Raw genomic sequence first — 230,686 nt, forward strand, 5'->3', positions numbered from 1 at the left:
ATGGCTGATGAAATAGACCGCACACAGGAAGTCAGCGAAGTTTACGAGTCCGCGATGCTTAAACAGCGGATCAAAAACGCTACCGTGCTGCCTGAATTCCGCCACACATGCGAAGACTGCGGGCGCGTTATCCCGGCCCGCCGCCGCAAAGCTAATCCCAGCGCAACGCGCTGTATTGAATGTCAAATAATATTTGAAAGCGGAGGGAACACATGACCCCTGAGCAGATCGCGGCACTATCGGCAATTGCATCGATCATCGGACAAATCGGCACCTGGCCTATTGCTTCACTATTGGCCGTTATCGTACTGGGACCGTGGGGAATCATGTTTTTCCTCGCACGGTCAAACGATAAGCGGCTAGAGGCGGCTCTCAAAATGTACGAGTCCAATGTCAAGCTGGTTGTCAATTACGAAAAGATCGCCACTGAACAGGTGGATACCATACGACTGGCTACGGCGGCGACAACAGAGCTAACCACCTGGTTGAAAACCCGGACACCTTGTCACGCCCTTCTAGCCGCCAGATTGAGGAGCAATAATTCATGAGCCTTCAAAACGAAATGCGCCGCGTCCAATTAACGAACCTGGAACATACGGCCAAACGCCTGCGGGCAGAGATCAATGACCTCTGCAAAACGATCTGCATCAACCTCGACTGCGGCATGACCATGCCCGAGGATCTGCCCGTGGAATCAGTAGACAGCCAGTGGGATGAACTGAAAAGCAAATGGGCGGATCTGACGGTGAGCATCGCGAAAATCAGGATGCTGAAAGAGGAGCTGAAGTAAATGAGTAAAACCATACAAGGGACAAGACTCAACGACAACTGCTTTCCTAAGGAGCGTGGAGAATATTCTAAACAGAGCGATGGGACCTGGCTGCTTTGCCTTCCGACAGGAATACATGGACAAATCAACAATAAGACGTGGAAGATTGTAGAGCACGACAACAATACAATAACTGTAACGCCTTCAATCCTTACCACCACAACTGGACATCCGGAACTTACCTGGCATGGCTACCTTGAGGCCGGAATTTGGAGAGAATGCTGATGGCGGAAAAAGGCGCGCGTACACAACTGGAGCCGGTAGCCCGGCAGATGTTTATCGACGGTCAGTCGCTCACCGCGATTGAAGCCGCGCTGGATGTATCGCGTCAGACGCTGGCCGCCTGGAAAGGCAGCACGAAAAAGCCGGACGAAGAGTTTGACGAATGGGACAAGGCCAGGGCTCGTAAAGCATCCTTCGGCCTGCGCATGGAAGCACTCCTGGAGCGCGAATTGACCTTCGCCGAAGAACGTGAGCCCGGCGCGATTGACGGCGGATCACTCGACAATCTCAGCAAACTGGGCGCACTGGTTGTTAAATTCAAAACCATTGAAGGCCTGGGCGCTGGCTACGATAAAGCAAAGGTCTTTCTGGAAGATGTCCAGTGGATCATCGCCTGGCTCCGGGAAAATGATCCGGAAGGATTGAAAGTGCTGGCAGCAGACTTTGACGCAATGACCATGCAGTTTAAAACGGAGCAGATGAATGGCAGTAATGCGTAAAAAACCGAATCTGACCGAAGGGCAATTTGACCAGCAGGTCGCTGAACTCAAAAAGTGGATACGTGATTCCGTATCGCCGTTTGAGAATGATACGCCTGCCAAGCAGCGCGCCCGAATAGAACGTGGCCGGACCGATTTGCTCTATTTCTTCAGCACGTATCTGCCGCATTACTTCAGCGTCGCCTTTGGAGATTTCCACGGCGAATGGCAGGAGATCACCGAGCTCAAGGATCAGCTTGCCCTGGTCGGTGCGCCGCGCGAGCATGCGAAGTCCACCTTCTTTACCCTGGGTAATCCGGTCCACAAGATTGTCTATCAGCTAACACGGTTTTGCTGGCCATGCTCAGACACGCATGAACAGGCGACGGCGTTCAGCACGCAGATCAAGCTGGAGCTGGAAGAAAATCCGCGCATCATTCACGACTTCGGCAAGCTCAAAACAAAAAACTGGAGCGATGACGAATTTGAAACTACGACCGGCGTCAAGGTGCTGGCCAGAGGGCGCGGCGATAAAGTGCGCGGCATCCGCTACCGGCAGTACCGTCCGGACATGGCCACCTTCGACGATATGGAAAACGACGAGACCGTCGAGAACCCGCGCACCACAAAGAAGATTATCAACTGGATACGCGGTGCGGTTTTGGGATCTCTGGGCAAAGGCTATTCAGCCATTATGGTCGGCAACCTCTTCCATCCGCTCAGTGCCATCTCCAAGCTGATCGCCGAGGAAGATGAGGACGGACTGCCCCGCTATGTCTCCAAAGTCTACGACGCGATCGTCGACGAAGAGAATCAGATTTCGTTGTGGCCCGCATTGTGGCCATGGGAACGGCTCATGCAAAAGAAGCATGATGTCGGCACCTATACCTTCAATAAGGAAATGCGTAACAAGGTGGCCACGGAAGATTCGCCTTTCCCGGAAGAGACGGTTTCTCACTATGAACGCATTGAGCTGATCCGCGTTCCTCTGATCTTCGCCACTGGCGTTGATCCGGCTGCAACGGCAACATCTAAAAGCGACTTCCGCAGTGTGGTCACCTGGGGATTAGAACGGGTACAGATGGAATTTTTCTGCATGCACGCCTGGATCAAGCGCCGGTCCATCGGTGAATTCTTCGCCGCCGCTTATGCGCAAAACGATCTGTATCCCGGTGTTGTTGTGGTGGAAGAAAACATGCTCAAGGATTTTCTCCACGAGGCAATTCAGAACTACGCCAAAGAAGTAGGCCGTTATCTGCCCTGGTCACCGATCACCCACACAACCAGCAAGATCGACGCGCGCATCATCGGCACCTGCGAATATTTGTGGGAGCACAAGAAGATGCGCTTTGAAAAAGGACACAGCGACCAGAAGATCCTGGAGGAGCAGTTCGTCTATATTCTGAACCCGTCTGTCCATGACGACGGACCGGATGCCTCAGAGATGGCCATCAGCCACCTGCAAAAAGGGAACGGTATGTCGGTTGAATACACGTCCATCTCCAGGAGACGGTTTGCCGGGCTGCCGGGTGATCAAAAAACAGGCGTCCTGATGCAAAGGGGAGCCTATTGATGGCGACGCGTTTAAATGCCCGACATTTGTTTGATGGGCAAAATGGCTACATACGGGGGGTAGTTTTCTTGACACTGTTTATAAACATGTTTTTGCGCGAAGCACGGGCAAAATTATGCGTGGGACGGGAGGGGATATCGCTATGACGGTCCTGTTTGATCAATTTGGCAGAGAAGTTCAGGTCCAAAAGCAACCCGAAACGCGTGAAATTGCCGTGACGACAATCCGGGATCGGTGGTCCAACTATCCCTCCTCCGGACTCACGCCGCAATCACTGGCCACAATATTCAAAGAAGCCGACGCGGGAGACGTTCATCGGCAGGCAGAGCTGTTTGAAGAGATGGAAGAAAAAGACACCCATCTATTTTCGGAAATGCAGACGCGTAAAAATGCCGTCCACGGTCTGGATTATGATCTGGCTCCCTATTCAGAGAGCGCCGAAGATAAGAAGATTTGCGAATTTGTTGCCGATTGCCTCTTCAATCTGAATAGCTTTGATGACGCTCTTCTGGATCTCCTGGATGCTATCGGTAAGGGATATTCTCTTTGCGAAATCAAATGGGACACAACCGGCGGCAAGGCCATTATCGGCGATCTGTCGTGGATTCACGCGAAAAAGGCAGTCTTTTACGAGCGTGGCGCGTCGAGCATGTGGGCCAAAAGTCTGGAGCTTCCGCGAATACTGACCGAGGCCGAGCCGTTCAACGGTGAAATCATGCCGCCGTTTAAGCTGGTTTACCACCGGTACAAGGCGCGTTCCGGGTACGACACACGCGCCGGTGTGCTGCGGGTATGCGCCTGGATGTATCTCTTCAAAAATTACAGCATCAAAGACTGGGTGGCTTTTTCCGAGGTGTTTGGCATGCCGCTGCGCCTTGGTAAATATGATTCCAATGCCAGTAAGGGCGATAAGGATGCTCTTGTTGCCGCGATTCAGTCCCTGGGTTCCGATGCCGCCGGGATCATCTCCAAGAACACGGAGATCGAGTTTGTGGAGTCCATCAAGAATTCAGGCACGAATAACATTTATGAGTCACTGGCTAATTTCTGCGACAAGCAGATGTCCAAAGCAATTCTGGGGCAGACGGCCACCACGGAAGGTACGCCCGGCAAGCTGGGCAATGAAGACGCCCAGGACAAAGTCCGGCATGACCTGATCAAGGCCGATACGGAATCATTGGCTAAGACCGTCCGCTTTCAGATCGTCCGTCCCCTGGTCGGATATAATTTTGGATGGGACAAGCCGCTGCCGTGGTTCAAGATGCTCTATGAGAAACCGGAAGACCTGGCCAACCTGATGACCGTCTACAAGGGTGCAACGGAAATCGGTCAGCCGATATCCGCCGAGCATGTGTCAGAACGGTTCAAAATTCCCATGCCTAAAAAGGGCGAAACTGTTTTGCAACCCCGACAGGCTCAAGCCGGGGCAACCAAAATCAAAGCCACTTTGAAAAAGATCGTTGCCAAGGACATAGCGCCAACTCAGTCGGATAATGACGCGGCGGATCAGATTACATCCCGCCTGGCGCAAGATGCCATGCCGATAACCGACACGGACTTTATCGCGCAAATTCGCTACCTGGTCGAAGATCTGGATGTGCAGGACCTTGCGGATCTGCGTGATCGGCTCATCGATCTTTGGGGAACAATGAATCCAGCCGACCTGGGCGCACTCGTTGCGCGGGCAATGGCCGTCGCGGAAATGGCCGGAATGGCTGATGTCCAAGACGAAGCGGGGACAAAATGATCATCGATGCCGTTTTCAAATTGCCTTTCGAGGAGCAGGAAGCATTCTTCCGGGAGAAGCAGAACATCCCGACGCAAAAGTGGAATGATCTCTGGAAAGAACAGCATGCAAAAGGGTTCATGGTAGCCGGTGCTTACCGGGATGATCTGCTGGTGGATTTCCGCAGCGCCGTGGACAAGGCCATTACCCAGGGAACGACGCTTGCCGAATTCCGCAAGGACTTTGACCGTATCGTATCTCAGTATGGCTGGAGCTACAACGGCGGGCGCAATTGGCGCAGCGAACTTATCTACTCCACCAACATTCGAACATCCTATGCTGCCGGGCGCTGGGCTCAGCTCACGGACCCTGAGCAATTAGAGGCGATGCCCTATCTGACTTACAGACACGGCGATAGCCGGGTGCCGAGGCTTCACCATTTAGCCTGGGACGGGATAACGCTTCCGGCTGATGATCCCTGGTGGAAGACGCACTATGCGCCCAACGGATGGGGCTGCAAATGCCGGGTTATCGGTTCAACGCGCAAGGAATACGCGGCGGCAAAGAAGGAGGGAAAAGGAGAAGCTCCCTCTTCACCCATTGATCCAAAAACCGGAGAGCCGGTGGGGATTGATAAGGGCTGGGGCTACAACGTGGGCGAAGCGGCATTCGGAAAAAGCTGGGTTCAGGAATCAGGCAAGTTCGAAGAGCTTGGGCCATGGCGCAAAGATCAATATCCATTCCTGCCGGATAAACTGACGGGCGAAGTGCCACCGGTTGCTTTAGGGAAGGAACTGAAAACAGAAGCGGCGTTGCGTACTGCGGTGCCGGAGGGCATCTACCGTGATCCGTTAGGCGATTACGTAAATGTCACGAGAGCGCTGGCTGACCATATTGTTCAAGATCCCAATCGTTGGGATGGAAGGGAAAAATTTTTTCCGCTGATTCCGGACATCATTGAGAACGCCCAGGAAGTCTGGGTGGGCTTCGTAAAGTACGTTGACAGTGGCCGGGTTGTACTCCGGAAGCGATATGTGAAGGCTTATGAAATCCAAAAAAGCCGCGTTGTGGGAGTCATGGCGGACACGGTTAAAGGTCAAATGGTGGCGTTTGATATGTACAGGAGCCATGATTTATCGGGTGGCAGACTAAGATCTGGGCGGTTGCTCTATCCGATAGGTAAGTAACGAGGACATCATGTCGCCGCACCAACATGCGCCGCTACGCCTGCCTTTAGGGTGTGCAGTCCTCGGTCAGGCCAGTTAGTAAAAACATAGCAGTATTTTGTGAAATTGCAAGGGGAAAGTAAATGCCTGAAATCATCATCAAAGTGGACGGTGCTGACGCCGTCCGACAGAAGCTGCTGGCGATATCCGGCAGGACGGCAAACTTATCCCCGATCATGAAGGCTATCGGAGAGCGCGTGGTCGAACAGACCAAGCGGCGTTTTGAGACAGGCGGGCCAGCTCCGGACGGCAAAGCGTGGGCAAAGCCGAAAACACCAAATCCGAAACGCATTCGGACCCTGACGGTGAGCGGCCAACTGCGGGACAGCATCCGTTTTCAGATGATCAGCAATAACGAGGTCGCCATCGGGACAAATAAGGTTTACGGCGCAATTCATCAGCTTGGCGGCGTGATCACACAAGGCGCTCGTTCAGAATTGTTTCAACGCAACCGGTATGTGCGGGGCCCAAACAAAGGATCATTTAAAAAGGGGACCACAGCAGGCAGAGGCTTTACGTTCAAAGACAGGACAATCAACATGCCTGCCCGTCCGTTTCTGGGGCTGAGCCAGGCGAACAGCAATGAAATTATCGGCATCATCAATGACTATATCGCAGGGAGGTAACGCATGAAAAATTTTATTTTGGCAGTCCTTAAGGAAATGACCGGCGCGCCCGCAGAATTTCAGGTACTGCCTGCCGGAAAAATAGAAGTGCACGGCGATGAGCCCGCGTATCTGGATGAGGCCGCCGCAATTAAAATTATCGCGGCTTATAAGGCGCGTGGAAACGACATGGTTATTGATTATGAGCATCAGTCTTTGGCCGATGTCCAATCACCGGCAGCGGGGTGGATCAAAGACATTGTCTGGAAGGGTGCGGAAGGATTGTGGGCAGTTGTGGAATGGACGGCAAAAGCAGCCGAGTATTTGAAGAACAGGGAATACCGGTATTTTTCGCCGGTCATGCTGGTGGGCGCGGTGGATCGGAAAGTTGCGCTATTGGTAAATGTGGCGCTGACCAACAATCCCGCGATGAATAATTTACGGCCAATTGTGGCCAAAGCTACAGACTTTATCGAAAACCAAAAGAAGGAGGACACAATGTTAGAAAAGTTGAAAAAGCTGTTGGGCCTGGCCGCAGATGCCGGGGAAGATAAAATCGTGGAGGGCGTTACGCTCCTGGTCAATAAATGCGCTGAACTGACAGGAAAAGTAACATCCGTCATAGCCTGCAAGGAAGTTCTGGACGCTCTCGGGGCAAAACCCGAATCCGGAAAAGATGAGGTCGTTCAGATTGTCGCCTCTCTCAAAGCGCCTGCGGACGTCGCTAAAACGCTGAGTCTAGAAGTTGCGGCGCTCAAAACAAAGATCGCCGGTATGGAGCAGGCGGATCTGGTTGCACTGGCGCTCAAAGAAGGAAAGACCAGCCCGGAAGAATTGGATAAATGGGGTCGGGATCTGGCGCTCAAAAATCCGGAATCTTTCAAACAGATTGTTCTTTCCCGTCCGGCGGGCAGCGTTATCCCCGTAACGGATATCCTCGTGGCAAAGGAGCAGACTGTGGTTGCCGATGATGTGCAGCGCTCCGTCAATAAGATGATGGGCATCGATGATCAGACGTTTACTAAATACAACAAATAGCCGCGAGGCAGCTAAACAATCATAGAAGGAGGACACCAATGAAAAGAACCATTGAAAGCATATTTGGAAGCACGAGGACTTTCTTTCTCCTCGCAATTATTTGCATCGTGGCGCTGGGCGCGAAGATGTTGAGTCTTGATGATGCATCAACCGTGGGCCTTTTCGGCATGACACTCGCTGCCGACAAAGCCCTGGAATACACAGAGGGCGTAGAACTGGACTTCCCGGTGATCAATGCGGACATCGTTTATGCGGGCTCATTCGTCTGCGTTAATGCCGCAGGTTATGCATTGCCCGGCTCTGATATCCGGCATGATTATGCAATCTACGCCCAGTATTGCGTAATCCGCAATTACCGGACCGATTAATTTTTCAGAAGGCGGATAAAGATCATTAATCAATTTGCTTCCAAGATATACCCGAACAAAATTCCCGACTTTAGAAAATTGGCCTATTTCTATCATTGATCCTGTCTTAACATGGTTGCCGATCACCGCCTCTCCCATAATAATAGCTGCGGCGCCGGCCTGAAAGCCATCGCCGATCTGCATGTTTTCTCGAATGATGGCATGATTTCCTGTCACAAGGTTATCCCCGATCAGGCTGCCCTGATAAATGATCGAATGACTTCGTATCCTGGCATTTTTACCAATTTTCAAAGGTCCTTTTTCTCTGCCGTTGGAATATCCAATTTCACAATAGGATTCAATAATGCTGTTGTCTCCAATTTCTACATGGTCATAAACAGTTACAAAATTTCCAAATGAAACATTATTGCCGATTTTTGCTTTGCTGGATATAATATTCATTCTGATCTGCTCCATTTCTTAAACGCGAAGGTATTTATCAAACTTGACTTTAGAAAATAATCAAACCGCCCTTTCTTTTAAAGGGCATAAGATCGTCAGTGGATACAACCACGCATGAGACGACTGGTTTAAATGGTTATGCAAGAGTGCTGGTTTGATACAGTCGTCCTTCTTGCAAAGGTATTTCTTCTTTGTCCGGTTCGCGGGACACCAGCCATAAGATGAGGATTATAAAGATGGCTGCCAGAATGACAATCAGAATCAGCTGATTTTTGCTGTATTTTGCCGGGTGCTTCATCCATGAAGATGAATGTTTTCCGATGCCGCGCCAGCCGCAGTCATTGCATCGATAGGGCCGGTGCATTAAAACCGCCAGGATATGTTCTTCAACGGTTTTAATACGTCTGTGGTGAATATGTTTAGAGCCGCATTTCGGACATTGTTTCATAAGGGTTTGTAAGATGGGAAGAGGGTGAGGTTACTGTGAGCCTTGTACAATTGCATAAGAGAAACAATTATGTCATTCCGATTTTTACAATTTGCAAATTCAATCCTAATTTGTCATTGGAATCATCGCTCTGCGCGCTCAGATTTTCGGTGCGGAAATGAAATTTTGTTAACGTACTCCCCTTTCGGGATGCACTGCCGATCGAAGCGAAGCGAGAAATCCTTGTCCCGAAACGCAGTGGGGGATCTTTAAGATTTCTCGTCGTCCCGAAAAATCGGGACTCCTTCGAAATGACATTATGCAAAGGTCTCATCATGTGTATAGCTTTTTCCGGATCAATTCCTTTTGAAGAAAGAAGCGATTGAAAAATCAAACCGTTTTTTCTTTTTTAAGGGCACGGGATCATCGGTGAACACTTCCTTGCCGTCAATAATATTTTGCGGCAGATCATAAACCATTTTGCGGGCGGCTTCTTCGCCGATAATATTTTTAACCGCTTCATAACCTTCGAAAAGTTTAGGCGATCTCAAATGAAGGCCATGCGAATCGGTAACAAGTATGTGGACGAGACGATGTTCTAAAAGCATCAGTGAAAAATCACGAATTTCAGGCGTGAATTTTTCCAGAACGCTGGCTGCCGTCAGCTGCGTTAGAACGCCCATTTCCACCCATTTCAGAAGGCGTTCCGGGTTTTCGTGCAACAGGGGATGCCGTTCAACGTGGCTGATGATCGGCTTGATGTTTTTTAAAGCGAGCTTCCAGAGAAAATCTTCCAGATGATCGGGAATGGATTCATCAGGCAATTCAATGAGGGCGTAGATTCCGGTGTCGTTAATCGTCATCAGCTCACCGGATGCGATTTTTTCGGGAAGCGTGATGTCCAGCCTGAGCTCCGCGCCGGGATAAATATTCAGGGCGATTTCATGATCGGCAAGTTGTTTTCTGAAATCTTCTACTGCCGTGATGATTTGCGCTCTCTGATTATTGTATCTTCCAGGAATCCAGTGAGGCGTGCAGGCAATGCCGGTAATGCCGTCCGCCAGGGCCATTCTGGCCATATCAATGCTCTTGGACCAGGTGTCGGCTCCGTCGTCAAGTCCGGGAAGAATATGGTTGTGCAGGTCGATCATACAGCTCCGCCCTCTGAGTTACATAACCCTTTTTGAATCGCGCCTGGTGTTACTGAAATAAAGCAATTTATGTAAAATATCCTGCTGATGATGTCTTATTGTCTTTCACCACTTTGCCCGGTATGAAAAGTGGAAATATCTTAATAGAATTGAAAGCATTGTTTAAAAATTCACGAAAACAATCCTAGCAAATGGATGTTTATAAATCAACAAAGATGATACAAAAATGATACAAAAAAGATGAATTAATCCTTGTGGGGAAAGCGGGGAAGGGTTTGCAATCCCATTTATACAATGGGGCTCGGTAACGGGGAAACGCTTATGGCTTGTTTAGTGCTGTAGTAAAGCATTGTCGCATCGACCGAAGGCGACAGCCCGGCGCATGCCGGGGACATAACTTAGAATTCCTGCATTGTCATATCGACCAACGGGAGATATCTTTAAGATCTCTGGATGTGTTACGGGAAAAGGATTTCTCGTCGTCCCGAAAAATCGGGACTCCTTCGAAATGACATGGTAAGTTTCGGGACAAGGATTCCTCACCCCGACTTTATCGGGATTCGGAATGACATGGTTGGAAAGACAATCGTTCAGTTAAGTTTCCTTTCATAAATTCGGAATGACATATTCAACCACGAATTATTTTTATTCCTTTATATAAAACTGTAATTTCAATCCGCCGACTTCCAGCATATCGCCGTCTTTCAGATCGTAACGGCGTTCAATAACCTGACCGTTGACTTTCAGGTCTTTGCCCGCGGATGGCGTGATAAAATATCCTTCCTTCCGGCGGTTGACCAGCGCGGCCAGTTTGGGTGCAAAAAATCCCTTCAGTTTGATTGCGGAGCCGTCTTCCTTGCCGATTGCGGAAACCCTTTCTTTGAGCACGTAATCTTTCTGATCGGTTGATCCGTCAATGACCAGAAAACCTCCCAGCGCCTCCGGCGCCGTTTTATCGGCTGCGGCGATGATCTTCTTTTGATCTTCGGGGTTAATCACCATTGTTTCAGACATGGAGCGGCCGCGCACCGTGGCGGTTTTCTGGCCGGCATCCCGGTTTTTGTCGGAGATGACATCCAGGGTATGGACGCCGATCAGGATGACATCGCTGTTAAATATTTCGGCTTTGGAAATTTTCTGACCGTTCAGAAATGTGCCGTTCAAACTGCTTAAATCTTCGATTAAAAACTTATCGTCTTCCATCTTGATGAAGGCATGATGTCCGGATACCGCCTGATTATCGATGACGATGTCGTTGTCCGGTTTTCTGCCGATAGTCGTATTGTCTTTATCCAGAGCAATTTCTTTAACAACCGCTTCTTTGTATTTCAGTAAGATCTTCGCCATACTTCACCTCCGAAAAGATTCCACAAATTTTAACAAAGCTGAATACCATTTATTCTTTTCTATATAACCTAAAACCACAGTAATGTTGTCTTTACCACCATTTTCGTTAGCCGTATTGATCAGGGCGTCGCATGCGGCTGAAGCAGAGCCTGCCAGAGTTACGATATCCAGCATCGTCTCGTCCGGAATCATATTATAGAGGCCGTCACTGCACAAGAGCAGAATATCCCCGTCAAACAGGGTCAGCTCGTCCAAAGCCGCCTCGGTGTCCGCGCTGACGCCTAACGCTCTGGTCAGGACATTTTTCATTTCCGAATTTGCCGCGTCTTCTTTGGTGATCAGTTCACGCTTGACCTGCTCCTGAACGAGGGAATGATCGTCGGTCAACTGATCGATGTTGCCGGAACGCAGGAGATAAACACGGCTGTCGCCAATATGGGCGATGCTTAATTGATTTCCATTGAGGCAGACAGCCGCAATGGTTGTACCCATGCCTTTTAACTGAGGCGAGCTTTGGGCCGCTTCAAAGACGGCCATGTTGGCAAGATGGACGGCGGAGTTCAGTCTGTTGGTGACTTCGGAATAGGAAGAATTGTACTGTCCGATCACCTGCCGGCTTCCCTGAAAATAATCCCGCATCACATTAACGGCCAGTTTGCTTGCCGTTTCACCAGACGCATGTCCGCCCATGCCATCGGCCACAACCAGGAGGCCGAGTTTTTCATCGACAAAGAAGTTATCCTCGTTGTTTGCGCGCACCTGACCCTGATCGGTTTTTCCCAAGGCGGTTAAGTTCAATGGGGCCTCCTTAATTCAAACATTTGGCCAGATCATCAGCCAGTTCCCTGCCGTTCTGGTAGCGGGCTTCCACATCCTTGGAGAGAAGTTTTTCCAGGATCGGCGCCAGTTTATCCGGTATGTCCGGAGACAGTTCTTTGATCGACGGCGGCTGAGATGTCGTGATGTTATACATCAGCGTGGCAATGCTGTCTCCGGTGAAAGGCCTTTCCCCGGCAATCAGTTCATATAAAACCACCCCCAGGGAAAATAAATCGGAACGGCCATCCACTTTTTTGCCGGCTATCTGCTCGGGTGACATATAGCTCGGTGTGCCCATGATGACTCCGGTTTGTGTCTTGGAAGTAGCCATAACCCGGGCAATTCCGAAATCCGCCACTTTGACTTCGCGGTTATTGAGCATCATGATGTTGGCGGGTTTGATATCACGATGAACAATGCCGTTTAAGTGGGCATAATCGAGCGCGGAAGCGACGCAGCCGGCAACCCGGATAATTTCTTCCATCGGCAGCCGGTTTTCTTTTTTGGCATATTTTTCCAGATCGGTTCCATCCAGCAGTTCCATGGCCATGTAAGCGATTTCGTAATCCTCACCGACGTCATAAATGGTTACAATGTTCGGGTGGGACAACTTGCCGGCGGCTTCCGCCTCCCGGAAAAATCTTTTCTTTACTTCATCGAGCTGCTCTGCATCCACTTCTTCATAGCGCAAGGTTTTAATGGCCACTTCGCGGTTGATGCGCGGATCTTTGCCCAGGAAAACGGTGCCCATTGCCCCGCGTCCCAGTTCCTTCATGATTTCATAACGCCCCAGGGTGGGTTTGGTGACGGTGTTGTCCATGATGACAGTCGAATCTTTTTTGGCGCCGGACAGGCCGAAAATCATGGTTTCACCGGCGGCAGTCAGCTTCTTGATGCGATCCTTGATGTCTTTAAAATCGCCTGCCTTGGCGATATGTTCATAAGCGGCTACCGCCTTGTTGAACATGCGTTTCCGTTCAAAATCCAGACCGAGATTATAAACCAGCTCTTTGACGGATTCATCTTCCACCGGGCATTTGCGGAACTTGTCAAAAGCCATATCCAGGAGGCCCTGTCCCTGAAAGGACAAACCCAGCATTTTGTTGGTTTCGACGCTGTCCGCTTCAATGCGGTCTTTTGTTTTTTCCGTCAGCAGATACCGTTTGGAGACGATGACAATATAGCCGATCAGCAGGAGGAGGGCCGGATAAAGCGCTTTGATCCAGTAGCCGTAGCCGGCAAAAAGATAAATGGTCGCCATCATCCAGGCCAGGAGGAGAACAAAAGAGACGATGGCGCTGATGCCGGCTTTAATATGCGGGATAACCAGCGTGATGTAAAGTCCGAAGACAATAATCATGATGAGTTCGAGCATGCCCGCCCAATCCGGGCGCACAATGTAATCGTTGGAAATGATGTTGTCGATGACATTGGCGATAATGGTCCCGGGCGGCACGTTGACCGCGGTTGTTGTGACCTGCATGGTGCTCAATCCGGCCGCGGTGGGAGCAATAATCACGATCTTGTCTTTAAAAACGTCCGGCGCGACTTTCTTATTGACGACATCGAAAAATGAATAGGAGGGGATTCCGGTGTTAAAGCTGATGAGCATTCTGTTGTTTTCGTTAACCGGTATGGCTTTGCGGCCGAATTTTATTTCCTGCCCCAGCCGCAGGGTTTTCAAATCGATATTGAGATATTTTAATGTTAATTGCAGGGCAAAGGACGGAAAAAGTTTTTCTTCGAAGTTAATGAACAGCGGCTCGCTGCGCACGGTGCCGTCGTGGTCGGGCATAATATTGATGTGGCCCAGTCCCTGGGAAATGGCGGCAAATTCGGCAATGGGGGGAATGAGCTGGCTTGCCGTGACGCTGTTGTCCGTGGAAAGCGGCGCCAAAGAGTTTTTTTGCAGATAATCCGGCAGGTTTGAGGAGACTCTCCCCGTGGGAACGCCGGGTACAAAAAATAACGGCAGCACGACATTTTTATTCACGGCAATCGAATTGGCCAGAATGGCGTCATTATCCAGTCTTGTTTCCGATTCCTTGAGGGACATTAAAACGTAGTCATAAGTGGAATTGCCTTCCAGGGTCTTCGCCAGGTTGCGTATTTCGATAAGCCCCTGATTGGCGTCTTTTTCGGAATAAATGATGTCCAGACCGATTACTTTGACGTTATACGAATGCAGCAGGTCGACCATGGCGGCAATGGAAGCGCGCGGCCACGGCCAGCGGCCAAGGTTGGCAATACTTTGTTCATCTATGGCAATGAGGGCAACAGGAGCGGTGGATTGCTGCGCCCGCAGGCCGGCGCGTAAGTCATAAAGGCCGTATTCCAGTGTTTCCAGAGGTCCCCAGGATAGTAAAAAGGCGAAGAGGGCAAGCAATGTCAGAACGATGCCGGTAATAAAATCAGAAATCGTCGACTTTTTAAATTTCTTCATGCGGACTCCTTATGGGAAGTATACATTTACATCATCATTGGTAATGTATTTCTATCATAACCGACGAGAATTTTGCAAGATTTCTTGTTTATATTTTAAAAAATAAAGAGGGGATGAAATGCGCCGCTGCGATCAGGAGGAACAAGGCAAAGCACACCATCCATCGAGGGGCATGAGGGCAGAGGCCTGAATGTCATGGAGTACGATACCCTGCCTTAAAATTGGTAACGCAGTCCAACGGCCGGACCATGCGTGCGCAGGCGGGACTCGATGCCGTTGACGGCGATTCCCGCGGGTCTGGTATCCATATACATATTTCCCGGAGAAGTTTCCACGCGGCCGAGATCGAAGTAGCGGTAGGCAACATCCAGGCTGAGCTGACCGGTCAGCATGACGCCGGTGCCGACGGCCAGCATGAAGGCGAAGTCCTTCCGGTCTCCGGACGGTGTAATGCTGACCTTGTGCGCCCCCGGATTATCCGGGTACCGAAAAGTCATCTGCCCGATCCGGTTATAGGACAGGCCGGCACCGCCGCCCACATAGGGTTGAAAACGCCATAATTTTTTGCCGGCCAGGAGCCCGTTGATATCAACAAACAAATTAACCATGCCGCTTAAGGAATCAGCCTTCGCTGAAACGGGCTGGTTTGCGCCGACATTAAGGAAGTTGGCATTGCCGCTGTAATCCATATTGAAGCGATAGGCAACGGACAGGTCAGCCCGCAGCCAGGGCAGGAGTTGACGACCCACGGCTGCTTCCACCAATGGAAAACGTCCGAAATCACCATAGGCGCCGATGGGTTGTCCGTTGTTGCCGTTTGCGCAGCCGAACAGCGCCGGTGGATTGGCCGATGCGCAGTTCGTGTCGGAAAAATCAGCCGTGAGCGACTTTTCATAGCCGACCGTTCCGCGTAAATACCAGCCTGCCGCCGTGCCGGTTGCGGGCAACAGGAAGGCCGACAGGAAAAAGATCGATAGGATGACCGAAAATTTTATGACGATTTCGTTTTTTTTCATAAACAGCAAAAGCTTTCCTCCGGGATATTCAGTTTGGTGTTTCATTATAATCTTGTCCTATCGGCCAACGGCGGCAGCCCGGCCCGACATATTATCAAACTGCAGGTGTCTTATCGAACAACTCTTACACTTGCTTTCCGGCGTGGAAATTTAATATAGGGCCGGATTTTAGAATTGATGTTCTTCCCGGTGCCGTCATAGTTGAGCGTCACGATGGGAACGCCGGTGTATTCTTCAATACGTGAAGCCATGGCTTCGGTGACCAGGCCGGCGCAGCAGAAGGCCGGGTTGGTCTGGACAAAAAGCGATATGTCCGGATAATGCTGCATCAACGCCGTAATCTTCAGCAGGTTGTCGGTGGACTCGCCGAAGTGCTGCACGGTCACATTAAAATTATCATAGATTTTTTTGTAATCGATGTCGCTGACAAAAGGCGGTTCGTTCAATAATTCATTGAAAATCTTATAGTAGCTTTTCTCCAGCTGGTTGACCAGCGTGATCAGCGTTTTGGTGAAGAGGACGTCCATGAATTCCCCTTCCAGAAACCAGCGCCGCATGTAGGGGCTGGCAATGAGCTTGGCGAATTCATTAAACGGCGTGGTGATGACTTCGCCGCCGTATTCCTCGATCGCGTGAATCAAATCCTGGTTGAAGACGTCATTGTCGCGGGCGTACATATCGCCGAAGATGGCAACCTTCGGGCGATGCCCCGGGACGGTTTCTATTTTGTTAAACAGGTTGATGACACGGATCAGATCGTCGTCCTTGTTCCTGCCGCCCAGGAGCGTGTTGTAAAGGATGGTCACGGACTGGGCGATCAGTTTATCCGTCATGCCTTTTTCTTTTTCATAGGGGCGGATCTTGCAGCCGATTCTGCGCAGCATGCCGCCGAACATGTGGGCGAAGTATGCCTCAATGGAGGCCTGCATGGAAATGTCGGAAAGCGACAGGCTGCCGACGTACATATCCACGTCCTCCATGCCGCGGCCCGCGGCTTCCATGATGGCTTTCATGAATTGCGGATACAGCCGGATATTGCAGGCCACGTGGCTGTCAAAACACCAGCCGACGGTCTGGGCGGGGTCCAGAAGGTTTTCTTCGATGTAGTTCATATAGCTTTCGGCCATCAGGTTGACCGGGAGGCATTGTCCGGTATTGGTGCGCAGGCCGCGCTGAACGATTTTTTCAGTGAGCGGCACCATCCGCGCATCAACGCCTTCCCTGATAAACACCGCTTCCAGCAGTTTGGAGTTGATGGGGTCGAAGCAGGGAATGAGCAGGGTCTTGTCTTTGATTTTAGCGACGCTTTCGGAATTAAGCGGGAGCTTGCGTGAAGAAACCAGCCGGAGGTCTTTGTTCCGGTGGTGGTTGTCAAACGAGCGCAGGGCCGCCTCGATGCGGGTTTCATAACCGACGTTGGAATCGTGCTCATCAAGCTCCAGAATCAGATAAGGTTTGCTGTATTGATCCAGAATGCGTTTGAAATATTCCAGCGAGAAGGAATCGGGGCTGCATTTGAACGACGTCACGTAAACGGGATAGAGGCCGGGCGTGCGGGCGATATAGAGCGCGGCTTTTAAAATCCGCGCGGCATAACTCCAGTGCATTCTCTTGAGCAGAGGCTCGATTTCGGATAAATCTTCCTGATCCACGGGCAGCATGTCCTGATAAAAGGTTTTGATATCGAGCGTGCTGAAAATGTCCGGAATGCCTTTATTCATCGAGTTTTGCATGATGGCGTAAGGCCTGCCCAGAAGCGCCACGCTGATCTGGCCTGCTGCGGGCTTTTCCCGCTGATAGACGTTAATCAGGTTATTGCAGCCTTCCGCATAAAAGGAAAGCGCCGCTTCATAGGCGTTGTAAATTTCCCAGTAGCCGGTATTCAGGATCGATTTCAGCAGGGAAAAGAGTTCGATGCGCGATTGAAATGAGTAATGGTCGATGACCGGCATGATGGTCTTGTTTTTCAGATGCAGACTTTTCGCGCCCGCCGACAAAGTGGCCGCAAACTGGGTATAGTAGCAGTAGTAGCGGTAATCTTCGTCTTTTTGTTTGACGGCTTCCAGATACACGGGCAGGAAAATGTAATCGCATTTGTCAACCAGATATTGCACATGACCGAAGAAGGCGTTCATCGGCGCGCAGAATTCCGCTCCGGCAATTTTTTTGCCGGACTTGATGGCGTTTTTTAAGCCTGCGGAGGTAACGGTTTCCACGCCTAAGGTGGCAAAGAAATGCTTCCACAGCGGCATCTCCTCCGCCAGATAAAGGGCATGGGGGATGCCGATTCTGACTTTCTTTTTATAGGCGGCGGGCTTTTTGGCCTGCGGAAAGACCAGGCTTCGTTCTTTGATCAGGTCATATTGTTTTTTAGTCGTGCCGACGTAATGCTTGGTGTCGTAGTCGCGTCCGCAGAGAAAACCGTAGGCTACGGTTTCTTTCTGAATCGTGATTTTATTAATCTTGCAGTTGTTCCGGCACAGTTCGCAGACTTCGTTTTCCACGGGAATATTTTCCGAGTAAAGCGCAAGGCCGCGGAAAGCGGAATCCCTGACCGCATTTTCCGCCAGAATCAGCGCGCTGCCTAACGCGCCGGTCAGGTGGCAGAACCGGGAAACAAAAATGGGTTTATTCAGGCGGTGCTCAAAGGCCGCGACCAGCGCACGGTTGCGGGCGGTTGCCCCCTGAAAGCAGACGCTTTGCCCGATGCTGCCCTCCACCGCGACTTTGGTCAGATAATTTTCACATACGGAGTGCAGAACGCTGGCCAGCACTTCATCGACGGAATATCCTTCCGTCAGATAGTTGTTAATGTCGCGTTCCATGAAAACGGTGCAGCGGTCGCTGGATATAGGCGATGGCGTATTGATGGCGCGCGAGGCGTAGTCGGCAAGGCTGACGCCCAGTTTTACGGCCTGTTCCTCAATGAAACTGCCGGTGCCGGCGGCACAGACATTGTTCATGACGGAGGAGGTGACCATGCCGTTTTTCATAGTGGTAAATTTGGCGTCCTGTCCGCCGATCTCGATGATCGTGTCCGCCTCGTTGTTGAGTTCGTAGGCGGCGCGCGCGTGGGCGGTTATTTCGTCAATGATCAAATCGGCATTGATGATGCGGCCGATAAACTTGCGGCCTGATCCGGTGGTGCCGACGCCGTTGAACATAAACTCACAGGCCCGCTTTCGGGTGATATCGTCAATGGCTTCAAAGATCGCCTGAACCGCCTTGACAGGTTGGCCCGCGGTTTGTGTGTAAAGACCGGCCAGCACGGCGTTGTGGTTGTTAATCAAAACCGCTTTGGTGCTGGTCGAACCGATGTCGATGCCCAGATAGACGGCCTGCTTTTTATGAAGGGGCTGATAAATATCCACTTCAACGGCTGCGGCGTTGCTGCCGGGCTTATAAAGATAACTGGTGCTGGTGATAAATTCCGGGTAACTCGAAAGCGTCAGCTTAAGCGGCGGATAGCCGTAGGTTTTTTCTTTGGTTTCTCTGACGAAAAGGTCATCCCAGGCTTTTATGCCAAGCGGCTCGGGATCTGTTTCTTCCAGGTAAAGCAGGGCCGCGCCGATTGCGCCATAGAGATGGCTGTATTCGCCGATGACGGGTTCCGTCTGCAGGAGATTGCGGAAATGCTTGACCACGGCGGTATTCATGGAAACGCCGCCCGCGAGGATCAAAGGGGTCTGAATATGGGAATCGGGCATAAGCGTGTCAATGACGTTCTTAGCCAGGCCTTCGCAAAGTCCGTCGCTGATCTGGCCCACGGAATAACCTTCCTGCTGGGCATGAATGAGATCGGTTTTGGCAAAAACGGCGCAGCGCGTGGCAATCTTCGGCGTGTTGCTCTGGTTGCAAAACGCAATGGTGCTGAGCGTTTCGATGCTTTTGAGATTGAGGCGCTTTGCCTGTTGATCCAGAAAGCTGCCGGTGCCCGCGGCACAGGAGGAGTTTGACCGGAATCGTTCATAATCGCCCTCACGGTTGAACGAAATCAAACCAAAGTTTTCGCCGCCTATGAATAAAACGCTGCCGACCGCGGCATGGTATTTTTTAACGGCCGCAATCATGGCGATCTGGGTGTCAACCCGCAGGACGTCCTGCAGAATTTCGGGGCCGGCCTGGGTCATGGCAATGCCGCCAATCAGGGAAATGTCGATGCTATCGAGTATCAAACGCAGGGTGTCGGCAATGGCGCCGCGATGAAACTGGTAAAATGAGCTAACCACCACGCCTTTTTCATCGGTAACAACGACGGACAGCGCAACCGAACCGATATCTATTCCAACGATTTGCAGCATAGGTATTCTTTATCCAATGATAGTATTTATTGTATTAATTATTTTATTGCTGCCGCGAAGATTAGCATAGGTTTCTGAAATTATCAGTGAAAAAAATATCATATTCCATTATGATCAGTTCAAGTATAAAGGATTAAAAATGTTTCGTATTTTAAATGACCGCAACTTTATTTTTTTTCTGGCCATTGCGTTCGGGTTTGCTCTTCCCGGGCCGTCTGCGTGGACCAAACTGATCATGATGCCCGCGCTGGCGCTGGTCATGACGCTGGCGACGATTAATGTATCCAACGACTATTTTCTGAAGCCCCGCGCCATTTTGATGCCGTCGCTTGCCGGAATACTGATGACTTACGGCATTCTGGGCGGCGTGATTCTGGCTTTCGCAGCTTTGCTGATTACCGATCGGAACCTGTGGATCGGTTTTGTGCTGATCGCAGCGGTGCCCCCGGCGGTGGCGGTGATTCCGTTTACCGCCATCCTCGACGGCAATGTCTCTTACACCCTGTCGGGCACCGTGGCATCATATCTGGCGGCCCTCCTGATCATGCCTTTCATGTTCTGGATATTCATGGGAACGGGCTTTGCCGAGCCTTATAAACTGATTCAGATTATGCTGCTTTTAATTGTTTTGCCTTTGATTCTGTCCCGGTTGATTCTTCGCTTCAACTGGCAGGACCGGATTGCGCCTGTCCGCGGCATGATGACGGACTGGGGATTTTTTATCGTCCTGTATTCGATCATCGGCGTGAACCGCGATTTGATTATTTCCAGTCCGCAGATGATCCTGCCGATTACCGGGGTTGTGCTGGCCGCGACGTTTGGTCTTGGTTTTGTGATTGAAAAGGTTGGTGTTCTTTTGAAAGGAGATCAAAAAAACATGATCAGCCTGGTTCTGCTGGGGACATTAAAAAACCAGGGCATTGCCGGGGCGCTGGCGATTGTGCTCTTTGAAGAAGAGGCGGCTCTGCCTTCCGCTGTCTACAGCGTCGTGATGATCCTTTACATTATGTGGCTGGATTTGCGGAGACGCCGGGCATAATTAATTCGAACAGGATGTCATTCCGGTTATAAGCGCAGGTAAGGTGTTGGTATTTGGTGCCCGTTTTTAAGACAATTATGCCAGGCATAAAAAAGATGTCATTTCGAAGAAGCGAAGTGACTGAGAAATCTTTAAAATATTTGAAAAGATTTCTCCCCGGCATGCGCCGGGCTGTCGCCTCCGGTCGAAATGACAGAAGGCGGACTTATGCAAGTAGGTACTAGTGCTTGTAATGCTGCAATACCGCTTTTAAAAGCGAAGCGCTGTGGCCCAGTTGCACATAGGCTTCTTCTCTGGTGATGTTGCGGTTTTCAGCGCGCAGTTTATAGCCCAGACGTCGCGTGATGTTGGCGATGCGGGCGATTTCTCCCGCCAGATCTTCTTCGAATTTATCCGGGCGCAGGATAACGGCATACATGTGTTGTGAAATCTTCTGCGGTTCATTCTTGATCGTGTTTTCCACAATACCGTCGCTCGCGCTGTGAAAAGATTGATTGAACATGTCATAAGGAATGTTATGCAGCGGTTGGGAAAGGTCGCCGATGTAATGAGCGCAGTAGGCCAGATGATACTGGGCGTATTTACCGGCGCTCTGGTCTTTTTCGTAGGCGGCGAGCGATGCGATAATCGCGCCGTAGATGTGACCTTCCGTATCCAGAAATATATTATTTTTATTGTATCGCTCGATCTGATCCAGCACCATCCGGGATGTTACTTCCGCCTCGGCGTTATTATTGAACCAGTGATTATAAGATTCGATGTTGCCGGCTTTGATTCTGGCCAGGTCCGGCCCCGCCGCGTTGTACCAGGATTTGAGCCCCGCGACTTTGGCGATGGTCAGATGGGTCTGGTCATGCCAGGTCCACGCCGGCGAGGAAGAAAAGAGAACAAGCAAAACGATCATGAACTTCAAAGCAATGTTTTTCATAAAATTCCTTTAGACTCATTACGATTATTGATGGTTTTTTGAAGACTCCGCCAATCGGTAATTCCCGCGTTGAGGCTGCGTCATAATTGTAACATTGTCCTTCCGAATCCCGATAAGTCGGGATGAGGAATCTTAATATCATTTCATCCGGCTGAACAAAATGCTCCCCAAAACCAGCATGGCTGCGGCAAAGAACGTGATGATTCCCAGGTCAACATAGAACGGATAGGTGTGCATGCCCAGGAGCGCGCCGCGGACACCGTCCACGGTGTAACTGAGGGGATTGATTTTCACCAGGACCTGCAGCCAGGACGGCAGCCGGTCATCCACCGGAAACAGCGCGCCGGATAAAAAGAAGAGCGGGAAAATCAGAAAGGAGGAAATCACCTGAAATCCTTCCAGGCTCTCCAGCAGGGAGCCCAGCGCCAGACCCAGTGATACCAGAGCAATCGAGGTGATGAGCAAAATCAGCAAGGCCAGGGGAATGCCCCAGGGATTGACCGCCGGGAAAAGAAACGAGAAGGCAAAAAGGATCATAACCTGCAAGAGGACGTCGGTGCAGCCGCCGAGGACTTTCCCGAAAAAAATGCTGATGCGCGTCACCGGTGCGACCAGAACAGCCTTCAAGACATCGAGTTTGCGGTCCCAGATGATATAGAGGCCGAAAAATACGGAACCGAAGATGACCGACATGGTCAGAATGCCCGGATAAATGTAGTCGCGATAGTTGACGTCGCCTACGGAAAGGCTGGCGCCGATGCCGCTGCCGAACAGAAACAGCCACATCATCGGCTGCACAAAACTGGAGACGATTCTGCTTTTTTCGCGCCAGAAAACTTTGAACTCCCGCCACCAGACGGCGGAAATACCCAGAAGCTCTTTTTGAATAATATTGGAGGTCATGGCTTCACTTTCCCCTCTGACGATACCGGGCGATGGTTTCCACCCAGCTGTCGCCGTTTTCAGCGGCATCCTCGCGGATGTCTCGGCCGGTGAGTTTGATGAAGACGTCATTGAGGGTGGGCTTTCTCATTTCCACGCTGACGATATCGGGAATCAGAGGCAGGAGTTCCGCCAGATGCAGCGGGGCCGACTTGATGGTGATTTCCGTCGTATCGCCTGCGGTTTTCACCGCGGATACATAAGGAAGTGAACGGATGATGTCCAGCGGCGGCCTGGGCGCCTGGATGGCGACGATGTCCCCGCCCATCTGGTCGATCATTTTTTCAGGAGTATCCAGGGCGATGATCCTTCCTGCGTCAATCACGCCGATGCGGTTGCAGATATGCTGGGCTTCTTCCATGTAATGCGTGGTGAGCACAACGGTGGTCTGTTCCCTTTTGGCCATGGCACGGATGTATTCCCAGGTGCGGGCCCGCGTTTGCGGATCAAGCCCCAGCGTGGGTTCATCCAGAAACAATACGGCGGGGCGGTGCAGAAGGCCGCGGGCCAGTTCCAGCCGGCGTTTCATGCCGCCGGAATAGGTTTTGGTCAGATCATCGGCGCGTTCCCGGAGATCGACCAGCGTAAGCATTTCTTCGATCCAGAGGTTGCGCACGCGCGACGGAATTCCATAGAGACGGGCATGCAGCTGCAGGTTTTCGCGGCCGGTGAGAATCGTGTCCAGCGTCGGGTCCTGAAAAACTATGCCGACTTTCCGACGCACCTGCGTCGGGTGTTTGGCGATATCAAAGCCCGCGATGATGCCGGTTCCGGATGTGGGGCGAACAATGGTGCAGAGCATTCCGATGGTTGTGGTTTTGCCCGCGCCATTGGGGCCCAGCAGTCCGAAGATTTCGCCTTTTTCAATGGCCAGATCGATGCCGCGCACCGCCTGGATTTTGCCGAATGTTTTCGTCAGAGACCGGGTTTCAATAATAGCCATACTTGTAATATCCGGAAATTCCAATTATTCAAAATTTATTGCGCCCGGCCAGAGGTAATAAAAGCCCGCTCTGGCGTTAAAGATTTCCGGCAGAGCAACATTGATCAGTGAAATATTTCTGGCCTCCGGGGCTGCCACCCGGTAATAATTGTCTTCGGGTGCATCGTTGCGCCGGTATACCACGACACGCGTTTCGTCGGCAAGCCCCGCGATGGTTTTTGTTTCTTTGATGGCGTCGCGGATGTAACCGATTTTGTCGATCAGTTTCAGTTTCAATGCTTCGTCGGCGACAAAGACGCGAGCCGTGGAAACTTCTTTCAGCGAAGACTCATCAAGCCTGCGGTGTTTTTGCACCAGATTGATGAACCGGTTGCCGAAGGTATCGACGGTCCTCTGCGTCAGCATTTTTTCTTCGTCGTTTGATTCGCGGAACGGCGAACCCATGTCTTTGTTTTTGCCGAATTTGTTGATTTCAACGCTCAAGCCGATTTTATCCATCAGCCCGTATGCTTTGGGACGCAAAAAAATTACACCTACGGAACCGGTCAGGGTGGTGGGGTGCGCCATGATTAAATCCGCGGGCAGCGAAATATAATATGCGCCGGATGCGACGATATCCATCATGATCACGGTGACTTTATTGCCGGTCTTTGCCTTATAGGCTGAGATTTCATGGTACAAAAGGTCACTGGCCGTAATGGCGCCGCCTGAGGAATCGATTTTCAATAAAACGGCTTTGACGGAAGGATCATTTTGAGCTTTGTTGAGTTGAACAACCACCTGTTCCACCAGGCTGAGCGTTGTGCTGAATAAGCCCGGTTTTGGCGTATCCGATATCATGCCGTTAACGGGAATGACCAGAATTTTATCCTTGCCTTTTCCTTCCAGAGTAAATTCCTGAAGCGGGTTGGGCGTTGCGTCAAAAATATTGAGCCGGGGCGCGGAACAGGCGCCAAGCATCAGTAAAGAGCATAATGCCGTTATGATAAATAATTCTTTCATGTGTGAGATGCCTTTCTTTGACGGTAATGATGTTTACGGATAATGATGTTTGCTTTATATTGATGAAGATCAATACTTTATCAGTTTCAGAATGAATTTCATAAGCTTCCCTTTATGGGGTGCGGCAATATCTACGATATCGGTATGATCATAGCTGCGCAGAATACTTTTGGTATGGGAAAAAGTATCGAAACTGTATTTGCCGTGGTATTGTCCCATCCCGCTTTGTCCGACGCCGCCAAAGGGGAGGAAATGCGATACAATGTGCATAATGGTGTTGTTGACCGCGCCGCCGCCGAAATGCGTTTCCCCAATGATTTTTCTGCGGATGACCTTGTCATTGACAAACATGTACAATGCCAGTGGCGCGGGCCGCGCATTGATCCGGCGGATCGTTTCATCAAGATCGGTATAAGGGATGACCGGCAGAACCGGGCCGAAAATTTCATCCAGCATGACCGGGTCATTCCAGTCCGCGGGGTAGAGCAGGGTGGGCTCGATATAACGGTCGGCGGCGTTGGTTCTTCCGCCGTAAATAATCTTCGTATTGTCGATTAACGCGGTCAGGCGCTGAAAATGCCGGTCATTGATGATCCGGCAATAGCGGGGATGCGTTGAAGCATCTTCACCGTAAAATTTAGAAATCACTTTAATGAGTTCATCAATAAAAGCGTCTTTGATCGATTCATGAACCAGAACGTAATCGGGCGCGATGCAGGTTTGCCCGGCGTTGAGAAATTTGCCCCAGCTGATCCGTCGGGCGGCTGTTTTGAGATTTGCACTTTCATGGATGATGGCCGGGCTCTTGCCGCCCAGCTCCAGCGTGAGCGGCGTGAGGTTTTTCGCTGCCGCCGTCATCACTGCTTTTCCCACGGAGGTGCTGCCGGTAAAGAAGATATAATTGACCGGCAGCGAAAGCAGTGCCTGCGTTTCCGGTGCGGCTCCGCAAACGACATGAATATATTCTCCGGGGAATGCGGCGTTAATGATTTTTTCCAGAATCGCGGCCGTATGGGCTGAAATCTCCGAAGGTTTCAAAATGGCCGTGTTGCCGGCGGCAATCGCGCCGACAAGCGGCATCATCAGAAGCTGAAAAGGATAATTCCATGGCGCAATGATCAGCGTCACGCCGTAGGGTTCCTTATAAATGTAGCTCTTGGAAGGCATCATGAACAGGGGTGTTGCCGCTTTTTCGCGTGCCGCCCAGTCGCGGACATTGCTGATGGCGACCCTGATCTCGTTATAGACGCCGGATATTTCCGTGGCGTAAGCATCCGTTTCTTCTTTATGCAGATCGGCATAAACGGCGGCAAGAATTTCCTTCTCGTGTTCCTGAATAATGTCTTTGAGCTTTTTCAGGGTTTCGATGCGAAACTGAATATCACGTGTTTTGCCCGATTGAAAAAATTCTTTTTGCGCTTGAAATAATTCATTAAACTCGGAACTATTCATCAATGTCCTCCGGCTTACCGAAACCTGAATCAGTCAGGTTCGCATGGCGTATGATTACTATAAGTGTGACACCACGCTGTGTCAAGCATAGTGCTGGGAGAAGAAAACCGGAGGGTGCAACAGGCGGCAGGAACTTTTGAACAAAATTTTGAAAGCGCCGCTTGTGTTTTAAAATCTTAACGTCAAACCAGCCAGATATGTCCATTCTGTTTCAGGAGAGGTGAGACCGTATTTGATGCCGGCGTCCACCGTAATGCGTTTTCCAATGTCATAGGAGATACCGCCCAGAATAAATGCCGGATGATTTTCACTGCCGGACGCCAGATTGCGTTCTATGCCCACGTTACCCAGCAGTTTGAGGTCTTTGATCACTGCAACTTCGGCGGCCAGTGACGCATGCCAGATATCCTTTCGTTCGTCGGTGTTATTTTCATGGCGGACGTAACCAAGGTTGAGGTGCAGGGCCATCGGTTCAAATGATTTAGACGCGATGAAGAACATGCGGTAATGGGTATGTCCGGAGCCGAGGCCTTTATCTTCGTCACCCGACGGCAGACCGATGCCGGACTTGACAGCCAGCGCCCAGCCGTCTTTATCCAGGAAACGCCATTTTACATCGAGATTAATATCGGAAAGTCCGCTGGCATGGTCGAGCCGCGCATCATTTCCGTCAACGCTAAACCATAAATAGGGAACATTCAGGACGACATCCAGCGAATCGGTCAATCCCATCGTAACACCGATAGCCGCACTGCCGCCTTCAGCTTTCAATGTTGTTAACTCATCAATTTTATCTTTATCATGGAAGAAAGATAATCCGAACTCCACCTGGCCTTTGCCCGTACCCTGAGTTCCGGCATCGTCCGTGACCAGCGGATGCCCCGCCATCGCAATACCTGTCATCATGAAAAATCCCATGACCGATAATACCACACACTTCATTTTTTTCTCCTTTTCTCGTTCTTCAGCTCAGCGGTTAATCCATACAACAGTAAGTTGAGCTTCAATGAATCTTCTTTCCCCAACGGGGAACGGCAAAAACCACTAAGGCGCCAATTGTCCCTGGATCTCTTTCCGGGGAGGAGGGCGGAGGCAATCGCTTACTTTCCCTCTTTCCAAGATGGAGAGAGAGGATAATTTTATTACTTCGGCAACGAAATGCAACAAGGGTATCCGGAATCCGGAAAACCGTTAAAAGCACGGGATTCCCGCACGCGTGATCTTCAGGTTATTCGCGGGAACACCGAACATGGTGATAAATTATTGCCGGAGTAATAATATTGCTCATGATTCAAACAGGTTTTTTATTCCCGCTGCTTCTTCCGGCAATTACCGCAATTTCCGTAAAGGTACATTTCATGATCCGTCAGCTCAAAGCCTTCGCTTTCCGCTACCCGCTTCTGCAACTCTTCAATGACCGAATCTATCACTTCGACTGTTTTGCCGCAGCCCCGGCAGACGAGGTGATCGTGATGCGGATGATTGTAGCAATGCTCATAGCGCATCACGCCGTCGCCGAAATCTACCTCACGGGCCAGCCCCGCTTCAACAATCAGACGCAGGACCCGGTAAACCGTGGCCTGTCCAAAGGAAGGATCGCGCTTTTTGACGATATCGTAGAGCTGTTCGGCGGTAATGTGTTCTTCATGCTTCAGAAAAGTATCCAGAATCATCCCGCGCTGCGGCGTCTCCCGCAGATTCTTCATGATCAGATAATTGTCAAAAATTTCTTTCTCACTTTTCATGGCGTCCTTTCATGTTGCAAATGATAATCATTATCAATCAACGGCTCTTTACAGGACCCCCGGGTTATCTGTCAAGAATATTTTTTTGATCTGGTAAGAAGGGCGAAGACGCGGCAATTCCGGACTTCTGAATTCGGTTGCTGGCGGAAGGCGGTATGCGTCCTTTCAACTTCATATTGACGGCGCCTTCCCTTCAGAATATCAGCTCCAAAATTACTTGCCGTCTTTATCTTTTTTAATCAATGCGGCAAAGGTTATCTTTTCAGAGCCATGCCGGTTTCTGATTTTATCCATGGCGCTGTCAATCCGTTTGTTTTTTTCGTCGATGGCCGTCTCTTCGGGCTTTTCAAAAAGCGACAGCTGATCCGGGGAGCCCTCATCATGAAATCCCGAGAGGCTTATCCCGATCAACCGTACCGGACGCGAGCTGCTCCAGTTTTGTTCAAGCAGATGGCAGCCGGCCTGATAAATATCCCGGGTGGTAAACGTTTCCGGAATGGTTGCCTGTCTGGTGATGACTTTAAAATCAGCATACTTCAGGGTGATATGTACCGTGCGGCCTTTTTTGTCATGCCTTCTGGCCGTCATGCCGATGTCATCGGCCAGTTCCATTAAAACCAGCTTGGCTTTTTCAATGTCGGATACATCTTCCGGCAGTGTGGTGGAGCGTCCGATGGACTTCATGTCATCCGTCGTGCGGGCAAGTACCGGAGCGTGGTCGATCCCGCGGGCATGCAGATGCATTTCATCGCCCCATTTCCCGAACGTTTTGACAAGTCGTTTTATATCAATATTGGCCAGATCACCGATTGTTTTGATCCTCATGCCGGCGAGCTTTTCAGCGGTTTTAGCGCCGACGCCGTACATTTCCCGCACCGGAAGCGGCCAGAGTTTTGCCGGAATATCGGATGGCCACAGTTCGGTGATGCCCAGAGGCTTTTTCATTTCAGCCGCCATTTTGGCCAGGAATTTGTTTTCGGCAATTCCGATGGAGCACCAGAGTCCGAGCCGGTTTTTGATTTCTCCCATGATGTGTTTTGCGGCAGAAAGTGGGCTGCCGAACAGCCCTTCACTCCCTGTCATATCCAGCCAGGCCTCATCAATGCTGTTTTGTTCGAGAACCGGCGTATAGTTGGCAAGCAAATCCATGACCTCTTCTGATTTCTGCTGATAGAAATGATGATCCGGCGCAACCAGGATCAGTTTGGGGCAAAGTTTTAAGGCTTCATGAAGAACCATGGTCGTTTTGACGCCGCATGCCCTTGCCTCATAGTTTGCGGCAAGGATGATGCCTGATCGCTTCTTCGGATCACCGGCAACAGCAGCCGGGACGCAGGCAAGAGAAGCATTCCTGGTCATCTCGCAGCTGATAAAAAAGGCATTCATGTCAACCAGAAATATCACCTTTTGCGTGGGACACCTCACTTTGCTATTGACCGGGCGGTTTTGAAACCTGAATTATTAAGTTGGCGGAAGGTAACATTTTCGCCGTATTTTGAGAAGAAGGAAGTAGCGGGAGATCAGTTGCGCAAGAGAAGCGTTTCGGGCCCCCGCGGGGGGACCGAAACGCTTTTGTCATTACGGACCGGTTAAAGGGTTTGCGTTGATTTTGCTCTACAATACCGGTATTGAAGCCGGAAGATCCAGGGCATTTACAAAGCCGGGCCGTGCCTCCACACACTGAGGGATGAGATTGACACTGGGGGCCGCGCTGGTTGCGAAAGGTTCAACGGGGCTCAGCATCCCCTTGAGGGTCATGGCCATGTTCGGCTCGCCTTCAATGATAATTTTATCTTCAATGGGCGGTTCAGGCTGCAGCTTATGGCATACCTTATGCGTAAAGTGGAAGCCTGTAATCTCCCTGCCGTCTTTCATGCAACGCATGGTAAAATGGTGCGCTGAAATCGTTCCCGGCGCAACTTTGCCTATCGAGCGCGGATTGAGCTCGATTGCGGCGGTAAACATCTCATGATCCTCCACATATTCATCATATTCCAGTCCGACTTTGTCGGCAATCACCATGGCTGTTGGACCATAGTATGAGGTAATCATATCCTTGAGCGCCTGGCGGTCGAATTCCCCCGGATCCTTTCCGTAGCCGAACATCTTTACCCAGGGAGAGAAATTGTAAGAATCATCCTCGCCGCCGGTGATGATGACGCGATCCACCCGGCCGGCCATTGAAGCAAGCACAACAGGAAGATAGGGATTATAAAGCCCCGGAAAAATCCCCTGCTGCACAAAGGTGACGCCGTTTTCCAGAGCACAGGTGTTAATCATTTCATAGAGTTTCGGCGCGGTTTTGTGGAGATGGTACAGGGCCAGCGTCGTCAGCACATTCTTTCCGGCGTTGAGCGCACGGCAGATCATTTCAGCGCCGCGCGTAAAGCCGGTGGGACGATTATCGCCTTCGTCGCGCATGTCGGGCAGATAGAATAAAACCACATCGGCATCCCTGCTGAGAACAGCATCAATATCGTCCGAAACAATGACCCCGGTTTCAGGAAAACCGAACACCTCTCCGGCATCGCGGCCGACCTTTGCGGGATCCACATCAATGGCGCCGACCAGCTTTAATGAGTTTTTCTGCTGGATCATTTTCACAGCGTAGCGTCCGACACTGCCCAGCCCCCAGATAATTACGCGATATTCCTTCATCGATAACAACTCCTTTTGCATGATATTTGAATGACAGCCATAAATGCTGATCAATACTTCTTTTGGCGAGGGGGAGTACTAGTATAAGGCGGCCCCGTATGTCAAGAATATTCCGGCCGCAAAAATAATCAGTGAGCGGCCGATTAAGCCGTCTCAATTATTTTGCATGATATAAAATGCTTGACCCGACTATAGCTTCATAGTTTACAGTGGCGTTCAAGAGGCCGTTATGACGATATTCAAAACAAAAAAAAATACATTGGCAGGGACCGTTGCCGATTCCATGACCATCGGGCAACTGGCCAAAAGTTTCGGCCTGTCCCGGAGCACACTCCTTTACTATGATTCCATCGGGCTGTTGAAGCCATCCGCCAGAAGCCGCACCAATTACCGGCGGTACACGAAGGAAGACGCCTTGAAGCTGGAGATGATTTGCATGTATCGTCAGCTGGGGCTTTCTCTTGCGTCGGCAGGCGAGATTCTCAGGGCGCCGAAGAGCGGCGCCCGCGGCATCCTGGAGCAGCGGTTGCTTGTCCTGGCCAAAGAGATCAGCCGTTTGCGCGAACAGCAGCACACGATTATCCGCCTGCTGGGAGACCGTTCACTCCGGAGGCGTATTCCTGTTCTGGATAAGAAAGGCTGGATTGCGCTTTTGCGGGCTTGCGGCCTTGATGAAGCGGCGATGAATAAATGGCATCAGGAATTTGAAAAGATGTCTCCGCTTTTGCATCAGGAGTTTTTGGAAGGATTGGGAATCCCCGCTAAAGAGATTGATGTGATCCGTAAATGGTCTAAAAACTGATTGAATCACCGCATCATGCAGGAAGAAAACGTATTTTTTTACTATCATCACGATGACAGGAAAGGAGTCAATATTATGAAAAACAAGCTCATGATGGGATTGTGGAAGGTTATGATCAATGTTCCTCCGTTTTTATGGGAAAAGCAGATCGCCAAAGGAAGAAAGAAATATGCAGACCACCTGGCCTTTATGTCCGGGGAGCATCGGCTGGTGCATCATTTTGTCGTTCGGGAACTTCCTTTTGCCGCAAAGCCTCTATCGCCTGAATTCATTGCGAGCGCTCTGCACATTCCCATAGAGCGTACGATTTCCATCCTGAATGATCTGGAAGCGCATATGACATTCATCTTCAGAAATACGGCAGGCTCTGTTGTCTGGGCGTACCCCGTAACGGTTGAAAAAACTCCGCATCAGGTAATGTTTCATACCGGAGAACAGCTGTACGCGGCCTGAGCGGCCGACGCTTTTGCGACGCCCTTCGTGCAAGGGAAACTGAGAAAAGAACACCTGTCGGTTGTCGTCCGGACCCAATGCGCCCATTGCGGAAAGCTGATGGAACTTCATCTGGACCAGGATCTGAACTGCAAGGTAATGGAAGAAGGGTGCAATCCCGTCGTCTTCGTGCCCGAAGTCAATCTTATTGAACTGGAAGAGGAAAGCATCATCAACGCTTTCTGACGGGAGAGTGTTTTCTTCTGGTCAGAAGAACATGCAAGAGAATATCGGCGCAAGACGCACCGTTTACGCGGCGCTTACATGAACGTGGATCAAATGAGTAAAGTCACCAAGATAATCCAGAGTGCCATTTTTGCGTTTTAAAAGTCATCGGGCAGCGGCATTGCAGGAATCTTTCCTGCTTAGCGGGCCGCTGCCGCTGATGGCCCGGTTGTTCCCGGGTAATGCGTCAGCCGCCGGATTCAACATTCACGCGCGCTTTAATGCGGCCAAGAATTTCATCGACTGTGATATCCATGTTTTCAACAATCATCGATGTTGCCTGCTGTGGACATACCATTGAACAGCGGCCGCATCCGATGCATTGATGTTCATCATGCCGGATTTTTCCATTGGATAATATGATCGCCCCGGCAAAGCAGGCATCGATGCAGCTCCGGCATTGAATACATTGACCGGCGTCGACTTTGACATTAACACCTTTCAGTCGCACAAGAGAGGACTTTGCTTCTTCGGGCAGATATTGCAGAGTATTCAGAACGCTGCAGCAGCAGGGGCAGCAAAAACAAACCGTCAGCATCCGCCCGCGATTGGGGATGCCGTAATAAAAGTCATCCATCCTCACCCGGCCGATCATCGGAATAAGGCCTGAGGCAGTCTTATTGCGGACATGCTCAAGGGCTTCCTCCACGGACACGTGTCTGGCAATCCGGGAATCCACAACTTTCGTATCTTCGCCGAGAAGCAGACAGGAATCTTCGACAGGATAATTCCGGCATTTTTTTGCATCGCGGCAACTGCACCGCCCGATGATGACGCGGTGCGCCGATCGTCTGACCAGCTCTTCAAGAATTTTCCCGCAAAGAGCGCTGCTAACGACCGGTTCGATACGGGCGTTGACGGGGATATACGATATATTAAAATTATCTTTCGTGAAAAGGGGAACCACGATGAGGGAAAGCAAGCGGCCCACCACAGGCCAGCGTGTCATTTTCGCGCCGAGCGTATTGAGCGGCCAGTACAGGCGCAATACGCCAAACCACCATTCGGGTCTCCGGGACATCAGGAACGCTCCATAATCCGTATCTTAAATGGGTCCAACTGTAATGACAGTAGTGGATACCGGTATAATTTGTCAAGGTTTGCATGAATGGACCGGGATATGACAATAAGTTCACAGTGGAAATGACGGATAACGTCCCTGATTATCAGCTTGAAATAAAAAAACTTAATGTCTATTTAACATTGATTTTTTATGACGATTACTTTAAGGTGCGTCGACTATTTTCAGACTATGTTAAGGAACAGGACATGAAGTATACGAAGACATCATTGAATCACGGATATGCCAATCAGACTCTGGCAATCAATTTAAAAACCGGCAACATAGAGGTCCGGCCGCTTGACCTGCAGACCCGGGATTTCTTTATCGGCGGCAGAGGGCTCGGGCTTTATTTGCTGCACGAACAAGTCAACGCCCGGACAACCGCCTACGATCAGGAAAATCCGCTGATTTTTTCACCGGGACCGCTGGGCGGCATTCCACAGTTTCCGGGCACGAGTAAATGCATGGCGATATCCCTGTCGCCTTTGACCCATATTCCGGGCGTTTCAAACTTCGGCGGCCATTTCGGCGCCTATCTGAAATATGCAGGGTTCGACGCGCTCACGATCACCGGTATTGCCGAACAAAATGCCATGATTGTCATTGACGGCTTCAAGTCGGAAATTACCATCCGGCCCGCACCGGTTGCCGATCAGGTATTCAACCTGGAAAAAGCCATTGTCGATTATTTTATCAAAGAAGGCCGTGAAAAGAAGGATATTACTTTTTTGACTACCGGCATCGGCGCGGCCAATACCACTTTCGGGTGCATCAACAGCCATTACTACGACGCCACCAAGCCGGTCGGGGACGGCTCCAAAGGCCTTTATCGCACCAAGCAGGCCGGCCGCACGGGTCTGGGTTCGGTCATGAGCCATAAAAATATTACCGCGGTTGTTGTCCTGGCTCAATTTCCCCACGGCGAAAATCCTTATGGCGCGGCGGATTGGAATAAAGTTAAAGAAGCGGGATTGAAGCTGCACAAGATTGTCAAAGACGTCGATCCGCAGGCGCTCCAGATGCACCTGAAGGGATCGGCCGGTCTGATTTCATTCATGAATAAAAATGAATATCAATCCCTGCCGGTCAATAATTACCAGTATGGTTCTCATCCGCAGGCGGGAGACATTTGCGGGAAGACCTATGCCGAACGCCTTTTTGAGCATCGGGGCATGGATGGCTGTTTCCCCGGCTGCAATCTGCGCTGCACAAAAGGCGGCTGGGTCATGTTGACCACAGGCGAGCATTGTGGCCGCAAGGTTTGGGTGGACGGACCCGAGTATGAAACAGCCGCCGGTTTCGGTTCCAATCTGGGCATGTGGCATCCCGAGTTTATCATGGAGGCGAACTGGCATTGCGACAATTATGGCATCGATACCATTACCACCGCCGTCATTATGGCCTTTGTGATGGAGTGCTTCCAGCGCGGCTATCTGACACGCGAAGATACGGACGGCTTTCAGTTGACCTGGGGTGATGAACCGGCCGCGTTGCAATTTATTCATGATCTGGCCAGGCGCAAGACATCATTGACCAGCATCGCCGGTCTGGGCATGCTGGAGCTCATCGCCTGGGTTGCCGAAAAATATATGGCGGCAACCGGCAAACCCGATCCGCGAAAAGAGCTTTCGCAATTTGCCATGCAGGTCAAGGGGCTGCCGTTTTCGCTTTACCGGACCCATCGGTCGTTATCCATGCAGGCTTCCTACGCTGCCGCAAGCGACATCGGCGCGCATCATGCCGCCGCCTGGCTCGTTAAGGTTGATCTGCTCGGCGCGTTTCCAACCTTTGAAGCCAAGGCCAGAGCATTGATCACTTATCCGCGCGTGCGTCTGGGCAATGATAATCTGGGGCTGTGCAAACTGCCCTGGGTGGATGTTTTCAATCCCGATTCCATGAAGCGTGAAAATGCGGACATCTATATCAATCCGGCGTCACAGGAGCTCTACGCGGATTTTTATAACGGGATGCTGGGCACGGCGCTGACCTGGGAAAAAATATTTGAGCAGACAGACCGGGATATCAATTTGCAGCGCGTGATGAACATTATGTCCTTTGGCGCAACGACAGGCGAGCACGACTGGATTCCCGACCGGGCCATCGGGCCCACGGAAGACAGCCTCTACGAATTGGAAAAGGATTATAACGACCCGCAGCTGAGCGCTGTTTTAAATCAATCCGCAGCGGATATTGCGAAAATGAAAACCTCGGAAAAACGGGAAGCGCTCATGAAACACCGGAAAGAAGAACTGCGTAAATTGATCCAGGTCTACTACCGGCAGCGTGGCTGGACGGATAAGGGGATTCCCGAACCCGATACGCTCAAAAAAATCGGCCTGTGGGATTATTTGAGTTCCGAGGCGCAAGGTAAAATTGCCGCAATGGTTGAAGCATCAGACTGAGAAAATAATGAGATAAAATTTCCGATAGAAACCATGAGAATATTTCCCTGCGAAGGGTGGTTTGTCCGCCCGCCCTTCGCAGGGGAGAACGATTAATCTTTCTTGAAAACGCTGAAAAGTTTGTCCAGGCCGCCTTTTTCCATGTCGGCGACTGTTTCAAGCTCTCCGGCATCCAGCCAGACGCCTTCGCATGCGGAGCATTTGTCGATTTTGATGTTTTTGTAGTCGATTTCAATCAAATCCATGCCGCATTTTGGGCACTTCATATAGTGGATATCTTTTAGTTTTAGCTTTTCCTCCTGTTTCATATTCTGAACTTTTTGTTCTTCGAGTTTTCTCTTTTTTTCGTATTCCATCCTTGCATAGTATTCTTCTTCTTTTTCGCTGGGCTTCATAGTGATATTCCTCCATTTGCTTTTGTCAATTGCCGCTTTTAATATACGATTTGACAATATTTATCAAGACTGCAGCTTGAACGTGCAAGAAGCAAAATCAGGTCAAATCAGAGACACATCCATAAGAAATTGTATTGCTTGCCGATTGGGCGGACATAGATATTTTCAACCCGGATACGCAAAAATAAATCGCCTTCAGGGATGATCCGAGCCCCGCGGCAAAGTTAAAACAGCCGTGCTAAACGTGAAGTTATTCAACGGGATCATGAAGTGGCGGCTGCTTTTCTAATCAGGCCCTGGTTCCGTCGATTTGATTTTACAATGGTCTGAAAACCCGGCCGGCGGCACACCCAGCGCTTGCAGCAGCCTCGCCCAGTAATTCACCTGCGCGGCTGTGCTGGCTAAAATAACGATTTCCCGCTCGGTAAAATTTGTTTTCAGTTTATCCGTAAAGTCCTGCGAAAACCGCAGAGGCGTTGTGGAAATTAAGACAGCATATTCCATGGCGATGATTTCGCGGGGAGAGAATGTATTGACGGCTTTGATTTCAATCTGTCCCTGCAAAGCCGCCAGCTCGCTTTGCGTAATGCCATATTGATCGTAGTCATAAGCATTCATGTCGATGCAAAAAGGGCAGGCAACACAAAAAGATGTCGTAAGCCTCACTAGTTTGAGAATCCTTTTGTCCAGATTCCCGTCTTTGTGGGCCACAAGGGCTTCCATGATGCCGGAGCCGAGCGCAGCTTTGGGGTACCATGCCAGCAGCCTGCCCGGTAAGAGATCCCGGCCGGTGACTATTCTGGAAATCCAGATGCCGATATTGAGGTAAAATGGAATGGACTTTGGCGGATCAATAAATGCTTTCATGAATACCCCCTGATGACGTGCCATATCCTGATCAGGCAATGCCGATGATTAACCGGCGAAAATTCTCGCGAAGGCTTTCACCGGTCAGTTTGTCTTCCCCCAGGTTATCGAGGGCAAAAGCGATAGCTTCGATTGTGGAAAGGCCCCCCTCGCGGGTTTGCGCGCGGAGCGACGCATGGGCGGGGTTGAGTGAGATGCGATTGAGTTTCAGGAACCAGGGATTGCGCCACCACAGCGTCTTTGCCTGCTTCCAGGATCCGTCAAGCGCGATGATCCCTTTCAGAAATCCATAATCGGCGCTGAATTGTTTCTTCCGATTCTGAATGGTGACCGGCGGATCTCCGGCCTTGCCTTTGTTGTTAAGAAACAGGATTCCCCATTGTGAGGGCATTGCGGATTCTCCGGCCACCGACTTGAATCCATTCCAGGAGAGACCGACACGAACATGGCTGTTCTTCAGCATGATGTTGGCAAGCCAGGCCGAATTAAGCTGTTTGTATTGTTCCTGCGGATGCTGCAGAATAATCACAGAGATAAGGTTTTCAAAAACAGGCACTTTTGCGCAGAGGCACTCATCTATATCCCGGTAGCATCTCGGACATGCCCGGTGGCGGTCGATTTTCTGGTGCACTCTGGGATCCCGGAATTTAACGGACTCGGCCATGACTTTCCTTCTGGTTGATGAGGGACGGCATCCTGATTTACTAAACTTTTTACGGCGCTTCAGCTCTGCCCGGACCGCCGTGCTTGTGGTTTTCCGGCACTGTTCCGGGTTCTTTTCCAAGCCGATTATGAATAACATTAATCAAATGGAAAGATCAAGAATAATAGGGCGCTCAGCCTGAGAATGCACATGTGTTGACGTTGCCGGTATGATGCTTAATTTACATGAGATGTCCCTGAAAATAATGCTTTATGTCGAATATCCGTCAGGAGACAGGAAGAGTGGGCTGAAGTTGGCAACCATAAATTAAAGAGTGAAGGGGAGAATAAAATGAAAACAATGTACGCAAGATTTGTGAAGAATGGCTTTGTTTGGGTGGGAACCCTTGTCATCCTTTTATTCATGTCGGGGCCGCTTTTTTCCCAGACAATTATTGATGAGTGGGCTGCCGTGAAGGCGCCGCAGGCGCCCGAACTGAAAACGATCACAATCGAACCCGCCACCACCGCGCTGCTGTTGCTTGATTTCAACAAGCAAACCTGCAATGGAAAAGTTCGTCCCCGCTGCATCAGTTCCATCCCCGTTATGGCGGGCTTTCTGGCGAAGGCCCGTGAAAAAGGCGTGAAGGTGATTTACAGCCTTTCTCCGGGCGCGTCTGTCGCCGACATTGCAAAGGAACTGACGCCTGTGGCGGGTGAGCCCGTTGTAACATCGGGGCCGGATAAATTCTTCGGGACCGATCTGGAAAAAATAATCAAAGAGAAAGGTGTAACGACGGTAATTGTCACGGGCACGGCGGCGCATGGCGCCGTTCTCTATACGGCCAGCGGGGCGGCTCTAAGGGGTATCAAGGTGCTGGTTGCCGTAGACGGTGTCTCCGCGGAAAACACTTATGCCGAGCAATACACGGCATGGCATCTGATAACGGCGCCCCGTGTTGCATCCCAGGTGACGCTCACCAGGACGACGATGCTCAACTTCTGAAAAAAATTCGAGGCAGCGTCCATTTTGCAGGGCGCTGCCTCGAATTGCCTGATTAAACCACGGCGGTGAACAGGACGTGATTGACTCAGTGAACGGGAAAGATGGCGAAAATCACGGCGCTCCAAAGGGAGTGGGAAACAATAACCATGGTCAGGTCCCGTTTCCATAAATAAAGCGCGCCCCAAAACGCCCCGGCAACGTAAGCGGCCATCGTCAGCATAAAGTTCAGTGAAAAGATGTGAATGCTGCCATAAATGAATGTCGTGAGAAGAAAACCGGCTATATTTCCGTATTGACCCATCAGGCGCTCCTGCAGAAAACCCCGCCAGAAGATTTCTTCTCCGGGACCGGTAACCAATAAAAGCAGCAGAAAAATGAGCCGCGCGTCGGTATGGATGCCCATATTATAAATACCGCCGACCTGCGAGGTTGCTCCGGGCACGATATAAGGCGAGAGAACAAAGCCCAGATAAAAGATGCCGTAAAGAACGACGGCGGATAAGATGCCCAGGAATACGGATGTCAGAGAAATATTTATTTTCGGCTTTTGCCAGTAAAAGGAATAGGCGCAGATCAGAATAACGGAAAGACCGATTTTAACCCAGAAGTTTCCCCAGGCCAGACCAAAGGTAAAAGCCCAGCAGACGATGGCCAGTAGAACCGCACCCCAAATCATCATAGATGCACAATCCTGTCCAGAAAAAGAGCCAGCATCAGCAGAATACCAAAGACCGTGTCAAATTGGGCGGTCAATGCGTCCGCCATATCCGGTATTTTGTGGTGAAAGGTTTTAAGCAGACTCCAGGCCTTGGGGACGGACAGGAAGATAATTAATCCCCACAGACTCATCATGCCCAGAACGATCATTCCGAAAACATAAATATACGCCGCTAAAATCAGACCGGCAAAGATCAGAAAGCTTTTTTCCAGCCCCATCACGATACTGAGCGTTTTTACATTCTGCCTCGCATCAAAAGCGATATCCCGCATGTTGTTGGCAAAAAGAACCAGCGCCACCAGGATTCCGAAAGGAATGGAGATCAAAAGCGGCTTAAGAGACAGGGCTTGCACCTGAACCGCATAAGCGCCCGAAACCATCAAAGGGCCCCACATCAGAAACACGGCGATTTCACCCAGGGCGCGATACTTGAATTTAACCGGCCCCGCAGTATAGAAAATAGCGGTGAGGAGCCCCACCACGCCTATCCAGATGACGTGCCATGACCGCATGTAGGCGATCACAAAGCCGATAACGGCTGTCACTGCAAAAAGAACTATAGCCTCGGCAAGAACCTGCCTGGATGTCATCAGGCCCGAAATGATGGGCTGCGGCCTGTATTTTGCCGTCGGGGCATCCGGTGTATCAATTTCATTTTTTGTATCAAAATAATCATTGATAACATTGGCTGCCGCATGAAAAAAAGTAATGCCGACCGCTGTAATCAAAAACCACAGCCAGGATATCGATCCGACTTCAGCTGCCAGAAGGGTGCCTACTGAAACGGAAATCAGCGACATGGTGAATGACCATGGTCTTGTAACGATAATATATTTCTTTAACTTCATAGTGAATCATCTTTCCTGTTGAAATAGTATGCTGCCTGCTGAAAGTTTTTTCCGGGAGAGAATGTCGGCCTCTCCTGAAAAACGAAAACAACCGGACGATGGTGTTAATAACATCTTTTTTTTTGTGTCAAGTTCTTTATCGGCATCTGTTTCTGCGCTGCCGGCCATGAAAAGTCATGAAAAATTCCTGATTCCTCCGTTTGCAGAGTGCATGATGAGTGGCATGATTATCTATCCATAATTATTAAAATTATTCAAATACCATAGAATCCTGACTTAACATGTGCTACAAATTTCAGTGAAGGCAGGCCAGGACATGCCGGATTCCGCAAGCGGAGGCAAAACTATGATACGATTCGTAATAATTGCTTTGATGCTCGGTGTTTCCACGACGGTTGGCGCACAATTACCGCCGTCCGCTCATGATGTCTCCACCGGATCCGCCGACCGTATCATCACGACGCCGAAGACAGCCGAATGGGAAGGAGACTGGGTGTCTGTCTCCTCACAAATCGGCTCTCTGGACCGGCAGGGAATCTTTCAAAAGGCAGCGGCTGCAGCAAACGGGCCTGCCGCCGACGATATCAGGCGGGCATTTCTGAAGCGATTCAGTTCGGATGTGGGCAGAGTCAGGATTGCCGCAGGGCGCTTCATTTTCCTGTCACCCGACGGTTCGACCGTTATCGGCGCTGCCACGTATGCCTATGACGGATTTGAGGAACAAATAAGCGGGGGGCGCGAAATTCAATGGCACAGGTTCGTTCTCACCGGTGGGTTCGGGAAGTATCCGGTGCTGATTTGTTCAGAGCCGTATGGCATTTTAGGTCAATGGATGATGGTTCATGGCGAATCAGTCAGCGGGATGAAAAACGCACGCTTCGATTCCGAGGGAGAGCATGCAATGATGATTCCCGCGGATATTTCGGCCGGGGCGCTGGGTGATGCCCTGGACACGCCCGAGTTTGTGTCCTTCCTTCAGTCGCTGCCGATCCCGAAAAAAAGCGAGGGGAGGGCGAAGCCGTGACGACTGCAATCCGCTTGATCCGGTCCCTGCTGATCGCCGCATCCTGTTTAGGGTTTTTAGGCTGTTCGATGATTCGTCCCGCTCTGATTACGGATATGAAGGACCGTATCTGCAACCGAAGCGGTGATCTCAAGGTGGTTAAGGCTGTCGAAGCCATCCTCCTTCCCGTGAATCAGGGCATTATCGAGGGCAGCAACTGGACGTTCGATAAGAAAGGGCACGCCTTTCTGGAGGTGCAAGTCAGAACGGTCGCTGCCGGCGACTATGAAATCGCTCTGGATTTTCACGAACCGTTTGATGATCTTCGACTGCATGCGTTCCTCGGGTTTGTAGGCGCAGGCCGAAAGGAGTCATTCCGGATTGGTCCCTTGCCTTATGAATTTCCCGTACCCAGTTTTGCAGAAGTCTCCCTGCTTCTGATGAAGAAAGACGCCGGCGGCAAAGCGTTGCTCATCGACGAAGTGGACACTTATTTTCTCCTGGATGCCGACCGGGTCAATGATGCGGCTCTGAAGGGACTGCATACCAACGGTCTTAAAGCCCAGGCATTGCTCGACCGGTATGCCCCCATCCTGAAAACGGATATTACCACCAATCCGAACACCGGTATTGTTTATTATGATTTGCCCCCCAAGAACATCGCTGCCATCCTTTCCGGTCCGCCGGGATCAGACGGCAAGGACCAGGCAATGATCAAAAGTGATCTTTGGAAAGATCAGGTGTTGATGGAATTGCCGACCTCCGCCAACCGCCGGGAATTTAACGGCCGTAAGGACGACTATTTTATCGATCTTCCTCAGCCCTTTGACAGCATCGCTCACCCCTGGCGAGACATCGTCGACCGTTATCCCAACGCTATTTATGGACGGATCGTCAGGACTCCGCTTAACTGGGAAGGTGTCCTGCATAATGATGCCGTTGTTCTTCAGTACTGGATGCCCTATTACGTCAATCACTTGTCCATGTTGAAAACCGATCTTCTGGGCCGAAACTGGATATGGAATGCGGGCAACTATCACGAGGGCGAGGCGGAAAATATCGCTGTCATTCTGATTCCGGGGCCTCATGGGCTCGAACCGCTGGGCGCGGCGTACGCCAAACATTTCAAGGGGACGGCCGAACCCTGGGTGAATGTGAGAAAACATGCACCGGATGGGATTCCCACGACGCATCCCGTCGTTTACGTGGCCAACGGATCCCATGCCTCATTCTTTTCTCCCGACCCCGGTGAAGCGACAGGTGGAAGCGGTGTTGATGCTTCCATGCACGGCGGCGGAGGGTTCTGGTATGATGCCAGAGATTTAGGCCAGGTCAGGATGATGCCGCGTTTCAACGAAATAAAATTCGGGGATGAGTATGATTTCCTGCTTTTCACGGGGCGGTTCGGCGCATCATACATTAAGGGAGCGGTAAACCAGTTTAACCGCAGTCCCTACATGTTCCCCTATACGTTCTATCCGAAGTTTTCGATTACCGGGAACTGGGTTGCGGGTTCCGGCATCAATCGGTGGATAGACCCGGCCTCGGAAATCCAATATCAGGCGAAAATTTCCTCGAAACTCGAATACGACCATCGAAGGGTACCGTTCCGGTTTGATACCAGCCGTGTCCGTGTCAAAAAAGAAGCGGATCGGATCCGCATCGAGGATTTGGGATTCGTCTTCGAAAGGGAAGGCGCGTCCCCGGCGGGAATGATAGCAGTTTTATTCCGGGATCAAACAGGAAAGCTCCGGAAGCTGACCGACTTTAAAGCGGGGGCTAAGCCGCCTTCACCGGTTGATATACCCGCAGATGCAGTATCTAATGAAATGGTCGAACTCGTCGCCTGCGACATCGTGGTTCCGCCGTCACCCAAGCCGCCTCTGGCGAAGGAGCGTCATCAGGGCATGTTCGAGTCCTTTCTTATGACAACCGTAACTCTTGCGATCCCGTAGATGCCGGAAGGACGCGAAGCGATGTGAGCCGATATCGTGCGGCGGTGATTCCGTCAGACGGGCTTCGAGGCAGATTACTTATACGCTTCCGATTATATCATAAACCCGGCCGTCTTTGATGACCTGCTGCGGCAAGCGGCAGGCCTCGATCTTTTCCAGCGGATTTTCTTTCAGCACCACCATATCCGCAAATTTCCCTTTTTCAATCGTCCCGATTTTATCCGCCATCTGCAGGATCCGGGCATTATTAATCGTGGCGCACCGCAATACGTCCTTGTTGCTGAAGCCTACGCGCGCCAGCATCTCCATTTCCCGCCAGAGAGTTCCGTGATACATGAACGGCACCCCCGAATCCGTGCCGCAGCCGATCAACACGCCCGCCTGCTTCATCTTTAAAAGATTTTCCGGCCCCCGAAGCAGAATATTAAAATATATTTCCGGGCGGGGTAAAAATACTCCCTTCGAATATAAATTTTCGCAGCCGACCTTTTGATAATTTTTCAGAGAGGCCATGTTGGCCTGATGAATCGACGGCTCAATATCATCGCTTCGTTGTGAATTCAGATATTGACGGCGGATGGCCATTTCACCGGCTATAAAGTCCGTACGATACTGCGGGGGGAGCGTCCTGTATGCTTCCTCGGCGGCCAGCATCTGCGCAATAATCATCGTGGGAACAATTGCGATTTTCTTTTGAGCCATTTTCAGGACTTCCTCATCGGAAAGCCGGGCATCCGCAATCGAATGTTCCATCGAATTGAGTCCGTAGCTGAGCGCGCGGTCAAAACCAAACTTTGTGTGAATGTGTCCGGCTGTCGGCAGATGATGCTCCCGGGCAAATTTCATAATCACGCCTAGATGCTCGTCGGAATAGACAGGAATATCCGAAAGCCCGCACATCAACGATTGATTATCCATGGTCAGCTTGATAAATGACGCACCGCCGCCGCTGTTTTGCTTCATCCTCTCTTCCAGTTCACGGGTATCTTTAAACCATAAACAGGGATTGCCGGTAAAAGCCATGGCAACACCTGAGAAGATCGAGATATCCGCAGGATCAATGTCCGGATGACCGCCCTGAATATTGGTAAATGCGTTACAATAGACGACCCGCGGTCCCGCGATATCGCCTTTAGCGATCATCGTGAGGCCATCCTGAAGCAGTTTGGGCATCGCCCCCATATCCCGGATGGTCGTCACACCGTGAGTGAATTGTTGAATGAAATTTCTTTTGAACTGCCGAAGCGTTGTGAAAACGCCGAAAACATTTAACTGTGATTCGCAGGTCAACGTGGCATGGCAATGAGCATCAATCAGTCCCGGCATCAGATATTGATTTTTCAGATCAAGGGACACTCCCCCTTGCTCCGGAGCCGGCAGCCCATCGGTTATCGCATCTATCGTGCCCCGGCGGACTACCACTGTTTTGTCCTTCTGAACAACACCCTGAACAACGTCGATGATATTACAATGGGTAAGATACAAAGCGTTGTTATCTGACGCTGCCGTTGGTTTATATGCGGGCAGTGTGTCACACAAAACGTCACAGGGAAAAGCAAAATACAGGCCGGTTGCTATTCCCGCCTTCAGAACTTGCCGTCTGTTCATTAAACCGGATTTATTTTTCTTTTCCACGATATCACGTTGCCTCTTTGTGTTTTTCTCGTGTTCATTGATTGCGTGGTTGCTATTGTATACTTATCTGGATACTTTTTGAAGTGTTCATTAACCTGAGAGACGTTCAAACCTTCCCCGCACTTATTGTATCAACATGAAAACTTAAGATCGTCCTTCCTGTTTCCGTGTTTAACGGACACGCCTGTACAATAAAAAGAGAGCTCTTCCCTTGGCAGGAAAGAGCTCTCTTGCTTAAAAAAATTTAAACTAGCTCCAGCTTTTCTCTTTTACCGCGTTTTGTCCGGCAACACGTCCGAATACCAGACAATCGATTGTGGCGCAGCTGCCGAGGCGCACTGCACCATGTACACCACCCGTGAGTTCTCCCGCCGCGTACAGTCCGGGGATAGGCTGATCCGTCATCACGTCCAGCGCCTGCGCTTGCGCATTAATATTGACGCCGCCCATGCAGTGATGAACTTTTGGCATCAGCCGCATGGCGTAGAAAGGCGCCGTCCCAATAGGTTTGGCGTCTTTCCAGAGATAGCGTCCCCAGGCTTCATCTTTGCCTTTGACCAGCGCTTCATTGTATTTATTGATTTCTTCCATCATGGGGCCGAAGGGAACGTTATAGGCCGCCGCCATTGCTTCCAGTGTATCGTACTTCTTGACGATGCCTCTTTCCATGAACTTGGGGATGGCGTCTTTCTGCAGCCGGGTGCCGTTTTCATCGCAAAAGGCAAGGCATTTATTGCCTGCCTTGAGAATGGCGTCGGCACGGACCTTGCGGTCAGCCAGTTCATTAACGAAACGTCGGCCGGTTTTGGTATCGATCCACAGACCGTATATTGCCGCGCAGCCCTGGCCGAAGAAGGCCGCGAGCCCGAAACCTTTTTCATCCGGGCTGCCCCAGGGCCCGAGTTGAATCCAAGAAAGCTGCAACGGAGTGCAGCCGATGCGCAGGGATTCGCGAAGCGCTTCGGAGGTTGCACCCGGCTGATTGGTTGTATCCACGTCAGCCGTCAGGCGGGGGTCCTGAATCGTCCGGAAATTAACGTCGGCGCCGAAGCCGCCTGTCGCCATGATGACCGCTTTCTTGGCTTTAATGTTCTTGATCTTTCCACTGTCTTTTTTCGGGAAAACATATTTATCACGAATTTGAACGCCTTTGACCCGCCCATCCGCATCACGATAAATCTGAGTTAGATAACTTTGTAATCTCGGCACCACGCCCAGACCTTTTAACTTGGCCAGTTGCGCCGTTACGATTGCCGATCCGCTCTGATTGTATGTACTGTACATCCGCGGAACGGAGTGTCCCCCTTCCTGACTGACCCGGTCCTTGTATTTGACGCCCAGATCGTCAATGGTCCACATCACTGTTTCCACCGATCGGTCAGCTACCATTTTGGCCAATTCGACATGGTTTAAGTTCAGCCCGGCTGTCAGCATGTCCTTGAGCAGGAGTTCCGGTGAATCTTTGATTCCCTGCTTAGCCTGCAGGGGCGAGCCTGCCGCCGCGACTACACCGCCATTAACAATCGAATTGCCGCCGGCCGTGCGCATTTTTTCTAAAACAACCACGGACGCCCCGGCTTTTTTTGCTTCTAAAGCTGCGGCCAGTGCGGCAAAACCACTGCCGACGATGACCACGTCATAGGTCTCGTCCCATTTCTTCGGGATGGCCGCCGCTTCGGCGGTCCAGGGCATCATGGTCATTCCGCCCGTGGCCAGTCCCGCGGCTGCGGCCGTGGCGCCTGCTGTTTTTAAAAAATTCCTTCTGGTTAATGCTTTTGAATCCTTTTCTTTTTCTGCCATAATATTCTCCTTTTTGATGTTGATTCGTTGTTAATCAATAAAGATCTGTCGGACGGCGCTTCAGAAAAAACTCCGTCTCTTCAATGCCGACCTTTTTCTGCCTTTCCTCTCTCCACCATTACGGTGCGGTCCAGAAGTCCGAACGGTTTAAGTCCTTCGAGAATGAGTGTGGCAGTATCGCTTCCCTGTATGGGAACAGATGCCGTATCCCAATCAAGGATCAAACTAAAGCCGCCCGGTTGTGCCTGGTGACAATACGCTACTGCCGATTTCAGCCCTTTCTTATCATGAACGGAATCGGCAATTTCCAGAAGCACGCTCATGACTTCTTTTTCCCTTCGTGGTTGAGTCCTCAACCTTATCTCTTCCAGCCATTTCATACTCTTAAAGCGAAGCATGCCGTATGCCATAAAAAATAACACCTTAAATCAATAGTTTAAAATAGTGCACTGGTGTTAATTATCACATATGACAAAAACAATTTGTCTTATGTGATAATTGTATGTAGAATGCCGTATACGACAATTGGGAAGAAAGATAAATGATGATTGATGAAAATGAATTTTTCCGGGATGTCTCTGTTCGAATTTGCGGGAGCCTGGAAATTGATAAAGCATTGCTTAAGTGCTTCGAATATGTAAGCCGCGTTTTGCCTGTAGATGAATTAATCATCACGATATATGACCCGGAAATAAAATGCATTAAGAATGTCGCGACAGTTGATTCGCAGGGCGCACATCTCACCTCGGAAGAAATCCCGCTCGCGCCTTTGCTGCCTCATGAGATTCAGGATACCGAACGGTTTCCGCGGATCAGGAAATTGGATAATGCCTTCAGTGATCCCATTATCCGCCGTTTAGCGGAAAGCCGGGGATGGCCGCCTTCTTCAGTGCTGGTCAATCGCCTGATGATAGAAGGGAAATATGTGGGATCTTTTCTTGCTGTTGTCCAGGGTGAGAGAAAATACAGCGATGAAGATTTAAGGGTATGGGCCCTGGTGAACGAGCCGGCAGCGATTGCACTTGCCAATCACTTACAGTATCGAGAAGTGATCAGAGTCAAGGACCTTCTCGCGGATGACAAACGTTATCTCCAGAATGAATTAAAGAGGGGAATCGGGGGGACACTGGTCGGGGCTGATTTCGGCCTGAGGGAGGTCATGGAGAAAGTGCACCGGGTCGCTCCTCTATTGAGTCCTGTGCTTCTTGTGGGAGAAACCGGCACAGGGAAGGAAGTTATCGCAAATGCCATTCATGAACTTTCGCATCGCAGTAACGGACCACTGATCAAAGTCAACTGCGGGGCCATTCCGGAGACGCTCATCGACAGCGAACTATTCGGACACGAAAAAGGAGCCTTTACGGGGGCGATTGCCCAAAAGCGCGGCCGTTTTGAGCGTGCTGACGGCGGTACGATATTTCTGGATGAGATTTCTGAACTTCCACAGCAGGTGCAGGTCCGCCTCCTGCGCGTGCTGCAGGAAAAGGAAATCGAGCGTGTCGGCGGCCAGGAAACCATTAAGGTCAATGTGCGGGTCATATCGGCCACGCACACGGATCTGCAAAGCCTGGTAAACTCGGGGCAGTTCCGGGAAGATCTCTATTTCCGTTTGAACATATTTCCGATAACCGTACCGCCGCTGCGTGAAAGAAAAAACGATATACCGCTCCTGGTTCATCATTTTATTCAAAAGAAAGCACAGGAGATGGCACTGTCCGACATTCCGGATCTCTCGCCGGGCGAAATAGATCGATTGATGCAATATGAATGGCCCGGCAATGTGCGTGAACTTGAAAATGCGGTGGAAAGAGCGATCATTTTATCCAAGAATAATTATCTGACGTTCGGCAATATTATCAACTGCAAAGCTCCGCTAAACAGACCGATCATGGAGGATATCCGGGAAACCGAGAGGCTCGATGTAATGGAAGCCCGCTACATTGAAGCCGTTCTGGATAGGGCAGGAGGCCGGGTCAATGGAGAAGGAGGCGCCGCTGAATTGCTCGGCATTAATCCAAGCACACTTCGGCACCGGATGAGAAAACTGGGGATCCCGTTCGGCCGGAAGTGAAAGCCGGGATGTCAGTTCAGATAATTGGCAAAGCAGCCTGGCATGAGCATTTCCGGCGCCGGCAATACATTGGAATGAGGGGCGCTGACAAAATCCGCGAAAATAAATTTCGTTTGATTGAATGATTTATTATTTTGCCAGTGTTCCCTCTGATACCCGTCTCGGTTTAGATCCGTTTGCTAGAGTGCGTGGCAAACCGTGCATTCCAATTTGGTCTTTTCGCCCTGGTGGACTTTGTGAATTTGCGTCGAAAACTTTGTTGCTTCAGTTCTGGAGGCATCAGGAGCATGGCAGGATAAGCAGGGAGCTCCTTTACCGGCATCCGGATGCTTTTTGGGCATGATGGTGCCGTAGTCCTTGTGACATGTAGCGCATGCATTGTCCTTCAATGGCGGTCCCCCGGCTTTAACAATTGTGACGTACATGGTGCATATCAATAAAAGCCCACAAGTATAAATAGCTAATTTTTTCCAAACATCCATAATATTTATTCTCCTTTGTTATTTTTCGGTTGTGAAGATAAAAGGGCTAAAGGAGACCGTACAACCTTTACCCTTCTTCGGTTTGTAATTGAGTTTATTCCGAGCCGATGATCGCGGCAGGACCCAGTGGTTCATCGGAGGCAATCGTCATGATAAGCCTGTTTGATTTTGGATCAATGATTTTGATCCCCCGTCCCGCATCAGCTACAAATATTTTATTTGTAGAGCCGACGATACCGGCCCTCAGGTGACAGGCATAGTCATGGTAGCCGGTATCAATTTCCGCAAGCAGCGTATCGGTTAATGGATCGATGACACTCACTGTACTCACACCGTTTGCGGCATAAACTTTTCCTCCGTATACAGCGAATGACTGAACATAAATCTCTCTGCCGGAAAGAATGATATTTCTAACGATGCGGTCTGATCGGGTGTCCAGAACGCCCGCGTTCCGGATGCCCCCGAGGTATATTTTCCCTTCACCGACGTTTTTAATTGCGATGGGGCCGTATGGGCTGATAGTGCTGAATTCAATTGCTTTGATGGGGGCGCCTGTTTTAAGATCCAGAACCGAAATGATTCCCGGCCTAGCCAAGCCTCCGGGAAATGGAAGGTAAATTTTGTCATTGGCGATTTCCATGGTCAGAGGATTATTCAGAGGCATCTGGCCGGGGGGGGTAAAGGATATGGAGCGTACAATCTTCAGGCTATCGGGATCGATCTCCTGTATGGTATTGCCATAACGGTTCACCATATAAACCCGTCCTTTGTATTCAAGCAGCCCTGAAGGAGTCAAGTCCGTTTTAATCGTAGCCACTACGGCATCGGAACGGGAATCGATTACTTTAAGCTCGTTTTGTCCCGCCTTTGAAATTTCAGCGCCGGGAACCGTCATGAAAATGCGATTGCCTACCGCGATGACGTCATTTGCATTAGGCGGCAGTACTTGTGCCAGAGCTGACGGGGTATAGATATCAATGGATTTGATCAGTTGATGACTGGCCAGATTATAAACCAGCAATTTGGATCCATCCTGGGTTGAAATATAGGCTTTTGCGCCTTGGGCATAACATGTCGAGGTAGCGGAAAGAATTCCGGCCATCAAAAAGAAGAGAATAAAAGTGATTTTAATGAAACGGGTGTTGCAGTTGCACTTCTCCATGATAACCTCCATTCGCTGGTGGAGCGCCAAAAATATCCGGCGCATTGGTTTGGGGAAAAGCTGAACATCAGATGAACGACCAACAACACATACTCTAAATGGATAAATATCCATGCATAAAAAATAGTTAGAATTAAATGTTTGTCAAGAGCAATTTATTTCAGAAAACATTAATTTTGTAATTCAAGAAACGATAAACTTTTATATTCAACAGGAGATAGCGATTTTTACCCTTTGTTCTGAAGTCTGTATCCGTCAGCAAATATTTAAATATAATATTAATTATCATAATAACTATACTAGCTTAGTGGCATGGAATTACGATAAAGAAAAAGAATCATGCTATTTATTAAAAAATTGACGGAAAACACACTTGACAATTTCATGCGAGCTCCTATTTTTTTAATATTAAGTATATTTCTTTGTCTCCGCAGCGATTTAGTGTTGGTTTTAAGAGTTAAACATTGTCACTGAACCGAATGTCGTCTGCGCCGCTGAGAGTTTACGTTGATTCATTGTTTCGGCTACTACAGTCAGGAATCTGCTCCGGATGCCGAAAACTGTTCACGAGACTATTACGAAGTGCAGAGTTTCAAGGGGGTGCGATGCAAAGAATATTTCTGTGGTTTGTCTTTTGTTTCATCTTGGTTCTTACTTGCTGGATTGTCGTTCCTTCGCAAGGAACGAGCGCAGGAAAAGGTGGCAGGTCTGAGACCTGCAAAATGTGCCATCAGGGACACTACAGCACCTATATCAATTCTCCTCATGCAAAAATGGCCATCCGTAAAAGTCCGGCAAATGCCGAAGGATGCGAATCCTGTCATGGAGACGGTAAATCCCACATTCAGAAGGGCGGCGGCGGTGGTGTCGATATTTTCATTTTCAGAGATAAAAAAAATGACGGGGCGGCAAAATCAGCAAAATGTCTCGATTGCCATGCCGAGTCAAGAACCCTCACCCATTGGGACATGGGCGCCCATAAGGCTGCCGGTATCTCCTGCGACAACTGCCATACGGTTCATTCGGGGAAAAAAATGAATCTGAAAACGCCTCAGCCGGAATTGTGTATTTCCTGCCATCGGAGTATTCGCGGTCAGATTGCCAAGCAATCGCATCATCCCATTAAAGAAGGCAAAATAAAATGCACAGATTGTCATGATCATCACGGCGGTTTCGGGGAGAAATCCATCAAAGGCGGCTCCGGCAACGAACTATGCTACAAATGTCATGCTGAAAAGCGCGGTCCTTTCATGTGGGAGCATCCTCCTGTTGAAGAAAACTGCAAAACCTGCCACACCGTGCATGGGAGTAATCATGGGAAACTCCTGAACAACCGCGTACCTCAACTTTGTCAGAGTTGCCATGATGCAACGCAGCATCCGGGAAATATCTATACAAACTTCTTTAATTTTGGGGGCGCGTCGCAGTCCAACAGGATGTTTGCCCGTTCTTGCCTGAATTGTCATTCGGAAGTCCACGGTAGTACCGGTCCTTCGACGCGCGGTAAAACCCTGGTCAGATAGGAGGTGATCCATGAAAGGAATCAAATCAATCATAACGATTATGGTGATCCTGGGAGCCTGGGGGACCGCCTTCTGTGAAGAGGGGAAATTATCCGGGGACATAACGGTGACGGGAGTCGTTCGGGAAGGAAAAGACAACAGTGCCAAGTTCAACGAATACCGTGACATCCGGGACGGCGTCTATGGAAGCATCAACTTGAAGTACGACATGCCAAAACAATATATCTTATTCGAATCTAATGATATTGGTTACAATACCCAGAGTTATATGCTCGAGGGCGGCAGGTGGGATATGTTTCGCTTGAATATTAACTATGAAGAGATTCCCCATAACTTTACCTACGATGCCAGAAGTCTCTATTCAGGTGTGGGTACAAATTCCCTGACTTACGCCGGGGCAACACCAGTGACCAATCCGGCCACCTGGAACACGTTTGACTATACGGTCAGACGGAAAAATATGGGTGCCGGTCTCAAATTTGATTACCTCAATCCTTTTTATATCGATGTCAATGTGGATCAACAGAGGAAATCCGGTGTATATCCGCTGGGCGTAGCCGGGACCTCCCCTGGCGGAATCGCCATCGAGCTGCCCGTAAACATTAATTATACGACTGACAATATTAAGGTGGAAACGGGTTATTCAAGCAAGCCTCTGTTCTTATCCGTAAATTATTTATACAGTCGCTTTGAAAGTGGTGACGGACTTCAGTATTTCCGTAATCCCGCCACCGCAAATACGGCATCAGCAACGGATACGCTGTTTCTCCCGCCGGAGAATAACTACAGTAAGTTCGGTTTTCAGGGAGGGGTAGCGCTCCCGTTCAACAGCAAGTTCAGCATAGATCTCTCCTCGGCACGTGCCCGTTCCTCCGCGAAGCTGGCCAACAGCTATGTTGCGAATGTTGCCGGCGGGCTGACCGGGATCACCTTGAGCAGTCAATATTTCAACGGCAACGTCTACACGGACCAGTTGAATCTTGCTTTGACGTTCAATCCGAAACCTTTCTTAAATGCCAAAATATTTTACAAGTATTATAGTAAAGACAACAAATCCGACGTCATTACCACTACCGATGGTGCGACGGTGCTCAACAACCATCTCTTTGATTACCGTAAGAACATCTATGGTATTGAAGCCGGCTTGAAATTGCCCGCCCAGTTTCGGGTTAATGCCGCCTACCGTTTCACCAAGACGGAACGTGCCCGTGAGGATTTACCGAAAAATCGGGACAACCTTATCGATCTGGGGTTGAAATGGAGCGGCCTGAAATTCATGAATGCAAAGGTGGGCTACGAATTTCTAGATCGCGCGGCGGAGTTTGACATTCCGATGACCCCGGTTGTGTCTCTGGAACCGTGGGTTCGGAGGTTTGATGCCTCAGCCCAAAATAGAAACACATACAAAGCGTCTGTCGAATTCTATCCGCTCGATACATTAAGCATGAATATCGGGTATAAATATAAGCATAGTAACTATAAAGATACAATTCTGGGCTTGAATGACATTAAGGCCCAGGAGGTTAATGCGGATATTGACTGGCAGATTCACAAACGTGTGCGGCTCTTCGGCTATTTTGATTTCGAGCAACGCACGCTGAACCAATTCCAGAGGCAAACAACCGTTAACAATAGTCCTGATACCGCGCCTACGGCTACATCATTTAACTGGACCTCTGAGGCGCAGGAAAATACATACGGGTATGGCGTCGGAACCGACATTTCCATCATCATGGATAAATTAACTCTGAATCTGTCCCACAATTCCGTCAAATCCGATGGAACTGTTGATTACACCTATCTGGGAGCGGTGGCTTTACCTGCCGGACGGACGCAGGATACTATTGACCTCAATGCCTGGGACAATTATCATCTCGACAATTTTATTGTTAAGACAACCTATCAGATTACGAAAATGGTGGCCGTGACGGGAGCCTATGCCTTTGAATCATTCTCATACGGTGATTCCCAGTACAATAACTATCTTTATGTGGCAGGCACTACGCGTATGACGGGGGCATATGCAGAGCAATCCTATCGGACCCATGTTGTGTTTCTTAGTGTCAACGTGAAATTCTAACCGTGGATGCCCGGTGGTGATCCTATTGCAGCCGGGCTCCAACTGCATTTGTTTTGGCAATTATCATTCTTAAAGTTCGCAGTGCAATCAGGAGATTAATGCTGTCCCCGATGATCAATGATTTAATTATCCAAATATTGCTCTTGGGACCCGGCTGTGATCTTGATATCCTTTCCTTACAGATACTTTCTGAAAAAACGCCTCGGCCCTGTCTCTCGCGACTGACGCAACGTCGATGTCATGTTAGCCTGCCATAAAATAACTCGTTACAGTAGCTTCCTGAGTACCACATAACTCCATGCGGATGTTTGTATGGTCTTATATTTCTTAATTTCTGTGTCAAACAAAACGCTGCTATCCAACCAACACAAAATTTAGGGATATCCCCTTACCTGCGGTTCCCTTGACAACCGGAAAATGATAACCATATATAAGATCGCAGTGCTCAGATATAAAATCGTTATATCAAATAAAAATCAATAATATATAGCAGGAGGCCCTATGGCAGGAAAGAAGAAGACCCATCAGTTTAAAACAGAAGTTCAGCAACTCATGAATATTATCATCAACTCTCTGTATTCGCACCGGGAGATTTTTTTGCGGGAACTTGTTTCCAACGCATCGGACGCCCTCGACAAGCTGCGATTCAAGGCGCAGACGGAGTCTCACATTATGGGTACAGATACGGAACTGAAAATCAGGATTACCCGGAATAAGGAAAAAAATATCCTCGAAGTATCGGATAATGGAATCGGCATGACCTATGATGAGGTGGTGGAAAATATCGGAACTATCGCCAAGAGCGGGACGGCGGGATTTCTGGAGGCCATGGGCGAAGTAAAGAATCAGGGGACGGTCACGCCGGAGCTGATCGGTCAATTCGGCGTTGGCTTTTACAGCGCCTTCATCGTTGCCGAAAAGGTTACGCTGACGACGCGTGCTGCGGGAAGCGAAAAGGGATGCCGGTGGGAATCATCCGGAGACGGGTCCTATACCATCGAAGAATTCGATAAGGAAACCCGAGGGACAACTATCACTCTGCAACTGAAAAAGGTGGATGCGGATGATCAGGATTTCACCGATGAGTGGACCATTCGCGGCATTATCAAGCGGCACTCGGACTTTGTTGGTTATCCTGTCGTCATGGATGTGGAAAAAACGGAACCGGTCATAAACGCAGACGGCAAACCTGAGGAGGGCAAGACTCAAAAGGTCATCCGGGAAGAGACACTCAACTCCATGAAGGCGATCTGGACAAAGGAGAAAAATGAGGTTACCGAAGAGGAGCACAACGAATTCTACCAGCACGTCAGCCATGACTGGAACCCGCCCTTGGCACATCTCCACCTGAAGCTCGAAGGGACGACGGAATACAGCGCGCTTTTGTACATCCCATCCAGAGCTCCCTTTGATCTTTTCTCCCATGAGCAAAAACACGGGATACAGCTCTATTCCAAGCGGGTCTTCATTATGGAAAACTGCAAGGAATTGATGCCCCAGTACCTTGCCTTCATTAAGGGCGTTGTTGATGCCCCGGACCTCAATCTCAACGTCAGTCGCGAGATCCTTCAGCAGGATGCTCTTGTCCGGAATATCAAAAAGAACCTGGTCAAGAAGGTGCTGGAACTTTTGGCAGGGCTCGATCAGGAAAAGTACGAGACTTTCTACAAAGAATTTGCCCATATCTTTAAAGCGGGGATATCCCAGGATTTCGATAACAAAGAGAAGATTGCTGCCTTGATGCGCTACAAGACAACCAAATCCGACGGGAAATGGGTTTCACTTGCAGACTATGTTGCCCGAATGAATCCGGACCAGAAAGACATTTACTACATTACCGGTGACAATCTGAGTACCCTTATCAACAGTCCCCACCTCGAACAACTGAAGGAAAAAGATATTGAAGTCCTTCTCATGACGGATCCCATCGACGAGTGGGTCATTCGTGACCTTCATGAATTTGAGAAAAAGACCTTCAAGAGCGCAGAGAAGGGTGATCTTGATCTGGACAAAACAGATGATAAGAAAAAAGAGGAATACAGCAGTCTGTTTGAATTCATCAAGTCGACTCTGGGTGAAAAGGTGAAGGATGTCAAACTTTCCACCCATCTGAAGAATTCCATAGCCTGTCTATCGGGTGATGCCTACGATATGAGCGCTTACATGGAGAAAATACTCAAAGCCAGCGGCCAGGAAGTGCCGCCCAGTAAACGGGTTCTGGAACTGAACATGGATCATCCCCTTCTTGTGAAGATTAAGGGAATCTATGAGAAGAACAAAGAGGCCGATGTCCTGAGAGACTACACGGCGTTTCTGTACGATATGGCGGTTATCTCAGAGGGAGGGAAGCTCGATGATCCGGCAAAATTCAACAAAATGATCGGCAGTTTGACGGCTGGAGCCATTGATTAACAATCTTAAATTAAACACCCGATGGAGCGAGTCGTATTGACTCGCTCCATTAAAGAGTGGATATTCAGGCCGTTCCCTTTAAGCCTTTGACTTGAATTCTGAAACACCTTTTGATAAACTCTCCATAGTTGTCGAATTAATGAGCCGGTACTACCGTCCCCTAATTTAACTCACTGACTTATTCTGCATTGGAATTAAATATCCCGTAAGGAAAAGCCCTTGATCGATCAGGAAAAAACAAAGGAACAACTTATCGAAGAATTACATCGCCTTCGTGAACGCTATGCAGATCGGGAACGTATTGAAGAGCAGGTGTCACAAAGTGACCTGCTCCGGGAAAGTGAGGCCCGTTATCGCGCTGTTATCGAAAATATTTCCGAGCCTTATGCCGAGCATGATCTGGCCGGCAACATTACTTATTTTAACGATGCCTACTTGAAGGAGACGGGTTACAGTCGTAAGGAGTTGCAGGGGCTCAGTTACCGGAGCTACATCGAGCGGAAGAATTTGGAGCGGGCCTACCGGATTTATAACGAAGTTTATAAAACAGGCATTCCGGCCAAGAGTTCAGAGTTGGAATCAATCAATAAAGACGGAAAGAAAAATCAATATGAATTAACGGTTAGCCTGATCCGGGGTATTCAGGGAAAACCCATTGGATTTAGAACACTTTTCCACAATATTACCGAGCGCAGAAATGCTGAAGATGCCATCCGCAGTATTCAGGAGCGATTGGAATTAGTGTTGGCCGGGGCGGAACTGGGTCTTTACGATATTAACAGCAAGACAGGAGTGTCCTATGTCGATGACCGCTATCTGGATATGCTGGGTTATCAAAGAGAAGACTTTCTTGCCTTTAACATAGAAACCTGGATGAAAATAATCCATCCTGATGACCTGAATAATATCAGGGAAAAAGTTCGGGAAATTATGTCAGGCAATCGCCAATTAGTCGAAATGGAATATCGTCTGCGCCACAAGTCGGGTGAATGGATCTGGGTTCTGGGGCGCGGGCGGGTGGTCAGCTGGGATGAAAAGGGAAAGCCGTTAAGGTTTACAGGCACACAGTTGAACATTACGGATCGTAAAAGGGTGCAGGAAGCGCTGCGCCTTAGCGAGGAACGTTTGCGTCTGGTCACGGACAATATGAAAGACATTATTGTCATGACCGACCGGGATTTCAAAATTGTTTATATCAGCCCGTCTGTATTTAGCGTTATGGGATATGATCCAAAAGAAAGGGACGGTGAATCCCTGATGGATTTTATTCATCCGGAAGACCTCCCTGCCATTGAAACCGGTTTGAGAACTTCCATCGCAACATTTTCTCCAGGTAAGATTGAGTGTCGCTATAAACATGCTCGAGGTGAGTATATATGGCTGGAAGCAACAGGGGCCTATATGCTGGATCAACAAAGGAATTTTCTTGGGGCGGTTTTCGGTATACGCGATATCACGGTGAGAAAAAAAATAGAAGAAAATCTGCAGAAGACCCTTGATGAGCTTGAAACCCGTGTCAAGGAACGCACATTCGAGTTGCAGGAAATCAATACGACCTTGCGCGTACTTTTAAAGAACCGGGATGAAGATCAGAAAAACCTTCAAGAGTCCCTGCAGTCCAACATTCATCAACTGGTAATACCTTTTGTACAAAGGTTGCGAACGGCACAAACTAATGAGCAAAAACTGGAATATCTGAATGTGCTTGAAACCAATCTGAATAATATCGCTTCACCCTTCATTAACAGACTGTCCATCTCCTACAAGAACCTTTCTCCGAGAGAGCTGCAGGTTGCCGCTCTGATCAAGCAGGGGAAAAGTTCCAAAGATATTGCAGATATCTTTAATCTCTCGGTCGGGACGGTTAATTCTTACAGAAACAGTATTCGTGAGAAATTAAACATCATCTCTACGGATACCAATCTTCGTTCCTACTTGCTTGCACTGACTTAAATCTTACCTGTAATATAGGAGTACATACTACAATACACATATAGATTATATGTATTGACCATTTCTGTTTATCTGTTATCTATACCCGTTAATTATGAATGGCGTCTATTAAAAGCAATATTCATCAAATTTCAGGAGGGAACATATGTATCAGTTAACGAAACCGGACAATGTAGTTGAAATACTTGAAAAATCAGTTGCAAAATTTCCGGAGAGGCCTTTTCTCGGAACGAAAAATAAGGCATTAAAACAGTATGAATGGATATCCTATGCTGACTTTGGAAAACGCGTGGATAACGTCAGAAGTGGTTTGAGTCAACTGGGAGTTCAAAAGGATGATGCCGTTGGTGTTATCTGCAACAACAGCACGGACTGGGCTGTCTGCTTTTTTGCCAATAGCGGATTGGGTGCCCGATTTGTTCCCATGTATGAAGCCGAACTGATGCAGGTTTGGAAATATATTATCAATGACGCTAAGGTTAAAGTTCTTTTTATCAGCAAAAAAGCAATATATGACAAAATAAAAGATGCCATCTCCTCCATACCTTCCTTACAGAAAGTGATCATTATGGAAGGCGACGGACCGGATACCTTGGCGGATCTGGAAAAAAAGGGCGCAGCTAAACCCGTTAAAAGTATTTATCCTGCTCAATCAGACATATGCATCCTGATTTACACATCCGGTACGACTGGCGACCCCAAGGGCGTGCTTCTTTCTCAGGGCAACATTACAAGCAATGCTCATGCTACATCAGCCGCTTTCCCGGAAATCAACCATCTGGACGGATGTCTGAATATCCTGCCCTGGGCGCACGTTTTCGGACTTGGGGAACTTATTGCATACTGCCTGATGGGCGGGTCCATCGGTCTTGCAGAAAGCGCAGCATCCATCGGGGAAGACTTACTTCTGGTTAAACCGACATTCATGACCGCCGTTCCCAGAGTCTTCAACAAGGTCTATGATGGATTAATAACGAAGATGAATGAAGAAGGCGGGTTGGCCAAGACATTATTTTTCATGGGCGTAGAGAGCGGCAAGAAAAAACATGAGCTGGCGGCACAGGGTAAATCCAGTGCTATGGTAAATCTGAAGTTTAAGATTGCCGATGCGGTTGTTTTTGAGAAAATTCGCCAGAAACTGGGCGGCAGATTAAAAGGCGTTATGACAGGAAGCGCCGCCATGAATCCGGAAATATCCCGCTTCTTCTGGGATATGGGAGTGCCTCTTTATGACGCTTACGGATTGACGGAGACCTCGCCCGGTGCAACAATGAACTGCCCGACAAAATATAAGATAGGCAGCGTGGGTCCTTTCATGGGAATGAGCACCATCAAGATCGACAAGTCGGTTGTCGGACCGGATGCAACGGATGGAGAAATTATCATTTACGGACCCAACGTCATGCAGGGATATCACAATAAGCCGGAAGCCACAAAGGCCGTCATGACTCCGGATGGCGGATTCCGGACGGGCGACCGCGGACGTCTTGACGAGGAGGGTTTTCTCTTTATTACCGGACGACTCAAGGAACAGTTCAAACTCGAAAATGGTAAGTATGTATTCCCTGTAGCCATTGAAGAAGATATTAAGCTGAATCATTATATTGAAAATGCCATGATCTACGGGGAGGGCCGTGAATTCAATGTCGCTCTGATCATCCCGGATTTTGCGGCACTGGATAAATGGGCGGCAAAAAATAACCTGCCTAAGGACCGCGCAGAGCTGCTGAAAAAGGATGAGACAAAGAAATTCCTCGAGAGTGAAATAATCAATCAATTAAAGGGAACCTATGGAAGTTATGAAATCCCGAGAAAATTCATATTTATTTCCGAGCCTTTTTCACTGGAAAACGGGATGCTGACGCAGACCATGAAGCTGAAGAGACGTGTTGTATTTGAAAAATATCAGGGTCAGATTGATGCATTGTACAAAAGGTAATATGAAATAGTTTTCAATTTCCGATTTCAATCATTTCCGATACCATATTATAATTCTGTTCATAAAAAAACCTCACCGTCTTCCGGCGGTGAGGTTTCTTATATCAGGGAGAAGGGAACTAATTTCTTCCTCAATCAACGCCTCACAGCAAGCTGATGGTATATAAAATAAACATGTTTCTTTCGCAGCAAGCCGCCGCGTATTAGCGCTCTTCCCGCAACAGGCGGGATTAAAACGGGTGAACAGATATTCCAGAGGTTTCCTTCCATCCGTTTTTCGCTGTGTCATGGATGCTGGCCTATTGCGTTTACGGCGAATGTGGACAAAATCAGATTAATCATGTAATGCTTTTTTTACTATCTTTTACATGTAGGGAAATATTGAAAATGGATATCATACAGGCTGTTGTTCTGGGATTGGTGCAGGGATTGGGAGAATTTCTACCGATATCGAGTTCGGCGCATCTGGTGCTGGTGCCCTGGTTAATGAAATGGGTCGATCCCGGACTGACTTTTGATATTGCCCTGCATGTCGGCACGCTGATTGCCGTTGTTCTTTATTTCTGGAAAGACTGGCTGAAGCTTTTAAGCAAAGGTATCACGCAGCCGAAGGAGAGGGAAGGGAAGTTGTTCTGGTACCTGGTGCTGGCCACAATCCCCGGTGCTGCTATCGGTTTTCTGCTGGAAAATATTGCCGAGACGATCTTCCGCAATCCTGTATTGATTGCCTGCATGTTGATTCTGCTTGGGATTATTCTCTTCTTTGTGGACCGCAAAGGAACGAAACAAATCGATGTGGAACATATTACCCTCAGGACCAGTTTTCTGATTGGCCTTTCGCAGGCTTTGGCCATTATTCCCGGTGTGTCGCGTTCCGGTATTACCATGACCACGGCACTGGCGCTGGGGATGACAAGGGAAGGCGCGGCGCGTTTTTCATTTTTGCTTTCCGCACCTATTATTCTCGGTGCGGCGCTGGTTAAAGTTCCGACATTGATTGCCAATCCGGCCATAATTGATGCGAGTTTCCTCACCGGCATGGTCGTGGCATGCATCGCCGGCCTGGCCAGTATCGGCTTCCTGCTACGCTATATACAGACAAAAACATTTCTGCCGTTTGTGATCTATCGCTTCGCTCTGGGCGCGGTAGTCATTGCGGTTGCTGTTATCAGGTACGCAGCCTAAAATCCGTTCGGAAAAATCGGCATAAAATTATTCATCATCGTTTGCGGGCATATACCAGGTATCAAAATCAAGGATATCTTCCTCATCCACAGGCATAAACCATTTCTGGGCAATGAATGTCGGGATGATGGCGCTGGCGACTACAGCGCCGACCAGTATGGAATACTGTGTCTGATTGATGATGCCTGCCTGCAAACCGAACAGGCTCGAAATCGTGCCGAAGGTCAGGCCGGTGCTCATGAGCAGTGTGGTGTACATGCTACCGCCCGAAATATATTTTTTTGCTAGAAAATAAACACCGATAAATTTGGCGATAATCTTCACGGCAAACAGTGCCGCAAAAAGTCCCAGCGAAGCAATAATCATCGTTGCGGAGATTTTCATTCCACCGACAATAAAAAAAATCGGTGTGATAAATGCGTAGGCTACTGTTCGCAGACGGTTCAGAACAACCCGGGTTTTCTTCTTTTCATCAAAATGTTTGGACATGATAAGGCCCAGTATAAACGCGGGCAGGATTGCCTGGCCGCCGCCCAACTGAGCAAAAAAGATAAAAATCAGCAGAACAAGAAAAATGAACTTGATTTCCGGCTCAATCACTTTATTAAAATATATCGGATGATTCAGAATATACGGAGAAAACCGGTCAACAAATAAGATGATCAGGATAGATCCCACATAAAAAACCAGGGTGAACAGGGTCGGCTGAATGAACATGATGCTGAGTGCCAGCGCTGTGCCCATATCCGTGACAAACGTGGCGGCCATGAGCAGTTTGCCGATTTGTGTTTTCGTCAGCCCCGTTTCCACCAGGACGGAGTAAACAACGGCCAGTGATGTAGTGGATAAAGCAATTCCTGCAATGAGCGAAGGTTTATACCCCCATCCGGCAAAATAATAAGTGAACAAAAAGGCGGCGACGAAGGGCGCAAGGAATGAGAAAAATCCAATCAGGAAACTTTCCTTGAACTTTTCCTTAAACAGTTTTGTGTCGATTTCCGTTCCGGCCAGATAGGTGAGGATAATGCCGCCGAACTGGGCGATGTAGAGCATCCATTCTTCGGTATGCAACCCCAGGTTTCCGGCAATGGCTCCCAGCGCGATTTCAATAATGGCTACTGAAAGCCCCAGGCGAAGTGAAATGATGCTGGCCAGAAATACGAGTAAACCGACGACTAAAGGTATGTAATCCCCTTTCATGCAATAACACTCCTTATTGAAAAAATAGGCAGGAGTTATCAGCAGCAAAGGCGGTTAAAGGTGAACCCCATCACCCGCGCGACGAAGATCTTCATCTTGAAGGCATGATTACTTAATCAATAAATATTTTATTGTCAATTGTGAATTAATGAAATGCGGATATAAAACACAGGAAGAACAATTCGATTCTGCATAAAAAAACCCTTCTGCCGGGGCAGAAGGGTTTTCTGAATCAACTGGTTTAATATCGGATGTATTATCGATATTCTGATACGTTTTTCGGTCTGGTGAACAGCAGGGCAATAATAAAACCGATTGCCAGACATCCGGCCGCCGTATAAAGCGACTGTTCTTTGTTGAATTCGGCGAACACAAAGCCACCCACAACACCGGCCGCGCCCCAGGCCGTCAGCAGGAAGCCGTAAACCTTGCCGATGTAAGTTGGACCAAAGGAGTCGGCCGCAAAAGACGGCATAACGGCAAAACCACCGCCCAGACAAGCAAGAAGATAGCATGCGATGATGGTGAAGATGAGTACGCTTGAGACCTGAGGCAGAAGAATATAAAGAATCGCCTGGGTCAGAAACATGGTCATATAAGTGCCTTTACGGCCTATTTTATCGGAAACAGCCGCCCAGAAAAGACGCCCCAGACCATTGAAAATAGAAGCCGTAGCCAGAACGCTGCCGCCCATGATTGCCAGTTTTGCCGGATCATCAATGCCCTGCGCGAGTTTAATAACTTCCTGTGCCATGGGGGATAGTTTGGACAAAAGTCCCATGCCCGCTGTAACGTTTAAGAAAAGCATGCACCAGAGCATGTACCACTGACGGGTTTTCTTTGCTTCGGCCCAGCCGAAGGAATCTGCTGCGCTGACCGTTGTTGCCGAAGGCTTAAAGCCTTTGGGAAGCCAGCCGGCAGGCGGGTTTTTCAGAGTTAGAGCCGCCCCGCCGCAGAAAATCAGATAAACGATACCCAGAATAAAGAATGCGTTGGCAACGCCGACATTGTTGATGAGGCCGGGAATGATCATGCCGATAAAGAAGGCGCCGAAGCCAAATCCCATAACGGCCAGGCCCGTGATTAAACCGCGTTTGTCCGGGAACCAGCGGATCAGAGTTGCAATCGGGACAACATAAGTCAAACCGTTGCCGATGCCTGCGACGACGCCGTAACCGATCAACAGAAACCAGAAGCTTCCCATGTGCAGAGCGATGCCGCCCAGTAAAACGCCGATTCCATATAAACAAGCGCCCAGCGTGGCGACAAATTTGGGGCCTTTCTTATCCACCAGCATGCCGCCGAATGCAGCGGAAATACCGATGGTGCCGATAATCAGCATGAAAACACGCGATACCATCTTTACTTCCCAACCATGCAATGCCGCAATGGGTTTAACAAATACCGACCAGGCGTAAACCGTGCCCAGTACCAGCATCATGACAACGCCAGCCGCGGCGAGCCCCCATCGCTTACTTTCCAAATTTTCATTAGCCATATTTAATTCCTCCCTTGCCTTTCCTGAAAAAGGCGTAAAATGTATTTAGTGACACTTTAAGAAAACATCCGGATGGGCTGGTTTTTTCATCGTGTCGAGCTCATCAAAATAAACATGCACCTTATACATAAAGAATATGCCCCATGCAAGGGGCATATTCTTTTTTTATTTATGTTATTTTTACCATATGCAAGAGTATTCAGTCTATCACGCAGCTTCGAGCTTCACAGCGCAGACTTTATACTCGGGGATTTTGCCTGTCGGGTCAAGTGACGGATTGGTCAGCAGATTGACAGGTGCATTTGCGAAATGGAAGTTCATGAAAATTGATCCGGGCGCGCTTTTTGTCGTGATGCGGGCTTTGGCTTGAACATCTCCGCGTCTTGACGTTACTTTGACCATTTGGCCATCGGAAAGGCCCAGCTTTTCAGCATCCACAGGATTAATCTCAACCAGGCTTTCGGGACAGCGCTCTGAGGGACCCTGTGAGCGCGACGTCATCGTGCCTGTGTGGTAATGATAAAGGACGCGCCCTGTTGAAAGCAGGAACGGATAATCTTTATCCGGCAGTTCGTTGGGTGGTATGAATTCAATGGCGGTAAACAGACCAAGTCCCCGTGAGAATTTATCCTTGTGCAAGAATTTTGTGCCCTTGTGGTCAGGAGTGGGGCATGGCCATTGCAGACCTTCCTTCTCAAGGCGTTGATAAGAGATGCCTGCATAACTGGGCGTAACGGTCGTTACTTCATTAAAAATTTCCTGGGCGGATGCATAGTGCATCGGATAACCCATTTTGTTGGAGATGCCGCAAATGACTTCCCAATCCGTTTTAGTCTCACCGGGCGCTTCAATCGCTTTGCGCACGCGCTGGACGCGGCGCTCGGTATTGGTGAAGGTACCATCTTTTTCAGCAAAACTTGTTACCGGCAGTACGACATCGGCGATTTGCGCCGTTTCAGTCATAAAGATGTCTTGAACAATCATTAAATCAAGTTTTCCAAGTTCTTTTTTGACATGATGAAGATCCGGATCGGAAAGCAGCGGATTTTCTCCCATGATGTAAAGCGCCTTGATCTTGCCCGAGCCCGCCGCCGCCATAATTTCCATCAGTGTCAGTCCCAGTTTCCCGGAAAGATTTGCACCCCAGGTCGCTTCAAATTTTTTGCGGCTATCTTCATTGGCGACCTGCTGGTAGGCCGGAAAAACATTGGGTAGAGCGCCCATATCGCATGCGCCCTGAACATTATTCTGTCCGCGCAGCGGATTGACGCCGCCGCCTTCAATACCGACATTGCCGCAAAGCATGGACAGGTTGGCGGTGCTCTTTACATTATCCGTGCCGCTGATGTGCTGGGTAATGCCCATTGCATAAATGATACTGGCGCGGTTGGCATTGGCATACATCCGGGCGGCCTTCTTTAAATCTTCCGCAGGTACGCCGGAAATCTTTTCAACATAGTCCGGCGTATATTTTGCCACAAGCGTTTTCAGGGCATCGAATCCTTCCGTCCGCTTATCTACATATTCTTTGGCATAGAGATCTTCTGCGATAATCACGTTCATCAGTCCGTTGAATACTGCCACATCCGTTCCCGGATTTTGCCGGAGCCAGATGTCGGCGTATTTGACTAAATCAATTTCCCTCGGGTCGATGACGATCAGCTTGGTACCGTGCCGCTTGATAGCCCTTTTGATTTTCATGCCGATAATGGGGTGGTTTTCGGTGGTATTGGTCCCCGTGGCCAGAATTAAATCGGTGTATTCCAGTTCATCAATCGAATTGGTCATTGCTCCACTGCCGAATGTGGCGGCCAGACCGGCCACCGTTACGGAGTGTCAGAGACGGGCGCAGTGATCGACATTGTTGGTGCCGACAACCGCGCGCATGAATTTCTGGAAAAGGTAATTTTCTTCGTTGGTGCATCGTGCGGAAGAGAGGCCGGCGATGCTGTCCGGGCCTTTCGCTTTTATGATTGTTGCCAATTTATCAGCGATAAATGTAAAAGCCTCATCCCACGTAGCTTCCTTGAAGTCTCCGCCTTTCTTAGCACGGATAAGGGGTTTTTTCAGACGGTCGGGATGGGACACGAAATCCATGCCGAAGCGCCCCTTAACACAAAGGCTGCCATCATTGGGCTGTCCATGTTCGCGATTGCCCGAGACTTTAACGATTTTATTGTCTTTGGTATAAAGATCCATCTGACAGCCAACGCCGCAGTATGTGCAGGTGGTGCGAACTTTATTCAATTCCCAGGGACGGCCGGCGAATTTCGCCTGCTTGAACGTGATGGCGCCGGTCGGGCAGACCTGAAGGCACTCACCGCAGAAGACACAGGCGGAATCGATATAGTCCGCGTCAAAGGCCGGGCCGACTTTTGCGTAGGAACCGCGATTGGCGAAATCAAGGACTTCATTGACCTGTATTTCATTGCAAGCGCGAATACAACGGCCGCAAAGGACGCACTTGTTCAGATCGCGATGAATCATGGTATTGCTGTTGTCCGGTGCAAAACCGGGAGGTTCGATATTAAAACGGGGTTTATCAATTTGCAGCCAGTAAACAAGATTTTGTAATTCGCATTGTCCGTTTTGTTCACAGGTCAGACAATTATGATCACCGGATGACCATAATAATTCAACGATCATCTTCTGGGCGGCACGAACCGACGGCGTGTTGGTGCGAACAACCATACCCGGCGTGATCGGCATACAGCAGGAGGCGACAAGGCTTCGAGCATTTTCCACTTCCACAACGCAAACACGGCAGGCACCGACATTGGTAGTGTTTTGATAATGGCAGAGGGTCGGTATAAAAATACCTGCTTCTCTGGCGCAGTCCAGAATAGTTTGACCGGGAGTTGCCGAAACTTCTTGTCCATCAATGGTTACTGCAATTTTATTTTCCATTCTCTTCTCCAATCTTATCAAGATAAATAGTCGATACGATTCATAAAAACTCATGAGAGTTATATTATTAATAACTTGATGACTTATAGTCGTAATCTGTCGAATTGTCAATTATGTCAATTATGACCGTGATGTTTATCAGGAAGAACAGGCATCGGGAGAGACTGTTGTTGCAAAAGAGATAGAAGGTATTATATTACAAGCTCAAATGGTTAAAAAAGGAGTATTTATGGCATTGGGGAAAAGAAACGATTCTTACAGGGAAAATGTTGAAAATATCAGTAAGTTGTCTTTCGCGGTGGGAGTTTATCGGCCGCCCAGTGAGGGAGGGAGTTCTTCTCTATTATTGAGGATTACTGAAAATTGCCCCTGGAATAAATGCACATTCTGCGAAATGTATAAAGGGCATCCTTTCGTTTATAGAGCCGTTGCGGACATCAAGGCGGATATCGATACGGTAAAAGTAATGGTCGATGAAATCCGGGAAGTCGCCAGAAAGGTTGGTCAGGACGGCCGGATTAATAGAGAAGTGCTTCGATCTCTTTTGAGTGTCAATCCATACCTGAACGAGAACCATTGCTTTTCTAACGTATTCAGCTGGCTTTATTACGGTGGGAAGACGGCATTTTTGCAGGACGCTAACAGTATGATTATGCGTCCGCCGGAATTCATCGATGTATTGCAGCACTTGAGAAAAACGTTAAACACCCTGACACGGGTGACATCGTATACCCGATCCAAGACACTGGCACAAAGAAAACTTGAAGAATTGATTGCAATCCGGGAGGCAGGACTCGACCGTATTCATGTGGGCCTGGAAACAGGAGATGACGAGCTGTTGACAATTGTCAGAAAAGGTGTAACCAGCGCCGAACAGATAGAAGGTGGCAAAAAAGCAATGGCTGCCGGATTCCAACTTTCCGAATACTGGATGCCGGATCTGGGCGGCCGCGAGCGATGGCGCCAGCATGCGGAAAATACGGCGCGGGTGTTGAACGAAATCAACCCGAACTATATCCGCTCACGTCCCTTTGTGCCCAGGCAGGGTACGGAAATATTCGAGGACTACGAACAGGGGCGCCTGCATATTTCTTCGCCTCATGAAAGGCTTCAGGAATTGCAGGTGATGATTGAAAACCTCAATGTGACTTCAAAGGTTTGTTTTGATCATAACATGAATTCCTGGACAAACAAAAATGGCGGTTTACTTTTTTCTCTGGATTATGAGGGCTACAAATTTCCGGAAGAAAAGCAGCTTGTGCTGGAATTGATCCGGGAAGGACTGACAGTAGATGAATCACGGCATATTGATATTAAAGAACTTATCGCCATGGGATCATTGTAGATTCCATATCATTTCATGAGGATGACCATTTTACCGGACAATTCAGCATGAAGATGCATTTTAGCGTGTTTCATTCTAATATTGCCGAATGAGAATAATCAGTCTTGTGCTATAGGAATTCAGATGATTATTTTTGAAGAGAAGTCATGGCCGCATTTCCATATTTATCTGATTAATTCATGCATTATACCGATAACACTATAAAATTACTTTATTCGTAATAAGAAAACGCGCGCGGCGTTTATGGAATGGAATTTGCTCTCGTGTTCATAGATTGAAAAGATAATTAATTTTATTGAAGGAGCAAATCTATGAAATCCATGAGACTCAGGTCCAAACTTTTGTTGGTTCTGGTTATTTTTACAATTACTTTTGCTGTGATCGGGATTCTGACGCTGCTAACCGTCCACAAAAGTGTGATCAAGACCGCGCAGGAAAAGTTGGAGGGTGATCTGGCAATGACAAAGGCCAGTCTCGACGATAAATATCCCGGAAAATGGTCGATCAGGGACGGTAAGCTTTATAAAGGTGAGACGCTGATGAACGAAAATTTCTCCATTGTAGACAAGATTGGTGAGCATACCGGGGATAATGTGACCATTTTTATGGGAGATACAAGAATCGCCACCAATGTTAAAAAAACAACCGGTGAACGTGCAATAGGGACTCAAGCCGCTCGGAATGTTGTGGATGCCGTTTTAAAAGATGGGAAAAAATATATCGGTAAGGCACAGGTGGTAGGTGTCTGGAATCAGACTGCGTATGATCCGATTATGAATGAAAGAAATGAAGTGATCGGTATGGTGTTTGTCGGCATTCCTAACACGCATTATGATGAAATCGTCAGAGAAATATCGATCAGAATAACAATCTTTGGAGCTATCGGATTCATCATTGTCTTTTTCTTGGGGTATTTTATCTATTCATCCGTTGTCACGCCGATTGTCAAGGTGATTTCCGGTCTCTCGGAGTCCGCTGGGAATGTATCGGATGTGTCTTCAGAAGTCTCGGTATCGGCAAGCCAGGTGGCTGAAGGCGCCAATTCACAAGCATCCTCAGTACAGGAAACATCTGCTTCACTGGAAGAGCTATCCAGAATGACCAGACAGAATGCAGAAAACGCTTCTCAGGCAAAATCAATGATGAAAGAATCGGGGCAGGTCATCGACAAGGTCAACAGTCATATGGAAGATATGGCTAAAGCCATTGCCGCAATAACCAAATCTTCGGAAGAAACAGGTAAAATCATTAAAACGATCGATGAGATCGCCTTCCAGACAAATTTGCTGGCGCTAAACGCAGCCGTAGAAGCGGCGCGCGCGGGAGAGGCGGGCGCAGGATTTGCTGTTGTGGCCGGCGAAGTGCGTAATCTGGCGATGCGCTCGGCGGAAGCGGCAAAGAACACAAGTCAATTAATTGAAAATACGATTGCTGCGGTTAAAAACGGAAATCAGTTAACCAGAGCCACGCAGGAAGCATTTAAGTATAATATGGAATTTTCCGGTAAAATTAATCAACTGGTGGAAGATATTGCTGCGGCGTCGAAAGAACAGGCGGAAGGCATTGCAAGTATTGCCAACGCCATTGCAGATATCGATAAAGTGACACAAGCCTCAGCGAGTTATGCCGGTCAATCATCCACTGCAACAGAAAAAATGAACCGGCAGGTGGATAACCTTAACCAGCATGTATTATCGCTGACTGAAGTTATCGGAAGCACGGCGTAAGTATTAAAACTCGTCTGCAGGGTTTCTGACGCCGGATACTTCCAGGAATGAGCCTGATGTTTTGACAATGGAAAGGAAACTGAAAAAAGTTAAAGGGCCTGTAGTAGGGAAAATGTTTTTGAATCGTGATGATTGTTTGATGCCCGGGTTATACCAGCGGCAGATATGCTGTCGACAGCCTATCTGCCGCGCATGTTTAAAGGAAGATTTTCAATGCAGAACGCCCGGGGCCTGTTTGGCCGGGCGATTCCCCACCGAATAGTTGATAGTCCTTCCGATAGCATGAAAATCTTTTTCCAGCTTGTGAATAATATCCACAGCCGAACCCGCATCTGTTCTGCCGGGATAAATATCATACCGATTCTTGTAAATCTCCGGTGTGAAATCCGGCATGACGACATTAGCGCCTGCCTGAAGCCCCTGGAGCCGGCCATGGGGATGGAGCGTGGCGAGCGCTGTTGTTGCCGGAATATTGGTATTACGGGTAAGCAGCCGCGCAACCGCTAAAACACGCAGCGTCATTTCGATATCATCATTTTCAACACCCGCCAGCGGTGTGTCGGGATGTGCGATAAATGGTCCGATGCCCAGCATGTCCGCATCCAGCAGTTTCATCAGCAGCAGATCGTCGGCCAGAATATCCGGTGTTTGACCCGGCAAACCTACCATGTTTCCCGTTCCTGTTTCAATGCCCAGATGTTTCAGCGAATAAAGGCTTTGCACACGTTTATCCAGGCTGCAACCGGGACGCAGATATTTATATAGTTCCGGCGATGCAGTTTCATGCTTGAGCAGATAACGGTTGGCGCCTGATTGCGCAAAGGCCTGGTAGTCAGCGGCATTTTTTTCGCCGATGGAAAGTGTGATGATGAGTCCTGTTTCGTTTTTGATCCGTTCAACCATACGGCAGATCCGGTCTGTGGAATAAAAGGAATCTTCGCCGGATTGAAGCACGACCGTGGGAACACGGATTTTGGCGATTTCCCGAGCTGTGGCGAGAATTTCATCGTCGGTCATCCGGTAACGGCTGAGCCGGTCATTACTTTTGCGCAGTCCGCAGTAAAGGCAGTTGCGCTCACAGATATTGGAAAATTCAATGATGCCGCGCAGAAAAATTTCATCGCCGACCTCTTTCCTTCTAACGCGATTGGCGGCGGCGAAAAGATCCGGCGAGTAATCGCCGGGCAATTTGAGAAGCGCAAGAATATCATCCCGGGTCAGCGCTGTTCCCGCTTCGGCTTTGCCGAGCAGTCGTTCAATTGGCTTAGATATAGACATCTCTTGTTCCATCCTCTATCTGTTGCAGTCGATCGCAAACCATTTTCTTTCTTTTTGTTTTAAAAGTTTCATTCAGCATTTTCTGAATTAATTTTTCTCCGGCTTCGCGAGTTTCCGGAGCGGCGTAATCCAGCAGATACTCCTTAAAACTGAAAAGGGCATTGGACTGGCAGAATTTTTGAATCAACCCCGGTTTGGCCAGATCCATAAAGTCCTTGCCGGTGCGTCCAAGACGGTAGCACGCCGTGCAGAAGCTGGGAATGTGACCGCGTTCAGCGATATCCAGAATGACTTCGTCAAGTGTGCGCGTGTCGCCCAGATTAAATTGTGCCGCACGGAATGCGTCGCTGGAACCTTCCTGATAGCCACCGGGATTGGTGCGCGATCCGGCGCTGATCTGGGAGATACCGAGGGCAAAGACTTCAGAGCGCAAGGCGGGTGATTCTCTGGTGGAGAGGATCATTCCTGTGTAGGGAACGGCCATGCGGAGGATTGCAACCAGCTTTTTGAAATCATGATCGTTGACCGGATGAGGCGGTTTAATGGCCGCAGGAGCGTTAAAAGCCGGTTCCAGCCTGGGAACGGACAGGGTATGAGGCCCTACGCCGCAGTCGTGCTCTAATTGCAGAGCATGGAAAAGCATTCCTAAAACTTCAAATTTGTAGTCATAAAGGCCAAACAATGCGCCAAGCCCTACATCGTTAATGCCGCCTTCCTGTGCGCGATGCATAGCGGTAAGCCGTTTTGCATAATCTTTCTTCGGGCCGGACGGATGCATTGTCTTGTATGTTGCATGATGATATGTCTCCTGAAATAACACGGCGGTGCCGATGCCCGTCTTCTTCAGCAGCCTGTATTCATCCACTTCCAGCGGTGCAATTTCCACGTTGATCCGTCTGATTTCTCCGTTATTTTCTGTTTTTACAGCGTAAGCCGTTTCAATGGCTTCCATGAAATATTCCAGACTGGAGCGGCTGGGATGTTCACCGCAGAGCATCAGCAGGCGCTTGTGGCCTTCGCGTTCCAGAACCTGCACTTCTTTGGTGATTTGTTCCATTGTCAAAGCAACACGGTTGAGCTCCTTGTTGTCACGCCTGAACCCGCAATAGAGGCAGTTGTTGGCACAGAGATTGGCGATATAAAGCGGCGCGAACAACACCAGCCGGTTGCCGTAAATATCCTCTTTGATCTTGTGGGCAGTTTTCAGGATTTGAGCCATCAGGTCATCATCTTCCGTTTGGAGCAGCACGGCAACATCTTCAGGCGCAAGGCCTTTGAGTTCCAGGGCTTTTGCAATAATATCCCGAACTTTTTCCGGAGGGGGATTCTTGGATTTTTCGAGCAGGTTTTCAATTTTTGCGTCATCAATAAAATCTTTAATCATTTGAATTATCCTTATGCTTTGGTCAGGGCCGATTTAACCTGAACTCCCGCTAATGCTCCGAGTTTGCCGGTCAGAGCGCCGATTTCATCTGTGGAGGCATGAACGATCAATGCAATAATGTTCAAATCCTTAGGTGCATGGGGAATGCCCATGCGGCCGATAATCATATCGCCAAATTCACTGAGAATCTTGTTCACATTTTCCGCCTGGCTCTCTCTCTTTGTAATGATAATGGTAACAGTTCCAATTCTTTTATCCATTTTTCTTTCTCCAAGAAAACCTCACTGCACCTCGAAGGATGGAAGCCCTGATGTTACCCGCGTGATCTTTAGGTGGTAGGTTATGCACAGTGTTGATACAAGGTGCCGCTAATCTCGCTCGCTTCGCTCGGGGATAGTTCGCTCTACAAGTTTCAGCACACTTCGTGTTTCTGATCCGAAAGGTGTCACTAATCCCGCTCGCTTCGCTTGGGGATAGTTCGCTCTACAAGTTTCAGTGCACTTCGTTTCTGAAACTTTAGGCTCACTAAAAAAGGTTTGACCCTTGGAAGAATCAAACCTTTGATATTAAAGACTTCAGACTTCCCTTAAGATCAGAATTATCCTCTCTCTCAGGCTAATGCTTAACTGGTTGTTACATTATCGCCAACCCCCAATGTTTGTCAATATTAATTCCTGGAAATGGGGGGATAATTTCTCTTCCCGGTCAATACCGTGACATCCGGAATTTTCGATACTGATCAAATGTGCAATAGAAATATTCTTGAACCTTTATTGTTCTCAATCTTATTGCCTTGACATACAAGCCGGCGTTTCCTATACTTTTATCAATAGAGAGTCCTTTTCAAAAAAAATAATGGCTGATCATGGAGATGTTTATGAACAAGCAAGAGCATGATGATTTTCGCAGAGCGCTCCGGCGTCAGGTCTCAACAAAAGTGGAGTTTTTTGTTCATGGAGACATTGAGAATGCCAGTGCCGTAGATATTTCGGAAACGGGCATTCAGTTTGTTACGGATGAGCCCGTGAAGGTCCGAATGAGACTGGAGTTGGATGGCAAGACCAGAGAATTTGTCGCCCGCATGGTCTGGGCCAGGAAAAGCGCGGAAAATGATTCCATGTCCTATGGCCTGGAATTTATCCCTGACAATGATCAATGTGTTTTCTAGGCATGGATTCAGAAGGTGATGTCCTCAAGGAGATGATCTCAGTCTAAGATTTATATAGATCCTGCATGGCGATATTTCCCTAAGACAGGTATCAACAGACTTGTTAAAAAAACTGTTGATAAGGTTGTTGATAAACATACTAAACAGCCAAAACAAGCGACTTTATACCGGATTGCCCGCTGATTAAGCATTATGGAAATATTCCATTATATCAGTAAACTACATGCTATATCATATGAATACGATGACTTATGCAGAAGCCGATTGAGTTATCAACCCGGAGAGAAAAAATCCGGCAGAACATGGCTATGACGGAGATCCTGATACCGCATAAATACTTGTTGAATAAAATCGTGCTAGTGCCGGCCAACTGGTCAGAATAAACCTTTCGTTCGGTTTCTTGCATTCTTTGTCCTTATCACTTTCCTACCCCTTTCTTATCGCTATTTTTAAAGAGCAGGTCAATGCATCAGGTTATAGTTTACTTCTCACCTTTTGCCTCATTTTCGAATGCCAGAAGTGCGGAAGGGAAGGGGGCGAGACTGCGCTTGATCACTCCCTGCAGGAAAGATATAGCCACGCCATAGTTGGTTACAGGAACACCTGCTTCCTGTGCTTTGCGCAGACGTCCCAGCATTTCGCGGCGATTCATCATACAGGCCCCGCAGTGCAGAATCAGTTTATACTGCTTTAAATCATCAGGGTAATCCCGTCCCGCCGATGTATCGATCTGCAAATCGACTCCGACGTACTGACGAAGCCAGCGGGGAATTTTCACACGGCCGATATCGTCTTCCAGTGCATGATGGGAGCAGGCCTCGGCGATCAGCACCTTGTCGCCCGGCTGCAAGCGGTCAATGGCCGCCGCTCCCCTTGCCATGACGGCCAAATCAGCCTTTTGGCGCGCAAAAAGAATGGAGAAGGTAGTAACCGGAATCTCCGGCGGAACATCGGCCGTAACTTTCAGAATGGCCTGAGAATCTGTCACAACAATGGCCGGCGGAATTTTCAGATTAGCCAGTGCTGCGGCCAGTTCTCTTTCTTTGACGACGAGCGTCATGGCGTCATTATCCAGCGCATCGCGGATGGTTTGGACCTGGGGGAGAATCAACCGGCCTTTGGGCGCCTGCAAATCAATCGGGACAACCAGTACGGCAAGCCCCCCCGGAGGCAGCAAATCGCCGATCAGTGAAGAATTACCGGCAAAGTCAGCCGGGGCCAGTTCCAGCAATTGCTGTTTTAAGGTTTCCAGATATTTCTGCCGCATGGTTTGGTCGTTGCAGGAAACGGTCAGAATCAACGCTTTTGATTGCAGAAATTGCAGATGATCGGGAGAAGGCTTCTGCAAGTCAATTTTGTTGATGACAATTAATACCGGTGTTTTGCGTTTCTGTGCTTCAGCCAGAACGGTTTCCTCAAAATCCGTCCAAATATCCGCTTCAGTGACCAGAATGATAACATCGGCACGGTTGAAGACTTTGGCTGTTTTCTTCAGACGCGCGGAGGAAAGCTCTGAAATATCGTCAAGTCCGGCTGTGTCGACAAAGAGCACAGGCCCGACAGGCAATAGTTCCATCGCTTTTTCCACCACATCAGTGGTTGTTCCGGCGACAGGCGAGGTGATGGCGATATCCTGGCCCAGCATTAAATTCAGGAGGCTGGACTTGCCGACATTGGTCCGTCCCATCAGAGCAATATGCAGCCGGTTTCCTTTCGGTGTGTTATCCATTATTTCTTATCCTTGTAGCCCAGAGCTGTTAATTGGCCGGGAGAGAATATTTTATCGATCAATTCAAGGCCAAGCTTTTCTTCAAGAAAATTCCGCATGTTCTTTTTGCCTCCCGAAGAAAATTCTGCCATAAGCTGCGTAGCTTTTTCGTAACCGATCACCGGCAGCAAAGCCGTGATAATCATCGGACTGGCATTGAAATATTCTTCACATTTTTCCCGGTTGGCTTCAATTCCCCGCACGTGCAAGGTGAGCAGTCTATTGATGTTAACTAGCAGATCCAATGATTCCAAAAGGGCATGGGCCAACAGGGGCAGAAATTCATTGATTTGCTGAGTGCCACGGGCTGCCGTCTCGGTCACAATAGCGTCATTGGCAATAACCTTGATGCCGGTCTGGATGGCCGCTTCCGCCAGAACCGGATTGACTTTGCCGGGCATAATGGAAGACCCGGCCTGAAGCTGCGGCAGGCGGATTTCACCTAAAAAATTCATCAGCCTGAGGTCACTGGAGATTTTGATCAGATTGACGGCATGGGCTTTGAGAATGCCTGCGACTTCGACAAAGGCGTCGGCATTGGCCGTTTCTCCCATGAGGTTTTCTCCGCGGGAGAATCCCATACCCGTCACCTCTCTTAACTTTTCAATAACCAGAAAAATATATTCACGCGGCGCGGTAAGTCCCGTACCGACGGCCGTGCCGCCCAGGTTGACCACGCGCAGGCGCTCCTCGCACTTGAACGTCCGCCACCGGTCGCGTCCGATCGCTTCGGCAAACGCGGAAAACTCTGCACCCAGGGTTATGGGAACGGCTTCCTGCAATTCGGTTCGTCCCATTTTAACAATGGCCGCGAATTCTTTTTCTTTTTCCTGAAATGCGCCTTGCAGACCGGAAACGGCGTCTGCCAGATCACGGAGCCTGAAGATAACGGCCACCTTGACTGCTGTGGGGTAGACATCATTGGTGGATTGGTGAAGATTAACGTCTTCAAGGGGATGAATGATTCCGTAATCGCCTTTCTGCCCGTTCATGAGTTCGATGGCGCGGTTGGCAATGACTTCGTTTACATTCATGTTGGTGGATGTTCCCGCGCCGCCCTGCAGAGCATCTAAAGGAAACTGATCCGCCAGGCTTCCTTCCGATATTTCCAGGCAGGCCTTTTGGATCAGCTCGGATTTTTCCGGCGAAAGATGACGCGTTTCGGCATTAGCCAGACAACAGGCCCTTTTGACATGAGCCAGCGCCCGGATGAGAGATGGGTTTACGCTCCCGCCGCTGATGCGGAAATTTTCAATCGCACGTTGTGTGTGAATTCCCCAGTAAGCATTCTTGGGGACACGGAGCTTACCTAATAAGTCATTTTCAATTCTTTGGTCAGTCATGAGTTTACTTTACATTAAATGCATAAACAAAAAAAGAGGTTTGTCCTTATTCGGACAAACCTCTTTATGTTTTACTTTAACCCGGGAAAAAGGATTTAAGCATCTTTTTTATGAGGCATTTCAGTGCCTCTTTTGGTGTACTTCGTGTGCAGTAACTCATGCGACTTATGTCCCAGTGGTTCTTTGAGGAACTTATCATAGAGTTTCTTGACCGACTCGTTTTCATGAGACTGCCGTTTCTTCTGCACGTTTCCGTCATCTTTATAAAGAGCAGCTGAACGTAAAAGACGAATTTCGTTGTTGGTCGGAATGGGCTCTCCACCGCCTGCAATGCAACCGCCGGGGCAGCACATCACTTCGATGAAAGCATAGTTGGCCTTGCCTTCCCGGATACGATCCATCAGATTGCGGGCGTTTCCCAGACCATGCGCAACGGCAATACTGACGTCTCCCAGAGCACCGACTTTGACGGTGGCTTCTTTAACGCCTTCGAGACCGCGCACGGGGGTGATATCTAGGCTGGGCAGGTTTTCACCGGTAACGACCGCGTAAACGGTGCGCAGAGCGGCTTCCATAACACCGCCCGTCGCGCCGAAGATGGTGCCGGCGCCCGTGTATTCGCCCATTGGAGCGTCATAGTCCTCATCCGGAAGATTGACAAAATCAAGGCCGCCTTCATGAATCATCCGGCCCAATTCTCTGGTTGTGAGAACATAATCTACGTCGCGATAACCACTGCTTGCCATTTCCGGCCGCTGAGCTTCATATTTTTTGGCAGTGCAGGGCATGATGGAAACAGAAACGATATTCTTCGGGTCGATGCCCGCTGTTTCCGCGTAATAGGTTTTGGCCAGAGCACCGAACATCTGCTGCGGCGATTTGCATGTGGACAGATGAGGCAACAGATCCGGATAGAAGTGTTCGCAGAACTTGATCCAGCCGGGACTGCAAGAGGTGATCATCGGCAGCACACCGCCTTCTTTAACTCTTTTGAGTAATTCGTTGCCTTCTTCGATGATGGTAAGGTCGGCGGTGAAGTTGGTGTCGAAAACTTTATCGAATCCCAGGCGGCGCAGAGCGGCAATCATCTTACCGGTGACCAGACTTCCCGGAGGCATGCCGAATTCTTCGCCCAGAGCAGCGCGAATAGCCGGAGCTTCCTGAACGATGACATGTTTGGTTGGATCCTGCAGGGCTTTCCAGACGGCATCGACGTCGTCTTTTTCATAAAGAGCGCCGACCGGACAGGCCATGATGCACTGACCGCAGGCGATACAATTGGATTCGATCAAAGGGAGATCGAAGGCCGGTGTCACGCGGACATCGCTGCCGCGGTGGGCAGGAGTCAAAACGCTGACTGTTTGAATCTGCTCGCAGACGGTTACACAGCGGTGGCATTCAATACATTTACGGCTGTCTCGGACAATGGAAGGGCTGGACTGGTCGATCATATCTTCTTTCGGGAATTGCGTGTAATCAAAACGAACTTCTCTGATACCGGTAAACTCAGCCACTTTCTGCAATTCGCAGCTGCCGTTTCTTACGCAGAAGTTGCATTCCTGCGGATGATTGGCCAAAAGAAGTTCTACAACCATTTTTCTGGCTTTGCGGACTTTTTCCGTGTTGGTATGAATAACCATACCCTCGGACACCGGAAAAACACAAGCGGCGATCAGGCTGCGCTGACCTTCCACTTCGGTCATACAGACGCGGCACGCGCCCGGTGTGTGATGAATTTCGGGCCAGGCGCAAAGCGTGGGGATCTTAATGCCGGCGCTGTGGGCAGCCTCCAGAATGGTTGCTCCCGCAGGAACTTCCACAAGACGATTATCGATAGTCAATTTAACTGTTGACATGAAACATTCCTCCTTTAAAAAGTATATATGCCATTAAAGACATATATTGATTCATTGATATGAGTCAAGAATTGATTTTTTCCCGCTTTCATTTATTTGAAAGGCAGTAATTATGACAGGTTATACGCTTTGCTTTCAGAGTTGACGTTTTACAAAGCAATAAAGAGGTTTGTCCTTTTTGATAAGGACAAACCTCTTTATATTTAAATCAACCCAAGAAAGAAATTTTAATCATCTTTTTCGCGAGGCATTTTGAGCCTCTTTTTGTGTTTTTGCACAATCAAAAATTATACAGCCGCATCGCAACGCAGACAGCGGCATGCTTCCTTCACGGCGTCTTCCCGGCTGAAGCCCAGTTCCACTTCAGCAAAGCTCATCTTGCGGGTGGCATGATGCATTTCGGGCATCGCCATTTGCGGGGTTTCTACGGATTCTTCATCAATTACCAGCGGCACGATAATTTCTTCCAGCGCCGGTTTTTCGTAAGCCGGTTCATTGTTGGCGACACGAATGGCCGCATCGATATCGTCGGCTGCCTGATGGCCTGCGCCGACAGCCGCGATAACGGTGTCAGGGCCCGTTTCCGCATCACCGCCTGCGAAGTAGCGGGGGTTACTCGTACGGGATTTGTAGCCCTTGCCGACATTGTAACAATCCCACTTGTTGATTTCGACGCCGGTCTTTTTATCGATAAAGCTCATATCCGGCACCTGGCCGATAGCGGCGACGATGGCATCAACCGCCAGTGTGAATTCGGATCCGGGAACGGCGACGGGTTTCTTCCGGCCGCTTTTATCAAAATCACCCAGCGTCATCCGCTGGCAGGTAATGGAGCTGACCTTGCCCTTTTTGCCTTCTATTGTCAGAGGAGCAACCAGGTATTCGATCTTGATGCCTTCTTCTTCTGCTGCCTTAATTTCTTCTTCCGCCGCCGGCATATCCTGTCTCAAACGCCTATAGAGGATGGTGACGTCGGAGCCAAGACGCAGTGCAACGCGGGCCGCGTCAATGGCGGAGTTGCCGCCGCCGATCACCGCCACTTTTTTGCCCAGTGTCTTTTCGCCTTTGAGCCACTTGTCTTCGTTGTTGTTGAAGTCGCGCAGGAATTCAACGCCGCCGAAAACGTTAGCCAACTCTTCTCCTGTTACGCCCATCTTCTGGCTTTTGTGCGCGCCGGTAGCCAGATAGAAGTAATCGAAATCTTTTTCAATCTGGGCAAAAGAAATGTCGCGGCCAACACGCGTATTAAGACGGATCTCGACGCCCAGAGCCGTGATGTCGTCGATTTCGCCCTGCAAAATGTTGCGCGGCAGACGGTAGGAGGGAATACCCCAGACGAGCATGCCGCCCGCTTTGTTCAACTCTTCAAAAACGGTCACTTTGTACCCGCGCAAAGCCAGATCACGCGCGGCGGTAAGACCGGCGGGACCCGCTCCGATCACAGCGATTTTTTCCTTGCGGGTAACGGGGACTGCTTCTGTTTTGGGACGTGATGCGTTGTCCGTGATAAAGCGCTTCAGGAACTTAATGGCGAGCGGTTCATCCATATTGCCGCGGCGGCACTTTGATTGACACTTATGATCGCAGACGCGGCCGCAGACGGACGGGAAGGGGTTTGTCTGAAGCAGAATTTTGTAGGCGTCTTCAAATCGGCCTTCGCGAATCAGTGCGATATAGGACGGAATATCCATTTCAATCGGACAGGTGTGCTGGCACGGTGACTTGTACATGGCCGAACAGACGGTCGCGCGGCAGCGATGTTCATAAATATGTTCTTCGTATTCTTTTTTGAAATAACGGATGGTGCTCAGAACGGGGTTGGGAGCGGTTTGTCCCAGACCGCACAACGCGGCGTTTTTGATGACGCCGGCCATTTCTTCGAGCAGTTCGATGTCGCCTGCTTTGCCTTTGCCTTTGGTGATGTCGGTTAAAATGTCCAGCATGCGTTTGGTGCCTTCGCGGCAGGGGGTGCATTTGCCGCAGGATTCATCCTGGCAGAAATCCATGAAGAACCGGGCCATATCGACGGCGCACTTGTCTTCATTCATGACAATCAATCCGCCGGAACCCATGATGGCTCCCAACTCCGCTACTTTCTCGTAATCGACCGAGGCGTTCAGATGCTCAACCGGAATACAACCGCCGGACGGTCCGCCCAATTGCGCTGCCTTGAACTTTTTGCCTTTGGGGATGCCGCCGCCGATATCATAAACGATGGTGCCCAGCTTGGTTCCCATGGGAACTTCTACTAAGCCCACATTGGCCACATCGCCGGTCAGGGCGAAAACTTTTGTTCCCTTGCTTTTTTCCGTACCGATTGAGGCGTACCATTTGGCGCCGCGCAGCATGATTTGTCCGACATTGGCCAGGGTTTCGACATTATTGAGGATACTGGGTTTCTGCCACAATCCGGCCACAGCGGGGAAAGGCGGCCGGGGACGGGGCATGCCGCGTTTACCTTCGATGGAGGTCATGAGCGCCGTTTCTTCACCGCAGACAAACGCGCCTGCGCCCTGGTAAATCTCCAGATCAAAATCGAAACCGGTTCCTAAAATATCTTTTCCCAGTAAACCGGCTTCTTTGGCCTGGTCAATGGCAATATTTAAACGATGAATTGCTAACGGGTATTCAGCACGGCAATAGACGTAGCCTGATTTGGCGCCGATCGCTTTAGCCGCGATAACCATGCCTTCCAGAACGGCATGCGGATCCGCTTCCAGAACACTGCGGTCCATGAATGCGCCGGGGTCGCCTTCGTCGGCATTGCACAAAACGTATTTGACATCGCCTTTGGACCCGGCTGCAAACTTCCATTTTAAGCCGGTGGGGAATCCTGCGCCGCCCCGGCCGCGCAAGCCGGAATCCAGCATTTCCTGGACAATTTGCTCCGGCGTCATTTCGGTAAGCGCCTTAGCCATACCGGCATAACCGTCACGGGCGATATATTCTTCTATTTTTTCGGGATCGATGAGTCCGCGATTTTTCAATACTCTCAATTCCTGAAGGGAGAAGAAGGGAATATCCTGCATGGTGGGAATGATTTTATCAGTACCCGGTTCCCGGTATAAGAGTCTTTCCAGGGTTCTTCCTTTGATCAGATGTTCCTCAACCAGTTCGGGAATGTCCGCAGGTTTGAGGTTAACGTATATGACGCCTTCCGGGTAAATCACCATAATAGGACCCAGAGCGCAAAAACCGTTGCAGCCTGTTTCCACTACTTTTATTTCTTCTGCCAGCTTTCTTTTGACGAGTTCTTCCAGAAGGGCATTTTTTACGCCTGTACTGCCGGAAGACTGACACCCGGTGCCCCCGCAAATTAGTAAATGTGAACGGAAAACTTTCATTTATCCAATATCCTCCTTAAGAAATAATCATGCATGAAGATTATACCTGCATGATGGATAGTAGTCTTATTTAATGGTCTCAGAACCTTTTGCGAGAACAAATGGCGTCTGGATCTCTCCCTCTAAAATATGTTTTTTGAAAATCTGCCGCATTTTGTTGGGATTGACATATTCATATTTGATGGGGGTCTGATCCAAGACTTCGACTGTGACCAGCGGCTCACGGCTGCATAAACCCATACAGCCGGATGTGGTGGCGACAACGTCATGCACACCGGCGGCATCCATTTCCGCCATCAGGGTATCCATGACTTCCTTTGCGCCGGAAGCGATACCACATGTTCCCATATGTACAGTGACTTTGACGCGCCGGTCTCCATCCCGTAAAGACATTTCCTTGTGCACTTTTTCCTTAATTTTTTTTAAGTCATCGATAGTCAATTTCGCCATCGTTATTTCCTCCGTTTTTTATATTTAGAATTAATTATATTGGCTCAATATTTCTTTAACTTTTCCGGGTTTGACGCGGCCGTGCACCTCGTCATCCACAACGATTACCGGCCCCAATCCGCAGGCACCCAGACAGCGGACGGATTCCAGAGTGAACATCCGGTCAGCCGTTGTTTCGCCTTCTTTAATGCCGAACTGCTTTTCCAGGGTTTCCGTGAGCGCTTTGCCGCCGCGTACGTAACAGGCTGTACCCAGGCAAACGCGAACGGTGTGCTTGCCGCGCGGTGTCATGGTGAAGAAGGAATAAAAGGTGACAACACCATAGACGCGGCTCAAGGGCAGGTTCAAGCCTGCGGCGATTTTTTTTTGTACAGACAATGGCAGATATTCGAGAGCGACCTGTGCTTCCTCCAGAACAGGGATCAACCCGCCTGCTTTGTTTTTGTGCTTTTCAATGATGCTGCTTAGTTTTTCTACTTGTTCCGGCGTGAATTCTTTCAATAATTCTGTGTCTTCAGCTTTCATTCCATTCCTCCTCGATCTTTGGGGATCGCTATGCTTCGGGCTCAATCTCGCGCAATCCTTCTTCAATAACGTCCCGGATATATTTTATTACCTCTGGATGGTTTATGGGTACATCCTCGATTTCTTTCCTGATTTCACGGGTGTCCACTTCTAACCGCCGGTCATTATGCCTGTGTTTGTAAAAAAAATCAACATCAGAATTAGCAACAATTAAAATTATTACGGTGTTGAGAATGTCACCCAGCGGCTGGCGGTCCAAATGATGCAGTCCAAAGGTCGCTTTAATTCTTGTTCCTTGATTTTCTTTGGATTCCATATGAAATGCTCCACCCGCCCGATCGGCTGCATCAGCCAGAAGCGGCAGACCCAGACCGACGCGTCGAACGGTTTTCGTCGTATAAAACGGATCCAGGACTTTCTTTAAAGCATTTTCATTCATACCGTGACCGTCATCAATAATTTCAATACTGAGCAAGTCTTTTTTTGAATCCTCATCGATATTAATGCTAATGAGTTTCGCGCCTGCACGAACCGAGTTTTCAGCGATATCCAGAATATGTGCGGCAAGTGAAAGCATGACTACTCCAGGATTTGACGGCCGTTTTGTTGCTGCAAGGCCATCTTCAATTCAGAAAAAGTTGGTTCTTTCAGAAGAATTTTAGTGGTCGATGTTCCGATATCCTTTATAAAATGGGCGTCGGAGGATGTTAAAAACGGATATTGTTTCAAATCGGAATATTGGCTGCGGCCCTGCCGTATTCCGGTCAACTTGGATATTTCCAGCGCATCAAAATGGCAATGGCCGTCAATAAAGCCCAGTTGGCTCAATACACTGAAGCTTTCCCGATCGATATGCGCGGGGATGGCGAGCCCTCTCAGTTGATGGATGGTATCGACAACGTCATCAATGGATAAATCCGTTGCGCCGATGAGCAGTTGATTATTTAATCCTTCCACCTCACCCAATTCGTTGACAATGGCCTGAACGCCGAAGCGGGTTTCATCATTTTCTCCGGACAGGTGCCGATCAATGATGGTCTGAAGCTTTACCAGATCGGACAGGAACTCAAAGAAAGCCAGCAGGTGGACTTCTTCACTTGTTGTTATTTCCATGGCCGGGATGACTTGAATATTTTTTCCGGAGGCGGCTGCAATAACGTACGGGACATTTGCGGAAGCGTTATGATCGCTGATGGCGATCATATCGAGCTTTTTTTCCAGCGCTTTTTGCACCAGGGCACTTGCGTGCATATCCAGTTCGGCGCAGGGAGACAGGCAGGTGTGAATATGAAGATCGCAATTATAAACTTTCAACATCGGTTTTCACCGCTGGAAACGACAAACATTAAAAGTCGGGTCTGTTCAGGGATGGTATTTACGAGGTTCAGTTTTTTGCCGTCAGCAAATTATAGATCTTGCCCGAGATCTCAAAAGCGGGCAAATCGGACACCATAATCGGAATTTTTTCCGCTTCGGCTTTTTCAATGGTTTCCTGAGTCGGCTGACAGGAATTAATCAGGATAATCCCCGCATGTTCTTTGAGACTGGCAACGGCTACAATGTTCTGGTGTACCTGACGGGTGACCCAGATATAACCTTCTCTGGAATTGCCCATGACATCGCTCAGAAGGTCTCCCGTGTAACCGCCCGTAACTTCTTTGTCCAGGCAGTCTTTACCGCACTTGACCTCCAGCCCCAGCGCTTGAACAATTTTTTCAATTTTCATAATAGAATCCTTTATAAAAATTATGGCGTTTTAATCATCATCCTCAGATGAGTGCCTTTGCCGACTTCCGATGTGATATGAAAAACATCGGAATAATTTTTAATATTGCAAAGGCCCATGCCGGCGCCGAATCCCATTTCCCGAATTCTCTGATCGGCGGTGGAATATCCCTCCTGCATGGCCAGATCAATGTTGGGAATGCCCTGGCCTTCGTCAATCACCTCGATGCGCACCACGCCGGGATCAACAGTCAGGGTTACGACGGCTTTTTTGGCGTAAGACACCACATTGATTTCCGCCTCGTAAGAGACGATGGCGGCTTTTCGGACGATATCGCCGGGAATACCTAATTTTTTCAGAATGGATTTGATGTTGGTTGATACAATACCGGCGGAATTGAAGTTGCCACCTTCAATATTAAAATTGCCCGAATACAGGTTTTGATTAGTTTCGCCCACTGGTATTTTCAACTTTTGGCAGGCAACCGACAATACCCTTCATATAGAGGCGGCCCGCCGTTTCAAATAGAATGTATTTCGTGGTCAGGATGGGAATTTTCAGTTCTCTGGCTAATGCAATCGTTTCAGATGAAGGTTTTTTGCCACGTACCAGTATAATTGCGGCAATATCCAGTACATTGGCGGTTCTGATGACCTGTGTGTTTGTTAATCCGGTAAGCAAAAGGCTACCGGCTTTGGCGAAAGCCAGCACATCACTCATCAAGTCAGCCCCGAAAGCCGTTTTGACTTCAAGGTCTAGAATATCGTCACCCACAATGACTTCCGCATCCAGGATATCTTTTACTTCACGCAGTTTCAAAGCCTACTCCTCATTACTAAGCAAAGTGTTTGTACCCATTTGGGAAAACTTAATTTGCTGTTAATAGCTTACTGAATTATGACCCTACCTATCATGGCCGATGATTTGATGTCAACAAGATAGTTTTGAACCTTATGATTAGTTTTACGAGTTGTATTTTACAATTTTTGCAGGCAGTTAAAATCCCTTTCTTGCAAGGACGGCCTGTGGTTTCCAATATCGCATACGGCGCGGTTGGACGGAGAATTTCATGTGCTTTCTCTGAGGATTGTTTCTGAAGGATGTTATCCGATAACTTTGGTCATATCCGGTAGATGACGCTGTTAATGATCTGTTGCAAACAAGATAAAATCGTTTCTGTCTTTTTATTTGTTATGGAAAGTGATATTCATTTCAGCACCTTTATATTTACGCTGAAAGGAGGCCATGATTATTTGCACGGTTTGAAACTCAGAGAAACCAACATTATTGAAATACTTAAAGAGAGCCTGAATAAATTATCTCATTCCGACCACGTTACGGTTGAGATGAAATCTTCCCTTAATGATGAAAGGGTGTGGATCGACCATGAACAAATGGTTACCGTTTTCTTTGATCTGTCTCGAAACGCTGTTGAAGCCATGCCGGATGGAGGTTCGTTAACGATCACGGTTGAGGGAGATGAGAAGCAGGTGGCCATTGCGATAACCGATGAGGGAATGGGTATCGCCGAAGAAAACATACCGCTCCTTTTTACGCCTTTTTTTACCACGAAACCGGTTGGCGACGGGACCGGCCTGGGTCTACCGCAGGCTTATGCGTCCGTCAAAGCTCATCGCGGAGACATGCATATCGAATCCAACGCTGATCCGAAGAAAGGCCCTACCGGGACTACCATTCGCATCACGTTGCCCCGGCGGCAGATTTTGCAGGACAAAACGGCCAGGATGATCGTGCATGAAGAGGATTAGGAATTTAGACTGAAAACTGAAGGTTAAGATGCGCGGCGCGAATCGGGCCGATATCCAAAAATAGAAAAGGCCGAAGGCCCGCAAAATTGACCTTCAGCCTTTAACCTTAGGCCTTTGTTCATACTCTTTCCACCGTGATAATTTTATTCCGGGCATTGAGATCGGCAACCAATTCCCGAATATAGACCATTCTCATCGGTTCACCACGGATCAGATCGGCAACCTGGTTGGGATTGATGGCCGTTCCCACAATCAGATGAATATCATCAGCCGCCAGAAAATAGCGGGCCAGACGCGTCGCGGCGTCGTTGTCTTTGGGCAGATCATGAATTGTCTTAGCGCTCCGCATAATTTCGAGCGCCTGGCCGATGGTTAATATGCCTTCCGTTACCAGATTAACGCCTTTGAGCGTGGCGGTGGGCGGCGAGCCTTTTTTCTTCGGTTCTTCACCGGTGCGCTTCCAGGGTGGAATCCACTCCACATCCAGTTTCTCGTTAAGAACGCGTGCCGCCATCTGGGCCGTGCTGCCGCCGCAGATTATTTTATCTCCCGAAGCGGCCATCAGACGGGAAACTGCAAATTCGTCCATGTCTTTGTTGGTGGGTGGTCCGGTCAGCACGCAAACGGAAACAGCAGGACGCACTTTCATGCTGATAACGGTGGCATCGTCGCCCGGTTTGTCGCTGTATAGCTTCATACAGGTTTTAGACATCGCCTCGGTCAGTTTCACGGTATCCACGCCGGTCTGCACGAAACGCTGTACGGCGGTGGCTACGTTTTTCCATCCCCAGCCCATGCGGTAGATGCCGCCCAGGCCCGCGTGCGTGTAACCGTCGCTGATTAAAACCATATAGTCGTTGTCCAGCAGTTCGAAATGCGCTTCTTTGATGATTCTGTCCTTGACCTGACGTTCTTTGACCGGAATATCGAAGATGGCGTTATTGCGAATGAGAATCAACGGCGGGGAATCAAACAGGACGAGATGGGCGTCACGTCCATGATACACTATCAAAACGGCGAAAGTGGCGTAAGCCAGTTTACGGACGGAGCATTCGGGGAGCGTTTCGGCCAGTGTCTGCATGACATCATCAACGGTTCCGTCCGCTTCAAACATTCGTGCGGCGATTTCGGCGGTGAGCGACGACAGGATGCTGGCTTTGACACCGCTGCCCAGGCCATCAGATAAAACGGCCACAAAAGAATCGGCTCTGGTGCGGATCATAACCGAGTCGCCGCATAATTCCTCGTCGGCTTTATTCAGGCTGACCCAGTTGCATTCAACAAGTTGTCTCACTTCGATTCTTCCTCTTCCAGGATTTTTGCCAGATGCGTGACAATCATTTTACTCTCCGCCGTGGTTTCTCCTAAAAGATGGGCAATCTCGTGGGCCACCCGCATTTGTTTCTGGACGACTTGGCGGGTTTGTTCCAGCGTTTGCGCGCGGAGTTCGTGAAATTTATGTTTTTCCGTTTCATGTTCGGTAATGTCGCGCATGATGGCAACGAGCAGGGATTGTCCTTCCACCCTTACAATGTTTTGTTCCGCCACAATGCGGTCATTGAGGCGCCGGATTCTTGCAATGACGGGCTTTCCCGTGTCACGTACGGAGACAAAGTCGTCATAAAGCGGGATCAGACGTGAAATGTGCTTTCCTTTGACGTCCGTAAGCAAACAGCCGAAGAGGTTTTCGGCCGATGGAGACATGTCCTGAATGCCGAGATGATTATCGAGGATGATAATGGAATTCGGAGATGCGTCCATGACGACCTGGCGCAGAGATTCGGAACGGCTGCGCATGTAGGGAATACACATGGTGACTTCCGCCATTCCGCGCAATGTGGCAATGGCTTTTTCGCGGCAGCTCCCATAGCCGCAGGCACCGCAGTTGAGCTCGTCGTCCGGCGTGTATTTGTTGACGCGTCTCAGCACGGTTCTGATCTCTTCTTCACTGAATTCCGGAACAGGTTCTTTCCGGTCCATGTAAGCGCGGAACAGATCCGGCCAGCTTTCGCGGGCAATCATGGCATAGGCCGGGCGGTGGCGATGGTATTCAATAATCTTCTGGCGAGCCGCGTAGATGCCGCCATCCAGATCGGCCATGGCCGGGCCGTTAATGCAGCCGCCGGTGCACGCCATCAATTCCACGAGGGAGGCGTTTAACTGACCGGCGCGGATGTCGCCCAGAATATTCCGGCAGGTTTCCAGACCACTGGCGACCACCAGCGAATTATTCAGCATATCCGTACTTAGTTTTGCCGTTCCGACCAGACCCCCTTCTATGGGAAAAAGCCGCGCGTCAACCGGGGTTGAGGGTTTAAGACTGCTTGCGGCTTTGTCAAAAACGATTCCTGTTTCTTTGAACCAGTTGGCAAGACCGCGAAAGGTGATGGCCACCGAAACCGCTCCCGCTTCAGATGCATCGAGGATTTCCATCTTTTTGGCAATGCATGGACCAATAAAGACGATATAGGCGTCCGGTCCGTATTTTTGGACAAGCAGACGGCCGTGCGCGATCATCGGCGAGACGATGGGCGCCAGATGAGGAATCAGATCAGGATAATACTTTTCGATTAAATTGACGACAACCGGGCAGGCGGAGGCAATTACCGGCCATCGATCCGGCATCTGTTCCACGTAGTCGCGGTGGGCCAAGCCGACGATTTCAGCCCCGACGGCGGTTTCTTCGGCTGCGTAAAACCCCAGTTGCTTGAGTGCCGCTTCCATTTCTGAAAAATGATGGAACCCGAAATAGGCGGGGGCGGAGGGTGCAACCGAGGCGATGACTTTCCGTCCGTTCCGGAGTGCATGTCTCACATCGGGGGCGGCGCTATGAACATCTTTTGCTTTTTGCGGGCAGGTGCGAATGCAGGTTCCGCAAAGAATACAAAGTTCGGGCATCACCTGGGCCTGTCCATCGTGAACGCGAATGGCTTTGACATCGCAATGGCGCACGCAACGGTAACAATCACGGCAGCGGGCGGCGTTGGTTATGATGACGGGTTCATTCATAATGTTTCTTCTTTCTTCCGGTTAACGGGAAAAAAAGGGTGTCACACAGGTTTTTTTGGCAACAGGGTGCTTTTAACATACCCCATGATCTCTTTATAAAAAAAATCCTCGGCCTGCTGAGGGCGGATGCCGCTGAATTCGCGTTCGCCCACCCGCACGGAAACACCCTTGGAGCAGGCATCCATGCAGAAAGCGCCGACGATATCGACCAGCCCTTCCAGCTTTTCTTTTTCAATCAAGCGAAACAATTCCGAGGCCAGTTCGTCGGAGCCTCGCAAGCTGCATGAACTGCCGACACAAATGGTTATCAAAAGCATTTTATTTACCCGCTTCTTCCGTATGGATCATCGGTATCAGATGGGCATCGATAAAAGCGGAGGCCTGATCCAGATTATCCACGGATATGATTTTGTTACCGATTGCCACATTGGGTCCGCCTTCGCATTGTCCCGTGCAGAAACGCGCCTTAACGCGGAAACGCTCCGCCAGTCCGCGCTTTCTTAATTCGGCGGCCAGTCCTTCCAGCAGCCTCCAGGAGCCTTTGATGTAACAGTTGGTCCCGATGCAGACGCCGACATCCACCACAGGTCCGGATGCCACTTCTTCTTCCTTGATATCCTGCACGCGCATGGAGCGGCGCTTGTAAGTGGTGTGCAAAGCGTGGTGCGACGTTTCGCTGTCCGGCTGTCCCAGCCAGTTCGTGTAAATATCCTGAACGGAGGGATTATCCTGGCTGGTGCGAATGGGCGCTTCCTGATCCAGGCGATACAGGACGTCGAGGCGATGCTCCGCATCGCTTTTCAAAAGCGGCGCCGGATTACCGGAGCCGTTGATGCAGCCGCCGGGGCAGGCCATAATTTCAATCAAATCATACGGGGCGTCGCCGGCCCTCATCCGGTCGATCAAGGCCTGAGCGTTTTGCAGGCCGCTGACCACTGCCAGCCTCACTTTAGAGTCGCCCAGGGTAATGGTTGTTTCTTTGACGCCCTGGAGCCCGCGGACACCTTCATAGTTAAAGCTGTCCATGCGTTTGCCCATGACGCGCTCCGCGGCCAGACGAAGCGCTGCTTCGGCCACGCCGCCGCTGGCGCCGAAAATAATCCCCGCGCCGGATACTTTTCCGAAGAAAGCATCCACCGGCACTGGCGTAATTATACGCGGATCGATATTTTTCTCCCCCAGCATGGTCATCACATCCCAGGTTGTGAGAACTTTATCTACATCCTGGATGTGATCGGTTTTGAATTCGGGGCGCATGGATTCATATTTTTTGGCGTTGCAAGGCATGATGGAAACAAAGTAAAGCAGTTCCGGCCGGACCTTGAGTTGTTTGGCGAAATATTGCTTCATCACCGCGCCGAACATCTGTTGCGGCGATTTGCAGGAGGACAGATGCGGTAAAATATCCGGCGCCATTTTTTCGCAGTAATTAACCCAGGCCGGACAGCAGGAGGTAATTTGCGGCAGAACGCCGCCTTCGGCCAGACGGGATAGAAATTCCGTGCCTTCTTCCATGATGGTCAGATCGGCCGCCCAACAGGTGTCAAAGACAAAATTGAAGCCCAGCTGTTTCAAACAGGCGCTCAAGACCGGCATGACGTCGGCGCCCGCGATACCGTATTTTTCGCCGAAAGCGGCGCGGACGGCCGGGGCAATTTGAGCAACGACGGTGAAGTCCGGATTTTTCAACGCCCGGTAAACGTCGGGTAATGCCGGTTTCAGGGTCAATGCTCCGGTGGGGCAGACCATGGCGCAGTGGCCGCATGCTACGCAGACGGTCATATCCAGCGGCCGATGGTCGTTGGGGCCGATCGTTAAAATATCGTTGGTTTCATAAAAGCTCAGCGCGGAAACGCCTTCCATTTCCCGGCAGACTTTCAGGCACAGACCGCACAAAATACACTTGCCTGCATCCCGCGTGATAATGGGATGGTTTTCATCAACAGGCAGTGGGGTAGCCGGTTGCGTCGGATCGTATTCGACGCCATAGTCGCTGGCGTAGTTGCGAAGCTGGCAGTCATAGCGTTCCGTGCAGCCGCAGGCGATACAGCGGGAGGCTTCCGCCATGACAGTTTCCTGATCCCATGTCGTGGATGATTCTTCAAAATTTGTTTTTCTGATTTGCGGTTCCAGCACCGGTACTTCCAGACGGTGGGCCGGTTTGATATCCTTGAATGTATCCGGCGGCAAATCCTTCCATTTGCCTTTGGTGCACGTATAGGGATCATCCTTGACGGTGACGGATCCCGCACAGATGTATTCATCGATGGCTGCGGCGGCACGTTTGCCCGCGCCGATGGCGGCAATCGCAATGTCCGGGCCGGTGACACAGTCGCCGCCGGAGAAAACCCAGGGCAGGGCCGTCTGCATGGTTTGCGGATTTACCAAAACGTTGCCCCATTTATCAATTAATGTTTTGTCGCCGATACAGATGCCGTCAACCGCCTGACCGATGGCGGAAATAATCGTCGTTGCCGTGAGCGTGAATTCCGAACCTTCCTGCGGGACGGGCCGCCGCCTGCCGCTTTTGTCCGGCTCTCCCAACGTCATTCTCACGCAGGTCATTTGCAGGGTGTCGCCCGCTGCTGAAATGGAAACCGGTGCGGTGAGAAACTGTATGTTGACGCCTTCTTCAATGGCTTCTTCAATTTCAATATCCTGGGCGGGCATTTCCTGGCGGGGGCGGCGATAAGCGACAATTACTTCTTTGACGCCCAGTCGCACGGCGCTGCGCGCCGCGTCCATGGCCGTGTTGCCACCGCCGATGACAATGACACGATAGCCAAGCTCCGGTTTTTCACCTCTAGCCAGTTTGGCGAGAAAATCGAGTCCGGACATGACGCCCTGTGCATCCTCGCCTTTCGCGCCCATAGCGGTTGCTTTTTGCGCGCCCAGCCCTAAGAAGACGGCTTCAAAGCCGTCCCGTTTGAGCGATTCCAGCGTAAAATCGCGGCCCAGTTTTTTATTATAAAAGATGCTGACGCCCAGATCGAGGATGCCTTGAATTTCCGCATCCAGGTCCTTTTCAGGCAGGCGGTAGTAAGGAATTCCCCAGCGCAGCATGCCTCCTGCCGCTTCCTGCATTTCAAAAATGGTAACCGAATGACCCAATCTTCGCAAAAACCAGGCGGCGGAAAGTCCTGCCGGTCCTGCCCCGATAATGGCGATCTTGTGTCCTGTGTCCGGTAGGCAGAGGGGCTTGTAGGGCTCCAACTGGAAGGTGTCCCAGTCGGCGACATAGCGCTTGATGCCGTTGATGTTGACTGCGCCGTCCAGAGCGTTGCGCCGGCAATCCGCTTCACAGGGGTGAGGGCAGACACGGCCGCAAACGGCGGGCAGGGGATTACTTTCTTTGATGACGGCGAGCGCTTCGAGAAAATTACCGCAGTTGACATGGTAAATATACTTCTGAATATCGATATGCGCCGGACAGCGTGAAACGCAGGGCGCGACGCAGTCACCGTAATGGTGGCGCAACAAAGCCTGGAGGTAAATACGGCGATAGCTTTGAAGGGCTTCGGACTGAGTGCGGATTACCATACCGTCGAAAACAGGTGTAGACGTGGCGGAAACAAATCTGGTTTTGACGCCGTCATTAATTTCCACAAATGCGGCTTCAACATTACTCGGGGGAGTGACGCGCGGATCATATCCCAGAGAGGGGATGTCTATCCCATATGAGCGGGCCACATCTATAATGGTCAAACCAGTGACTGTCGTGCAGTCTTTTCCATCAATATTTACTGTAATCATAAAATGCGTCCTTCCTCGCTATATTGTTATATCCGAATTATTATCGGATTTAGTCACCTGAATATTATTCAAAATAAACATCCTGAGGCACCGTAAGTCATTGATTAGAAATTCCTATTTTTATGACCGTCAGTACTGTGAATCAGTATAGGGAAAGGTTGATCGCATGTCAATACAATTTATTGGAAGATTATATCGTCGGCAAAAATTTTAACGCGGGTGAGCGATGAGAAGTTATCATCGGCGGGGCAAAAAGGACATCGTGAAAAATGCTATGAAAAAAACCGTGAAAAATGTTATGAAAAACCCGGCCGTATCATGATCAATAAACAAATTGCGGCGAATAGCAACAATCTTATAATTAAAGCCTCAAGTATATTGAAAATAAGCCGATGCGGTAAGTTGAAATACGGAAATGCATCATTAAAGGAAATCATTTTTTAAGTTGTTAAAATTTGAGGTATTCCCATGAAGACAGCAGACTTAAAAGACAACACTATCAACACAAGAGAAGGCAAATACTTAACTTTTACTTTGGCCGACGAAGAATACGGCATAGGTATTCTAAAAGTTAAGGAAATCATAGGTGTGATTACCATTACCGGAATTCCGCAGACACCGCCGCATGTCAAGGGGGTGATCAATCTGCGTGGCAAGATCATTCCCGTCATTGATCTGCGGCTGAAATTTGGTCTGCCGGCTATGGAATACACCGAACGAACTTGTATTATTGTCATAGAGATATCTAAAGATGATACTCACATTCTGATTGGTATTCTTGTGGATTCCGTTTCGGAGGTCATAAACATTAAAGGCGCGGATATCGAAGATACGCCTAATTTCGGAAGCAATTTAAATACGGATTATATCCTGGGAATGGCAAAATCCATTGGAAAAATTAAAATTCTGCTGGATATTGACCGGGTCATGAATGCGGATGATGTGGCGATACTGGAGAAAACAACCACTATATAAACAGGAAGACATACCCATATTAAAAGGTGAGGAGCTAAATTATGTCACAAATGAAATTGAGAATGAGAGTGATCAGCATATTCGCAATCATAGCCGTTATTATGGCTTTGATCGGAGTCATGGTTATTTATCAGCTTTATAACATTGATAGTTCCAACATAGAGGGCGTAAATGCCAGTATGCGGATAACTGGCATATTTACGGTAATTGGCGTTATCGTGACGATTATTCTCGGGTTGTATGTAAGCCGGAAAGTAACCGGAGCTCTGGAAAAAGGTGTTAAAGGATTATCAGAAGTGATCAGCAAGGTTTCTTCCGGGTCTGTGCAGGTGTTTTCCTCCGCCCAGCAACTGGCTGACGGGGCGAGTTCTCAGGCTTCATCACTCGAACAAACGTCTTCCTCACTGGAAGAATTATCGTCCATGACGAAACAGAATGCGGATAATGCTTCCCAGGCCAGAGCCATGATGCAGGAAGCCGGTCACATTGTTGAAAAAGTTAACCGGCACATGGATGATATGGCCAAAGCTATTGCCGAAATAACCAAATCGTCGGAAGAAACGGGAAAGATCATCAAGACGATCGATGAGATTGCTTTCCAGACCAATCTATTGGCCTTGAATGCGGCGGTGGAAGCGGCGCGCGCCGGTGAAGCCGGAGCGGGTTTTGCCGTTGTCGCGGATGAAGTGCGCAATCTGGCGATGCGCTCAGCCGAGGCGGCAAAAAACACCAGCGAACTTATCGAAAACACGATGAAAGCCGTTAAGAACGGGAATGAATTAACCAGTTCCACACAGGAAGCTTTCAAAGACAACATGGCGTCTTCCACAAAAATCAGCCAACTGGTTGATGAAATCGCCACAGCTTCCCAGGAGCAGGCGCATGGCATTGCCCAGATCAACCGCGCCGTGGCTGAAATGGATAAGATTGTTCAACAGGCGGCCTATAATGCTGAAGCTTCAGCAACGGCGGCGGAAACAATGAATACCGAAGTTAATCATCTGGAAAGGCGGATGGAGGATTTAGCGGGTATGGTTGGCGCTGAAATTAACATCAGCAAAACAAAAATATCTCATATCGAAAAGCATGCCGCTCCGGCCGGAAAGGCCTCGGGCAAGATGACGGTTAAACCGGCTGCTGGACACAAAATGCTTGCCGCACCTCCTGTTCACAAAATGAAGAAGGGCGCTGCGCCGGCGAAGCAGGCATCGGTAAGACCGGAACAAGTCATTCCTTTCGACAAAGACGACTTCAAGGATTTTTAGACCGGCACAATTTTCAAATGTATAGCCGGCAGAGGGTATCTAAACTCTGCCGGTTTTTTTATTTTTCATAGCCCCGTGTAATATAAAAAATGGCCAGGTCGAAAAAGATCGTCATGCGCCTTTGCAGTTCAAACGTCATGTAAAGATCGAGGTTTTTCTGAAGAGTGCCCTGAGACAGAGCGACATCCCAGATATGTTTACGGATCAAACTCAATGCGCTCAATACGCCGCTGATTTTCGCCCCCGCTTTATTTCTCTCCGAACCCAGTTTGGTATAGAAAATTTTGATGCGTTCGATATCATACGCATGACCCAGCCAGAGAGTGATTTGTGAGATAATTCTGTCACAGATGTTGTAAAGTGTGCGGGTTTCCGTATGGCGATATTCGGCGGTGGAAGGATTGGCCGTCATGTCTGCTATCCATTGCTCGATCATTTTCTCCTTATTCTTCGAAATATCGTTGATCAGACGCCGCGTCAACGCATTAGCGCCTTTGCGTTTTGTGGTCATTGCATCATCGGGATGCGAAATGGAATCCAGGATGGCCCAATAGTCTTTCTTGCTTTTGATATAAGCCGAAAGGGCGCGATTATTGGGACGAAAAGCAAGCGGCGGAATTTCATCAATCGGACAGAAACGCGCCTGGGCGCTGTCATCGCCTGCACGGACCCTTCCGCCGGTTTTTTCCGCAACAAAAGTCAGAAAGAGCAGATCGCCGTAAAAACGGCTTTTATAGGAGTCAACATCCAGCAGACGGGTGATTTTTCCTTTGATGCCCGTCTCTTCATGGAGTTCGCGCAAAGCCGCATCCTGGATGCTTTCTCCCGCTTCCGCGAAACCGGTCGGGAGGCACCAGAGGCCTTTATGAGGCGCCCGGTCGCGTTTGACCAGAAGAATCTGCCGGTCCTCATCCACGATGGTGGAAACCACCGGCAACGGATTGTCGTAGAAAAAACTGTGGCAGTGCGAACAGCAGTCTCTCAGAACATGATCTTCCTTTTTTCGGGTGATTTGCCCGCCGCAATAGAGGCAGAACCGGCGCTGCTTTTTCATGGGTTTTCCTTTGAAAACTGAGGTTGTGAACAAATAAAAATGGCGTCGTCTTTGCACATGGTGATGACTTTACTTACGGCGCCGATGTCCTGCAGCTTGTGTAAAAGTTTATGAATGATATTCTTTTTACTGGCCACCGTACCGATCAGAAAAAACGGGCTTTTAAACTGATAATAATCAATAAAGAAATAGATGTCCCACGGCTGGAAAATAAGAGAATTTTTAAAATCCAGTTTCCGGATCTGACTAAAAAATGGATGCAGCAGTGCTTTGCCGTTTTCGGCTGAAAATTGCCGGATGATAGTCTCAATCGGCAGGAGTTGCTTGTTCACGAGCAGTTGATGTTCTTTTAGGGTATTTCTGGTGATGTGAATCAGTTCCTGCATGTTGCATTCATCGTGTGTAATGGTGATGAAAGTTCCGTCTTTTTTCAGAACACGGGATATTTCCGGTATCATCTCGACAAAGAAATACAAGGCAAAGCTGCAAATAATCAGATCGAATGAAGCGGGCGGGCATTTCTTGATCGCCTGGACGCCTGTTGATGAAAATGTCCCGGAGTAGCCGGCACGCTTGCAGGCTTCAAGGAAAAAAGGTTCGTATTCGGCAATGATATCCATCCCGGTGATGGTCGCCTCCCGGTGCAGTCGTCCTTTTAGCGCTTCCGTAAATGCTCCGAAGGCGCAGCCCAGTTCCAGAACATTGCGGCAGGAGGAAAGGTCAACCTGGTTCAGGGCCGTGAGACGAATATCCTCTTTGTTGGATGAGAATTGGCGAATCAGCGTTTCAATATGCTGATGTTTTTGCACATTGCGGAAAACCTGACGGATCTTTTTCTTATCCAGAAAATCTGCCATGTTTTTTTCCTCAACTTGCTGACAAGATGTTTCAGTTCATGTTTCGGCCCTTTTTCCGGGCCAAGGGGGGCCTCAAGCCAATCTTCTGACGCCTTCCGCCAGTTCAATGAGCCCTTTTTGATCCAGAATGCAAATCGTGCGCGTATCCGCTTTAATCAACTTCTCATCCGTCATACGCTTCAGGATGCGGGAAAGTGTTTCGGGGATGGTGCCCAGCAATCCGGCCATTTGATTCTTGGAGATGTCCAACTTGACGGTGGTGGAATCGTCGTTATGTTCATGAAGGTAGAGCAGATAGGCAGCCAGTCTTCCCGGAACTTCTTTGAGAGATAAATTTTCGACCAGCATCGTAAGCTTGCGCAGGCGCTGGGATAGAAGCGCCAGCATGGAAAGTGCAAGAGAAGGTTGCAGGCTGATCAGTTCCAAAAACTTCTGTCTCGGAAAGAACAGGACAATGGTTTCGGCAAGCGCCTGGGCGGAAGCCGGATAATGTTGCCCGGCAAAGACAGCCGCTTCCGCGAATGGTTCGGGCGCCTCCAGAATATGAAAAATTTGTTCTTTGCCGTCAGGCGAAAGTTTGAAAACTTTTACTTTACCGGAAAGGATAATATAAAAGCCGATGCCCTCGTCGCCTTCCGCAAAAAAGTTTTGCCCTCGTGAATAATATTTTCGCACGGCGATGGCCCCCAGTGCGGTGCATTGTTTTGGTGACAGGCCTTCAAACAGCGGAATGCCGGCGATAATCGATGTAATGTCCATAGATATTTTTCCTTCAATGAAAAAATATCACTGATGCTTGACTTAAGTCAAGGTGCAACTGCCGATCTTTGATTATATTGCCATCAAAATGAAGCTACAAAAAAATTGAAAATAATAAGGAGACAGTCAATGGAAAATTTAGCGATGTTTTGTTACCAGTGCGAGCAGACGGCAAAGGGCGAAGGATGCGTGAAGGGTGGTGTTTGCGGCAAGGACGCGGAGGTTGCCGCGCTTCAGGATATTCTGGTCTATGCGCTTCAGGGTTTGTCCATCGCGGCGGTGGATGCCCGCAAAGCGGGAATCAATGATCCGGATGTCAATGTCTTCACAGCCAAAGCGCTTTTTTCAACCCTGACCAATGTGGATTTTGACCCCGCGCGTTTTGTTACGTTGATCGGCAAATGCGCCGGGCTGCGCGACAACCTTATAATAAAAGCTAAAAAGGCCGGGGCGACTATCGATGAAAAGACCACCGCGGTAACCTTCCAACCCCAATCCACAGTTGCCGGGCTTATTGCCAAGGCCCCCACAGCGTCGCTTAAAGCGGATGCCTTGGAAAACAAAGATATTCAATCACTCAAGCACATTTTATTGTTTGGCATCAAGGGAGTAGCGGCCTATGCCGATCATGCGCAGATTCTGGGGCAGGAAGATGAAAAGATTTATGCTTTTATTCAGGAAGCGCTCGCGGCCATCGCCCGGGAGAACCTGGATTTAAACGGCTGGGTCGGCCTGGTCCTCAAATGCGGTGAAATCAATCTGCGCACCATGGAACTGCTCGACGCGGGCAATACCGGAGCCTTTGGTCATCCCGTTCCCACGTCCGTGCCACTTGGCGCTAAAAAAGGCAAGGCTATTCTGATTTCCGGCCACGATTTGAAAGATTTATCCGAACTGCTGAAGCAAACCGCCGGCAAAGGGATCAATATTTATACGCATGGCGAAATGCTGCCGGCGCACGGTTATCCGGAGCTGAAGAAGTATCCCCACTTCTACGGTCATTACGGAACAGCCTGGCAGAATCAGGCGAAAGAGTTTGCCGAATTTCCCGGCGCCATTCTGATGACCACCAATTGTATTCAGAGACCACGCGATGCTTATAAAGACAATCTTTTCACCTGCGGTCTGGTCGGATGGCCCGGCGTTGCCCATATTGCTGACAGAAACTTCGAACCGGTTATCAAAAAAGCGCTCGAACTGCCGGGCTTTGCGGCAGATCAGGAAGGTAAGTCAGTCATGGTGGGTTTTGCCCGCAATGCCGTTCTGGGTGTGGCCGATAAAGTCATTGAGGCGGTCAAAGGCAAGGCTATCCGCCACTTCTTTCTGGTCGCCGGATGCGATGGTGCCAAACCCGGTAGAAATTACTATACGGAGTTTGTTGAAAAAGCGCCTAAAGACACAGTGGTCATGACACTGGCTTGCGGTAAGTTCCGTTTCTTTGATCAGGAGCTGGGCGATATCGGTGGCATCCCGCGTCTGCTGGACGTCGGACAATGCAACGACGCGTATTCGGCCATTCAAATTGCCGTGGCGTTATCCAAGGCATTTAATTGCGGCGTCAATGATCTTCCATTGTCCATGATTCTGTCCTGGTATGAGCAAAAAGCGGTAGCTATTCTGCTGACACTCTTGTATCTCGGTATCAAGGACATTCGCCTGGGACCGTCTTTGCCGGCTTTCATTACGCCTAACGTGTTAAATGTGCTGGTGGAGAATTTCGCAATCAAACCGATCACCACGCCGGACGAGGATTTGAAAACAATATTAGGTTAAAAATTACGGCTGTCATAACCTTTCAGGTCACCCGTTCCGGGCAAGCGAAGCGCGACACGGAATCCAGTAATTGTGTGCGAAAGTATGATTTCAAAAACAGGCTGCTCACGAAAAGCGTGAGCAGCCTGTTTGCATCTAAGGGTTTCCGTCAGTAAACTTCGTCATGCCTGCTCATCAATACCGATGTTGCTCTTCAGTATCTAAGCGTCTCGTCAGACAGCTCAACCGCCACCTGGACGCGGTGTCGGGCAAGTTCTAAGATAGGGAGGGTCACCTTCGAGCATTCCACTCACCGATGGAATCGCCTGGACAAACCTTGGAAACGGAACGAGAATCACCGGAGGGCGGCAGCTTGCCGGTCTTATTCTTCCGAAACACGAAAACCACTTTATTTATGCGCATTGAACAAATTAGCTGACATTCATAATTATTATATTTTCTTGCAGTGGAATTTTCCGCATGCCCTATTTCAATAGGCTCTATTTTAGCACGATGGCATCGGTGAGCAGTTTTTCCGCAATGGTTAAGGTATTTTTCAGATATTTATTAGGCAGCGTCTGTTTCATGGCTTTCATATCCATCACTTGAGTGATGCCAAGAAACATCGCCCATATAATGTCCGACAATGCGTAACCATTGATCTTTTTAAACAGACCCTGTGCTATCGCTTCGTCAATGATTCGTCGGCCAATTTCAAAATCGTATTTGCCTCTATTGCTTAAGATCGAACGCGACTCCGGATTAAGTTGGTCGATCAAATCCCGGTGCTGGAAAAAGGTATTTGCCACCCGGAGGGAGTCTGGTGCTTTTTCATAACTGCGTACAAATATTTTAAAGAGGTTTTTCACCAGATCTCTTCCGGTTAGATATTTTCTATTGGACAGCTTATGCTCGATAGTTTCAAACTGTCTGCCGAATTCTTCCAAAAACGGCAGCATCAGATGAGAGTACAGCTCATCTTTTGTAGCAAAGTGTTGATATACAGTTGGTTTGCTGATCTGCGCTTCAAGCGCAATGTCATCCATGGTTGTTTTTTGATATCCTTTGGAGAAAAAAAGTTTTTTTGCTGCTTCTAAAATAGTTTGAATCCGCTGGTCCTTTTCCCGATTTTTCCTCTCCAAGATTGCCTGCTTATGTTTGTGTTTGTTCATCGATTGCCTCAAAATATATGAAATTTGGGTACCCTGTGTGAGCTCGTGGTTGATACTGATTATGAGAATATAATATATATCAACAGTAAATATTGTCAAGCCTAAATCCCGCTTTGCGCTTGGTTTTCACCGTGCACGTTAGAATTTTCAAAAATAATTGTTGACTAAAAGTTAACTTACGGTTAAATATCTACTCACAGTATAAATATTAACTGCAAGTTAATATTAAAAATATAATGCGAAAGGTGAAATGGCTATGGATATCATAGAAACAAGAATCGATAAGAATTCCGATGAATTCAAAAAGAATTACGAAGCCATGGCCTCTCTCGTGGTGGATCTCAAAGCAGAATTAAAAAAGGCGCGGGAGGATAGGTCGCAGAAAGTGATTGATCGTTTAGCAAGCCAGGGCAAGATGCCTGTACGTAAAAAGTTGGATCTGCTTCTCGATAAAAATACCCCGTTTATTGAGATTGCGCCTCTGGCCGCAAGGGGCATGTATGACGGAAAAGTCCACTCTGCCGGGCTTGTGACTGGTATTGGCGTTATAGAAGGCCACGAAGTTCTTGTCGTAGCCAGCGACGCTACCATCAAGGGCGGATCGGTTTTTCCTATGGGCGTTAAAAAAAACCTGCGCTGTCAAACCATCTGCATGGAAAACCATTTGCCTATGGTTAACCTCCTCGATTCTGCCGGTGCTTATCTGCCCCTGCAATCAGAAATTTTCCCCGATATCGATGACGGTGGAAGGATTTTCTATAATCAAGCGGTTATTTCCAAAAAGGGCATCCCGCAAATTACGGCAGTTATGGGCCTGTGTACAGCCGGTGGGGCTTATGTTCCGGCCATGTCAGACGAAGTCATTCACGTCAAAGGAGAAGGCGCTATTTTCCTGGGGGGTCCGCCACTCGTTTTAGCGGCAACGGGCGAAGAAGTGACAGCCGATCAGCTTGGTGGAGCAGAAGTTCACTGCATCGAGTCGGGTGTATCTGATTACTTTGCCGAAGATGACACTCATGCCATTATGATTGTCCGAAAAATTGTCAAGGCCCTTCCTGGAAACGAGAAAGCCCGGTTGACAATGCGTGAACCCAAACCACCTATCTATGATTCACGGGAACTTTACGGGGTGGTAAGCCGGGATTTGAAGGTTCCCTATGACTGCCGGGAAGTCATCGCGCGCATCGTGGATGGAAGCGAGTTTCTGGAATTCAAAGAACTCTATGGGCCGACTCTGGTGTGCGGATTCGCCTATGTCCATGGCTACCCTGTGGGTATTCTGGGAAACAACGGCATTCTTTTCTCGAACAGCGCCCTCAAGGCAACCCAATTTATACAGTTGTGCGACCGGAGAAGGATTCCTCTTGTCTTCCTGCAGAACATCAATGGTTATATCATCGGCAAAGAGTATGAACGCCTCGGGATTACCAAAGATGGACAGAAGATGGTTAATGCCGTCTCCACCTGCACTGTCCCCAAGTTCACCGTTATTGTAGGTGCCTCTTTCGGTGCAGGTAACTATGGTATGTGCGGTCGGGCGTATTCGCCACGGTTCCTCTGGATGTGGCCTAATGCCCAGATCGGCGTCATGGGCGGCGAACAGGCGGCGGGAGTCCTGATTACTCTGAAGAATGACCAGAACACGAAGGCCGGCTTTCCGCCTTTGACGAAAGCAGAAGAAGACCTCATCCGGGGGCCGATCGTGGAAGCTGCCAGAAAAGAGGGTGATGCCTACTATAGCACTGCAAATTTATGGGATGACGGTATCCTTGATCCGGCGGATACGCGCAATGTTTTAGGATTGGCGATTTCTGCTTCGCTTAACGCGCCTATTAAAGATGATGTACAAGGATACGGAATTTTCAGGATGTGACTATTAAAAACAGGCCAATAGATTAAAGGCTGAAATATGTGACATTCTTCAGCCGATATTTCTGAAAGGAAAGCTAAGATGTTTGAAAAAATACTGATTGCTAATCGGGGAGAAATTTCCGTTCGCATCATGTCCACATGCCGGGAAATGGGCATTAAAACCGTTGCCGTCCATTCTGAAGCTGATAAAGAGGCCCTCCATGTGTTGGAGGCGAACCAAACTGTTTGTTTAGGTCCGGCAGAACCATCCGAAAGCTATTTACAAATGGACCGAATCATCTCCGCTGCCAAACAAACGGGGGCGCAGGCCATCCATCCCGGTTATGGATTCCTCTCAGAGAATCCCGTCTTTGCACAACGATGCGCACAAGAAGGAATAATCTTTATCGGTCCACCCGCCGGAGTTATCCGGAATCTTGGAAATAAAACTGTGGCACGGCAAATCATGATTAAAAGTGATGTCCCAGTTATTCCCGGCATGATGGCCGCGGAACAGAATCATGATATTCTCATAAAGGAAGCTGATCGGATCGGCTATCCGGTTATCATCAAGGCGGCAGCTGGCGGAGGCGGCAAAGGGATGCGAATCGTTTGGTCTCCGGAAGATTTCCGGGAGGCTGCCGTCTCTGCAGCAAGCGAAGCAAGAAGTGCCTTTGGTAATGGTGACATCTACCTGGAAAAGTATTTTGAAAAGTCCCGACACGTTGAATTCCAGATTCTCGCTGACACCCACGGGAATATAATTCACCTGCTGGAACGCGAATGCTCCATTCAACGGCGGCATCAGAAAATCATTGAAGAAACGCCATCGCCCGCACTGACACCGACACTTCGTGAGGCCATGGGCAAATCCGCTGTGGCTGCTGCCAAGGCTGCAGGATACATAAACGCTGGTACGGTGGAATTTTTGCTTGATGAGACAGGAAAATTCTATTTTCTAGAGGTGAACACCCGTCTCCAGGTGGAACACCCCATCACGGAAATGATCACGGGTATCGATCTGGTGCGGCAGCAGATTGAAATCGCCGCCGGTTCTCCTTTGACGCTCTCCCAGGGAGATATCGTCGGCCGCGGCCATGCCATCGAGTGCCGTATCTATGCTGAGGATCCTTTGAATTCTTTTATGCCTTCGCCGGGCAAAATTCACTTTGTCAAGGAACCCCGCGGGGGCGGCATCCGGAACGACTGCGGCATCTATTCGGGTTACACGGTTCCGATGGAATATGATCCCATCCTCTCGAAATTGATTACCCATGCAGAAAAACGTGATGATTGTATCGAGCGCATGATCAAAGCCCTTAAGAGCTACATCATTTTGGGTGTTCTGACCCCCATTCCTTTACTGGTCGATATTCTTTCTTCGGAGTCCTTCCGCCGCGGAGAAACCTTCACTGATTTTATGGCTGTTCATTTTAACGGCTGGAAACCTGCCCCCGGAAACATCGGCCTTGCCGGTCTCGCCTATATGGCTGATCAGATCTCAAAACATAGCATCAAGAAAAGTCTTATTCCCGCGGAAGGTCTATCGCCTTCACCGTGGTTGACATTGGCGAATTTCCGGCCCTGACGAGCAGCTGAATACTACATATTAAGGAGGCAGCCATGGATTACAATCTGAAAATCGGGGAGATTCATCTTCCCGTTACCGCCGATCTCCGGGACGACGGTATTTTGTCGGCATCCATAGGCAACGAAACCTATTTAGCCCGCTGTCAAAGAATATCGGATAACCAGATACACCTGCAACTCGGTAGCGGGAGCCTGAATGTCTATGTGGCCGATATGACGGATGGCAAACTTATCAATATCGAAGGGATGTCTTATCTGGTCCAGGACGCCGATACGCTTGCCCAAAACTATACCCGGAAGCGGGGGAACAAAGAAGGTCCCTTGGTCGTTACTCCACCCATGCCTTCGGTAGTTGTCCGTATTCTGGTCACTGCCGGCGATCAAGTTGAAAAAGGTCAGGGTGTCATGATTGTTACGGCGATGAAGATGGAGGCCACGCTCTGTGCGCCCTATAAAGGAACCGTGCTCAAGATTAACGTCTCAGAAGGGAATAAAGTCATGCCCGGTCAGATTCTCATCGATATTGAAAAGGAAGAAACGGATACCCCCACGGATGGAGACCGTGCGCTCGCTTGAAGAAAGGAGAGAGAAGCAAATGACGGAAGATCATGTGCTTTATCATCTGGAAAACCATGTGGCCCGTATCACGATCAACCGCGAAAGCCAAAGAAATGCAATCACCATGGAAGCCATTGCCCTTTTCCTTACCTATCTTGACCAGGCCGAGGCCGATGAATCCGTGCGGGCCATATTGATTACCGGTGCGGGGGAAAAGGCTTTTTGTACTGGCGCCCAATTAGGGGACGGCCTGTCGGCTGAAGGCCAAAAGGCATTCTGGGACTATGCCCGATTGCTCAAGCGCATTGCTGCGTTTCCCAAACCAACCGTTGCCCGGGTGAAGGGTTTCTGTTTAGCCGGCGGTATGGGTTTTATGCTGGCATGCGACATTGTTGTGGCCAGTGAGAATTCCCGATTCGGCACCCCGGAGGTTAATGTAGGTCTTTGGCCCATGATGATCGGAGCTCTGATCTTCCGTAATGTCGCCCGGAAAAAGGCGATGGAAATGATTCTGCTGGGTGAACGTCTCAGTGCCAGAGAAGCACTTGAAATGGGCTTGGTCACTCGAATAGCCCCCGACGACCGGTTGGAAGAGACGGTTGGAAATATTCTGAAAAATCTGGCTGCCAAAAGTCCCATCGGTATCAGAATCGGTAAAGAGGCCTTTTATGAAGCCTCTTCCATGCCTTTTGAGGCAGCCCTGGATTTCCTTTCACAGAAACTTCCGGCGGTTGCCTCAACGGAAGACGCACGGGAAGGAATCATGGCCTTTATTGAAAAACGTCCCCCAACGTTTACGGGGAAATAGAGGAGAAGACGCATGAGAGAAAGAAATAAAAAAAATATGGAACCAGTTATTATCGCAAATTGCAGTGGTTTTTTCGGAGATCGTTTCAGTGCAGCTAAAGAAATGATTCAAGGCGGGCCTATTGATTTCCTGACGGGTGATTATCTTGCGGAGTTGACCATGGCGATCCTTTTCCGGGCGAAAAGCAAGGACCCGAATGGCGGATACGTATCGACCTTTCTCAAACAGATGGAACAGATCATGGGAGAGTGCCTTGACCGGAAGATACGCGTGGTTTCCAACGCCGGCGGCTTGAATCCCAAAGGCCTGGCCGCCGAACTCGCGCGTATCGCCGGCGCGCTGGGTATCCACCCCCGGATTGCCTATATCGAGGGGGACGACCTCATGCCCCGTTTGAGTGATCTGCAAACAAAAGGAGAAGCTTTCCTGCATCTGGACAAGGGAATCGCCCTGAAGGATTCCTCTGCCATAACCATTTCCGCGAATGCCTACCTGGGATGCCAGGGCATTGTGAAGGCTCTTGATGAAGGAGCCGACATCGTCATCGGTGGCCGCATCGCTGACGCGTCCCTTGTCGTTGGTCCTGCGTCCTGGTGGTTTGGCTGGTCGTGCCATGACTGGGACAGACTGGCGGGGGCCACGACGGCGGGGCATATTATCGAATGCGGCGCTCAGGCCACGGGCGGCAATTACTCCTTTATTGATGAGGTTTCCAGTTTCAAAAATGTCGGCTTTCCCATTGCGGAGATCTCTGCGGATGGCTCCTTTGTCATTACCAAGCACCCGAATACAGGTGGGCTTGTCTCAGTGGATACGGTGAAGGCGCAATTGCTTTATGAAATTAATTCCCCCCGCTATTTAACGCCGGACGTTGTCGCACGGTTTGATACGATCCGGATAGCGCCTGACGGGCTCAACCGGGTGCGAGTGGACAATGTCCGGGGGGAACCGCCAACGGATACCGCCAAGGTTTGCATCAACACCCTGGGTGGATTTCGCAACGCCATGACCATTATCCTCACCGGGCTGGATATCGAGAAAAAAGCTCGCATTCTGGAAGATAGTCTGTTCGATGCCCTGGGGGGTAAGGATCAGTTTCAGCAGTCGTCTGTTCAGCTTATCCGGTCGGATAAGGAAGATCCCGCCTCAAACGAAGAGGCCTTTGCTTATCTGCGTATCACCGTGATCGATCCCGATGCCAAGAAGGTGGCGCGTGTTTCATCCACGATTGTAGAACTGGCCCTTGCCAATATTCCCGGCTTTGCCGGAACGGCGCCGCCGTCCAAAGGATCTCCGGCGATCATGTACTGGCCGGCCCTTGTATCGGATAGATACATTCAACAAAAAGTGATCATTGGTGAAAGAGAATTCACTCTGCCTGCCCATCCGCCTGTGCAGGAATTTATCGCACCGGAACCTCTGCCTGCTGTTGTGCCTCGCGTTCCTGACGGTAAAACCGTCCGGTTGCCTCTGGGCCGGCTTTTTGCCGCGCGTTCCGGTGACAAGGGGGGAAATGCCAATCTGGGAGTTTGGGCGAAAACGCCCGAAGCTTTTGCATTCCTCAGGACGTATTTAACGACAGAACGGTTGCAGGATCTCCTCAAAGAAACTCAAAATTATAAAATCGAGCGTTATGAACTGCCGAATCTTCTGGCTGTGAATTTTTATATCCGGGGAATCCTGGGCGATGGCGTTGCCTCATCCCTTAGACTGGATGGGCAGGCCAAGACCCTGGGTGAATATCTGCGGGCAAAAATCGTGGACATACCGGAAGCGATCATACAGGGGAAATAGACGAAATTATTTTTTAAGTCGTCTATCTTCCTGAATCTTCCGAACGACAACCGAACAACACAAAAGAGGAATGCTATGGAAAAAAGAATTTGGCATCAAGCTTATGTTAAAGGTGTACCCTCGGCGATTCAATTTGAAAAAGAAACCTTATATTCGGCCCTGCAGAGATCGGCTGCGCGCAAGCCGGACCATACGGCTTTAATCCTCATGGGCAGAGAAGTTTCGTACGGCGAACTTCTGGAAACGGTTGATCGTTTCGCCTCTGCCTTGAGCGGTCTGGGGGTTAAGAAAGGCGACAAGGTCGGCTTGATTCTGCCGAACATTCCCCAAATGGTGATTGCCACCTATGCCCTTTTCCGCCTGGGGGCCGTGGCGGTGATGAACAACCCGCTCTATACGGCAAGTGAAATGGAACATAACCTTAAAGACTCCGATGTCCGCACGGCCATTTGTCTGGATATTTTTGTGCCCGGAATCTTGTCCCTACGCGGAAAAACGGCCATCGAAAAAGTGATCGTCTGCCATGTTCGAGACTACCTGCCGGCTTCCGACGGTGATGCATTTGTTCAGGAGCTGTCCGCATTGCACGTCGATATCGAACCTCAGACCGGCGTTTATGAATTCAGGGCACTCCTTTCCGGCTGCCCTGCACCGTCATCTTTACCGACCGTAACCTTCGATGATCCGGCGGCTTTCATTTATACGGGCGGCACGACGGGCGTTTCCAAGGCCGTTGTGATCAGCCACGGCAATTCCAGTGCGGCCGTCCAGCAATTCAAAGCCTGGTTATTCGATACCAAAGACGGCGAAGAAAGGCTTTTAGCCGTTCTTCCTTTTTTTCACGTGGCCGGCTACACCGACATCATGAATAACGGCATCTACCGGGGATGGACGATTATTCTGGTTCCGCGTCCGACGCCGGATATCATTATTGAGCTGACGGAAAGATACCGGCCGACGCTGTTCGGCGGCGTGCCGACCATGTATATCGGTCTTCTCAATCACCCGAAATTTTCCTCGACCAAGTGGAATTTCATCAAGGGGTGCCTGTCCGGCGCCGCGCCGCTGGCCCTGGAAACCATTACGGCCTGGGAGAAATCAACGAGAGCGACCATTGTTGAATTGTACGGGCTTTCGGAAACCACGGCCCTGGCGACGTTCAATCCCTGGCGGGGAAAGACGAAGATAGGCAGCGTTGGTGTGCCGATACCGGAGACGGACTGCCGCATTGTCGATGTTGAATCAGGAACCAAAGATCTGCCACAGGGCCAGGCGGGTGAAATCCTGATCAAGGGTCCCCAGGTCACCCGGGCCTATTATAAAAATCCCGAGGCAACAGCGGAGACAATCAGGGACGGATGGCTCTATACCGGAGACATCGGATATCTCGACGAAGAAGGTTATCTCTTTATCGTGGACCGGAAAAAAGACGTCATCATTGCCGCCGGATATAATATTTATCCCCGCGAAGTGGAAGAAGTCCTCTATCAGCATCCTGCGGTACAACTGGCCTGCGTGATCGGCATTCCGGACTCCTACCGCGGCGAGACTGTGAAAGCCTTCGTCGTCTTGAAAGAAGGAGAACCCGCGACGGAAAAAGAGATCATCGATTTCTGCAAGAAAAAGCTCGCTGTTTACAAGGTGCCCAAGATGGTGGAATTTCGTTCCAGTCTGCCCCAGTCGAATGTCGGCAAGGTGCTGCGCCGGGTTCTCAAGGAAGAAGAACAGGCCAAGCTGAAAAAGTAAGAAAGACCAACTTTAATATTGTTTATGAGGAGGCCCTCCGATGAACAAAGAAAAATTTTGGCGTCGTTCTTATGACGAAAATATGGAAGACATTGATTCCCAACTGTTTGAAACCTCTTACACCCGGGTGATCCGGCCCACGTTTAAGAATTATCCTGACACGACGGCCTTTGCCTATATGGGTCGCCATATAAGCTATGCCGAACTGGACAGGGAGAGCAACCGCTTTGCCCGGATGCTCCTGTCGCACGGGTTTAAAAAGGGAGACGTGGTCGGCATCAATCTCCCCAATATGCCCGAGTACATTTTCGCCTGGCTGGGCACCCTGAAAGCGGGATGCACCGTATCAGGCGTTTCAATGCTCTTGTCGACCGAACAGCTTTTCCAGCAATTGACCGATTCCAGAGCCCGGGCCCTTGTGACGCTGGATATTTCCTTTGCGGACAAGATCCCGGAAATCGTACCCCGGCTGCCCGATTTGCAGGTGATTGCTGCCGCCAGGGCGGCGAGTTTTTTCCCCGGTTTGACAGCTGATGTAAGGCCGCAGGCGGGGAAGACGGTTTATACATTTGAAGAGATCCTGGAGCCAGGTAAATTTTCCGATGATCTGCCCACCGTGGAAAACACTCCCGATGACATCGCTTACCTGCAATACACGGGCGGCACGACCGGCATCCCCAAAGGGGCGATGCTCAGCCACCGGAACTCCGTTGCGGATATGATGATCTACCGCAAATGGCTGGGTTGGCGGGATGGAGAAGTGACGGCCGTTTCGGGATTTCCGTTTTTCCATATCGCCGGGCTGTTCGTCAATATCTGCGCCGTGTACATGGCGGGAACGCAGGTTCTCGTTCCCAACCCCCGCGACACGGACCATATCTGCCGTGAAATTGAGCGCTACAAGCCGTCCCTTCTGGTAAGCGTTCCCGCTCTGTATCAGATGCTGATGGCGAATCCCCGCTTCCGCCAGTTGGACCATTCCCGTGTCCAGACCTGCATTTCTTCTGCCTCGCCGTTTCCTGAAGAGGCCCAGAAGGATTTTGAGAAAATTGTCGGCAAGGGGAAACTCCTGGAGAATCTCGGCATGACGGAAGCATCGCCGCTGATTGCCTGTAATCCCGTCCAGAAAAAAAAGAAGCTGGGGACGGTAGGACTGCCGCTGATCAACACGGACATTCGTCTCATTGATCCGCTGACCGGCAAGGAGGTCCCCATCGGCGAACCCGGGGAAATCTGCGTCAAAGGTCCGCAGGTCATGGTCGGATATTACGGGCGGCCGGAAGAGACGAAAAAGGTGATCGACGCAGACGGGTACCTCCATGGCGGCGATGTGGCGGTCCAGGATGAAGAAGGTTATCTGCGCATCGTCGATCGGACAAAAGACATGATCATCGTCGGCGGGTACAAGGTTTTTTCCGTGAAGGTGGAAGCCATCCTTGTCGAGCATCCCGCCGTGGCCAGCGCGGCACTGGTCGGCGTTCCCAATCCCGACCGGCCGGGATCGGAACTGGTGGCGGCATTCGTTCAGCCTGATCCGGGTTATGCGGATGCCGGCAATGAGCCGGCGCTGAAAGAAGAAATTATTGCTTTCCTGAAGAACAGGCTGGCGCCTTATGAAATGCCCAAATGGATCATGTTCATGAAAGAACTGCCTCTTACGCCGGTGGGAAAGCTTGATAAGAAGCTCCTGCGGAAAAACGCCCCCCATCTGCTTGCCGATTCTGCGGGGCGTGACTGACCATCCGGCAAAGCCTGATGGGCTTCGAAACGGATAATCATATGAAAGGTAATGAAGACAAGGAGGAACTATGGGTTTGAATTTTTACAAGCGGGATGACCGGGACGTGCATTTCGTCCTGAAAGAACAGCTGAACGTGGAGCGTCTCCTCCAGTTCGATGTATACAGTGCGTTTTCCATGGAAGACTTCGATATGATCCTGAACCAGGCTCAGAAGATTGCCATGAACGACCTTGCGCCGGCTTTCCAGGACGGCGACCGGGAAGGATGCCGTTTTGATGCCGGAACCGTTCGCGTGCCCGCGTCGTTTCATCGTCTATGGGACGTTTTCCGGGAAGGCGGCTGGTTTGCACTGGCGAATTCGCCGGCATACGGCGGCCAGGGGCTGCCGCTGATTATTGCGGAAACCGCGGCGGAATTCTTTATCAGCGCCAATTTCGGATTCTGCACCTTCTCCGGCATGGGAGCCGGAAACGGTTCCATGATTGAGAATTTCGGTTCGCAAAAGCTGAAGGATCTGTTCTGCCACAAAATGTACGACGGGACCTGGGGAGGAGCGATGTGCCTGACCGAGCCCAGTGTGGGTTCCGACGCTCATTTGGTGACGACCCGGGCGATCCCCGACGGAGAGTTCTACCTGATCCAGGGCACAAAAATATTCATCACGTCGGGCGAACACGACATGGCTGAAAACATTATTCACCTGGTTATCGCCCGGATCGAGGGCGCCCCCGCCGGAGCGAAAGGGGTTTCTCTTTTCGCCGTTCCGAAGATCTGGGTGAATGAAGACGGGTCCCTGGGGGAACGAAATGACATGGCCTGCATCGGGATTGAACACAAAATGGGTCTGAACGCCTCGGCCACCTGCGTCCTGAATTTCGGGGAGAACGGCCGCTGCCGCGGGCACTTGATCGGCGAGCCGGGCATGGGACTGGCTTATATGTTCCAGATGGTCAACACCGCACGGATGGCCGTGGGCCTCGAATCCGTGGCTTTCGGAGCCAATATCTATGCCAACGTCCTAGCCTACGCCAAAGAGCGGGTTCAGGGAACACCTTTCGGCCGCAGCGGCGATAGAGTCCGCATCGTCGAACATGCCGACATTCGCCGCATGCTCATGAATATCAAATCGCTCACGGAAGGCATGCGGGCCCTGGTGTACAAGGCCTATATGGAAGAGGATCTTTCCCATAACCATCCCGATGAAGGGGAGCGCAAAAAAGCCAGGCGGAGGATGGAACTCCTGACGCCGCTCGTGAAAGCGTACTGTTCGGATCGGATCTTTGAAATGGGACGCGACGCCATCCAGATTCTCGGCGGTTACGGTTTCACCAAGGAATACCCTGTCGAGCAATACACCAGGGATTGCAAGATTCTCTCCATCTGGGACGGAACCAATTATATCCAATCCGCCGATCTGGTGGGCCGCAAGCTGAACATGTCGGGCGGCAAGGTCTTTGTCGAATGGGTTGAGGAGGTTACGGCTTTTATCCGGGACCACCGCGAGGACAAGACCTTCGCACAGGAAATCGCCTTCCTCGACGAGGCCCTCCAGACCATCATCGGCCTGGCCACGGACTACGGCCGCTTTTTTGCGGAAGGCAAAATCGATCTCATCCCCTCCACATCGACAAGGTTCCTCGATTCCATGTCAGAGACGGTCATCGGGCACTTGTTCCTGGAACAGGGATTCATTGCTCAAAAAAAAATCGCGGCGGGAAGCCTTACGGAAGCGGACCGGATTTTCTACGAAGGCAAAATGGAAACGGTGCGTTTCTACTGTCGGAACTTTCTCCCCCAGGTCTTCGGCCGGGCGCGGATCATCCGGGTGGAAGATATGACGGCCGTCAAGATTCCCGAAGAACAGTTGTAACGGTTCTGCCCGGGCGGCATCAAAACCGAATTCCCGAAATGTCGCGGCAGACAGCAGAATCATTTTTTCTGCGCAAGCATTGTAAGCAAAACACCCAGTAAAGGAGGTTTTAAGCATGACCGAAAAAATTTTCAGTTTGAAAAGAGAAAAGGGCAATATCGGCGTCGTCACTTTCAACGTTTTCGATGAAGCCATGAACACGTGGACCCAGGCAGCCATCACCAGCTTCGGTGAAATGGTTGCCGAGTTGGAAAAGGCAAAGGATCTTGCCGGGATTATCATCATATCCGGTAAACCGACCAATTTTTGCGCCGGCGCCAACCTGAAAATGGTGGAGGAACTGAAGGACCCCGCTGAAGGCATGGCTCTCATCCGGGCTTCTCACGACGGATTCAACCGCCTGGCCGCTCTGCCTTACCCTGTCGTGGCGGCGATCAACGGCGTCTGCGCCGGCGGTGGTCTTGAGCTGGCTCTGGTCTGTACCGGACGGATTGCGACCGACGCCAAGGCAAGTGTTATCGGCCTTCCCGAGTGCAACGTGGGCCTTTTCCCCGGCGGCGGCGGAACGCAGCGCCTGCCCCGTCTCATCGGCTATGAAGCGATTGAACTCATTCTGAAAGGGAAGCTCCTGCCCGCAACGAAAGCCCTGGAAAAGGGAATCATTGACCGCGTCATTCCGGCCGATGCCGATCTGCTGGGCGAGGCTCGAACTTTTCTTCAGGAAATTCTTGCCGGCAAAGCTAATCTGAAACGCCCCGTTCAGGATCTCAGCCAGATCGAAGCGATCGCCGCTATGGCCCGGGAAGGCGTCCTGAAAATGACCAAGGGCCGGTGGATTCCCGGTCCGCTGCTGGCGATTAAGGCGATGGAAGAAGGACTCCAGCGGCCGCTGGAAGAGGGTCTGGAGATTGAAATCAAGTATTTCATGGAGACTGCGATCTCCAACCAGGCCAAGGGGAGCATCAACACGTTCTTTATCAAGACGCTCACGGACAAACCACAGGGGATGATGACCAGGGGATTTACCCCGAAACCCATCCGGAAAGTAGCCGTGCTCGGCTTCGGCACCATGGGACGCGGCATCATCATCGAAGTCCTGCGCAACATGAAGGTTCCCGTCATCGTCAAGGATTTCCCGGAGACCTTTGAGGCGGGCAAGGCTTTCGTTAGAAAGATTCTGGAAGGCATGGCCCAGAAGAAACGTCTGAAAACGCCGGTGGATGAACTGATGGCGCTGCTCACGACGACCGCAAGTTACGGACCGGAATTTAAGGACGCGGATCTGGTTGTCGAAGCCGTTTTTGAAGACATCAAAGTGAAGGAGCAAACCTACAAGGAGCTGTGTGCCGTTATCCGCGAAGACTGCGTCATCGCCAGCAACACATCCTCCATCATGATCTCGCTGATGTCCGGCTTTGTGAAGAATCCAGAACGCTTCGGCGGCGCCCATTTCTTCTCTCCCGTCTGGATGATGCAGCTGGTGGAAATTATTCAGGGCGAAAATACGAGCCGCGAGACCGTGGACAACCTGCTTTCCTTTGCCGCCGCCATCCGCAAGCGTCCCATTGTCTGCCGCGACAATCCGGGATTCGTCGTCAATGCTCTTCTTGTTCCCTATTACCTGGGAACCCTCGGATACGTGGAATCCGGCAACAGCATTGAAAAGGTGGACGGCGCTATGGTGGCCTTTGGCATGCCCCTGGGTTCCATCCGTCTTCTCGACGAAGTGGGAATTGATGTTCCTTACAAAGCCTTCAAGGGAGCGGGAATCGTCCAAGAAACTCTTAAGAATGTCGTGGAGGCGGGCCGTCTCGGTCTTAAAAAGTCCGGTAAGGGCTTCTTCCTCGCCGACGGCACGGTCGATCCCGAGGTTCTTCCTCTCATCGCGCGCCGGCCGGTCAAGGAAGCCACGAGTGAGGAGATCCAGATGGGCTGTCTCACGAATATGGTCCAGGTCGGCAAAGACCTTCTGGATCGAAAGATTGTTGAGGATCCCCGCATGATCGATGTGGGCATGATCTGGGGAACGGGTTTCCCTCCTGACAAAGGCGGTCCTATGAAATGGGCTGATCTTATTGGCCTCAGCGAAAAGCTTTATGGGAAAACATTTTATTAGTTTGAAAAAAATGAACAGCGCAGAAGAAATGAAATGAAACAGTAAACTTCGATAATTCGGATAAGGAGTCATTATGAATGAAAGAGAAGTAGTATTCGTAGATGGGGCGCGGACGGCCTTTGGAACCCTCGGGCGCACGCTGAAGAACTTTACGATGGAACAGCTGGGTGGTTTGGCTTTGAAAGGTCTGGTGCAGAAAACCAAAATACTGGAAAAAGGAGGTGTGGTGGATGCCGTTTATGCCGGTTCCGCCATCGGCGGGACCTCCGCGATAAACCCTGCCCGGTGGGTTACCCTGGCCGGGGGGCTTCCTGCAAGCACCTCCGCCTCTTACGTTGAGATGCAGTGTGGCTCGGCCATCGATTCGATCAACCATGCCGCCTACCGGATCCTTGCCGGTCATGCGGAGATCATGATTGCAGGCGGCATGGAATCTTACAGTCAGGCAACATGCAAGTTTTCCCTGGCTACGGAACCCTTCAAAATGATCCCTCCCATGCCGATCATGCCTTCTCTTGAGCCTACTTTTGATCAGGCATCCTGGAATATGGGATTGACGGCGGAGGCTCTGCAGCAACAGTATAATATCTCTCGGGAAGCTCAAGACGAGTTCGGGCTACGGAGTCAGCTCCTGGCCAAGAAGGCAATTGATGCCGGTTACTTTGTGGATGAAATTATTCCCGTCATAGTTCCGCAGGGAAAGAAAAATCCGCCGCTGGAGTTTAAACTCGATGAACATCCCCGCATGACTTCTATGGAAGCCCTTTCGGGCCTGCGACCGGCATTTACCAAAGACGGAACGGTCACGGCAGGGAATTCCTCCGGCCGAAATGATGGGGCAGCCTTTGTCCTGATGATGACACGGGCAAAGGCAAAGGAACTGGGTTATCAGCCCATGGCAAAATGGCTCGCCGGCGGTGATTTTGGCGTTGATCCGAAAATCATGGGAATCGGTCCGGCATACGCCGTGCCTCTGTCTCTGAAAAGGGCGAATCTCAAACTGTCCGACATGGATGTTTTTGAATGCAACGAAGCCTTTGCGGTTCAGAACCTGGCCGTGATCAAGGAGCTGGAGAATCAGACGGGCGAAAAGGTTGATATGAACAAATGGAATCCCAACGGTGGCGCCATTGCATTCGGCCATCCCAACGGCGCCTCGGGCGCCCGCATTTGTCTGTTCACGATGAAAGAGCTGATCCGCAGGGGCGGCAAATACGGCTCCTTTAGTTCCTGTTGTGGCGGGGGCTTAGGCGTGGCGACGGTTATCGAAAATATACAACTCTAATTCTCTTCTAAAGGGATAGATCCGGCTCTTTTCCCGAATCGGCAAAGAGCCGGATCTCAAAGGAGAGTTCAACTTTGAGATCCGGCGAAAACTTGCCTCATTCGGGATACTGGGTTTGCCATTTTCCGAGGAATTTGGAGGATCGGCTACCAACATCCTCACTTGTTTGTTTGGCCGGAGAGGCCCTGGGGCATGCAGGTGTAGACGGCGGCAGCTTGCTTGCCTGGGGTGCCTTACCTGTGTGTCCATAACCTCTATGCTTTCCCAATGCTCCGGTAGCCGATATCTTGGTCGTGCTTGCCAACGTCAACAGGACCAAAAACATGAAGGGATTACCGCTTTCATTATCGAAAAAGGCACCCCCGGGTTCACATACCGGCAACCCTTTCCATAAGGTGGGGCGCAAGTGCTCATCCACATAGGAGGTCTTTCTCGAAGACTGTGATATCCCAGACTTTTGGTATTGATGTAATCATCAACAAGATCAATGCAGTAATCTATTCCTTTTTCACATTTTTCGCCGGGCAGGCCGGAATATTATCTTGATAAAGTGACGCAGTCTTTCAAATTCAAGTTCAGCACTGATCTTCGATGGCCATCATCTTGGCAATTCGCCGTTCATGGCGGTCGCCGGCAAAGGTGGTGTTCATGAATTTATCGATCATATCTATTACCGGAACGCTGTATTTGATCCTGCCGCCGAAGGCGATGAAGTTGGCGTTGTTGTGGGCCTTAGCCATTTCGGCACTGCAGAGGTCGGAAATGAGCGCGCAGCGGATGCCCTTGACTTTATTGGCGGCAATCGAAATGCCGATGCCTGTGCCGCAAAGCAGGATGCCGAAATCATAACCGCCTTTTTTAAATTCATTGCAGGCGGCAAGCGCCATATCCGGGTAATCGACCGCGGCATCGTCCTGGGTTCCCATGTCTATGACCTCAGCATTATTCTTTTTTAAGAAAGCAACGATCTCGTTTTTAAGATCCACTGCCCCATGATCAGAGGCTATCAAGATTTTTTTCATTTTTATTCTCCATCGGACAATGATTTTATTTCTTTCTACAAGATTATCGATTATGTCAACAAAAATACTTTACTTAAACGGCAGATTTTCGTAAAAAACCATCATGCGGGACTTATTAAATCGCTATTATAATCATCTCCTGATCGAAAAAGGAGCGGCAGACAATACGCTGGAAGCCTATGGACGCGACCTGAACCGTTATGTTTCCTTTCTGGAGCAGAAGGGGTTAACGGACGTCCGGTCCGTCATCCCGGAAACCGTGGTAGAATTTCTTGTGCATGTAAAGAATGAAGGGTTGTCGGCCAATTCGATGAACCGGTCACTTGCGGCCATGAGGGGTTTTTATAAATATTTATTGCAGGAAAAAGTTCTGGATGAGTCGCCGCTGACCCATATTGAACTGGCCAAAGTCTGGATGCGTCTGCCGGATACGGTGAGTAAAGAAGAGATGATTTCAATTCTCCGGCAGCCGGGAGATCAGACGCCATCCGCGCTGCGCGACAGTGCGATGCTGGAGCTGCTCTATGCGACCGGCCTGCGCGTTTCAGAGTTAATCGGTCTGACGATGAACAGTATCAACTGGCAGGTCGGCTTCCTGGTAGCCATGGGGAAGGGAAGCAAAGAACGGGTTGTCCCCATCGGTAAGACAGCCTATGACATTGTGAGGCGCTATGTGGACGAAGCCAGACCCAAACTGATCAAATCCAAAACGACGGATTGCTTGTTCCTGAATCGTTTCGGCGGACCATTTTCCCGCCAGGGACTCTGGAAGATCATTGTCGGTTATGCGCAAAAAGCGGGCCTGCATAAGAAAGTTCATCCGCATACCTTCCGTCATTCCTTCGCGTCTCACTTGCTTGCGGGAGGAGCGGATTTGCGTGCCGTGCAGGTGATGCTGGGGCATTCCGATATTTCGACAACGCAGATTTATACCCATGTCACAAAAGACAGATTGAAAGAGATCCATAAAAAATATCATCCGAGAGGCTGAGCGCATGCACAATGACGCCGGAAATAAAATAGAATTAAACAAAAAAATCATTGCGGGAGTGATCATCGCCTTAGTTGTAATTATTCTTCTGACATCGTTAATTTATTTTCGTTCAGAGGTCTCAGGGACCGGTATGCTTTACGGCCGGAGAGCCGTCAATACTTTTTCCCATTATATATTGAAAAATAAACCGCATTTTTATTATCTGGAAATCGAAAAAAACGGCAAAAATCTGCGTGTGGATGCCGGTGACACACTGGAGATTAATTATCGTGATGAATTTGTCATTAAATCCGTGGCCAGTGATGATTTGAGCGGAAATTTCATATCGGCAACGATTGACGGGACAGGCCGGGAGGGAAATCATATCGGCGTCTTGTTCCGGGGCATTGAATTTGTCAACCGTATCATGCAAAGCGACGCGCTGGCCAAGGATGCCCAGGCGGTCAGCATCTATAAAATCACGATTGCTTATCAAAAAGAAAAAATAGACGCGGTGCCGATTCGTGTGAAGATCCTTCCTCAGGACTGGTTGCGGGTTGCGAAAGAGTCCCGTGATGCCGGCGTGCAGGTTGAGTACTTGAAGAAGGCCGTTGCACAAAACAGCGAAGATATCGGCGTAAGAAAACTTCTGGCGGGCATCTATCTGCGGCAAAACCGGACGGAGGAGGCGGCATCGCTTTATGCAGATATTTTGCGCATTAAGCCCGATGATGCGGCGGCGGCAAAAGAACTGGCACGCTGTCATCTGAAAGGCAACAGGGCCGATCAGGCCATTAAAGTTTTATCAAACCTTGTCAGTCAGCAAACACAGGATGCTGAAGCCCATGCCATCCTTGGTCTGGCCTATAGTAATAAGAAATTATGGAGTCAGGCGGTCGAATCATATCTCCGGTCCCTTAAGCTTGACCCGGAGAATCATCCGGTAAGATTGATGCTGGCGGAAGCTTATGAGAAAGTGGATAAACCCGGCGCGGCCATGGAGCAATATCAATATATTACAAAGCATTCCCGGGATGCCGCCCCCGCCTGGCGCGCCATGGGAGACAGCTATCTCAGAAAAAAGAATTACGACCGGGCGATTGAGAGCTATACCCAGGTCATTAAAAGCAACCCGAAAGATGCTGCGGCATATGCCAACCTGGCTACGGCATATGCGGGGCAGGGGAATTTAAAAGAAGAAATGACCCATTTGCAAAAGGCCGTGGCGCTGATGCCTGACGACCCCGTTATCCACTTTAATCTGGCCGCGGCCTTCGAAAGAAGAAAAAAGACGGATGAGGCTCTTAAGGAATACTTATATGTTTTGAAAAAGAATCCTGACGATGCCGATGCGCTGGAACGCCTGGCCGACCTGACTTTCAAAAACAAAAAATATGATCAGGCCGCAAAATATTACGAAAAACTGGTCCGGAAAAATCCGCGCAAAGCGGGCGGGTTTATCAGGCTGGGATTTGCCTACGGCGAGCTGAAGGAATATGCCCTATCGGCTGAAAATTATGAAAAAGCGATCAAGCTGGGGGAGAAGGATAAGAACTTGTATTATAATCTGGCTTATACGTATACGAAACTGGGCAGGGAAAAAGAGGCCGTAAACTATTATGGGAAAATACCGCCTACCCGGCAAACACTGGGAATGATGGGCAACTATTATATCAAGGAAAAGAAATATGCACAGGCCGTTAAATATTATCAGAAAATCGTGAAGCTGGAACCGAAAAAAGCTTCTTCTTATGCCGGTTTGGGCTACGCATATCTGGCGGGCGGCAGCCTGGATAAGGCAATCGAAAATTATTTAAAAGCCTTGAAATATGACCGTGAGGATGATGAAATATATGCCGGTCTGGGTGACGCCTATGAAAAGAAAGGGCTTTACTCTGAAGCGCTGAAGGCATACAAAAGCGCGTATGAAATTAATCCGGAGACAAGAGTGGGCGGTAAAATTCCGCGGCTGCGCATTCAACTGATGGAGAAAAAAAATTAAGGACGGGAGCAAAGCATGCAACAGGTGAAGCTTAATAATTTTACAATTGGAGATCGGGGTGGTTTCACATTGATTGCCGGTCCCTGCGTTATAGAAAATGAAGCGGCGACGATGGCGATTGCTTCCCGTTTAAAACAGCTGACATCAAAATTACAGATTCCTTTCATCTTTAAAGCCTCATACGATAAAGCCAACCGGACATCAATCAATTCCTATCGGGGGCCGGGGCTTCAGGAGGGTCTGGGCATCCTGAAGCGTATTAAAGAAAAAATCGGTGTGCCGGTGCTTTCCGATGTGCACCGCTTTGAAGAAATTGATGCGGCGGCCGGCGTGCTGGATATTATGCAGGTGCCTGCTTTTCTGTGCCGTCAGACGGACTTTGTTGTGGAGGTCGCGAAGAAAGCGAAGATTGTCAATGTTAAAAAGGGACAGTTCCTGGCTCCCTGGGATGTTGCCAATATTATCGAAAAGATCAAAACCGCCGGGAATGAGAATATTTTAGTCACCGAACGCGGGGCGTCTTTCGGCTATAATAACCTCGTTTTTGATGTGCGCGCCCTGCCGATTATGCGGGCGATGGGGTATCCGGTGATTTTTGATGCAACGCACTCGGTGCAGCTGCCGGGCGGCGCGGGGACTGCCTCCGGCGGTCAGCGCGAGATGGTGCCCTATCTGGCGCGGGCGGCGGTGGCGGCAGGTGTGGACGGTGTTTTTATGGAAGTTCATCCTGATCCCGAAAAAGCACTCTGCGACGGGGCAAATTCCCTTTATCTGAATTCACTCGAAGCGTTGCTGACGACCTTAAAGAAGATTGATGAAATCGTGAAACGTGAAGCGTGAAAAGTGAAACCGGAGAGGATGAATGCATGTTGAAAAAAAATATTCAGGAAAAATTGAAAAAAATAAAAATGCTGGTTCTGGATGTGGACGGGGTGATGACCGACGGCAGAATCATCATGGACAGCGATGGACGGGAGATGAAAAATTTTAACGTCCGCGACGGTCACGGCCTGGTCATGATTCAACGCCATGGAATTCAGGTTGCCATTCTCACCGGGCGAACATCGACCGTTGTTGAACACCGGGCCCGTGATTTAAAGATTACAGAGGTGTATCAGGGAGCGCTGAACAAGAAGGAAGTATTCGATCGGATTCTTCAAAAAAACAACCTGACTGCGGAAGCCATAGCCTATATGGGTGATGATATTGTGGACATCCCCGTATTGAAAATGGTTGGGTTTTCCGTCGCAGTGGCGGATGCGGTGGATCTGGTGAAAAAAACGGTTGATTATATAACAGTCAACAGCGGCGGGCAGGGCGCGGTCAGAGAAATATGCGAGATGCTGCTCATGTCCCAGGGTTATTGGAATGAAGTCGCGGCACGATATGATTTTACCGATTTGATGTAATCGGCAAGGGGAAACACGGACTATTCATCGTGGAAATGAAAATGACGCTTGCATGGAGTTATCTGTTAATCGCCGGATTGCTGGAAATCGGCTGGCCTCTCGGTTTTAAATTATCTCAAACCACGTCTTATAGGGTGCCCTTTATTTTGATGGCGGTAGTCTGCATGGCATTGAGTGGACTCTTTTTGTGGCTGGCGCAACGGGAAATTCCCATTGGCACGGCTTACGCGGTTTGGACGGGAATTGGCGCGGCGGGCACTTTTCTCATCGGCTTGATTGCCTTTCATGATCCCGCATCCATGATGCGGATCTTATCGTTTTTTCTTATTGTTGCGGGTGTTATCGGCTTAAGAATTTCCGCTTGATCACAGTCGGCAGGTGTCCTTACTATTGATCCGGTCAATCTGAAGAGTATGATGTCTCCGAATAGCTTTACACGGACGAAGGCGAATGATATAAAGAACCATGAGAGTCAATAAAAAAGTAAAAATTATAGCGGCAGCATTGATCATCATGGTGCTTGCCGCCCTGGTCATTTTTGCAGTTGTGCGGGGAACCGGCGAAAAAAAGACCAATGTTATAAAAATATTACCTGATCAGGCGGATGTCAGTATCCAGGATTTTGTTTACACGGAAGTCGGCAAGAATAATATCCAGTGGGAAGTGAAAGCAAAAACCGCTCAATATAAAAAAAAGCAGAAGCTCGCCTTATTTGATCAAGTCCAGATAAAACTTACCACGCAGAAAGGTAAAGTCTATATCATGACGGGTGATAAGGGCGAAATGTTGACGGATAAAAAGGATGTTGAAATAAAAGGCCATGTTGTGATCACATCCGATACCGGGGAAAAAGTTCTGACGGATTATCTTCATTACGGCGATGTCCAGAAAATAATCCATACGGACGCCCCCGTTGTCATGGAAAGCAAGCGGATGAAAATACAGGGGGTTGGCATGTCCATTTTCATCAATAAAGGCCATCTGACGCTTTTGTCGAGAGTCAGAGCCGAAATCAGATAATAAGGACAGTTGATGAACATGAAAAAAATATATTTTATTGTATTCTTTATTATATTAACAATAAGTACAGGTGCGTGGGCACAGGTCGGCTTGAATCAGAAAAACAAGTTGAGTAAAAATGAGCCGATTGAACTGGTTGCCGATAAAATGGAAGCTTTTCAGGAAAGCAAGATGGTTGTTTTCTCCGGGAATGCCGTGGCCACGCAAGGCGATATTAAAATGAAATCGGATCGCCTGTCTATCTTCTATAAAAAGTCCCGTGATAAAAAGGAAAAAATCGGGCAGCAGGAGGTTGAAGGGACGGGAGATCTTGATAGAATTGAGGCAACAGGGCATGTTACAATCACGCAAAAAGATATGATGGCGACTGGGAAAAATGCTGTTTATTATCATGATAACGGGCAATTTGTTCTGTCGGGGAATCCCGTATTGCAACAGGGCAATAATGTCATAAAAGGATGCAAAGTTATTTTTTACAGTAATGAAGAGCGGGGTAGAGTTGAACCCTGTGCTCAGGAAAATTCAGGAAGAGTTACCGCGACCATTCATACGCAGAAGAAAAAATTAAAATAAGCAGGGCGGGCGAAAGCCTTCGGACGGATGTAAAATGAGTCATTTATCGGCAAAAGGACTGATTAAAATTTATAATAAAAGAAAAGTGGTCAATCAGATTGATCTGGAAATAACGCCCGGCGAAGTGGTCGGCTTATTGGGACCGAACGGCGCCGGAAAAACAACGACTTTTTATATGATTGTCGGCCTGGTTAAACCGGACGGAGGAGAAATATTTCTGGACGGCGAGGATATCAGCAGATATCCAATGTATAAACGGGCGCGAAAAGGTTTGAATTATCTGCCTCAGGAGCCGTCCATATTCCGCAAACTGACCGTGGAAGAAAATATATTGGCTATTCTGGAAACACTTGATATAAACGAAGAGGAGAGACGGGAAAGGCTGAAAGAACTTCTGGGTGAACTGGACCTCACTGCTCTGGCAAAAAACCACGCTTACTCTCTGTCCGGCGGCGAAAGAAGGAGAGTGGAAATAACAAGGGCTCTGGTCACGTCTCCGAAATATATCCTGCTGGATGAACCTTTTGCGGGCATTGACCCGCTGGCGGTGGCCGATATCCAGAAGATTATAGAAAAATTGAAAAATAAGGGGATCGGAATTATTATTTCCGATCACAATGTCCGGGAAACACTTTGCTGTTGTGACCGGGCTTATATTGTCAATGAGGGAGCGATTCTTGTTCATGGAGAACCGGAAATCATCGCGCAGAGTGAACTGGCCAAAAAGATTTATTTTGGCGAAGATTTCTGTTTATAGAACCGTACGGATATGTGACAGTCAATTATGGCTTTTGAATTAAAACAGAACTTGAAATTGTCCCAGCAGCTGATCATGACGCCGCAATTACAGCAGGCGATTAAGCTTCTGATATTGTCCCGTCAGGAACTTGTGGACACGATCAACCAGGAAATCGAAGAAAATCCCCTCTTGGAAGAAGTAACGCCGGACGATGCCAGCGCCGAGGAAGTGCGGGCTGACGTCGAAGACGATGTTCAGTCGATAGAGAAGGAAGAAAGTAAAGCTCCGGATCATACCGCGGAACTGACCGGCGAAGGCGACGGCCGTGAAGAATTTGACTGGAATAATTATCTGGAGGATTACGGCCCCGTCGGTGTTTCTTATGACAGGGCGGACGGAGATGCGCCGACGCTGGATAACGTTGTAACGGAAAGTCCGTCGCTCGTGGAGCACCTGATGTGGCAGATGAAACTGTCGCCTTTTACCGGGGACGAAGTGCGAGTCGGTTCTCAAATTGTCGGCAACCTCGATCCCAACGGTTACCTGTGCGCGACGCTTACAGAGATTGCCCAGCTGGAAAACGTGAGTGAAGATCAGGTTGAGACTATCTTAAAAAAAGTGCAGGAATTTGATCCCCCCGGTGTGGCTGCCCGTAATCTTCAGGAATGCCTGCTCATTCAGGCCCGAATGTTAACCAAAGAAAATCCTCTTCTGGAAATCATCATCAGAGATCACCTGAAGGATCTGGAACTGAAGAATTATGTGCATATTGCCCGAAAATTAAAGGTTCCCCTTCGGGAGGTGGAAATCGCCGTTCTGCTGATCAGTAAAATGGATCCCCGGCCGGGCGCCATGTATTCGGAAGAAAAAGTTCAATCCATTATTCCCGATGTTTATGTTGTGAAATCGGGAGATGACTATAAAATTATCCTCAACGATGATGGTTTGCCGCGTCTGCGGATCAGCAATTTCTATCGTGAAATCATGGCCGGTGTCGGCGGAAGGGATCATGCGGAAGAAGAAAACGGCAAGAAATATATCCGTGATAAGGTTCAGTCGGCAACCTGGCTCATTAAAAGCATTCAGCAGCGGCAGAAGACCATTTATAAAGTTGCCGAAAGCATTGTCAAGCATCAGCGGGAATTCTTTGACTACGGTATCGATCATCTCAAACCCCTGGTATTGAGAAATATTGCCGATGACGTGGAAATGCATGAATCAACGATCAGTCGTGTTGTGACCAATAAATACATGCATTCTCACCGCGGCATCTTTGAAATGAAATATTTCTTCGGCAGTTCCATTCAGAGGACGTCCGGTGAAAATATCGCCTCGAAAAGCGTCAAAGAGGAAATCAAACATCTTATCGCGAAGGAAAACCCTAAGAAGCCGTACAGCGATTGTGAAATCGTTGATCTGCTGAAGGCCAAGGGCATCGATATTGCCAGGCGGACAGTTGCCAAGTATCGGGAAATGATCGGGATATTGCCGTCATCCAAGAGGAAAAAATATTTTTAAAGTCAATGCCTTAAAATGGCGATTTAAATAATAAAGAGGATAAAATTCCGGTTGACTTTTGGTCTGGTCGCCACTATAGGACTGACCTTTGTTGCCGGTAGTAGGGATGCCTTTCGGGGCATTGGGCGACCTAATTTCATCATGGAGGAAAAATCATGAACATTTCGGTAACTTTCAGGAACAGTGAAGGCGAAAACTGGCAGAAAACGTATGTGGAAGAAAGAATCGAAAAGCTGAAAAAATATCTTGATGTGCCCGCCGAAGCCCACGTTATCATTTCAACCGAAAAATTTCGTAACGTTGTCGAAATAAATTTAAGCGCCAATGGCTGGAATGTAAATGCCAAAGAAGAAGACAAGGATATTCATCTGGCCGTAGACAGCTGTATTGACAAAATTGAAAAACAACTCAAAAAGCAGAAGGAAAAAGTCAGAGAACACAAGGCCAAAAGCATCCGTCACGCGGACAGGAAAACAGCGGAAGAACAGGAAGAAGACGATTATACGGCAAAAGTGGTCGAGACCCGCAAGGTCGTCTTGAAGTTCATGTCGCTCGAAGAAGCGATCCTGGAGCTGGAAGGCAACAAAGCCCATTTTTTAATTTATCGTGATTCGACCTCTGAAAAAGTCAGTCTGGTCCATCGCCTTGACGACGGTAGCTTTGCTCATATTGAAACGAACAGCTAACCGTGTAACCCATTTATATCAAAACCATGGTGTTAAAACCCCATTCCCCGGAACCATCGGGGAATGGGGTAAGTAATGGTATTTCAGATTTCAAGGTCAGGTGTATGCTGCATGCGACTGGATCAAATGTTCAAAATTGAGTATCTCAACGATCATCTCTTATCCCATACCAAAACAGATGTAATGACGGAATTGATTAATGTTCTGATTAAGAGCGGTCTCCCGATTGACGGAAGCAAAGCAATCGATGTACTGCAGCAGAGGGAAAGACTGGGGTCAACAGGAATCGGGGACGGCGTTGCCATTCCTCACGCCAAAGTTCCGGATCTTCAGGAGCTTGTTGTTGCTTTCGGACGCAGTCGAGAGGGAATTGCCTTTGATGCGATTGACGGGAAACCGGTTCAGCTGTTTTTTATGCTGCTGGCTCCGGAGAATTCGACCGGTCAGCATTTAAAAGCCCTGGCCAGGATTTCCAAAATGCTGAAAACACCTAAATTCCGTAAAAAACTTATCGATGCGAAAACAAAAAACGATTTATTCAAGGTGATCGTTGAGCAAGATGAGCCCCGTCCTTCATAAGAAAAGTTTGTCTCATAAGACGGCTACTCTGGAAAATATTTTTCAGGATCGTCTGCCCTTATTGGGAATCCGGGAGATATTTGCAGCGCAAAACTGGAAGAAGAGTTCTGCCAGGCCGCATATCAGGCTCTGCCGGAGCATAGGGAAGGCCCGTTACCGTGAAAATGAAATTATTATTCTGACGCCCGGAGCGCTGGAAAAGCTTATAGCGCTTGCCGATCCGTTGCGTGAGGAATATTTTGCCGGTCTTGCCTTCTGTAAGGCGGCTTTGCTGATTTTTTCCCAATGCATGATCTTGCCGGTTCACCTGAAAAAAAGACTTAAACGTCATCGTCTGCCGGCAGCGGCTTCCGCATTGCATGAATGTCTTCTGGAAAGCCGGATCAAGGCGATCCTTCAGGAAAAAATCAACAAATGTGTTGCTGTGCATGGCATTGCTCTGGAGATTCAGGGCAGGGGGATTCTGATCACCGGGCAAAGCGGAATCGGCAAGACAACCACCGCTATCCGGGCCGCGCAGGAAGGTTGTGTCTGGATTGCCGATGATATCGCGGTCATTAAAAAACAAAATGATAAACTATTGATTTCCGGTCACCGGAAAATCAAAGATTATTTATATACCGGACAGACCGGAATAGTGCCAGTGGATGAAATATTGAGACCGTCAGACATTAAATCCAAAGCAGTGCTGACTGCAATAATCGATGTGATCAGAACGGATACTGATGATGCGTGTTTTGAGCTTGTCGACAAGGATGTTCTGAAAACCAGATTGCCGTGCCTGCGAATAGAGATTCCCCGCACTGGATATTTAAACAAAAATCTGTTAAAAAAAGCGGCACGGAAATTAAGAGGAGTTGCTTAATTGAAAAATCTCCATGTTGTCATTATCACAGGATTATCCGGTTCCGGTAAGAGCACCGCGCTTCGGGCGCTGGAAGACATCGGTTTTTTTTGCGTGGACAATCTCCCCGTTGTTTTATTGCCGAAGTTTCTTTCGATTACCCTCCAGTCTTCGCCGGACATCAAACAGGTGGCGATGGTCATGGATTTACGGGAAAGAAGTTTTGTCGAAAAATACCAGCGTATTTTTGAACGCCTGAAGGAAAAAGGATATAAAATTGAAATCCTTTTTCTGGAAGCCAGTGAAGACTCGCTGCTGCGTAGATTCAGTGAAACAAGGCGCAATCATCCTTTATCCGCAAAGGGTTCCACGATTATGGAAGGAATCCGGCTGGAAGTGGAAAAGCTTTCGCCGCTGAGGCAGTTGGCCGACAAAATCATTGATACGACGACATCCAATGTGCATCAGCTCAAAGATATCGTTCAGAGGCAATTTCTTCCGTCTTCCCGGCAGAAAAAAATGATCGTCAATGTGATGTCATTTGGTTACCGTTACGGGTTGCCGGCGGACGCGGATCTGGTCATTGATGTGAGATTTCTGCCCAATCCCTATTATGTCGAAGACCTGAAGAATTTTGACGGTCATCATCGGGATGTGGAAAAGTACGTCTTAAACAACAAGGAAAGCAAAGATTTTTTAAAGAAAACAATCGATCTGATGAATTTTCTTATTCCTCTTTATGAAAAAGAAGGAAAAGCACGCCTCAACATTGCTCTTGGATGCACAGGCGGCAAGCATCGGTCCGTCGTGATGACCAATCAGTTCAGCTCCCATTTCCAGAAAATGAAACACATGGTTCACACGTCTCACCGGGATATTAACAAAAGCTGAGGTTTAGAGAATAGTAAATTTTGACTGGAGGATAGCGGATGGTCACCCCTGCAGGGCATGTGACCCGCAGGGGTTGAACCGTGAACCTCGAACCTTTAGATCGCCATCTTTTTCATCACGTTGTCTTCAATCCAGTGCGAATCCCACCATTCCTGGGGATTGACAAACTGTCCTCCAACCACAATGCTGAAATGCAAATGGTCGCCGCCGGCCAGACCGGTTAATCCGGAAATGCCGATTCTTTCCTGTTTTTTAACATTTTTCCCGACGGTGACTTCGATAGACGAAAGATGTCCGTACAGACTGAACAATCCCAGACCGTGGTCGATGATAACGGTATTGCCGTAAATGCCCAGCGGACCGGCAAAGACGACGATTCCATGATTGGCGGCTTCAATAGACGCATGTGCGGTCGAGGCTAAATCAACGCCGAGATGCACCGCGTTGCCGTAAGATGTGCCGTTAATCAAATAGGTTCTCTGATCTCCAAACATTGCCGTGGGTTTGGCGTTGCTCATCCGGAGAAATGCACCTTCCCATAATTTCTTGTTGATGGATTTGTTGCAGATGTTTTGAATAGTTTTTGTATTTTCATCGCGCAGAGTTGTATTCACATAAGCAAATACTTCAGCGTTCGTTTTCCCCTGTAGCAGGGAAGTCAATGCCTGAAATTCAGGCATTTTCTGCTGGAGAAAGGAATCTCCCAGATTGACTTTATCGGAGCGGAATTTCTTCGGTTTGATATTGTAAGGCATCGAAATCCTGTTTTCATTGCCTGCTTCATCGCGGGCGAAGATGAAAATTTTTGTTTTGGCATTGGATGCATCCATAGGAAGAGCAAAGTAAGCAACCGATGTCGGTTTGTTGTTAATCAAAATGGTGTGCCCCGGGGAAAATCGGTTATCCACGAAGACGCCTGTCAATACGGTTGGTTTGGACGCGCGATAGGTAATAAAACCGGTGCCGCCCTGGTTGATGTAATTGATCGGATTGAGCACGGCAATTTGCGGGGGTACCGTATCGATCTTGATTTGTGCCGCCAGGATGGCTTCATTTTTAAACAGAGAACAGTCTATAGCGGTTATACTGATAACCGCTGGGCCGTTTTTGAGTTTGAGATCATCGGTATTAATGATGAGTTGAACGGATTTCTGTTTGTGTGTTCTGGACGGGAACGTTTCCTGAAACAGAATATGCGATTTATTATCCTGGATAATTTCCACTTTCAGGCTGGCGAGGCCGCTTGCCGCATCCGTAAGAGTCATCCCGATTTCTTTTTGCCGGCCGATGGCGATGATATCCTGATTCAATTTAATAACCGGTTTTCCCCGATCAAGATAATCGGCAAAATAAAGCCAGCCTGCCGCACCGGCCAGTAAAATAATTATGGCAAACGTTACATAAACGCCTATCCTTTTCATCATACAGCTCCTTGATTTATGATATGAATGAACACGCGGCTGTCATAATGACTTTTAAAGATGTTTGCAAGAAAAATATCCTTTTGCCGGCGTGGCGCTGAAAGACTTTATGCCTTGATCTTGCCGATAAACGCTGTTATATTCTCAAAAAAAACAATAAAGTGATAAAAACCCATGCTGAAAAATAAAAAAATTGTGTTGGGAATTACCGGCGGTATAGCCGCCTATAAAGCAGCGGAGTTGACCCGGGCTCTGATCAAAGCCTATGCAGAGGTCCGGGTGATCATGACCAGGAGCGCAGCCGAGTTTATTACGCCGCTAACCCTGCAAACCCTTTCACAGGGACAGGTTTATACGGATATGTTCACGCCCGCGGATCAATACGACATGGCGCATATCGCGCTGGCTGACTGGGCCGATGCCTTTCTGATTGCGCCGGCCACGGGAAACATCATCGGAAAAATTGCATCCGGCATCGCCGATGATCTCCTCTCCACGACCATTATGGCGCAAAACAAACCAACTTTAATTTGTCCCGCCATGAACGATAAGATGCTGGCCAATCCCGTTGTGCAGGACAACATACGGAAGCTCCGGCAATTCGGCTATGCCGTAATGGAAAGCGGTGTGGGCGAGCTGGCCTGTAAAACATCGGGATCGGGGCGGCTGCCGGAGATTGCGAAAATATTGGACGCCGTTGAATCCCTGCTGACCCCCAAGGATTTTACAGGTGAACGGCTGCTCATCACGGCCGGTCCCACGGAGGAACCGCTTGATCCGGTGCGTTATATCACCAATCTTTCATCGGGGAAAATGGGCTATGCGCTGGCAACGGCCGCACATCATCGCGGAGCAGAAGTAACGCTGATTTCCGGACCGACAAAATTGGCGGCGCCGCCGGTCGAAAGAATCATATATGTGCGCACCGCCCTGGAAATGCACCAGGCCGTGATGAATCATTATTCAAAAGCGACAGTGATTATCAAAGCGGCGGCGGTGGCCGATTACCGGCCAAAATCCATGGCCTCGGAAAAAATAAAAAAGGATAAGGGGCTGCTCTGCGTTGAACTGACGCGTAATCCGGACATTATCGCTGAAATCGGCGCAAAAAAGAAAAAAGGCGTTCTGGTGGGTTTTGCCATGGAGACACAGGATCTGCTGGCCAATGCCCGGCAAAAACTGCTCAAAAAAAATATGGACATGATTGTGGCCAACAGCCTGCGGGAAGAGGGCGCCGGTTTTCAGACAGACACGAATATCATTACGATCATCGATAAAAACGGGAAAACGGTTAAACTTGACAAAATGACCAAAAAAGACGCCGCTCACCGGATTCTTGACCATGTTAAGACATTTTGTAAAAAGAAAGGCCCTCGCGAAAAACAATGACGGAAACCTTATCGCTATCATCATCTGATCAGATACAAAAAGAATTGTTGTCTTTAGTGAAGACCGTCAAAGGACAGGTCCTGAATGCTGAAAATTTGTATGTGGAAGTGGATTGGAAAAAGCCTATGCCGGTGCAGAAGAAGAATAAGACGGTAACAAGAAATCATGAAGAGCAATTAAACAGTCTTGGAAAGAATGTTGCCGGATGTACGCGATGTTCACTGGCCGGGACGAGAAAAAACATTGTTTTCGGCGACGGCAACGCAGAAGCTAAAATTGTCTTTGTAGGAGAGGCGCCGGGTGCGGATGAAGATGAGCAGGGCCTGCCCTTTGTGGGTCGCGCAGGGCAGCTTCTGACCAACATTATCAAAGCGATGGGACTCGAGCGAAAAGACGTTTATATCTGCAATATCCTCAAATGCCGGCCGCCCGGAAACCGCAACCCCCTGCCCGATGAAATCAGGTTATGTGAGCCTTTTTTGAAGCAGCAATTGCAGCTGATATCCCCGCAGATTATCTGCGCGCTGGGGTCCTTCGCCGCGAAAACCCTCTTAAAAACCGAAACGCCGATTACCGCATTGCGCGGGCGTTTTCACACCTATGACGGGATCAAGTTAATGCCAACATACCATCCGGCTTATCTTTTACGGAATCCGTCAGCCAAAAAGCAGGTCTGGGAAGATGTCCAGTTGATCATGAAAGAAATTGAACAAGCTGATCGATCATAAAGTCAGGAAGAGGTGACGTCATGTTCAAAAGAATATGCTTCGTATTACTGCTGATCATCATTGCAACAGCCGGCATGCTCCATGCGCAGGACAAGAAACCTCTTTTTCATGTGATCAACCTGGAAGGCATCATTACCGATCCACAGGCGAAATATGTCGCAGAAAGTCTGGAGGAAGCGCAAAAAGCCGGTGCAACCGGCATGATTATTTTACTGGACACACCGGGCGGTCTGGACACAGCCATGCGGGATGTTGCCAAAAGCATTCTCAATGCGCCGATGCCGGTCATTGTTTATGTCTATCCGTCAGGCGCACGGGCCGCTTCCGCCGGCGTAATTATCGCGCAGGCCGCTCATATCGCCGCTATGGCGCCCGGCACCAACATCGGCGCCGCCCATCCGGTGGCCATCGGCATCGGGGGCCCTGCTGAGATGGACAAAACCATGTCCAGAAAAGTGGAGAATGACGCGGCGGCCTACGCCCGCAGCATTGCCAAAACCCGCGGTCGCAGCGAAGAATGGGTGGAGAAAGCGGTGCGCAAGAGCGAATCGATCACGGCGGATGAGGCTCTGAAATTGAAAGTCATCGATGTTGTGGCTCCTGATATTCAAACCCTTTTAACGGCGATTGATAACAAAGAGGTTACGGTCGCAGGACAAAAAAAGAAGCTGTCCACCGCCAATGCCGTTCTGGACACAAAAAAGATCGGCACACGGCAGGGAATTCTTTCGGCGATATCCAATCCCAACATTGCTTACCTGCTTTTATTGATCGGTCTGGCCGGTCTGTATTTCGAATTTTCCACGCCCGGCGCGATTTTGCCCGGTGTAATCGGCGGGATATCTCTGCTGCTGGCTTTTGTCGGCATATCCGCGCTTCCGGTGAGCTATACAGGCGTATTGCTGATCCTGTTCAGCATTATTTTATTTATTGCGGAGATCAAGATTATGAGCCATGGTATGTTGGCCGTCGGCGGCGTGATATCCCTGGCGCTGGGGTCATTTCTCCTTTTTGACACGCCGGAACCGGCGCTGAGAATCTCTTTGCAGGTTTTGGTTCCGGCTGTACTGGTTGCTTCCGCATTTTTTATCGTCGTCATCTGGCTGGCTGTTAAAGCGCAACTGAGGAAACATTATTCGGGAAAAGAGTCGATGATCGAAGGACAGGGTGAAGCCCAAACGGCCATCGACGGCGAAGGGAAGGTGTTTTACCAGGGAGAATACTGGACGGCCGGGAGTGATCAGTTTATCCCTCAGGGAGCAAAAGTCAGGATTAAAGAGGTTGACGGCCTGAAACTGATTGTTGAAGAAATTAAAGAAAGAAAATAAAATAAATTAATATATAAGGAGGACGCATTATGGTGGGAGCTTTACCTTTACCCCTGCTGGTTGTTGTTGTATTGGTCGTTATGTTTCTGGCTTCGGCGATTAAGGTGCTCAATGAATATGAACGGGCGGTTCTGTTTCGGCTGGGCAGAATTCGTGACATCAAAGGGCCCGGCTTAATCATTATCATTCCCGGTATTGATAAAATTGTCCGGATCGACATGCGGACGATTACCATGGATGTACCCCCTCAGGATGTTATTACCAAAGACAACGTATCGATTAAAGTCAATGCGGTCGTTTATTTCAGAGTTGTGGATGCGAATGCCGCTGTTGTCAATGTCGAGAATTTCCTTTTTGCCACCTCGCAGCTTTCTCAGACAACGCTCCGGAGTGTCTGCGGCCAGATGGAATTGGACGAAATTCTGTCCGAGCGCGAGAAAATCAATCTGCGGCTCCAGGAGATCCTGGATCGCAGCACGGAACCCTGGGGGATCAAAGTATCTCATGTAGAAGTCAAACAAATTGACCTTCCGGAGGAAATGAAACGGGCTATTGCCAAGCAGGCGGAAGCGGAAAGAGAAAGACGGGCGAAGGTCATCAATGCGGAAGGCGAATTTCAGGCCGCCCAGAAGCTGATTGATGCCGCCGCCGTGATGGAAACGCAACCGATGTCGCTGCAATTACGTTATCTGCAGACGTTAAACCAGATCGCCGCGGAAAATAATTCAACAGTCGTATTTCCCATACCCATTGATTTGTTTAAGCCGTTTTTGAAAATGGCGGATAAAGCATAAATCGTTATTCGGTAAGGGGACGAAGGTCCCCTGCCGTCAAAATAAATTTATTTTCAAGGAGAGACTTATGCCAAATGAAAAGAAAAACATTCTTACCGGCGGACTTATTTTAATTACTCTGGGTGTTCTGATCTTTGTCGGCAAAACCACCAGTTGCAGCTTTAGTCAGACCTGGCCGATTCTGCTGATTGTCATCGGTGTCAGCACGCTGATTTACAGAGTTCGGGCCATCGAAGGCTGGTTTGTAGCCACAGTCGGCGTCATTTTTTTAATCATTGAGTTCTATGGTTTTGATCTTTACAAGTATTCTCAGTATATATTGCCGTTTGTTCTGGTTGTGCTGGGTATCTTTGTCATCATGAAACGCCGCAAGCAGTAATGACAGGATCGTCGGCATAAACAATATCATGGTTATTAAACAAAAAAGGGCGCTTATTCTCAGCGATTTTGACGGTACGATCTGTAAGGCGGATATCGGTCATGCGGTCCTTCGTGAATTTACGGGCAAAAGCTGGGATGAACTGGACCGGGAATATGTCAAAGGCACCATGGGTTCGCGCGCCGCTTATGAGAAAATTGCTCCGCTCATTGCCGGCAATCGCGAAAAAATGAAGGAATTTATTCTCGCTCGCGGAAAACTGGCCCGGGGTTTTTCGCCGTTCTATCACCTGTGCGGAAAGAAGAACCTGGACGTAAAAATTGTTTCCGACGGTTTGGATTTTTATATCCGGAGCATCCTGGAGCAGCATGGTTTTCCGGACATTGAATTCTATTCCAATGTGCTGGAATTCGGCGCCGGCGATTCCCTGGCCATCAAATTTCCCGGGATGAATGCCTTATGCGGGCGTTGCGGGACCTGCAAAAACTCGGTATTGCATTCATTTCGCCTGATGTATGAACAGATCATTTATATTGGCGACGGACATTCGGATATATGTCCGTCGCGCTCGGCTGATCTGGTATTTGCCAAAGGGGTTCTTTTGAAAAAATATCGCGAGGAGAATATCCCCTGTATTCCTTTTGAAGATTTCAGCACGATTAATAAATACCTGAAAAATAATTATTGAAACACTCGAGACAAGATCGGAGCCATCATAAAATGTCCATATCAAAAAAAATTAAAGCATCTATTTCACAGTCATCCATGATCAGGAAAATGTTTGAGCAGGGGATCATTCTGAAAAAGAAACATGGCGCTGATAAAGTCTATGATTTCAGTCTGGGAAATCCCAATGTGGATCATCCCGAAGAATTTAAAAAAGAACTCATCTCCGTCGCCGATGAGGAAATTGCGCTGAAACACGGCTATACGCCAAACGCGGGATATCCGGAAACAAGGCAGGCTGTCGCCAAAAAAATAAGCAAAACGAGCGGTTTAAAAATAACAGCCGATCATGTCGTGATGTCCTGCGGGGCGGGCGGCGCGCTCAATGTAATTTTGAAGTCGCTTCTTGATCCGGGCGATGAAGTCATCATTCTCAAACCTTTTTTTGTCGAGTATCCCTTTTACATAGAGAATTATGACGGTGTTGTGAAATATGCATCGACGAAGCCGGATTTTTCTCTGGATATTGACGCCATTTCCAAAGCCATCACCCGGAAGACGAAAGCCATTATCATCAATTCGCCCAACAACCCGACCGGCAGGGTTTACAGCAAAAAAAATATAGAGGACCTTGCCCGATTGCTGAGGGAAAAAAGCCGGGTGCGCCGGAAACCCGTCTATCTGCTGGCCGATGAACCGTATGCCGAAATTGTTTTTGATGGTTTGACGGTGCCCAGTATATTGAAAGCTTACCAAAACAGCATCATTGCTTATTCTTATTCCAAAACATTGTCCTTGCCGGGAGAAAGAATCGGCTACATTGCCGTTCATCCCAAAATTCATGATGCAGATGATTTGGTCAACGCGCTGATTTTATGCACGCGGATTATGGGGTTTGTGAATGCCCCGGCCCTGATGCAGCGGATCGTGGCGAGGCTTCAGCACGTGACCGTTGATGTAGACATCTACCAGAAGAAGCGCGATTTGCTGTGCCGGGGACTGTCGAAAGCCGGTTATCAGTTTATAAAACCGCAGGGCGCTTTTTATTTATTTGTAAAAAGTCCGATTCCTGATGACGTGAAATTCGTTCACATGCTGCTGCAAAAAAACATTCTGGTTGTTCCCGGAAGCGGTTTTGGCTCTCCCGGTTACTTCCGCATCGCCTTCTGCGTTGATGATGCGACGATCGCCAATGCCATGGATGGATTTACCGCGGCATTGAAAGAGTGCAAACAGCATTTGTCCGGGATCAATAAATGATATTCTCAATTTCCCGGATCAGTTGATTCAGCCTTTTGGGTGAAACCGGGTAGGGGGTTTTGAGCTCCTGGGCGAAGAGGGAAACTTTGTATTCCTCGATCATCCAGTAAAGTTCATCCGTTTTATTCTTTTTCTCCGCTGAAGCCATAGGCGCCGTGTTGTCCACGATTTTCTGATGTTGTTTTGCATATATTGCCACATCCTGCAATTTGCTTTCGGTTGCCGCCAGGTTCAGACTGCCGCGCTCGGCCCTGATCGACAGCGCCTTACAATAACGGGGCAAGTCGCGCAGACGATCGAAAGAGTATAGTGCGGGGAAATTAATGGGAATAAGGCCGTGCAATTCCATAAGCGTAGTTTTAAGAAATTTCAACACGGGATTGTTTGTCCGGTTTTTTTGCATCAGCTTTTGCAGTAAATCATATGCATCCGTAAAGCTCTTGATGACCGGTGCTATGGCAGTAATAACCTGCTGTCCATAGGACAGGATTTTCGTGTCGATGGCATTGGCGTGATTGATAAACTCCTCGGGACTGCGCCAGGGTTGATAAAAAAAATCTTTTTTGACACGATCCATGATGGACTGTTCCAACTGCTTGGGATTCCCGATGTTCGCAACCTGAATTTTTAACCCGCCGCCCGGGGCGATATTTTTTTTGAGTTGTTTGAGCTTTTCCGCGAAACGAATATCGTAAAGCGCGGCAACCCCCTGAAGGTGATTTATGGCTGATTCCTGCGGATTGGAAAACAGACGGAGATTGATGACGCCGTCTGTTGCCTGCAGGGCCGGATAGGCGTAGCCCGCCAAACCGTGCTTCCCCATGAGTTCAATATTTTCGGGTAACCGGCCGAAATTCCAGCCGGTAATGTTATTCTTTTCCCATTGACCGCGGTAGGCATCAAGAGAGGTCCGGTGCACCTGTTCGATCAGCTCTTTTTGCAGTTCCCCGATATTCCGGCTATTGGTGACTTCGCTGCCCTGATCATCAATCACACTGTAGCGGATGTTTAAATGCGGCGGTAATTTGTCCAGAGCCCATGAATTAACGGGCACCGTCAGTTGATATTCATGCAGTAAATACTTGCTTAGAGCCATCGGCAGTGAATTCTCCGCAATAGTTTCCCGTTTACTGAATATTTTAGCGATCTGAACGAGAGGCGGCAGCTTTTGTCTGACGTTTTTAGGCAGAGATTTCAGCATATAAAAGACTTTCTCCTGCAGGAGAGACGGCAGATGCTTTTCAATATTTTCCGAAGCGGCCCTGGAAAGCAGTCCAAGAGGAACCGAGACGGTTACGCCATCCTGTGCAAGGCCCGGTTCAAAGCGATAACGGCAAGCCAGGGCGGCGCTGCCGATTTTAATATGATCGGGATATTGATTCAGATCCTGCGGATCGGGATCTTCTGCAATGAAGTCTTCTTCACGGAGACGCAGAAAATCGTCGCTTCCTTTGTCTCTGATCAGTTTCTGTAATGACCGGATGTCCGAAATCAGCGGAAGTCTTTGCTCATAGAGCCGCGCGACCGTTTCTTCATCAACGGCGATGCCGCGCTTTCTCAGCTTGTCTTCCATGGTCTTTATTTTTTCCCACAAAGACAGATTGTGTGTGAGAAAGGGAAGTTTACGTCCGACTTCGCCCATGACCAGCGCTTCGCGGATGAATATCTTTTTGGCTTCCTCCGGGTTGATCCGTTCATAGGCTACCGTTCTTTGTTCAACAATGGTCAAGCCGAACAGGATTACTTTTTCCAGCGCCACAACCTGTCCGCGATTCTTTTCCCAGTGAGCCGCCCACCAGGTATAACGGCAATGATCCCTGCCCAGTTCTTCGAGCCATTCACTTTTGATATTGGCCGCGTTGCGGGCAAAGACTCTGGACGTCAGGCTGATTTCCGAGGCGACAATCCAGTCGCCCCCCTTGTTGAAAAGTCCGGAGCCCGGATAAAGCATCACGTCGCGGCTTTTGGCAGCCGTGTAAAAATTCTTTTCTTTTTTCCGGGCGATGTTGGAAAGGTAGCCGCTGAGAATCGAGCGGTGAATCTTATCGGATATGGTCTGATCAATTTCGATTTTTACGGATTTTCTGTTTTTGTAAATAATGTTTTTGCCGCTGCTGATTTCCAGGATCTGATGATAAATGTCCCGCCATTCCACCATGCGCCGATAGGAAAGAAAATGATCGCGGCAGAATTTTCTTAGCTTGCTTTGCGACTGCATTTTTTCAAGGATATCGGAATAGCGGTTCCAGATCTGCAGGTAAGTGAGAAAATCCGACTCAGGATGCGCAAATTGAGCGTGAGCGGCCGCGGCCTGGTCAATCTTGTCATAAGGGCGTTCTCTGGGGTCCTGGATGCTCAGTGCCGCGGCAATGACGGCTATTTCATTGACGCAGCCTTCTTTTTTGGCTTCAATGATCATCCGGGACACTCTGGGGTCCAGAGGAAATTGGGACATGGTCCGGCCGATATCAGTCAGTTTGTAATGTTCCGCCTCTGTTTCGCTTTCGTCGCGGATCAGCGCGCCCAGATCGCGTAGTATTTCAATGCCGTCGCGGATATTTTTCGGGTGAGGTCGGTCAATAAACGGAAACGACGTGATCAATCCCAGATTTAAAGCCAGCATCCGTAGAATTACCCCGGCCAGATTGGAACGCAGGATTTCCGGTGTCGTATAAAGGGGCCTCTCGGCAAAATCTTCCCGGGAATATAGGCGGATGCAGATGCCGTCCTGAACGCGGCCGCAGCGCCCTTTTCGCTGTTCGGCGCTGCTCTTCGAAACGGGTTTGATCGGCAGTCCGGTAGTCTGACTGCGGGGATTATATTCCAGAATGCGGGCAAGACCGGCGTCAATCACATATTTGATGCCGGGGATCGTCAGGGATGTTTCCGCGATATTCGTCGCTACAATGATTTTCTGCTCGGGGGCGGGATTAAAAACGAGCCGCTGGTTTCCAGCGGAAAGTCTGGCAAATAAAGGCAATACAAGGCCTGAACAACGCTTTCCCAGCCGTTCGCACGTTTCGCGAATGTCCTGTTCCGTGGGTAAAAATATTAAAATATCTTCAAAACGTCTTTCGTTCTGCAAGGCTTCCACGCAGGCCACGACTTCATCAACGTAGGTCGTTTCACCCTTTTCTTCCAGGACGGGATCGATTGGCCGGTAACGCACCTCGACCGGATACATCCGTCCGGAAACTTCAATGACCGGAGCATCTTGAAAGGCCTGGGCAAATTTGGACGTGTCGATCGTGGCGGAGGTGATAATCAGTTTCAGGTCTTTTCTTTTCGCAAGCAGCGTGCGCAGATAGCCTAAAATGAAATCGATGTTGAGGCTGCGTTCATGAGCTTCATCCACGATAATCGTATCGTAAGCCAGTAAGTCACCGTCCTGGGCCGTTTCGGCAAGCAGCATGCCGTCGGTCATGACTTTGATCAGCGGCTCAGTAGACGTTTTCTCCTCAAAGCGGATTTTATAAGATACGGCTTCCCCCACGGTCTGGCCAAGTTCAGAAGCGATGCGCGCGGCGATAGTGACGGCGGCAATCCGCCGGGGCTGAGTCAGGCCGATCATGCCGCGCAGTCCACGGCCTGCCGCGAGGCACATCTTGGGGATTTGGGTTGTCTTGCCTGAGCCCGTTTCGCCGGTAATGACGACGACCTGATTTTTCCTGATGGTATCAATAATCAGTTGTCGTTTGGCTGAAATAGGCAGGTCGGGAGGAAATCCGAAAGCGGGGATGCTCCGTTTTCGATTCTGCACGCGAAGACGGGACATATCATATTTTTTTTGCAGCCCGGCAAGATGATTCCGTATTATTTCCGGCCGCCCGGAAGCCCGGCGGTTTGCGGCTTTGAGCGTCTGCAGAAGATGGTGATAATCGGCAATCATAAGATCATCAGCATGATGCTCAATATGATGGCCAAACCGGTTGAAGGGATTATTCTGGGGCAAGGTATATCTCCCTAGCGCCGCCAGCCGAAATCGATGTTCATATCTTTCGGCGCCTCAAGCTCCACGCCGGTTTCAATGGTCTTCTTCTGCAAAGCGGGCAAATCCAAAATCCAGACAAATTTTGTGTTATCCTTTTCCGACGGCTCGGGATTGTGTTTGAAAGTCAGGATAATTCTTTCATCGCGAACTTGCGGGACCGGTTCTTCAATACGCAGCCTGACGGGAGATTTGCCCGCGTTTTTTGCTTCGATCAGCCATTGCCATTGACGGGTTTGTTTCGTCTGAAAGATTCTGGCAACGCCCGATTTGTCGGCTGTTGTGGAAGCATTGACGGTAATGAAAGGACTGTTGCCGAAATAAATGTCCGCCTCCGTTCCGGCAAGGGAGAATTGTCGTTTGCCGATCATGGCGCCGTCAATAATAAAAGTTGCCTGCCCGGACGGTATTTCGACGGGCTGGGTCAGTTTGATTTGTGCCTGAAGAAAAGCCTGCGGTGACTGACTGGGACGGGCCAGAAAAAGAAATTGAGCAGGCCAGCTCTCTTCTTTTATTTTTAAACGCTGTTGACTTCCCGCCGTTACATTTTTTTTCCCCAGCGACCAGACCGAGTAAGTAGCATGGGTTGTTTCAACCGGAGCTGATTCATCCGGTGCGTTGGACATTTCGGCCATCATCGGCGCGGCGGCTAATTTCTGACGTGCAGATTTTGAATAGACGACGTCTGTTTTCGGTTTGATAATCCACTGGGGCAGTTCCTGAGGCGTGATGGTGCGGATCGGCTGGAGAGTCGCCAGATTGATTTGAGCCAGTTTCCAGTCATCGCCTGAGGATTGCCAGATTTCCGCGTCCCAGGAAAAAAGTATACTCTTGGCGGAGGGGGTGGCTTCCAGCCGGTAAAGGGGGCGCCAGCCGCAGCCGCCCAGCGTGTAGGTATAGTTCAGGTATGAATTGTTTGTCACGGGACCGGACAGGGTGATGGTTGCTTCCCAGACTTTTTCATTTTTCCCGGCAGCCCGGGTTAATTGATCCTGAAGCTCTTTGATCTGTTTGTCGAGTTTTCCCAGCTCTGTTTCGACCGAATATTTTTCAGAATAGATTTTGCGGCTGTTTCTGCCGATGGCCGCTGCCAGATTATCCGCATCAGCGACAGTCTTGGTTTTGGCCTTGGTCTGGGCTTGCCAGAAAAGAAGCTGAATTTCCAGCGCCTGAAGTCTGGCCTGCATTTCTTTTTTATCATTCTGGAGTTTCTTAATTTGTCCGCGCAGGGCGTCGATTCTTTTTTCATCAACCCGTTCAATGGATTTGATCTGTACGTCATCAATTTTTATCCGGCCGGCGGGTGGAGAAACAATCAGGGATTCCGGGTCGGCCTGTGACGGTAAAATAATGATTGCCTTATTGGTATCGGCTGATTGCGAAGGTATTTTTACCGTTTCTTCCAGTCTGGCTGAATCGGGAAAGAAGGTGACTTCTTTAACCATGCCCGAAGATACATCAGGCGTCATCAGGCAAAAAATGAAAGTGACCGGCAATGCCACTGCGAATGCAAGCAGCTTTTTAGATAGAAACATATGATTGTCCTTTCCTTTACATATTCATGCTTTTTTTGATTTTGACGGCAATTTTCCGTACTTCATTCATGACTTCGTTTTCATTGATTGTTAACAGCCGGCGATCTTCCATGACCACCCGGCCGTTGATGACGACACCATCAACATCCGCGCCGCCTGCCGCGTAAACCAGATGGGAATATTCATTGTAGAGCGGTGTCAGATGCGGTTTGTTCAGGTCCAGAATAATGATGTCCGCTTTTTTGCCGGCTTCCAGCGAGCCTGCCAGATGCCCCATCCCCAGAGCCCTGGCGCCGTTGATGGTTGCCATGCGCACGACCGTTTGCGCGTCCATGACGGTTGGATCAAGCCTCGCGACTTTATGAAGTTTGGCCGCCGTGGACATTTCCCTGATCATATCCAGTGTGTTGTTGCTGGCGCAGCCATCCGTGCCCAAACCCACGGTAATACCGGCCTTGAGCATTTCCGGCACCGGAGCCACGCCGCTGGCCAGTTTCATGTTGCTGGCCGGATTGTGGGAGACTTTACAGCCATGATCCGCAAACAGCTTGATGTCATCTGCCGAAAAGTCAACGCAGTGAAAAGCAAGCAGTCTTTCGTTGAGGCAGCCGGTTTCTTTCAGGAAGGCGACCGCGCTTTTCCCGAATTTATCCCGAAGCTGACGAAGCTCCGATTGATTTTCCAGAAGGTGAACGCCCAGCATCAGGTGATAATCATCGGCGATTTTCTTCGCGTCCCTAAGCAGGGCAGGCGAACACGTGTAAAGAGCATGAGGTTCAACAATAATGTTAACCAGTGGATCGTTTTGCCATTTTTCAGCAAGCATGCGCGTGTAAGCAAGTCCTTCATCCGGGTTCTTGCAGCTCGGGGAAGGAAAATCAAAAAGCACTTCGCCGAGCAGACAGCGCAAGCCTGCTTCTTTTGCCGCCCGGGCCGTTTCGTCTTCGAAGATATACATATCGCAGAAGGTTGTTGTGCCGGATTTGATCATTTCCGCGCAGGCCAGGAGCGATCCCCAGTAGGCAAGATGGGGATTGACGTTTTTCGCTTCGGCGGGGAAAATATAGTTGTTGAGCCAGTTCATCAGTTCCAGGTCATCCGCGATGCCGCGGAAGCAGGTCATGGCTGCATGGGTATGGCAGTTGACAAGGCCCGGCATGATCAGGGAGTCTTCCGCGTTCATGGTTTTTTTGGCCGTATATTTTGACTGAAGGGCTTCTTTTTTGCCGATGTCCAGAATCGATGATGCGCTAATTGCGATGGCGGCGTTTTCCAGACAGGTGTTATTATTATCCATCAGCAGGGCTTTCCCGCCGTAAATAATAAGGTCAATGTCTTGCATGCGTTTGTCCTTTCGATTATATAGTTGATGCTTATCACAAAACAAAGATGCGCTTCAAGACACAAAAAAGATATTATTCCCGGCGATGACAATAGCAGCTACAAATCCTTGACACGCCAAATTAAAAATAATATAAGCCGCACAGTTTCTTCAGTGATTTGACCATTGGGCCTGGGTGGCGGAACTGGTAGACGCAAGGGACTTAAAATCCCTCGGTCCTTGCGGCTGTGTGGGTTCAATTCCCACCCCAGGTACCAATTTAAAACAATAGGTTGCAGCCTTTCAGGTTGCAACCTATTGTTTTGTTGTCTGTCTGGCAGGTCGTTTGCCCCCCCCGCTTCTTAAATTCAGGTTGTTTTTCCTTTGTTGAACGATCTTACTTTCCTCTGACTCATCCTCATAAACCTCAGCTTAGGCATCAGTATTGGCGCCGATCAGGTCCAGGAAGAAAAAGTTGTCAAAACTCGACATTTTAGGGTAGTTTCCAGATAGGCGAACTTGTTGAATATCTTGATCCCTCTTCACCATAGTCTGCCTTTACTATTGACTGGCGGACTGTTCGTGTGCAGACTATAAAGAGATTAATGCGCTGGGATTGATATGAACGAAGAGAAATTTCAATCAGACGAAAATGTTGCCGAAAAAGAGAGGCAGGAGACTAAAGAGCCTTCACTCTATCGGGTCATCATTCTTAACGATGACTATACCACCATGGAGTTTGTCATCCAGGTGTTGGAAACTGTTTTCCACAAATCGCCTGCCGAGGCCACCCAGATCATGCTGAGTGTGCATAAAAAGGGGGCAGGCCTTTGCGGCGTATATACGCGTGAAATTGCCGAGACAAAAGTAGCCGTGGTGCATGAAATGGCGGCCGAAAATCAATTCCCGCTGAAATGTGTGATGGAGAAAGAATGATCAATAAAGAATTGAGTCTGGCGCTGGATGCGATTATCAAAGATGCAAAAAACCGCCGGCATGAGTATCTTACCGCCGAACATATCCTGTTTGCGCTCATCCATGACGAACTGGGCATCAACATCATCACAGGCTGCGGCGGCAATGTCGGCAGTATCAAGGAGAAAATCGAGACATTCTTCGCAAAGAATATACCTTTACTGCCTCCCGGCAAGACATCAAACCCTGTGCCTGCGCTCGGATTCCAGAGGGTTATTCAGCGGGCTATCATTCATGTGCAATCCGCTGAAAAGACGGAGGTGGAGGCGGGTGACCTGCTTGCGGCGCTTTATGAAGAATCCGATTCCTTTGCCGCGCATTTCCTTGAGCAGGAAGGCATCTCGCGTCTTGATGTGCTGAATTACATATCCCACGGCGGCGCAGATTTTGCCAAAGACGACCCAAGCGGAGCGCCGTTCGAAGAACCGGTGCGCAAAACAGACCCCGGCCAGACAGAGCCGCAGCGGCCCGTTTCCAAAGATCCCTTGAAACTTTATACCGTTAACCTGATTAAAAAAGCCGCCGCGGGGGAGATTGACCCGCTGGTAGGCCGTGAAGACGAGCTGAAACGCACCATACAGGTGCTCTGCCGGCGCCGGAAAAACAATATTGTGTTTGTCGGCGAACCGGGCGTCGGCAAGACCGCTCTGGTAGAAGGTCTGGCGCTGAATATCCACAGTGGTTCCGTTCCTGATCCGATTCAGAACACGGTCATTTACGCGCTCGACATGGGATCACTGCTTGCCGGCACAAAATACCGGGGCGATTTCGAGGCGCGCCTGAAGGCCACTATCCGGGAACTCGAAAAGATTCCCGGCTGTATCCTCTTCATTGATGAGATTCACACGATCGTGGGAGCAGGAGCTACAAGCGGCGGTTCGATGGATGCATCGAATATATTGAAGCCCGCGCTGAATTCCGGGAAACTGCGCTGCATCGGCGCCAGCACGTATGAGGAATTCAAAAACCATTTTGATCGCGACCGCGCCCTTTCGAGGCGGTTCCAGAAGATAGAAATATTTGAGCCCACCATAGAAGAAACAATTGATATATTGAAAGGTCTGCGCTCCTATTACGAGGATTTTCACGGCGTCGGTTATACGGACGCTGCGATCAAGGCTGCGGCTGTTCTCTCTGCAAAATATATCAACGATAAATTCATGCCGGACAAGGCCATTGACGTGATCGACGAGGCAGGTGCGACAAGAAAGCTGCAACCCTCCGGCAAAAGCAAACCTGTGGTCGGGGTAAAGGAGATCGAACGCATCGTCGCGCATATCGCCAAGATACCTTCCATAAACGTATCCGCGTCCGACACGGAAAAATTGAAGGATCTTGAACCGGAGCTCAAAGCCGCGGTCTTTGGACAGGACAGCGCCATCCATTCGCTTGTATCGGCCATCAAGAGATCGCGTGCAGGACTAGGCGCTCCCGAGAAGCCGATCGGCTCCTTCCTTTTTACGGGGCCCACGGGTGTCGGCAAAACCGAAGTCTCCAAGCAGATGGCCAATGTGCTTGGTGTACAATTCATCCGTTTCGACATGAGCGAATATATGGAAAAGCATGCGGTGGCCAGGTTGATCGGCGCGCCTCCGGGCTATGTCGGCTTTGAACAGGGCGGCATGCTGACCGATGCGATCAGGAAGCATCCATACTCCGTGTTGCTGCTCGATGAGATTGAAAAAGCACACCCGGATATATTCAGCATATTGCTGCAAGTGATGGATTACGCCACACTGACGGATAACAACGGGAAGAAGGCTGACTTCCGGAATGTCATCCTCATTATGACCTCCAATGCCGGAGCAAAGGCGATGGACATAGGGACCATAGGATTCGGTGACAGAAAAGACGATGCCAGATCAAAAGGCGGCGATGCGATAAAGAAGCTCTTTAACCCGGAATTCAGGAATCGGCTTGACGCAGTCATTACCTTCAATCCGCTTACCTCCGAAGTCATGAAAATGGTCGTCGACAAGTTTATTAATGACCTGGCGGGACAGCTTGAAGGGAAAAAGGTAGCAATGGACTTAACCGGTGCTGCCAGAGACTGGCTGGCTGAAAAGGGGTATGATGATAAATTCGGAGCAAGGCCTCTGGCCAGACTCATTCAGACGGAGATTAAGGATGCGCTATCCGAGGAGCTGCTCTTCGGCAGATTGAAAAAGGGCGGCAGCGTAACAGTCGACCTTAAAGAGGGAAAGCTGGATTTAGTGTATCGTGTTCCCGATTAAACCAATAACATGACCGTTTATAAATTGACCCGGAAACTTGTTTTTCCACCGCCGGAACTGGCCGACGACGACGGCCTGCTGGCGATTGGCGGCGACTTGAGCGTTGACCGGTTGGTGCTCGCTTATTCAATGGGGATCTTCCCGTGGTACTCGGAAAAGAATCCCATCCTCTGGTGGTCGCCTGACCCGCGCCTCATCTTATTTCCCGCGGAGCTGAAGGTCTCGCGCAGCCTACGACAGACCATTAAAAAAGGCCTTTACCGCGTTACGACCAATACGGCCTTTGAAGAGGTTATCAGAAGTTGTGCCACCATCACCAGAAAGGGAGAGAAAGGCACCTGGATAACCACTGATATGATTGAGGCTTATATCAGGCTGCACAGGGCCGGTTATGCCCACTCTGTCGAGGCATGGGACGGCGATGACCTTGCCGGTGGCTTCTATGGCGTTATCATGAACAAAGCCTTTTTCGGGGAATCGATGTTCGCAAAAAAGAACGACGCATCAAAGGTCGCCTTTGCCACATACGCCTTACAGCTTGCTGACAGAGGCTTTGAACTGATCGACTGCCAGGTGACAACAGAGCATATGAAAAGATTCGGCGCGAGAGAAATTTCACGCGCCGAATTCATGAAGAATCTTAAAAAAGCGCTTCATTAATCCTCTGGTCTTTTTATTCCACTACCGGGGGATGGGCCACTGTTTCGGAGTCTTGAGGGGCGGGGTAATGAGCAAAAATGAGAATCAACCGTGAAGATTGCTCGCGGGATGCTCATTCCAACAGGCGAAGGCTGAAAATTTATGCCTTCAAAACTAATCGAAAATACGGTATGTTTCATCCGGCATGCCTATTGCCGCTATTCATATATAAACGATACAGTAAGATAAACGGGCAGTCTCCTCTATCTTACTGTCCCCGGGCATCCTAAAAAAGCTTTTATGAATGGACACTAACATCAGATGAAACATATTCACCACCACAGACCATGGTGGGGTTATGTGGAGGTCGCGGATTAGGTAAAACCTTCATACTTGCAGGAAATTCATTTTCGTCTTTGATTAAAATTAATGAAAAGGATTCGGTTGAATGAATGTCTGCATTGCCGTTAAATACAGCGGCTGAAAAACAAGAAGTCTGATGGAGGCATCTTGCAGGTCATAGTTTATTGGAAAATACGTCCAGTATTAAGATAGAAGGCACTGATGGATCAGAGAGGAAAAATACAAGGGAGGCTTCTATGAAAAGGGGTACGAACATCGGCGTTGTTATGACATTTATTATGGTGATCGGTTTTGCAACACAGGCAGGCGCGGTAGGGCTCACTTTTGCCAACACCAGCGAGCTTCCAAATAATGCCGTGAAGTATCGTGCATATATGTCGGTTCTGTGTGAGGGGCAGGAATGGAACTTTGCTCCAAACGATACAAAAACGATAAACAGTTGCGGTGTCCACCGCATCGGCGTTTACATTTCCCCCGTTGGTACATGGACCGATAAGTGCTGTGCCGTCAAAGTCCCCAGCCACAGTGATGCGAATTTCCGTGTCACATTTGACGGAAATCTCAAGGTCCATTATGAAGGCAGCGGGGATAATCCGCCCCGGAACGACTATTCCTGCACGCCCAAAGTGGGCAGCTGTGTTTGGTGAAAGGAGCAGCCATGAAAAGGATTATTGCCGTTTTGCTGGTATTACTTATTCTTATGGCCGGCGGAGCTTTTGCGCAGGACAATGCTGCAAAGCCAAACGATGAAGCGCTTAAAAAAATAATATCTGATTTTGATCAGTATGCCGCCAAAGCAAGAACTGATTGGAAGATTCCCGGAATGGCCATCGGGATTGTCCAGGATGGCCGGCTTATATTTGCCAGGGGCTATGGCGTTAAGACCCTGGGCCGCAAAGATCCTGTAACAAAAAATACTATTTTTCAGATTGGTTCAACCTCCAAAGCTTTTACCGCAACGCTTGCCGCAATGCTGGTGGATGAAGGGAAGTTCAAGTGGGAAGATAAAGTTATCGATCATCTGGCAGACTTCAGGATGTATGATCCCTGGGTGACACGCGAATTTCAGGTTGTTGATTTAATGTCTCAGCGAAGCGGCATGCCTGCCTATGCCGCGGATGCCCTTTATATTCTGGGCTTTGACCGCTCATATATTAAACGGGCCATCCGTCATATTAAACCGGTGGCCAGCTTCCGCGCCCAATATGCTTATCAGAACGGGCTGTGGCTTGTGGCGTCGGATCTTATCGAGAAATATACCGGTAAAACCTGGGAGCAGGCGCTTCAGGAGCGTCTTTTCAACCCCCTGGGGATGTCTGATTCTTCGGCGGATAAGCAGTCTTTTTTGAATGCCGGAGATGTTTCTTCATTGCATGCATCTGAAGGAGACAAGGTCATTGTTTTACCCAAAAATTGGGAATTTCTTGACTGGAGCTATACGGCCGGTCCGGCAGGCGCCATCAATTCAAATATTGTCGATATGGCGAAGTGGCTCACCTTTCAAATGGATAACGGCAAGGTTAATGATAAGCAGTTAGTCTCCACGGCCGGCATGCAAGTCGTCCATTCACCGAAAACCATCGTCACTTCGGGAAGTGACGTGCACAAAAACATCTTTTATTGTTTAGGCTGGTTATACATGGAGCATTCGCCGTTTCCGATTATCTGGCATAACGGCGGGACCTCCATGAAAACCATGGTGGCCTACGTTCCGGAACAAAAAATCGGAATCGTCATCCTTTCAAATTATGTGACGCAACTGCCCGAGTTGCTGGCTTTCAGGTTTTTTGACCAGTATGCAGGCAAGCCTGCCAAGGATTTGAGCGCGGAAGCATTGGCCGAGTTGGAAAAAATGAAGAAGGAAGAAAAAACCCGGCAACCCGTGGCGCCAAAAAAACCTCTTCCTGCCATGCCCCTGGAAAAATACGCCGGAGATTATCATAACGATGTTTACGCCGGGATAAGCATCTCTATCGTTAACGGGAAATTAAACCTTGTGATGGGGCCCAAAAAAGTAAAAATGGCTCTCCGGGAATGGGATAAAGATGTTTTTGCCATGCATTGGCTGGGTGACAACCCCGGCGCAGCGTCCGGATTTGCAGCTTTTCAGGTTGACCCGCAAGGCAAAGTAACAGGGGTGACTATTGACTTTCTCAACCAGGATAATGATTTGGGCATTTTCAAGCGCATTGAAAAAGAAGCTGCCCAAAAATGAGATCGGTCGTCGACGGGGATACAGGATTTTTTATTGTTGCCGTTATTGCATGTCAAAAAAATATTCAGAGCAGACGATCAAAAAGTTGCGCGATATAGGCGTCCAGACCCTTCTTGTCGTATTCCACGATATGTGAAGTGCAATCCATTTCTCCCATGCTGATAATATAGCTGGTTCCGGTTTCCGTTATTGTGGTTGGAAATTGGATTCGCCTCGGTTTTTCAGGAAATGAATGGCCATGACTCCACTTGATCTTCCATTCCCCTGAGTCCATCAGGGATAATAAGATGAAGTGGGACATATATCGGTAGAAAACCAATTCACCAACAGATACCGGATGTGCTTTTTTCGAATGTCCGATGCCCCAGAAAACCTGCCGTTCATCAGGAAGAATCTTTCCGCTGAAGCGGATGAATTGCGTCGAACCGCTGATTCTGTATTGGTCAACGGGATTTTCCGCGTCATCCTGCGCGTACCATATCTCTGTTTTGCCCGTATTAATGTCGCTCCAGATAATTCGCAAAGGTTCGATGGAGTAGACGAATGCTATTTGCTGCTTTCGCCCCGCCGGTTTGTTTTCAAGAGGAATATGCATCCAGTTTTTCTCGGGGATATTTTCATAAAGTTGTAAATCCACGGATTTTCCGAATTGAATGGCTCCTGACTCGCCCAAAGATTTTACGCTTGTCAAAAACTGTTTGGGTTTCGAATGGATTTCCTTGACGGAAAGCAAATAGATATTGCCTTCATCAACTATCCAGCGGGGATCCTCATGCCCGAAATGATAATTTCCATCATAGCCTGTGATGATGTTATTGTCCAATTTGTTCCGAAGCTGAATAACAGCATCATCCGGTTTTCCGGCAGTTCCGACCAGGACATGGCTGACAGCCGGTTGGGTCAGCGCAAAAATGGTCTTGAACATGCCGGTAATTCCCCCGGGCTGGCACCGGGTTGATTCCCTGACGGCAACCGCGTAAAAACCATTCATATACAGTACGGACGGATTCCAGTAATAGTAAGGACCTGCACAGGTTTCGTTCCGTATCGAGTCACCTGTGTTCAGGAATTTCAATTCTGCTTTTGTAATTGTCCGTGCTTTTGGAAAAGGAAGTGCCAGCGCACTGTTTAAAGCGTGAAAAAAAACAGCGTACGAAATAATAATGAGCACAGCCAGTGATATTAATAATACCGTCATGATTTTTCTCTTTTTTCTTTTTTCAAAAAGTATAAATGCCTTTCCGTAGTTTCTTGCGATGAACTATATAACAAGCTTTCTTTTTTCTTCCGTCAAAATTTTAGCTTCAGCCATGGCGATATCGTATCCCTTGACCGGGAAATGATTTTTCCAGGGGGAGCAGCGGTGTCCGAATTCCGTTACCTTGTAAAAAGTGAAGAAAAACTTTCGCACCAGTTTGATGACCTGCAGCCCGCGCTTGAATTGCTCCAGAGTGTTTTCGTCCCACCCGCCAAAAAATCCGATCAGGAAAAGGTACAGGAAAAGACTGCTGGGCACAGCGACGAGGAACAGGGTGATGCTGGCAGGGAGGGTGGGCTGCCAGATGAGGGCGAGAAGCAGGCGATTGAAGAAATAAAGCACCAACGCGGCCAGGCCGGGAACGATAAAATTATGCATGACGGCCCAGTCGAATTTGACAATCCTCCTGCGAATAATCGCGTATTCCGCCACTTCCTTGACGATAACGGCCGGGATGGCGGCATATAAAATACCTTCATAGAGTCGCAGGCCGGGGATGATTAATATCAATAGTAGCGCCCGTGTCAATTGCTCCAGAATCCACACATAGGCGTTGTATTTTGTGCAGTCGGTTCCCTGAAGGATCGTGTCACCCACGGTTGAATAAATCGAAACGAGTTGCCACACGCACAAAATGACCACATACTGTCCGGCGGGCGCCCAGTTGGGGCCTGTAAATCCGACCAGGAGAGGTGCTCCGATGGCCAGAAGAACCGCGAACAATACATAAGTGATGATATTGATGTAATGCAATCCTTCCGTAATGTAATACCGCAATAAGTTTGTTTTCCCATTGCCGTGGGCTTCCGAAATTCCGGCGCGCATGTCGGCAAACATTGTCGCTCCGGAGCCGACAAAGGTCACTACGGTCGCCATCATTGCGTAATAGCCCATCGACGCGTTCAGGTTGAGGACGTAGGAGACGACCAGTGTTGTTTCGAGGAAACCGACTACGGGGATGATCAGGGAGCCGGCGGTCAATTTCCATCCGTACGCTACGGCCTGCTTCAATTCACCCTTGCTGAAGTCGGCGCGAAAAAGCGTTGTGACGGAAAACCCCAGTTTCTTGAAAGCTATCGCGTAGTACAGGAAGGACATCCATGTCGTGACAATGCCACCCACGTACAGGGCAACCACTGTCCCGAAAGAGTCGCCGTACATGACCGCCCAGGCAGGATTACTCTGAAAAACAGCGCGGACCAGGAGGATCGTTCCAAACAGGATGCAGGTATTGAGAAACATGCCTCCGATCACGTCGCAAATGATCTTATAATCATACCGCTGCGTGCCGTCAAGGGTCGAGCCCAGAATGCCGGCGCATCCCGGAAATTGCTGCAACGCGATTAAAAGGACGATCCAGCCGAGATGGGCGATGTTGCCCTGAGTGAAGAAAAACATGCCCAGCGATGCGATGATGACCGTCTTGATTACAGCAGCAAGGATCGACCACCAGCAAAGCAGCTGGAGGAATCGCACCGCTTTTTGAGGGTCCTTCACACGGTATTCCGCAAAGTATTTCACCGCCGCCGTCCCGATACCAAGGTCCAGGATTGTCCATAACGGGCCGAAGAATCCCCCGGCGACATTTTGCCATCCGACAACCTGGGGATAAGGCTGGATAAAGTTGGGATATATGTACAGGGATAAAAACAACCCGGGAACTGCGATGATAAGCATCAGGATCAGATGGAAAAAAAACGAGGCTATTTGCCGGTGCATGCCCACCTGTTCCCATTCGGAAGAAGTGTTCTCTTTTTCTTCGGTTACCTGCTCAGTTTCCTGCCCTTTGGCAAGCCTGGGTTCTGTGCGTTTCTGTGCGCCCCGTTCAGCCTTGGAATGCGATTCCATAAGGGGCTTGGTAAAAAGTTCAGTCGCTTCAATGATTTCATTTTCCTGAATCCCTTCCTTGTGTCCCGCACTTAATCTAAGAAGATTTTTAAGGGATTGTGCAGTCAGGGGGCGCTTTGCCCGGTGCCTGGCGTACATAAATCCGCCAATGCCCAGCAGACAGACCATGCCCAGCCAAACGAAAATAGCCGGACGGTCCGAAGTGTGTGGAACGGGGGAATACGGCCAGTCTGTATAGGATAATGAGGTCTGGCCGGCAAGATTCTTCAGAATGTGGTAGTTGATATAATTATATTGTAAAGATAATTCATAGTCCCGGTTATCCGTGGTGGACATCCACGGCGTCATAATCAGCAGCCTGCCGGGATGGCTTTTCGCTTCGAGGAGCAGAGGCGCGCCTGCGGGAGTCTGCAATAAAATATTAATGGCGTTCAATCGCCAGGAGGCATTCGTGTATGTCCGGGCCTCCGGAATCGCTTTCCAATTGACATCTTTCACAATTGAGTCGGCGGGATCCGTGAAGTTCCAGATGGCTTGCTGCCGCATGGTCCTGACCTCCGGGGCCGCCAGCAAACCAAGCGTGTTCAGGAATAAAACCTGTGAGTCATGATTTTCACCCAGGATGATAAACAGCGCTCCACCGTTCACATCCAAAAATTTCCGGACATCTGCGACCAGGGCTGGAGAGTAGGTTAGATTGGCGAGCACCAGGACGTCGACTGCTAAAGTTCCCGCTGCCAGCTGCGACTGAAATTCAGTCACGGTTAATTGATGGACGACAAAGCTTTCACGGTCCAGAGCCAGTGACGGGGTTAATTTCGAGGCCTTGAAATTGTTGATGACCCCGACCCGGACGGTTGTGCCTTCCGGAACACTTACGGGCCGAAAGTGCGTTTGAGCATCCGCCGTCGGGACTGCACCTGACAGGATGCAGGCGAAAAATATGATGATCGCCAGAGTTACAGCAGGAATTTTACTTGTCTTTGTTTGCAGCACCATCCAGAGGGACCTCAAGTATCTGAATTATAAATTGAATTATTGACAAGAACTTTTGCCCGTGCAAAGAAGTATATTAAGGGTGTACTCGTGTCAAGGAGAGTTTGGCCTGATGAGGTGGCAGGACAGCGCACCTGCGGCATGATCATGATGCGCAGGCGCTGTTGGACTCGCCCTGTCGGCAGGCAGGATCTCCTTGACACAGAAGAGAGCGTTTTTTATATTCACGTGTCCGGATATTTCTTCTAAAGTTAAAATAGAAGTGGTGCTGAGTATGTGGCAAACAAAGATGGAAGTTTATCATCAGCAGAAGGTGGAAAGGGTCAGGGCGAATGTTAAGGATGGATAAAAAAATTTTAATGCCGGGAGCCGTGTTCTCCTTATTTGTGGTATCGCCATCACCTGTTTATGCGTACATTGATCCCGCAACAGGCGGTTATGTTATGCAGGTCATTATTGCAGGGTTTTTGGCAACAGCGTACGCCGTGAAGGTTTTTTGGAAAAAGATAAAGAGTTTTTTAACCGCCTTGTTTAAAAGCAGAGATATTTCCGAGTAAACGCCCGCGCTTTTTTTCATTGAGGGATAGCTAATTTGTTTCTAAAAATGCTGTCGGATTTTCGAAGAGAGTTTCATGATTATAATCGGCTTTTTGCTGAAAGCAACAGGCAAAACAGGCGGCTTGTTTTCTATTCGGAACGGGATATCTATTATCAGTACTTCGACGACTATATTCAGTATGTGCTGGACCACTCCGATATCGATATCTGCTATATAACCTCAGATCCCGCCGACCCGGTTTTTCATACCGGTGACAGCCGCATTCATCCTTTTTACATCAGCAATTTTCTTGCTTCCGCTTTAGCCCGTTTAGATGCTAAAGCCTTGGTTATGACCATGCCTGATCTTGATCAATATCATATTAAGAGATCCCGCAATTCAGTTAATCACATTTATCTGTTTCACGGGGTCGGGAGCACCCACCTGCAGTATAACAAAGACGCCTTCAATGCCTACGATACCATTTTCTGCATCGGCAAATATGATATGAATGAGATTAGAAAAGCTGAACGACTTTACAAATTGCCCCCTAAAACACTTGTAGAGTGCGGCTACTGCCGGATCGAAAAAATATACGCCAAACACCGCAGCATGCCGGTTGCCGGCGAAAAAACCATACTGATTGCGCCCTCATGGCATAACGACAATATATTGGCTTGCTGTGCGGATGAACTGATCGACGCGTTAAAGAATTCCGGATATCGCGTCATTTTTCGTCCGCATCCGGAATTTATTAAAAGAAAAAGAAAGCTCGTTGACGCCCTGGCGGCAAAACTGCAGCAGATCGAAAATATGGTTTTGGAACTGGATATGGTATCCGATACCAGCATCCATCGCGCCGACGTGCTGATTACGGATTGGTCGGCCATATCCTATGAATATGCTTTCGGCACGGAGCGGCCTGTTCTTTTTATTAATGCGCCCTGTAAAATCCACAATCAGGATTATCGGGAACTGGAAATTGAGCCGATAGAATTTGCCGTCCGCAGTCAGATCGGCAAAGAAATAGAGGTCGGGGAGATTGTCTCTATCCGCCCTGTGCTTGAAGAACTAATTTGCAACCGGGATGCCTACCGCCGGCAGATTGTCGATCTTCGAGCCGACTGCATTTCCAACTGGCTCAACTCGTCACGGGCAGGCGGCGACTACTTAATCCAATGTTGTACCGGGCCTGTTGTAGACGTGAAAACAAAACATGACAACTTGAGTTTTAAGCCTGACACGACAGCACAGCGGACAAAGTCAGGTAAAGCATGAGACTTGAAACAGGGAGATACGGGCAATGAAGGCAGTAATACTGGCGGCGGGTTTGGGCAACCGAATGAGGCCTTTGACGGACACGGTTCACAAAACACTGCTGAAAGTCGGAAATGAGAGCATTATTGAACGCATTATCAACGGGCTTAAGGCCAATGGCATTAAGGATATTGTTGTTGTTACAGGATATCTTGCCGATGAATTAAAGCAGTATTTGCTTGACCGCTCAGGCGGGATTAATTTTACATTTGTCAACAATCCCCGCTATAGAGAAACCAACAATATCTACTCTCTGGCGCTGGCGTTCAACGAAATAGAAATTGATGACGACATCCTGCTCGTCGAGTCCGATCTTATCTATGAGAATAAGATTATCGACAAAATCATCAACACCCCCCATCCGAACGCCGCCCTGCTGGATAAATACCGCAGCGGCATGGACGGCACCGTGGTTTCGGTGGCGAGGGGGATCATCACCAATATCATCCCTCCACACCTCCAGGACGAAAAGTTTGATTTTTCCGACAAATATAAAACGCTGAATATCTATAAATTCTCACGGGAATTCTGCAATAAGAACTTCCGGCAGCTTTTGACCTACTATGCCCGGGTGATCGATGACAACTGCTATTATGAGCTGATTCTGGGCATTTTGATTTATCTTCAGAAGGAGGTCATATACGCCGAAATACTGGAAGGCGAAGAGTGGTCGGAAGTTGATGATCCCAATGATCTCAGGGTATCCGAGTTTGTTTTTAATAAAGGAAAAAGAGGGGAAATTCTGGAAACAACATTTGGCGGCTTCTGGTCCCATGATATCGTCGATTTCTGCTTTATCCGCAATATGTATTTCCCGAGCAGTTCGATGTTGTCCGAGATCAGAAACAACCTTGCCAACCTGGTTTGCAATTATGGATCAAAGCAAACGATTCTCAATCAGAAACTGGCTTATTTTTTACTGTGCAATCCGGATCACGTAAATCTGCTCAACGGCTCTTCACAAATCTATCCGATTTTACAGGCGTCGTATCAAAACCGGAAAATTTTGCTTCCGGAACCGACATTCGGCGAATACCCCCGTATTTTTAAAAACGCAGTATTTTATGCGGACAAGATCGGCATCGACACTGATGAAATAGAAGCGAAAGGCAAAAGCTGTGATCTGGTGGTTTTTGTCAATCCCAACAACCCGACGGGAACTTTTCTGGAGAACTCATATCTGCATGACTATGCCGCGGGCAATCCTGAAAAAACAATACTGGTGGATGAATCTTTCATTGATTTTTCCGGTTCGGTTTCCATGCTCGAGCTTCTGGAAAAAGACCATTTGCCGAATGTCATCGTTCTGAAAAGCCTGAGCAAGGTCCTGGGTGTGCCGGGGATACGCCTGGGATTTGTTTATTCCCGAAACAGCCGGTTCAATACGCAGATCAGGGACGCATTGCCCATCTGGAACAGCAACAGCATTGCGGAATTCTTTATTGAAATCATTCTGAAGCATCGTCAATCTCTGGCGCAGTCCTTTTTGCAGACAATCGATGACCGCGCGGTATTTGCCGCAAAACTTGACGTACAGAATTTCATTGAAAAAGTTTATCCCGGCTCAGGAAATTTTATCCTGGTGAAATTCAGGAACAATGAAAAATTATCCGGTCTTGCCGCCTGGCTTTTAGCCGAACACGCATGCTACATTAAGGACGTTTCCGGAAAATTTAATGACGGTTGTTACTATATTCGATTTGCCGTGAGGCTGCCGGAGGAAAACAACAGGCTTGTTTTGCAAATGCAGGCATATTTTTCCCGGCCGTAGCAAGGTGCAATAATGCAGAGTATCAGGAAAATATGACGGCAGAGCAGATATCCATAGCACCGGCAACTCCTGCCGATGCCCCTATGTTTTCAAAATTCATACGGATGTCCGGCAAATTACTGGCCGCAATTTATGATCGGCGTACGGAATCGCTGCTGGCTCATTTGTATGTGCAGCCTGACAATCTATACAGCTATACCCATTCTTGCTTTCTGCAGGTTGATGGTAAAAAGGCCGGTCTGCTGCTCGCCTACAGTCAGGCGACAGCGCAAAATCAGCAGCCCGGGACAAACAGGCTGATGATTGAATATTTACGATTCGGCTACTACCGCAGGCTGTTTCGAATGGTCAAGGCCGGCAGAGCTCTGGGGCCGCCAGCGCCCGATGAGTACCTGATCAGCAATATTGCGCTGGCTCCTGAATTCAGAAACCGCGGGCTGGGAAAAGCACTAATCCAGGAAGCCGTCCGGCAGGCACGGCAGGACGGATGCGAAAGGCTGATTTTGGATGTGATGGCCTCAAATACTGCGGCCATGCGGTGCTATACAAAAAACGGCTTTGCCGTAACGCAAAAATGGCCGATGATAAAGATGAAAGAAAATCAGTTTATATTTTACAGAATGGCGCTCCATACCATGCCTTCAAAGAAAGAATACTGAACGAGGGGACATGCCTTTTCCCGTATTTAACCAAACTATTTCCGTGAAAATGAAAGACAGATATTTCGACATATTCTGTTTTTTCCTTTTAGCCTGTACCTTGTTTATCTTCCTGCCTGCCCAGATCTACTACAACAATGTGGCGCAATATACTTATTTCTTTTATGAGTATCTGGCCTATGCCGCCCTGGTCCTGATGGTTTCGACAATTATTTATACCCTTGCTGTTTTCGTCTTTAAAGAAAAAATGCAAACCGTCTCAGTCATCATCGTTGCTCTGGCGTTTCTGTGCATTCTGCAGGCGAATGTTCTGAGCTGGAATTACGGTGTGTTTGACGGCAGTGAGATTGAATGGAAGGAGCATTTCTGGGAGGGGATATTAGATTCTTTTTTGTGGATCGGTGTGACGGTTGCCGCGATGGTCTTTCGCAACAAAATATATCAACACCACCTTAAGGGAATAACTCTTTTTCTTTTTTTATTTCAACTGCTCAACGTGTCTTATATTTCATGGAATTATCATGTGTCGGGGAACAGTAAACATGACTATCTGAAAATTAATGAATCGGATCGCCGCGATGATTTTTCCTTTTCCGGACAGGATAACGTGATGATCATCATGCTGGATTCTTACCGGTCCGACATTTTCAATGAGATCATTGCCGATGAAGGATTCTACAGGAATATTTTCAGGGATTTTACCTACTATAGAAACAACATCGGCGGTTATCCCACCACGTTCCCGTCAATTCCGCTCATGATGACCGGCAAGTATTATCAGAACCACATGCCCATCATGAAATTTATCGCACAGGAGTATGTCTCTGATTCCCTGCCGGGGATATTTCTAAAGAAGGGATATGACGTCTCCCTGGTTCCGTTTGACCGCATGATTTATCCCGCCACGGAAATATCCAATCACTTTATCCGGAAACAGCATAGCATCCGGCAGATGATCGGGGAGGTAAGAGAAAGCAATCTGAATTCCGTTGTATTTTTTGCATGCATGCCCACTTTTGCAAGAGCGTTTCTTGTGGAAAAAGTTCAATTCTATAATGATGATCTGGAGTTTATTAAAAAGTTTAAAGACGGATTTTCTTCTGACAACCCCAGGAAGGCGTTCAAGTATTATCATCTTCGGGGCGGGCATCCTCCGATGATTTATGATGAAAACCTGAATGTAAAAAAAATGCCCAACAATAGCCGTGCATCGTATAAAGCTCAGGCCAAAGCCGATTTGAAAATGTGTCTGCAAATATTTGAATTACTCAAACGGGATAAAATATACGATCATTCGCTCATTGTTGTCATGAGCGATCACGGTAATCCGGAATGCGAGATGATCAATCCTTTCAATCACAACCGGATACAGGAAGACACGGTCATCAAAACCGCAATTCCGATCCTGCTTGTGAAACAAAGACAATCGAAACAGAGAGACATCAGGATCAGCGACGAGCCGACGACCAATGGCGATCTTAAAAATATTGTAATGGGACGGAATTTGCCATTCAGCAATGATCGCCGATACTACTATTATGACTGGAAACACGAATGCTGGCGCAGTGATTATCTGCCTCCCTTTACCGAGTACCGTGTAAACGGTCATGCCTGGAGACAAGAAAGCTGGACTCCGACGGGAAATGTTTTATCAAAACAAGGCGTAGTGAAAAATAATATTATAAATTACGATAATCAGCAGGATCGAAAATGATAAAAGTTCCTAGCGTAAAAGTAAAACGTACAATTCGGCAACAGCCAGCAGGATTACAGCCGCAAGCAGCCACAGGCGGTTCTTGCGTGTCCGCGTTTTCTCGTTTGGGTAAGGCCGCTGATAGTCTTCGGGGTAAGATAACTTTACAAAATCATTCTTTTGATGAAGCCGCGGCGCTTCCGTATAATTGTAAGTCTGTATGGCAATGAAGATATCGCGCCATTTTGGGTTGTCATCGGCTTCCGTGAAATTAATTCCATCATGCATGCCGATATTGCGGACACGCCCCAGAACCGGCTTGTACGAAATCAGACCCAGTTTGCGCTGCAGCTTATCGAGTTCGAGGTCCCAACTGGCAAAAGACCAGTGCTTTCGCACCTGTTGCCATTTATCTCTGGTAATGCCCCAGCTCCAGCTGCAAAATTTGACATGATTGTTTTCTCTGTTTTCGACAAGGTCGTAAGGATAATCCTGCGGATGATAGTTGATGTCGGGTACCACACGCGAATCAATGTTGAAACCGGTTACCGACAGGACATTTGTGCCGGTCAAAACATGCTGAAATGCCCACTGGTAATAATTGAAAAAATCTACACAGGGCAAAATATCGTCTTCCAGAACAATGGCGCCCCTGGCGTGAGTTTTGCTGAAGGTGAATTTAAGCAGGAAATGGATATTGGCCGAGGCCGCCACGAGACTGTCCCAGAAATACGCAAGAATTCCAAGAAAAGGGCGGGTATGCTGAATGATGACCGTCCGCGTAAAATTGATCTCACTGATCAGTGCCGTCACTTCCGGATTGCTGCCGTCCTGAGAAATAATCAGGATGGTCTTGTCTATATCCTTGACCCTGGCGAGGGCCTGGAGTACTTCCTTTAAATAATGAGGACGTCCGTAAACCGGCATGATGATCGGATAAGTACAGGGAGGATCAATGCTACGGATGGCCGCCGCCGCTTTTTCCATTTCTCCTGCATTACGATGCCGGGCAATGATTGACGACACAAGCATAAAGCCAATCAGGATGATGAGAAAGGTTATCATTCTTAATATTATTCCATTTTCATTTCATTCCGGCGGCAGTTTCCAGTAAGGCCGGAAATAGTCCATAACGGTATCGTCATTGCCGCCGCCTTTATTTTCGCCGTGGTCCAGCGCTGGTCCGGAAAGGGTGGTCAGCGTCGTAAGATAAACGTAGCTTCCCGTGAAAGGTATCACATAGCGGGGAATGTTGCGCTTTGCCAAGTTGCCGCTGGTCCAGATATCGTCAACAAAAAAGGCCGCAGCCGGGGCGTTTTCATAATTGAAAAAATCGGCGGTAAAGAACTTCGGTTTCACCAGAATGCCTCCGCAGCCGGTGATGATCTCCACGGAAGCGGGTTTGGAAATGGCCGTTCCTTTAAATGCGTGACAATCTTTCCAGCGCAGCGTCCGGGACATCGGGGCTCCTCTGAGGCTCAAGGCGGCCTCAGGCAGCATTTTCGAGTATTTCCAGAAGGCTTCTACAAATTGAGCCGGATAAATATTGTCATCATCGGTTGTAAGAATAATATCATCGGGCCGGGTTGAGGGGTGAAGAAGTGCCGGAATAAGTTTGGTCGCCGGTCCCCAGTCCTTCCGGGCATCGATGATTTCGATAGCCGGGCAATGGGCAAGCCTGGCCGGTATGATATATGCTTTTTGTTCCCTGATGGAAAAAGGCGGTATGGCCAGACAGATCCGGCGGGGCGGCATAGTCTGATCCATAAGAGAATTCAAGGCGGGATAAATATTTTCTATCCTGCCGGGTATTGTGGACAGAGAAACGGTCATATCCGCTTTCTCATTATCGGATTTCTGCAGGTATTTGTCTGCGTAATGCTCAAAAGAACGGAGATGCAGCGCCGCATAACGATATATTTCAGAAAGGATTGACATGCGATAGTTTTTTTCCTCTTATCGGTGTAAATAAATTAATCGGGTTATTGTCTGCTCCGGAGTGGGTTTTTCCTGCCGGGAAAAAAATCTTCCCGCCAGACCGGCGACGGCGGCAATTTGTAGTACAGCTCACGGATGTCAAATAATGTTTCCTTGATTCGTTCGGGGAAGCCTCTCCCCTGCGGCCTGACGAATGCCTTTCCGTTTTTGCCATTATTATCTTTCCATGTCCCGCTAAAATGATGTTTCGCATACATGTGCAGGTTAAACGGGAAGATGTTCGGGTAATCCGGCCTTGTCGGCGGTATCCAGCAGATTCGCGGCAGGATGTGCAGATCATATTGCCGCTGGTACAGGTGCACAACATCCGATAACATTCCCGGTCCCGTGGTTTCTATCACTTCATCGGGTGGAAAACGGCCGTCAAGGCGAAGAGCAATCTCATCCATGATTTTAGTAAAAACGGGATGATTTTTTTTAGCGGCAAAAATACAGTTGGCGATCTGCTGGGGGTGACGGCGGTTAAAAAATCGCGCTTCCCGGGGTGACAGAACAATTTCTTCCCCAAAGACACATTCTTTGCCGTCGAGGAGCGTTTCCATATTTTTATAACATTCCATGTCCAGATCAGCGTAAAGGCCGCCTTCTGCGGCAATGACGAGATAGCGGAAAATATCGGCGCGTTGTATGGGAAACAGGCATCTGTCATAGAGTGTTAAAAGATCGGGGAAAGCGTTTTGCACAACAGTTCGGCAGGCCGCGTCATCATAAAAGCGGTACTCCCATTGGGGATGATGACGAATCCATGTTTCCCGGTAAGTGTGGAATTGTTCCGGAAGGCTGCTCGTTTTCCAGGTCTGGTGAATGATCTTCGGTATCATAATGTTTCCGATTTTCGACTTCAATCTTAAGGAGAACCGCCCAGCGCTTTCGGGTTAATACAGTTCGGCGGGATCAGCCTTCAGAACTTTTTTCATGGCAAAAAAACTGGCCGCAAGACACATCAAAATTGTCAAAATAAAAACGAAGAGAATTCGCCATGGCGTCATGAACATCAGAATTTTGGTGGAATACTGGATGATGAAATAAAGAATTCCACCGCCGATCAGACCGGGGACAAATCCTAAAACGGATAGCCACAGGGATTGTTTGATTACGAGCGAGACCAGGAACTTTTTGGAAAAGCCGACGGCTTTCATTGTGGCGTACTGGGGAAGGTGATCGGTGATCTCATTGAACAAAATCTGATAACAGATGATGATGCCGATAATAAAGCCGATGATGACACCGATTCCGAATACCGCGCCGGTCGGTGTGGATTCAATCGTAAATCTAACCTCTCTTTGCCGGGCTTCTTCCGGTGTCATTAAAATCGTGTCAGAAGGCAGGATGTCGCGGAGTTTCTTTTTAACGGCCTCTATATCCGCCCCGGGCTTCAGACGAATCAATCCCATATTTATTTTGTCGGCGTTTCCCGTATGATTAATCCAGGTGGACTCACCCATGATGACATAACCGTCCAGTTTGATGTTCGGACCGATTTTTACCGTACCGACTACGTTTTGCAGCTCGCCACCCAGCTTGATTTCCGCTCCGGGTTTGATGTCGCCGTAAATTTCCCGCGACAGGCTGTCATAAAGAACATTTCCCCTGATTTTTAATTGTTCCTGATATTTTTCCAGGCCTTCCACCAGCAACGGTGCGGCTGTGTCCTGCGGAAATGCCAGAATCGAGATGGCGCGGATTCTCTTCTCCTGCTCATTAAACAGAGTATCCGTCCCTTCATAAAAGGGTATGGCTTCGGCGACTTCAGAAAGAGCGGCTGCCTGTCCCAGGCGGTGCCTGGAGATGGTGGAAGTTTCCAGCATGGAATAACGGCGATGATGCATGATCAGGATATCGGCATTGAGCAAAGGCGGAAGATTGGCCTGGCTGTCATTGAGTCCGTTGAAAAAACCGATTTCCATGAACATGATAACAACGGCAAAGGCAATTCCCAGCAGGGAAAGCGTCAGACGCCCTTTTTTATGAAGAAGCATTTTGGAAGCCAGGGGAATTTTTTTGCCGGAAAATAATTTCATATTAAAACAAGTCCGCCGGATCCGCTTTTCTGACTTTTTGAAGCGCCAGAATACCGGAAATAACGCTCATCAATATTGCCAGAAAGAAAACAAACACAGCCAGCTCCCACGGCAAATACATGGGCAGACGGCTGGCCTTCTGCACCAGAAAGGAGACCAGATAACCCAACGGCAGGGCCGGAATATAGCTCATTATTGTAAATAACAGGGCCTGCGTTGCGCCGACCTTGTAGATGTAATAATTACTGAATCCGACCGCTTTGAGGGTGGCGAATTCTCTTAACTTGTTTGAAATTTCCGTGGAAAGCACCTGAAAGAGGATAACTGCGCCGACGACAAATGCGACAAAAGCTCCCGCCTGGAACATGATGCCGATCGGTTTGACATTGATGAAATAATTTTGTTCCGCCTCGATGAACTTTTTCTTTTCGAAAACAAGCACATCATCGGGGAGCGTGGCCTGCAGGTTTTGCCTGACCTTTTCCACATCCGCGCCCGGTGCCACTTTAATCAGGCCGAAAGTAACCTGCCGGGGATCTGAGCGGGTAATGCTCTGAAAGGTTTCCAGATTCACTATCGCGGAGCCGTCTCCCAGAAAACTGATTCCCAGCTTATACAAGGCATTGATGGTGATCGGCATATGATTCAGCGTGGCATCCGTCCGTCCGATACGCTTTTCGCCGTAATCGGGATGAGAAGAAACATCGAGCATCACCATGTCTTTTGGCAAAATCGCCGGAAGATTCTCCCTGACCTCTTCATCCGGAACAAAATGAGGATTGAGATCAAACCCCATCAGCATGCATGATCTCATCTGCAGGTTGGATTCCGGAACACGCCACCATACCCGGGTGAAATTGAGGGTGGATATTTCCTGAACGCCCTGGGCGACCTGAGCCTGCACGAGGCGGGTTTTATCGAAGCTGCCGGTGGTATCCATACTTTCGTAAGTGGCGGACGTCATAATCAGGTCATAATCAAAAAAGCCGTAAACCAGGCTGGAGGTAATGCGGGCCGTCACCAGAAATCCCAGTTGCATAAAAATAAGCAGGAGGGAAAAGCAAATGCCGCCAATGGCGGCCAGTGTTCTTTTTTTATTCTGAAAAGTGTTGTACCAGGCAAGGGGTGTTCTCAGAATCATTATAAATCCTTGTGACGAAACAGATTAATATTGCTTTATCTATAAATTAAATCGGTATCGAAGTCAATGACGGCGGTTTGTTTAAAGATGGTTGCAAAAGATCATCAAAAATGACATCTTTAATCCCAATTTTGGCTTAACAGAGAATGAGAATGACTTTATTGAAACATCAGGGCGTCAACGGATTTTTTCATAATGACTCTCCGGCCGTAACATGTGATGATCCCGGGTACTTTATGCGGACCGGGTCATCCAGCTCCGAAAAGGCCAGACTGCGAATAACGGCGAAAAGGAGCGTGCATGAATGAGAAATCATTCTACCGTGAGCTCCTGGAGACCGCTTATGCCTGTTTTCCCGACTATCCCGAGGGGCGCTTTCGGGGCAGGGGAATTGTCCTTTGCGCGGGAGGCTTCGGGCACCTTTCCAATGCTTATGTCTGTCTGAAATTTTTGAGAACTTATACGGATCTGCCCGTCGAACTCTTCTATGCGGGGCCGGAGGAAATGCCGGAAGGGGTGCGTGATCTCCTCCAAAAGGATTTTGCTCCCATCGCCCTTACGGACATTACGCAGTGCAGATTCCCTGAAGACCAACTCTCTTTTTCCATCCGGGATTTCAAGGGATTCCAGATCAAACCCTACGCCCTGCTTTATTCCTCTTTTGAGGAAATCTTTTACATGGACGCGGATAATATTCCCCTGCGATCGCCTGTGCCTCTCTTTGCGATGGAAGAGTATGAGCAAACCGGCGCGCTTTTCTGGCCGGATCTCCCCGGCATGAAACAAACAACGGATGATCTTTTTGCGGTATTTGGCATTGCGTCCCGGTTCATCAGGCAGGGGTCCGAATTCGAATCGGGACAAATTGTCCTCGATAAACGCCGTTGCTGGAAGGCTCTTCTTACCGTGTGTCTCGCCAACTCGGACACGGAGGGATTTCGGAATTTCTGCTACCGCAATACTCTGGGAGACAAGGACACTTTCAGGCTTTCCTTTCAGTTTGCCGGAAAATCCTATCATCTGGAACAGCATCCGCCCCTCCAGATCGGCAACATGTACTTTATCATCCCCATTCCCCTGACGGACTTCACCATCAAAATCCAGCACGATCGGGGGGCATTTTATGCCACGGGCATCCTGCAGCATGATCCGGAAGGCCAACCTCTCTTTGCCCATAAAACGGTTTGCGAGTGGGATCTTTATCAGCCTTTTCAGAATCTGCTCTATCTTGAAAGCGGAAAGGGAGATGTTCAGCACATGAGTTGGTTGGCTCAGAGGGAAAATGAAGGCTATGAATTTCTCGAAGAGTTTCATAGCCGCTGCAAACGTTTTTTTGGATGGCAATATCTCAGGCGTTTCCGGGGATTACTTGCGGTTGTGATCATCGCGTTTCTCAACACCGTCAAATTTCGGCGAAACGGACGGGCCTCAATATTATCTCAAAAGCAACCAGCCGAAAAAGAGAGCGGCAAGCACTAGCAGGATCATCGGGCCACGATAAAACAGGAACCCGAGAAGCCGGCTGTCCCAAGCATGCCAGCTGCCGCCCGGGATATGCCGGACAATGGTTGCCGCCTTATCACTGCCATAGAGCGGCTGCGGCAGAATGTATATCCCATCCTTTCCGCGAAAGGCACGGTACTGTTTTGTAAAATACAAAGGGCCTGTGGAGAGCATCACCCGAAAATGCCGCAGGAGAAGCGGGTGACGGCTGAATTTGCGGTGGGCCTTTTCAAGATTCTCAATCACCTGCAGGAAGAAAGGATGCTTCGGTTCGGACATCAGGAGATCGTTGGAAAACCCGAGAGGTTCCGTTTTCGGGATGATGGCCGGATGAGACAGAAGAAAATCGCAGCTTCGTTCACAGACAATATCCAGATCGGAATAGATCCCGCCTAATTCATAAAGGATAAAATACCGGGCTGCATCAATCCGCTGAATGTTGTAGGGGTAACTCCTGTATGTGTCGAGAAACCAGGGGTAACGCTCCGTAATGAAACGTTCCAGGTCGGAGTCGGTCCAGAACATGTACCGCCAATCCGGGTGAAACCGCTGCCAGGAAGTTCTCGACTCCTCCCACTCCGGGGGAACTGCGATAGTTTTCCATGTCTGGTGGATGATTTTAGGTATCATAAAAAAGGACCCGCTTTTCCGGGAGTGAAAAAACTTTATTAACGGCAAAACATTCGTCAAATTGCCCAATCGATTCTTCATCAATGCATAACAGTCAAAGGAGAAATTGTCAAAGACCGGTTGACTGTGCGTGAGATTGATGCTCCGGGGTCATGATAAATTATCAGGCAAAACCGTTATTTTCTTTTCTCCGGAAGAATGCTATTAAATAGTAGAATGCAAGACAAAAATAATTATCCGTGCCTCCTATGATGAAAAGACCAGCCAGAAAGCCGCAAATTTTCCTGACCGTTGACCTGGAACCGGACTGTCCCCCGTACCTCAATACTTGCCGGGGGATTACCGAGGGAACTGTTTTGCTTCTTTCTTTACTGGATGAGGAAAACGTAAAAGCGACATTCTTTGTCACCGGACAAATAGCCCGGGACTATCCCGATATTATCCGCGATTTGATTGACCGCGGACATGAAGCAGGCAGCCACGGCTTCAGTCACAGCGACTTTACAACTCTGGGGCGCGACGCTGCGCAGCGTGATATAGAGCTTTCTCTGGAAGTGCTGAGGCCATTCGGACCTGTTTATTCTTTCCGGTCCCCTTATCTTAATTTTCCGCAGGGCTATCTCAGCCTTCTGGAAAAAGTAGGCTTGTCGGTTGATTCTTCGCAGGCGAAGTATAAGCCGTCTTACCTGCAGAACTCGCGGCAAACAACCTTGCGCCGAATTCCGGCTTCGGTCACGTCATCCGTTTTGCGACTGCCTGCCTGGCTCAGGAACCGCTGGCTTGGTGCTCTGGAAAGCCCGGTGGTTTTATTCGTTCATCCCTGGGAATTTGTTGATTTGCGGAAGGCGAATATTCCTTTGGATTGCCGTTTTAAAACGGGCGGCGCGGCGCTTCGCTGCCTCCGGGAAGTCATTCAGTTTTATAAAGGGCGCGACTTTCAATTCAGAAAAATGCAGGATGTCCTGACGGAGCCGGACAAAATCTCTACAAACCAGGCGGCCGCAGCAATTCGGTAAGGCAGTGAGAGCGTCTGTCGGCGGTATTTTTATTCAATGACCGGCCGGTGATTTTTATTTAAGGATTCTTTTCTTCTTTGCCACGAGCAACTCCAGAAAGGCGCTGTAGCGGGTCTTGTGCTGTTCCAGCCCGCAGCTCGCCGCGTCAACGCAATCACCATTCACATTCAGGAAGGGGATGTCCCGCTGGGAAAAGTGCTTTTGCAGAAGCGGTGTCACGCCGGAGGCCTGGTGACAGCCCCAGTGCGAGAAATGGACGATGCCGTCGGCGCCGGCATCGGTATATATCTTTTCCAGATTCTTTAATCGTCTTTCCAGCGGACCGTTGCCGGGCGTATGGATAAGTCGCCGGGCAATGATTTCAAGAGCGCCGCAACTCTTGATGTCGTCTTCCATATATCCGGTGCATTCTTCCAGATACACCTTGGAGCGCGTCCCGTCGTCAATAAACGGCCAGACATCGTTATATTGAAAAACAGGTGCAATATGCGCCCAGATAATTTTAATCGTTTCCGGAGAAATCCGGGACGGAAAAGCCCGGTTGTAAATCCGGTCATTCTCCAGATCGGCAATAATGGTCCGGCATATTTTCAGTAATCGTTCGGAGCCGGACATGGCGGCAAGCGGCAGCATGAAATTGATCATCTGATGCCCGTAATAAACATTGCGCTGCAAACGGCAGCGAAGCCGGTAGATGGTTTTCATCAATTGCCCGGTGACGAGAATATTTCGGGCGGCGGCATCAAGTTTTGACAGATCCAGAGGTTTTCCGGTCAGTGTTTCGATATGGCCGATCAGCTCCTGCAGCTGGCTGACGAGATAAGCAACGCCTGTCTGATCATCATTTTGAGGAATATCCAGAAAGAAAAAAGGCACGCCGGTTTTTTCGGCCAGATGCCGGAATGTTTTGATATTGCCGTCGCATAAAGCCGATGACGACAGCACAAAGAGGGGCCTGGGCAAAACACCGGAAGATGCGATGTCAATGGAAAGTCTGTGAAAATTACACATGGTATTAGGAACAAAATGGGTGCCGTGTCTGCCTAGAAAATTTTTGGCAATTCCCATGCTGGCAAATAAAGCGGACAGACCCTCCAGGCATAAGGGGGACAGGCCGGAAGCATAAAGAATTTCAGTGGGAACAAAGATGGATGTCCAGACGTTCTGCTCCGACGTCAATCCCTCCCGGTAGTAGTTCAGATATTCCCTCTCCAGCATACGGACGGAAGGAACCTTCCCCAGAGAAACAATTTTCACCACCATCTGGAAAATTTGAAAGGCCACGGGCAGCGGCAGGCGCAGGCCTTCCCGGGTCATGCTGCGGTAAAGGATACGGCGCAGTTTGCTGTCCACGAGCGGGTTGCTCATAATCCTCCCCGGCCGGCAATGGATTCCTGCCCGCTCGCGATGACCGCGGCGCCGATTGCTCCGGCAAGTTGCGCTTCAGCAAAAATGGTGACCCGACAGGCGAGGGCATTTTCCAGCTCTCCGGTAAAGCCGGCATTAAGCGAAAGTCCGCCGGTAAGGATAAAGGGCGCCTCCCCCTGAATTTTACGGACCAGAGCGCATACTCTTTCCGCAATGGCGAAATTCAGGCCTCTGGCAATGCTTCCCACCGGTATTCCTTTCGTCATCAGGGATACAACCTCGGATTCGGCAAACACGGAGCACATGCTGCTGATGGGTGTGGGATGATCAGCCTCAAGAGAAAGATCGCTGAACCGGGCAAAGTTTATATTCATTCTCTGAACCATGGACTCGAGGAAACGCCCCGTTCCAGCCGCGCATTTGTCATTCATGGCAAATCTCAGCACGTTGCCGGCTTCGTCTATCCGGATAGCCTTGCTGTCCTGGCCGCCGATGTCAATAATGGTTCCGGATTGCGGGTTCAGAAAATTAACCCCCACGGCATGACAGGTTATTTCTGTCGTCTGTTCCCTGTCCGCAAAGGCCGTTCTGCCGTAACCGGTATAGATTGTCCGGAAAATATTATCTTCAGGAACAGCGCTTTGTTCGATCAGTTTGCCGAAGGCGGCATCGGCGGAATCTTTCATGTTGATGGAAGTGGGTATGATGATGGACGCAATAATTTCCTTCCCGTTTTTCAGCATGATTCCTTTGGTTGTGGTACTGCCGACATCCAATCCGATGGAATAGATTTCCGACGGTACGACCGCCCGGGCGCGGGATTTTTTTGTTGTTTTTTGACCGGATATAATTTTTTCCATAAAGGCCTCTATTCTTGTAACATTTTGTTCATCACTGTTTACGGAAAGATCATTTTCCAGATACAGACAGGGAAACCCGGCGGGTAATTTATTTTTTAACTTTTCCAGTTCAAAGGCATAAAAATCACAAAACTTCAGCGTGGTGAAAATCAATCCGGCCAGCTGCCGGTTTTCAATTTCGGCAATGATGTAATGCGTCAGGCTGCCGCTGTCACTGCGCGGGCAGATCGTATTTTGCAGGGAATGACGCGCCAGTTGTAAAAGTTTTTCTTCGAGAGAAGCAGCCGGGGAAAATTGTTTCTCTGCGGAGGGTATTATCCCCTGACCGCAATGACGCAGGAAAATACCGCCGGCGTTGAACTTTTTTAAAATATCCCGAAACAGGGAAGGGCGGTAGGATGAACCGGCAATGCCGATTTTTACGGATTGTTGATGGTCTTCTTCCCGATTCAGAGAACGCGAAAAGAGGGTCGGGGCATTCTCTTCGGTGAACAAAAGATCTGCTTTCCCCTGATGGAAATGATCAGGAGCAATTTTCTCAAGCAAAGACAGGTATTGAGCACTCAGATATTTTGCGCTCCGGTCGCCGGTCCGTCCGGGTACATCCAATAAAAAAGATTTTATTTTTCCGGAATAGCACAGAGAAGAATGCAGCTGCTTCATGGCATCGCAGACTTTCGGCACAATCACGAAATCGAATTGATGATCGTCATCAATAATGTTAGAGAAAAGATACTTGGCGTAAGAACAGATATTATCATGCAGCGAACAGCTGTACTCCAGCGAATATATTTCATTTTCAAAAAATGAAATATCCACGACGTCATGGCCGCAGGCGGTCAGCAGTTCCGCGGGGATATAGGAGCAGAAATACGGTATTTTCATCTGGATGGCTCCTTCTTTGACCGATCCTGGCCGGATTTCCGCACCGCTTTTTCATATATTTCGAGATGCCGGGCCAGAGAAGACTGCCAAGTCCAGGTCGTGGATACCGTCCGGTTATGGAGCGCTATCCGTTCCCGCAATGCATCGTTTTGAATCAGGGCGGTCAGATGCCGGACCAATTCCTCATCATCCGTCGCCAGCAGCCCTTCTTTCCCGTCTTCAATCAGATGCTGCAGACCGGACATCCGCATTCCGACAACCGGCAACCCGGCAACCCGCGCTTCAAGAGCCGCCAGACCAAACGCTTCCTGACTGGTCGGTAAAACAAATATATCCGCCCCGGAGAAGAGATCGGCAATTTCTTCCTGAGAACGGATACCGGCCAGTTCCACTATTTCCTGCAATCCCAGAGACCTGATCAGACGATCCAGAGAGTTACGCTGCGTACCGTCACCCACAATGATCAGGCGAACGCGCCGCGGACTTGTCAGTAGTATAATTTCCGGTATCATTTTAATCAGCAGATGCGCCCTTTTACGAATAGACAAACGCATGACGGAAATCAAGGTTAAGTCTTCACGGGGACGGGGAAGGCGGGGCCGGCGCCAGGGGGACTCCCGCACGGCATTGGGCAGCACATAAACCCGGTCAATCCTGCCGGCCTTGCTCATGATCCGGGCAGCACTCGGGCTTACGGATGTAAAAATAACCGGCCATTTAGACCAGCCGAACAGGCCGTCGAGAATAGAGAAAAGCAAATGATAATAATGCAGCACCGAATGGCAGGTTACCACGGTGGGAATTTGCAGGTTTTTCGCCACATACAAACAGCCGTAGGCCAGCGGAGACAGGATGCTGCCGTGGCAGTGTACCACATCAAAAGAACCCTTCTTCAACAGAACGGCTGCCTGGCGGAATGCGGCAGGCGACGTGATAAAGCCAAAGCGTGTTTTCACGGGAACATCCAGGCGATGAACTGGAAAGCCGTATTCGCGGCCGTTTCCCTTCGTGGCTGTAATGATTTCCGGCTGGTGCCCCGCGGCCCGCAGGGATTCAGCCAGGCCTTGCAAATGAATTTCAATGCCGCCGACGCGGGGATGGAACCAGTCACAAATTAAAGCAATTTTCATAAGAAGTAATTTTCACAGCAGGTATTATTTTTGTGTCGGTTTACCAAAGCCTTATTAGACTTGTCTTTCTATTTCCGGTTATCCCGACCGGCCTCAAGAGATTTTTCCTGCAGGAGTATTCTTCCGACATAAATAAAGCGATGGATCGCTGTTATATTGGTCAGCAAGGCAAAAACGGCCAGGGAGATTTTCATCAGCAAAATACCCGCCACAGGAACAGAGCCCAGTGCGGAAGCCACCAGCAAAAGGACAAAGCGTTCCGTTCGCTGCATTCTTCCGACAGTGCAGGCAACGCCCGCCGCTTCCGCACGCGCCCGCACATAGCTGGTCAGGAAGGAACCTGTGATGGCAAAAATAATGAACATGACGGCCAGGGGGCTGTAACCGTCCGGATGTCCGGCATTTGGAGACCAGAACAAGGCCGGGCCTCCGGCAAAATACCAGGCCAGCCCCATAAAGATAAAAGCTTCACTGAAACGATCCAGGCAGCTGTCATAAAAAGCGCCGAAGCGCGATGAGGTGCCGGTCTGCCGGGATAACTGGCCGTCCAGAATATCGCAGGTGCCGGCCAGCGCAACCGTTAATCCTCCCAGAAAGAAATTGCCCGTGCTGAAAATCAACCCTGCCGCGGCGCTGAATATACAGCCTGCAGTGGTTACGGCATTGGGTGAAACTTTCATCCGAACAAGCCAATTCAAAACAGGATTGATCATTTCCCGATAAACGCGGCGGGTGCTTTGATTAAAGAGAAAAAATTCGGGCAGACGCAATGCTCTTATCACCTCACGGATTATTTACCGGCTACGCCGTCCCAGGATAAAATCCTCGGTCATTTTGAGCGCCTCATCATCAGGGTACTGGTTGGGGGGATGTTTCATAAAAAATGCCGACGGTGAGACCAGAACTCCGCCGATACGGCGATCCAAAGCCAGTTTGCAGCAGCGGATGGCGTCAATGACAACGCCGCCTGAATTCGGAGAATCCTCCACGGACAGCCGCAGTTCAAGGTTCATCGGCACATCGCCGAAGATCCGCCCTTCCATCCGGATATAGGCAACCTTGTTGTCATTTTGCCAGGGAACATAATCCGTCGGACTGATATGGATATCATCATTGGACAGTCTTATGGACGCAACGGATTGAATAGACTCGGTCTTGGACTGCTTTTTGGAGGACAGCCTTTCAGGATTCTTCATATTCAGAAAATCAGTGTTGCCGCCGAAATTGAGTTGATAGGTATGATCGAGATTAACACCGCGTTGACGAAAAAGATTGGTGAGAGAGCGATGGATTATGGTGGCGCCAATCTGGGATTTGACATCATCACCGATGATGGGAATGTTCCGTTCGCGGAAACGTTTTGCCCAGATTTTATTGCTGGCTATAAATACGGGCATGTTGTTGATCACCGCCACACCGGCATCCAATGCGCATTCCATATAAAAATGGGCGGCCTTTTCCGAACCGACCGGAAGATAATTAAGCAAGATGTCGGGACGGCATTTCTTCAGAACGGCAATAACCTCCTGATGCGTGGTCTCGGGAAGCCGCGCCGGAACAAATCTTCTTTTTTCCGGATATTTCGCCATATGACTGGAAAGACTGTCTTCTATACGGCCCATCTGCACACAAACGCCGGTTTGCGGAATATCGCGTTGAAATATTTGCGTACAGTTGGGTTTTGCAAAAATGGCGGAGGCCAGATCTTCTCCAACTTTGCGTGCATCGATGTCCCAGGCGGCAACGACTTCGATATCGCCGGGCTTATATCCTCCGATCATCCAATGCATCAAGCCACAAGCTTCGTTTGCCTTACGGGTTCGATAATAAGTAATGCCCTGCAGGAGAGAAGATGCGCAATTTCCCACGCCGATTATGGCAATACGGATTTTTTTCACGTCGTATAATAACCTCTCGTTTCTTCACATCTATGTTTGGCTGGACTGTTTAAGCTGGACCAGGTATTCATGCTTTTATAGGTCCATGTGTTTGATTTTCTGCTTAGCTGAAAGCACATTATAACAATTATCCAGCACACATTTCATGCTATTAGTCAATATATACCGCAGGGGAAACATCTTCCAAAAAGCATTAATAAAGATCATTTTCGGGTCGAAAACTTTTCGTAGCGTAAGAGATTTCAGGCACCGGAATAGTTCCTGTTCCGTGAGGTGGCGTGTGCGGATATTACAGGTAAACCCGTCATAGCGGCTGAAATCATTGTTGGTAATCAAAGATTCAGCCTGCAATTCCTCGCGGACGCGCGTCTGCGGGTAAGGCGTCAGGAACTGAGCGTAAATGGAATCGGGCTGCAGGTCTTTGATCATTCTATATTGCCGGCTGACCGATTCCCAGTCGTCATCGGGATAACCAACCACGCAACCGGCAATAATGGCAATATGATGCCGGCGCAGAAGCTGTGCCGCCCGGCGGTTCTTTTCAGGACTGGTCGGTTTCTTCATCTCTTTGAGAGCCGAAGGCTCCATTGATTCAAATCCGACAAAGGCAACCTTAAAGTTGGCCTTTTCCATTTTCGCGACCAGATCAGGATTATCCGCAAGACCGACCGCCGTCACCTGGGTCAAATAAATCATATCATTCAGGCCATTGCCGATAATGGCATCGCAAATGGCCTGAAAGTGGGCAATATCGTAAGTGATGTTGTCGTCGGAGAAAAAAACGGCCCTGGTGCCCCGGGCACGGATATTTTGCAGATCGGCAATAACTCTTTCAATGGGAAACGGACGAAATACCGAACCATACATATGCATAATCGAACAGAACTTGCAGTGAAAGGGGCATCCCCGGGAGGTTTCGGCGACATCCAGTGACCAGGTACCGAAGAAGAAGTTTTGCGACAGACGCGCCGTCCGCAGCGGAAGATTAATCTTGGTAAGATCCAGGAGCGGTCGTTCATCGTTATGAATCCATCGGCTGCCGCGGCGGTAGCTGAGACCCGGGATGCCGTCGTAAGCATGGCCGTTTTTTTCAATAGCTGCAACCAGTTCCCCGAAAGTCTCTTCGCCTTCACCACGGACGATAAAATCCAGCATATCCGTCCAATGCACGGCACTTTCATCGCGCGCCATCAATGTAGCATGATAACCGCCGGCAATCATGACGATCTGTTGATCCAACGACCGGATATACCGGGAAACGCGCAGCAACGTATCAAACTGAAAAGACATGGCGCTCAAGCCGACGATTTGTGGACGGAAGGTTTTCAAGATATCGGCAATAGGCTGACGCAGATGAGGTTTGTGAACAACGAGATCGAGCACCCGCACGTCGTGGCCGGGAAGATTACCCGCGAGAGAAACAAGCGCAAGGTTCGGTTGACGGGTTATGTTGTCAATGTAATCGGCGGTGTCCGGCATGGCAATGAGCAGTATTCTCATTTGATTCAAATCATCCTTAGCTTCTGATTCAAGAGTTAAATGAATATCATAGGGAATACGGTAAATACAACCATAAATAATGTTAATGACGTCCAACTTATTGTTATGAAATGATTATTTAAGGTAATATTCTTTTTTCATGACACCGGTTTATGTCTTTGCTAAGGTTGAATCAGAAAGATAGAGTTTTAAAATACCTTGGGTCCGGGCAAAGGATTGATAATCCCCTTGATTAAGTGTATTAACTGCCGGCTTCATTCAAAGTCAGCAACCTTTTTCTGGTTTATTTATGACAGGTAAAACAACTTATTTTATAGATGCCGGCATGGAAAAATTGCATGTTCGGCATACCGGCGGCAACGGCCGGAGATATCATGACCATATCTATCTGCATCGCGGGCATCTGGAGCATTTTCTGGAAGGCATCAGAAAAAATATCCGGAATGAATCAAAAGAAAAGGCCGGCGGCAATCCCGAAATCTATTTAACGGGGAAATTATCGGCGCAGGCAAAAAACGTCCTCGGATATGGAAAACGTCTGCATCCGGAAACCGTTTTGTGGCAAGCGTCTCACAATCTTCTGATGAATCCGCCGGACCATCTGCGCCCCGTGCAGTCCTTGGCGATAATTGATTTTTCGGCATCCGGGTTTTGTATTGCGGCGGCGCATAAGCAAGAAGGCATTACCCCGCGCTTTATAGAAAAAAACCCTTCCTGCGGGGCCGGATCGGGAATAAATCTACGGCGCGTTCTGGAGAAACTGAATATTGCCGCCGACGATGTGGATTCAATACTCAAGGACTATCTGGAGGAGGACGGACAAGCGCTGCGGAATGCCCTGCCGGTCCGGATGGAGCGCTGCGGCGTATTCAGTGTTTCGGCAACTGTATCCGACAAAAATCAGGGGCTTCCCGTCGAGCATGCCCTGGCCGTAACCATGAAATCGGAAGCCGCCAAAGCGGCGTCGCGCGTGCCGCGGGGTATCAGCCGTGTGTATCTGGCCGGTGGAATGTTCCGCTGGCAATTTCTGCGGAATTGCGTGGCCGACTTTCTCTGTGCACAGGGCGTTAACGACATTATATACGATGAAAAGCAGTCGCTCATCTTCCTGGGAATGAAGGCTTTAAAGAAGAAGCAGGATGATAGGAAAGATGGCTCCTCCATATCGGCAGGATTGCGGCAAAGAAAAGAGGCGCAGATCTTCCTGCCTTCTTTTCAAGAGCTGAAAATTAAGCTCACCGGCTCAGACCGATATGTCAACTGTCAGGACGAAGATGAAAAAATACCTGCAGCCGCTATTTTAGAGACTGAACCGGTGAATATTGCTCTGGACATCGGTTCCAGCATGGCAAAGATGATCATTACAGATGCCGTAAACGGCAAAACGCTCTGGCTAAACAGCATTGTTAACAAAGGGGACGCCCTGCAAACCGTCCGCCGTTTTCTGGAAACAATCCGGCAAGCAGGTTGCCACGGACTTCCGGTGCAGCACTGGGGGCTTACCGGAAGCGGCCGCTACCAGATTCAGAGAATACTCCAGACGATATATCCGCACCTGCGGGAGCGCGTTTTCACGCGGGTCGAAAATGAAGTCCACGTCCTGGGCTCCCTGCAAATATTGGAAGAACATATTGCCGGTTTGAAACGTCGGGGATACGACGAAATCAATGACAAAAGTGGTATTCTGGTCGACATCGGCGGTGAAGACACAAAAATATCCATTATTGACTTGCGGCGGAAATCTTTGAGGGAAAATGCCATGAACTGCAAATGTTCGGCGGGAACAGGAAGCCTTATGGATATACTCCGTGAGCTGCTGGACATTCCTGATGTTGCCACCGCTTACCGGATGGCATCCCGGGCTTCGAAGGCGAGGCGCATCAACGCCACCTGCGCCGTTTTCCTGATGGAGGAAGCCCGGAAGATGCAGGCCCGGGGTGTGGATGTCGGTGAAATCCTGGCCTCCTGCTGTTATGCGATTGTAGAAAACATGGCCAGAACCCTGTGGCCTCAAGTCAATATTTTACCGAATAGCGTCGTCCTTCTCCACGGCCAAACGATGCAAAGCGATCCGCTGGCATTGGCTGCCATCGACCGGCTGGAAGCTCATTGCCGCGGACCGATCTATGGATTGATTCCGCCTCACCCCGGCTACCGTGCCTGCTTTGGCCTGCAAAGCCTGATGCCCGCTCAACAGGAAATAATCGGGCAAATCTGCAACTGGGAAAGCCTTACCGCATGGTCATACAAGCGGCAATTATTTGCGTGTTCCGGATCGGCCTGCGGCAACGATTTAATGCGCTGTACCCGCACAACCATATCTTCCGGGCAGGAAGAGTTGCCGATCAAACTGAACATCGGCGGTTGCACATCCGTCAATGACCGGGAAGCCCTCCGCCAATCTTCCGTTAATAGTGTCCCCGATGCCTACCGGGAAATATGGCAATGGATAACACGCCAGCACCCGCAAACAAAAAGCGCCGACAGGCTTGTCATTCCGCGGTGCTTCGCCCTGTCGCAGCAGGCTTATCTGCTGGCAAAATGCTTTGAACAGTCCGGCATTCCCGTGCATACCGATGCGGTTTGCGCGGAGGATATTCGGACGGGACAAAAAAATTTCGATCTGGACACCTGTGCACCCAACATCGGTGCGGCCGGGCAACTCATTCGTCTGGCGGCGACACCGCACCGTTTGATTTTTGTGCCGCAGATTGATTTTCTGCCCACTATCGGGGCAAGTCTGGGCAGAACCTGCACAACCAATCAGGGCGGAATCTGGGCGGCAATCCAGTTTGCCCGTCTTGCCCATCCTCATGCGCGTTTCATGGTTAAACCGGTCAACCTGGGAGAGGGCGACCCGCTGGCGATGACCCGTCAGCTTTACCGGTCGTTTCAGGAAGTATTTGCCGTTTATGGCATCCATATCACTTCGTCCCGCTTTCAGGATATCTGGCAGGCAAGCCTTGACGCTCAGGCGAAACTGAATGAAAAAACGGCTGATCTCACGGCGGGGTATCTGGAACAGGCCGCTTCGGGCGATATTCCCGTCACGGTTGTCTGCGGCCGTGAATACGTGCTCAATCCCGGCATTTATGACCAGCACATCAGTAAACTTCTCAGGGACAAGGGCATCATGCCCATACCCTCATATGCCCTTGACGCAATACTTGATCCGGAATATTCCCATATTTACTGGAGGAACACCCACGACGTTTTAAGCAAAGTCAAAGCTATTGCCGATGGGACGCTTTCTTCAAAAATTACTCATCCCCGCCTGCGGGAGGCCGTCCATCGTCTGGAAAATGCCGCTTCCGGACACAGGTTGACATACGCTCTGGTGACGACTTTCCGCTGCGGTCCGGACAGCGTTACCGCTCCGTTGCTGCAGGAAGTCGCCAGATCCGTGCCTGCGCTTTGGATTCAATCGGATGGAACAATCGCCGAATTGGCCCACCTGGAAAACAGGATCAGCACGCATCTGCGCCGGATTCAACAAAAGCGGGAACAGGGCAGGGCTTATCCGCCGGGCCTGCGGATGGAGATCCTCAATCAATTTAATCTGGATGCCTTAAACGATAAAACCGATGTTGTTTATTTCCCCACGCTGAGCGACAACCGCGTGATGACCGCGTTTGCCAGGGGCCTTGGATTTGCGGCCATTGACAATTACATCGAAGAAGATTTCGACATGGAGGAAAAAGGCCGTCTGGGACGCCGGTATGTCGGCAATGACGTCTGTCTCCCGCTGGCGGCCGTGTTTGCCGACATGCTCCTGGCCATTGAGGATTTTATGAAGCGGCAGAAAGCAGATGATCCGCTCGTCCGGGATAAAAGCCGCATTATCCTGTTCATGAACGGCGGCGACGGACCCTGCCGGCTGGGACAATATATTCAGGTTTTTAAACTGGCCTTTTTCAAGACTTTCGGTTCTTCCCGGGTTTCTGATGCCACGGGATCAGGTTTGGTGAACATCCGCCTTCTGGAAAATCTTTCCAGCAGTATCGCCGGGAGAAATGACTATTCATCCGTGGTGGAACCGTGGGTCGGAATTCTCGGCTATCAGGCAGTCGTCGTTCACGGGCTTTGCCACAGCATGCTGTTTGCGGCTGCGGCAAACTGCCGGGATGAAAAAACCTATGACGCCATGATATCCGACTATCGGCAGCTTCAGCAAAATATACGCGATCAGGTTGAATTCAAAGCCCGGCCTAACAGCATAGCGCAACAAACGGTCAATCTGATCAGCCGGCAATATCCGGCCTTAGCCCCGGCGGCAAAATATTTGGGATACGGTCTCTGGCGCAATTTCGGACTGCGCAAAATCATCCGGCAATTCGCCGGGTCCTGGATTCTGCCCGGCCTCAAAAACCATAAGCAGGACCAATCTTTAATGCGCATTCATCTGGATGGAGAAATCTATATGAGGACCAGCCAATCCGGAGAAATATTGCGCTTATTATTGCAATATCTGGGTTTCGGCTCTTTTGCCATGACTATGACGCCGACCTGGAGCTTCTTTGAGGCAGTTCTGCATACGAGAATTCTGACGGCTCAGGAGAGGATTGCCGATCTGGATAATGCCGGAGATGGAAATGACCTGTCGGTTGCCGCGGAGAAGAAAATCCAACAGATGATTATCCATGAAGCCGGAAATACGATCAGCAACCTGAGAAATGTGCTGGCGCGCCCGCTGTATGATGCCGCCGGTGTGACAATGCCGCATCCCATGCGCGACGTTTATCAAGCCGCTTCAGCCGTCATTCCGACAGCGAAGCCTTACGGAGAGCTGGTTCCCTTTGTGGGTGAGGCCATCCTGCGCTGCCGGGAGAATGTTGATCTGATTTTAAATTTATCGCCGGAAGGGTGCATGGTTTCCGGAATGGGAGAAATGCTGATACCTTCCATTACCGCTCAGGCCGGGCCAACAAACAGGACGGCCGTTGTCTCTATATTTTCAAGGGACGGGGAAGTGCAGGAGGAGCAGTTGAGTCTTGCCCTGCTCAAAGCGCCGCGGTTTCACTGGGGCGGTGTCCTGCCCGATTGCGCGCCATGATGATTTACGTCTGCGGAGATTCAAGAGGATCCTAAATTTCGTTTGACAAATCATCCCTTTTTGAATACTTTTCACATCCGGTCTGCTTTGACTTCTTACCTGCAGTTCAAGAGCCAGGAAAAGAATATTGATGCACGATACGGCAAAAACAGGCTCATAACAGTGTACCCGGGGATCCGTTACGGATGAGGAGTTATCGCTGCAAAATTTAAAATGGATAACTTGTTTGCCTTTCGCACACCTGAAGAGACAGTTGATTAGGGTAATTACGTGTTCATAAAGTTTATTCGCTTTTCTTTTCTGGCTTTCAGTTTGTTGTTTTTACCGTTAACAGCGGTAAGTATCATGGCCGCCCAGCCCACGTCCGTTGTTCAGAGTCAACCGGATGCTAATGCAACACTCCCCAAACCCGTTTTGCAGAAAATACCGGAAATATCCTTATCCGATGCCGTGTTGAAAACACTCAAGGTTAATCCCGGCGTCTCCGTCTATCAGGAGAAAGTGGTGCAAAGCGAAGGGCTGCAGCAGAAAGCCGCAGGGCAGTTTGACTGGTCCGTGCGGTCCCTGGTCTCCTACGACCGTCAAAAAGCTTCGTTAGACAGCTATGACCAAAAGGATGCGCTGGCCTATTCGCTGCTCAATAAAACTCCTTATTATGATTATTTACAGGAAGACACCAAAACATATTCACTGGGGCTGGCCAAACAATTCCGTTCCGGTATTACAGTAGCGCCAAATGTTGCGGTGGTCGATTATGATTCCAATGCCGATGTCAAGGGGCCAATCAGCCGTTCGGAAATGCGCATCGAACTCAATGTTCCTTTGTTGAGAGGTCTGGGAACCCAGGCGACCGGAGCCGATGAACTGGCGGCAATATCGCAGGCCAAGTCCACCAGGCTGCTGGCCCGGCAGAATATCGCCCAGGCCATATACAATACCGCCATCAGTTACTGGAACTCTCTGGCGGCAAAAATGAGTTTTGAACTGACGGCCGATACGCAGGAAAGATCAAAAAAATTACTCGACTTGGTTGAGAAACTTGTGCGGGCCGGGTTACTGGAACCGGCGGCGCTCAATCAGGCCAGAGCCAACCTGCTGATCGGTCAGGTGGACGTCAGCACCGGAGAAACATCTTTTTACAGAAGCAGACAGGCCCTGGCCTTGGCCATGGGCATGACACCCCGGGAACTCCCTGATGCTCCGAATCCCGGAAGCCGGTTTCCCGGCGTCATCGACGCGTCTGCATTGAACAACGTTGATATCAACCGGTTCATTGACGAAGCCATGCGCAGGAGAGGCGATTATCTCGCCGCCCAGACCGATATCGAAACCGCCAGAACATTGCTGGCGAAAGCCGAGAACGAAACCAAACCCAAACTGGATTTGGGATTAAAGCTGGGATATGCCGGGGAGGATGAAGCTTTCAGCTCCAATCGGTATTTAAGTTCAATGAGCCGCAATGTTACCGGACTTAACTCATTGGTATCACTGTCCCTGGAATTGCCCGTTTTCAATAATGTGGCGCGCGGCAATATGGTTTACCGCAAGTCACTGTTTCGGGAAGCGGAACTCATTCAGAATGATTTAGCCAACCGGATTGCTTCGGATATATTGAATGCCTATAGATCCCTCTCCTCGGCCATCAATGAACATCAACTCGCTTCCGAATCGGAAAAAGCCTATAAGAAAGCCGTGGAATTCGAAAATCAGAAATACAAGGCGGGTTCATCGACGCTCACGGCGCTGATCGATATTGAAGACCGTTATCTCCGCTCCAGAATAGCGACCATTGAGGCGCTGCGTAAATATTCGGTTGCCATGGCGCAATTCCGTCTGGTTACCGGAACCATGCTGGACGTTCAGGATAAAACATTGAATTTTGATGAACAAAAATTACTGGAATTTCCTTTAATTATTCAGGCAGGCGTTAATAATGACAGGATGATAAAATGAAGAATAAAATATTTCTTGTATGTTGTTTGGCAGTCGCCTCGATATTTACCGTCCTCGCGGCAACGGCGACGTTTGCCGCCGAGAAAAAGATCGGCGCTCTGGGCAGAATAAAACCCCACGGGGGCGTTGTTCTTGTCAGCATCCCTCCGGGCAATATTATTTCTTCCGTGCTGGTGAAGAGAGGGGATGTCGTTAAGAAAGGAACGCTTCTGCTCATCTCCCGGGAAGCCTATCCGAATGAGGCGGAAATAGCCGCGGCGGAAATGGATTTGAAAGAAGCGAATACCGCCGGGAAAAAAGCAATCGAAATAAAAAAACTGGAAGCGAATATTGACAAGATGCAACTGGACCATGCCCGGTCATCTTTAAAACGCATGCTGGAAGGGGGAAGTGACACGTATTCAACCCAGGCCAAGGAAGAAAAGGAGCATGCGGTCAGCCTTGCCGAAGCAAAATTCAATTTATCCACCAAAGAGCTGGAGCGACTGAAATTAAATCAGGAGATTAATGCATCCAGGGCATCGGCCAAAGTCAAGGCGGGCAGAATCAAGGCGCAGCAGTCAAGGGTTTGCGCGCCCATTGACGGAACCATACTGGAAATCAGCCAGAACATAGGCGGTTCAGCCGAAGGTGAAGCGGTCGTAAAAATGGCGGATCTGAGCCGGATGGATGTATTGGCGGATGTCTTCGAGGGAGACGTTTTCAAACTTTTTGTGGGAGCAAAAGCAACCATCACCAGCAAGGCGCTTTCCCATTCATTGACAGGCAAAATTACCGCGATTGGAAGAATTGTTTCAACAAAATCCCGCAATGTCGAGATTATGATCAGGCTGGATAATGCGGATGCGGCTTCCCGATTGATTAATCATGAAGTTAATGTTTCCTTTGATTTGCCCGGTACTGCCCGGAAGTAAATGCGGATACGGGTGTACCGCCGCTTTGTAACCTGGAGAAAATGTGAATACACAACCTGATAAAGCAACCGCTAAATCCGCCGGTTCAGCCGTCAAGACGCCGGTCGTCGAGGTTAAGGGTGTTAACTTTTCTTTCGGACAGGGCGAAGGACGCAAACAGGTTCTTTATGACAACAATCTGAGTTTATATTCAGGCGAAATTATTATCATGACCGGTCCATCGGGTTCCGGAAAGACAACTTTGCTGACGCTGATCGGCGCCCTGAGGGGATTGCAGGAAGGCAGCCTCAAAGTATTCGGCAACGAACTGGCCGGACTTGGCGCAGCCGAGCAGGAAAAAATACGCCGAAATATCGGCTTTATCTTTCAGGCCCATAATCTGCTGGATTCCCTGACCTGTTATCAGAACGTTAAACTGGTGACAGAATTAATCGATTACTCGCCGGGAGAAGCGGACCGTCTGACTTCGGATATCCTGACAAAGCTCGGGATGAAAGAACGCATGCTTTACAAGCCCCAGAGTCTTTCCGGCGGACAACGGCAACGGGTAGCCATAGGCCGCGCACTGGTCAACCGTCCGGGTTTGATTCTGGCCGATGAACCGACAGCCGCCCTGGACAAGGAAACCGGACGCCAGGTTGTCGACCTTTTGCGTGATCTGGCGGAAAATGAAGGCTGCACCATCATGATTGTTACACATGACAACCGCATCCTGGATGTGGCCGACCGCATCGTTACCATGGTGGACGGTTATGTCGCATCCGATGTAGACGTCAATGAATCGCTGACCATCGTGCAATTCCTGAAAAAATGTTCCGTGTTTGAAACGTTCACGCCGACGCTGCTCGCCGACGTGGCCAACAAGATGCAGCGGGAGGCCCATCCGGCCGGCACGGTCATCATCAAACAGGGAGACGAAGGCGATAAGTTTTACATCATACGGCGGGGTAAATTAGACGTGCTGAAAGAAAGCACGGGAAGGGTGGATGTTGTTGCTACTCTGGAAGCCGGTGCTTTCTTCGGCGAACTTGCCCTCCTGAGAAAAGAACCACGGGCCGCTACCGTCAAAGCAGTGGAAGAAGTTGAACTGTTGACGCTTTCCAAAGACATATTCATGGATGTTGTAGAAAAGAGTGCGAGCTTCGAAGAACAATTACGCCGGGTATATTTCGCCAGATAGTAGGTTTTCGAAAAAATTATTCGCCGTTCATATTTCTAAGAAAAACAACTTCCGATATATTATCCTGCACAATTTTAATTACAAAGAAACCAGACAGGGCCAGTCAGTCGACGGCGATCATTCTTTGCTGCTTTTGTGAATCAGGCGCGTTTTTTCAGTACCCCTGCCCGGAAGATAGCTATATTCCTGCTCCAGGTCGGAAGCAATTCTTTCCCGCCAGTTGATCCGGATCAGACAGGGCAGGGCCGTCAATGAATTAAAGTCCGCAGGTAAGTCCTCAGGGTCGATATCGCACTGGTTCTTGTAATAGACAACGGTATAGTTGCCGACAACCACGGATTCATGCTGGAAAAAATAACAAACAGGCATCAGTGCTAAAATACAAAAAGCTCCCGCAGCGGCGATCCAGATATTTTTAGCATTTTTTTGTTTCTTTATTCCCATGGTTGCGAAATATAGGAAATAAAATACAGTTTAGCAAGGTATACTTTTCATTACGTATAGTTCCGGTGCTGAATGGCTTCTATATACCCGAAGGTTCCGGTGGAAATCTGGGCGGCATTGGCTTCATCCGTATCCAGATGCATATCCAGCCGATATTTGGGATTGACGCGCACCAGCACGTCGCCAAAAATCAGTTCCCTCACACCCTTGACTTTAACCATGACCACGTCTTTATCCCGCAATCCGAGGTTCAACGCTTCTTCAGGCGATATGTGGATGTGGCGCTTGGCGCAGATAACGCCTTTGTCCAGTTTTACCGTGCCCGCATCTCCTTCAATGGTTATTCCCGGAGTTCCCTCAAGATCACCGGAGTCTCTGACGGGAGGATCGATGCCCAGCTTGAACTGTTCGGTGCGCGAGATCTCCACCTGGGATTCTTTGCGCGCGGGACCGAGAATCCGGACGCGTTCAATTCTGCCTTTCGGGCCGATCAGGTTAACCGTTTCAACGGCTGCAAACTGATCCGGCTGGCTCAGTTCGGAACGGGGGGTCATGGTCTTCCCAGCGCCGAAAAGCATTTCAAAATGCTCCTGGGTCAGATGAACATGATGCGCCGATGTGGATATGACGATCGGCCGTGATCTGAGCTGCTTAATATCTTCTATAGACCGTGTACGGCCCAGTGCGTGGACTGTCTCCCGGGCAATCATTTTTTCTTCATCCGCCGGAACGACAAGAATTCTGATTTTAGAGGCGGGTTCGGAAATATCGGTGATCCGGCCGCGCCGGGCTTTCATTTTGGTGTTAATGTCATCGAACACAATAATGCCGAGCGCTTGCATGCCATGACAGATGCGGGCGCGTATGTCGATGGAATTTTCCCCGATGCCGCCGGTGAAGATGAGGGCATCGAGCCCGCCCATGGCCGCAAAGTAGGCTCCGATATATTTTCTGATCCGGTAGCAGAAAGCACTGACCGCCTTTTCACACCTGACATCTCCCGCTTCCGCCTCTTTTAAAAGGGTCCGCATGTCGTTGCTCTTGCCGGAAATTCCCAATAAACCGCTTTGGCAGTTGAGCATCCGGTCAATCTCATCGGCAGTCATCTCCCGATGCCGCAGCAGATGAAGGATGACCCCGGGATCAACATCTCCGGCGCGTGTTCCCATAATCAGGCCTTCCAGCGGCGTCATGCCCATGCTGGTATCCACGCTGCGGCCATGATCAATCGCGCAAACCGAAGCGCCGCTTCCCAGATGGCAGGAAATAATTTTTAATTCACCCAGCGGGCGTTTCAGAAACGTTGCCGCGCTCAAGGCGACAAACTTGTGATTGGTGCCGTGAAAGCCGTAGCGGCGAATTTGTTCTTCATCGCAGACCGTGTAAGGCAGCGCGTAGGTATAAGCATCTTCCGGCATGCCCACGTGAAAGGACGTGTCGAAAACAGCAACCTGCGGAGCATCGGGAATGAGCTTCTGCATCAGCTCGATTCCTTCCAGATTATAGGGATTGTGCAGCGGCGCCAGGGGAATCAGATCTTTAATCGCCGCGGAGACCTCAGGGTTGACCATGATGGAATTGGGAAACCGCACACCGCCATGAACGACACGGTGGCCGACCGCTTTGATTTCGCTTAAATCGCCCATGCCCGTATAAGCCATGTCGGTGATTGTGGAAACCATCAGGGTAAAGGCATTTTCAACGGCTGCGACCTCCTTCACCGGAAACTTTTTTTCAGCATCCGGTGTCCTGATCACATGGGAGGCGTCGCCGGAACCGATTTTTTCAATGAGCCCTTCAATCACCGGGGATGTTTTCGTCGTATCAAATAACGTATACTTCAGGGATGAACTGCCGCAGTTCACGGTCAGGATCTTCATGGGCTCATAGACGGAAGAAAAATTCAGATCGTAAGGATCTTCATTTTCCTTGTGAATATTTTTCAGCCGTTCCCGGGCGTCATCCTGTTCATTCCGCAAGAGCCTTTTGGTCACGAGTCGCGTGAATTTGACGAGCGTTTGGGGATTCCTGGCAATCATTCCGGAAAATATTTCGCGTGGAATCCGGATAATTCTGGCGGCCCGAAAGGCAACGACGTCCAGCACCGCCGGTTCTCCGGTTAACAGGGACATTTCACCGAAGACTTGCTCCCGTTCCAGAGAGGCAACCGTGCGCTGACTGCCGTCGTCCTCCGTGAGCAATACTTCCACTTCACCGTCATAGACCACCCACAGGAAACGGCCGGGTTCTCCCCGTTTGATAATCAGGCTGCCGTCCGGAAAATCGATGACCTGCGCGTTTCCGGCAAGGAGGGCAATGTCATCGTCGGGCAAATCGGCAAGAATCTCGATTTTTTTCAGAAACAAGGGAAGTTCCATTTTTGCCTCCTTGGAAATAAAAAGGTTTCATTGTCGGGAAGAAAAGTATCCTGCTTCAGCAGATATTGTTTTATGATTTGCCGGCAAACCGGGAGCACGTGCCATACCCGAGCCGGCGCATGATAATAAATGAAACTCATGATGCGGACTTCGTTTCATTCGTTTTCAGTAAGTGCCATTAGTATTACAACATCTGGAAAACAATGCAATACAAAATAAAGCATGCCCAATAAAGCTGAAAAATAAAAAAAGCTGAACTCTGGCATAACATATGTTACAAATAACGAAACAATGGCGTATTTTAAATGCGCAGATAAATTTTCTTTGAGGGATATGAGTAAATTTATACGAACAAGCCGGCTTATTGCCTTCTCACCATTCCTGGCGCTGATGTTTCTGTGCATATCGGGCTGTGAAAGCCGGTATGAAAATTTAGATCTCAGCGCCTATCAGTACCGGGATACAAAAGATCTTGTCAAATTTGTTTACAATGCTTCGCTGATCCTCAAAAAAGACGGTTTGAAAAGTCTGGAATATTTCCGCAGCAACCGGAAGCTTCATTACACGCCGGACTACTACCTTTACATTTACGAAATGAACGGCGTGAATCTCTACCACGCAGGCATGCCGCATCTCGAGGGTAAAAATCTTTGGAATCTGACGGACAAAAACGGTAAAAAACCCATTCAGATGGTGATAGCGGCCCTGGCTGATAAGAATAATCCCCATGGCTGGGTGCATTATTCCTGGTGGGAGCCGGGAAAATTCTATCCTGTTCCTAAATCCTCATGTCATTTCCGGGTTACAACCCCCGAAGGCAAAACATTATTCGTCGGCGGCGGTTTGAATTATCCACATGAAGAAAAAGAATTCATCAGAATTATCGTCGATGATGCCGCTCAACTGCTCAAGGAAAAAGGTGATTCTGCGCTGCCCTTGATCGAAGACCCCGTTTCTGAATATATTTTCCGGGATGTGAAAGTATTTGTATTTACCAGGGCGGGCAAGCTGCTTGTATCGCCCGTGATGAACGACAGCCTTGCGGAATTCAAACTGCTGGATTGCGTCGATGAAATGGGCCACAAACCATTCGAGAAGGCGCTGAAAGAGCTGATGGATAAGAATTCAGTCTGGGAAATATTTCTGACGAAGAACCGGTATCAGCGGACCCTGGTCAAGAAGAGTTTGTACCTGCGCAAAACATCTGTCGCCGGCCAGGAAATCTACGTCGGCGCGATAACAGACCTTCCCCAGCCACCGGGATAATTGAGGCGGTAAATGGCAGAGAACGAACAATACGAATATTCTGTAAATGAAGTGCCGCCATTAGGACATTTATTGTTGTCGGCGTTTCAGCATGTGCTGATCATGGTTGTCGCGATCGGCCTCCCTATTATTTTTGCCGGTCAGCTTAACGAAACACCTGAATTTACGGCTTCTCTGGTAACCTTTTCCATGCTGGCGTCGGGTATCGGCTCAATTCTCCAGGCACTGCGCCTGCCTTATCTCGGGTCCGGTTATTTATGCCCGAATCTTTGCGGTCCTTCTTATTTGAGTCTGTCGCTTTCGGCGGCGTGGATTGGCGGCCTGCCTCTGATGCGCGGCATTACGATTGTTGCCGGTTTGATTGAGATGCTGCTTGCGCCGGTCATTCACAAGCTTAAAAACGTATTCCCGATATATATTGTCGGACTGGTTGTCGCGCTGGTGGGAATCAGCGTTATTCAAATTTCGATAACATCGTTTTTCGGTCTTACTTTTCAAGGCGATGCCGTACGGAATATCGATATTTTTATCGGAACAGTTTCACTATTGATTATGGTCTGCTGCAATATCTGGGGGAAGGGATTTGTGAAGGTTTATTGCCTGATTATCGGGATATTCCTGGGTTGGATGCTGGCGCTGATCCTGACTCCCGAGTACTGGCAAAACCTTGTCTCAATCAAAAACAGTCCGCTTTTTGCGCTGCCTCAGTTTCATACGCTGCAAAACCCGATTGCATTCCGTTTCGATCTGCTGATTCCTTTAATTGTTATTGCCATCGGCAGCACCTTGAAAACCTTCGGCAATCTTTTGGCTGCGCAGAAAATGTCGGAGCCTGCGCTGGAAAAGATAAACTTCATTCCCATACGCAACGGCATTATTGCCGACGGCCTGGCGACCACTCTGTCGGGATTTTTAGGTTCGATGGCCGTGGACACCTCTTCGAGCAATATCGGCCTGGCCGGCGCCACAAAAGTGCTCAGCCGATGGATCAGCGTGGCGGCCGGAATTATTTTTATTGTACTGGCGTTTTTCCCGATGCTGACCAATGCCCTCTCTCATATTCCCAAACCTGTTCTTGGCGCTTCGCTCATTTTCAGCGGATGTTTTATGATTTGCGCGGGGTTAATACAGATGCTGAATGAAAACTGGGACCAGCGAAAAACATTTGTGGTCGGGATTGCGTTGTTTTTCGGTTTAAGCACCGCTTTTCTGCCTTCGCTGTATGCCCGGGCGCCGAAAATTATCCAGACGTTTTTTACCGACCCGTTGCCGACGGCAACAATTCTTGCCGTGATATTGAATCAATTATTTAATCTGGACATCATTTATAAAAAAATAAGAAAGAGAGATTAGAACCATTTTTTCACCGGCTTCCGGCCCCCCCGGAGGTTTTGAGCGGAAAAAAAATAATACTGCATCGATTCTCCGTCACGGATGGCCGCAATGCCCGGCCATGAACGCTTCGTCCGGGCGTCCCGAGATAAACGGAGTTCGCTTTCAATTCTTGATTGATGCATGACCAAAATATCCTTGACAGACATGATTGCGTTCCCTATAGTTTGCCAACAAAAAGGACAGGTTGCCATGATGAAACCGACACTCACCCTCAAACGAAAGATCATCGGCCTTGCCGTACTGGCTGCGGTTTTACCCGTTGTGGTCATGATGATTTTTATGGGATCGTTCCAATCCTCCGTCTCCAAGCTGGCATCGAAAGAGTTGAGCGATGTCGCCATGACGAACATGGCCCAGATTGCCAAGGATGTCTACGGGCTTTGTGAAACATCCAATGATCTCATCCAGAAAAAAATCAACAACGGTTTGAATGTGGCAAGAGATGTTCTGAAGCAGCATAAGGGCATCGAGACGGGCAGGGAAACGGTCAGCTGGGATGCCGTCAATCAAATCACCAAACAGACCCGGAAAGTCGAGCTGCCTAAACTGATGACGGGCGGCGCCTGGCTTGGTCAGAACAGAAATCCCGCAACACCGACGCCCATTGTCGATGAAGTGAAACACCTGGTCGGCATCACCTGCACCATTTTTCAGCGCATGAACGAAAACGGCGACATGCTGCGGGTGGCAACCAACGTGCAGGACTTGGAAAACCGGCGGGCCATCGGGACCTATATTCCGGCTGCCCTGCCGGATGGAACGGCTAACCCGGTTATCGAGACCGTTATGAAGGGCCAGCCTTACCGGGGGCTTGCCTATGTGGTTAACACCTGGTACCTGACCGCCTATGAACCGGTCAAAGACAAGGCCGGAAAAATTATCGGCATGCTCTATGTGGGAGAGAAACTGGAAGCCGTCGGATCGCTCAGGAAGGCTATCCAGGGCATGAAGGTGGGAAAACTGGGCTATGTCGGCGTTGTTGGCGGCAAAGGGGAGCACAGAGGCCGCTACATCATCTCCAAAGACGGCGCCCGTGACGGTGAAAATATCTGGGATCAAAAGGATATCCATGGCAACGCCATTATCAGGACCCTCATAACCACTGCCCTGAAACAGCCAAAGGGCGAGTCCTTCTATCATGAATACATCTGGCAGAATCCCGGCGACCCGCAGCCCCGGAAAAAGGTTTCCTCCGTGATTTATTTTGAACCCTTCGACTGGGTCATCGTAGCAGGAACCTATGAAGATGACTTCTTCAGGCCCGTCGGCCATGTCAATGAAATGATCAAATCCCTGTTCCTGAAAGTGCTGCTGGCGGGCGCACTGATCATTCTGCTGTCCGTGTTTCTCGCGGTGTTTCTGGCACGCCGCCTGACCCATCCCCTGGAACTGACCACCAGCCTGGCCCGGAAAATTGCCACAGGAGACATTCAACAAACCCGTGAAGAATTGGCGGGAGCGGAGTCGGTGCGGATTATCCAGTCGGGAGATGAAACGGGAGAACTCCTGCGGGCTTTCCAGACCATGACGGGCAATCTCGATTCCCTGATCGGCCAGGTTCATCGGTCCGGCATTCAGGTAACCACGTCCGCGACCGAGATTGCCGCCTCAGCCCGTGAGCTGGAGGCAACCGTGGCCCAGCAGGCGGCATCCACGACCGAGGTAACGGCCACCAGCCGCGAGATTTCCGCGACGGCAGACGATCTTGCCCAAACCATGGACGGCGTCAACGTCTCTCTCAATGAAACCATCGGTATGGCTGAATCAGGCCGCAATGACCTGACGCATATGGAAATGGCCATGCGCGAACTGGTCAAGGCCACGACATCGATCTCTTCCAAGCTGGCCGTTATCAACGACCGGGCCAATAAAATCTCCCATGTGGTCACCACGATCAATAAAATTTCCGATCAAACCAATCTGCTGTCTTTGAATGCCGCCATCGAGGCGGAAAAAGCCGGTGAATTCGGGCGGGGCTTCTCTGTCGTTGCCCGTGAGATCAGCCGTCTGGCCGATCAAACGGCCATCGCCACCCAGGACATTCAACAGGTGGTGGCTGAGATGCAGACCTCTGTTTCAACCGGTGTGATGGAGATGGACAAGTTTACCGACGAAGTCCGGCGCGGGGTGGAAACCGTGTCTACCCAGAGCGGACAACTCGCCAGGATCATCGATCAGGTGCGTATCCACGGCCCCCAGTTTACCGCCGTAAAGGACGGCATGTACGGCCAGTCTCAGGGAGCACAGCAGATCAGCGAAGCCATGAGTCAGTTGTCCCTGGCGGCAGGGCAGACCAAGGAATCGCTGCATGAATTTAAACTGGCGACGGAGCAGCTCAACGAGGCCATAGGCGGGCTTCAGTCAGAGGTCTCCCGGTTCAAAATCAGTTCCTGATCGGAAAACCATCATGTTACTACTTCAGTTTCAAGCCGGCACCGATCGCTACGGTCTCGATATTGAACAGATCATCGAAGTATCTTCTCTTGTATCGCTCAGGGCCATTCCTCACGCGCCTCCGGAAGTGGCGGGAACGTTCAACTACCGGGGAACCCTCACGCCAGTTGTGGATTTGACAGCCCTGCTGACGGGTATTCCTTCGCGCCACCGGATGAGCACGCGCATTATTCTGGTGACCTATCAGGGCGAAGACGGCCGTTCGCACGTCCTGGGGCTGCTGGCCGAAGCGGTAACGGAAATGATTCACTGCAGGAAAGAAGACCTCCAGCAGCCGGTTGTATCGGTGAGCGGCTCAGCTTATCTGGGAGACATGATCTACGATGAGCAGGGGTCCATCCAGGTTCTGGACATGGAGCGGCTGTTAACCCGTGATCTGCTCTTCACCCTTTTTCCGCCGGAGGTCAGTAACGGATGAATACGCTTCCCGCCATTTCACGATTCCTCACCGTAACCCTGGGTATGGCGGAGGATGCTATCGGCAAAGGGGCTGTCAGCCGGGCCATTGCCGCAGCCATGCACAATGAAGGCATCTCCGATCAAAAAGAATATGCACGGTTGTTCGTTTCGTCCGAAGCCGTACGGCAAAGGCTCACGGATGCCGTCGTTGTCGGGGAAACCTGGTTCTTCCGTGACCGGGGCCCTTTCACTTATTTGGCCCGCCATAGCCGGGAATTGCACAATATTCGCCCCGGGGCGCCTTTGAGCATACTGTCCGCTCCCTGCGCAACCGGCGAGGAGCCTTATTCCATCGCCATGACCCTGCTTGCCGCGGGTGTTCCGCCTGAAGACTTTAACGTCGATGGGGTGGATGTCAGCATAGAAGCGCTGAACAAGGCGCGGCAGGCCTGTTATGGAACCGGCGCCTTCCGGGGACATATGGGAGAGGATGTCGCCCGGTATTTTCAGGAAACGCCCCACGGCCGGAAGGTTGCGGATCAGGTGATTGAAAAGGTCGCCTTTCATCATGACAATCTGGTCATGCCCGGCTGCCTTGACGGACGAGGCCCTTATGAGATCATCTTCTGCAGAAACCTGCTGATTTACCTGACTCCCGAGGCCCGCCGCAAAGTCTTCGAGCGGCTGGACAGTCTTTTGCTGCCGGGAGGGTTGCTCTTTACCGGCCATACGGAAACGATTTTCTGGCATCAGCAGGGCTATCTGCCTCGCAAGTGGGATCGGGCTTTTGCTTTGACCAAACCGGCCTTGCAGCCGTTGCAGAAAAAGGCTGCCGCAACAACAGCTCCGAACACCAGGCATCAGGACGCAAAGATCGCAGTCAAGCCCGGCCCGGCAGCAGGCAGCAAACCGCAAAATGAAGCAAACGGCGAGGATTCTTCGACAGGGCTTACAGACAGGAAGCAGCCGGTCAGGCCTGCCAGGGAAAATGAGGAACCATCCCCGGATGAGCGGATTTTGGAGGCCAGGAGGCTTGCCGATCGGGGTGACATGGATGGCGCCGTCAGTCTTTGTCAGGAACATATCCGGAAGACCGGGCCGTCCGCGGAGGCGTATTGCCTCATGGGAGTGATCCGGATGGCCAGGCAGGATATGAACTCCGCGTTGGATTTCTTTCTCAAATCCATCTATCTCGATCCCGGCCATTACGAGAGCCTTATCCATATCAGCCTTATTTACAGGGAAAAGGGGGATAAACAAAAAGAAGCTCTTTACCGCGAACGAGCCGAAAGAAAAGCAGGGACTGAAGCAAAGAAGATGGAAACGTCCCAAGCGCCTTCCATGACGGAGAACATCAGGCGAAGGACGACCAATGGATAGACATATGGAAAGCGTGAATAAATATTGCTGGAAAGAGAAGGGAATCTTCGGAGACGGATCGTGCCGGGAACTGGCGCTTCTGATCCATTGCCGCCGTTGTCCGGTCTATGCCACGGCGGGAAGACGGCATCTCGATCGGGAATTGCCGGCAAAATACCTGGAGGAACGGGCAAAAGTCATGGCCATGCCCAAAGAGATGGCCAGGATGGGAACCCTGTCCGTCATGGTCTTTCGCCTGGCGGAAGAACGATTTGCCATCAAAACCATTTTTTTTCAGGAAGCGGCGGAGCCGTCCCCGATCCATACTTTGCCGCTGAAGGTCAACCGCGTTTTTCGGGGCATTGCCAACATTAACGGAGAACTTTTGCTGTGCGTTTCCATTGCGGATCTTCTGGAACTGACGACGGATGTTGAAAGCGATGCGCCGCCCGTGGTTCATGAGCGAATGCTGGTCATCGGAAGGGAAGGGCAGCGTTTTGTGTTTCCGGTGGAACAGATTCTGGGGGTTCACCGGGTTGCCCCGGAAGATCTCGGTGAAGTTCCGGCCACGTTATCCCGTTCGGCAAGATCCCTGACGCGCGGTATTTTTCTGCTCGATGGCCGTCATGTGGGGCTTCTGGACGAAGAACGGCTTTTCCCGGCTATGACGAGGAATCTTAATCAATGACCGCCGCATCTGCCAATACACCCATCGATCCTCTCATGCTGGATTTGTTCCGCGTGGAGCTTACGACCAACACCCGGACGCTGGAGTCGGGGCTGGTTACGGCGGAACGGGACCAGACACCCGGGCGGATAGAACCGCTCATGCGGGCCGCTCACTCCATCAAGGGCGCCGCCCGGATTGTGGGTTTGAATACGGCCGTCACCCTTGCCCATGCCATGGAGGACGTGTTGTCCGCCGCTCAGCAGGGGAAAAGGCCTCTGACGCCCGATGCGGTAGACCGGCTCTTGAAGGGAAACGATTTTTTTGCAGGCCTTGCCAGCCTGGATATCAGTGAACTGCCGGCTGCTCTGGAAAAAGGAACCGATGAAATTCAGGTTATGGCAGGTCAGCTGCGGGAGTTTCTGTCCGCGCCGCCCGAAGCGGTTCAGGCAACACCTCCCCCAGTTGCGGCCGTAGCAGCGGAGATGAAAACCGTCCCGGCAGCGCCTTGTGTTCCATCTGTTGCCGCCCCGACCGTCATTTCCCAAAAACCTGTGCCGCAGCCAACGCCCGATGCTTCCATTCAGGACGTTGCCTCTGCGGGGCCTTCAATCGCGCCGCCGGCCGTTCGCAATCGCCGCACACAGGATCAGGGAGAAGGGGGGCTGGTGCGTGTCAGGGCGGAAAACATGAATCGCCTTATGGCCCTGGCCGGGGAATGCCTTGTCCAGGCGCAATCCGTCAAAACGGTCTATCAAAGTCTTCTGACCCTGAAGAAGGACATTGTTGAACTGGAGAAACCCCTCCAGCTTTCCCTGGAATCCCGGGTGAAAGACACCGACGGCGTCCATGAGGAAAACCTTAAGGAATCACTGATCCGCGCTGCCGCCGCCCAGCAGACGATTTCCCAGGATATTGTAAGATTCGAGCGTTTCTCCCGCCGTCTGGAGCATCTGGCTCATCGCCTGTACAACGAAGTCATCAGCAGCCGGATGGTGCCTTTTTCCGACGGTCTTCACGGTTTTTCCCGGATGGTCAGAGACCTGGCCCGGGAAACGGGAAAGCAGATAAAATTCGAGATTGCCGGCGCCGCAACCCCGGTTGACCGGGATATTCTGGAAAGATTGGAAGCTCCGCTGTCGCACCTCATCCGCAACGCCATTGACCACGGCATGGAGACACCTTTGGAAAGACAGCAGGCCGGAAAAGCCGCTGAAGGAACCATCATCCTGGAAGCCAGGCATGTAGCGGGAATGCTGAACATCACACTAGCCGATGACGGCCGGGGAATTAATCCGGAAGACCTCCGGGGCAAGGTGGTCGAAAAGGGGTATGTCACGCCGGATATGGCCGGGAGCCTGAGCCGGGCTGAATTGTTCGAATTCCTGTTTTTGCCCGGGTTCTCTACAGCCAAAGCCGTAACGGAAATTTCCGGGCGGGGCGTCGGTCTGGATGTTGTGTTCAATATGGCCCATGAGGTGGGCGGCACCGTGCGTGTTGATGCGGAAGCCGGTCATGGCGCCCGTTTCCATCTCCAGCTGCCGCTGACCCTTTCGGTTTTGCGGACACTGCTCCTTTCCATTGCCGATGAACCCTATGCATTGCCGCTGTCGCGCATCGATCGGGTTTTGTCTCTTACCCATGCCGATATCAAGGAAATTGAAGACCGCCCGTATTGTACGCTGGACGGGGAGCATGTGGGCATTCTCGATGCCCGTCAGCTTTTTCAACTGCCGCAGGCTTCCGCCCCGTCGGGCCGATTTTCAGTCGTCATCATCAGCGACCGCCTGAATCGCTACGGCCTGGTGGTTGACGATGTCATCGGCGAAGAAAACCTTGTTGTCCGCCCGCTGGACAGCCGTCTGGGAAAGATTCCCAACGTCAGCGCCGGCGCCATTCTGGATGACGGTTCGCCGGTCGTGATCTTCGACGTGGACGATCTGGTCCGGTCCATTCACCAGCTCCTGACCACAGGCAAGCTCCAGAAAATCGGCAAGAGCCGCCAGGCCCTACAGGCCGGAAAGAAGCGGGTGCTGATCGTCGATGATTCTCTGACCGTGCGTGAAGTGGAGCGCAGACTCCTGGATAACGCCGGCTATGAAGTTACAACAGCCGTGGACGGCGTGGACGGCTGGAATACACTGAAAACAGAATCCTTTGATTTGCTTATCTCCGACGTTGATATGCCCCGCATGAACGGCATCGATCTTGTCCGGACGGTCAAGACCGATCCGCTCCTCAGGGAAATGCCGGTCATGATTGTCTCCTATAAAGACCGTGAAGAAGACAGGCTGCGCGGGCTGGAAGCCGGAGCCAACTATTACCTCACGAAAGGCAGCTTTCATGACGAAAGCCTGCTGACGGCCGTGCGCGACCTGATCGGAGGCCCCTGATGATCCTGAAAATTGCCATGGCTCACCATGACGCCATTGCCCTGAAAACAATTCAGCAGATCATCATTCAGGAAACAGACTGTAAGGTTGTCTGGTCAACTGACAACGGGGGTGATGTTATCCGGAAATGCCGGCGTAATCCGCCGGACATCCTGCTTGTCGATCTGGAGCTGGCCAACATGAACGGCGCCAGGCTTATCTGTGATGTCATGGCTGAAACGCCATGCCCCATCCTGATTCTGTCCGATTCCATCGTGAAACAGGCGGGAAAAGTGTTTGAAGCGATGGGCTGCGGGGCGCTGGACGCCATTGCCACGCCTACTCTCCATCCCAACGGTCTTGTGGAAGGCGCGGACGCCCTGCTCAAAAAAATATCAACGATGGCCAAACTTCTCGGAAACGTGACGCAGCCGGCGCCGGCTACTGCTCCCGCTGTCTTGTCAAAGTCGGATCGCCTGCCGCCTCTGGTGGCCATCGGTTCTTCAACGGGAGGACCCAAGGCTCTGGCAAAAATCCTGTCCGGTCTTCCTACCGGTCTGGATGCCGCCTTCATCATCTGCCAGCATGTCGATCTCCAGTTTGCGCAGGGCCTGGCCCAATGGCTGGACTCTCAAACACCGCTTAAGGTGGCGCTTGCCCGCGAGGGGATGCGGCCCGAAGCCGGCGTCGTGCTGGTTGCGGGGACAAACGATCACCTTGTCCTGGGAGACGATCGCGCTTTCCACTATACGGCTGATCCGCGCGATTATCCCTATCGTCCGTCCGTCAACACCTTCTTTGAAAGCCTCCGGAAGAACTGGCCCCGGAAAGATGTGGCGGTTCTTCTCACCGGGATGGGACGGGACGGCGGGGAAGGCCTGGCGGGATTGCGCAAAGCAGGCTGGCATACCATCGTCCAGGATGAAAAGACTTCGATTGTTTACGGCATGCCGGCGGCGGCAGTGGAGCTGGGGGGCGCGGTGGAAATCCTGCCTCTGGAAATGATCGCCGGAGCCATTATGAAAAAAATACCCATCAGCAAAGGAATTGTTCTATGACCGAAAAAGAAACACAAAACACCGCCATGTCTGCGGGCAGGAGCCCTGCGGCGGACCTTACGGCGCATAAAATCAAAGTTCTGCTCATCGATGATCAGGCCATTGTCGGTGTGGCGGTAAAAAGGATGCTCGAACCGGAAACGGATATCGTCTTTGAATTTTGCCAGGACCCCACGCAAGCCATCCCGACCGCCATCGAATTTAAACCGACGGTTATTCTCCAGGATCTCATCATGCCGGATATTGACGGCCTGACTCTGGTAAAGTTCTTCCGGGTTCAGTCCCAGCTTAAGGATGTTCCTCTGATCGTCCTGTCTTCCAAAGAAGAGGCTGAAACCAAGGCGGACGCGTTTGCCCTGGGAGCAAATGACTATATGGTCAAGCTTCCCGACCGGATTGAACTGATTGCCCGAATCCGTTACCATTCGCAGGGCTATATCAACCTTCTTCAGAGGAATGAAGCCTACGCCGCTCTTTTAGCCAGCCGGCAGGCACTGGCCACGGAGCTGGCCCAGGCGGCGGATTATGTAGTCTCGCTCATGCCTGAACCCATTCCCGAAGGAAACATCAAAACGGCCTGGCGCTTTTTCCCGAGTGCCCAGTTAGGCGGTGACAGCTTCGGCTATCACTGGATTGATGAGGACAACTTTGCCGTGTATTTACTGGATGTCTGCGGCCACGGAGTCGGTTCAGCCCTGCTGTCCGTATCGGCCTTCAACGCCATCCGTTCCCAGACGCTTCCGAATACGGATTTTCGGATTCCCGAAAAGGTGCTGGCCGCGCTGAACGACGCGTTTCTCATGGAACACCACAACAACCTCTATTTCACGATCTGGTACGGTGTCTTCAACCGAAGCACCCGCAAGCTTAGCTTTGCCAGCGGCGGCCATCCGCCGGCGTTCCTTGTTTCGAAAGAGGGGAAGATGACCCACCTGTTTACGAACAATATGTTCATCGGCGGCCTTCCCGAGAGCCTCTACAAGGGAGATGCCGTAAGCGTACCTGCCGGCGCTCATCTTTACGTTTTCTCCGACGGCGTTTACGAAGTGGATGCTCCCGGCGTCAAGATGTGGACACTGGAGGAACTGGGCGGCTACTTGCTCGAAAACAGGCTGAATAAAGGCGAAGATATTGATGCCCTGTATCGGAAGATGCAGGCTTATCACGGCCAGGATATTCTGGAGGACGACTTCTCCATGATGGCCATCCACTTTGCGTAGAGTAGAGCGGCCAGGGAAAAATGGCATTGCCGCTGACAATCCAATTATTCCTGTTGACTTTTCGGGCTTGCCGTCTATACTAACTAGTATAGACGAAAGACGTGGAGGCAAAAGAAGATGAATATAGCCAAATTGTTTAAAAACGGCAGCAGTCAGGCCGTGCGCCTGCCTAAGGAATACAATTTTGAAGGAACGGAAGTGTATGTTCAGAAAATCGGCCGTTCCGTGGTGCTTTTGCCAAAGGATAATCCATGGGAAATGCTCATCAGCAGCGTTCATGATTTTACCGCCGATTATCTCTCGAAACGCGTTCAACCGCCTGTTCAGAAAAGGAAGGATCTGTAATGCGCTATCTTCTGGATACGGACGCCTGTATTTACATTATCAAAAAACAGCCGGTAAAAGTTTTTAACCGCCTTAAAAAATGCTCCATCGGCGATGTGGCGGTATCTTCCATCACAGTTGCCGAACTAGAATATGGTGCGGCCAAAAGCAGCAGGCCGGATCAAAACCGCAATGCGCTGCTTGCTTTTCTATCCCCTTTTGAGATTCTGCCGTTTGATGATCAGGCGGCTATTCACTATGGCGACATTCGATCCCATCTGGAAAAAACAGGCAAGCTGATCGGATCAATGGATATGTTGATTGCCGCCCATGCCCGCAGCATTCCTCTGATCCTTGTTAGCAATAACACCGGTGAATTTGCGCGTGTGCCTGATTTACATGTGGAAAACTGGGTGTAGGATTTGGTATCTGCTAGTATGTCACGCCAGGACATTCTGGAGGACGACTTCTCCATGATGGCCATCCACTTTGCGTTAAAGCCATGCCGTAAGCAATCCGGGATGTGAAGTAAATTGTAGAAATACCGCCAAAGCAGTTGATATGATGCAACATCTATTGACAACAGGTCTGCTCTGTGCGATAGGCCTATTGGTAATATCGAAGGACCTCTCTAACTTGATCTATTAATTTCAGCCTGGGATTCGGGTGGAACTTCGGTTCATTTTCCATGTTTTCTCTTCCATATTGCAATAAGTGGAATGTGACAAAGCGAATTGTAATAAATGGAAAACAATCTCGTCATTATTCCATGTTTCATAGTTTAATATCAAAATAAGCGGAAAATCGTTCCATCTGTATGATCTGATATGGTAGCACATATTCCGTCTATCACACGGTTAACTAAATATGAAAAGACTATCGAATCAAGACGTTGAAAAATACTATTTTGAGATGTTCAGGGAGATTTATCCCTTGCCTGCGGGAACGATAACTTACACTGATGCGCCTGACGTAATTCTAAACGGCGCAAAGCGCGTTGGTATAGAAATTACAAATTTCTTCCTTGAAGAAGGGTCACTTCCAGAAAGCGAACAATCTCAAAAACGATTGAGAGAAAAAGTTATTTCTCTTGCGCATCAACGCTTTCAATCAGAGAATAGAAAGAAATTTGAAATCTCATTTGGGTTTAATAAGGCAAATCCAATACGAGATCAAAAGATTCTAATACAAGATATTATCCAACTTGCAATAAATATAGAAAAGCGTGAAACTGGACAAATACCGATTAATGTTTTCAAGTCGATTCCGGAACTCTCTTTTGTCTATCTGAATGCAAATGAATATCCCGACGCAAAATGGAGGATTGTGCAGGTTTATGATGTTCCTGTAATATCAAGAAATCGGTTAATTGGTATTGTCAAAGCTAAAGAGGGAAAGGCAAAGAAGTATAAAAATTGCGATGCATACTGGTTGTTGGTTGTCGTTAATGCCGCTAATCCTGCTCAAGAGCAAGAAATACAAGTTGAACATTTTGAAAATATTCAGACTAATATATTTGAAAAGATAATTGTTTACAAACCGTTCTTCAACCATGTTTTAGAGGTAACTTAATTAATTAGTTTAACCGGGCGCTAAAGCGATCGTAACCCACTGAGCTGCTCCGGCTCAACTTTTCCTTAGGAGCTTAAGAATGAGGTGAATCATGCTCGATAGCAAGTTTTATAAAGAGTTTGTTTCTGAGTGGATTGAGGCGTGGAACAGTCATGACATTGAACGCATTATGGCGCACTATGATGAATCTCTCAAATTTTCTTCTCCCAAGCTGGCAAAGCTCATTCCCGGTTCCGGCGGAAAACTGAACTCCAAACAGGCTGTTCGGGCGTATTGGGTCAAGGCGCTTGCCGCGCAGCCTGCTTTGCATTTTGAATTCATCGCTGTTTTCAAGGGAGTGCAGAGTGCTGTCATTCATTACAGAGGGGTCGGTGGCAAGCTTTGCGCTGAGTTCTTCGCGTTTGACGAGCGTGGATTGGTGGTTGAATCTCATGCCCATGGCGAGTAGAAGAAACTACAAACCAGAAAACAGGAGGAGGTGCCACGATGATCCCGGAAAAACTGCTGGAAATTATGAAACAGGATGGGGTTGTTGCCATTGCGACATTGGGAAATGATGGTCCGCATATGGTCAACACCTGGAACAGCTACATCAGAGTATCATCAGACGGGCGATTGTTTATTCCCGCTGGTTACATGCATAAGACAGAGGCTAACATTGCTCAGAATCCGAATGTGCTGATTACGCTGGGAAGCAGCAAGGTTAAAGGCCTGCACGGAGCAGGCGCGGGTTTTCTGATCAAGGGGAAGGCGGCCTTCATAACCTCCGGACCTGATTTTGATTTCATGAAATTAAAGTTCAGCTGGATGCGAGCCACCCTGGCTGTCACCATTGATTCGGCCACTCAAACCTGGTGAAGGCGGGTGGATCATCTGTACCATACAGTTCCAAGACTTTGGCCGCCATGTGATAATGCAGATCAGGGTCAGACTGTGAGCGAACGGTGAGACAGCCAATAGCGGTCCCCTCATCCGTTCTGCTTCGGCTTTTCGTTTGATAAAACAATACCCGAGTATGGAGATATTACTCATGCGGGAATGGGCTGTCATCATTGTATCAGGGATTTGTTCCTTGTCGAGTTTCTACATGAGCTTTCTGGCTTTTACGCTTAGCGACAATGGCGTTTTTCTTTTTGCGGCTTTCGGGTTGTTTGCCGGTGCTTTTTTCATAGCCTCCGTTATCAGGGTGCTCGCCGCGAAGAGCATGTTGATGAAACGGATCAATGATAAAATATCCGGAAAACCCCAACCTGTTTCTTTTGTGCCTCACCGGTTTATAATGCTGGCATTAATTATCACGGGGATTGCCATTGTGGCGGCCATCGTTATACCTATTATTTTCAGATGAGGGGGCAGGGAAGCGGAGGGCTTTCAGATGCCGCTGATCCGCACGATTATAAGAACATCAACCTTACATCAGCGCCATATTTTCGGCTTCCCGCATGAGCTCATCCCGGAATTTGGGATGGGCGATACTGATCAGGGCCAGCGCCCGTGCCCGTGTTGATTTTCCCTTCAGGTTGACAATGCCGTATTCCGTGGCGATGTAATGCACGTCATTGCGGGGCGTTGTGACCATGGTTCCCGCCGGAAACTGACTGACGATGCGCGATACTTCCTCGTTTTTTGCCGTGGAGTATAAAACGAGGATGGCTTTGCCGTCAGGCGCGTCGTAAGCCCCCCGGACAAAATCGAGTTGTCCGCCTGTGCCGCTGTATTGACGTCCCTCCAGATATTCGGCATTGCACTGTCCCAGCAGGTCAATCTGGAGGATGGCGTTAATGGCCGTCATCTGGTGGTTCTGGGCAATGACGCCGGGATTCATGACATAGGAGCTGGGATAATTTTCAAAGCTTTTATCTCGATCCATATACTGAAAGGTCTCTTTACCGCCGTAGGCCAGAGAAAAAATATGTTTGCCGGTGTGGACGTTCTTATGCGCTCCGGTAATGACGCCTTTTTTAATCAGATCGACCATGCCGGGACAGAGAAGTTCCGTGTGGATGCCCAGATCTTTGTGGTTTTCCAGATAGGGCGCGATCGCGTTGGGCAGGGTGCCGATGCCCAGTTGGATAACCGCCCTGTCCGGCACATATTCGGCAACGATTTTTCCGATCACCGGGTCCAGGGGATTCGGCTGCAGGGGTAACAATTCCAGCAGAGGGACGGTGTTTTCCACAATGATCGATACGTCGGAAATATGAATCATGGCATCGCCGTAAACGAAAGGCATGTTCTCATTCACTTCGACAATCAACGTTTTGCAGAGTGTGGCCATCACGGACAAGTAGCCGTTGCAGGGTCCGAAACTGAAATAGCCGTCTTCATTCATCCGGGACACGGTTGCTACGGCAATATCGACGTCCATGGTTTCCATCACTATTTTCGGCACCTGATGGAGATAGGCGGGGATGAATTGTGTCAGACCGACCTGGACCATGTTTCTGGAGGCTTCGCTCACAAACCAGCTGTATGAATCAACGACATCGGCAATGTCCGGACTGCCCAGAGTCCGGGCAAAATGTTGCTGGGCGTTGAATGTGTAAACTTTGATGCGGCTCAGGTAACCGGTTCTTGCGCGTTCAGCAATGGCCGAAAGCATGCCCGGTGGTTCGGCAATCGTCACGCCGTGGACCAGCGTGTCTCCATCTTTAACAATGGTTGCCGCATTTTCGATGGTTGTCAGTTTTGCCCTGTACTGATCAGAGTATTCGCTCATCTTGAGAGGTCTCCCGCTGAATGTAATGCATGGTATCGCGCCCGGTTAATCCTTTCAAGCAAAATAATCAGACCCGCAGATCCCGGAGGAAGGCCTTACGATATTTTGTCGCTCAGTTTGTCGAAATAGTTGATTAATTATTGGTAATAATGTATCGGAAGAAGAAAGTTGGCAGCAAAATAATTACATGTGGATGAATCAATATGTCGGTGTTGCGCTCGTTGATCAGGAAATACAATTCCTGTAAAATTTCCACTCAATATCTTCTTTTGCTCATTCCCGTTATTTCTTTGCTTTTCATAATATTCTCGCTTTTCGTGTATCACCTGGGCAAACCGGAAGCGATGAAAACCAATCTTGAACTCTCCGAGGTAATCGCTAAAAAGACAAACCAGGCCCTGATCAGATGGCTGGAGGAGCAGATTCGCACGGCCCAGACGATCGCCCGGGATCCCCGGGTTATTGATGCCTGCCTGTCGCCTCTGGATGAGCAAAAAAGAGCGGTTGCGCAGAAATACCTTCTGGAAAGGCAATCGCGCTACCCCTATTATGAAAATATTCCCCTGGCACTCAGGCTTGCCGAAGGCCGGACGATACCCGTTGATGTTCAGGGCGAAAAGAAGATGATCGGAAATGGAAATTTTTTTATCGATACGGTGGGCGGCAAAACGATCGGGAAATGCGGCCCCGACTTCAGTTATATCAAAGCGGTTTTTTCGGGGAAGCCTTATTACATCAGCGAGGTCTATCCCAGCCTCCTGCGGGGCAATCCCATCTTTGTCGTCGCGGCTCCCATTGAACACAACGGTGAGATCATCGGCGCAACCATCGTTGCCCCGAGAATGGATTATTTTACCGAGTATTTCGTTGCAAACTCGGCCATCGGCACAACCGGCTACCTGGTGATGACCGATGAAGACGGCAGAATTATTTCGCACCCTCAGAAGAACTTAATCCTGAATGATAAAGCCCGGGATTCCATCAAACCCGTGCTGGACAAAATCGGCGCCGGTGAGTCCTATTTTTTGTCAAGCTTCGACGGCCGTCTTAAAGCCTATTATGTTGAAAAATTAACAACGGCGCAGTTTCATATGGAGGACAGCTGGTATATTATCTTTTGCCGGGAATATGATGATATCCTGGCCGGGATATTTGCCGTCCTGACCAAAACCTTCATCAGCATGCTTCTCATTGCCATTGCGGTAACCCTGCTGGTTTATTTTCTGACAAGAACCCTTATCACCAAACCAATGGATAACGTTACGGGAGCTACCAACAGCATAGCGCACGGCGATCTTCGTGTTCAAATAGACGCGGGTGAAAGCATGAACGAAGTGGGTATTTTAAGCCGGTCAATCAATAACATGACAGGCAGTATTCGCGAGCAGACAATCAGAATAAGAGAGGCCGTCGATACCCTCAATGAAATCGCCGCCTCTATTGTAATGGCTTCCAGCCAGCAGGAAGAGGCGATGAAAGGGTTCGAAGGAAACGTGGCGCAGGTAGGCGTTTCTTCAACGCAGATTTCAGCGACATCCCAGGAACTGGCCAGAACCATGGACGGGGTCAAGAATGCCGCCGAAGAAGCATCCCGGCTGGCCAATTTAGGACAGGCAAGCCTTTCCGGTTTGCAGGGCGCCATGCAAACGCTTTCCAAGGGAACGGATGTTATTTCAGAGAAGCTCGCGTTGATGCACCAGAAGGCCGAAAGTGTCGACAGCATTATTGCGACGATTACAAAAATATCGGATCAGACGAATCTCCTGTCCCTGAATGCCGCCATCGAAGCGGAAAAAGCAGGCGAGTACGGCAGGGGCTTTTCCGTCGTCGCCCGTGAAATCGGACGGCTGGCCAATGAAACGGCGATCTCGACGCTGGATATCTCCGACATTATCAGTGAAATGCAGGCATCCGTCGAAGACGGCGTCAAAGAGATGGACCGTTTCCGGGAAGGGGTGACTCACGGAGTGCGGTCGGCAAGCGACGCCACGATGCAACTCTCGCAGGTTATTATCAAGGTAGCTAATCTCAGTCCGGAATTTGATAAAGTGAACGAAGGCATGCATTTCCAATCGCTGGGCTCCCGGCAAATCAGCGACGCCATGGCGGAGTTGAATCATGGGGCAGGACGGCTGTCCAGTACGCTTTCGCAGTTCAAGGCCGTTACGGATCAGCTGAATTCAGCCGCAAGCAGGCTCATGCATACGGTTTCCCGCGCCAAAGTATAAAAATAGAGACCTTTGCATAACGACACAAAACCAGCAAATGATGTCATGCCGGCGAATACCCTGATGACCTGAAGGTCACGCGAGGGCACACGAGCCGGTATCCGGTGTTATCAACCATTTACCGGATTCTAGCCTTCCAGACTGTGTCGTAATTGTAACAATTGTCATTCCGAATCCCGATAAAGTCGGGATGAGGAATCTTAATACCTTATTATTTTCCGGGAAGGATTTCAATTTTCCAGACAGTATTTTTCAATTTCATCGGCAACCTTCCTGGCAAAGGCCACCGCCTCAACAACCGTTTTAGGACCGGTAACGATATCGCCCGCCGCGAACACGCCGGGTGAAGAGGTATGGCCGTTTTCATCGGCGTTCACCAGGCCGCTTTTTGTTTTCGCAACATTGCTGTCGGTCATTACCGCTCCCTGCGGTCCCTGGCCAATGGCAAGGATAATCGAATCGGCGGGAACCTTCCGGACGCGGGTAAAATCTTCCTCGCAGATGAATCCCTTCTCCGTTTTTTCGGCTGTGACGGCAACACATTTCACGCCGTCCTCTTCGAGCTTAATAGCCTGCAGAAGATGGATAAACAGGACGCCTTCCTCAACCGCGTCGGCAATTTCGCGCTTGTTGCCCGTCATGGCTTCTTCCGGCAGACTGTTGATTACCGTAACACTGCTGTCGGGGCCGATATGCCGGGTCGCAATTCTCGCGGCGTCAAGGGCAACATTCCCCGCTCCCACCACCACAACGTTTTTGCCCAGATGGTAGGCTTCGGGGCTTTTAAGATAGTCGATTGCATAATAAACATTGCCGAGGGTTTCACCCAGCAGGCCAAGCTTGTTGGGTTTTGCCGTACCGACGGCGATAAAGACGGCCTTGTAGCCATCGATAAACATATCGTCAAGGGTTATGGAGGAGCCGATAAAGGTGTTCGGCTTGAACCGGACACCGAGCGCGCTTAAAATAGGTTCGTATCGTGAGACAATTTCTCTGGGGAGTCTGAATTCGGGAATGCCGTATCTCAAAACTCCGCCCATCTTGTCGCGGGCTTCCATCAGCGTGACCTGAAAGCCTTTCAAAGACAGAAGAATGCTCATCGTTATTCCGGCGGGGCCTGAGCCGATTACCGCCACGCGGATGTTTTTCTTATCGATGACCGGGGGGGTGTATTCGTTGAGATATTTTCCGGAGAGATACTGTTCTATTTTGAAGAATTCCACCGGATCGGATTTTTTGCCCAGCACGCAATGGCCGCAGCAGTTGCGCTCATGCGGGCAGACGATGGAACATATGGCGGACAACGGATTATTGGCAAACAGCATTTCCGAAGCTTCCTGCTCCTTTTCCTCTTCAAAAAGCCTCATGACATCGGGTATGGGCGTGGATACGGGGCAGTTTTTCCGGCACTGGGGAACCTTGCATTTTAAACAACGCGATGATATCTGATGAAGCACTGTGATCACATCCTTAATGAGTTCATGAATCATATAAGCCAAAACCTGCGCGCTTTCAAGCGCGATTTTGTATTCGCTGCCTGCAGAAATCGCAGAAATCATCAGGATAGTGAGAATCGGTGCAGGGGAAAAATATTTGGAATATTTCTTCATCCCTTTTTTTAGAAAGGAGGCTTAGAGAGGATTGGACAGGCGTTTAAAATCGTCCTGAATCATTATTTATTGAAGGGATCAGTCGATGACTTTAATTTCATCTCCGACGGAAATGGTGCCTTCCGATAAAACGCGGACGAAGATTCCTTCCTTGGGCATCACGCAATCGCCCACGGCATGATAGATCGCACACGGCGTCAGGCAGGTCTTTCCGATTTGCGTGACTTCCAGCAGGACATCAGGGCCTGCTTGAAGTTTCGTCCCCACCGGCAAGGTGTAAAGCTCGATGCCCTGTGTTGTCAGATTCTCGGCAAAGTCCCCATAATTGACATTCAATCCCTTTTGCCGGATTTTTTCGATACTTTCCTGCGCAAGCAGACTGATCTGGCGAATGGCCATACCGATATGGGCGTCGTTTTCCAATCCCTGATTGATGACGGCGCGGCAGGCCGAGATGTTGTGCTTTTTCTCGCCTTTTTTCTCACTGATATTAACGGATAGAATCCTGCCCATGGTTATAAACTCCTCACGGCGACGGCTTCAATTTCCAGGGGCACGCCTTTGGGCAGAGCCGACACTTCAACAGTTGAACGAGCGGGCGGCAGAGTGGTGAAAAATCCGGCATAAAGCTCATTGACGACGGCGAAGTCGTCCATGTTTTTTAGAAAGATGGTGGTCTTTACAACATTATTCAGCGACAAGCCGTTTTCTTCAAGCAGGGTTTGAAGATTGGCCAATACCTGGCGGGCAGCGGGCCTGATATCCATAACGATTTCACCGGTCGCGGGATTAATCGGCAGTTGCCCTGATATGAAAATAAGCCCGTTTGCTTCCACGGCCAGTGAATAGGGTCCGGCGACGGGCAGTTTGATGGATGTGATTATTTTCTTTTCCACGGGGCCTCCTGTGTTATTTGGTAAGGACAAAAATGGCATTTTGCGCCAGCAGATTAGGCAAAAAAGAAATCCGGCCTTTTTTGCCGAGATAGTACCGCTGCTCGATATGAATGTTCTTCTTCTCGCAGTAGTCGATAAAGTCACTGATGGTCAGGAAACGGATGTTGGGTGTTTCAAACCAGTAATAGGGCAGCGCTTCATTGATCGGCGTTTTACCGGAGAAGAAAAGAGTCCAGCGCGCCGAGAGATGCGCGAAATTGGGAAAACCCACAATGACCTTATGTCCCAGGCGGAGTGATTCCTGAATCACATAATCCGCTTTTTTAATTTCCTGCATGATCTGATTGAGAATGACATAATCAAAAGACTGGTCGGGATAATCCGCCAGACCGCTTTCAATATCGCCCTGCAGAACCGTTAATCCGTTTTCCACGCAGGTGTGCATCTGCTCTTCATCAAGTTCGATGCCCTGCACCAAGGCTTTTTTATGCTGCCGTAAAAGGGAAAGCAGTTCTCCGTCGCCGCAGCCCAGATCCAGTACATGAGCTCCTTCATGGATAATATCCGTAATGATTTGATGATCAGGTTTCATTTGTTCAGTCGTTTCTTTCAGGGTTGATGAATATTGGCCAGGAAATTCTTAATCAATCTTGCTTCATCGTCTATCTCAATCAGGAATGCATCGTGGCCGTAAGTCGATATCAGATCAAAATAAGTGGTGAAGGCATGTTTTCGTTTTAACGCGCGAACGATATCCTGCGACTGATACGAAGGATAAAGCCAGTCGGTTTTGAAGGAAATAACCAGAAACCGGACCGCGGTTTTTTTGACATCCGGAATGAAATGAACGCCGGAGAGATCAAAATAGTCAAGCGCCTTGGTAATATAGAGATAGGAATTTGCGTCAAAGCGTTTGACAAAATTGTAGCCGCGGTATCGCAGATAACCTTCCACCTCGAAGTCATCGGTAAACTGAAAGCTGAGGTTGTCGTTTTTCAGCCGGCGCGAAAATTTTTCTTCCATGGACTGATCGCTCATGAAGGTGATGTGACCGATCATGCGCGCCACCGCCAGACCGTTTTCCGGCTGGCCGTGCTCATAATAAAAACCCTTGCGCCAGGCCGGATCGGCCATGATCGACTGCCGGATGACTTCATTAAAGGCAATCTGCTGCGGTGAATGCTTGAGCGCCGTGGCAACCGGAATGGCGGCGAGCACGCGGTCGGGATAGGCTGACGCCCATTGCAGTGTCTGCATGCCGCCCATTGAGCCGCCGATGACGCACAGGAGTTTTTCTATGCCGAAAAAATCAATTAAATGACGCTGGGCTTCCACCATGTCGGCAATCGTAATCATGGGAAAATCCAGCGCGTAGGGTTTGCCCGTTTCGGGATTGATCGAAGAGGGTCCGGTGCTGCCTTTGCAGCCGCCGATCACATTGGAGCAGATCACGAAGTATTGATGGGTGTCGAGCGCTTTTCCCGGGCCGATCAGGCCGTCCCACCAGCCGGGGGTTTTGTCGTCGGCGGAAATGCCCGCCGCGTGCGCGTCGCCGGAAAGGGCGTGGCAAACCAGGATGGCATTGGATTTGGCTGCGTTGAGCTTGCCGTATGTTTCATAGGCAATCGTAACGGGACCGATGCTGCGTCCCGACTTGAGCTGCAACGGATGGGGCGGTTCGGCAAAAGTAAAGTATTGTGTATGGATAACGCCTAACGAATCTTTTTTCATAAAACTATCTTTCAAACAATTTCCAGCATTCTTTCTATTGCGCCCCTGGCCTGATTCATTGTTTCTTCAGGAACGGTAATCTCATAATCCATGTCTGTAAGGGACCAGAGTATTTTTTCCAGATTGATCCGTTTCATGTTCGGGCAGCTTGCCTTCTCGGATGCCGGATAAAAATATTTCGACGGATTTTCTTTCTGCATGCGGTGGATAATGCCTATTTCCGTGCCGATGATGAATTCAGTCGCTTCATTATCATGGACATAGTGGCACATTTTTTCCGTCGAGGCAACCACGTCGGCCAACCTGGTCAATTCCGGCGTGCATTCCGGATGAACCAACACTTTGGCCTGGGGGTGAAGCCCGCGGGCTCGCATAATATCTTCCGGCAGAATCCGGGCGTGTGTCGGGCAAAAACCCTCCCACATGATAAATTTGCGGCCGACTTGCGCCGACACATATTGAGCCAGATACTTGTCAGGGACGAAAATAATCTCGTCATGGCTTTTCAGAATATGTTGAACCATTTTCAGGGCGTTGCCCGATGTGCAGCAGTAATCGCAATGCGCTTTGACGGAAGCGGTCGTGTTGACATAGCACAACGTCGCCGCCCGCGGATGTTCTGCCTGGAGAGCCTGGAGGCCCTCCGCATCAATCATATCAGCCATCGGGCAGCCGGCCTTGGGGTCGGGCAGCAAAACGGTTTTGGCAGGTGAAAGAATCTTTGCCGTTTCCGCCATGAAGTGAACGCCGCAAAATACAATCACATCCGCGTCAGTGTTGGCGGCTGTTATGCTCAGTCCGAGAGAGTCGCCGACGAAGTCGGCAATATCCTGAACTTCGGGCAGTTGATAGTTGTGCGCCAGAATGATGGCGTTCTTTTCTTTTTTCAATTGTTTTATTTTATTTGTGATGTCCATGCAGTTCTCTTATTTTCTTTTTTTGATTTGTCCGGAGACAGGCCGGGTGATGTCTTTTTTGGCTTCCCGGCCGGAAACCAGATTCGCGAGGGTTACGGCGGCCATCGCTTTTCTAATCGTATTGCTGAGCTCGGCCCAGGTATCTCGGGCCGGGCAGACAGGTGTTCTCGGGCAGATGGCAGGATCTTTTACACAGTTTACCAGGCATATTTCTCCTTCCACCGCCTCTACAATGTCGCACAGCGAAATATCTTTCGGATCCCTGGCCAAGACATAACCGCCGCAGGCGCCCCGGATAGATCGAATGAGTCCGGATGCCCTTAAAGGGATGACGATCAAACTCAGATATTTTTCCGATATGTCTTCACCGGCGGCGATGTCCTTGAGAAAAACGGACTTGCCGCCTCCGGCTGCGGCCAGAGCAATCATCATCCGCACACCGTAGCGTGACCGGGTCGATAGTTTCATAATTACATGCTCTTTAAAGCTTAATATTCATGATCAGGAAGAGATCGACCAAACACTATTCTATTGCTAGTAATTAAGGCAGAAATTGAAATTTGTCAAGAATTATACATGGAAAAGAAGAGAAGCATTCTTGGGAAGGGGTTTTGATGTTTTAAGGCGATGGATTAACCGAATCGTCCGAGTTGCCGGCTGATTTCAGCTGGTCGGAGAAAATATATAATTTGTCACCGGGCGCAACTTTTTTGCCGTTGCTGATCTTGTTCCAGATCATGAGAGCTTTCAAAGGGATTTTGAAACGGGCGGCAATGCCTGCCAGGCTGTCTCCTTTTTTGACGGTATAAACAGAGTTGTTTTTCAGGACAAGCCATTCGGTCATGAGCTTATTGTAGCGTTCGGCAAAACCGGTTGCCGACTCCCGGGGGATATGGATCTGATGGGTGCCCGCGGGAAGATGATAGTACTTGATGTGCGGATTGAGATCTTTAATGACCTTGAAATACGTATTGGCCGCCTGCGCGATGACATGAAGGGGAACGGGTTGACCGGCTTTTATTTCCACCGTATCAAATTGTCTGGGTAAATAAAGATCATCTTCGGACAGGACATAACCGAATTTTGCCGGATTGGACATGATGATCTTTGCCGCCAGTATCCGGAAAACATATCTCTGTGTTTCCTGGTTTAAGTAAAGATCATAATAGTTATTTACTTTCTGCACCAGAATTTCGGATTTCAAACCGTCTTCACCCATGTTGTAAGCGGCGGCGGCCAGCGTCCAGGAATCAAAGAGAACGTGAAGTTTTTTGAGGTATTTTACGGCCGCTTGCGTTGCTTTATAAACATTCCTTCTTTCGTCGATGTCATTCGAGATTTCCAGGCCGTATCTGGCGCCCGTGCTTTCGATAAACTGCCAGTATCCTGCGGCTCCTTTGTTGGAGAAGGCCAGCGGCCGCAGAGAGCTTTCCGCGATGGAGATGTATTTCAGATCGTCAGGCAGTGCATTGGCTTTCAAGACTCTTTCAATTTCCGGAAAGTAGCGGTTGGCGCGTTTCAACCAGAGGATAATGTCGTCGCTGTTATCCAGAGACAACAACATTTCTCTTTCCAGTCTTTCTTTTATATCAGGGTTGGCGAGCGGTACCGGTTCGCCGCAAAAGCTGAGCGGCTCTGTGATTCTGATTGCTTCAAGGATGGTCTGTCCGGCGGATGGCGGTGCTTTGGTTTGAGGCTGGCTGGCCTGCAAAACGGCCTGTGAGGTCTTAATCTGTGGCTGGCTGACCTGCGCGGCGGCGGCGGATTGCGGCGCTTTATTCAGGGTCTCACCCGTTGGCGCACAGGCTGGAATGGTAATGAACAATAGAAATAATGTAAACAGCCTGTGGAATAATGTCCTCAAAATAGATCCTCCCCGGAGAAATATTGCCGTTTATCAGTTGTTAGCAGGTTTTGGCTTTGCCGCAGGAGAGGTCACGCCATCACGGATTTCTTTAAGTTCCCTGGTTGCGCCTTCTTTGACGTCTTTCGACTGTTGAACGGCCGCATCTTTCGCTTCTTTTAAACCTTTGGGGATTTCCTCTTTCAACGCCTTTGCATCCCGTACAATTGCTTCCTTGGTTTCTTTATAGACTTTAACGGTTTCTTTTTTAATGTCTTTGGACTGTTGAACAACCGAGTCTTTTGCTTCTTTCAAACCTTTGGGGACGTCTTCTTTCATCGCTTTGGCATCGCGGACAACGGCGTCCTTGCTTTCCTTGTATCCTTGAACGGTTCCTTCTTTCACCTCTTTGGCCGTGTCTTTTGCGGAGTCGACGACACTTTTATCTGATGGTGCGCCAGTCCCATCGCCGGCGAATACGGCAGGCGTAAAGCCCAGAAGGCAATAAACGGCAAATATGCAAATTACGGCTTGTTTCATGACAGGGTCTCCTTGAAAATATTTTCAGGAAATAATTATTTATTTCATGGTCGGATTATAGGCAAAAAGGAAAACAATTGTCAATGAGAGGAATAAAAACGAGGGCAAATCCGAAGAAGATGAAATGTTTAATTTGAGGCAAATTTGTTGAAAACGTTGCGGAGGTCATGCCTATATTATAGCTTGACGGATAGGTTCATCTCATAATAAACATGCCCTGAAACTGTGAAGACCGGACAGTTAAAAAACATAAACAGGAGAAGATTGTGATCCCGAGATATTCAAGAGAAAAAATGACGGCGATCTGGAGCCAGGAAAATAAATATCAGAAATGGCTGGATGTGGAAGTGGCAGCGTGTGAAGCGATGGTTAAGCTGGGTAAGGTTCCGGCTGAGGCTGTCGAGACAATTAAAGCAAAGGCGGTCATCAACGTTGCCCGGATTGATGAAATTGAAACAGTCACCAAGCACGACGTCATCGCTTTTGTAACGTCCCTCACGGAAAAAATAGGCGAGGACGGCCGTTTTATTCACATGGGCCTCACGTCATCCGATGTTCTGGATACAGCGCTGGCCATACAACTCAAAGAAGCGGCGGAAATATTGATTGCCGATCTTGATCAACTGCTGCCGATACTGAAAAAGAAAGCTTTTGAACATAAAAATACTTTAATGATCGGCCGGTCACACGGCATCCATGCCGAACCGATTACCTTTGGCCTGAAAATGGCTTTGTGGTATCAGGAAATGGAGCGCAATCGGGAGCGTCTTATTCGTGCCAAAGAAACGGTAAGCTACGGGAAAATAGCGGGAGCGGTCGGCACCTTTTCTTTTATTGATCCGTTTGTCGAAGAATATGTTTGTGAAAAGCTGGGTTTGAAGCCGGCGCCTGTATCCTCACAGATTGTGCAGCGCGACCGTCATGCGGAATTTTTTGCCACACTGGCGATTATCGCATCCTCGCTGGATAAGTTTGCTCAGGAAATCCGCCTGCTGCAAAGAACGGAAGTACGGGAAGCGGAGGAATATTTTTCTCCCGGACAGAAAGGCTCTTCGGCCATGCCGCACAAACGCAATCCCGTCCTTTCGGAGAATATCTCGGGTCTGGCCAGGCTGGTTCGTTCATATGCTGTCGCGGCTCTGGAAGATGTTGCCCTCTGGCATGAACGCGATATCAGCCACTCTTCAGTAGAAAGAGTCATCGGACCGGACGCGACCATTGTTCTGGATTTCATGTTGGGGCGGTTTACCGGAATGATCGATAAACTGGTTGTTTATCCGGAACGCATGCTGGCCAATCTGAATATGACGCACGGTGTGATTTTCTCGCAAATGGTGCTCCTGTCCCTCATCGAAAAAGGGACGACGCGCGAAGACGCCTACGCCATTGTCCAGAAAAACGCGATGAAATCCTGGATGGAAGGCATCGAATTCAGAAAACTCCTGGCCGCGGACGAGACGGTTCAAAAGTTTCTGAAGGAAAAAGATCTGGATGGTATTTTTAACGTCAATAATTTTTTAAAGAACCTGGATTTTATCTTTAACCGGGTTTTCGGAAAATAAAGAGAAACATCAGGCCGGGTCAAAAGACCCGGCCTGATGGCAAAGTATTTCAGAAATTATTTTTTAACCAGGATCGTATCCTTCAAAAAAGCATCCTGTGAATCGGGATAGTCAATGGTAAAATGCAGTCCGCGGCTTTCTTTCCTGGCCAGAGCGCTCTGCACAATCAGTTTGGCCACGGTTGTAATATTGCGAAGTTCGATTAAGTCTTTGGTGACTTTGTAATTCCAGTAATATTCGTGAATTTCCCGCTGAATCATCTCAATTCTGCGCAGGGCGCGCGCCAGTCGCTTATCAGAGCGGACAATGCCCACATAATTCCACATGCACCTGCGGATTTCGTCCCAGTTGTTGGTGACGACAATGCTGTCGTCGCTTTCGGATGTGTCACCTGCGTCCCAGGGAAGAATCGGCAAATCACTGAGTTCGGTTTGCCGGAAGGACTTGGCGATTCTTGTGTAAACGCGATGGGAGTATACCAGCGCTTCCAGAAGAGAATTGCTGGCCAGGCGATTTGCGCCGTGCAGGCCGGTGCAGGAGACTTCGCCGCAGGCGAACAGATTGTCGATGGATGTCTTGCCGAAATAGTCAACAGCGACTCCGCCGCAGATATAATGGGCTGCCGGCGCGATGGGAATGGGCTGTACAGCCATGTCAATGCCGTATTCCAGACATTTATGATAGATATTGGGAAAACGGTCCATCAGGAAATCGCGGGTATGATGCGTGATGTCCAGGAGGACATGTTCATCGCCGGAGCGTTTAATCTCCGTGTCGATGGCTTTAGCCACGACATCCCGCGGCGCCAGGCTTTTCATGGGGTGATATTTTTCCATGAACGTCTCGCCGTTTTTTAATTTAAGAATGCCTCCCTCGCCGCGCACGGCTTCACTGATGAGAAATGCCTTGGCTTCGGGATGAAAAAGGCACGTGGGATGAAACTGGATGAACTCCATGTTGGCGACTTTTGCGCCGGCGCGGTAGGCCATTGCAATGCCGTCGCCTGTGGCAATGTCCGGATTAGTGGTAATCAGGTATACCTTGCCTGCGCCGCCGGTAGAAAGAATCGTATACTTGGCCCGGCAGGTATGGATTTCGCCGCGATTGATATCCAGAACGTAGGCGCCCAGGCAATTGATGGTCTGGCCTTCGGCGTCTTTCTGAATGATGAGGTCGATGCCGATATGATTTTCATAAATCTGGACATTCTTGAGAGCGGCAACTTTTTCGTGAAGCGCCCGCTCGATTTCACGGCCGGTCAGATCCTTGGCGTGCAACACGCGCCGGCGGTGGTGTCCCCCTTCCTGTCCCAGATCATAAAGATGAGGCGGCACCTCTGATTTTGTGAAATTGACACCCCATTCAATCAGTTCCTGAATCCGCGGAGGGGCTTCCCGAACCACAAAGTCGACGACATCTTTATTGCAGAGGCCTGCGCCGCAGTCCAGCGTGTCGCTGATGTGTTCTTCAAAACTGTCTGTCTTATCCGTCACCGCGGCAATTCCGCCCTGAGCGTAATTGGTGTTGGATTCCGATTTTTCTTTTTTGGTAACAATGGCTACAGAGCCCAGTTTGGCTACTTTGATGGCCAGGCTTAAGCCCGCAATCCCGCTGCCGATAATTAAAAAATCTGTTTTTATTTCCATGGAAGTGATCCTGATTATTAAAGGTGTTAAAAAGTTTGTTTACAAATACTGAGGGCTTTTATATAAGCCTTTTGAATTATTTGTAAAGAAAATTATCACGGGTATAAGCCGGAATAAAGTCAAGAGGTGACATGCCCTAAGCTGTGCGGGATAGTTCAACTTCCCAGTTTCCCTGTACTTCGTTGAGGAAATTGGAGTTTCACAGGTAAAGAAGGATTGAAAATTTGTTAGTTTTAGGAATTGAATCATCATGTGATGAAACGGCGGCGGCGGTTGTGAGGGATGGGACATTGCTTTCGAATGTCATTGCCTCGCAAATCAAGGATCACAGTGCTTATGGAGGCGTGGTGCCGGAAATCGCGTCGCGTAAGCATATTGAAGCCATTTCTCCCGTAATTAATCAGGCGATGACGGACGCGGGCCTGACATTGCAAGATGTGGAAGGCATTGCCGTAACGCGCGGGCCGGGGCTGATAGGTTCGCTGCTGGTCGGTTTATCCGCCGCCAAGGCGCTCGCCTATGGTCTTAACATTCCTTTCGTCGGCGTCAATCATCTGGAAGGGCATATCATGGCTTCCTTTCTGTCTGAGAAAAGGCCAAAGTTTCCCTTTGCGGCTCTTGTTGTTTCCGGTGGGCATACCAATGTGTACCTGGTAACCGATTATCACAAATTCCAATTGTTGGGACAGACGCGCGACGACGCCGCAGGCGAGGCTTTTGACAAGGCCGCCAAACTGCTTGATCTGGGCTATCCCGGGGGTGTGGTGATTGATAAAATGGCCAAAACAGGCAATCCCAGGGCGTTTGATTTTCCACGGGCCATGAAGGATTCGCCTGATTTCAGCTTCAGCGGCCTGAAAACGTCGCTTTTGACCATGTTCAAAAAACGCGGGGGCAGGATCGGTCAGGAAGAATTGCCGGATATTGTAGCCAGTTATCAGGAAGCCATCATTGATGTGCTGGTTGATAAAACACTCAAAGCAGCCGCTGAGCATAATATCACCCAAGTTGTTGTCTGCGGCGGTGTAGCGGCCAACAGCCGCCTGCGGCAAAGATTTACCGAAGCAACCACCAGGGCCGGTATAGAATTATTTATTCCGCCGATCATTTTATGTACGGATAATGCGGCCATGATCGCAAGCTTGGGTGAAATCATGCTGATCAACGGTCGACGCGATTCACTGGATTTAAACGCCGTGTCGCGCTGGCCGCTGGTTGAAAGACCGTTATGACCACTCCCCGGGAAATACTTAAGCGCTTCAATGTCCGCCCCAGCAAAAAACTGAGCCAGTCGTTTCTGGTTGACGTCAATACGATTCATAAAATTGCTGCCGCGGGACATGTTACTTCCGAAGATGTTGTTGTGGAAATCGGTGCGGGCATCGGTGTAATGACCAAAGACATCGCGCGGACCGCGAGGCAGGTGATCGCCGTGGAAATTGATCCCGGGCTGATAGAAATTCTACAGGATCAGTTGGCTGAATTCCCTAATGTGGAGATCTATTCTGGAGATATATTGAAATTTGATTTCGCTTTAAAATCATCGCAATATAAAGATAAACTTAAAGTGATTGGTAACGTTCCTTACAATATTTCTAGCCCTCTTATTTTCCATTTATTGTCTTATCGGTCCGTGATCAATAACTTTACGTTAATGCTGCAAAAGGAGGTTGTTGAAAGACTCGTTTCTCCACCTGGTAACAAACACTACGGAGTGCCTTCTGTCTTGCTTCAAATGTATGCGGATGTGCAAAGACTGTTTGATGTATCGGCAACCTGTTTTTATCCGGTACCCAAAGTGGCATCTTCTATTATCGGCGGCGTATTCCGTGAGAAACCACTGGTTGAGTTGATGGATGAGGTGTTCTTCAGCCGTCTGGTGAAAGCTTCTTTTGCCCAGCGCCGCAAAATGCTGACCAATAATTTGAAGAATGCCAAATTCCTGGAGGAAATGTCTGACGCCGATATAATGTCCGCCCTTCATGATGCCGGTATCGATGGCAAAAGAAGGGGAGAAACACTTTCTCTTCCGGAGTTTGGCCGACTGAGCAATATTCTGAAATATCGATTGACTAACCCCCGTTGAAATACTAATACTCTTGATAAATTAATCAATTGGATGAACATGAAAAACAAGTATTTATATATTGAAACCTTCGGTTGTCAGATGAATGTGCACGACTCGGAACAAATGGCGGTGTTGATGAAAGATATGGGATATCAACTGACGGATGATTCCCACAGGGCGGATTTAATCCTGATCAACACCTGTTCAATCAGAGCAAAAGCAGAGCAGAAGGCTTTCAGCGAGCTCGGGCGCCTGATGTTGTTAAAAGAGGAAAATCCTGATTTGATCATCGGCTTCGGCGGTTGTCTGGCGCAGCACATGGGCACGAAGGTTCATAGCCGGGCGAAGAACGTTGATCTGGTTTTCGGCACGCATAATATCCACCGGCTGCCGGAGATGGTTGCAGCGATACAAAAAGGCCGGAGGAAAATCACACGGACTGATTTCTCATCGAAAATTACATCCCTCAGTGTTTTCGCACCGCCTCCCGATGGATCGCTAGGCGCATTTGTTTCCATCATGCAGGGCTGCGACAACTATTGCGCTTACTGTGTGGTGCCGTATCTTCGCGGGCCGGAAATGAGCCGGACACCCGATGATATTATCGAAGAAATTGTCAGGCTGACGAAACTGGGCGTAAAAGAAGTGACGCTTCTTGGACAGAATGTAAATTCCTACGGGAAAAAGACAGCGCACGGCTGCAATTTTGTTTCGTTACTTAAAAAAATTAGTAAAATCGATGGTATTGATAGGATTCGTTTCACCACATCGCATCCGAAAGATTTATCCGGTGAATTGATTGACTGCTTTGCCAACATGCCTAAATTATGCGAACATATTCATCTGCCTGTTCAGTCCGGATCCAACCGTATTTTAAAGTTGATGAACCGGGGTTATACCATCGAAGAGTATGTCGATAAAGTCGACCGTTTACGGGGTGTCTGTCCGCAAATCAGTATTACGTCCGACATCATTGTCGGCTTTCCGGGAGAATCGCAAAAAGATTATCAAGAAACCATTGACATGATGGAAAAAATCAGGTTTGATTTACTTTTTTCGTTCAAGTATTCTGAACGTAAAGGAACTGCTGCCCAGAAGTTGCAGGACGTCGTGCCGGAGAATGAAAAAGCGCAGAGACTGAAGGAATTACAGGCCCTGCAGGATCGGCACACGCAGGAGAAAAACTCGGCTATGGAAGGCAGTCTTCAGGAAGTATTGGTTGAAGGCAAAAGCAAAAACTCCGGGCATGATATGATGGGACGGACGCGTTCGTGGAAAATAGTTAATTTTAAAGGCGGTCCGGAGCTGATCGGCAAGCGGGTGAATGTGGAAATTACACGTGGGTATCTGCATTCACTTCGGGGAAAAATGATTAATCGTTAAGGAGGTTGGGGATGCTGCTGGAGATGAAGGTATCAGGATTGACCATCGATCCGATCACCAATACACCCATTGTCATCTTGAAGGATATGCAGGAAAACAAAGCCATTCCGATCTGGATCGGTTTATTCGAAGCCAGCGCCATAGCCACGGAACTGGAGCATGTTGTCTTTTCCCGGCCCATGACACATGATTTGTTATATGAATGCATTAAGGCCCTTGATGTTACGGTTAATCGGATTGAAATTATTGATATCCGCAACAACACGTTTTTTGCAAGCATCTATCTGACCAGGGAAGGGCAAACTTACGCGATTGATGCACGGCCCAGCGATGCCATTGCGTTGGCTTTGCGCGCCCAGGCATCGATCTTTGTTGAAGAAAGCGTGTTGGAGAAGTCCCGCAATATTGATTTCGGTGTGAAGCTCACCGACATTGATAAATTCAAAGAAGACAAAATAAAAGAATTTCTGGAAAATTTGTCCGCTGAAGATTTCGGAAAATACAAGATGTGAAAAGATGAAAGACCTGTTCGCGGATTTTCGAACATTTCTGGATGTAGAGCGCAATGTGTCGGAACATACGCGTACGGCCTACCTGTCGGATATTGAGGAGTTTAAATCATTCCTGCAAAGTCAGGAGAACAGATCAGCGCAAAAAACGATTCTGGATGCGCAGATGGAAACGATCCGGGGATATCTGGCTTTTCTGTATGGCCGGAAACTTAAAAAAGTATCCATCAACCGCAAAATATCTTCCCTGCGGGCGTTTTACAAATATTTGTTGCGCGAGGGCCTGATTAAGAGCAATCCGGCCCAGGGTATCCAGACACCGAAGATGGAAAAATATATGCCGACTTTTTTGTCGGTGGATGAAGCCTTTGAACTTTTAAATACCGCCCGGTGCAATAATTCCGCATCCGGTTTGCGCGAACAGGCCATGCTGGAGTTGTTCTATTCTTCGGGATTGCGTCTGGCTGAACTTGCAGGTTTGGATACGGATGATGTTAATTTAAAAGCGGCGCTGGTAAAGGTGCGCGGTAAGGGAAAAAAAGAGAGAATCGTTCCGGTGGGAGCCGCCGCTTTGGATGCGATCGGAAAATATCTGTCCGCGACGGAGAATTTGAGGAAAGAGCATGCTGTGGATTTATCAAACGGGGCGCTTTTCTTGAATGTACGGGGAAAGAGGATCACGACCAGAAGCATTGCACGCATGGTGGATAAAGCTACCGTCAAAAGCGGTATCGGACGCAAGATCAGTCCGCACGCCCTTCGGCACAGTTTTGCCACGCATTTGCTGGAAGCCGGCGCGGATTTGCGGTCAATTCAGGAAATGCTGGGGCATGAGAGTCTTTCCACGACTCAGAAATACACGGCGGTTAATATCAACCGTCTGATGGAAGTTTACGATCAAGCCCACCCACGGGCTAAAAAGTAAATGAGACTTGGTTTTTTCCAAGGCGAAGCCGCCGGAAAAAACCTTAGTCGAATTTATCCCGAGTAAGCGAAGCGCGACGCGGGATCCAGGAATTGAAAGGCACTTGGCTTTTCCGAGACGGAAGCCGCCGGAAAAAACCTTAGTCGAATTTATCCCGAGCAAGCGAAGCGCGACGCGGGATCCAGGAATTTATGAGGAGATAAAATGCACATTAAAGGCACAACCATTCTTGCAGTTAAGAAGGATGATAAAATTACTGTCGCCGGTGACGGTCAGGTAACGCTGGATACAACGATACTGAAACATGGCGCACGCAAGGTGCGCAGGCTCTATAACAATGAGGTGATTGTCGGGTTTGCGGGAGCGACCGCCGACGCTTTCACACTCTTTGACCGGTTTGATCAGAAACTGGAGCAATACAACGGCAACCTGTTGCGTGCTGCCGTGGAACTGACCAAAGACTGGCGCACCGACCGGGTTTTGCGCCACCTGGAAGCCCTGATGATTGCGGTCAGCCGGGATTATTCGCTGATTATTTCCGGAAACGGCGATGTTATCGAATCGGATGACGATGTAATGGCCATCGGATCCGGCGGCGCCTACGCGCAGGCGGCGGCGCGTGCGCTGGTGAAACACAGTAATCTTTCCGCCACGGAAATCGCCAGGGAGTCGATGAAAATCGCTTCGGAAATTTGTATTTACACCAATGATCATATTACGCTGGAAGAAATTGACCTGAATGAAGAGAAGCCGAAAGAAGTCAAAAAGAGCAAAAAATAAGGAGCAGGTTTAAAAGATGAATAATTCTGGGTTAACACCCCGTGAGATAGTAGAAAAATTAGACAGGCATATCATCGGCCAGGCTGACGCTAAAAGAGCCGTGGCCATTGCCCTCAGAAACCGCTGGCGGAGGCAAAACGTGCCGGAAGAACTGGCGGATGAAATATCGCCGAAAAATATTATCATGATCGGTCCCACAGGAGTCGGCAAAACGGAAATCGCCCGACGATTGGCCAAACTGGATAATTCGCCGTTTCTGAAAGTGGAAGCATCCAAATTTACGGAAGTCGGGTACGTGGGACGTGATGTGGAATCGATGATACGCGATCTGGTCGAATTGTCGATTAACATGCTGAAGGCTGAAGAACAGGAAAATGTCCAGGCCAAGGCTGCCGAAATTGCGGAGGAGCGGGTTCTCGATCTTCTGATACCGCCGCGACCCGTGGAAAAAAAAGTGGGCGACATGCTGAACGATTCCGATCAGGAACAAATTGATCTTCCATTGACTGACGATCAGATCAAGAAGCAGGATGCGACGAGGGAAAAAATGCGCAAATGGCTTCACGATGGAAAACTTGATGAGCGCATGGTTGAACTGGAAGTGTCAGAACCGAAAAGCGGTCCCATGATTGAGATATTTTCCGCGGCCGGTATGGAAGATATGGGTCTCAATCTGAAGGATATGCTGGGCAATATGATGCCGCAAAAGAAGAAAAGAAGAAATGTGAAAGTACCGGAAGCGATTGAGGTCATGGCGGCCGAAGAGGCCCAGAAGCTGATCGATATGGACAAAGTCACCAGAACGGCGCTGGATCGGGTGGAGCAGTCGGGCATCATTTTTCTGGATGAAATCGACAAGATTGTCGGCGGCGATTCGCAGCATGGTCCGGATGTGTCGCGTGAAGGCGTTCAGAGAGATCTGCTGCCTATTGTCGAAGGTTCGAATGTCAACACCCGTTACGGGATGGTGAAGACCGATCATATTTTGTTTATCGCGGCAGGAGCATTTTCCGGAACAAAACCCTCTGATCTGATTCCGGAGCTGCAGGGGCGTTTCCCGATACGCGTGGAACTGGATTCACTGGGGAAGGATGAGTTTGTAAGGATTCTGACCGAACCCAATAACGCTCTGGTCAAGCAATATACGGAAATGATGGCGACGGAAGACATTCAGCTGTCATTTACCGATGATGCGGTGGAACAGATCGCCGAAGTGGCAACCATCGTCAATGAACGGACGGAAAACATCGGCGCGCGCAGACTTTATACCATCATGGAGACGCTGCTTGAGGACATCTCCTTTGACGCGCCGGATCTTGAGGAAAAGAAAATCGTCATAGACGCAAAATACGTCGAAGAAAAACTGGACAACATCGTCGAAGACGAAGATTTGAGCAGATATATTCTATAAAACGGAGAGCGAAATGGAACATATTCAAAGTTCAATGGAGCGGGCGGACATTCTGCTGGAAGCTCTGCCCTACATCAAGCGGTTTTATAACAAAACGATTGTCGTCAAATACGGCGGACACGCGATGGTCGATCAGGATTTGAAAGACAAATTCGCGCGCGATGTTGTCATGATGAAATATATCGGCATCAATCCCGTAGTCGTGCACGGGGGAGGCCCGCAAATCGGCAGCTTGCTGAAAAAGCTGGGCAAAGAATCCAAATTCATCCAGGGCATGCGAGTAACCGATGAGGAAACCATGAACATCGTTGAGATGGTCCTGGTGGGCATGGTGAATAAGGAAATTGTCGGATTAATTAATCAGCATGGCGGAAAAGCCGTGGGCTTGAGCGGTAAAGACGGTAATATGATTGAAGCTGAAAAATATTTTCTGACGGATGAAAAAGCAAAGAATACCCCTTCCGAAATCATCGATATCGGACTGGTGGGTAAAGTAAAAACCGTTAATACCGAATTGATTGTATCTCTGGGACAGAACGGTTTTATTCCCGTTATCGCGCCAACCGGCATTGGCGAACATGGCGAAACGTATAATATCAATGCCGACATCGTGGCGGGCGAAGTAGCCGCCGCTCTGAAAGCTGAAAAGCTGCTGCTCCTGACGGATGTCGCGGGCGTTCTGGATAAGGACAAGAAACTGATTAACACGATGACGGATAAAGAAGCGTTAAATCTGATCGACGAAGGGATTGTTGAAGGCGGCATGTTTCCTAAAGTGAAATGCTGCCTCAAAGCGTTGCGTGGCGGCGTGAAAAAAACGCACATTGTTGACGGACGTCTGAAGCACGCGATTCTACTGGAGGTCTTTACGGACGAGGGAATCGGCACGGAAATCGTTTTATAAAAAGAAAGAAGAAAGCATAATGAATGAGAAAAAAATAATGGCTCTGGCCGATAAAAATATCATGAATACCTACAGGCGGGTTCCCATTGCGCTGACCAAAGGCGAGGGTGTGAAGGTTTGGGATGCCGAAGGAAAAGAATATCTCGATTTTGTCGCCGGCATCGCCGTCTGCAACTTGGGGCATTCCCATCCCAATGTGGTGAAGGCGATCAAAAAACAGGTGAAAAACCTGACGCATGTATCTAATTTGTATTACACCCAGCCGCAGGCGGAAGTAGCCGCGCTGCTTACGAAGCACTCGTTTGCCGATAAAGCATTTTTCTGCAACAGCGGCGCGGAAGCCAATGAAGCGGCGATCAAACTGGCTCGAAAATACGCCCATGAAAATCTGGGACCGGATAAATTTGAACTGATTACCATGAAAGATTCATTTCACGGCCGCACGATGGCGACCATTACGGCCACGGGGCAGGAAAAATTCCAGTTCGGTTTCACGCCGCTTCTGGATGGCTTCAAATACGCGCCTTTTAACGATCCGGCGGCGCTGGAGGCGGCTATCACGTCCAAGACCTGCGGCATCATGCTGGAACCCATTCAGGGAGAAGGCGGGGTCATTATTCCTGAAGAGTCATATCTGGCAAAGGTCAGGGATATTTGCAACAGGCATAAGATCTTAATGATTGTCGATGAGGTGCAGACCGGTATCGGGCGGACAGGCAAATTATTCGCTTATGAATATTCCGGCATCAAGCCTGATATCATGACACTGGCTAAAGCCCTGGGGAACGGCTTTCCGGTGGGGGCCATGCTGGCGACAGACGAAGTGTCGCGCGCCTTCACACCCGGCAATCACGCGTCCACGTTTGGCGGCAACCTGCTGGCCATGGCGGCGGCCAAAGCAACGCTCAAGACGATGCTGGACGAAGGTGTGTTGGAAAATTGTCGAAAAATGGGAGATTATTTTTTAGCAAAACTGCAGGATTTAAAGGCGAAGCACGCGATCATTTCCGGCGTTCGGGGCAAAGGACTCATGCTGGCCTGTGCGCTCACCATTGAGGGTGCGGATATCGTCAGGACCTGTCAGGAAAAGGGATTGCTCATTAATTGCACCGGTGGAAAAACGCTTCGTTTCGTTCCGCCGCTGACGATCGATCAAAAGGATATTGATGCTGCGATTTCAATACTGGATGCGGTCATGGAGGGAAAATGAAAAAAGACTTGCTGAGTTTTGCCGAAATGGCGCCTGCGGATTTTGAAGAAATCTGGCTTCGAGCCGCCCGGCTCAAGAAAATGCTGAAGGAAGGCAAGGAACATGCTTCACTTAAAGGCAAGACGCTGGGTATGATCTTTGACAAGTCTTCCACGCGGACGAGGATTTCATTTGAAGTCGGCATGTATCAATTGGGCGGCATCGCGCTTTTTTTGAATTCACGGGACACGCAAATCGGACGCGGCGAAACCCTTGCGGATTCCGCCCGGATGATGTCGTGTTATCTCAACGGAATAATGATCCGGACCTTTGCCCAGGACAGTGTCGAAGAACTGGCCCGATACGCGTCCATCCCGGTTATCAACGGACTTACGGATCTCCTGCATCCCTGTCAGATCCTGGCGGACTTGTTTACAATCAAGGAGAAAAAAGGGTCTTACGAAGGCGTAAAGGTGGCCTATATCGGAGACGGCAACAATGTCGCCAACAGCTGGATCGAAGCGGCGACGCGTCTGCCTTTTTCACTTGTTCTGGCTTGTCCCGAAGGTTATGATCCGGACAGCCGGTTGATGGAGGAGGGCAGGAAAAACGGACAAGGTCGTGTTCAGTTGTATCGCGATCCTTTCGAGGCGGCCAAGGACGCAGATGTGCTCTACACGGATGTCTGGACGAGCATGGGGCAGGAGGCCGAATCTCAGGAACGAAAAAAGATTTTTAAAAATTATCAGATTAACGGAAAGCTTTTAGGCGTGGCGAAGAAAGACGCCGTCGTTATGCATTGCCTGCCCGCGCACCGCGGCGAGGAAATTACCGCTGATGTCATTGACGGACCGCAATCCGTCGTGGTTGATGAAGCGGAAAACCGTCTGCACGTGCAAAAGGCAGTTTTAGAAATATTGATTTAGGAGGAAAAAATCGTGTCGAAAAAAGTAAAGAAAGTTGTGTTGGCCTATTCCGGTGGTTTGGATACTTCGGTCATTGTTCGCTGGTTGATTGAAACCTATGGTTGTGAAGTGATTTGTTATGCCGCCGATGTCGGGCAGAAAGAAGAATTAACCGGCTTGAAGGAAAAAGCGATCAACACCGGCGCCAGCAAAATATACATTGAAGATCTGCGGGAGGAATTTGCCCGTGATTTCGTGTTTCCCGCTCTCCGCGCCAATGCGATCTATGAAGGAACCTATCTTTTGGGAACGTCACTGGCCCGGCCGCTGATCGCCAAAAGGCATATCGAGATCGCCAGAAAAGAAAAAGCCGATGCAGTTTGTCATGGTGCGACCGGCAAGGGAAACGATCAGGTGCGTTTTGAACTGACCTATATCGCGCTGGATCCTGAAATCAATATCATCGCCGCCTGGAAAGACGACAACTGGACATTTGATTCACGGGAATCCATGATCGATTACGCGAAGAAATACAAAATTCCTATTCCACTGACGAAGAAAAAGCCTTACAGTTCCGACCGCAACCTGCTGCATATTTCCCATGAAGGTGGCATTCTGGAAGACACCTGGGCGGAGCCGCCGGAAGACATGTTTGTATTGACCGCATCGCCGGAAAAAGCGCCGAACAAGCCGACCTATGTGGAAATTGATTTTGTGAAAGGGAACCCGGTGGCTATTGACGGCAAAAAAATGTCTCCGGCGACGCTGATGGATCACATCAACATTTTAGCGGGCAAAAACGGCATCGGCCGTGTGGATATGGTGGAGAACCGTTTTGTCGGCATGAAATCCCGCGGCGTTTATGAAACTCCCGGCGGAACGGTGCTTTGGGCGGCGCATCGCGCCGTAGAATCCATCACGATGGACCGGGAAGTCATGTTCATGCGTGATTCGCTGATTCCCAAATATGCACAACTGGCATACAACGGCTTCTGGTATGCTCCGGAAATGAAGACGCTCCAGACATACATCGACGCGACGCAGGAAAATGTTACCGGCACGGCGAGGATCAAGCTTTATAAAGGGAACTGCATTGTGGTTGGCCGCAAATCGCCTTATTCACTCTACAGTGAAGCGTTTGCCACATTTGAAAAAGATCAGGTCTATAACCAGAAAGACGCTATAGGATTCATCCGGCTGAATGGTTTGCGCCTGCGGATTCAAAAAATGATGAAGAATAAAAAATAACTTTGCGGAGTTCTTTCATGGCCAATACAAAAAAACCATGGGCTGGACGATTTGAAGAAGCCACGGCCAAAAGTGTAGAGAAATTTACCTGTTCTTTGCACTATGATTCAAGACTCTATCGATATGATATAGAAGGATCCATCGCCCATGCAACGATGCTGGCCGAGTCGGGAATTATTTCCCGCAAGGAAGCGGCGGCCATTGTCCGAGGGCTGAAAAGTATTCTGAGCGATATCGAAAAGGGCGGGTTTGTCTTTGATCCGGCCGATGAAGATATTCACATGGCCATTGAAAAAGAATTGATTAAGCGTATTGGCGCGGGAGGGGGAAAACTCCATACCGCGCGCAGCCGCAATGATCAGATCGCTCTGGATGTCCGGCTTTTTCTGCGTGCGGAAATCGATGCCGTCAGCCGGCTTCTTGCGGATCTGCAAAAGCAGTTGATCAAAATGGCCCAAAGCGAGATCAAAACCATTATGCCCGGCTATACGCATCTTCAGAAAGCACAGCCGGTGTTATTATCGCATTATTTTCTGGCTTTTGCGGAAATGTTTTCCCGGGATGCGCAAAGACTCGGCGACTGCAGAAAGCGGCTCAACGTTTTGCCTTTGGGTGCTGCAGCTTTGGCCGGCACAGGTCTGCCCATTGACCGCAATCGTACAGCGGAGCTTTTGAATTTCCCGGCCGTCGGTAATAACAGCATGGATACAGTCGGGGACCGCGACTACGTGGCGGAATTTATTTTCACAGCTTCACTTTCCATGACGCATCTGAGCCGTTTTTGCGAGGACCTGGTTTTATGGTCGTCTGATGAGTTCGGCTTTGTGGAAATTTCGGATGCCTACACCACGGGGAGCAGCATCATGCCCCAGAAGAAAAATCCGGATATCGCGGAACTGATTCGGGGCAAAACGGCGCGGGTCTATGGCGATTTATTCGCGATTCTGACGCTGCTCAAGGGATTGCCCATGACTTACAACCGTGATTTGCAGGAAGATAAAGAGCCGCTGTTTGATGCGGTTGATACGGTGAAGAACTGTCTGGCGATTTTCACGGAAATGCTGGCTCATACTGAATTTAAGGCCGCCCGAATGCATGAGGCAGCGGGCGGTGGTTATTCCACGGCGACCGACGTGGCGGAATATCTGGTGGAAAAAGGCGTGCCGTTCCGCAAGGCTCATGAAATTGTCGGCAACATTGTCGCTCTCTGTGTAAAAAGCAAAAAAACGCTCGCTGATCTCAGTCTGAATGACTATCAGAAATTTTATGCGGGATTTAACGCTGATATCGCCGCCAGAATAAAACTGGAGAATTCCGTCAACGCGCGCAAGCATCGGGGGGGGACGGCTACTGCATCGGTGAAAGAAAGGATTCGCGAATTTGAAAAACGTCTCGCTGATAAATAAAATTTTATTCGGGCTTGCTTTGATACTGCTTGCGACCGGCTGCGGGCTGAAGGCCAATCCCGTTCGTTCTGAGTCCGCCGCTTCAGCAAAACAAGCGGAACAGAGATTATCCTCG

At 49.5% G+C, this 230,686-nt stretch carries 194 protein-coding genes, 1 tRNA gene and 1 pseudogene (2 of these 196 only partly in view); 110 read left to right on the forward strand and 86 right to left on the reverse strand.

Features of this window, described 5'->3' with window-relative positions; translation table 11 throughout:
• On the forward strand, positions 1-8 hold the 3' portion of the coding sequence (locus tag CVU71_01080) for a hypothetical protein (protein ID PKN20414.1). Its footprint begins 232 nt before the window's first position; the window shows 8 of its 240 coding nt (coding positions 233-240); the start codon falls outside the window, past its left edge; it ends in the stop codon at positions 6-8.
• Positions 1-216: a hypothetical protein gene (locus CVU71_01085; protein ID PKN20415.1), complete on the forward strand. Its 216-nt coding sequence runs from the start codon at positions 1-3 to the stop codon at positions 214-216. Before CVU71_01080 ends, CVU71_01085 begins: the two co-directional genes overlap by 8 nt.
• Positions 213-548, forward strand: coding sequence for a hypothetical protein (locus CVU71_01090; GenBank protein PKN20416.1), 336 nt, complete (start codon positions 213-215; stop codon positions 546-548). The genes CVU71_01085 and CVU71_01090 overlap by 4 nt, the downstream gene beginning before the upstream one ends.
• The gene (locus CVU71_01095; protein ID PKN20417.1) at positions 545-790 is read left to right on the forward strand and encodes a hypothetical protein; all 246 of its coding nucleotides are present in this window, start codon (positions 545-547) and stop codon (positions 788-790) included. The genes CVU71_01090 and CVU71_01095 overlap by 4 nt, the downstream gene beginning before the upstream one ends.
• Complete coding sequence (locus CVU71_01100) at positions 791-1,054, forward strand: hypothetical protein (protein ID PKN20418.1); 264 nt, start codon at positions 791-793, stop codon at positions 1,052-1,054. It begins immediately after the preceding gene.
• Positions 1,048-1,551, forward strand: a complete 504-nt coding sequence (locus CVU71_01105; protein ID PKN20419.1) for a hypothetical protein — start codon at positions 1,048-1,050, stop codon at positions 1,549-1,551. The genes CVU71_01100 and CVU71_01105 overlap by 7 nt, the downstream gene beginning before the upstream one ends.
• Positions 1,535-3,103, forward strand: a complete 1,569-nt coding sequence (locus tag CVU71_01110) for a hypothetical protein (protein ID PKN20420.1) — start codon at positions 1,535-1,537, stop codon at positions 3,101-3,103. Before CVU71_01105 ends, CVU71_01110 begins: the two co-directional genes overlap by 17 nt.
• Positions 3,104-3,218: 115 nt before the next feature.
• On the forward strand, positions 3,219-4,850 hold the full coding sequence (locus CVU71_01115; GenBank protein ID PKN20421.1) for a DUF935 domain-containing protein: 1,632 nt from the start codon (positions 3,219-3,221) through the stop codon (positions 4,848-4,850).
• The gene (locus tag CVU71_01120) at positions 4,847-6,016 is read left to right on the forward strand and encodes a hypothetical protein (GenBank protein PKN20422.1); all 1,170 of its coding nucleotides are present in this window, start codon (positions 4,847-4,849) and stop codon (positions 6,014-6,016) included. The genes CVU71_01115 and CVU71_01120 overlap by 4 nt, the downstream gene beginning before the upstream one ends.
• Before the next feature lie 122 nt (positions 6,017-6,138).
• The gene (locus tag CVU71_01125) at positions 6,139-6,681 is read left to right on the forward strand and encodes a hypothetical protein (protein PKN20423.1); all 543 of its coding nucleotides are present in this window, start codon (positions 6,139-6,141) and stop codon (positions 6,679-6,681) included.
• 3 nt (positions 6,682-6,684) lie between these two features.
• Positions 6,685-7,698, forward strand: a complete 1,014-nt coding sequence (locus CVU71_01130; GenBank protein PKN20424.1) for a hypothetical protein — start codon at positions 6,685-6,687, stop codon at positions 7,696-7,698.
• A gap of 257 nt (positions 7,699-7,955) precedes the next feature.
• On the opposite strand, the gene CVU71_01135 is transcribed toward CVU71_01130, so the two are convergent.
• From CVU71_01135 to CVU71_01175, 9 genes are all read right to left on the reverse strand, one after another.
• Positions 7,956-8,522, reverse strand: coding sequence for an N-acetyltransferase (locus CVU71_01135; protein ID PKN20425.1), 567 nt, complete (start codon positions 8,520-8,522; stop codon positions 7,956-7,958).
• A gap of 121 nt (positions 8,523-8,643) precedes the next feature.
• Positions 8,644-8,871: a hypothetical protein gene (locus tag CVU71_01140; GenBank protein PKN20426.1), complete on the reverse strand. Its 228-nt coding sequence runs from the start codon at positions 8,869-8,871 to the stop codon at positions 8,644-8,646.
• Positions 8,872-9,022: 151 nt separating this feature from the next.
• Complete coding sequence (locus CVU71_01145; protein ID PKN20427.1) at positions 9,023-9,268, reverse strand: hypothetical protein; 246 nt, start codon at positions 9,266-9,268, stop codon at positions 9,023-9,025.
• A gap of 22 nt (positions 9,269-9,290) precedes the next feature.
• Positions 9,291-10,085 (reverse strand): tyrosine protein phosphatase, encoded by a 795-nt coding sequence (locus CVU71_01150; GenBank protein ID PKN20428.1) that lies wholly within the window; start codon positions 10,083-10,085, stop codon positions 9,291-9,293.
• A 645-nt stretch (positions 10,086-10,730) separates the two neighbouring features.
• Positions 10,731-11,432: a hypothetical protein gene (locus tag CVU71_01155; protein ID PKN20429.1), complete on the reverse strand. Its 702-nt coding sequence runs from the start codon at positions 11,430-11,432 to the stop codon at positions 10,731-10,733.
• Positions 11,433-11,435: 3 nt separating this feature from the next.
• Positions 11,436-12,245: a hypothetical protein gene (locus tag CVU71_01160; protein ID PKN20430.1), complete on the reverse strand. Its 810-nt coding sequence runs from the start codon at positions 12,243-12,245 to the stop codon at positions 11,436-11,438.
• On the reverse strand, positions 12,241-14,694 hold the full coding sequence (locus tag CVU71_01165) for a serine/threonine protein kinase (protein ID PKN20431.1): 2,454 nt from the start codon (positions 14,692-14,694) through the stop codon (positions 12,241-12,243). Before CVU71_01165 ends, CVU71_01160 begins: the two co-directional genes overlap by 5 nt.
• A gap of 215 nt (positions 14,695-14,909) precedes the next feature.
• Positions 14,910-15,755, reverse strand: coding sequence for a hypothetical protein (locus CVU71_01170; GenBank protein PKN20432.1), 846 nt, complete (start codon positions 15,753-15,755; stop codon positions 14,910-14,912).
• Positions 15,756-15,820: 65 nt separating this feature from the next.
• Positions 15,821-20,011 carry a CoA activase gene (locus CVU71_01175; GenBank protein PKN20433.1) on the reverse strand — a complete coding sequence of 1,397 codons (4,191 nt, stop codon included), beginning with the start codon at positions 20,009-20,011 and terminating at the stop codon, positions 15,821-15,823.
• Positions 20,012-20,150: 139 nt separating this feature from the next.
• Here CVU71_01175 and CVU71_01180 point away from each other — a divergent pair, with 139 nt between their 5' ends.
• Entirely contained in the window at positions 20,151-21,050 is a 900-nt protein-coding gene (locus CVU71_01180) for a hypothetical protein (protein PKN20434.1), read from the forward strand.
• A 220-nt stretch (positions 21,051-21,270) separates the two neighbouring features.
• On the opposite strand, the gene CVU71_01185 is transcribed toward CVU71_01180, so the two are convergent.
• From CVU71_01185 to CVU71_01225, 9 genes are all read right to left on the reverse strand, one after another.
• On the reverse strand, positions 21,271-21,978 hold the full coding sequence (locus tag CVU71_01185; GenBank protein ID PKN20435.1) for a hypothetical protein: 708 nt from the start codon (positions 21,976-21,978) through the stop codon (positions 21,271-21,273).
• Between the two features lie 138 nt (positions 21,979-22,116).
• Positions 22,117-22,881, reverse strand: coding sequence for an ABC transporter (locus CVU71_01190; GenBank protein PKN20436.1), 765 nt, complete (start codon positions 22,879-22,881; stop codon positions 22,117-22,119).
• Positions 22,882-22,885: 4 nt separating this feature from the next.
• Entirely contained in the window at positions 22,886-23,863 is a 978-nt protein-coding gene (locus CVU71_01195; protein ID PKN20437.1) for an ABC transporter ATP-binding protein, read from the reverse strand.
• Positions 23,864-23,887: 24 nt separating this feature from the next.
• Entirely contained in the window at positions 23,888-24,865 is a 978-nt protein-coding gene (gene sppA, locus CVU71_01200) for a signal peptide peptidase SppA (protein ID PKN20438.1), read from the reverse strand.
• Positions 24,866-24,934: 69 nt separating this feature from the next.
• Complete coding sequence (locus CVU71_01205) at positions 24,935-26,317, reverse strand: aldehyde dehydrogenase family protein (protein PKN20439.1); 1,383 nt, start codon at positions 26,315-26,317, stop codon at positions 24,935-24,937.
• A gap of 168 nt (positions 26,318-26,485) precedes the next feature.
• The gene (locus CVU71_01210; protein ID PKN20440.1) at positions 26,486-27,259 is read right to left on the reverse strand and encodes a transporter; all 774 of its coding nucleotides are present in this window, start codon (positions 27,257-27,259) and stop codon (positions 26,486-26,488) included.
• Between the two features lie 362 nt (positions 27,260-27,621).
• Positions 27,622-28,062, reverse strand: coding sequence for a transcriptional repressor (locus CVU71_01215; protein PKN20441.1), 441 nt, complete (start codon positions 28,060-28,062; stop codon positions 27,622-27,624).
• A gap of 213 nt (positions 28,063-28,275) precedes the next feature.
• Entirely contained in the window at positions 28,276-29,448 is a 1,173-nt protein-coding gene (locus CVU71_01220; protein ID PKN20442.1) for a DNA polymerase IV, read from the reverse strand.
• Between the two features lie 228 nt (positions 29,449-29,676).
• A complete protein-coding gene (locus CVU71_01225; GenBank protein ID PKN20443.1) occupies positions 29,677-30,774 on the reverse strand; it encodes a hypothetical protein in 1,098 nt (365 codons plus the stop codon).
• Positions 30,775-31,003: 229 nt separating this feature from the next.
• Here CVU71_01225 and CVU71_01230 point away from each other — a divergent pair, with 229 nt between their 5' ends.
• Together CVU71_01230 and CVU71_01235 are read left to right on the forward strand one after the other, a co-directional pair.
• A complete protein-coding gene (locus CVU71_01230) occupies positions 31,004-31,522 on the forward strand; it encodes a MerR family transcriptional regulator (GenBank protein PKN21028.1) in 519 nt (172 codons plus the stop codon).
• A complete protein-coding gene (locus CVU71_01235) occupies positions 31,523-31,975 on the forward strand; it encodes a hypothetical protein (protein ID PKN20444.1) in 453 nt (150 codons plus the stop codon).
• 451 nt (positions 31,976-32,426) lie between these two features.
• Here CVU71_01235 and CVU71_01240 read toward each other — a convergent pair whose 3' ends face one another.
• Positions 32,427-33,260: a hypothetical protein gene (locus tag CVU71_01240; protein ID PKN20445.1), complete on the reverse strand. Its 834-nt coding sequence runs from the start codon at positions 33,258-33,260 to the stop codon at positions 32,427-32,429.
• 83 nt (positions 33,261-33,343) lie between these two features.
• Between CVU71_01240 and CVU71_01245 the strand changes: the two genes are divergently transcribed.
• A complete protein-coding gene (locus CVU71_01245) occupies positions 33,344-35,704 on the forward strand; it encodes a hypothetical protein (protein PKN20446.1) in 2,361 nt (786 codons plus the stop codon).
• 92 nt (positions 35,705-35,796) lie between these two features.
• Here CVU71_01245 and CVU71_01250 read toward each other — a convergent pair whose 3' ends face one another.
• The 3 genes from CVU71_01250 to CVU71_01260 all read right to left on the reverse strand — a co-directional run bounded on the left by CVU71_01250 (position 35,797) and on the right by CVU71_01260 (position 37,768).
• Positions 35,797-36,099 carry a hypothetical protein gene (locus CVU71_01250; protein ID PKN20447.1) on the reverse strand — a complete coding sequence of 101 codons (303 nt, stop codon included), beginning with the start codon at positions 36,097-36,099 and terminating at the stop codon, positions 35,797-35,799.
• Between the two features lie 285 nt (positions 36,100-36,384).
• Entirely contained in the window at positions 36,385-36,966 is a 582-nt protein-coding gene (locus tag CVU71_01255) for a hypothetical protein (protein ID PKN20448.1), read from the reverse strand.
• A 31-nt stretch (positions 36,967-36,997) separates the two neighbouring features.
• Entirely contained in the window at positions 36,998-37,768 is a 771-nt protein-coding gene (locus CVU71_01260; protein PKN20449.1) for a DTW domain-containing protein, read from the reverse strand.
• A 201-nt stretch (positions 37,769-37,969) separates the two neighbouring features.
• On the opposite strand from CVU71_01260, the gene CVU71_01265 reads away from it, so the two are divergent.
• On the forward strand, positions 37,970-38,614 hold the full coding sequence (locus tag CVU71_01265; GenBank protein ID PKN21029.1) for a hypothetical protein: 645 nt from the start codon (positions 37,970-37,972) through the stop codon (positions 38,612-38,614).
• A gap of 85 nt (positions 38,615-38,699) precedes the next feature.
• Here the strand turns inward: CVU71_01265 and CVU71_01270 are convergent, their stop codons facing one another.
• A complete protein-coding gene (locus CVU71_01270; protein PKN20450.1) occupies positions 38,700-39,293 on the reverse strand; it encodes a CPBP family intramembrane metalloprotease in 594 nt (197 codons plus the stop codon).
• A complete protein-coding gene (gene menA, locus CVU71_01275; GenBank protein ID PKN20451.1) occupies positions 39,290-40,180 on the reverse strand; it encodes a 1,4-dihydroxy-2-naphthoate octaprenyltransferase in 891 nt (296 codons plus the stop codon). Before menA ends, CVU71_01270 begins: the two co-directional genes overlap by 4 nt.
• 316 nt (positions 40,181-40,496) lie before the next feature.
• Between menA and CVU71_01280 the strand changes: the two genes are divergently transcribed.
• Both CVU71_01280 and CVU71_01285 read left to right on the forward strand, forming a co-directional pair.
• Positions 40,497-41,204, forward strand: a complete 708-nt coding sequence (locus CVU71_01280) for a hypothetical protein (protein ID PKN20452.1) — start codon at positions 40,497-40,499, stop codon at positions 41,202-41,204.
• Entirely contained in the window at positions 41,201-43,138 is a 1,938-nt protein-coding gene (locus CVU71_01285; protein PKN20453.1) for a hypothetical protein, read from the forward strand. The genes CVU71_01280 and CVU71_01285 overlap by 4 nt, the downstream gene beginning before the upstream one ends.
• Before the next feature lie 78 nt (positions 43,139-43,216).
• On the opposite strand, the gene CVU71_01290 is transcribed toward CVU71_01285, so the two are convergent.
• The 3 genes from CVU71_01290 to CVU71_01300 all read right to left on the reverse strand — a co-directional run bounded on the left by CVU71_01290 (position 43,217) and on the right by CVU71_01300 (position 46,983).
• Complete coding sequence (locus tag CVU71_01290; protein ID PKN20454.1) at positions 43,217-44,773, reverse strand: hypothetical protein; 1,557 nt, start codon at positions 44,771-44,773, stop codon at positions 43,217-43,219.
• A gap of 249 nt (positions 44,774-45,022) precedes the next feature.
• The gene (locus CVU71_01295; protein PKN20455.1) at positions 45,023-46,573 is read right to left on the reverse strand and encodes a flavocytochrome c; all 1,551 of its coding nucleotides are present in this window, start codon (positions 46,571-46,573) and stop codon (positions 45,023-45,025) included.
• A gap of 80 nt (positions 46,574-46,653) precedes the next feature.
• On the reverse strand, positions 46,654-46,983 hold the full coding sequence (locus tag CVU71_01300) for a hypothetical protein (GenBank protein ID PKN20456.1): 330 nt from the start codon (positions 46,981-46,983) through the stop codon (positions 46,654-46,656).
• A 131-nt stretch (positions 46,984-47,114) separates the two neighbouring features.
• On the opposite strand from CVU71_01300, the gene CVU71_01305 reads away from it, so the two are divergent.
• Positions 47,115-48,644, forward strand: coding sequence for a Fis family transcriptional regulator (locus tag CVU71_01305; GenBank protein ID PKN20457.1), 1,530 nt, complete (start codon positions 47,115-47,117; stop codon positions 48,642-48,644).
• A gap of 179 nt (positions 48,645-48,823) precedes the next feature.
• Here the strand turns inward: CVU71_01305 and CVU71_01310 are convergent, their stop codons facing one another.
• Both CVU71_01310 and CVU71_01315 read right to left on the reverse strand, forming a co-directional pair.
• The gene (locus CVU71_01310) at positions 48,824-49,126 is read right to left on the reverse strand and encodes a hypothetical protein (GenBank protein PKN20458.1); all 303 of its coding nucleotides are present in this window, start codon (positions 49,124-49,126) and stop codon (positions 48,824-48,826) included.
• A gap of 94 nt (positions 49,127-49,220) precedes the next feature.
• A complete protein-coding gene (locus tag CVU71_01315) occupies positions 49,221-50,288 on the reverse strand; it encodes a hypothetical protein (protein PKN20459.1) in 1,068 nt (355 codons plus the stop codon).
• Between the two features lie 479 nt (positions 50,289-50,767).
• On the opposite strand from CVU71_01315, the gene CVU71_01320 reads away from it, so the two are divergent.
• The 6 genes from CVU71_01320 to CVU71_01345 all read left to right on the forward strand — a co-directional run bounded on the left by CVU71_01320 (position 50,768) and on the right by CVU71_01345 (position 61,379).
• Positions 50,768-51,811: a cytochrome C gene (locus CVU71_01320; GenBank protein ID PKN20460.1), complete on the forward strand. Its 1,044-nt coding sequence runs from the start codon at positions 50,768-50,770 to the stop codon at positions 51,809-51,811.
• Between the two features lie 10 nt (positions 51,812-51,821).
• A complete protein-coding gene (locus tag CVU71_01325) occupies positions 51,822-53,891 on the forward strand; it encodes a hypothetical protein (protein PKN20461.1) in 2,070 nt (689 codons plus the stop codon).
• Between the two features lie 501 nt (positions 53,892-54,392).
• A complete protein-coding gene (locus tag CVU71_01330; GenBank protein PKN20462.1) occupies positions 54,393-56,303 on the forward strand; it encodes a molecular chaperone HtpG in 1,911 nt (636 codons plus the stop codon).
• Between the two features lie 219 nt (positions 56,304-56,522).
• Positions 56,523-58,256, forward strand: a complete 1,734-nt coding sequence (locus CVU71_01335) for a hypothetical protein (GenBank protein PKN20463.1) — start codon at positions 56,523-56,525, stop codon at positions 58,254-58,256.
• A 145-nt stretch (positions 58,257-58,401) separates the two neighbouring features.
• A complete protein-coding gene (locus tag CVU71_01340; protein ID PKN20464.1) occupies positions 58,402-60,195 on the forward strand; it encodes a long-chain fatty acid--CoA ligase in 1,794 nt (597 codons plus the stop codon).
• Positions 60,196-60,581: 386 nt separating this feature from the next.
• Complete coding sequence (locus tag CVU71_01345; GenBank protein ID PKN20465.1) at positions 60,582-61,379, forward strand: UDP-diphosphatase; 798 nt, start codon at positions 60,582-60,584, stop codon at positions 61,377-61,379.
• A 27-nt stretch (positions 61,380-61,406) separates the two neighbouring features.
• On the opposite strand, the gene CVU71_01350 is transcribed toward CVU71_01345, so the two are convergent.
• From CVU71_01350 to CVU71_01360, 3 genes are all read right to left on the reverse strand, one after another.
• Positions 61,407-62,579 carry a cation:proton antiporter gene (locus CVU71_01350; GenBank protein ID PKN20466.1) on the reverse strand — a complete coding sequence of 391 codons (1,173 nt, stop codon included), beginning with the start codon at positions 62,577-62,579 and terminating at the stop codon, positions 61,407-61,409.
• 256 nt (positions 62,580-62,835) lie between these two features.
• Positions 62,836-64,077 carry an oxalate:formate antiporter gene (locus CVU71_01355; GenBank protein ID PKN20467.1) on the reverse strand — a complete coding sequence of 414 codons (1,242 nt, stop codon included), beginning with the start codon at positions 64,075-64,077 and terminating at the stop codon, positions 62,836-62,838.
• Positions 64,078-64,284: 207 nt separating this feature from the next.
• A complete protein-coding gene (locus CVU71_01360; GenBank protein PKN20468.1) occupies positions 64,285-66,984 on the reverse strand; it encodes a formate dehydrogenase subunit alpha in 2,700 nt (899 codons plus the stop codon).
• 229 nt (positions 66,985-67,213) lie between these two features.
• Here CVU71_01360 and CVU71_01365 point away from each other — a divergent pair, with 229 nt between their 5' ends.
• The gene (locus tag CVU71_01365; GenBank protein ID PKN20469.1) at positions 67,214-68,329 is read left to right on the forward strand and encodes a radical SAM protein; all 1,116 of its coding nucleotides are present in this window, start codon (positions 67,214-67,216) and stop codon (positions 68,327-68,329) included.
• 311 nt (positions 68,330-68,640) lie between these two features.
• Positions 68,641-70,056, forward strand: a complete 1,416-nt coding sequence (locus tag CVU71_01370; protein ID PKN20470.1) for a hypothetical protein — start codon at positions 68,641-68,643, stop codon at positions 70,054-70,056.
• 210 nt (positions 70,057-70,266) lie between these two features.
• Here CVU71_01370 and CVU71_01375 read toward each other — a convergent pair whose 3' ends face one another.
• From CVU71_01375 to CVU71_01385, 3 genes are read right to left on the reverse strand one after another with little or no spacing between them, the layout of a single operon-like run.
• Positions 70,267-71,346 (reverse strand): [FeFe] hydrogenase H-cluster radical SAM maturase HydE, encoded by a 1,080-nt coding sequence (locus CVU71_01375; protein PKN20471.1) that lies wholly within the window; start codon positions 71,344-71,346, stop codon positions 70,267-70,269.
• Entirely contained in the window at positions 71,321-72,715 is a 1,395-nt protein-coding gene (locus tag CVU71_01380) for a [FeFe] hydrogenase H-cluster radical SAM maturase HydG (protein ID PKN21030.1), read from the reverse strand. The genes CVU71_01375 and CVU71_01380 overlap by 26 nt, the downstream gene beginning before the upstream one ends.
• A 14-nt stretch (positions 72,716-72,729) precedes the next feature.
• A complete protein-coding gene (locus tag CVU71_01385; GenBank protein PKN20472.1) occupies positions 72,730-72,978 on the reverse strand; it encodes a CopG family transcriptional regulator in 249 nt (82 codons plus the stop codon).
• 605 nt (positions 72,979-73,583) lie between these two features.
• Between CVU71_01385 and CVU71_01390 the strand changes: the two genes are divergently transcribed.
• Positions 73,584-73,886 (forward strand): hypothetical protein, encoded by a 303-nt coding sequence (locus tag CVU71_01390; protein ID PKN20473.1) that lies wholly within the window; start codon positions 73,584-73,586, stop codon positions 73,884-73,886.
• A gap of 481 nt (positions 73,887-74,367) precedes the next feature.
• On the opposite strand, the gene hydF is transcribed toward CVU71_01390, so the two are convergent.
• The 11 genes from hydF to CVU71_01445 all read right to left on the reverse strand — a co-directional run bounded on the left by hydF (position 74,368) and on the right by CVU71_01445 (position 85,717).
• On the reverse strand, positions 74,368-75,615 hold the full coding sequence (hydF, locus tag CVU71_01395) for a [FeFe] hydrogenase H-cluster maturation GTPase HydF (GenBank protein ID PKN20474.1): 1,248 nt from the start codon (positions 75,613-75,615) through the stop codon (positions 74,368-74,370).
• Positions 75,615-76,997 carry an aspartate ammonia-lyase gene (locus tag CVU71_01400; GenBank protein PKN20475.1) on the reverse strand — a complete coding sequence of 461 codons (1,383 nt, stop codon included), beginning with the start codon at positions 76,995-76,997 and terminating at the stop codon, positions 75,615-75,617. The genes hydF and CVU71_01400 overlap by 1 nt, the downstream gene beginning before the upstream one ends.
• A gap of 95 nt (positions 76,998-77,092) precedes the next feature.
• On the reverse strand, positions 77,093-78,853 hold the full coding sequence (locus CVU71_01405; GenBank protein PKN20476.1) for a ferredoxin: 1,761 nt from the start codon (positions 78,851-78,853) through the stop codon (positions 77,093-77,095).
• A 287-nt stretch (positions 78,854-79,140) separates the two neighbouring features.
• Positions 79,141-82,197, reverse strand: a complete 3,057-nt coding sequence (locus CVU71_01410) for an NADH-quinone oxidoreductase subunit NuoF (protein ID PKN20477.1) — start codon at positions 82,195-82,197, stop codon at positions 79,141-79,143.
• 66 nt (positions 82,198-82,263) lie between these two features.
• A complete protein-coding gene (locus CVU71_01415; GenBank protein PKN20478.1) occupies positions 82,264-82,647 on the reverse strand; it encodes an NADP oxidoreductase in 384 nt (127 codons plus the stop codon).
• 30 nt (positions 82,648-82,677) lie between these two features.
• Positions 82,678-83,172: an NAD(P)H-dependent oxidoreductase subunit E gene (locus CVU71_01420; GenBank protein PKN20479.1), complete on the reverse strand. Its 495-nt coding sequence runs from the start codon at positions 83,170-83,172 to the stop codon at positions 82,678-82,680.
• A 28-nt stretch (positions 83,173-83,200) separates the two neighbouring features.
• Positions 83,201-83,749 (reverse strand): ATP-binding protein, encoded by a 549-nt coding sequence (locus CVU71_01425; GenBank protein PKN20480.1) that lies wholly within the window; start codon positions 83,747-83,749, stop codon positions 83,201-83,203.
• Between the two features lie 2 nt (positions 83,750-83,751).
• Positions 83,752-84,489, reverse strand: coding sequence for a histidinol phosphatase (locus CVU71_01430; GenBank protein ID PKN20481.1), 738 nt, complete (start codon positions 84,487-84,489; stop codon positions 83,752-83,754).
• A 67-nt stretch (positions 84,490-84,556) separates the two neighbouring features.
• The gene (locus tag CVU71_01435) at positions 84,557-84,898 is read right to left on the reverse strand and encodes a serine kinase (protein PKN20482.1); all 342 of its coding nucleotides are present in this window, start codon (positions 84,896-84,898) and stop codon (positions 84,557-84,559) included.
• A gap of 20 nt (positions 84,899-84,918) precedes the next feature.
• Positions 84,919-85,335 carry an anti-sigma regulatory factor gene (locus tag CVU71_01440; protein PKN21031.1) on the reverse strand — a complete coding sequence of 139 codons (417 nt, stop codon included), beginning with the start codon at positions 85,333-85,335 and terminating at the stop codon, positions 84,919-84,921.
• 7 nt (positions 85,336-85,342) lie between these two features.
• Complete coding sequence (locus CVU71_01445) at positions 85,343-85,717, reverse strand: hypothetical protein (GenBank protein PKN20483.1); 375 nt, start codon at positions 85,715-85,717, stop codon at positions 85,343-85,345.
• A gap of 314 nt (positions 85,718-86,031) precedes the next feature.
• Between CVU71_01445 and CVU71_01450 the strand changes: the two genes are divergently transcribed.
• A complete protein-coding gene (locus CVU71_01450) occupies positions 86,032-86,667 on the forward strand; it encodes a hypothetical protein (GenBank protein ID PKN20484.1) in 636 nt (211 codons plus the stop codon).
• 118 nt (positions 86,668-86,785) lie between these two features.
• Here the strand turns inward: CVU71_01450 and CVU71_01455 are convergent, their stop codons facing one another.
• The 4 genes from CVU71_01455 to CVU71_01470 are packed head-to-tail and all read right to left on the reverse strand — an operon-like array spanning position 86,786 to position 93,429.
• Entirely contained in the window at positions 86,786-87,961 is a 1,176-nt protein-coding gene (locus CVU71_01455) for a stage II sporulation protein E (protein ID PKN20485.1), read from the reverse strand.
• On the reverse strand, positions 87,958-89,676 hold the full coding sequence (locus CVU71_01460) for a ferredoxin (GenBank protein PKN20486.1): 1,719 nt from the start codon (positions 89,674-89,676) through the stop codon (positions 87,958-87,960). The genes CVU71_01455 and CVU71_01460 overlap by 4 nt, the downstream gene beginning before the upstream one ends.
• A gap of 41 nt (positions 89,677-89,717) precedes the next feature.
• On the reverse strand, positions 89,718-89,993 hold the full coding sequence (locus CVU71_01465) for a hypothetical protein (GenBank protein PKN20487.1): 276 nt from the start codon (positions 89,991-89,993) through the stop codon (positions 89,718-89,720).
• 1 nt (position 89,994) lies between these two features.
• Positions 89,995-93,429, reverse strand: coding sequence for a hydrogenase (locus CVU71_01470; protein ID PKN20488.1), 3,435 nt, complete (start codon positions 93,427-93,429; stop codon positions 89,995-89,997).
• A gap of 219 nt (positions 93,430-93,648) precedes the next feature.
• On the opposite strand from CVU71_01470, the gene CVU71_01475 reads away from it, so the two are divergent.
• Genes CVU71_01475 through CVU71_01485 form a run of 3 tightly spaced genes read left to right on the forward strand, consistent with a single transcriptional unit; the run spans position 93,649 to position 95,669 of the window.
• Positions 93,649-93,873, forward strand: coding sequence for a hypothetical protein (locus CVU71_01475; GenBank protein PKN20489.1), 225 nt, complete (start codon positions 93,649-93,651; stop codon positions 93,871-93,873).
• Between the two features lie 24 nt (positions 93,874-93,897).
• A complete protein-coding gene (locus CVU71_01480) occupies positions 93,898-94,404 on the forward strand; it encodes a chemotaxis protein CheW (protein ID PKN20490.1) in 507 nt (168 codons plus the stop codon).
• Positions 94,405-94,445: 41 nt separating this feature from the next.
• Positions 94,446-95,669 carry a hypothetical protein gene (locus CVU71_01485; GenBank protein ID PKN20491.1) on the forward strand — a complete coding sequence of 408 codons (1,224 nt, stop codon included), beginning with the start codon at positions 94,446-94,448 and terminating at the stop codon, positions 95,667-95,669.
• A 58-nt stretch (positions 95,670-95,727) separates the two neighbouring features.
• On the opposite strand, the gene CVU71_01490 is transcribed toward CVU71_01485, so the two are convergent.
• From CVU71_01490 to CVU71_01500, 3 genes are all read right to left on the reverse strand, one after another.
• Positions 95,728-96,723: a hypothetical protein gene (locus CVU71_01490; protein PKN20492.1), complete on the reverse strand. Its 996-nt coding sequence runs from the start codon at positions 96,721-96,723 to the stop codon at positions 95,728-95,730.
• Positions 96,720-97,580: a hypothetical protein gene (locus CVU71_01495; GenBank protein ID PKN20493.1), complete on the reverse strand. Its 861-nt coding sequence runs from the start codon at positions 97,578-97,580 to the stop codon at positions 96,720-96,722. The genes CVU71_01490 and CVU71_01495 overlap by 4 nt, the downstream gene beginning before the upstream one ends.
• 72 nt (positions 97,581-97,652) lie before the next feature.
• Entirely contained in the window at positions 97,653-98,339 is a 687-nt protein-coding gene (locus tag CVU71_01500) for a transcriptional regulator (GenBank protein ID PKN20494.1), read from the reverse strand.
• A gap of 144 nt (positions 98,340-98,483) precedes the next feature.
• Between CVU71_01500 and CVU71_01505 the strand changes: the two genes are divergently transcribed.
• Entirely contained in the window at positions 98,484-100,112 is a 1,629-nt protein-coding gene (locus CVU71_01505; protein PKN21032.1) for a hydroxylamine reductase, read from the forward strand.
• A 479-nt stretch (positions 100,113-100,591) separates the two neighbouring features.
• On the opposite strand, the gene CVU71_01510 is transcribed toward CVU71_01505, so the two are convergent.
• Positions 100,592-101,263, reverse strand: coding sequence for a hypothetical protein (locus CVU71_01510; protein PKN20495.1), 672 nt, complete (start codon positions 101,261-101,263; stop codon positions 100,592-100,594).
• Positions 101,264-101,519: 256 nt separating this feature from the next.
• Here CVU71_01510 and CVU71_01515 point away from each other — a divergent pair, with 256 nt between their 5' ends.
• The 10 genes from CVU71_01515 (at position 101,520) to CVU71_01560 (ending at position 116,622) form a co-directional block, all read left to right on the forward strand.
• Entirely contained in the window at positions 101,520-103,136 is a 1,617-nt protein-coding gene (locus tag CVU71_01515; GenBank protein PKN20496.1) for a methylcrotonoyl-CoA carboxylase, read from the forward strand.
• Positions 103,137-103,214: 78 nt separating this feature from the next.
• Positions 103,215-104,702, forward strand: a complete 1,488-nt coding sequence (locus tag CVU71_01520; protein ID PKN20497.1) for a pyruvate carboxylase subunit A — start codon at positions 103,215-103,217, stop codon at positions 104,700-104,702.
• Positions 104,703-104,737: 35 nt separating this feature from the next.
• On the forward strand, positions 104,738-105,280 hold the full coding sequence (locus tag CVU71_01525; GenBank protein ID PKN20498.1) for a hypothetical protein: 543 nt from the start codon (positions 104,738-104,740) through the stop codon (positions 105,278-105,280).
• 19 nt (positions 105,281-105,299) lie between these two features.
• On the forward strand, positions 105,300-106,070 hold the full coding sequence (locus CVU71_01530) for an enoyl-CoA hydratase (protein ID PKN20499.1): 771 nt from the start codon (positions 105,300-105,302) through the stop codon (positions 106,068-106,070).
• A gap of 12 nt (positions 106,071-106,082) precedes the next feature.
• Positions 106,083-107,864 carry an exopolyphosphatase gene (locus CVU71_01535; GenBank protein PKN20500.1) on the forward strand — a complete coding sequence of 594 codons (1,782 nt, stop codon included), beginning with the start codon at positions 106,083-106,085 and terminating at the stop codon, positions 107,862-107,864.
• A 75-nt stretch (positions 107,865-107,939) separates the two neighbouring features.
• A complete protein-coding gene (locus CVU71_01540) occupies positions 107,940-109,610 on the forward strand; it encodes a long-chain fatty acid--CoA ligase (GenBank protein PKN20501.1) in 1,671 nt (556 codons plus the stop codon).
• 40 nt (positions 109,611-109,650) lie between these two features.
• Positions 109,651-111,348 (forward strand): AMP-dependent synthetase, encoded by a 1,698-nt coding sequence (locus CVU71_01545; GenBank protein PKN20502.1) that lies wholly within the window; start codon positions 109,651-109,653, stop codon positions 111,346-111,348.
• A gap of 70 nt (positions 111,349-111,418) precedes the next feature.
• Complete coding sequence (locus tag CVU71_01550; protein PKN20503.1) at positions 111,419-113,221, forward strand: acyl-CoA dehydrogenase; 1,803 nt, start codon at positions 111,419-111,421, stop codon at positions 113,219-113,221.
• Between the two features lie 115 nt (positions 113,222-113,336).
• Positions 113,337-115,337 carry a hypothetical protein gene (locus CVU71_01555; GenBank protein ID PKN20504.1) on the forward strand — a complete coding sequence of 667 codons (2,001 nt, stop codon included), beginning with the start codon at positions 113,337-113,339 and terminating at the stop codon, positions 115,335-115,337.
• Positions 115,338-115,410: 73 nt separating this feature from the next.
• Positions 115,411-116,622 carry an acetyl-CoA C-acyltransferase gene (locus CVU71_01560; GenBank protein PKN20505.1) on the forward strand — a complete coding sequence of 404 codons (1,212 nt, stop codon included), beginning with the start codon at positions 115,411-115,413 and terminating at the stop codon, positions 116,620-116,622.
• 575 nt (positions 116,623-117,197) lie between these two features.
• Here CVU71_01560 and CVU71_01565 read toward each other — a convergent pair.
• A complete protein-coding gene (locus CVU71_01565) occupies positions 117,198-117,644 on the reverse strand; it encodes a ribose-5-phosphate isomerase (GenBank protein PKN20506.1) in 447 nt (148 codons plus the stop codon).
• Positions 117,645-117,744: 100 nt separating this feature from the next.
• Here CVU71_01565 and CVU71_01570 point away from each other — a divergent pair, with 100 nt between their 5' ends.
• From CVU71_01570 to CVU71_01630, 13 genes are all read left to right on the forward strand, one after another.
• Positions 117,745-118,635: a site-specific tyrosine recombinase XerD gene (locus CVU71_01570; protein ID PKN20507.1), complete on the forward strand. Its 891-nt coding sequence runs from the start codon at positions 117,745-117,747 to the stop codon at positions 118,633-118,635.
• Between the two features lie 4 nt (positions 118,636-118,639).
• Positions 118,640-120,619: a hypothetical protein gene (locus CVU71_01575; protein PKN20508.1), complete on the forward strand. Its 1,980-nt coding sequence runs from the start codon at positions 118,640-118,642 to the stop codon at positions 120,617-120,619.
• Between the two features lie 15 nt (positions 120,620-120,634).
• On the forward strand, positions 120,635-121,459 hold the full coding sequence (locus tag CVU71_01580; GenBank protein PKN20509.1) for a 3-deoxy-8-phosphooctulonate synthase: 825 nt from the start codon (positions 120,635-120,637) through the stop codon (positions 121,457-121,459).
• Positions 121,460-121,500: 41 nt separating this feature from the next.
• Positions 121,501-122,028, forward strand: coding sequence for a phenylphosphate carboxylase subunit delta (locus CVU71_01585; protein ID PKN21033.1), 528 nt, complete (start codon positions 121,501-121,503; stop codon positions 122,026-122,028).
• Between the two features lie 41 nt (positions 122,029-122,069).
• The gene (locus CVU71_01590; GenBank protein ID PKN21034.1) at positions 122,070-122,393 is read left to right on the forward strand and encodes a hypothetical protein; all 324 of its coding nucleotides are present in this window, start codon (positions 122,070-122,072) and stop codon (positions 122,391-122,393) included.
• A gap of 100 nt (positions 122,394-122,493) precedes the next feature.
• Positions 122,494-123,048: an LPS export ABC transporter periplasmic protein LptC gene (gene lptC, locus CVU71_01595; GenBank protein ID PKN20510.1), complete on the forward strand. Its 555-nt coding sequence runs from the start codon at positions 122,494-122,496 to the stop codon at positions 123,046-123,048.
• A 12-nt stretch (positions 123,049-123,060) separates the two neighbouring features.
• Entirely contained in the window at positions 123,061-123,621 is a 561-nt protein-coding gene (lptA, locus tag CVU71_01600) for a lipopolysaccharide transport periplasmic protein LptA (protein PKN20511.1), read from the forward strand.
• Positions 123,622-123,655: 34 nt separating this feature from the next.
• Complete coding sequence (gene lptB, locus CVU71_01605; GenBank protein PKN20512.1) at positions 123,656-124,378, forward strand: LPS export ABC transporter ATP-binding protein; 723 nt, start codon at positions 123,656-123,658, stop codon at positions 124,376-124,378.
• Between the two features lie 27 nt (positions 124,379-124,405).
• Positions 124,406-125,878: an RNA polymerase sigma-54 factor gene (gene rpoN / locus CVU71_01610; protein PKN20513.1), complete on the forward strand. Its 1,473-nt coding sequence runs from the start codon at positions 124,406-124,408 to the stop codon at positions 125,876-125,878.
• A 155-nt stretch (positions 125,879-126,033) separates the two neighbouring features.
• Positions 126,034-126,564 (forward strand): ribosomal subunit interface protein, encoded by a 531-nt coding sequence (raiA, locus tag CVU71_01615; GenBank protein ID PKN20514.1) that lies wholly within the window; start codon positions 126,034-126,036, stop codon positions 126,562-126,564.
• A gap of 111 nt (positions 126,565-126,675) precedes the next feature.
• A complete protein-coding gene (locus CVU71_01620; protein ID PKN20515.1) occupies positions 126,676-127,143 on the forward strand; it encodes a PTS fructose transporter subunit IIA in 468 nt (155 codons plus the stop codon).
• On the forward strand, positions 127,124-128,008 hold the full coding sequence (locus CVU71_01625) for a hypothetical protein (protein PKN20516.1): 885 nt from the start codon (positions 127,124-127,126) through the stop codon (positions 128,006-128,008). The genes CVU71_01620 and CVU71_01625 overlap by 20 nt, the downstream gene beginning before the upstream one ends.
• On the forward strand, positions 128,009-128,878 hold the full coding sequence (locus CVU71_01630; protein ID PKN20517.1) for an RNase adapter RapZ: 870 nt from the start codon (positions 128,009-128,011) through the stop codon (positions 128,876-128,878).
• A gap of 95 nt (positions 128,879-128,973) precedes the next feature.
• Here the strand turns inward: CVU71_01630 and CVU71_01635 are convergent, their stop codons facing one another.
• Complete coding sequence (locus CVU71_01635) at positions 128,974-130,302, reverse strand: peptidase M23 (protein PKN20518.1); 1,329 nt, start codon at positions 130,300-130,302, stop codon at positions 128,974-128,976.
• A 171-nt stretch (positions 130,303-130,473) separates the two neighbouring features.
• Here CVU71_01635 and coaBC point away from each other — a divergent pair, with 171 nt between their 5' ends.
• The 7 genes from coaBC to CVU71_01670 all read left to right on the forward strand — a co-directional run bounded on the left by coaBC (position 130,474) and on the right by CVU71_01670 (position 136,843).
• Positions 130,474-131,688 carry a bifunctional phosphopantothenoylcysteine decarboxylase/phosphopantothenate--cysteine ligase CoaBC gene (coaBC, locus tag CVU71_01640; protein ID PKN20519.1) on the forward strand — a complete coding sequence of 405 codons (1,215 nt, stop codon included), beginning with the start codon at positions 130,474-130,476 and terminating at the stop codon, positions 131,686-131,688.
• A gap of 125 nt (positions 131,689-131,813) precedes the next feature.
• A complete protein-coding gene (locus tag CVU71_01645; GenBank protein ID PKN21035.1) occupies positions 131,814-132,416 on the forward strand; it encodes a hypothetical protein in 603 nt (200 codons plus the stop codon).
• Between the two features lie 20 nt (positions 132,417-132,436).
• Complete coding sequence (locus CVU71_01650) at positions 132,437-133,744, forward strand: serine protease (protein ID PKN20520.1); 1,308 nt, start codon at positions 132,437-132,439, stop codon at positions 133,742-133,744.
• 29 nt (positions 133,745-133,773) lie between these two features.
• The gene (locus tag CVU71_01655; protein ID PKN20521.1) at positions 133,774-134,538 is read left to right on the forward strand and encodes a hypothetical protein; all 765 of its coding nucleotides are present in this window, start codon (positions 133,774-133,776) and stop codon (positions 134,536-134,538) included.
• 67 nt (positions 134,539-134,605) lie between these two features.
• Positions 134,606-134,917, forward strand: coding sequence for a hypothetical protein (locus CVU71_01660; protein PKN20522.1), 312 nt, complete (start codon positions 134,606-134,608; stop codon positions 134,915-134,917).
• 28 nt (positions 134,918-134,945) lie between these two features.
• Positions 134,946-135,605: a hypothetical protein gene (locus tag CVU71_01665; GenBank protein ID PKN20523.1), complete on the forward strand. Its 660-nt coding sequence runs from the start codon at positions 134,946-134,948 to the stop codon at positions 135,603-135,605.
• Between the two features lie 32 nt (positions 135,606-135,637).
• Positions 135,638-136,843 carry an aspartate aminotransferase gene (locus tag CVU71_01670; GenBank protein ID PKN20524.1) on the forward strand — a complete coding sequence of 402 codons (1,206 nt, stop codon included), beginning with the start codon at positions 135,638-135,640 and terminating at the stop codon, positions 136,841-136,843.
• Here the strand turns inward: CVU71_01670 and hrpA are convergent.
• The 3 genes from hrpA to CVU71_01685 are packed head-to-tail and all read right to left on the reverse strand — an operon-like array spanning position 136,833 to position 143,708.
• Positions 136,833-140,795, reverse strand: coding sequence for an ATP-dependent RNA helicase HrpA (gene hrpA / locus CVU71_01675; GenBank protein ID PKN20525.1), 3,963 nt, complete (start codon positions 140,793-140,795; stop codon positions 136,833-136,835). The two genes, CVU71_01670 and hrpA, sit on opposite strands and share 11 nt — an antisense overlap.
• Before the next feature lie 11 nt (positions 140,796-140,806).
• Complete coding sequence (locus CVU71_01680) at positions 140,807-142,366, reverse strand: hypothetical protein (protein PKN20526.1); 1,560 nt, start codon at positions 142,364-142,366, stop codon at positions 140,807-140,809.
• Between the two features lie 16 nt (positions 142,367-142,382).
• Entirely contained in the window at positions 142,383-143,708 is a 1,326-nt protein-coding gene (locus tag CVU71_01685; protein ID PKN20527.1) for an S-adenosylhomocysteine deaminase, read from the reverse strand.
• A gap of 169 nt (positions 143,709-143,877) precedes the next feature.
• Between CVU71_01685 and CVU71_01690 the strand changes: the two genes are divergently transcribed.
• The 6 genes from CVU71_01690 (at position 143,878) to CVU71_01715 (ending at position 150,113) form a co-directional block, all read left to right on the forward strand.
• Positions 143,878-143,965 (forward strand) — tRNA-Leu (locus CVU71_01690).
• A gap of 343 nt (positions 143,966-144,308) precedes the next feature.
• Positions 144,309-144,623 (forward strand): ATP-dependent Clp protease adapter ClpS, encoded by a 315-nt coding sequence (locus CVU71_01695; GenBank protein ID PKN20528.1) that lies wholly within the window; start codon positions 144,309-144,311, stop codon positions 144,621-144,623.
• Positions 144,620-146,896: an ATP-dependent Clp protease ATP-binding subunit ClpA gene (gene clpA / locus CVU71_01700; protein PKN20529.1), complete on the forward strand. Its 2,277-nt coding sequence runs from the start codon at positions 144,620-144,622 to the stop codon at positions 146,894-146,896. The genes CVU71_01695 and clpA overlap by 4 nt, the downstream gene beginning before the upstream one ends.
• A gap of 9 nt (positions 146,897-146,905) precedes the next feature.
• Positions 146,906-147,556 carry a leucyl/phenylalanyl-tRNA--protein transferase gene (locus CVU71_01705; GenBank protein PKN20530.1) on the forward strand — a complete coding sequence of 217 codons (651 nt, stop codon included), beginning with the start codon at positions 146,906-146,908 and terminating at the stop codon, positions 147,554-147,556.
• A gap of 578 nt (positions 147,557-148,134) precedes the next feature.
• A complete protein-coding gene (locus tag CVU71_01710) occupies positions 148,135-148,545 on the forward strand; it encodes a hypothetical protein (protein PKN20531.1) in 411 nt (136 codons plus the stop codon).
• A gap of 11 nt (positions 148,546-148,556) precedes the next feature.
• On the forward strand, positions 148,557-150,113 hold the full coding sequence (locus tag CVU71_01715) for a hypothetical protein (GenBank protein PKN20532.1): 1,557 nt from the start codon (positions 148,557-148,559) through the stop codon (positions 150,111-150,113).
• A 64-nt stretch (positions 150,114-150,177) separates the two neighbouring features.
• On the opposite strand, the gene CVU71_01720 is transcribed toward CVU71_01715, so the two are convergent.
• Positions 150,178-151,311: a hypothetical protein gene (locus CVU71_01720; GenBank protein ID PKN20533.1), complete on the reverse strand. Its 1,134-nt coding sequence runs from the start codon at positions 151,309-151,311 to the stop codon at positions 150,178-150,180.
• A gap of 63 nt (positions 151,312-151,374) precedes the next feature.
• Positions 151,375-154,218 carry a hypothetical protein gene (locus CVU71_01725; GenBank protein PKN20534.1) on the reverse strand — a complete coding sequence of 948 codons (2,844 nt, stop codon included), beginning with the start codon at positions 154,216-154,218 and terminating at the stop codon, positions 151,375-151,377.
• A 338-nt stretch (positions 154,219-154,556) separates the two neighbouring features.
• Here CVU71_01725 and CVU71_01730 point away from each other — a divergent pair, with 338 nt between their 5' ends.
• Genes CVU71_01730 through CVU71_01750 form a run of 5 tightly spaced genes read left to right on the forward strand, consistent with a single transcriptional unit; the run spans position 154,557 to position 160,214 of the window.
• Positions 154,557-154,772 (forward strand): hypothetical protein, encoded by a 216-nt coding sequence (locus CVU71_01730; protein ID PKN20535.1) that lies wholly within the window; start codon positions 154,557-154,559, stop codon positions 154,770-154,772.
• A 47-nt stretch (positions 154,773-154,819) separates the two neighbouring features.
• A complete protein-coding gene (locus tag CVU71_01735; GenBank protein PKN20536.1) occupies positions 154,820-156,031 on the forward strand; it encodes a hypothetical protein in 1,212 nt (403 codons plus the stop codon).
• A 25-nt stretch (positions 156,032-156,056) separates the two neighbouring features.
• A complete protein-coding gene (locus CVU71_01740) occupies positions 156,057-157,841 on the forward strand; it encodes a class I and II aminotransferase (protein PKN20537.1) in 1,785 nt (594 codons plus the stop codon).
• 32 nt (positions 157,842-157,873) lie between these two features.
• A complete protein-coding gene (locus CVU71_01745) occupies positions 157,874-158,500 on the forward strand; it encodes a hypothetical protein (protein PKN20538.1) in 627 nt (208 codons plus the stop codon).
• A 10-nt stretch (positions 158,501-158,510) separates the two neighbouring features.
• Positions 158,511-160,214: a hypothetical protein gene (locus CVU71_01750; protein PKN20539.1), complete on the forward strand. Its 1,704-nt coding sequence runs from the start codon at positions 158,511-158,513 to the stop codon at positions 160,212-160,214.
• A gap of 9 nt (positions 160,215-160,223) precedes the next feature.
• Here CVU71_01750 and CVU71_01755 read toward each other — a convergent pair whose 3' ends face one another.
• Genes CVU71_01755 through CVU71_01775 form a run of 5 tightly spaced genes read right to left on the reverse strand, consistent with a single transcriptional unit; the run spans position 160,224 to position 165,353 of the window.
• Entirely contained in the window at positions 160,224-161,258 is a 1,035-nt protein-coding gene (locus CVU71_01755; protein PKN20540.1) for a hypothetical protein, read from the reverse strand.
• A 24-nt stretch (positions 161,259-161,282) separates the two neighbouring features.
• On the reverse strand, positions 161,283-162,131 hold the full coding sequence (locus CVU71_01760; GenBank protein PKN20541.1) for a hypothetical protein: 849 nt from the start codon (positions 162,129-162,131) through the stop codon (positions 161,283-161,285).
• A 44-nt stretch (positions 162,132-162,175) separates the two neighbouring features.
• The gene (locus tag CVU71_01765; protein PKN20542.1) at positions 162,176-163,012 is read right to left on the reverse strand and encodes a hypothetical protein; all 837 of its coding nucleotides are present in this window, start codon (positions 163,010-163,012) and stop codon (positions 162,176-162,178) included.
• A gap of 54 nt (positions 163,013-163,066) precedes the next feature.
• Positions 163,067-164,212 carry a hypothetical protein gene (locus CVU71_01770; GenBank protein PKN20543.1) on the reverse strand — a complete coding sequence of 382 codons (1,146 nt, stop codon included), beginning with the start codon at positions 164,210-164,212 and terminating at the stop codon, positions 163,067-163,069.
• 1 nt (position 164,213) lies between these two features.
• Positions 164,214-165,353: a hypothetical protein gene (locus CVU71_01775; GenBank protein ID PKN20544.1), complete on the reverse strand. Its 1,140-nt coding sequence runs from the start codon at positions 165,351-165,353 to the stop codon at positions 164,214-164,216.
• Positions 165,354-165,653: 300 nt separating this feature from the next.
• Between CVU71_01775 and CVU71_01780 the strand changes: the two genes are divergently transcribed.
• Entirely contained in the window at positions 165,654-166,832 is a 1,179-nt protein-coding gene (locus tag CVU71_01780; protein PKN20545.1) for a hypothetical protein, read from the forward strand.
• Here CVU71_01780 and CVU71_01785 read toward each other — a convergent pair.
• Positions 166,788-167,567 carry a hypothetical protein gene (locus CVU71_01785; GenBank protein PKN20546.1) on the reverse strand — a complete coding sequence of 260 codons (780 nt, stop codon included), beginning with the start codon at positions 167,565-167,567 and terminating at the stop codon, positions 166,788-166,790. The genes CVU71_01780 and CVU71_01785 overlap by 45 nt on opposite strands.
• 167 nt (positions 167,568-167,734) lie before the next feature.
• Between CVU71_01785 and CVU71_01790 the strand changes: the two genes are divergently transcribed.
• On the forward strand, positions 167,735-168,502 hold the full coding sequence (locus tag CVU71_01790) for a polysaccharide deacetylase (GenBank protein PKN20547.1): 768 nt from the start codon (positions 167,735-167,737) through the stop codon (positions 168,500-168,502).
• A 54-nt stretch (positions 168,503-168,556) separates the two neighbouring features.
• Here the strand turns inward: CVU71_01790 and CVU71_01795 are convergent, their stop codons facing one another.
• The 6 genes from CVU71_01795 to CVU71_01820 form a co-directional block, all read right to left on the reverse strand.
• Positions 168,557-169,870, reverse strand: a complete 1,314-nt coding sequence (locus CVU71_01795; protein PKN20548.1) for a hypothetical protein — start codon at positions 169,868-169,870, stop codon at positions 168,557-168,559.
• Positions 169,867-171,615 (reverse strand): hypothetical protein, encoded by a 1,749-nt coding sequence (locus CVU71_01800; protein ID PKN20549.1) that lies wholly within the window; start codon positions 171,613-171,615, stop codon positions 169,867-169,869. Before CVU71_01800 ends, CVU71_01795 begins: the two co-directional genes overlap by 4 nt.
• On the reverse strand, positions 171,612-172,745 hold the full coding sequence (locus tag CVU71_01805) for a hypothetical protein (protein PKN20550.1): 1,134 nt from the start codon (positions 172,743-172,745) through the stop codon (positions 171,612-171,614). The genes CVU71_01800 and CVU71_01805 overlap by 4 nt, the downstream gene beginning before the upstream one ends.
• A gap of 68 nt (positions 172,746-172,813) precedes the next feature.
• Complete coding sequence (locus CVU71_01810; GenBank protein ID PKN20551.1) at positions 172,814-173,515, reverse strand: CDP-alcohol phosphatidyltransferase family protein; 702 nt, start codon at positions 173,513-173,515, stop codon at positions 172,814-172,816.
• A gap of 24 nt (positions 173,516-173,539) precedes the next feature.
• Positions 173,540-174,643, reverse strand: a complete 1,104-nt coding sequence (locus tag CVU71_01815) for an inositol-3-phosphate synthase (protein PKN20552.1) — start codon at positions 174,641-174,643, stop codon at positions 173,540-173,542.
• Positions 174,644-174,718: 75 nt separating this feature from the next.
• Positions 174,719-176,143: a B12-binding domain-containing radical SAM protein gene (locus CVU71_01820; GenBank protein ID PKN20553.1), complete on the reverse strand. Its 1,425-nt coding sequence runs from the start codon at positions 176,141-176,143 to the stop codon at positions 174,719-174,721.
• A gap of 289 nt (positions 176,144-176,432) precedes the next feature.
• Between CVU71_01820 and CVU71_01825 the strand changes: the two genes are divergently transcribed.
• The 4 genes and pseudogenes from CVU71_01825 to CVU71_01840 all read left to right on the forward strand — a co-directional run bounded on the left by CVU71_01825 (position 176,433) and on the right by CVU71_01840 (position 184,829).
• Positions 176,433-181,196 carry a hypothetical protein gene (locus CVU71_01825; GenBank protein ID PKN20554.1) on the forward strand — a complete coding sequence of 1,588 codons (4,764 nt, stop codon included), beginning with the start codon at positions 176,433-176,435 and terminating at the stop codon, positions 181,194-181,196.
• Between the two features lie 345 nt (positions 181,197-181,541).
• Positions 181,542-183,149, forward strand: a complete 1,608-nt coding sequence (locus CVU71_01830; GenBank protein ID PKN20555.1) for a hypothetical protein — start codon at positions 181,542-181,544, stop codon at positions 183,147-183,149.
• The gene (locus CVU71_01835; GenBank protein PKN20556.1) at positions 183,146-184,063 is read left to right on the forward strand and encodes a hypothetical protein; all 918 of its coding nucleotides are present in this window, start codon (positions 183,146-183,148) and stop codon (positions 184,061-184,063) included. Before CVU71_01830 ends, CVU71_01835 begins: the two co-directional genes overlap by 4 nt.
• A gap of 43 nt (positions 184,064-184,106) precedes the next feature.
• Positions 184,107-184,829 (forward strand): annotated as a pseudogene (locus CVU71_01840) (ABC transporter ATP-binding protein).
• Between the two features lie 531 nt (positions 184,830-185,360).
• Here the strand turns inward: CVU71_01840 and CVU71_01845 are convergent.
• A complete protein-coding gene (locus CVU71_01845; GenBank protein PKN20557.1) occupies positions 185,361-185,687 on the reverse strand; it encodes a hypothetical protein in 327 nt (108 codons plus the stop codon).
• A gap of 50 nt (positions 185,688-185,737) precedes the next feature.
• The gene (locus CVU71_01850) at positions 185,738-188,065 is read right to left on the reverse strand and encodes an acetate/propionate family kinase (GenBank protein PKN20558.1); all 2,328 of its coding nucleotides are present in this window, start codon (positions 188,063-188,065) and stop codon (positions 185,738-185,740) included.
• 333 nt (positions 188,066-188,398) lie between these two features.
• On the opposite strand from CVU71_01850, the gene CVU71_01855 reads away from it, so the two are divergent.
• From CVU71_01855 to CVU71_01925, 15 genes are all read left to right on the forward strand, one after another.
• Positions 188,399-189,331: a calcium:proton antiporter gene (locus tag CVU71_01855; protein PKN21036.1), complete on the forward strand. Its 933-nt coding sequence runs from the start codon at positions 188,399-188,401 to the stop codon at positions 189,329-189,331.
• A gap of 12 nt (positions 189,332-189,343) precedes the next feature.
• A complete protein-coding gene (locus CVU71_01860; GenBank protein ID PKN20559.1) occupies positions 189,344-190,684 on the forward strand; it encodes a xanthine permease in 1,341 nt (446 codons plus the stop codon).
• Positions 190,685-190,846: 162 nt separating this feature from the next.
• Positions 190,847-193,120, forward strand: coding sequence for a hypothetical protein (locus CVU71_01865; protein PKN20560.1), 2,274 nt, complete (start codon positions 190,847-190,849; stop codon positions 193,118-193,120).
• A 13-nt stretch (positions 193,121-193,133) separates the two neighbouring features.
• The gene (locus tag CVU71_01870; GenBank protein PKN20561.1) at positions 193,134-193,598 is read left to right on the forward strand and encodes a chemotaxis protein CheW; all 465 of its coding nucleotides are present in this window, start codon (positions 193,134-193,136) and stop codon (positions 193,596-193,598) included.
• The gene (locus CVU71_01875) at positions 193,595-194,959 is read left to right on the forward strand and encodes a hypothetical protein (GenBank protein ID PKN20562.1); all 1,365 of its coding nucleotides are present in this window, start codon (positions 193,595-193,597) and stop codon (positions 194,957-194,959) included. The genes CVU71_01870 and CVU71_01875 overlap by 4 nt, the downstream gene beginning before the upstream one ends.
• Positions 194,952-195,626, forward strand: coding sequence for a chemotaxis protein CheW (locus tag CVU71_01880; protein ID PKN20563.1), 675 nt, complete (start codon positions 194,952-194,954; stop codon positions 195,624-195,626). The genes CVU71_01875 and CVU71_01880 overlap by 8 nt, the downstream gene beginning before the upstream one ends.
• 38 nt (positions 195,627-195,664) lie before the next feature.
• Positions 195,665-197,998: a hybrid sensor histidine kinase/response regulator gene (locus CVU71_01885; GenBank protein ID PKN21037.1), complete on the forward strand. Its 2,334-nt coding sequence runs from the start codon at positions 195,665-195,667 to the stop codon at positions 197,996-197,998.
• A gap of 5 nt (positions 197,999-198,003) precedes the next feature.
• Positions 198,004-199,035, forward strand: coding sequence for a chemotaxis response regulator protein-glutamate methylesterase (locus tag CVU71_01890; protein ID PKN21038.1), 1,032 nt, complete (start codon positions 198,004-198,006; stop codon positions 199,033-199,035).
• 26 nt (positions 199,036-199,061) lie between these two features.
• Entirely contained in the window at positions 199,062-200,255 is a 1,194-nt protein-coding gene (locus CVU71_01895; GenBank protein ID PKN21039.1) for a response regulator, read from the forward strand.
• Positions 200,256-200,372: 117 nt separating this feature from the next.
• On the forward strand, positions 200,373-200,600 hold the full coding sequence (locus CVU71_01900) for an AbrB/MazE/SpoVT family DNA-binding domain-containing protein (protein PKN20564.1): 228 nt from the start codon (positions 200,373-200,375) through the stop codon (positions 200,598-200,600).
• A complete protein-coding gene (locus CVU71_01905; GenBank protein ID PKN20565.1) occupies positions 200,600-200,998 on the forward strand; it encodes a VapC toxin family PIN domain ribonuclease in 399 nt (132 codons plus the stop codon). The genes CVU71_01900 and CVU71_01905 overlap by 1 nt, the downstream gene beginning before the upstream one ends.
• Before the next feature lie 448 nt (positions 200,999-201,446).
• Positions 201,447-202,151, forward strand: a complete 705-nt coding sequence (locus CVU71_01910; GenBank protein PKN20566.1) for a hypothetical protein — start codon at positions 201,447-201,449, stop codon at positions 202,149-202,151.
• A gap of 91 nt (positions 202,152-202,242) precedes the next feature.
• On the forward strand, positions 202,243-202,599 hold the full coding sequence (locus tag CVU71_01915; GenBank protein PKN20567.1) for a nuclear transport factor 2 family protein: 357 nt from the start codon (positions 202,243-202,245) through the stop codon (positions 202,597-202,599).
• A 38-nt stretch (positions 202,600-202,637) separates the two neighbouring features.
• A complete protein-coding gene (locus CVU71_01920; GenBank protein ID PKN20568.1) occupies positions 202,638-203,009 on the forward strand; it encodes an FMN-binding protein in 372 nt (123 codons plus the stop codon).
• 172 nt (positions 203,010-203,181) lie between these two features.
• Complete coding sequence (locus CVU71_01925; GenBank protein PKN20569.1) at positions 203,182-203,499, forward strand: hypothetical protein; 318 nt, start codon at positions 203,182-203,184, stop codon at positions 203,497-203,499.
• A 63-nt stretch (positions 203,500-203,562) separates the two neighbouring features.
• Here the strand turns inward: CVU71_01925 and CVU71_01930 are convergent, their stop codons facing one another.
• The gene (locus tag CVU71_01930) at positions 203,563-204,870 is read right to left on the reverse strand and encodes a 4-hydroxybutyrate--acetyl-CoA CoA transferase (protein PKN20570.1); all 1,308 of its coding nucleotides are present in this window, start codon (positions 204,868-204,870) and stop codon (positions 203,563-203,565) included.
• Between the two features lie 203 nt (positions 204,871-205,073).
• On the opposite strand from CVU71_01930, the gene CVU71_01935 reads away from it, so the two are divergent.
• Entirely contained in the window at positions 205,074-207,098 is a 2,025-nt protein-coding gene (locus CVU71_01935) for a hypothetical protein (protein ID PKN20571.1), read from the forward strand.
• Positions 207,099-207,328: 230 nt separating this feature from the next.
• On the opposite strand, the gene CVU71_01940 is transcribed toward CVU71_01935, so the two are convergent.
• From CVU71_01940 to CVU71_01980, 9 genes are all read right to left on the reverse strand, one after another.
• Complete coding sequence (locus CVU71_01940; GenBank protein PKN21040.1) at positions 207,329-208,588, reverse strand: dihydropyrimidine dehydrogenase; 1,260 nt, start codon at positions 208,586-208,588, stop codon at positions 207,329-207,331.
• 198 nt (positions 208,589-208,786) lie between these two features.
• Positions 208,787-209,221, reverse strand: coding sequence for an MOSC domain-containing protein (locus tag CVU71_01945; GenBank protein ID PKN20572.1), 435 nt, complete (start codon positions 209,219-209,221; stop codon positions 208,787-208,789).
• 2 nt (positions 209,222-209,223) lie between these two features.
• Entirely contained in the window at positions 209,224-209,643 is a 420-nt protein-coding gene (locus CVU71_01950; protein PKN20573.1) for a reactive intermediate/imine deaminase, read from the reverse strand.
• Entirely contained in the window at positions 209,618-210,196 is a 579-nt protein-coding gene (gene metW, locus CVU71_01955; GenBank protein PKN20574.1) for a methionine biosynthesis protein MetW, read from the reverse strand. The genes CVU71_01950 and metW overlap by 26 nt, the downstream gene beginning before the upstream one ends.
• 17 nt (positions 210,197-210,213) lie before the next feature.
• Positions 210,214-211,335: a homoserine O-acetyltransferase gene (locus tag CVU71_01960; protein ID PKN20575.1), complete on the reverse strand. Its 1,122-nt coding sequence runs from the start codon at positions 211,333-211,335 to the stop codon at positions 210,214-210,216.
• A gap of 11 nt (positions 211,336-211,346) precedes the next feature.
• Complete coding sequence (locus tag CVU71_01965) at positions 211,347-212,252, reverse strand: quinolinate synthase (protein ID PKN20576.1); 906 nt, start codon at positions 212,250-212,252, stop codon at positions 211,347-211,349.
• Positions 212,253-212,261: 9 nt separating this feature from the next.
• Positions 212,262-212,720, reverse strand: coding sequence for a hypothetical protein (locus tag CVU71_01970; GenBank protein PKN20577.1), 459 nt, complete (start codon positions 212,718-212,720; stop codon positions 212,262-212,264).
• 151 nt (positions 212,721-212,871) lie between these two features.
• Complete coding sequence (locus tag CVU71_01975; protein ID PKN20578.1) at positions 212,872-214,077, reverse strand: lytic transglycosylase; 1,206 nt, start codon at positions 214,075-214,077, stop codon at positions 212,872-212,874.
• Between the two features lie 72 nt (positions 214,078-214,149).
• Positions 214,150-214,635 carry a hypothetical protein gene (locus tag CVU71_01980; protein ID PKN20579.1) on the reverse strand — a complete coding sequence of 162 codons (486 nt, stop codon included), beginning with the start codon at positions 214,633-214,635 and terminating at the stop codon, positions 214,150-214,152.
• 266 nt (positions 214,636-214,901) lie between these two features.
• Here CVU71_01980 and CVU71_01985 point away from each other — a divergent pair, with 266 nt between their 5' ends.
• On the forward strand, positions 214,902-216,197 hold the full coding sequence (locus CVU71_01985; GenBank protein ID PKN20580.1) for an adenylosuccinate lyase: 1,296 nt from the start codon (positions 214,902-214,904) through the stop codon (positions 216,195-216,197).
• Positions 216,198-216,253: 56 nt separating this feature from the next.
• Here the strand turns inward: CVU71_01985 and CVU71_01990 are convergent, their stop codons facing one another.
• A complete protein-coding gene (locus CVU71_01990; GenBank protein PKN20581.1) occupies positions 216,254-217,843 on the reverse strand; it encodes an L-aspartate oxidase in 1,590 nt (529 codons plus the stop codon).
• Positions 217,844-218,067: 224 nt separating this feature from the next.
• On the opposite strand from CVU71_01990, the gene tsaD reads away from it, so the two are divergent.
• From tsaD to CVU71_02055, 13 genes are all read left to right on the forward strand, one after another.
• Positions 218,068-219,075, forward strand: a complete 1,008-nt coding sequence (tsaD, locus tag CVU71_01995) for a tRNA (adenosine(37)-N6)-threonylcarbamoyltransferase complex transferase subunit TsaD (GenBank protein PKN20582.1) — start codon at positions 218,068-218,070, stop codon at positions 219,073-219,075.
• A complete protein-coding gene (locus CVU71_02000; protein ID PKN20583.1) occupies positions 219,072-219,929 on the forward strand; it encodes a 16S rRNA (adenine(1518)-N(6)/adenine(1519)-N(6))-dimethyltransferase in 858 nt (285 codons plus the stop codon). Before tsaD ends, CVU71_02000 begins: the two co-directional genes overlap by 4 nt.
• Before the next feature lie 39 nt (positions 219,930-219,968).
• Complete coding sequence (locus CVU71_02005; GenBank protein ID PKN20584.1) at positions 219,969-221,294, forward strand: tRNA (N6-isopentenyl adenosine(37)-C2)-methylthiotransferase MiaB; 1,326 nt, start codon at positions 219,969-219,971, stop codon at positions 221,292-221,294.
• Positions 221,295-221,308: 14 nt separating this feature from the next.
• Positions 221,309-221,806: a hypothetical protein gene (locus CVU71_02010; protein PKN21041.1), complete on the forward strand. Its 498-nt coding sequence runs from the start codon at positions 221,309-221,311 to the stop codon at positions 221,804-221,806.
• 4 nt (positions 221,807-221,810) lie between these two features.
• Positions 221,811-222,728, forward strand: coding sequence for a tyrosine recombinase XerC (locus CVU71_02015; GenBank protein ID PKN20585.1), 918 nt, complete (start codon positions 221,811-221,813; stop codon positions 222,726-222,728).
• 204 nt (positions 222,729-222,932) lie between these two features.
• Positions 222,933-223,508, forward strand: a complete 576-nt coding sequence (locus CVU71_02020) for an HslU--HslV peptidase proteolytic subunit (protein ID PKN20586.1) — start codon at positions 222,933-222,935, stop codon at positions 223,506-223,508.
• Between the two features lie 16 nt (positions 223,509-223,524).
• Positions 223,525-224,919: an HslU--HslV peptidase ATPase subunit gene (locus CVU71_02025; GenBank protein PKN20587.1), complete on the forward strand. Its 1,395-nt coding sequence runs from the start codon at positions 223,525-223,527 to the stop codon at positions 224,917-224,919.
• Positions 224,920-224,932: 13 nt separating this feature from the next.
• A complete protein-coding gene (gene argB, locus CVU71_02030; protein PKN20588.1) occupies positions 224,933-225,823 on the forward strand; it encodes an acetylglutamate kinase in 891 nt (296 codons plus the stop codon).
• A gap of 19 nt (positions 225,824-225,842) precedes the next feature.
• Entirely contained in the window at positions 225,843-227,033 is a 1,191-nt protein-coding gene (locus tag CVU71_02035; protein PKN20589.1) for an acetylornithine transaminase, read from the forward strand.
• A complete protein-coding gene (argF, locus tag CVU71_02040) occupies positions 227,030-227,938 on the forward strand; it encodes an ornithine carbamoyltransferase (protein PKN20590.1) in 909 nt (302 codons plus the stop codon). The genes CVU71_02035 and argF overlap by 4 nt, the downstream gene beginning before the upstream one ends.
• Before the next feature lie 12 nt (positions 227,939-227,950).
• A complete protein-coding gene (locus tag CVU71_02045; GenBank protein ID PKN20591.1) occupies positions 227,951-229,165 on the forward strand; it encodes an argininosuccinate synthase in 1,215 nt (404 codons plus the stop codon).
• A 17-nt stretch (positions 229,166-229,182) separates the two neighbouring features.
• Positions 229,183-230,571, forward strand: coding sequence for an argininosuccinate lyase (gene argH, locus CVU71_02050; protein ID PKN20592.1), 1,389 nt, complete (start codon positions 229,183-229,185; stop codon positions 230,569-230,571).
• Positions 230,546-230,686 carry the beginning of a hypothetical protein gene (locus tag CVU71_02055; GenBank protein PKN20593.1) on the forward strand. The gene runs 288 nt beyond the window's last position, so 141 of the gene's 429 nt are visible here — the first part of the coding sequence; its start codon is at positions 230,546-230,548; its stop codon lies beyond the right edge, outside the window. Before argH ends, CVU71_02055 begins: the two co-directional genes overlap by 26 nt.

The organism is Deltaproteobacteria bacterium HGW-Deltaproteobacteria-6, from assembly GCA_002840435.1.
In the GTDB taxonomy this organism is placed as follows: Bacteria; Desulfobacterota; Syntrophia; order Syntrophales; family Smithellaceae; genus UBA8904.

Coding starts and splice junctions, on each gene's coding strand:
- CVU71_01430 (PKN20481.1), bottom strand. CDS start 84,489: ATGTTGAAAGTTTATAATTGCGATCTTCATATTCACACCTGCCTGTCT.
- CVU71_01365 (PKN20469.1), top strand. CDS start 67,214: ATGGCATTGGGGAAAAGAAACGATTCTTACAGGGAAAATGTTGAAAAT.
- CVU71_01310 (PKN20458.1), bottom strand. CDS start 49,126: ATGGATGTTTGGAAAAAATTAGCTATTTATACTTGTGGGCTTTTATTG.
- CVU71_01540 (PKN20501.1), top strand. CDS start 107,940: ATGGAAAAAAGAATTTGGCATCAAGCTTATGTTAAAGGTGTACCCTCG.
- CVU71_01130 (PKN20424.1), top strand. CDS start 6,685: ATGAAAAATTTTATTTTGGCAGTCCTTAAGGAAATGACCGGCGCGCCC.
- CVU71_01870 (PKN20561.1), top strand. CDS start 193,134: ATGTTACTACTTCAGTTTCAAGCCGGCACCGATCGCTACGGTCTCGAT.
- lptC (PKN20510.1), top strand. CDS start 122,494: ATGAGAGTCAATAAAAAAGTAAAAATTATAGCGGCAGCATTGATCATC.
- CVU71_01940 (PKN21040.1), bottom strand. CDS start 208,588: ATGATTCATGAACTCATTAAGGATGTGATCACAGTGCTTCATCAGATA.
- coaBC (PKN20519.1), top strand. CDS start 130,474: ATGCTGAAAAATAAAAAAATTGTGTTGGGAATTACCGGCGGTATAGCC.
- CVU71_01255 (PKN20448.1), bottom strand. CDS start 36,966: ATGAAAGCATTTATTGATCCGCCAAAGTCCATTCCATTTTACCTCAAT.
- CVU71_01180 (PKN20434.1), top strand. CDS start 20,151: ATGTTTCGTATTTTAAATGACCGCAACTTTATTTTTTTTCTGGCCATT.
- CVU71_01990 (PKN20581.1), bottom strand. CDS start 217,843: ATGGAAATAAAAACAGATTTTTTAATTATCGGCAGCGGGATTGCGGGC.
- lptA (PKN20511.1), top strand. CDS start 123,061: ATGAACATGAAAAAAATATATTTTATTGTATTCTTTATTATATTAACA.
- CVU71_01550 (PKN20503.1), top strand. CDS start 111,419: ATGGGTTTGAATTTTTACAAGCGGGATGACCGGGACGTGCATTTCGTC.
- CVU71_01670 (PKN20524.1), top strand. CDS start 135,638: ATGTCCATATCAAAAAAAATTAAAGCATCTATTTCACAGTCATCCATG.
- sppA (PKN20438.1), bottom strand. CDS start 24,865: ATGAAAGAATTATTTATCATAACGGCATTATGCTCTTTACTGATGCTT.
- CVU71_01515 (PKN20496.1), top strand. CDS start 101,520: ATGGATATCATAGAAACAAGAATCGATAAGAATTCCGATGAATTCAAA.
- CVU71_01485 (PKN20491.1), top strand. CDS start 94,446: ATGTCACAAATGAAATTGAGAATGAGAGTGATCAGCATATTCGCAATC.
- CVU71_01260 (PKN20449.1), bottom strand. CDS start 37,768: ATGTTATTCATAATCGGCTTGGAAAAGAACCCGGAACAGTGCCGGAAA.
- CVU71_01920 (PKN20568.1), top strand. CDS start 202,638: ATGATCCCGGAAAAACTGCTGGAAATTATGAAACAGGATGGGGTTGTT.
- CVU71_01715 (PKN20532.1), top strand. CDS start 148,557: ATGAAAAGGATTATTGCCGTTTTGCTGGTATTACTTATTCTTATGGCC.
- CVU71_01705 (PKN20530.1), top strand. CDS start 146,906: ATGACCGTTTATAAATTGACCCGGAAACTTGTTTTTCCACCGCCGGAA.
- CVU71_01930 (PKN20570.1), bottom strand. CDS start 204,870: ATGAGCGAATACTCTGATCAGTACAGGGCAAAACTGACAACCATCGAA.
- CVU71_01875 (PKN20562.1), top strand. CDS start 193,595: ATGAATACGCTTCCCGCCATTTCACGATTCCTCACCGTAACCCTGGGT.
- CVU71_02025 (PKN20587.1), top strand. CDS start 223,525: ATGAATAATTCTGGGTTAACACCCCGTGAGATAGTAGAAAAATTAGAC.
- CVU71_01510 (PKN20495.1), bottom strand. CDS start 101,263: ATGAACAAACACAAACATAAGCAGGCAATCTTGGAGAGGAAAAATCGG.
- CVU71_01545 (PKN20502.1), top strand. CDS start 109,651: ATGAACAAAGAAAAATTTTGGCGTCGTTCTTATGACGAAAATATGGAA.
- CVU71_01580 (PKN20509.1), top strand. CDS start 120,635: ATGCAACAGGTGAAGCTTAATAATTTTACAATTGGAGATCGGGGTGGT.
- CVU71_01500 (PKN20494.1), bottom strand. CDS start 98,339: ATGGACATTACATCGATTATCGCCGGCATTCCGCTGTTTGAAGGCCTG.
- CVU71_01555 (PKN20504.1), top strand. CDS start 113,337: ATGACCGAAAAAATTTTCAGTTTGAAAAGAGAAAAGGGCAATATCGGC.
- CVU71_01470 (PKN20488.1), bottom strand. CDS start 93,429: ATGATTACAGTAAATATTGATGGAAAAGACTGCACGACAGTCACTGGT.
- CVU71_01125 (PKN20423.1), top strand. CDS start 6,139: ATGCCTGAAATCATCATCAAAGTGGACGGTGCTGACGCCGTCCGACAG.
- CVU71_01410 (PKN20477.1), bottom strand. CDS start 82,197: ATGAAAGTTTTCCGTTCACATTTACTAATTTGCGGGGGCACCGGGTGT.
- CVU71_01450 (PKN20484.1), top strand. CDS start 86,032: ATGACGCTGTTAATGATCTGTTGCAAACAAGATAAAATCGTTTCTGTC.
- CVU71_01880 (PKN20563.1), top strand. CDS start 194,952: ATGGATAGACATATGGAAAGCGTGAATAAATATTGCTGGAAAGAGAAG.
- raiA (PKN20514.1), top strand. CDS start 126,034: ATGAACATTTCGGTAACTTTCAGGAACAGTGAAGGCGAAAACTGGCAG.
- CVU71_01530 (PKN20499.1), top strand. CDS start 105,300: ATGACGGAAGATCATGTGCTTTATCATCTGGAAAACCATGTGGCCCGT.
- CVU71_01330 (PKN20462.1), top strand. CDS start 54,393: ATGGCAGGAAAGAAGAAGACCCATCAGTTTAAAACAGAAGTTCAGCAA.
- CVU71_01680 (PKN20526.1), bottom strand. CDS start 142,366: ATGTTTCTATCTAAAAAGCTGCTTGCATTCGCAGTGGCATTGCCGGTC.
- CVU71_01660 (PKN20522.1), top strand. CDS start 134,606: ATGCCAAATGAAAAGAAAAACATTCTTACCGGCGGACTTATTTTAATT.
- CVU71_01520 (PKN20497.1), top strand. CDS start 103,215: ATGTTTGAAAAAATACTGATTGCTAATCGGGGAGAAATTTCCGTTCGC.
- argB (PKN20588.1), top strand. CDS start 224,933: ATGGAACATATTCAAAGTTCAATGGAGCGGGCGGACATTCTGCTGGAA.
- metW (PKN20574.1), bottom strand. CDS start 210,196: ATGAAACCTGATCATCAAATCATTACGGATATTATCCATGAAGGAGCT.
- CVU71_01375 (PKN20471.1), bottom strand. CDS start 71,346: ATGGAACAAGAGATGTCTATATCTAAGCCAATTGAACGACTGCTCGGC.
- CVU71_01805 (PKN20550.1), bottom strand. CDS start 172,745: ATGAAAATTGCTTTAATTTGTGACTGGTTCCATCCCCGCGTCGGCGGC.
- CVU71_01135 (PKN20425.1), bottom strand. CDS start 8,522: ATGGAGCAGATCAGAATGAATATTATATCCAGCAAAGCAAAAATCGGC.
- rpoN (PKN20513.1), top strand. CDS start 124,406: ATGGCTTTTGAATTAAAACAGAACTTGAAATTGTCCCAGCAGCTGATC.
- CVU71_01400 (PKN20475.1), bottom strand. CDS start 76,997: ATGACTGACCAAAGAATTGAAAATGACTTATTAGGTAAGCTCCGTGTC.
- lptB (PKN20512.1), top strand. CDS start 123,656: ATGAGTCATTTATCGGCAAAAGGACTGATTAAAATTTATAATAAAAGA.
- CVU71_01490 (PKN20492.1), bottom strand. CDS start 96,723: ATGAAAAAGCAGCGCCGGTTCTGCCTCTATTGCGGCGGGCAAATCACC.
- CVU71_01105 (PKN20419.1), top strand. CDS start 1,048: ATGCTGATGGCGGAAAAAGGCGCGCGTACACAACTGGAGCCGGTAGCC.
- CVU71_01765 (PKN20542.1), bottom strand. CDS start 163,012: ATGATACCGAAGATCATTCACCAGACCTGGAAAACGAGCAGCCTTCCG.
- CVU71_01220 (PKN20442.1), bottom strand. CDS start 29,448: ATGAATGCCTTTTTTATCAGCTGCGAGATGACCAGGAATGCTTCTCTT.
- CVU71_01685 (PKN20527.1), bottom strand. CDS start 143,708: ATGCAAGACATTGACCTTATTATTTACGGCGGGAAAGCCCTGCTGATG.
- CVU71_01900 (PKN20564.1), top strand. CDS start 200,373: ATGAATATAGCCAAATTGTTTAAAAACGGCAGCAGTCAGGCCGTGCGC.
- CVU71_01355 (PKN20467.1), bottom strand. CDS start 64,077: ATGGCTAATGAAAATTTGGAAAGTAAGCGATGGGGGCTCGCCGCGGCT.
- CVU71_01465 (PKN20487.1), bottom strand. CDS start 89,993: ATGCTTTTGATAACCATTTGTGTCGGCAGTTCATGCAGCTTGCGAGGC.
- CVU71_01830 (PKN20555.1), top strand. CDS start 181,542: ATGGCCGCCCAGCCCACGTCCGTTGTTCAGAGTCAACCGGATGCTAAT.
- CVU71_01150 (PKN20428.1), bottom strand. CDS start 10,085: ATGATCGACCTGCACAACCATATTCTTCCCGGACTTGACGACGGAGCC.
- CVU71_01795 (PKN20548.1), bottom strand. CDS start 169,870: ATGAGCAACCCGCTCGTGGACAGCAAACTGCGCCGTATCCTTTACCGC.
- CVU71_01420 (PKN20479.1), bottom strand. CDS start 83,172: ATGAAAGCTGAAGACACAGAATTATTGAAAGAATTCACGCCGGAACAA.
- CVU71_01085 (PKN20415.1), top strand. CDS start 1: ATGGCTGATGAAATAGACCGCACACAGGAAGTCAGCGAAGTTTACGAG.
- CVU71_01265 (PKN21029.1), top strand. CDS start 37,970: ATGTACGCAAGATTTGTGAAGAATGGCTTTGTTTGGGTGGGAACCCTT.
- CVU71_01090 (PKN20416.1), top strand. CDS start 213: ATGACCCCTGAGCAGATCGCGGCACTATCGGCAATTGCATCGATCATC.
- CVU71_01120 (PKN20422.1), top strand. CDS start 4,847: ATGATCATCGATGCCGTTTTCAAATTGCCTTTCGAGGAGCAGGAAGCA.
- CVU71_01635 (PKN20518.1), bottom strand. CDS start 130,302: ATGATGAAAAGGATAGGCGTTTATGTAACGTTTGCCATAATTATTTTA.
- CVU71_01175 (PKN20433.1), bottom strand. CDS start 20,011: ATGCTGCAAATCGTTGGAATAGATATCGGTTCGGTTGCGCTGTCCGTC.
- CVU71_01155 (PKN20429.1), bottom strand. CDS start 11,432: ATGGCGAAGATCTTACTGAAATACAAAGAAGCGGTTGTTAAAGAAATT.
- CVU71_02015 (PKN20585.1), top strand. CDS start 221,811: ATGAAAGACCTGTTCGCGGATTTTCGAACATTTCTGGATGTAGAGCGC.
- CVU71_01115 (PKN20421.1), top strand. CDS start 3,219: ATGCGTGGGACGGGAGGGGATATCGCTATGACGGTCCTGTTTGATCAA.
- CVU71_01505 (PKN21032.1), top strand. CDS start 98,484: ATGTTTTGTTACCAGTGCGAGCAGACGGCAAAGGGCGAAGGATGCGTG.
- CVU71_01250 (PKN20447.1), bottom strand. CDS start 36,099: ATGAAGCCCAGCGAAAAAGAAGAAGAATACTATGCAAGGATGGAATAC.
- CVU71_02020 (PKN20586.1), top strand. CDS start 222,933: ATGCACATTAAAGGCACAACCATTCTTGCAGTTAAGAAGGATGATAAA.
- CVU71_01960 (PKN20575.1), bottom strand. CDS start 211,335: ATGAAAAAAGATTCGTTAGGCGTTATCCATACACAATACTTTACTTTT.
- CVU71_01370 (PKN20470.1), top strand. CDS start 68,641: ATGAAATCCATGAGACTCAGGTCCAAACTTTTGTTGGTTCTGGTTATT.
- CVU71_01620 (PKN20515.1), top strand. CDS start 126,676: ATGCGACTGGATCAAATGTTCAAAATTGAGTATCTCAACGATCATCTC.
- CVU71_01915 (PKN20567.1), top strand. CDS start 202,243: ATGCTCGATAGCAAGTTTTATAAAGAGTTTGTTTCTGAGTGGATTGAG.
- CVU71_01165 (PKN20431.1), bottom strand. CDS start 14,694: ATGAAGAAATTTAAAAAGTCGACGATTTCTGATTTTATTACCGGCATC.
- CVU71_01950 (PKN20573.1), bottom strand. CDS start 209,643: ATGCCATTTTTGTCCTTACCAAATAACACAGGAGGCCCCGTGGAAAAG.
- CVU71_01845 (PKN20557.1), bottom strand. CDS start 185,687: ATGGGAATAAAGAAACAAAAAAATGCTAAAAATATCTGGATCGCCGCT.
- CVU71_01390 (PKN20473.1), top strand. CDS start 73,584: ATGGAGATGTTTATGAACAAGCAAGAGCATGATGATTTTCGCAGAGCG.
- CVU71_01270 (PKN20450.1), bottom strand. CDS start 39,293: ATGATGATTTGGGGTGCGGTTCTACTGGCCATCGTCTGCTGGGCTTTT.
- CVU71_01110 (PKN20420.1), top strand. CDS start 1,535: ATGGCAGTAATGCGTAAAAAACCGAATCTGACCGAAGGGCAATTTGAC.
- CVU71_01665 (PKN20523.1), top strand. CDS start 134,946: ATGGTTATTAAACAAAAAAGGGCGCTTATTCTCAGCGATTTTGACGGT.
- CVU71_01185 (PKN20435.1), bottom strand. CDS start 21,978: ATGAAAAACATTGCTTTGAAGTTCATGATCGTTTTGCTTGTTCTCTTT.
- CVU71_01315 (PKN20459.1), bottom strand. CDS start 50,288: ATGGAGAAGTGCAACTGCAACACCCGTTTCATTAAAATCACTTTTATT.
- CVU71_01910 (PKN20566.1), top strand. CDS start 201,447: ATGAAAAGACTATCGAATCAAGACGTTGAAAAATACTATTTTGAGATG.
- CVU71_01905 (PKN20565.1), top strand. CDS start 200,600: ATGCGCTATCTTCTGGATACGGACGCCTGTATTTACATTATCAAAAAA.
- CVU71_01345 (PKN20465.1), top strand. CDS start 60,582: ATGGATATCATACAGGCTGTTGTTCTGGGATTGGTGCAGGGATTGGGA.
- CVU71_01625 (PKN20516.1), top strand. CDS start 127,124: ATGAGCCCCGTCCTTCATAAGAAAAGTTTGTCTCATAAGACGGCTACT.
- CVU71_01965 (PKN20576.1), bottom strand. CDS start 212,252: ATGGACATCACAAATAAAATAAAACAATTGAAAAAAGAAAAGAACGCC.
- CVU71_01350 (PKN20466.1), bottom strand. CDS start 62,579: ATGAAAGGGGATTACATACCTTTAGTCGTCGGTTTACTCGTATTTCTG.
- CVU71_01855 (PKN21036.1), top strand. CDS start 188,399: ATGAGTAAATTTATACGAACAAGCCGGCTTATTGCCTTCTCACCATTC.
- CVU71_01295 (PKN20455.1), bottom strand. CDS start 46,573: ATGGCAGAAAAAGAAAAGGATTCAAAAGCATTAACCAGAAGGAATTTT.
- CVU71_01425 (PKN20480.1), bottom strand. CDS start 83,749: ATGCTTTCACTTGCCGCACATATTCTGGATATCGCTGAAAACTCGGTT.
- CVU71_01800 (PKN20549.1), bottom strand. CDS start 171,615: ATGAAAATACCGTATTTCTGCTCCTATATCCCCGCGGAACTGCTGACC.
- CVU71_01725 (PKN20534.1), bottom strand. CDS start 154,218: ATGGTGCTGCAAACAAAGACAAGTAAAATTCCTGCTGTAACTCTGGCG.
- CVU71_01140 (PKN20426.1), bottom strand. CDS start 8,871: ATGCACCGGCCCTATCGATGCAATGACTGCGGCTGGCGCGGCATCGGA.
- CVU71_01925 (PKN20569.1), top strand. CDS start 203,182: ATGCGGGAATGGGCTGTCATCATTGTATCAGGGATTTGTTCCTTGTCG.
- CVU71_01750 (PKN20539.1), top strand. CDS start 158,511: ATGCCTTTTCCCGTATTTAACCAAACTATTTCCGTGAAAATGAAAGAC.
- CVU71_01740 (PKN20537.1), top strand. CDS start 156,057: ATGAAGGCAGTAATACTGGCGGCGGGTTTGGGCAACCGAATGAGGCCT.
- CVU71_01195 (PKN20437.1), bottom strand. CDS start 23,863: ATGGCTATTATTGAAACCCGGTCTCTGACGAAAACATTCGGCAAAATC.
- CVU71_01300 (PKN20456.1), bottom strand. CDS start 46,983: ATGGCATACGGCATGCTTCGCTTTAAGAGTATGAAATGGCTGGAAGAG.
- CVU71_01095 (PKN20417.1), top strand. CDS start 545: ATGAGCCTTCAAAACGAAATGCGCCGCGTCCAATTAACGAACCTGGAA.
- CVU71_01280 (PKN20452.1), top strand. CDS start 40,497: ATGCCGGATTCCGCAAGCGGAGGCAAAACTATGATACGATTCGTAATA.
- CVU71_01210 (PKN20440.1), bottom strand. CDS start 27,259: ATGAAGTGTGTGGTATTATCGGTCATGGGATTTTTCATGATGACAGGT.
- CVU71_01215 (PKN20441.1), bottom strand. CDS start 28,062: ATGAAAAGTGAGAAAGAAATTTTTGACAATTATCTGATCATGAAGAAT.
- CVU71_01320 (PKN20460.1), top strand. CDS start 50,768: ATGTCGTCTGCGCCGCTGAGAGTTTACGTTGATTCATTGTTTCGGCTA.
- argF (PKN20590.1), top strand. CDS start 227,030: ATGAAAAAAGACTTGCTGAGTTTTGCCGAAATGGCGCCTGCGGATTTT.
- CVU71_01835 (PKN20556.1), top strand. CDS start 183,146: ATGAAGAATAAAATATTTCTTGTATGTTGTTTGGCAGTCGCCTCGATA.
- CVU71_01850 (PKN20558.1), bottom strand. CDS start 188,065: ATGGAACTTCCCTTGTTTCTGAAAAAAATCGAGATTCTTGCCGATTTG.
- CVU71_01755 (PKN20540.1), bottom strand. CDS start 161,258: ATGATAACCTTTCTCATCATCCTGATTGGCTTTATGCTTGTGTCGTCA.
- CVU71_01760 (PKN20541.1), bottom strand. CDS start 162,131: ATGTCAATCCTTTCTGAAATATATCGTTATGCGGCGCTGCATCTCCGT.
- argH (PKN20592.1), top strand. CDS start 229,183: ATGGCCAATACAAAAAAACCATGGGCTGGACGATTTGAAGAAGCCACG.
- CVU71_01325 (PKN20461.1), top strand. CDS start 51,822: ATGAAAGGAATCAAATCAATCATAACGATTATGGTGATCCTGGGAGCC.
- CVU71_01415 (PKN20478.1), bottom strand. CDS start 82,647: ATGGCGAAATTGACTATCGATGACTTAAAAAAAATTAAGGAAAAAGTG.
- CVU71_02000 (PKN20583.1), top strand. CDS start 219,072: ATGACCACTCCCCGGGAAATACTTAAGCGCTTCAATGTCCGCCCCAGC.
- CVU71_01735 (PKN20536.1), top strand. CDS start 154,820: ATGCTGTCGGATTTTCGAAGAGAGTTTCATGATTATAATCGGCTTTTT.
- CVU71_02005 (PKN20584.1), top strand. CDS start 219,969: ATGAAAAACAAGTATTTATATATTGAAACCTTCGGTTGTCAGATGAAT.
- CVU71_01525 (PKN20498.1), top strand. CDS start 104,738: ATGGATTACAATCTGAAAATCGGGGAGATTCATCTTCCCGTTACCGCC.
- CVU71_01730 (PKN20535.1), top strand. CDS start 154,557: ATGGATAAAAAAATTTTAATGCCGGGAGCCGTGTTCTCCTTATTTGTG.
- CVU71_01205 (PKN20439.1), bottom strand. CDS start 26,317: ATGAATAGTTCCGAGTTTAATGAATTATTTCAAGCGCAAAAAGAATTT.
- CVU71_01655 (PKN20521.1), top strand. CDS start 133,774: ATGGTGGGAGCTTTACCTTTACCCCTGCTGGTTGTTGTTGTATTGGTC.
- CVU71_01790 (PKN20547.1), top strand. CDS start 167,735: ATGATGAAAAGACCAGCCAGAAAGCCGCAAATTTTCCTGACCGTTGAC.
- CVU71_01495 (PKN20493.1), bottom strand. CDS start 97,580: ATGGCAGATTTTCTGGATAAGAAAAAGATCCGTCAGGTTTTCCGCAAT.
- CVU71_01825 (PKN20554.1), top strand. CDS start 176,433: ATGACAGGTAAAACAACTTATTTTATAGATGCCGGCATGGAAAAATTG.
- CVU71_01240 (PKN20445.1), bottom strand. CDS start 33,260: ATGTCCCGGAGACCCGAATGGTGGTTTGGCGTATTGCGCCTGTACTGG.
- CVU71_01820 (PKN20553.1), bottom strand. CDS start 176,143: ATGAGAATACTGCTCATTGCCATGCCGGACACCGCCGATTACATTGAC.
- CVU71_01895 (PKN21039.1), top strand. CDS start 199,062: ATGTCTGCGGGCAGGAGCCCTGCGGCGGACCTTACGGCGCATAAAATC.
- CVU71_01560 (PKN20505.1), top strand. CDS start 115,411: ATGAATGAAAGAGAAGTAGTATTCGTAGATGGGGCGCGGACGGCCTTT.
- CVU71_01860 (PKN20559.1), top strand. CDS start 189,344: ATGGCAGAGAACGAACAATACGAATATTCTGTAAATGAAGTGCCGCCA.
- CVU71_01645 (PKN21035.1), top strand. CDS start 131,814: ATGCCGGTGCAGAAGAAGAATAAGACGGTAACAAGAAATCATGAAGAG.
- CVU71_01710 (PKN20531.1), top strand. CDS start 148,135: ATGAAAAGGGGTACGAACATCGGCGTTGTTATGACATTTATTATGGTG.
- clpA (PKN20529.1), top strand. CDS start 144,620: ATGATCAATAAAGAATTGAGTCTGGCGCTGGATGCGATTATCAAAGAT.
- CVU71_01970 (PKN20577.1), bottom strand. CDS start 212,720: ATGAAACTATCGACCCGGTCACGCTACGGTGTGCGGATGATGATTGCT.
- CVU71_01650 (PKN20520.1), top strand. CDS start 132,437: ATGTTCAAAAGAATATGCTTCGTATTACTGCTGATCATCATTGCAACA.
- CVU71_01405 (PKN20476.1), bottom strand. CDS start 78,853: ATGTCAACAGTTAAATTGACTATCGATAATCGTCTTGTGGAAGTTCCT.
- CVU71_01190 (PKN20436.1), bottom strand. CDS start 22,881: ATGACCTCCAATATTATTCAAAAAGAGCTTCTGGGTATTTCCGCCGTC.
- CVU71_01980 (PKN20579.1), bottom strand. CDS start 214,635: ATGAAACAAGCCGTAATTTGCATATTTGCCGTTTATTGCCTTCTGGGC.
- CVU71_01720 (PKN20533.1), bottom strand. CDS start 151,311: ATGACGGTATTATTAATATCACTGGCTGTGCTCATTATTATTTCGTAC.
- CVU71_01770 (PKN20543.1), bottom strand. CDS start 164,212: ATGAAATTATTTTCCGGCAAAAAAATTCCCCTGGCTTCCAAAATGCTT.
- CVU71_01460 (PKN20486.1), bottom strand. CDS start 89,676: ATGAATGAACCCGTCATCATAACCAACGCCGCCCGCTGCCGTGATTGT.
- CVU71_01170 (PKN20432.1), bottom strand. CDS start 15,755: ATGAAACACCAAACTGAATATCCCGGAGGAAAGCTTTTGCTGTTTATG.
- CVU71_01945 (PKN20572.1), bottom strand. CDS start 209,221: ATGGGCAGGATTCTATCCGTTAATATCAGTGAGAAAAAAGGCGAGAAA.
- CVU71_01695 (PKN20528.1), top strand. CDS start 144,309: ATGAACGAAGAGAAATTTCAATCAGACGAAAATGTTGCCGAAAAAGAG.
- CVU71_01565 (PKN20506.1), bottom strand. CDS start 117,644: ATGAAAAAAATCTTGATAGCCTCTGATCATGGGGCAGTGGATCTTAAA.
- CVU71_01145 (PKN20427.1), bottom strand. CDS start 9,268: ATGAGACCTTTGCATAATGTCATTTCGAAGGAGTCCCGATTTTTCGGG.
- CVU71_01775 (PKN20544.1), bottom strand. CDS start 165,353: ATGATTCTGAGAACACCCCTTGCCTGGTACAACACTTTTCAGAATAAA.
- CVU71_01590 (PKN21034.1), top strand. CDS start 122,070: ATGACGCTTGCATGGAGTTATCTGTTAATCGCCGGATTGCTGGAAATC.
- CVU71_01780 (PKN20545.1), top strand. CDS start 165,654: ATGAATGAGAAATCATTCTACCGTGAGCTCCTGGAGACCGCTTATGCC.
- CVU71_01575 (PKN20508.1), top strand. CDS start 118,640: ATGCACAATGACGCCGGAAATAAAATAGAATTAAACAAAAAAATCATT.
- CVU71_01340 (PKN20464.1), top strand. CDS start 58,402: ATGTATCAGTTAACGAAACCGGACAATGTAGTTGAAATACTTGAAAAA.
- CVU71_01480 (PKN20490.1), top strand. CDS start 93,898: ATGAAGACAGCAGACTTAAAAGACAACACTATCAACACAAGAGAAGGC.
- CVU71_01100 (PKN20418.1), top strand. CDS start 791: ATGAGTAAAACCATACAAGGGACAAGACTCAACGACAACTGCTTTCCT.
- CVU71_01785 (PKN20546.1), bottom strand. CDS start 167,567: ATGAAGAATCGATTGGGCAATTTGACGAATGTTTTGCCGTTAATAAAG.
- CVU71_01230 (PKN21028.1), top strand. CDS start 31,004: ATGACCATCGGGCAACTGGCCAAAAGTTTCGGCCTGTCCCGGAGCACA.
- CVU71_01935 (PKN20571.1), top strand. CDS start 205,074: ATGTCGGTGTTGCGCTCGTTGATCAGGAAATACAATTCCTGTAAAATT.
- menA (PKN20451.1), bottom strand. CDS start 40,180: ATGAAGTTAAAGAAATATATTATCGTTACAAGACCATGGTCATTCACC.
- CVU71_01435 (PKN20482.1), bottom strand. CDS start 84,898: ATGAAAATTGAAAAAATTGTTCAAGCGCTGGGGCTGGAGGTCAAGTGC.
- CVU71_01745 (PKN20538.1), top strand. CDS start 157,874: ATGACGGCAGAGCAGATATCCATAGCACCGGCAACTCCTGCCGATGCC.
- CVU71_01535 (PKN20500.1), top strand. CDS start 106,083: ATGAGAGAAAGAAATAAAAAAAATATGGAACCAGTTATTATCGCAAAT.
- CVU71_02035 (PKN20589.1), top strand. CDS start 225,843: ATGAATGAGAAAAAAATAATGGCTCTGGCCGATAAAAATATCATGAAT.
- hydF (PKN20474.1), bottom strand. CDS start 75,615: ATGGATAACACACCGAAAGGAAACCGGCTGCATATTGCTCTGATGGGA.
- CVU71_01865 (PKN20560.1), top strand. CDS start 190,847: ATGACCAAAATATCCTTGACAGACATGATTGCGTTCCCTATAGTTTGC.
- CVU71_01385 (PKN20472.1), bottom strand. CDS start 72,978: ATGGATAAAAGAATTGGAACTGTTACCATTATCATTACAAAGAGAGAG.
- CVU71_01305 (PKN20457.1), top strand. CDS start 47,115: ATGATGATTGATGAAAATGAATTTTTCCGGGATGTCTCTGTTCGAATT.
- CVU71_01245 (PKN20446.1), top strand. CDS start 33,344: ATGAATGGACCGGGATATGACAATAAGTTCACAGTGGAAATGACGGAT.